Here is a 224,379-nt window from a genome sequence, read left to right on the forward strand (position 1 = left end):
TGATAGTCGTGATCGGGGTTAGGAAGTTTTCGTCCTGAAACACTAACCACAATGTAAACCGGCTTCACCCCCGACCCCACCGGAAACACAAGAATGAAATCCTTGTACTCAGGCGGATAAACCGGATTCACAATAATCCCGTCAGCCGCTTTCGTCGGCGGATACACCCAAATATGCGGTGCTTGCGGAGCAGCCTCCAGCGCTGGAATGCCAAGGATGTCCGAGCCATCCACAGCCGGTGTCCAGATCAGCTCAACCCCATTCCCCAGGTCCGCCACCTGCTGACTGTCGCGCAACGTGAATTGCACAACATCAACCATTTCCCAGCCACGATTTTTACCGGTGTAGAAGCCGTATCCCTTGAGACTGCCATCAGCCTGTTGCTCAACCCGGAGGCGAACGCGGGTTCTGGCCTGCTTCAAGGCGCGCAACTGTTCTTCGGTATAGAGCGCACTGTCGCCCAGGCTTGGCGTCCAGAACAGCGCGACCACTGTGGCCAATGCGGCGGCACCACCCGCGCCGATTGCTGCGACCGGAGCAGCGAGCGCCGGGGAACTCAGCGCAAGTCGGCCAATGCCAAGCGAGGCGGTACTGCCGCTGATGGTTTCGAGATTCAGCAGCCCGGCATCGTCTGCTTTTCGAGCGCCAAGCCAGGCGACTTCCCCGTAATCCTTGAGGCTGTCGGTGGGCACCATGCCCGACGGATTCGAGTAGTCGATGATGGCGTCCGGCAGCTTGCAGGACTTGGCGAAGACGCACCCGGCACGAACTGATTCGTCCTTTTTGGCGACGACCTCACGGCTGCGCTCGAAGGCGTCTTGCCTGGCGAGCATGGCATCGTAAGCGTTTTGTCGAGCGTCCTGCGCGGCCAGTTCGGTGGCCGTCATGAAGCGGTGAGTGACGTGATGTCCGTCACCGGACGGTGGGTTTTTAACCCTGGGGACTTCCTTGTTTCCAGCCACTGATCTTCCTTGCGTTCGTACATCGACAGCCCCAAACAAGGGGCTGTGCGACGTTAACGAACGAGGTCAAACGTGGCTGTAGGACGAATCCTGAATGTCGTTAAGAGTGTTCTCTATCACTCAGGATTGCAGCGCGGTGCGCTTGCGGCTCGCTGCCGCCGTCACCGCATAACCGATCAATGCCGCCAGAATCGAACCGGTCAAAATGCCCATCCGGTCCATCCCGGCGTACTCACTGACACCCGGTTCAAAGGCCAGGGAGCCGACAAACAAACTCATGGTGAAACCGATCCCGCAGAGGATCGCCACACCCAGCACCTGGCCCCAGTTGGCACCTTGGGGCAGGGCGGCGATGCCGATTTTCACGGCCAGCCAGGTCAGGCCGAACACACCAAGTGTTTTGCCCAGCAGCAGGCCCACGGCAATGCCCATCGGCACATGGTGGGTGAAGCTTTCCATGGTCACGCCGCTCAGGGACAAGCCGGCGTTGGCGAAGGCGAACAGCGGCAGGATGCCGTAGGCCACCCACGGGTGCAGGGCGTGTTCGAGGGTCAGCAGCGGTGACGGCTCGGCGTTTTTCGTGCGCAATGGAATGCAGAACGCCAGGGTCACACCGGCCAGTGTCGCGTGGACGCCGCTCTTGAGCACACAGACCCAGAGGATCAAGCCAATGATCATGTACGGCCCGAGCTTGACCACGCCAAGCCGGTTCATCGCGATCAGCGCGACGATGCAGGTTGCGGCCAATGCCAGGGAAAGTGTCGACAGCGTGCCGGAATAGAAGATCGCAATGACGATGATGGCGCCGAGGTCATCGATGATCGCGAGGGTCATCAGGAACAGTTTCAGCGACACCGGCACACGCTTGCCGAGCAGGGCGAGGACGCCGAGGGCGAAGGCGATGTCGGTGGCCATCGGGATCGCCCAGCCACTCAGGGCGGCCGGGTTGTCACGATTCAAAAACCAGTAGAGCAGCGCGGGAACCACCATGCCGCCAATCGCTGCGGCGCCGGGCAGGACGATTTGCGAAGGTTTCGTCAGTTGCCCATCGAGGACTTCGCGCTTCACTTCCAGGCCGATCAGGAGGAAGAACAGGGCCATCAGGCCGTCGTTGATCCATAGCAGCGCCGGTTTGGCGATTTGCAGCGCACCGACCTGCGCCACCACCGGCGTGTCCAGAAAACTGCTGTACAGCCACGACAACGGGGAGTTGTTGATGATCAGGGCCAGGGCTGCAGCGGTGATCAATAACAGACCGCTGGCAGCTTCCAACTGAAAGAAACGCGTGAAAGTGCTACGCAGAGGCAAGGTCGCTCTCCATCGAATAATCAAAAAGGTGGCACACCCTAACCGGTACCGTTAGTTGTTAAAATAAAATTTATATTCTTTTTTGTTATATGCCGTTACAACGCGAAGGGCAGACACGGACCTGAGCCTAGCAGTTGCCAGACGTATTGGGCCTCAGCTGTATCTGTGCTTCACGTGGGATTCTTCCTAAGCTTATTGGCTGAGCCCTGCGACAAGGCCGACTCTTGTCCGATTCAACGAGAAAACCATCATGAGCGACAACCGACAGTGGGCCCGCGAAGCCATACGGATCATTGAGGCCGACTTCCAGCGCAGCGCCGATACCCACCTGATCCCCTTGCCGCTTCCGGGTTTTCCGGGCATCGAGCTGTATTTCAAGGATGAGTCCAGCCATCCCACCGGCAGCCTCAAGCACCGGCTGGCGCGCTCGTTGTTCCTCTATGCCTTGTGTAACGGCTGGCTCAAACCCGGTGCGCCGGTGATTGAAGCGTCCAGTGGTTCGACGGCGATTTCCGAGGCCTACTTCGCAAGGTTGCTGGGATTGCCGTTCATTGCGGTAATGCCGGCGACCACGTCCAAAGAGAAGATCGCGCAGATCGCTTTTTATGGCGGCAAGAGTCATCTGGTCGACGATCCGACGCAAATCTATGCCGAGTCCGAGCGTCTGGCTCGCGAACACGACGGGCATTTCATTGACCAGTTCACCTACGCCGAACGCGCCACCGACTGGCGGGCGAACAACAACATCGCCGAGTCGATCTTCCAGCAAATGCGTTTCGAACAGCACCCGGAACCGAGCTGGCTGATTTCCAGCCCCGGCACCGGCGGCACCACCGCGACCCTCGGCCGATACGTGCGTTATCGCCAGCATTGCACCCGCGTGCTGTGCGCCGATGCCGAGCGTTCGGTGTTCTTCGATTACTACAAGACGGGCGATGCCACGTTGCGACTGGATCACGGTTCGCGGATTGAAGGCATTGGCCGGCCACGCGTCGAGGCGTCGTTCCTGCCCAAGGTGATTGATGCGATGGTCAAGGTGCCGGATGCGTTGTCGCTGGCGGCCATGCATTACCTGGCGCAGCATTTGGGGCGGCGTGTCGGCGGGTCGAGCGGAACCAACCTGATCGGCGCCTTGATGGCAGCTCAGCAGATGGCGGCAGCGGGGGAGTCGGGGTCGATCGTGGCGATTCTGTGCGACGGCGGCGAGCGTTATGAGACCAGCTATTACGATCAGGACTGGCTCAAGGCCCAGGGTTATGAGTTGAGTGGGTTGATGGATGTTGTGGCGGCGAGTGTGGAGCGCGGTGAGGCTTTGCCAGCCACCGTGCTGCGCGCCAATATCTGACACACCAAAAACCAATGTGGGAGCGGGCTTGCTCGCGAATACGATAGATCAATCAACATCTCTGTTGAATGAGAATCCGCTTTCGCGAGCAAGCCCGCTCCCACAGGGTTATTTGGTGTGTCAGGAGATGTCGATCAGGCCTCAAGGCCGAGGATGTCGCGAGCCACGGCTTCGGCAATCCGAATCCCGTCGACACCCGCCGACAGAATCCCGCCTGCATAACCCGCACCTTCACCCGCCGGGAACAGACCTTTCACGTTCAGGCTCTGCATCGACTCGTTACGGGTAATCCGTAATGGTGACGACGTACGTGTCTCGATCCCGGTCAACACCGCGTCATGCAGCGAGTAACCGCGAATCTGCTTCTCGAATGCCGGCAAGGCTTCACGAATGGCTTCGATGGCAAACGCCGGCAGCGCCAGCGACAGATCACCCAAGGCAACGCCCGGCTTGTAGGACGGTTCAACACTGCCCAACTCGGTGGACGGTTTGCCCGCAATAAAGTCGCCAACCAGTTGCGCTGGTGCTTCGTAGTTGCTGCCACCCAGCACGTAAGCGTGGGATTCCAGGCGTTCCTGCAACTCGATACCCGCCAGCGGGCCGCCCGGGTAGTCGACTTCCGGGGTGATCCCGACGACGATCCCGGAGTTGGCGTTGCGCTCGTTACGCGAGTATTGGCTCATGCCGTTGGTGACCACGCGGCCGGGCTCGGACGTCGCCGCCACCACGGTGCCGCCCGGGCACATGCAGAAGCTGTACACCGAGCGACCGTTCTTGGCGTGGTGCACCAGTTTGTAGTCGGCCGCCCCGAGTTTCGGGTGGCCGGCGTATTTGCCGAGGCGCGCGCGGTCGATCAGCGACTGCGGGTGCTCGATGCGGAAACCCACCGAGAACGGCTTGGCCTCCATGTACACACCACGGCTGTGGAGCATGCGGAAGGTGTCCCGGGCGCTGTGGCCCAAGGCCAGAATCACGTGTTTCGAATGAATCTGTTCGCCGCCATTGAGCTCGACACCGACCAGTTGGCCGTCCTCGATCAACACGTCGGTGACCCGCTGCTGGAAGCGTACTTCGCCGCCCAGCGCGCGAATCTGCTCACGCATGTTTTCCACAACGCCGGTCAGACGGAACGTACCGATGTGCGGTTTGCTGACGTAGAGGATTTCTTCCGGCGCGCCGGCTTTTACGAACTCATGCAGGACCTTGCGACCGATGAATTTCGGGTCCTTGATCTGACTGTAGAGCTTGCCGTCGGAGAACGTTCCCGCGCCGCCTTCACCAAATTGCACGTTCGACTCTGGGTTGAGCACGCTTTTACGCCACAGGCCCCAGGTGTCTTTGGTGCGCTGGCGGACTTCGGTGCCACGTTCGAGGATGATCGGCTTGAAGCCCATTTGCGCCAGCAGCAGCCCGGCGAAAATCCCGCACGGACCGAAACCCACGACGACAGGACGTTGCTCAAGATCAGCCGGGGCCTGGCCGACCACTTTGTAGCTGACATCCGGCGCTACGTTGACGTTACGGTCATCGGCGAACTTGTGCAGCAATGCGGCCTCATCCTTGGCGGTGAGGTCGATGGTGTAGATGAAGCACAGTTCAGAGGACTTTTTGCGCGCATCGTAGCTGCGCTTGAACAAGGTGAAATCGAGCAGGTCATCGCTGGCGATGCCCAGGCGCTGCACGATGGCAGGGCGCAGGTCTTCATCGGGATGGTCGATCGGCAACTTGAGTTCGGTGATTCGTAACATGACAGGATCCGGTTCGCGGGGCGCACAACTGCGCCAAGGCGTTTGAAGGCGGCGATTATAAGCCCCAAACGCCGGTCCCGTGAGGCAAAAACGATCAGTCGTTACGCGAGCCGCCGAAATACCCGCAACCGCGTTGCACCTGGCCATCGATGCGCAGTTCGGCGCTCATGTGCTGGACGCTGCCGGTGCTGCTGTCGACGCAACGTTGCGGCGCAACCCACAGTTCGATGTGCTGGTTATTGGCTTCGGTGCTGAGATTGAAGCGGCCGTCGCCCAGCTGTTCTTCAACGTACGGCACGGCCAGGGGCGGCTGACCGGCGCGGTCGATGACCATGCCTTTGCCGCTGACCTTGACGTTCCACTCGGGCGAGTGGCCGGCGGCGCGCAGGATCAGCAGTTTGAAATTGGGATCGTCGCAGGCGGTGCCCGAGCGTTCGACGCGGTACAGCTGCTCAAGATCAAGGCGGCTGTCGACGATTCGCCCACGCACATCGGCGAACAGCTTGCCCTGGGCATCGGCGAGGGTCGCGGCCTCTTGCAGGACGCTGGTGCCGCCGCTGTCATTGACCACATAGCTGCGTTGTTCATTGCACGGCTGGAACAGCAGCTTGCCGTCCGCCGCCGTCAGCAGGCCCTGCATGCGGGTCTGGCCCACGTGGGAGGCATTTTCACGCGAGCCCTCCAGCAAACTGCAGGCTGCGAACAACGGAAGCAGGGCAACAAGGACTAAGGAACGGGCAACACGCATCTTTGGCTCTCCAGACAAGTGCCGCCACGTTACGCAGCCTGACCGTTCATCACAAGGGTTTAGCCCACGTGAAAGGTCTGGCCTGTTTGCAGGCCTTCCACACTTTTGGCGTAGGCCAATGCCACATCCGCTGCGGGAACCGGCTTGTAGCCCCGGAAGTACGGCGCGTAACTGCCCATGGCTTCGAGCAGAACGGTCGGGCTGATCGAGTTCACCCGCAAGCCGCGAGGCAGTTCGATGGCCGCTGCACGCACGAAGCTGTCCAGCGCGCCGTTGACCAATGCCGCCGAGGCGCCGCTGCGAATCGGATCGTGGCTGAGCACGCCGGTGGTGAAGGTGAACGAGGCGCCGTCATTGGCGAATTCACGGCCGATCAACAGTAGGTTGACCTGGCCCATCAGCTTGTCTTTGAGACCCAGCGCAAAGCTTTCTTCGCTCATTTCATCCAGTGGCGCAAAGGTGACATTGCCGGCGGCGCAGACCAGGGCATCGAACTTGCCGGTTTGCTCGAACAGCTTGCGGATCGAGGCGCTGTCGCTGATATCCACATTGAAATCGCCGCTGTTACGGCCGATGCGGATGATTTCATGACGCTGGGACAGCTCCTTGTCGACCGCTGAACCGATGGTGCCGCCTGCGCCTATCAAAAGAATTTTCATCGTGCTGTTCCTCGAAGTGGTTGAACGAGGTTGCAGTCTAGAGTGGTTTTTTCCGTTGATAAGCGCGCTAATAGGCAACCTTTGGTTTTCAAATGGAAACAATCCATGAGCGAGATGGATGATCTGGCGGCGTTTGCGGTGTTGATCGAAGCGGGCAGTTTCACGCTGGCGGCGCAACAATTGGGCTGCAGCAAGGGGCAACTGTCCAAGCGCATCAGCTTGTTGGAAACACGATTCTGCGTCGTATTGCTGCAACGCACCACCCGCCGTTTGAGTTTGACGGCGGCCGGCGCGGCACTGTTGCCACAAGCCCAAGCGCTGGTCGTACAAGTCGAGAAGGCGCGTCAGGCATTGGCTCGGTTGAAGGACGATATGGCCGGGCCGGTGCGTATGACGGTGCCGGTTTCGCTGGGGGAAACTTTCTTCGATGGCTTGTTGCTGGAGTTTTCCGGCAAGTACCCCGAAGTGCAGATCGAGCTGGACCTGAGCAACAGCTACCGTGATCTGTCCCGCGACGGTTTTGATCTGGCGGTTCGCGCGGATGTCAGTAATGACGAACGCCTGGTTGCCCGACCGCTGCTGGCCTGGCACGAAATGACCTGCGCCAGCCCGGCCTATCTCGAACAGTACGGCGAGCCGCAGACGCCTCATGCGTTGGCTGAACATCGCTGCCTGCTCAACAGCCATTACAGCGGCCGCGAAGAATGGCTTTATCACCAGCAGCACGAATTGCTACGGGTGCGGGTCTCGGGACCGTTTGCCAGCAATCACTACAGCCTGCTGAAAAAAGCAGCGCTGGCCGGTGCCGGCATTGCGCGGTTGCCTTCTTACCTGCTGCAAGCGGAATTGGCTGACGGACGCTTGCGCTGGCTCCTGCGCGATTATCAAACGCGGAGCATGCCGATGTACCTGGTGCATCCGTATCAGGGCGGCCTGCCGAAACGCACGCAAGTGCTGGCGGACTATCTCATCGACTGGTTCAAGCGCAGCGGCGAGGCGTTGGCGCGTCTTCAGCAATAGCAACCCACCCTAATCCCTGTGGGAGCGAGCCTGCTCGCGATAGCAGTCTATCAGTCAACATTGATGGTGAATGACACGCCGCTATCGCGAGCAGGCTCGCTCCCACAGGGGACTTCATCGTTCTCGCGTTCTAGCGAGCGTAACGCCTGGCGATCAGGTGATCGATCGACAATTTCCCCGGCCCGGTCGCCATCAGGTACAACAACACCGCCGCCCAGGTGCCGTGGGTTGGGTAGGCATCGGGGTACACGAACAGCTGAATGGTCAGGGTCATGCCCAGCAATGCCAGTGCGGAAAACCGAGTGGCGAAGCCGATCAGGATCAGCAACGGGAAGAAATGTTCGGCGAAGGCGGCCAGGTGCGCTGCCAGTTCCGGGGACAGCAGCGGCACGTGGTACTCGCTCTGGAACAACGGAATGGTCGAGTCCGCCAGATGTGGCACGCCAAGCTGGAAGGAGCCGTCGAACAGGTCGATGGCCAAGCCTTCGACCTTGGTTTGCCCGGACTTCCAGAACACTGCCGCGATGGAGAAGCGCGCGATAAAAGCGATCAGGCTGTGGGGAATCATCTCCAGCAGTGCGATGGCGCGAGTGATGGGGTTCTGCGATTCAGTACGGATGTTCATGGCGATACCTTGTTGTCATGCAAGTAAGTGATGGCGTTGCGGCTGATCAGCAGCGCCAGGGTTTGGCTGAGGTCAAAGGCGGGGGCGGCTTCCAGCGCCTGCATCAGTGACCGGCCGTTTTGCAGGTTCTGGATGAACGCACTGGCACCCTCATCGATGGCGAATACTTCAACGTCCAGGCCATTGCGCAGCACCAGCGCGTGTTGTCCCTGGTGCAGATCAATCCCCGCCAGCGTCGCTTCCTGTTGATGCGCAGCCCAGATCGCGACCACCGCGAAAGCTGAATTCAACAGGTTGATAGAGGGGTGAAGTTCGACAGTGAGCTCGCTCAGGGCTTGCGGATCGGCGAGCGCTGCCGCGATCTGTTCGTGACCCAATGGCTGCGCATCGGCGGCGTGATAGGCCATGACTCGCAGGCGCTCCAACCGAGCGACATCGGCCAGATAAGGCACGCTGTCGGCGGGCGCAAAGCCTTCGATGAAGGCTGCGAAATCATGACCGTAGCCATTCATCAAAGGGCTGCGGGGCGGGGTGTTTTGCACATAGATCCCGGCCATGGCCCGGAAGAACGCCTCTGCGACCAATTGCACAACCACGGGGTAACTGTCCGCGAGCGCGTTGATCAGCGAGCCCTGCACATTGTTGCGATACACCGCGAAACGGCTGGAGGGATCGGCGCCATTTGGGCTGAATAATCCGTCGGGGCAGGGCTGCTCCGGATCGAGCAGGGCGGCCGCGAACTCGGCGTGATTGCTCATGGCCGAACCTCGGCGCACTGCAACAACTCGTCAGCCTGACGTGCTTCGGCGTGCAACACGCTGAAGGCCGGCAGCTGATTGTCGCGTTCGATCAGCGTCGCCATCGGGCCGACACGCTCCAGCACTTGCACGTACAGCGCCCAAACGGCGTTGTCGATGGGCGCGCCGTGATCGTCGATCAGCAGGCGGTCACCGAGGCTGTCGGTGTCTTCGGCAAATCCGGCCAGATGAATCTCACCGACGGCGTGAAGAGGCAGGGCGTCGATGTAGGCCACAGGATCGCGTTGATGATTGATGCTCGACACATAGACGTTGTTCACGTCCAGCAACAACCCGCAACCGGTTCGGCGAATGACTTCGCTGATGAAGTCGGCCTCATCGATCGTCGAATGCTTGAACGCCAGGTACGTCGCCGGGTTCTCCAGCAGCATTGGGCGCTTGAGCATGTTCTGTATCTGATCGATGTGTTCGCAGACGCGGTTCAGCGTGGCGTTGTCGTACGCCAGCGGCAGCAGATCATTGAGGAACACCGGGCCATGGCTGGACCAGGCCAGGTGTTCGGAAAAGGAGTGGGGTTGATAGCGCTCGATCAGCTCGGCAAGGCGTTGCAGGTGTTGAATGTCCAGCGGACCTTCGGCACCGATGGACAGCCCGACGCCATGCAGCGATAGCGGATACTGCTCGCGGATCAACCCCAGGTAGTGATGAAACGGGCCGCCGGCCACCATGTAGTTTTCGGCGTGGACTTCGAAGAACCCGATGTCCGGTTGCGAACCGAGCACTTCGCGCAAGTGCCCGGTCTTGAGCCCCAGTCCGGCGCGGGGCGGGAGCCCGAACGTTGATTGGTTCATGGTCGACACTCAGGCTGGGAGGCGGATCAGGCTTTGGCTTTGAAGGCTTCCATTTGACCGAAACCGGTCGGCGAGGTCTTGCTTTCGGTGGTGGCGCAGGTGCCTTTAGGAACCAGTTTCCAGGCGTTTGGCTGGTAGTCGGTTTTCGCGGTGCCTGCGCAGGTGGTGCCCGCGCCAGCAGCGCAATCGTTATGACCTTTCATGGCCACGCCGAAGCATTTTTCCATGTTGCTGTTGTCGGCGGCCTGGACGGTGGAGACAGCGGCCATGCTCAGCGCAGAACCAAGGGCCAGAACGAGGGCGGTAGCGGACAGGGTGCGGGTGGTAGCAGTCATGATGTTTCTCCGTTGTTTGAGTTTTGGTAAGCCGCGTTTGTGCTGGCTTACCCCTCTAGAGAAAGGTCATCGTGATGCGTTACAGCCCAATGCAAACTTTTTTAAAAAACCTCAAAACACCACAATCCCTGTGGGAGCGAGCTTGCTCGCGATAGCGGTGGGTCATCCAACATCTTTGGTGAATGTGATATCGCATCGCGAGCAGGCTCGCTCCCACAGGGGATTTTCATCGTTAGCGAGTTTGTGTCCGGCAAAAAAAACGGCCCGAAGGCCGTTTTTTGTTTACCGCAAAGACTCAACCACCCAGATACGCTTCGCGCACTTTCGGATCAGTCAGCAGGGCTTCCCCGGTGCCGGTCATCACCACCCGGCCGTTCTCCAGAACGTAGGCGCGGTCGGCGATTTTCAGCGCCTGGTTGGCGTTCTGCTCTACCAGGAACACGGTCACGCCATCCTTGCGCAGCTGTTCGATGATGTCGAAGATCTGCTGGATGATGATCGGTGCCAGGCCCAACGATGGCTCGTCGAGCAGCAGCAGTTTGGGTTTGCTCATCAGCGCACGGCCGATGGCGAGCATTTGCTGCTCGCCGCCGGACATGGTGCCGCCACGTTGGGCAAAGCGTTCTTTCAGGCGTGGGAAAAGTTCGAGAACCTTGTCCATCTGTTCCTGATAATCGCCCTTGTTGGTGAAGAACCCGCCCATGGACAGGTTCTCTTCCACGGTCAGACGGGCAAACACCCGACGACCTTCCGGCACGACCGCAATGCTTTTACGCATGATCTGCGACGAATCCTGGCCGACGAGCTCTTCGCCCATGTAACGTATGCTGCCGCTGTGGGCTTGCGGCGAACCGCAGAGGGTCATCAGCAAGGTCGACTTGCCGGCACCGTTGGCGCCGATCAGGGTCACGATCTCGCCCTGACGGACTTCGACGTTGACGCTGTGCAGCGCCTGGATCTTGCCGTAGAAGGTGGAAACGTTTTCGAATTGCAGCATTTACGCTTCCCCCAGGTAGGCTTTGATCACTTCAGGATTGTCGCGAATCTGTTCCGGCGTACCGTCGGCCAGAGGCGTGCCCTGGTTGATCACGACGATGTGGTCGGAAATGCTCATGACCAGTTTCATGTCATGTTCGATCAGCAGCACGGTGACGTTGTGCTCTTCACGCAGCATGCTGATCAGCGCCTTGAGGTCCTCGGTTTCCTTCGGGTTCAGGCCGGCGGCCGGTTCGTCGAGCATGAGGATCCGCGGACGGGTCATCATGCAGCGGGCGATTTCCAGACGACGTTGCTGACCGTAGGCCAGAGTGCCGGCCGGACGGTTGGCGAATTGCGTGAGGTTGACCTTGTCCAGCCAGAACTCGGCGAACTCCATGGCCTCGCGTTCGCTTTTGCGGAACCCCGGGGTCTTGAACAGGCCGGACAGGAAGTTGGTGTTCAGGTGACGGTGCTGCGCGATCAAGAGGTTCTCGACCGCGGTCATGTCCTTGAACAACCGCACGTTCTGGAAGGTGCGCACCACGCCTTTGAGGGCGATCTTGTGGCCCGGCAGGCCTTCGATCGGCTCACCGTCCAGCAGGATGCTGCCGCCGCTCGGTTTGTAGAAACCGGTCAGGCAGTTGAACACCGTGGTCTTGCCGGCGCCGTTAGGGCCGATCAATGCAACCACCTGTTTTTCCTTCACGGTCAGGGCCACGCCGTTGACCGCCAGCAAGCCGCCGAAGCGCATGCTCAGATTTTCGACTTTAAGGATCTCGCGGCTCATTTGCGCAGCTCCATGTGAGGACGTTGCATGGGCAGCAGGCCTTGAGGACGCCAGATCATCATCAGCACCATCAAGGCGCCGAACATCAACATGCGGTACTCACTGAACTCACGCATCATTTCCGGCAACAGGATCATCACCACGGCGGCCAGGATCACTCCCAACTGCGAGCCCATGCCACCCAATACGACGATGGCGAGAATGATCGCCGACTCGATGAAGGTGAACGACTCCGGCGTCACCAGTCCCTGACGGGCAGCGAAGAAACTGCCGGCGAAACCTGCGAAGGCGGCGCCCAGGGTGAAGGCGGAAAGCTTGATGACCGTAGGATTCAGACCCAGCGCACGGCAGGCGATCTCGTCTTCACGCAACGCTTCCCACGCACGGCCGATCGGCATGCGCAGCAAACGGTTGATCACGAACAGCGCAGCCAGGGCCAGCAACAGTGCAACCAGGTACAGGAAAATCACCTTGTTGATCGAGTTATAGGCCAGGCCGAAGTACTCGTGGAACGTCTGCATGCCTTCTGCCGCTTTGCGCTCGAAGGTGAGCCCGAAGAACGTCGGCTTCTCGATGTTGCTGATGCCGTTCGGGCCACCAGTGATATCGGTGAGGTTACGCAGGAACAGACGGATGATTTCACCGAAGCCCAGGGTCACGATCGCCAGGTAGTCGCCGCGCAGACGCAGTACCGGGAAGCCGAGCAGGAAACCGAAAGTGGCCGCCATCAGGCCGGCGATCGGCAGACAGATCCAGAAGCCCAGACCCAGATAGTGCGACAGCAATGCATAGCTGTACGCCCCGACGGCATAGAAGCCGACGTAACCCAGGTCGAGCAGGCCGGCCAGGCCGACCACGATGTTCAGGCCGAGGCCGAGCATCACGTAGATCAGCACCAGCGTGGCGATATCCACCGCACCGCGAGAGCCGAAGAACGGCCAGACCAGAGCACCGACGATCAACGCAATGATGATCCAGCGCTGGGTGGTCGGCAGGGTCAGGAAGTTACTGGCCTTGGCCGGAATCAGCGGCATGTTTGGCGACGAGCGCCAGGCCGAGCTAATCTGTTGATCGAACAGCACCCGCAGGAACATCAGCACCGAGCACACCGCGATAGTGATCAGTGTGGCGCTGCTGGTGCCGTGCACTTCGAGGTGGATGCCGACGATGGTCAGTTTCAGACCCAGTACCGGGTAGGCCACGGCCCACACCAGCAAAGCACTGAACAGTGCCTGTTTAAGATTCCTAGTCATACTTTTTCAACCTCCGGACGGCCAAGGATGCCGGTCGGCCGGAACAACAGAACCAGAACCAACAAGCCGAAAGCCACGACGTCCTTGTACTGGTCGCCGAAGATATCGGCACCAAAGGCTTCCGCCACCCCTAATACCAGCCCGCCGAGCATGGCTCCCGGGATGCTGCCGATACCGCCCAGTACCGCTGCGGTGAACGCCTTGAGTCCAACGAGGAACCCGGCGTTCGGGTTGATCACACCGTATTGCATGCTCAACAAGACGGCCGCGATGGCCGCCAATGCGGCACCGATGACGAAGGTCAGGGCGATGATGTTGTTGGTATTGATGCCCAGCAAGTTGGCCATCTTGATGTCTTCGGCACAGGCGCGGCAGGCACGTCCGAGACGAGAGCGGGAGATGAACATTGTCAAGCCGAGCATGGCGACGAAGGTCACCACGAATACCACGATTTGCATGTAGGAAATCAGCACTTCATGTGCGCCACCTGGCCCGAAGGTGAAGCTGCCGGGGATCAGGTTGGCTATGGATTTGTCCTTGGAGTCTTGCGCCAGCAGAACCGTGTTCTGCAGGAAGATCGACATGCCGATGGCGGAAATCAGCGGGATCAGACGGTTGCTGCCGCGCAAAGGGCGGTAGGCGACGCGTTCGATGCTGTAACCGTAGGCACTGGTCACGACGATGGTCGCGATGAAAGCAGCGGTAATCAACAGCGGAACGCTGTCGAGTCCCAGCATGGCCAACCCGGCGATGGCGATGAACGCCACGTAGGAGCCGATCATGTACACCTCGCCGTGGGCGAAGTTGATCATTCCAATGATGCCGTAAACCATCGTATAGCCGATGGCGATCAGAGCATACGTACTGCCAATGGTCAGGCCATTAACCAGCTGTTGGAGGAAGTGATAGATGTCAGGCATTACAGCGCTCCTAAAAACCTGATACGCATTTCACTGGTGGAGTCATTTTCCCGCTCGAGCCCCGTGGATCTGCATCCACTTCGAGTTCGAGGTTTGCCAGCGAACCGCTGATGACGGTTTTGAGATTTTCAGGTGGGGAGACTGGCGGATCACGCCAGCGCGGCCCAATACGTTCGTAAAACAAAGCCCACGGCACGCCGTGGGCTTTATTGGCAGTCAGTCAGGCAACGCCTTACTGAGGCTTGGCTTCAGTTTTAGGTTTGCCGAAGTGCCACTCGTAAACCACAAATTTGAAGTCCTTCAGGTCGCCTTTGTCGTCGAAGCTCAGGTCGCCGGTTGGCGTCTTGAAGGTGCCTTTGTGGATGGCTTCAGCCACTTTGGCAGTGTCTTCGGACTTGGCGGCCTTGATGCCTTCGGCAATCACTTCCACAGCCGAGTAGGCCGGGAACACGAACGGACCGCTCGGGTCTTCTTTCTTCGCTTTGAACGCATCAGCCAGGGCGATGTTGGCTGGATCTTGGTCGAAGGATTTCGGCAGCGTCACCAGCAGACCTTCCGAAGCTTTCTGAGCGATCTGCGAGATCGAGTCGTTACCCACGCCTTCCGGACCCATGAACTTGGCTTTCAGGCCTTTTTCATCCGCCTGGCGCAGGATCAGGCCCAGCTCAGGGTGGTAGCCACCGTAGTAAACGAAGTCGACGTTGGCTTGCTTGAGTTTCTGGATGATCGACGAGAAGTCCTTGTCGCCGGCGTTGATGCCTTCGAACACGGCAACCTTGGTGCCTTTTTTCTCGAGGGTTTGTTTAACGGCGGTGGCGATGCCTTCACCGTATTGCTGTTTGTCGTGCAGGACAGCAACGATTTTCGGTTTTACGTGATCGGCGATGTAGTTACCGGCGGCAGGGCCTTGGGCGCTGTCCAGACCGATGGTGCGGAACACCATTTTGTAACCACGGGCGGTGATGTCCGGGCTGGTGGCAGCCGGGGTGATCATGATCACGCCTTCGTCTTCGTAAATGTCCGAAGCCGGTTGAGTGGAGCTGGAGCACAGGTGACCGACCACAAACTTGACGCCGTCGTTGACGACTTTGTTCGCGACAGCTACCGCTTGTTTTGGATCACAGGCGTCATCGTATTCAACGGCTTCGAGTTTCTTGCCGTCTACACCGCCTTTGGCGTTGATCTGTTCGATGGCCATTTTGGCGCCACTGAACTGCATGTCGCCGTATTGGGCTACAGGACCGGTTTTAGGGCCGGCGATGCCGATCTTGATGGTGTCAGCTGCGAACGAATGGCTGGCAACCCCGGCCAGAACCATAGCGGCAAACAGTTTGGAAATCTGCTTAGTAGCCTTAGTCATAGTGCTCCACTCTTACTGTTGTAGTTTTTATAGTCCTGGCGCCGTAGCAGCAGAACCGGGTCAGATATCTTCGATATCCTCCGGAAAATGCCCCCGGCAACTGTACCGGTACAGTGTAGAGCGCCAATTGTTAGCCTGGGAAGCTGGCGCCGGGGGGCAAACCCTGAGGGTGTCGCTTTATTGAAAGAAAAAGACAGAATCGCGGCGGGATGTTAGCTGGCTAATTGCTTGATTCAGCAGCATTCCCTGGCTTTCCTGCTCTTTTCATTCGATGACTCAATTGCATCCGGGTTTTTCTGCCAGACCACCGACGTTATCATTCGCGTCGATTTCTTTTCCGGACAGCGCCCATGAATGAAGAACCTAGCACCCTCTATGCCAAGCTGCTTGGTGAAACCGCATCTATTACCTGGAAAGAGTTGGAGCCCTTCTTCGCCAAGGGTGCCCTATTGTGGGTCAACCCTGGCCTGGATTTGATCGCCGCAGCAGAGGCAGTGGCGACGGATGAAGGGGAGAAAGTGGCTGCCTGGCTGGCTGCTGACAAGGTCGCCAAGCTCTCTGAAACGCGGGCGCTGGATCTTTTTGAGCGCGACCCGGAGTTGTGGGCCGTGGTGGTTTCGCCGTGGATTCTGATCCAGGAAAGGGCGACGAGCTGACTATCTGCACTTTATTGGTGCGCCGTGCGATCGACTAAAAGTGTGTAGGTGAGTAGCGTGATGGCACGTTGCCGTAGAGAAAGGCCACAGAAGGGTCTTGGCGAGGGTGACGTAAACGTAACGGGAACAGTTTATTGAGCAGCCTTCGGGCTGCTTAATTGTTTCTGGATGTTGGTATTTATAGTGAATTGGACGCCGCCATCGCGGGCAAGCCCGCTCCCACAGTGTCCGTGTCGTGCACAAAATCCATGAACGCCACTGAACCTGTGGGAGCGGGCTTGCCCGCGATGTAGTCGACGCAGATCAGAACGTCTTGCCGGTATGGTTATTCAGCGAAATAACCTTGGTCTTGCCAATCCGGTGACGGTAGATCTCGCGCAGGTACTTGATCGCCTTCTTCACGCAATCGCGCGACAGGCGAATGTCGTTGATCGAGACAAACTTGTCTTTGTCGTTGATCAGCTCGCGGTACTTCTTCTCGTACATCGGTTTGATCGCGTACCAGTTGGTGTCGAGGATCTTCGCCGGGTTTTCGAACTCGTTGAGCAAGTCGTCGATCAGGTCTTCGTCGAAGTCTTCATTGATGATGAAGTCCAGGATCGAGTTATCCAGCGTGTCGTCGAAGCGGTACGGGTTCTTCGCGAAACAGCGCTTGATGAACGCGACGATCAGCGTCAGGAAGTCGTCCGACAGGCACGGGCTCTTGGCGATCAACGTGGTCAGCGACAAGTTGGCCGAGGCGCCGATTACCAGGGCATAACGCTTGAGCGTAGTGTTCGGGAACAGGCTGTTGAGGTGAGTCTTCAACCGGTTCAGGTCCATGTAGGACAGCTTGTAGTCTTTGGGCAGCGAGACAATCGATACCACCGACGAGCAGTTCTTGAAGAAGTGCAGGTCGTGCAACGCGGCTGCGTCATAACCGGAGTTCTTGTATTGCTCCAGCGACGCCCGATATCGCTTGGATTCGATCGGCAACAGGCTGATGCCTTCGATGGCCTGGGTGACCTTGTTGAAGTGCGGCAGGTCGATGGAGCGGAAGAACAGGTCATCAATGTTCAGGCGCTGCGGTTCTTTTTCGAACACCTTGAACTTGTCGCTGCTCGGCGGCGGCGTTTCCGGTACCACGGATTCGGCGTAGGCAATCGCCACCGGGCCGGCCAGGCTCATGAACAGGTCGTTGGCGTCGAGGCGAATGGTTTCGCCGATATCGATGCCAGCGCGACGGAAATAGTTCTGGTCGTAGTCAGTCGTGACCGCCTGCGCCGTCAGAATGTTGAAGATTTGCTGCGAGATGTACTGGTTGGCGTGCTTTTCCATCGCGTTGACGTCGATGTTCTGGATGTTGCCGTCATCGCTTTCTTCGGCATAACGCATGATGTCGTTGGAGATCAGCATCATGGCGTTCCATGGGCGGATACGGCCCATGACGCTGGCTTCGCTGCTGTCTTCGTTGGCGAAGTTGTAGGAAAAGTCCCACTCTTCCGACAGGTATTTGCACAGCAGGCGACCGGCGTTGATGTGCAGCGCCTCGGACATTTCGCTGCGGTGATCGGAAATGTTCGGCAGCACGCAGATGCCGCTGGTGAAGATCGGCTCGAAGACAAAGGAGTGACCACTCTTGCCGTCGTGTTCATCCATCGGCTTGGTGTCGAACGTCTTGTTCATGTACGAGTGCTGCTGGGCCAGGCCGAATTCCGAGGCCATGCCCGAACCGGTACCGCCGCCGGCACTGAAGATCGAGAAGTACAGGCGCGACTGGTTGGCCTTGATCCCGCAGCTGTCGATCAGGTACGAGTGAATCATCTTCCAGTCCGGGCTGGAGAAACGCTGGGTGTCCTTGTTCAGGATGATCTTGGCCAGGTATTGGCCGAGGATCGGCGCGTTACCGGCGCCACCGGCGTGGACTTCCGACAAGTCCATGATCTTCATTTTGCTGTAGTCGCGCAGGAAACCGCTTTTTTCGCCTTTGCGCGAGAAGCGGATGCGACCGGCGATGTCTTTGTCCAGGTCGCCGAGCATCACCAGCGGCTCGACCAGGAACACCGGTTTGGTGGCCTTGTTCGTTCCCAGGCGCAGGTTGTTGCGGATCCACTGCGCCGGGCTGTAACCCTTTTCGGCGTAGCGTTTGTCCGGCGACAGACGGTCTTCGTTGTTGAATTCGTTGAGGTAAAACTTGCGGGCGTTGTACACCAGCTCCGCGACGTCCAGCGCAATGTTCGATCCGCAACGTCCCAGCCCGATCAGGCACACCGAAGGGAATTCCTGTTCGTTGTGCTGTTCGTTGTCGCCTTCCAGGTGCGGTGGGCGCGGAAATACCATGTCGCGCAGGCCATCGAGGTTGTCGAGGATGCGGTCGGTGTTGGTTTCGGTGAAATACAGGTATTGCTGACTGGCCAGCGGACGTGACGGGATCAATGGCTTCGACGATGAGGGGCTGTTTGCCGCAGGGCTCAGTGTCAGATCGGAAACCGCAGTGGCCGGATTATTTTTAGAAGTCATTGGGCGCCATGTACCTGGGCTGGTTGGCTCGGCGACACGGTGTCGTCGAACCTTCACGGAATAGGAACTCGCGGCTTTATTCAGCGCGTATTTTGCCCAAGCGACAGGGACAAAGCCTGAGCGTCGCTCGGGGGAATCCTTTCCTTAGTCATGATGAATCGGCCAATATTCGGCGATCTTTAATCAAAAGAAGGCTAAATGATGTCAACGCTACCTTCGTTGAGTTTTGCTGGAATCGGCCTGATGGGCTTGCCCATGTGCCGTCGCCTGTTGGCGGCGGGGTATCCGCTGACGGTCTGGAATCGCAATCCGGCCAAGTGCGCTCAGCTGGTCGAAGCTGGCGCCCGGCAGGTGTCGACAGCGGCCGAATTGGCTCGGCATGCCGACGTGGTGATGCTGTGCCTGGCGGACACGGCGGTGGTGCGCGAGGTGGTTTTCGGCCCGGCCGGCATTGCCGAGGGCGCTAAAGGTGGCCAGTTGCTGGTGGACTTTTCCAGTCTGGAACCGACCGCGACGCGGGAAATGGCCTCGGCGCTCGTCAGCCAATGCGGCATGCGCTGGCTCGACGCGCCGGTGTCCGGCGGAGTCGTCGGTGCCGAGGCCGGCAGCCTGGCGATTATGGTCGGCGGCGAAGCGCCAGACCTGGAGCGAGTCAGACCGGTGCTGCTGAACCTCGGTCAACGGGTAACTCACATGGGCGGTGTCGGCGCCGGGCAAGTGACCAAGGCCTGCAATCAGATGATCGTTGCCTGCAATGCGCTGGTGATTGCGGAAGTGGTGGCGTTGGCCGAGCGCTCCGGGGTCGACGCCCGCCTGATCGCCGAGGCACTGGCGGGAGGCTTCGCTGATTCAAAACCGTTGCAGATCCTCGCTCCGCAAATGGCCGAGAGCCGTTTCGAGCCGGTGAAGTGGCACGTGCGCACGCTGCTCAAAGACCTCGACACTGCGGTGCAATTCTCCCGCGAACAAGGTTCAGCCACGCCGATCAGCGGATTGGCCGCACAACTGATGCGCCTGCATGGGGGGCAGGGCTTTTTGGAAAAGGATCCGTCGACGTTAGTGCAGTTGTACCGCACGCCAGGCTCAAAGAACTGACACTGCGTGAGTGTTTGCGCTGATTGATTTCGTCCAGTACCGCAGGCAGCTCGGCCAGAGGCACCGGACGGCTGAACAGGTGGCCCTGAACCAGGTCGCAGCCCTGGCGTTCGAGAAAATCATATTGCTCGGACGTCTCGACGCCCTCGCTGACGACCTGCAAATGCAGGGTGTGGGCCATGATGATAATGGCGTTGACGATTTCCATGTCCTGGGTGGCCTTGGGGACGTCCTGAATGAACGAGCGGTCGATTTTCAGTGTGTTCAGCGGCAGGCGCTTGAGGTAGGCCAGGGATGAATAGCCGGTGCCGAAGTCGTCGATCGACAGCGACACACCGAGTGAACGGATCTGCTTCAGCAGCACCAGGGTGTTGGCGAGGTTGCCCATCAGCGCGTTTTCGGTCACTTCCAGTTCCAGCCGTTGTGGCGCCACCCCGGCGATGCGCAGGGCGTTTTCGATTTCATCGGCCAGTTCTTCACGGGCAAGGTTCAGCGGCGAGCAGTTCACGGCAATCTTGAGTTCGTCGCGCCCCTGACGGGACAGTTCTGCAAGGTCCCCGCAGGCCCTGAGCAATACCCAGTTGTCCAGTTCAGCGATCAGGCCGTTGGCCTCGGCAATGGCAATGAATCGATCCGGTGCCAACAGCCCGTGAACCGGGTGTTGCCAGCGAATCCGCGCTTCGAGTTTGGTGACCTGGCCGATTTTCAGGTCGTAGATCGGTTGGTAATACAGAGTCAAGCCGTCTTCATTGCGCAGGGCGTGCCGCAGTTCTTCTTCTAGCTGCAGCTCCAGCGAGGCGCGGGTTTTCATGTGCGGACTGAAAAAATGCAGCCCGTTGCGTCCGCTGCCTTTGGATTGATAAAGCGCCAGATCGGCGTTTTTCAGCAGTTCCTCGCAGGTTGTACCGTCCTGCGGAAACACGCTGATGCCGATGCTGGTGGTCATGACCATGCTGCGCCCGGCCAGCTCGATGGGGTCTTTCATTTTCAGCATGATGCGCTGGGCCATTTGCTGCGCTTCTTCACGGTCACGCAGGTCGATGAGGATGCAGAACTCGTCCCCGCCAAAGCGCGCCACCACATCGTCGTGGCTGTGTGCCGAATCCTTGATGTGGCCGGCCAGGACCTTGAGCAATTCGTCGCCGGCATCATGGCCCAGGCTGTCGTTGATCCGCTTGAAGTGGTCGATGTCGAGGAACATCACCGCCAGCATCCCGCCTTCCTTGGTCTTCTCCAGCAGTTTTTCAACGAAAATCTGGTTGAAGCCACGACGATTGATCAGGTTGGTCAGTGCGTCGGAGTGCGCCACCTGTTGCAGCGACAAGCGCGCCTGATCCAGTTGGCCGAGCAAGGTGTTGACCCGCTGCAGGTCGCCTTCCTTGTGTTGCAGCTTCTTGTCGGCGAGTGCCGCGCTGATACTGCTGCCAATGATCAGTAACGTCATCATCGCCACCGTCAATCCCAGCTGCAGGTGGTTGTTGTCGCCGGGCAGCGGCTGGGCGCTATCGATGGGCAGCACCAGGCTGAGTGCTGCCATGCCAGTGAAATGCATGCTGACGATGCCGGCCCCGAGCACCAGGCTGGCGGTGTATTTGAGCAGTTGATGAGCGACGCCGCTGCCTTCGCGCAGGTGACGGGAAATCACCAGGGCCGCCAGGCTGGCGCCAATCGCGATCACGACGGAGAGGACGAACAGGGTGGGGTCGTAATAAGCCGTCGCATTCGACTGCATAGCGGCCATGCCCACGTAGTGCATGGTCGCGATACCCAGGCCGATCCACACTGCGGCCCGCAGGGTTTGCCAGAAACTCACATGAGGATGGCTGAGGGTATGCATCGCCAGCCACGAGGCCGTCAGTGCAAATAACAGCGAAATCAGGGTGATGGGCAGCTGGTAACTTATTTCGATCGGCGCCTGGAACGCCAGCATGCTGATGAAGTGCATGGCCCAGATACCGCCCGCCAGACACCCGGCACCGACCCAGCGCCAGAGCCGTTGGGACGCGGGTTTTTCGGCATGGCCGACCCGTTCGGTAATGTCCAGCGTGGCGAAGCCGGTCGCACAGGCGACCACGTAAGCGAGCAACACCAGAAAGGGGTTATGGACGCAATTGAGTATGACCTGGCCGGTCTCTGGCAGTTGGTTCGTAAAATATAAAGCAGGCCACTCCATCGGACGCCCCGTATTTATCCAGCCGACACCATTAACCCTGGCGAATGTGTTGGAGTATAGAGGTCATACAAAGAGTGCAAACGGTAGTGGCACATTGCTTCTGATGATTTTGAAATTACGGGCGTCAGGAATCAGGCGATCTGCTCATAAGGGAACTCGAATTCCGGTTGCAGGGCCGGCAATCCGAACGCTGCCCGTGCCGCATCGCAATCCACGTTCGCCTCGCCATTGGCCCAGGAGGCGTCGAATTCCCGGCAGGTGCTGGAACGCTTGTCGTAAATCGAGCACTGCACAGTGCTGCCGACTTCGCCAACCAGCCCGATGCAGCGAGTGGGTTTGCAGTCCGTGCCCAGCATGGCCACCCGGCTGGGGCTGATGGGCGCGACTAGCTCGTCGGGCACCGTTCCCCCCGCCGAGGTGCATTCACCCCAGAAAAAAGACACGCGAAAATGAGAACAGCAGGCACCGCAATTCAGACACGGACTGGCTTCGGACATGGGCGATAATCAAAGAGGGATGGGGGGATTGGTGGGGCTGGCAAGGCCGCTATTCTAGGCTTCGCGCAGGACTTGGGAAGGGGGTGAAAAAGTATTTTTTATGCGACCAATGGCGGTGAAACACCCACCTCATTCGCACCGCAAATCCAATGTGGGAACGGGTGTTGCGCCATGGGTTGGTATCAGCATTACGAATAATTACAGACAGCTCTGGCGGGCCTGTCTAGATTGGAGGTTCCGGGGACAGCGAAGCCCCAATAACAATAAAAGAGACGGACCCATGCAGAACTCGACCCAAGCGGCGAATGCCTGGCGCATTCTGTTCCTGCTGTTCCTGGCCAACCTGTTCAACTTTTTCGATCGTACCATCCCGGCCATCATCATCGAACCGATCCGCATGGAATGGCACCTCAGCGACTTTCAGCTGGGCATCATCGGCACTGCATTCACCATCGTTTACGCCATTGCCGGCCTTCCTCTTGGGCGTATGGCCGACACCGGTTCGCGCAGCAAGCTGATGGGTTGGGGCCTGGCGGCGTGGAGCGGTCTGACGGCGGTCAACGGGCTGGTGGGCAGTTTCTGGGCGTTCCTGATCGTGCGCATGGGCGTCGGCATCGGCGAAGCCAGTTACGCACCGGCCGCCAACTCGCTGATTGGCGACCTGTTTCCGGCTCATCGTCGCGCCCGGGCGATGGGCATTTTCATGCTCGGCCTGCCGCTGGGCTTGTTGCTGGCTTTCTTCACCATTGGTGCAATGGTCAAGGCGTTTGACAGCTGGCGGGCGCCGTTCTTTATTGCGGCGGTGCCGGGGCTGATCCTGGCGATCTTCATGTTCTTCATCAAGGAGCCGAAACGCGGCGCCGCGGAGAGCGTGCAAGTCTCCCAGGAACGCATTGACCGGCCGATCCGCCGCGTGCTGGCGGTGCCGACTTTCCTGTGGCTGGTGATGGCGGGGCTGTGTTTCAACTTTGCCACCTACGCCTGCAACTCGTTTCTGGTGCCGATGCTGCAGCGTTACTTCCTGATGCCATTGCAGGAAGCGGCAGTGGCGACCGGGGTGATCGTCGGCGTGACCGGGTTGTTCGGGTTGACGCTCGGCGGCTGGGTCGCCGACAAGATTCACCAGCGGGTGGCCAATGGGCGGCTGCTGTTTGCCGCGTTCAGCCTGATCATTTCGACCGTTTGTACCGCGTGGGCGTTACATGCCGGGCGGATCGAAATCGGCGTGTTCGTCGCGGTGTTCAGTCTGGGCTGGCTGTTCGCATACAACTTCTATACCTGCGTTTACACGGCGATTCAGGACGTGGTCGAACCACGCTTGCGGGCCACGGCGATGGCGTTGTTCTTTGCCGGGTTGTACTTGCTGGGTGGTGGTTTGGGGCCGGTAGTGGTGGGTGGTTTGTCCGACCACTTCGCACACACAGCGATGGCCGCGGCCGGCGCCGAGCAGATGACCGAGGCGTTCAAGGCTGTCGGGCTGCATGACGCGATGTATTTGATCCCCGTGGCGCTGTTTTTCACCATGGTGTTTCTGTTCCTGGCTTCGCGGTGTTTTGTTCGGGATGCCAAGCGGATGAAGGACGGGTTGGTCGCTGTGGGTGAGCCTGATGTTGCAGTGGCGACTGCATAATCGCTATCGCCAGCAGGCTGGCTCCCACATTGGATCTACAGCGTTAACAAATCCCCTGTGGGAGCTAGCCTGCTAGCGATGCGGCCATCAGTATCACTGCATCAAATTTCAGGCAATAAAAAAGGCCCGCATCACTGCGGGCCTTCTTGTTTTCAGCGGTGGAGCAGGGGGGTTAACCCGCCACCAGCACCCGAATCGCTTCCAGTCGCAGCGCAGCCTTGTCGAGCATGGCCAAACCTTGCTCGCGCTGTTGGCGCAGGGCAACCAGCTCACTGTCGCGCACGGTCGGGTTGACCGCTTGCAGTGCGGTCAAACGCGCCAGCTCTTCGTCGGTATCCGCTGCCAGACGACGCTTCGCCTCGGCAACGCGCTCGGCGTGACGCGGGAAGATTTTCTCTTCGCCGGCGTTGATCCGTGGCGTCAGTTGATCGCGCTGAGCCTGGATGAACTTGTTGGCGCTGGCACGGGGCACGCTTTCCAACTGGTCGTTCAAGGTCTCGAACGACACCCGGGCCGACAGGTCATTGCCAGTGGTGTCGAGCAGGCAGCGCAGAGCGGCCGGCGGCAGGTAGCGGCCCAGTTGCAGCGAGCGCGGCGCAACCACTTCGCTGACGTAGAGCAGTTCCAGCAACACGGTGCCAGGTTTCAGCGCCTTGTTCTTGATCAGCGCCACGGCGGTGTTGCCCATTGAGCCGGACAGGACCAGGTCCATGCCGCCCTGCACCATCGGATGTTCCCAAGTGATGAACTGCATGTCTTCGCGAGACAGCGCCTGGTTACGGTCGTAGGTGATGGTCACGCCTTCGTCGTCGCCCAGCGGGAAACTGGCGTCGAGCATTTTTTCGCTCGGCTTGAGGATCAGGGCGTTTTCCGAATGGTCTTCGCTGTCGATGCCGAAAGCGTCGAACAGGGTTTCCATGTAGATCGGCAGGGCGAACTGATCGTCCTGCTCGAGGATGTCCTCGACCAGTGCATCACCTTCGCCAGCACCGCCGGAGTTGAGTTCCAGCAAGCGGTCACGGCCGGTGTGCAGCTCGGCTTCCAGACGCTCACGCTCGGCGCGGGCTTCGTCGATCAGCGCTTGCCACTCGCCGTCATCGGCGTTTTCCAGCAGTGGCAACAGACGCGAGCCGAACTGATGCTGCAAGGCGTTGCCGGTCGGGCAGGTGTTGAGGAAAGCGTTCAGTGCTTCGTGGTACCACTGGAACAGGCGCTCTTGCGGGCTGGTTTCCAGGTACGGCACGTGCAGTTCGATGATGTGCTTCTGACCGATCCGGTCCAGACGACCGATCCGCTGTTCCAGCAGGTCCGGGTGCGACGGCAGATCGAACAGCACCAAGTGGTGCGAGAACTGGAAGTTGCGACCCTCACTGCCGATTTCCGAGCAGATCAGCACTTGCGCACCAAATTCTTCGTCGGCGAAATAGGCGGCGGCGCGGTCACGCTCAAGGATGTTCATGCCTTCGTGGAAGACCGTGGCCGGAATACCGGAACGCACGCGCAGGGCGTCTTCCAGGTCCATGGCGGTTTCGGCGTGGGCGCAGATCACCAGAACTTTGGTGCGCTTGAGCATTTTCAGCTGATCGATCAGCCACTCGACGCGCGGGTCGAATTTCCACCAGCGTTCTTCTTCGTTGGCGTCCGGCTGGGCCTGAAAGCTGACTTCCGGGTACAGCTCGGCGTGATCGCCCAGCGGCAGTTCGAGGTATTCATCCGGGCACGGCAGCGGGTACGGGTGCAGTTTGCGCTCCGGGAAACCCTGCACGGCAGCGCGGGTGTTACGGAACAGCACGCGGCCGGTGCCGTGGCGGTCCAGCAGTTCGCGCACCAGACGGGCGCTGGCCTCAATGTCGCCATCGTTCACGGCGGCCAGCAGCGCTTCGCCTTCGTTGCCGAGGAAACCGTGGATGGTCTTGTGTGCTTCCGGCGACAGGCGCCCCTTGTCCAGCAGCTCCTGAACGGCTTCGGCCACAGGGCGATAGTTTTCGCTCTCGGCGCGGAAGGCGTGCAGGTCATGGAAACGGTTCGGGTCAAGCAGGCGCAAGCGCGCGAAGTGGCTGTCCTGGCCCAGTTGCTCCGGGGTCGCGGTCAGCAGCAATACACCGGGAATGACTTCGGCCAGTTGCTCGACCAGCGTGTATTCAGGGCTGGCCTTCTCTTCGTGCCACACCAAATGGTGCGCTTCGTCGACCACCAGCAGGTCCCAGCCGGCAGCGAACAGCGCGTCCTGGGCTTTCTCGTCGTCCACCAGCCACTCAAGCGCAACCAGCGCGAGTTGGGTGTCTTCGAACGGGTTGGCAGCATCGCTTTCGATGAAGCGTTCTTCGTCGAACAGCGCGACTTGCAGGTTGAAGCGACGGCGCATCTCGACCAGCCACTGGTGCTGCAGGTTCTCCGGCACCAGGATCAGTACGCGGTTGGCGCGGCCCGAGAGCAGTTGGCGATGGATCACCAGGCCGGCTTCGATGGTTTTGCCCAAGCCCACTTCGTCGGCCAGCAGTACTCGCGGCGCAATGCGGTCGGCGACTTCACGGGCGATGTGCAGCTGATGCGCGATCGGTTGCGCACGCACGCCGCCCAAGCCCCAGAGCGAGGATTGCAACTGGCGGCTGGTGTGTTCAAGGGTGTTGTAGCGCAGGGAGAACCACGCCAGTGGGTCGATCTGTCCGGCGAACAGACGGTCGCTGGCCAGACGGAACTGAATGAAGTTCGACAGCTGGGTTTCCGGCAGGGTAACCACTTCGTTTTGCGCGTTGAGGCCGTGGTAGACCAACAGGCCGTCGACGTCGTCGACTTCCTGGACGGTCAGTTTCCAGCCTTCGAAGTGAGTGATGGAGTCGCCCGGCGAGAAACGCACGCGGGTGAGGGGCGCATTCCGTAGCGCGTACTGGCGAGTCTCGCCAGTGGCCGGATAGAGCACGGTCAACAAGCGGCCGTCCTGTGCCAGAACGGTGCCTAAACCCAGCTCGGCTTCGCTGTCACTGATCCAGCGTTGCCCCGGTTGATACTGCTGCGCCATGCTGCCTGACTCCCACCTTGAAAAAGCGGGCTATCTTAACGGAATGAGGGCTTCAGGGCCAAAGGACTCTCATAAAAACTCGCAGTCTTACGTTAGTCCAACGATGCGATGCTTGCCGGTCGCGGCACCAATCGGTGCCAAACCGGTCACAGTTTGCGACCGATGGCTCAAGTCGCCATCCCCGCAGCCGACAGCCTGCTGACAGGAGACTAAATTATTATGCTGCCACCGATGCTCCCCTTGAGTGCCGTGCCTATCACGTCACAGCAGGACCCGATCCGCCAGCGCCCGGATATTCCGCCTGTCGTGCCGGTGCAGGAAAGCTCCAATGAAAGCACCATTGACCTGAAACAACGCGATCCCGAGGAAGCGGCTTTTCAGTTGCGCGAGGAACAGCGGCGCAAGCAGGAGCGGGAACGGCGTCGACGTGAGGCTGATGAGGATCCGGAGGAGCATCTGGCGATTCCCGGGACCGAATTGAATGCTGACAACACCGTACCGGTGGCGCCGTTGATGGAAGATCAGCCGCGTCAGGGGTTGTGGGTCGATATTGAGATTTGAGGGGGTGGCTGGTCAGCGCTGCCGTCAGACCTCATTATTACGACAAACCTGCCATTCGATGTATTGAGCACCATGAGCCAAGACGACAAGCTGATTGATCTTAATTCTGAACGCGCCAAGCGGGTTCATGACCTTAATGAAAAGCGTCTGAATGAAGTGCGCCAGGCGTTTGAACAGGCGATGCCGTTGGGTAAAGCCAAGAAGAAATCGAAGAACAAGCCGAAAAAGCGTTGAATCACCCTGCATCGGTTGATGCAGGTCAGTTATTTCCCCTCCTTTACGCCCTGTCTCGGGCGACATTGATCCTGGTCAACTTTCTCTTCTGCCTGATTGGTTAACTTAGCCCTATCGCAACAGGGCAAGTGCAGGAGAGCCGTCATGTTTTTCGACAACGTGGTGATCGCCGGAGTGCTGACAGTCGGCCTCATGGTTCTGTTTTTTGCAGGGTTTGGGTTTTTTATCTGGAAAGATTCGCATAAGCGTAAGCCGTAGTTCTTTCTGGATGTAATGAGCACGCAAGGCATTTTGGGCAACTTCGGTTGCCCTTTTTTTTGCCCACGAAAATCTCACTGACAATGAAGAACCCTGTGGGAGCTGGCTTGCCAGCGATGGCGGCCTGACAGCCGACTTATCTTTTTCAGGTGTACATATCCATTCCTGCGGTAACGGCCACTTATGGTTTCGCTCTTACAGCGACTCCCTTTGGCAAACGCCCCAAAGGAAGCAAAGGTCTTCGCCCCAACGTCCGGCCCCTCGCCTGGGCTCGGCGTTCCTTCGCTCCGGCATTCATCTGGGGGCATCGCCTCCGGTTGGCTTCGCTTCAACCTCCTCTCGATGTGTGCGGCTTCGCCGCACGGCGCTCCGCGCCCACCCCCAGATGAACGCCTCCACTCAGCCTCCCGACGGGGCGGGTAGATCAAGATCAAGAGCTGCAGGCGAGCTAACGCTCGGCCTGATGAGTGGTGAGAAGCGAGCGGTACACGCCGATTCCTGTGGGAGTTGGCTTGCCTGCGATGGCGGCCTGACAGCCGACCAATTTCTTGCAGATGTACACCGTCCCACTGTAGGAGCGGGCTTGCTCGCGAAGGTGTCCTCTGGGCCAACCAATCTCTTTCAACAGACCGGCAATGCCAAAGTTCAGACCATAAAAAAGGCGCGAACCTCACGGAACGCGCCTCTCTGTCGCAGCAATGTATCAGCTGCCCAGTGCCTTCGACGCCAGCCAGAACAGGCCGGCCGACAAGGCCACTGTCGCTGGCAGGGTCAGGACCCAAGCCAGCAGGATGGTCCGCACAGTGCCGCCTTGCAGGCCGCTTTTGTTGGCAACCATGGTGCCGGCGACGCCTGAGGACAGGACGTGGGTAGTCGAGACCGGCAGGCTGAAGATGTTGGCCATGCCGATCAGGCTCGCGGTAGTGATCTGTGCCGACATGCCTTGGGAGTAAGTCATGCCCTGCTTGCCGATCTTCTCGCCGATGGTCAGCACTACGCGCTTCCAGCCGACCATAGTACCCAGGCCGAGGGCCAGGGCGACCGCCAGAATCACCCAGAACGGGGCGTATTCGGTGGTGGTGGTCAGGTCTTTGCGCAGTTTGTCCAGGTCAGCCTTTTCACGGGCAGCGAGGCCAGGCAGCTTGCCGACTTTCTTCGCCGTATCGTCCAGGCAGAGCAGGTAGCGACGCACTTCGATGCGGCTATCCGGCGACAGCGAGTGGTAATCCGCTACACCTTTAAGGGTGCCGAGGAGGGCGGTGATGGTCGGTTCGGTCTGTTGCGGGTTGCAACGGAATTTCTCCGGCAGATCGCCTTCGACGCTTTTGCCCAGGGCCAGGTATTCGCCCAGGGTGTCGGCGTTGCGCTTGTAGAACTGGCTCAGGTGCAGGGTCGCATCGCGAGTCCGTTCGATCTGGTAGGTCGTGCTGCCCAGGTCGAGTACGAACTGTGCTGGAACGATGCCGATCAGCACCAGCATGATCAGGCCGATACCTTTCTGGCCATCGTTGGAACCGTGCACGAAGCTCACGGCCATGGCCGAGATCACCAGGACCAGTCGGTTCCAGAACGGCGGGTGTTTCTTGTCATCGATCTTGCGGCGCTGTTCCGGTGTCTTGTGCATCTTCGACAGGGGGCGCCACCACTTGAGGCCGATCAAAATCAGCGCTGCGACCAGGAAACCCGCCATCGGCGAGAACACCAGCGAAGCACCGATATCGATCGCCTTCTGCCAGTTCACGCCATCGGCCAACGGAATGTCGTTGATCAACGCGTTGGCCAGGCCGACACCGAGGATCGAACCGATCAGCGTATGGGAACTGGAGGCCGGGATACCGAAGTACCAGGTGCCCAGGTTCCAGGTGATGGCGGCGGCGAGCAGCGAGAACACCATGGCCAGCCCGTGACCGGTGTTCACATTGATCAGCAGTTCTACCGGCAGCAGGTGGACAATGGCATACGCCACGCCGACACCGCCCAGCAGCACGCCGAGAAAGTTGAACACACCGGAAAAGAACACCGCCAGATGAGGCGGCATGGCTTTGGTGTAGATAACGGTGGCCACCGCGTTAGCGGTGTCATGAAAGCCGTTGATGAACTCGAAGGCGAGGACAAAGGCCAGGGCGAGCAAGAGGCTCACAAGCACCCAAGCATCCAGTCCGCTGAATAAATCGATCATGAAGGTTTTCTGACCCGGTCATAAGGGGGCGCGATTATGCCAGAAAAGACTGCTAATCGATGCACTAGGTGCTCATCGGTAACATTCTTCAATGAATTAGTTTGTGACGATAGCTTATCCCCGAGGTTTTTACCGGGTTTTGCAAGTCATTGAATTCAGATGAAAAGGCCGCAGCCACAAGGGTTTCGCTCGTGAACTCGAGAGGCTTGAACACTTGTGTGAAAAATCTGAGAAGAGGGTCAGGCATGTGCCCTTTGCCTCATCCGCAGGGTGAGGTGGCCGCTGCCCGCTTGTAGCGGGCGCGAAAGGCATCATCAGAACACCGCGCTTTTAACGGGTGCCAATGCAGACCCTTGGAAGGATTCAGGCCGAGGAGGTCATGGCTCTTCGGCTTTGAGTTCCTTTTCCATCTTCTGCAATTCCTGGGTGAATGCCTGATCCTGAACGGTGGCGCGTTTACGCCAAGGCTTGCGTTCGGGTTCGGGCTGAGCGGCGTAGGTGGTGACTTCCCCGCCGTAAACTTCCTTGTAACGTTGTTCCTGGCGCTCAAGTTCCGCGCGCAGTTCGTCTTTCGTCACAGTGCTACCTGTATGAGTTGAGATAAATTCTGGTGAAACGCGCTGCAGGAATCTATTGACCACACTCATCGAAAGGACAATGCCTGACAAAGGCATCGTTTTTACGGCGGGTGAACAATACTTCCATGTTGCAGGCGGCCACGGCACCAGAGAAAAACAGCTGACGTAGCATCAGTTACCTGTTCCAGCGAGCGCGTTGGCGGAGCATATGAAATGAGCGTCAAGCGCTTGCTGCAGACAGCGACGATAGGATACCGGGCTGCCGAGTGACGGAATCGGCACGTAAAAACCGCTTCGTCACTGAGGTGCATTATAGCGGTCGATCCGAAGAACACTATCTCTCGAGAGTTAAAAGTAGTTCCAGCTGTGTGATTGTTTTGTTACTCGCAACTTTCAGCGACAACTAGGGGGTGGGTGATGTCACATTGCAACGATGTCTTTCTGGCGCCATAAAGTCGAACAAGTTAACCCCTTACATCAGCCCTCTTAAATCAGTGAAGACTAAAAGCATATAACGAGCTCTGCGCAAATCTTGCGCGCAGGCAGCTATCCTCCTGCGAGATCGATTGCGATTATCGGTCGAGGGTTCGATAATCGCCCAATCTTGAGGCCTGTGGCTTGTGTGCAGGACCCGAAGCCGCATGTAATAGCTGCTGATCCGTGTAGGAAAAGAACCAGAAATGAACGATCAAATGCGCAATTCCTTCGCTTCAGTGGCGCCGCCGATCGTGGCCTCGCCCGCGAAGCGAATCCAGGCCCTGACCGGTGATCCGGATTTCATGACATCCCTGGCCCGCGGCCTGGCGGTGGTTCAAGCGTTCCAGGAGCGCAAACGACACCTGACCATTGCCCAGATCAGTCATCGCACGGAAATTCCCCGCGCCGCTGTGCGACGTTGCCTGCACACCCTGATAAAACTCGGCTATGCCACCACTGACGGTCGCACCTATTCGCTGCTGCCCAAAGTGCTGACGCTCGGCCATGCCTATTTGTCCTCGACGCCTCTGGCGGTGTCCGCCCAGCCGTATCTGGACCGCATGAGCGAGCAGCTTCACGAGGCTTGCAACATGGCCACGCTGGAAGGTGACGACATTTTGTACATCGCCCGCTCGGCGACCACCCAGCGCCTGATTTCCGTCGACCTGTCGGTGGGCGGGCGGTTGCCGGCGTATTGCACGTCCATGGGCAGGATCCTTCTTGCAGCACTGGACGACACCTCGCTGCGCGAATACCTCGACCATGCAGAGTTCCAGGCCAAGACCAGCCGAACCTTGCACACCCCCGAAGCGCTACTCGAATGCCTGCAGGAAGTGCGGCAGCAGGGCTGGTGCATCGTCGATCAGGAACTGGAGCAAGGCCTGCGCTCGATTGCCGTTCCGGTGTACGACGCCTCCGGCCAGGTGGTCGCAGCGCTCAACGTCAGCACCCACGCCGGGCGGGTCAGCCGCAACGAGCTGGAGCAACGTTTCTTGCCTGGCCTGCTGAGTGCCAGCCGCGACCTCAGCGCCCAGTTGTTTGCCTAAGCTGTTCGATAAACGCACAGAGTCGCGTTTATCGAATTGACGCTGTTTCCCCAAGATCTCTAATGTCGCGGCAGCGCCAGCCTTGGCTGGCTCCTGTCCGACTGCGTTCTTGCGTGGAATAAAAATAATGAACCAGCCTCAGTCTGCTGTAGGAAACTGCCTCGATGTGCAGTCCTTCATCAATGCTCAACCCATTTCGCGCTACCAGTGGCGAGTGGTGATCCTGTGTTTCCTGATTGTCTTCCTCGATGGCCTCGACACTGCGGCCATGGGCTTTATCGCGCCTGCCTTGTCGCAGGATTGGGGCATCGACCGCGCCAGTCTCGGCCCGGTGATGAGTGCGGCGCTGATCGGCATGGTCTTCGGCGCACTGGGTTCCGGTCCCTTGGCTGACCGCTTTGGGCGAAAAGTCGTACTGGTCGGCGCAGTTTTGTTGTTTGGGGCCTTCAGCCTGGCGTCGGCGTACAGCACCAACGTCGATCAATTGCTGGTGCTGCGCTTCCTCACCGGCCTGGGCCTCGGCGCCGGGATGCCGAACGCCACCACGCTGTTGTCGGAATACACCCCGGAGCGAAAAAAATCCCTGCTGGTGACCAGCATGTTCTGCGGTTTCAACCTCGGCATGGCCGGTGGCGGGTTTATCTCGGCCAAGCTGATTCCTGCCTTTGGCTGGCACAGTCTGCTGCTGATCGGCGGGATCCTGCCGCTGATCCTCGCCGTTGTCTTGCTGTTCTGGCTGCCGGAGTCGGCACGTTACCTGGTTGTGCGAAACCGTGGCACCGACAAAGTGCGCAAGACCCTCGCACCGATCGATCCAGTCGTTGTCGCCCAGGCGTCGAGCTTCAGCGTGCCGGAACAGAAAACCGTGAAGGCACGCAACGTGTTCGCCGTGATTTTCTCCGGCACCTATAGCACCGGCACCCTGTTGTTGTGGCTGACCTACTTCATGGGCCTGGTGATCGTTTACCTGCTGACCAGTTGGCTGCCGACCCTGATGCGTGACAGCGGCGCGAGCATGGAGCAGGCGGCGTTCATTGGGGCGTTGTTCCAGTTTGGCGGTGTGCTGAGCGCAGTGGGCGTGGGCTGGGCGATGGACCGGTTCAATCCGCACAAGGTCATCGGCATTTTCTACTTGATGGCCGGGGTGTTTGCCTACGCGGTAGGGCAGAGCCTGGGCAACATCACGATTCTGGCGACCTTGGTGCTGGTGGCCGGGATGTGCGTCAACGGTGCGCAATCGGCGATGCCGTCGCTGGCGGCGCGGTTTTATCCGACTCAAGGGCGTGCGACCGGGGTCTCGTGGATGCTGGGGATTGGTCGGTTCGGCGCGATCCTCGGGGCGTGGATGGGCGCAACGTTGCTGGGGTTGGGCTGGAATTTTGAACAGGTGCTGACGGCGCTGGTGATTCCGGCGGCGCTGGCGACGACGGCGGTGGTGATCAAGGGCATGGTCAGTCATGCGGATGCGACCTGACAGCCTGATCCAGATTCTTTGGCGCGTTTGAGGGCCTCTTCGCGGGCAAGCCCGCTCCCACAAGGATTGCGCATCAACCTGTGGGAGGGCTTGCCCGCGATGCTTTATGGGATCGGTAGCGAGACAACAATCTGTTCGATAAACGAACACTCAGTCGATTATCGGATTGTTTGGCGTTTTGCACAGGCTTAACCTTCAGTCATTCCGGCGCTGAACCTCGCGCCTTTTTTATCCACTGTCGGTTCATAACAAAACGGGAGCCTGCCCCATGGCTGAAATCCTTTCGCTGCACGACGCGGTGAAGCAATTCGTCAACGACGGCGACACCGTCGCGCTCGAAGGCTTCACTCACCTGATCCCTACGGCGGCGGGTCACGAAATCATTCGTCAGGGCAAGAAAGACCTGACGCTGGTGCGGATGACGCCTGACCTGATCTACGACCAGTTGATCGGCGCCGGTTGTGCTCGCAAGCTGATTTTCTCCTGGGGCGGCAACCCGGGTGTCGGTTCGTTGCACCGTCTGCGTGACGCCGTAGAGAAACAGTGGCCGCATGCGCTGGAAATCGAAGAACACAGCCACGCCGACCTGGCCAATGCCTACGTCGCTGGCGCCTCCGGCCTACCGTTCGCGGTGCTGCGTGCCTACGCCGGTTCCGACCTGCCGAAGGTCAACCCGCTGATCAAAACTGTTACCTGCCCGTTTACCGGCGAAGTGTTGGCTGCGGTGCCATCGGTGCGCCCGGACATCACCGTGATTCACGCGCAGAAAGCCGACCGCAAAGGCAACGTGCTGCTGTGGGGCATTCTCGGCGTGCAGAAAGAAGCGGCGTTGGCCGCCAAGCGCTGCATCGTTACCGTCGAAGAAATCGTCGACGACCTCAATGCACCGATGAATTCCTGCGTGTTGCCGACCTGGGCCTTGAGCGCGGTGTGCCACGTCCCTGGCGGCGCGCATCCGTCCTACGCCCACGGTTACAACGAGCGTGACAACCGCTTCTACCAGGCCTGGGACCCGATTGCCCGCGACCGTGACACCTTCACCGCGTGGATCAACGAATACATCCATGGCTGCGCTGACTTCAGCGAGTTCCAGGCCAAGCTGGCCGCTGCTTCGGAGGCCAAGTAATGACTTACACCACCAATGAAATGATGACCGTCGCCGCGGCCCGCCGTCTGAAAAACGGTTCGGTGTGCTTCGTCGGCATCGGCCTGCCGTCGAAAGCTGCCAACCTGGCGCGCCTGACGTCTTCGCCGGATGTGGTCCTGATCTACGAATCGGGTCCGATCGGTGCCAAGCCGAGCGTACTGCCGCTGTCGATCGGCGACGGTGAACTGGCGGAAACCGCCGACACCGTCGTTCCGACCGGTGAGATTTTTCGCTACTGGTTGCAGGGCGGACGCATCGACGTCGGTTTTCTCGGCGCCGCGCAGGTCGACCGTTTCGGCAACATCAACACCACCGTGGTCGGCGATTACCACGCGCCGAAAGTGCGCCTGCCGGGTGCCGGTGGCGCGCCGGAGATTGCCGGTTCGGCCAAAAGCGTTTTGATCATCCTTAAACAGTCCGCGCGTTCCTTTGTCGACAAGCTCGACTTCATTACCTCGGTCGGCCACGGCGAGGGCGGTGATTCGCGCAAGCGTCTCGGCCTGCCGGGCGCAGGTCCTGTCGGCATCATCACCGACCTGTGCATCATGGAGCCGGAAGCGGACACCCATGAATTCGTGGTCACCGCGCTGCACCCCGGCGTGACCCGCGAGCAAGTGATTGCCGCCACCGGTTGGGCGATTCGTTTCGCAGACACGGTTGAAAATACCGCCGAGCCCACCGACGTTGAATTGAAGGCGCTCAGGGATCTGGAAGCCCGCACCGCCGCCGCCCACGGCCAAGCCCCCGGAGAAGCGTGATGCGCGACGTTTATATCTGCGATGCAATTCGCACCCCCATCGGTCGTTTCGGTGGTGGCCTGTCGGCGGTTCGTGCTGACGACCTGGCTGCCGTGCCGATCAAGGCCTTGATCGAGCGCAACCCGTCGGTGGACTGGACAGCCGTGGACGAGGTGTTCCTCGGTTGCGCCAACCAGGCCGGCGAAGACAATCGCAACGTTGCACGCATGGCGCTGCTGCTGGCCGGGCTGCCGGAAAGCATTCCCGGCGTTACGCTCAATCGCCTCTGCGCCTCGGGTATGGATGCCATCGGCACCGCATTCCGCGCCATCGCCAGCGGTGAAATGGAGCTGGCGATTGCCGGCGGCGTCGAGTCGATGTCCCGCGCACCGTTCGTGATGGGCAAGGCCGATGCGGCGTTCTCGCGCAACATGAAGCTGGAAGACACCACCATCGGCTGGCGTTTCATCAACCCGTTGATGAAAGCCCAATACGGTGTCGATGCGATGCCGCAAACCGCTGACAACGTGGCGGACGACTACGAAGTTTCCCGCGAGGATCAGGACGCTTTCGCCCTGCGCAGTCAGCAGCGCACGGCCGCCGCACAAGCTGCAGGATTTTTCGCTGAAGAAATCGTTGAAGTGCGGATTGCCCACAAGAAAGGGGACACCGTCGTCAGTCAGGATGAGCATCCACGTGCCGACACCACCCTTGAAACCCTGGCCAGACTGAAACCGGTCAACGGTCTTGACAAAACCGTCACCGCCGGCAATGCCTCGGGCGTGAACGACGGTGCGGCGGCGCTGATTCTGGCCTCCGCCGAAGCGGTGAAGAAACACGGCCTGACCGCCCGCGCCAAAGTGCTGGGCATGGCGAGCGCCGGCGTCGCACCACGGGTGATGGGCATCGGCCCGGTGCCGGCGGTGCGCAAACTGATCGAGCGCCTCGGTCTGGCGGTCAACGATTTCGACGTGATCGAACTCAATGAAGCCTTCGCCAGCCAAGGTTTAGCGGTGCTGCGCGAGCTGGGGCTGGCGGACGATGCGGCTCAGGTCAATCCGAACGGTGGCGCCATTGCCTTGGGCCATCCGTTGGGCATGAGCGGTGCGCGTCTGGTCCTGACCGCGTTGCATCAGCTTGAAAAAACCGGTGGCAAGAAAGGTCTGGCGACCATGTGCGTCGGTGTCGGCCAGGGCCTGGCCTTGGCCATCGAGCGCGTCTGACGCCCGGCAGACTCATAAGAACAGAGGAAAGCGAAATGACTGACAAGCCTGGTTACCGTCGCCCACAGGAAGGCACCCAGCCGGAGTACCTGCACCCGACTTATCAATCCACCAACCGTCGCGCGCCGTCCAAGCCGTTGGTGTTTTTGCCTCATTCATTGTCGGAAATCACCGGCCCGACCATCGGCGCCGAGCGTGTTAGCGAGAAGGACAACGACCTGACCGCCCAACACCAGGGCGAACCGTTGGGTGAGCGCATCATCATCCACGGCCGCGTGCTGGATGAAGACGGCTTGCCTGTCCCGGGGATTCTGGTGGAGATCTGGCAGGCCAATGCCGCCGGTCGCTACAACCATGCCCGCGACCTGCACGATGCGCCGCTGGACCCGAACTTCACCGGCACCGGCCGCACCGTGACCGACGCCGATGGCTGGTACCAGTTCCAGACCATCAAGCCCGGCGCTTACCCATGGGGCAATCACCACAATGCGTGGCGCCCGGCGCACATCCATTTCTCGCTGTTCGGGCCGAGCATCCTGACGCGCCTGGTCACGCAGATGTATTTCCCTGGCGACCCGTTGCTGGCTTATGACCCGATCTATAACTGCGTGCCGGACACCCGTGCCAAAGAGCGTTTGATCGCGATGTTCGATCTGGAAAAAACCATCCCTTCCTATGCCCTCGGTTATCGCTGGGACATCGTCTTGCGCGGCCGCGAAGCCACGCCGATGGAGAAATAAGATGACGCTGAACGCGACCACGTCCCACACCGTCGGGCCGTATTACCACATCGGCCTGACCTGGCTGAACCGCGAAGACCTGACCGTCGAACAAACCCTCGGCGAGCGCGTGTCAATCACCGGGCAAGTCGTCGATGGCAACGGCGACTTCGTCAACGACGCGATGCTGGAAGTCTGGCAGGCCAACGCTGCCGGCAAGTACGACCACCCCGAAGACGACCAGGCCAAACCCCTGGACCCGAACTTCGAAGGCTTCGGCCGGGTGCCGGTGGATGCCGAAGGGCGTTTTCGTTTCACCACCATTAAGCCAGGCACCGTGGAAGGCCTGAAGGGCTCGACCCAGGCGCCGCACCTGGTGGTGCTGGTGTTTGCTCGCGGGTTGGTGAAGCACTTGCTGACGCGGATTTACTTTGAGGGCGAATCGGCGAACGTCGAGGATCCGCTGCTGGAGTGTGTGCCGGCTGAACGCCGCAGTACCTTGTTGGCGAAGCAGGATGCGTCCGGTGTGTACCAGTGGAATGTGATCCTGCAAGGCACGGATGCCGAGACGGTGTTCTTCGATTACTGAGTAACAACACAAAAACCTGTGGGAGCGGGCTTGCCCGCGATGACTGAGTCACATCCAGCATAAAAGGTGGCTGACCCAACGCTATCGCGGGCAAGCCCGCTCCCACAGGGATTGGTGTTGCGGATCTATCTGTGGAACGAGACTGTTGCAAAGTGTGTCTAGAATGTCATGGTCCCCAAAGAGTGAAAATCAATGACAACCCCCACCGCTATTCCAGCGCATTACACCGGCGAAGAGCGCAGCAAGCGCATCTTCGCGATTGTCGGTGCCTCGTCCGGCAACCTCGTTGAATGGTTCGACTTCTACGTCTACGCCTTTTGCGCGATCTACTTCGCGCCGGCCTTTTTTCCGTCCGATAACCCGACTGTGCAGCTGGTCAACACGGCTGGCGTGTTCGCGGCCGGGTTCCTGATGCGACCGATTGGCGGCTGGATTTTCGGCCGTGTCGCGGACAAGCACGGGCGCAAGAATTCGATGCTGATCTCGATTCTGATGATGTGCTTCGGCTCGTTGCTCATCGCCTGCCTGCCGACCTACAAGGACATCGGCGTCTGGGCGCCGATCATGCTGTTGTTCGCCCGCTTGCTGCAGGGCCTGTCGGTGGGCGGGGAGTACGGCACCACCGCGACCTACATGAGCGAAGTCGCCCTCAAGGGCCAGCGCGGTTTCTTCGCCTCGTTCCAGTACGTGACGCTGATCGGTGGGCAGTTGCTGGCGGTGTCGCTGGTGGTGGTCCTGCAGCAGTTCCTCACCGAAGATGACCTGCGTGCCTACGGCTGGCGGATTCCGTTTGTGGTTGGTGCTGTGGCCGCATTGATCTCGCTGTTCCTGCGTCGCTCGCTCAAGGAAACCACCAGCAAGGAAATGCGCGACAACAAGGATGCCGGCAGCATCCGCGCGTTGTTCCGCGACCACAAAGCCGCGTTTATTACCGTGCTCGGATACACCGCCGGTGGCTCGCTGATTTTCTACACTTTCACCACGTACATGCAGAAGTACCTGGTGAACACCGCCGGCATGCACGCCAAGACCGCGAGCTACATCATGACTGGCGCGCTGTTCCTTTATATGTGCATGCAGCCGCTGTTCGGCATGCTCGCGGACAAGATCGGCCGCCGTAATTCGATGCTGTGGTTCGGCGCCCTCGGGACGCTGTGCACCGTGCCGATCCTGCTGAGCCTGAAAAGTGTCAGCAGTCCGTTCCTCGCCTTTGTGCTGATTACCGTGGCGCTGGCCATTGTCAGTTTCTACACCTCGATCAGTGGCCTTGTAAAAGCCGAAATGTTCCCGCCGGAAGTGCGCGCACTGGGGGTCGGCCTGGCGTACGCGGTAGCCAACGCGATCTTCGGTGGCTCGGCGGAATATGTGGCCCTGAGCCTGAAAGCCGTGGGCATGGAAAACTCCTTCTACTGGTACGTGACGGTGATGATGGCGGTGGCGTTCCTGTTCAGCCTGCGCCTGCCGAAACAGGCCAAGTATTTGCACCACGACCTTTGATCCATCCGCGTGGGCCCGACCGGCCCGCGCTTTCAGGAACTGTTTATGAACCAGCGACCGGGCAATCAACTGTTCGATGCCTATTTCACCGCCCGCGACATGCGAGAAGTGTTCTGCGATCAGGGCCGGGTTCAGGCCATGCTCGATTTCGAATCGGCACTGGCCCGGGCCGAGGCGCGGGTGGGCTTGATTCCGCAATCGGTTGTCGCATCGATTGAAGCGGCTTGTGTCGCAGGGCATTACGACTTTGCTGCGCTCGGCGAGGCGATTGCCACGGCGGGCAATTCGGCGATTCCGCTGGTCAAGGCGTTGGGTAAACAGATCGCGACCACCGATGCTGAAGCCGAGCGCTATGTGCATCTGGGCGCGACCAGTCAGGACGTGATGGACACGGGACTGGTGTTGCAACTGCGCCGCGCGCTGGAACTGATCGAAAGCGATCTGGCGCAACTGGGTGAAACGCTGGCGACCCAGGCGCTGCGCTTCGTTGCCACGCCGCTGGCCGGGCGCACTTGGTTGCAACACGCAACGCCCGTCACCCTCGGCATGAAAATCGCCGGTTGGCTGGGCGCTGTGACCCGCAGTCGGCAACGTCTGCAAGAACTCAAACCACGCCTGCTGGTGCTGCAATTCGGCGGCGCCTCCGGAACCCTCGCGGCCCTCGGCGAGCAGGCGATTCCAATTGCCGAAGCCTTGGCCGGTGAGCTGCAACTGACATTGCCGGATCAACCCTGGCACACCCAGCGTGATCGCCTGGTGGAGTTCGGCGCAGTGCTCGGTTTGATCGCCGGCAGCCTCGGCAAACTCGGCCGCGACATCAGCCTGTTGATGCAGACCGAAGCCGGCGAAGTGTTCGAGCCGTCGGCACCAGGCAAGGGCGGTTCGTCGACGATGCCGCACAAACGCAACCCCGTCGGCGCCGCGGTGCTGATCGGTGCGGCGACCCGGGTTCCCGGTTTGCTCTCGACTCTGTTCAGCGCCATGCCGCAGGAACACGAGCGCAGCCTGGGCCTGTGGCATGCCGAATGGGAAACCCTGCCGGAGATTTGCTGCCTGGTGTCCGGCAGCCTCAAACAAGCGTTGCTGGTGGCGGACGGACTGGAAGTCGACGCCGATCGTATGGCCCGCAACCTCGACCTGACCCAAGGCCTGGTGCTGGCCGAAGCGGTGAGCATCGTCCTCGCGCAACGGTTAGGGCGCGATACCGCGCACCATCTGCTGGAGCAATGCTGCAAACGTGCGGTGGCCGAGCAACGGCACTTGCGAGCGGTACTCGGCGACGAGCCGCAAGTGACTGCCGAGCTGTCTGACATTGAACTCGATCGTCTGCTGGACCCCGCCCATTACCTCGGTCAGGCCCATGCCTGGGTCAAGCGAGCGGTGGCTGAACACTCTGCGTTGACTGCCTGAAGGAGATTGCTGTGGCTTTCGTACAACTCGCCGAGGGCGAACTGCATTACCAACTCGATGGACCAGACGATGCGCCGGTGCTGGTGTTGTCCAATTCGCTGGGCACCGACCTGCACATGTGGGACGCGCAAATCGCCGCATTCTCCGAGCATTTGCGCGTGTTGCGTTTCGACACCCGGGGTCACGGCCAATCGCTGGTCACGCCGGGGCCTTACAGCATCGAGCAACTGGGCCGCGACGTGCTGGCGCTGCTGGATGCGCTGCACATCGAGCGTGCGCATTTTTGCGGTCTGTCCATGGGTGGTTTGATCGGCCAGTGGCTGGGCATCAACGCCGGCGAGCGGCTGAACAAACTGGTGGTGTGCAACACCGCCGCGAAAATCGGCGATCCGTCGGTGTGGAACCCACGGATTGAAACCGTGCTGCGGGACGGTCCGGTCGCGATGGTCGCCTTGCGCGATGCATCGATTGCGCGCTGGTTTACCCCTGACTTTGCCGAGGCCAATCCGGCTGCTGCGAAGCGTATTACCGACATGCTCGCGGCCACTTCGCCGCAAGGCTATGCCGCCAATTGCGCGGCCGTGCGCGATGCCGACTTCCGCGATCAGCTGTCCGCGATCAAGGTGCCGCTGCTGGTCATCGCCGGCACTGAAGACGCGGTGACGCCGCCGTCCGGTGGGCACTTTATCCAGGAGCATGTGCAGGGCGCCGAGTACGCCGAGTTCTACGCCGCGCATTTGTCCAACGTCCAGGCCGGTGCTGCGTTCAGCGACCGGGTCCTGACGTTTTTGTCAGCTGATTAAGGGGATTGTTGTGGACGAGAAACAACGTTACGACGAAGGCCTGGAAGTTCGTCGCGCGGTGCTTGGCGACGCCCATGTCGATCGCAGCCTGAATGCGCTGACCGAGTTCAACTCGGAGTTTCAGGAAATGATCACCCGTCATGCCTGGGGCGACATCTGGACCCGCCCAGGCCTGCCGCGCCATACCCGCAGCCTGATCACCATCGCGATGTTGATCGGCATGAACCGCAACGAAGAACTCAAACTGCACCTGCGCGCCGCCGCCAACAACGGCGTGACCCGCGACGAGATCAAGGAAGTGATCATGCAGAGCGCGATCTACTGCGGTATTCCGGCGGCCAACGCGACGTTTCATTTGGCGGAGTCGGTTTGGGATGAGCTTGGCGTCGAATCCCGGGAGTGATCCTGGCGATTTGCGGTGTCTGAGCTGACGCCTTCGCGGGCAAACCCGCTCCCACAGGGATCTTCAGTGAATACGAAACTTGTGTTCACACCGGACCACTGTGGGAGCGGGCTTGCCCGCGAAGGCGGTGGGTCAGCCTGCATCAATTTCGAAATTTAAACGGTCGCGACAATGAAGATCCGCTTGAACGGAAACAACGTGCGCCCATCGCTCTCATGGGGGTAATGCGCATGCACCCGCATCATGAAGTGATAGATGAACCGCGCCTGTTCCTCGTCCTTCAACCCTTGCATCACCGTCCGCAAGGCCGAGACCTTGATCCAGTCATAAATCGGCGACTTGCCGTCCACGACCTGCAACTGCGAGGTTTCCCAGATATCCAGTGTCCGGGTAATCGTTGAGAGCAACCGGTGGTAATTTTCCAGCGACAGCAACGGCCGCGCCGCCATCCTCTCGCGCAGTTGCGGGGAGCCGAGCGGTTTGCCGTCGGAGCCACCATCGTTGAGGGTGTCGAGCACCAGTTGATACCACACCGCATCCCGCCAGTCGGGCATGTGCGCCGCCAGACAACCACCCGGGTTGAGATAACCGAGCAAGCGCGGCAGAAGCTGTTCGTGATTGTCGATGAAATGCAGCACTGAGGCGGCAAAGAGCAGGTCGGCGGGTTGCTCCGGCTGCCAGTTCTGTAGATCGCACTGCTTCCACAGCGCCTTGATCGGCAAGCATTGCGCCTCCTGAAGCATCTTCTCCGAACTGTCGATGCCCATCAGGTACGCAGGGGGCCAGCGTTTGGCCAAAGCTTGCGTCGCAATGCCGGTCCCGCAGCCGAGGTCGTAGATGCGTTTGGGGTTTTCAAGGTCGACGCGGTCGAGTAGCTCGATCACCGGCCGTTGTCGAAGCCGGGAGAATTGCTGGTAGGCCTTGGCATCCCAGTCGCTTTTGACGGGAGCCGATTTGAGTGGCGTGATCATGAGGTGGTCCTCTGGTGATCAAGTGGTGTCTTCCGATGACAGCCTGGCTCAAGTCTTGCGGACCAACATCAACAGATAACGGAAGTGGGAAGGGTTGAGTTCGCCTGACTCCTGTCAGGTTTTTCTCTGTAATGGATCGTTGGTAAAGCGCCAGGCTAGCTGACAGGCGGCCGGCTAGATGCCGCGCTATCGTTCTTCGCGGGCAAGCCTTGCTCCTGCAGAAATCGAGTTGGCCGCCAATGTTGCAGCCAACCCGTGACCTGTAGGAGCAAGGCTTGCCCGCGAAGGTGCCCTTGAGACTTACAACAAACTGATCGGATAGCTGACGATCAACCGGTTCTCATCGAACTCGTTATTGCTGAAGTCCCGGCGCATCGTCGAGTTGCGCCATTTGACGTTCAGGTCCTTGAGCACGCCGCTTTGCACGGTGTAGCCCAGTTCGCTTTCGCGGCCCCATTCCTTGCCGTCGGTGATGGTGCCGGTGTGCACGTTGTCGCCGCTGATGTAGCGGTTCATCAGGGTCAGGCCGGGGATGCCGAGGGCGACGAAGTTGTAGTCGTGGCGCACCTGCCAGGATTTTTCCCGGGCGTTGTCATAACTGGCGTTGTAGCTGTCGTTGGCCAGGGTGCCGCCGCTGGTGCCGTTGACCCGCATCCAGGCGCTGTCGCCGGTGAGTTTTTGCAGGCCGACGTAAAAGGTGTGACCGCCGTATTTGGCCGAGAACAGGCCTGACCAGGTCTTGTTGTCCAGGTCGCCGGCCCGGGCGCTGCCGTCTTCCTGGCCATAAAAGAAACCCAGGTTGGCGCCCAGCGTCCAGTCGCCGATGGGCTGACTGTGAATCAGGTTTACGTATTGCTGGCTGTAAATGTCTTTGAGTTCGGCATTCCACAGGCCGATCTGGGTGCGCTTGTCGTTGAAGGCGTATTCACCGCCCTGGAAGTTGAAGCGGTCAGAGGTGAAGGTCGGTTTTCCGGTCATCGACATATCGTTCATGCTGCTGTCGTCGCGCGGGCTGTTGGCGCGGAACTGGCCGCCATAGAGCGTCAGGCCGGCGATTTCTTTCGAGGTGATCTGCCCGCCACGGAAGGTTTGCGGCAGGGAGCGACCGTCGTCCGAGCGCAGGATCGGCAGCACCGGCATCCATTCGCCCACCTTGATTTCGGTCTGCGACAGCCTGGCCTTGAATGCCACGTTGGTGCGCCCGAAGTTGTCCGCCGGGCGGCCGTCGTGATCCAGCGGCAGCAACTGCGTCCCGCCCGTGCCTTTTCCGCCGTCGAGCTTCACCGAGTACAACCCCAGCACGTCCATGCCGAAGCCGACGGTGCCCTGGGTGAAGCCGGATTTGGCGTCGAGAATGAAGCTTTGCGTCCATTCTTCAGCCTTGCCCTGAGCCTTGGTCGGGTTGGTGAAATTGCGGTTGATGTAGAAGTTGCGCAGGTTCAGGTTGACCTTGGCGCCTTCGACAAAACCCGATTCCTCAGCCATGGCGGGCAGGGCCGCGCTGGCCAGGGCGATGGCAATCAGGCTGGGGAAATAATACTGCGCGGTGGAAGGCGTCATGGGCTCGGGTCTCTCTAATTGTTAGGGATGAAACGGGGCACTGCCGCAACGTCGGGTTGCAGACTAGGTTTTGAATTGGTGAAGAACGGGAGCGGAATCAGCCGGACAGGGCAGGGCGCGGGGGCATGGTGTCGAACCTGATGTTATTGGTCTTGTGCGACGAATGGTGCGGGGAATGGACTGGATGGTTCAATCGGGAAAAGCGGGTTTTGGGCGGTTATCGAACGCATGTTGGTTTGAGGTTCTGCGTCGTATGTGCCTGCCTCATCGCGAGCAGGCTCGCTCCCACAATGGTCATTCTGTGTGCATGCGATTGTTGGCAAATACAGATCCCCTGTAGGAGCGAGTCTGCTCGCGAAGGGGCCAGCCCTGACAACACACCTTTTCCAGCCGCCAACAAAAAGCCCACCAAAAGGTGGGCTTGATGTTTTCACAGCGCTATCAGAACAACTTCATCTTCGGCGCTTCTTCTTTCTGTGGTTCGACTTTCGCCGTCTGCTCGTTCCAGCCACCACCCAATGCCTTGTACAGATTGACCGCACTGACCAGCTGCGCCAGACGATCAGTGATCAGCACCTGTTGGGCACTGAACAGCTGACGCTGGGCGTCGAGGAAGGTCAGGTTGCTGTCGACACCGATACGGTAGCGACGCTCGGCCAGACGGTAGTAGTCCTGGTTGGCGGTGACGAAATCACGCTGGGCCTGCAACTGATCGGTGTAGGTCTGGCGGGCGGCCAGGCCGTCGGCGACTTCCTGGAAGGCCGTTTGAATGGACTTCTCGTAGTTCGCCACGCCGATGTCTTTCTGGATTTTCGAGTAATCCAGGCTGGCGCGCAGGCTGCCGGCGTTGAAGATCGGCAGGTTTATCTGCGGCGAGAACAACCAGGTGCCCGAACCGCCCTTGAACAGACCGGACAAGTCCGGGCTCAAGGTCCCGGCGTTGGCCGTCAGGCTGATGCTCGGGAAGAACGCCGCCCGTGCCGCGCCGATGTTGGCGTTGGCCGCTTTCAGGTTGTATTCGGCCTGGAGGATATCCGGACGACGTTGCAGCAAGTCCGATGGCAGACCGGGCGGCACGTCGCTTAGCAGGTCGTCAGCCAGTGGCTTGGCGGCTTGCAGATTGGCCGGGATGCCGGTGCCGAGCAGCAGCACCAGGCTGTTTTCGTCCTGCGCGACCTGACGGGTGTACTTGGCCAATTGCGCCCGGGCGTTTTCCACCGAGGTACGCGACTGGGCCAGGTCCAGGGCCGAGGCGACCCCGACTTCGTTGCTGCGCGAGGTGAGCTTGTAGCTCTCCTCGAATGCACCAAGGGTGTCCTGAGTCAGTTTCAGCAGTTCCTTGTCCGCCTGCCAGGTCAGGTAGGCGTTGGCCACGCTGGCCACCAGGCTGATCTGCGTGCTGCGACGACCTTCTTCGGTAGCGAAGTACTGCTGCAGGGCTTCTTCGCTCAGGCTGCGAACCCGACCGAACAGGTCGAGTTCATAAGCGCTGATGCCGACGGTAGCCGAATACGAACTGCTGATACCCGCTTCGCCGGTCTGCGAAGCACGTGCCGGTAGGCGCTGACGGCTGCCGGTGCCATTGGCCGAAACCGCCGGGAACAGATCGGCACGCTGGATGCGGTATTGAGCCGCGAACGCGTCGATGTTCAGGGCCGCAACACGCAGGTCACGGTTGTTTTCCAGGGCGACCTGGATCAGCTGTTGCAGTGCCGGGTCATGGAAAAACTGCTTCCAGCCCTGTTCGGCGGCGGCCTGTGCAGGCGCCTGGGCCGACGAGTACGCCGGGCCCTGCGGGTATTGCGCTGCCACCGGTGCATCAGGCTGCTGATAATCGGGGATCAGCGAGCAGCCGCTCAGCACGAAGGCGGCAACTGCGATGGAGAGTAGCGACTTGCTCATTGGCCAGCCTCTTTAGAAGGTTCAATTGCATCGTCCTGATCGGCTTTTTTGCGCTGGCCAATCGACGACACGGTGACGAAGAACAGTGGGACCCAGAAGATCGCCAGGACCGTGGCGGTGATCATACCGCCAATAACGCCCGTACCGATCGCATGCTGGCTACCTGAACCTGCGCCGGTGGAAATCGCCAGCGGTACTACGCCGAGGACGAAGGCGAGCGAGGTCATGATGATCGGTCGCAAACGCATCCGGCACGCTTCGATCGCCGCTTCGCGCAGGCTACGCCCTTGCTCATGCAGTTCCTTGGCGAACTCGACGATCAGAATGGCGTTTTTCGCCGCCAGACCGATGGTTGTCAACAGGCCCACCTGGAAGTAAACGTCGTTGGAGAGCCCCCGCAGACTGGTGGCCAACAGTGCCCCGATGATCCCCAAAGGCACCACCAGCATCACCGCGATCGGAATCGACCAGCTTTCGTACAGCGCCGCCAGGCAGAGGAACACCATCAGCAGCGACAACGCGTACAGCGCGGGCGCTTGTGAGCCGGACAGTCGCTCTTCGTACGACAGACCGGTCCAGGAAATACCGACACCGGCCGGCAGTTTCTTCGCCAGGGCTTCGACCTCCGCCATGGCTTCACCGGTGGAGTAGCCCGGAGCCGGAGCGCCGAGGATTTCCATGGCTTCTACGCCGTTGTAACGTGAAAGCTTCGGCGCGCCGTAGATCCACTCGCCCTTGGCGAAGGCCGAGAAGGGCACCATGGTGCCTGCGGCGTTACGCACATACCATTTCTTGATGTCTTCCGGGCTCATGCGCGAATTGGGCTGACCTTGCACGTAGACTTTCTTCACCCGACCACGGTCGATGAAGTCGTTGACGTAGCTACTGCCCAAGGCAATCGACAGGGTGCTGTTGATGTCGGTGAGGGTCAGGCCCAGGGCGCTGGCCTTCTCGTCATCGATTTCCAACTGGTATTGCGGCTCGTCGTTCAAGCCGTTCGGACGCACCTGATAGAGCACCTTGCTCTGCGCCGCCATGCCGAGGAACTGGTTGCGAGCTTCCATCAACTTTTCGTGACCGATACCGGCACGGTCTTGCAGGAACACGTCGAAACCGGTGGCGTTACCCAACTCCAGTACCGCCGGTGGCGCGAAGGCGAACACCATCGCATCGCGGAAGGTGAAGAAGTGCTGCTGGGCGCGGGCGGCGAGTTTGAACACGCTGTTGTCCGCATCCCGCTGATCCCACGGCTTGAGCATGATGAACGCCAGGCCCGAGCTTTGGCCACGACCGGCGAAGTTGAAGCCGTTGACCGTAAAGACCGAGGCTACAGCGCTCGATTCCTTATCCAGCAGGTAGGAGCGCATCTCATCGATCACCACCTGCGTGCGCTCGGCGCTGGAGCCGGCCGGGGTTTGCACCTGGGCAAACAGCACGCCCTGGTCTTCTTCCGGCAGGAACGCCGTTGGAATGCGGGTGAACAGCCAGATCATGCCGACGACAATGATCAGGTAGGCCAGCAGGTACGGCGCTTTGTGCGTGAGCATGTTGCCGACGCCACGCTCGTAGCTTTTGACACCACGGTCAAAGCTGCGGTTGAACCAGCCGAAGAAGCCGCGTTTCGGTGTGCCGTGCTCGCCTTTCGGAATCGCCTTGAGCATGGTGGCGCAAAGGGCCGGGGTGAAGATCAGTGCGACCAACACGGACAGCGCCATGGCCGAGACGATGGTGATCGAGAACTGCTTGTAGATCACGCCCGTGGAGCCGCTGAAGAACGCCATCGGCAACAGTACCGCCGACAGCACCAGGGCGATACCGACCAACGCACCCTGGATCTGCCCCATGGATTTCTTGGTGGCCTCCTTGGGTGACAAGCCTTCTTCGCTCATGACCCGTTCGACGTTTTCCACCACGACGATGGCATCGTCCACCAGCAAGCCGATGGCCAGCACCATACCGAACATGGTCAGGGTGTTGATGCTGAAACCGAACGCCGCGAGGATCCCGAACGTACCCAGCAGTACCACCGGCACAGTCATCGTGGTGATGACGGTGGCGCGGAAGTTTTGCAGGAACAGGAACATCACCAGGAACACCAGCACGATCGCTTCGACCAGGGTTTCAACCACACCCTTGATCGACTCGGTGACCACCGGGGTGGTGTCGTACGGGAAGACCACTTCCATGCCTTGCGGGAAGAACGGCTTGAGCGTGTTGATGGTGTTGCGCAGCGCTTTCGCGGTGTCGAGGGCGTTGGCCCCGTTGGCCAGTTTCACCGCCAGACCGGAGGCCGGAGCACCGTTGAACTGCGCGTTGATGCTGTAGTTCTCACCACCCAGACCTACGTCGGCGACATCGGACAGACGCACTTGCGAACCGTCCTTGTTGACCTTGAGCAGGATCTTGTTGAACTGCTCGGCGGTCTGCAGACGGGTCTTGCCGATGATGGTGGCGTTCAACTGCTGGCCAGGCGCAGCCGGCAGGCCGCCCAGTTGACCGGAGGACACCTGGATGTTCTGCGCGGCGATAGCCGCTTTCACGTCCACGGGCGTCAGGTTGAAGTTGTTCAGCTTGGCCGGGTCGAGCCAGACACGCATCGCGTACTGGGAACCGAAGACCTGGAAGTCACCGACACCGGCGGTCCGCGAGATCGGGTCCTGCATGTTCGACACGATGTAGTTGGACAGGTCGTCCTTGGTCATGCTGCCGTCACGCGACACCACGCCGATCACCAACAGGAAGTTCTTCACGGCCTTGGTCACGCGGATACCCTGTTGCTGCACTTCTTGCGGCAGCAGCGGGGTGGCCAGGTTCAGTTTGTTCTGGACCTGAACCTGCGCGGTATCGGAGTTGGTGCCCTGCTCGAAAGTCGCGGTAATGGTCATGCTGCCGTCGGAGTTACTTTCCGAGGAGACATAACGCAGGTTATCGATACCGTTGAGCTGTTGTTCGATGACCTGAACCACGGTGTCCTGCACGGTTTGTGCGGACGCGCCTGGGTAGGTCACCTGGATCGCAATGGCCGGAGGCGCAATGCTCGGGTATTGGTTGATCGGGAGTTTGAGAATCGAGAGTGCCCCGACCAGCATGATCACCAGGGCAATTACCCAGGCGAAAATCGGACGGTCGATAAAAAATTTCGACATGGTTTACTCCCCTTTGCCGCTGGAAGCCTTGTCAGCTGCCTGTGCGGGGGCCGGGTTCTTTGCGCCAACGTTAGTCGCTTCACTGGCTTTGACTTCGATGCCAGGTTTGACGAATTGCAGTCCTTCGGTGATCAGGCGATCGCCGGCTTTCAGACCGTCTTCGATCAGCCATTGGCTGCCGACGGTGCGGCTGGCCTTGAGCTGACGCAGTTCGACCTTGTTGTCAGCGCCCACGACCAGTGCGGTCGGTGTGCCTTTGAGGTCGCGGGTCACGCCTTGTTGCGGCGCCAGAATCGCGGCGGCGTTCACGCCGGATTTGAGCTGGGCGTGCACGAACATGCCCGGAAGCAGCGTGTGATCCGGGTTCGGGAACACTGCACGCAAGGTCACGGAGCCGGTGGTTTGATCAACCGAGACTTCGGAGAATTCGAGCTTGCCTTCCTGCTTGTACTCGCTGCCGTCTTCGAGGGTCAGCTTGACTGCCGCGGCCGTGTCGCCAGCCTTTTGCAGGCGACCGCTTTCCAGTTCGCGACGCAGCTCAAGCAGCTCGACGGACGACTGGGTGACGTCGACGTAAATCGGGTCGAGTTGCTGGATCACCGCCATGGCGTCGGCCTGGCCGTTGCTGACCAGCGCGCCCTCGGTCACGTTCGAGCGGCCGATGCGACCGGAGATCGGTGCGTAGACCTTGGTGTAACGCACGTTGATCTGAGCGGATTGCAGGGAGGCTTCCGATTGCAAACGATTGGCCAGCGCCGTGTCGTATTCCTGACGGCTGACGGCCTGCTCGTTGACCAGCTGCTTATAGCGGTCGGAGATCGACTTGGTCTGTTGAAGGTTGGCTTCGGCGCTTTTCAGCGTTGCTTCATAAACGGCCGGATCGATCTGATACAGCTGCTGACCGGCCTTGACGTCGCCGCCTTCCTTGAACAGACGCTTGAGAATGATGCCGTTGACCTGTGGGCGAACTTCGGCAATGCGGAACGCACTGGTGCGCCCCGGAAGCTCGGACGTCAGGGTAAAGGCTTGAGGTTGCAGGGTAACCACGCCGACCTGAGGAGGCGGTGCGGCGGGTGCCGCTTCTTCCTTTTTGCATCCGCTGAGCAGTGATGCGAGGGCGACGGCGGCGACCAGAGCGGTAACAGCTGGCTTGAATTGCATGAAAATCCTCGGGTCAGGCGCGCAAGAAACGCACAAGAAATGTGGAAGGGTAAAAAATGAGTGCCGGGTGGATAAGTAGCTTGCTAAGGAATATACTTACGTTCATGGTTGTTTGTAAACACCTTGACTGCGTATCCACCCTGTTACCAACGCCCGTCAAAGGTTCGAATTGTAAGCCGGGGGACGAGACCCGAGAGCGCTCGCCCCACTTTTGTTCAGCGGCTGTTCAGACATCGCTGAAGCACCCTGATTGAGGTTTTACTGCCATGGTCCGTCGTACCAAAGAGGAAGCTCAAGAAACCCGCAGCCAGATTCTGGAAGCAGCAGAGAAAGCCTTTTATGAAAGGGGCGTGGCGCGTACGACGCTGGCGGACATCGCGACCCTGGCCGGCGTGACTCGCGGAGCCATCTACTGGCATTTCAGCAACAAGGCGGACCTGGTGCAGGCGATGCTGGATAGCTTGAAAGAGCCGCTGGATGAAATGGCCAGGGCCAGTGAAAGCGAAGATGAACTCGATCCGCTGGGCTGCATGCGCAAACTGCTGATTCATTTGTTTCATCAAGTTGCCCTGGACCCGAAAACCCGACGCATCAATGAGATTTTGTTTCATAAGTGCGAATTCACCGATGAAATGTGCGACCTGCGTCAGCAGCGCCGTGAGGTCAGCCTCGATTGCAATGTGCGAATCGCCCTGGCCCTGAGTAATGCGGTGAATCGGGGGCAAATGCCCGAAGACCTCGACACGGCCCGTGCGGCCATCAGCCTGCACGCCTACATCGATGGCATGCTTTACCAATGGCTATTGGCCCCCGAGAGTTTTCAACTGCACACCGAGGCCGAGCGTTGGGTCAATGCAGGGTTGGACATGCTGCGTTTGAGCCCCAGCCTGCGCAAATGAAACAAAATGCTTAATTGGATCCGGTTGTGTCAACCATTAAGGCGAGCTTTGATCCTTCAATGCTCGCCTTAATGCACAGGGGTGCTTTTATATACGTACGCTCGCCAGGTTGAAAGGTAGCGAGCTACGTATTTTGTAGGGATTTTGTGTCGAGTGTGTGAACGGCTGTAAACATCACGGCACCCCAAGCCGCCCATCAGGTCATTTGTTGAACGTTAAAACAACGGTGTAGCTGAACGGGGGCTGGACAGACGTTCGGAAATATAGCTATTGCAGCTATATCCCGAGGTGCCCCGTCCCGAGCTTGTTTGTTCCCACGCCGGTTTGTAGCTGGGCTCCAGTGCCCCAAAGCCAACCGGAGCATTCATTAACGTTTTTAAACGGCATCGAAATCCATTAACTTCATAATCGATGAAATTACTGATGGGCGCGACTTTTTTTCGAGTGGGTTGCCAGCCGGACTGATCATAAGTAAAAGCACGCTGGTATGGGATGTCCAGCGATTCCTCGGTGCCCGGGCCGATGTTAAAGCTGGTCAGGGGGGCGCTAAGTTCTGCCTCGAGCCCGCCGTGCTGTTTTAACTTTAATGTGCCGAACGTATTGTTGATGATTTTTATCGTTACAACGGTATCTGCCAAGCTATAGGAAAAAGGAGCGCAAGTTGCTAATAGTGCAAATATCAGTTTTTTTACCATGTTCATGATTTTTTTTGGCCAGGGTGAATATGAATTGAAATGAGTTATTCAAGGCTGAACTGAATGCTGTAGCTATAGGGGAGAGTACTGATGACTTCGAAGATGTCTGTCGTACAATCCGCCGGTTCGACACCGATGGACTTCCCGTTGCCGGACCAATGAGCAGGTTTTAGAAGGTCGGTTACCTTGATGGTGGCGGTGAACTGGCATTCCTTTTTTCCTGAGGCATAGGCAAACGTTTCGGTGAGTATTCTAGGGTTATCACGGGTAATTGATCTGAAAGGTTCCGGATAGTGCGTGGGAAAATTCAGTACCGCGTTAATGGGTACCGTGAAATCAGAAATCGCATTGCCTCGGTCGGTTTGCTTCTGCGATGGCCGAGACAGCGTTAATTCTTCCGATGTCAGGTTTTTAATATAGTAGTGAATGGTCGTGTCGTTGATGTTGTCGGATTCATCAATGGTTTTATAGTCCCCGTATTTGGCGAAGCCGTAGGGGGAGAATGCTAACGTTGTAAAGATGATCAGTACAGTCTTTGCACAGTTGTGCATGATGAGCGCTCCTTGTCTCAAGTTGAGGTTTCTACAAAAGTTGGTTTCTCTGCTCTTGTTTTATTAATGTAGAGGTGCTGTCGAAAGTGAGCCAGCGTAAATGTATTGGCGGTTGTTTCGCTGAGAAGAGTTTGTTGTTCTTAAGGGGGGCATAGGCTTGTTGTTTTTCGTTGATAAAAAAAGCCCCGGCTCTTTCGAGTCGGGGCTTTTTGCTATTAATAAAAATTACATTACCGGATAGTCGATATATCCCACCGGGCCCTTGGCGTAGAACAGCTCTGGACGCGCTTCGTTAAGCGGCGCATCAGCCTTCAAGCGTGCCGGCAGGTCCGGGTTGGCAATGAACGGCACGCCGAAGGCGACCGCATCGGCCTTGCCGCTGGCCAGCCAGGCGTTGGCGCTGTCCTTGGTGAAACGTTCGTTGACGATGTACGGGCCGCCGAAGGCTTCCTTGAGTTGTGGGCCAAGGCTGTCGCCGGCTTCTTTCTCGCGGGAGCAGATAAAGGCGATGCCACGTTTGCCCAGTTCGCGAGCGACGTAGGTGAACGTCTCGGCCAGGTTGTCGTCGCCCATGTCATGGGAGTCGGCACGCGGAGCCAGGTGCACACCGACGCGGCCGGCGCCCCAGACTTCGATCGCGGCGTCGGTCACTTCCAGCAACAGGCGTGCACGGTTTTCCAGGGAGCCACCGTACTGGTCGGTGCGCTGGTTGGTGCTGCTTTGCAGGAACTGATCGAGCAGGTAACCGTTGGCGCCGTGGATTTCCACGCCGTCGAAACCAGCGGCCTTGGCGTTCTCGGCACCGGTGCGGTAGGCGTCGACGATGTCGGCGATTTCAGCGGTTTCCAGAGCACGCGGGGTTGGGTAGTCGGCCAATGGGCGAACCAGGCTGACGTGGCCCTTAGGCTGGATGGCGCTTGGTGCGACCGGCGCTTCACCGTTCAGGTACGACTCGTGGGAAACCCGGCCGACGTGCCACAGTTGCAGGAAGATCTTGCCGCCAGCGCCGTGAATCGCTTTGGTCACGTTGGACCAGCCACGCACCTGATCGTTGGACCAGATGCCCGGGGTGTCCGGGTAGCCGACGCCCATTGGCGTGACCGATGTGGCCTCGCTGAGGATCAGGCCGGCCGAGGCGCGTTGTACGTAATATTCAGCCATCAGCGCGTTTGGCACACGGCCTTCGTCGGCGCGGCAGCGGGTCAGTGGCGCCATGATAATGCGGTTGGCCAGCTCGATGTCGCCCAGTTTGATCGGATCGAAAATAGTCGTCATTTCAGTACAACCCTCGTGAGGTATCAGTTAGTCGCAGGAGCCAGCTCGGGATTACCGCGCTGACGGAAAGTAATCAGGGTCACCAGCAGGGCGAGTACCGCCAGTGCTGCTGCCGCGAGCGGCACGCTGGTCAGGCCGAAACCGTGGGCGATGACGCTGCCGCCGACCCAGGCGCCCAAGGCGTTGCCGATGTTGAAAGCGCCGATGTTCAGGGTCGACACCAGATTCGGTGCGGCCTTGCCGTAGGTCACCACGTTCACTTGCAGGGCAGGCACGGCAGCGAAACACGCGGTGGCCCAAAGGAATAAAGTGATTTCGGCAGGAATCAGCGCGACGCTGGTCCAGGTCAGTACGGTCGAGATCACGGCCATCGAGATGAAGACGCCGATCAGCGTCGCGGCCATGCCTTTGTCGGCCAGCTTGCCGCCGATGATGTTGCCGACCGTCAGGCCCAGGCCGATGAGCATAAGGGTCCAGGTCACGCCTTTGGGCGATACGCCGGTGACATCGCCGAGCAGCGGAGCGACGTAAGTGAACAGGGTGAATACCGACGCCGCGAACAACGCCGTCATGCTCAGGGACAACCAGATCCCGGCGCCTTTGAGGGCGCGCAGTTCGGCGCGCATGTCGAGTTTCTCTTCATCGCGCTTGGCCGGCAGGAAGCGGATCAGGCCAATCAGCGCGATCACACCAATCACGGTCACTGCCCAGAAGGTCGAGCGCCAGCCGGCTTCCTGACCGAGCGCGGTGCCCAGCGGAACGCCGAGTACGTTGGCCAGGGTCAGGCCGGTGAACATCAAGGCCACGGCGGATGCGCGTTTGTTCGCCGGAACGAGTCCTGCCGCCACCACCGAACCGATACCGAAGAACGCACCATGGCAGAGGGCCGTGACCACACGGGCAAACATCAGCACGTTGTAATCGGTGGCCATGGCACAGAGCAGGTTGCCGATGATGAAAATGCCCATCAACGCTACCAGTGCAGCCTTGCGCGGTAATCTGGAGGTGGCCAGTGCCATGAATGGCGCACCGATGGCCACGCCCAGGGCGTAACCGGTCACCAGCCAGCCAGCGCCGGGGATCGACACGCCGAGGTCCGCCGCCACATCGGGCAGCAAGCCCATGATGACGAACTCGGTGGTGCCGATGGCGAAGGCGCTCAAGGCCAGAATGAGTAGCGAGAGGGGCATTGTTCAGTTCCTTGTCGGAGCGCTGAGCTCCTTGACGATGGCGTCGAGGAACGCCTGAATCACGTCCTCGTTGCGTTTGAAAAAGTGCCATTGACCGGCTTTCTGGCTGCTGATCAGTCCCGCACGTTGCAAGTTCGCCAGATGGGCGGACACGGTCGACTGCGACAGGCCGCAGCGTTGATCGATCTGTCCGGCGCAAATGCCGTACTCGTGGTTGTGGATCTGTTCCGGGAACTGGGTCTTGGGGTCTTTCAGCCAGATGAGGATGTCTCGGCGTACTGGGTGTGCCAGGGCTTTTATTATTTCGTCGAGGTCGATGGTCATGGGTTTGGGCTCGTGATGAGTAAAACGCTATATCGCGATGAGGCGAACTTTAAATCGCTACTTCGCGATATACCAATATGATTTTGGTCTGACGACCGCATAAATTGGTATATCGGGTTATAACGATACGTTGAGTGTCAACATACAAAGGGGCAGTGCTAAGCTGCGCTCATGAACTATCTCGCACATCTTCACCTCGGTGGCCAGCGCCCCGGTCAATTGCTCGGCAGTTTGTATGGCGATTTCGTCAAGGGACGGCTGCAAGGGCAGTTCGACCCGGAGATCGAAGGGGCCATCCAGTTGCATCGCAGCATCGACGTATTTACCGACCGCCACCCGTTGGTGGATGTCTCGTTGTCGCGGTTTTCCATCACACGTCGGCGTTACGCCGGGATCGTGCTCGACGTGTTTTTCGACCACTGCCTGGCGCGGAACTGGACGCTCTACTCGGACCAGCCGCTGGAGCGATTCACCTCGGATGTCTATCGGGTGCTGTCCGCCGAGGCGCAATTGCCGGAACGGCTGGCGATGATCGCGCCGCACATGGTGGCGAATGACTGGTTGGGTTCTTATCAGGAGTTTGGAGTGCTGGAGCAGGTGCTGCGGGGGATTTCGCGGCGGTTGACCCGGCCTGAGGAATTGGCCGGGGCGATGCAGGAATTGCGGGGTTTGTATGAGCCGTTGAGTGATGACTTTCGGTTGTTTTATCCGCAGCTGCAGGATTTCGCGCAAAACTATCCAGCACCCTAAACCTCTGTGGGAGCGAGCCTGCTCGCGATTTCGGTGTGTCATTCAGCATCATTGTTGAATGTAAAACCGCTATCGCGAGCAGGCTCGCTCCCACAGTTTTTTTGTTTCTTCAGGGGATTTGTGTCAGGCCGCGATTGCAGGGCGCAGCGGTTCCGGTTGCGCTTGAGGGATCGCCCCAAACAACGCCTTCTGCACCGACTGCTGTGCCTCGAACGCCAGCGCCGCACGCTCGCGACCTTCGCAAGCAATCGGCTTGAGCACTTTGATTTCCACTTCCCCGCGATCATTGGCAAACAAGCGCATCAAGTGCGACAGCAAATCATCATCGCCAATGAACGGCGCCAGGGAATCGAGTTCACCGTCACGCAGATAACGAATCGCCACCGGCTGCAGCTTCACTTCGGAATCAATCGCCGCTGACAGCAAGCGGCCATGAAAGGTACGTAACGAACGCCCATTGGTGGTGGTGCCTTCCGGGAACATCAACAGCGGATGTTCCTGCGCCAGGTGGCGCGTCATCTGTTTGCGAATCAGCTGGCTGTCACCCGAGCCACGACGGATAAACAGGCTGCCGGCCTTGGCCGCCAACCAACCAGCCACCGGCCAGGTGCGTACTTCGGCCTTGGACAGAAACGACATCGGCGTGAGCATGCCCAGCAACGGAATGTCGGTCCAGGACACGTGATTGCTGACCCAGAGCATCGGCTCCTTCGGCAGTTCCCCGTGAACCGTCACGCGAAAGGGCAGGGCGTTGCTCAACCGCGCCATGAAAAACCGCGACCAGCGCTGGCGGCGGACCATCGAATGAGCAATGCCCAGACGCTCGAACAGCCCGAACACGCTGGCCATGCTCAAACCCAGTGCGACCACGATCAGCACTCGCGCAATCCGCGCGTACACCCGCAACCGGCTCATCAGACCGCCGCCTTGAAGTGTTTGGCATAACGCGGGCAGAGTTCGTCGCGCTTGAGCAGGATGAACACGTCGGCGACCTGGAAGTCTTCATCCCAGCACGGCTCGCCGCAGATCTTCGCGCCAAGACGCATGTAGGCCTTGAGCAGCGGCGGCATTTCGGCGATCACGTTGGACGGGAGGTCCAAAACCGGCAGCGGCTTTTTCGGCTCGGCGCGCAGGTGTTCGGTGCACAGGTAGCGTTCACGCAGACGCTGCATGATCGCGTGGGCCTGAATCCCGCCGTCCTGCATCGGAATGCTCGCGCAACCCATCAAATAGCTGTAGCCGCCCTGATTCAGCACCTCGGCCAGTTCGCCCCAGAGCACCGCGATGGTGCCGCCGTTGCGATAAGCCGGGTCGACGCAGGTGCGGCCGATTTCCAGGATCGGGCCCTTCAAATGCACCAGGCCGTGCAGGCTGAATTCTTCTTCGCTGTAGAACTTGCCCAGGCTGCTGGCCGCCGTGTGGTCGAGCAAACGGGTGGTCGCCACCAGGCGCCCGGTGTTCAAGTCACGCACGCCGATGTGGGCGCAATGAACATCATAGTCGTCCATGTCCAGACCCAGCTCCGCGCCTTTGAGCTTGGCGTTGAACTCGCCGCTGAAGACGTTGAAGCGCAAGGCCTGGGCTTCCTGCAAGGCCTCGGCGCCCACCAGGCGTTCGGCTTGCAGGCGGCGTTCATTGCCGGTGTCGCTGATGCGGGCGATCTGAGTCATTGGGAATCTCCGTGCGGGCTGTTCACCCGTCTTGGGTTGCAAGCCGATCGACTTTCTTTATGCAGCCGTGTTGTGCAAAGTCAGGCTATGTAGCCCCGGTGTCATCGCCATGAAGCTTTGGTGATGCTTATATGACAGCCCACAAGGAGCCTCTTATGCCCTGGCAAAACCTGTTGAATCGCCGCGATCGCCTGCCCGTCAACCCGGACCTGGCGGAGGGTTTCGCGACCTTGTTGCACACGTTGGGCACGGTCTCGCCCTTCGAACTGGCGGTGGTCGGCGGGCGGCTGATGGCGACGCCGGGGCTGGCGTTTCTGGTGGGGTATCAGGCGGCGTTGCGCATGCTCTGGCCAAGCGCGCCCCTGAGCCTCGGCGCGTTGTGTGCCACCGAACAGCGCAGCCTGCGGGTGGCGGAGATGCAGACGCGTCTGAGCGATTTGCGCGTAAGTGGGCGCAAAGATTTCGTCACCGCTGGCGATGCGGCCGACTGGCTGCTGGTTGCTGCGCGCAGTGAAGGGCCCGGCGAAACTCCGCGCTTGAGTCTGGCGGTGGTCTATCCCGATGAGCCCGGCGTGCGCCTGGAAAAACTCCCGGCCATCGCGCTGATGCCGGACATCAGCCACGGTCGGTTGTTTCTCGACAACGCACTGTGTGAATTGCTGGCGGGGGATGGCTGGGATGCCTATGTCAAACCGTTCCGCACGCTGGAAGACATTTATGTACTGAGCGCAATGACGGCGTGGCTGTATGGGGTGGGTCAGGACAGTGACTGGCCGCAAGCCCTGCAATTGCGGTTGCTGGCGCTGTTGGCCGGGTGCGCGGAAGTCAGCCGGCAAGCGCCGAACAATCTGGCCGGGCATGTGCTGCTGGGGGGATTGTTTGCGCAATTCGAGGGGCTCAAGGCTGAGGTCAATCTGGCACTGGTCGATGGCCCGCAGCATTGGGCGGCGATGTGGCAGCGCGATCAGAGTGTGATGGATCTGGCGGCGGGCGCGCGGGGGAAGCGGTTGGCTAAAGCACTCGCGGGATCTTCATTGAGTTGACTGGCCCCTTCGCGAGCAAGCCCGCTCCCACATTTTTAAATGCGTTCCCTGTGGGAGCTGGCTTGCTCGCGAAGACGGCCTGACAGGCGGCACAAACGCCAAAACTGTCATCAACCTCGACTAGGCTCTGCAGGTTCATCCCTCCGAGCCCCCGCCATGTTCAAAGGCTTGCCCCTGATTTTCATGCTGCTGCTCAGCTTCACGGCCCACGCCGAAACCTGGCCCGCCGAGCAATGGTCGTCCGCTCCGACGGTCACCGGTCCAGCCCTTCAAGCCCTGGAAACCTACGCCTTCCCACCCCGCGATGACACCACCCGACAAGGCATACGCACCGATGCCTTGCTGGTGGTCCGCGACGGGCAACTGATCTACGAACGCTACGCCGGTGCGACCACGGCCGACACTCCACACCTGACCTGGTCCATCAGCAAAAGCCTGATGGCCACGGTCCTCGGAGTCGCCTACGGCGAAGGCCTGTTCAAGCTCCAGGACCCGGCGCTGAAGTTTTATCCGCCACTTGCAAAACACCCGGCGATCACCCTGGCCGACCTGCTGCACTGGGCTTCAGGCCTGGACTGGCAGGAAGACTACGAATACGCCCCGTTGAAGTCCTCGGTAGTGGCGATGCTCTACACCCGAGGTCATCACGACATGGCGGCATTTACCGCCGACCACAACGAATACGCGCGGCCCGGCCAGGCCTTTCGCTATTCCAGCGGTGACAGCAACCTGTTGTCCGCGGCGCTGAAAAACATCATCGGCCCGGCGCGTTACCCGGACTATCCATGGACTGCATTGTTCGAGCCGTTAGGCATTCGCCACGCCGCCTGGGAAACCGATGACGCGGGCACGTTCGTCGCTTCCTCCTATGCCTACCTCACCGCCCGGGACCTGGCGCGAGTTGGCCTGCTGATGGCGCGCGACGGTCGCTGGGGGGATCGGCAACTGCTGCCCAAAGACTGGGTCGTCTTCAACCGCGAGCCGTTCGCCCACTATCAAGCCCATCAGGACGAGGCGGTTCCCGGCGGCCATTGGTGGCTCAATAGCGCGGTGGAGGGCGCCGCGCGACCCTGGCCGGATGCGCCGGCCGACACCTTTGCCGCATTGGGTCATTGGGGTCAGGCGATGTACGTGATTCCCAGTGAAAACCTGGTGATCGTGCGCTACGGCGATGATCGCGATGAGCGTTACCAGCACAACGAATTGCTCAAGCTTGCGCTCAAGGCCTTTGCCGGGGCGGTGCAGCCATGAACAACTTCATTCGTCACCGGCCGTTCAGCACGTTGTGGCTGGTACTGCTGGTCGCCTTGCTCGGCGGGGTCTGGCAGGAGCGCGTGGCGTTGTGGGCGTTCCCCGACATCATCAGCGCCTACACTGCCAAAGAGTATTGTTCGTGCCGGTACGTGATGGGTAACCAGGCGGAGTACTGCCACAGCTATGTAAAACAGTGGCTGCCCACCAGCGGCTTCACCGATGACCCCGCCAGCAAGCGCGTGACCGTCAGCGGCATGGGCCGCAGCAACAGTGCGCAATGGATTGGCGAACGCCAAGGCTGTCGCCTGCAACCCTGAATGCGCCGATGTTCCTTTTGGCGAGTGGGCTGTTGTGGCGAGGGGGTTTACCCCCGTTCGGCTGCGAAGCAGTCGTAAACCTGAAAACACGGTCTGACTGATAAATCGAATGGGGCCGCTTCGCGACCCAACGGGGGCAAGCCCCCTCGCCACAATGGCCGGTGTCAGTGATGGACAGTTTGCATCTGGCTCGCGGGCGGTTAAGGTTCGCTCAGGTTTATTTCCCCCACGAGTCTTTATGTTCAAGCGGTCCCTTTCCAAAACCCTGTCCTTCCTGCTGCTGGCCGGCGCTTCGTTGTCGGCCCAAGCCAATTGGTACCTCGACGGCGAGTCCTCGCGGCTGTCGTTCATCAGCACCAAAAACACCAACATCTCCGAAGTGCAGCGCTTCCTGGTGTTGCACGGCAAGGTCAGTCCCAAAGGCCTGGCCGAGGTGGAAGTCGAGATGGAGTCGGTGAACAGCGGCATCCCGCTGCGTGACGAACGCATGCGCAAGGAGCTGTTCGAGATCCAGACCTTTCCCGAAGCGCTGATTACCACGCAGATCGATCTGCGCCCGATCAACGACCTCGCGCCCGGTGCCCAGTTGGAGCTGCGTTTGCCGCTGACCGTCAACCTCCACGGTAAAACTCACGAATACAATGCCGAACTGCTGGCGACCCGTCTCGATGATCGACGCTTCCAGGTGGTGACCCTCGAGCCGCTGATCATCAATGCCGAAGACTTCGATCTGGCTCCGGGCCTGGAAAGTTTGCGCAAGGTCGCCGGTTTGTCGGCCATCAGTCTGTCGGTGCCGGTGGGTGCTGTGCTGATTTTCACGGCGCGCTGACATGGCCGGTGCGATCTTCCCCTGGCGTGCAGGCAACCATTTCGAACTGCTGATCGACGGCCCGGAGTTTTTCCCGCGCATGTTGGTTGCGATTGCTCGCGCCGAAGAACAGGTCGAGCTGGAGCTGTACCTGGTCGAGGCGGGGGCCTGCGCCGAGGCGATGGTGCAGGCGTTGGTTCAGGCCGCCGAGCGTGGTGTACGCGTGCGCTGCCTGTTCGATGATTACGGCAGCCTCGCGTTCACCCTGACTTTGCGTCAGCGTTTGACGGCGGCGGGTGTGGAGCTGAGGTTCTACAATCGGCTGAGCTGGCGGCGTTGGGTCGGTAACTTCTACCGCGATCACCGCAAGCTGCTATTGGTCGATCAGAGCTTGGCCGTGGTGGGCGGCACAGGCGTTACGGATGAATTCTGGACGCCGGGTGAAGACACCAGCGAGTGGCATGAAGTGATGGTGGAAATCACCGGCCCCTTGGTCATTGACTGGCAGTTGCTGTTCGACCGGCAATGGATCGCCAACCGCCACCGCCGCGCCTGGAAACCTGCATCGCACTTCGGCTTGCCGCGTCTGCCACGGGTGCCGTCCACGGGCGAGGGCATGGGCCGGGTGGCCTATGCCGACGCCCGCCAGCACCGCGACATCCTGCAATCGCTGATTCGTGCGCTCAACAGCGGCCAGCGCCGGATCTGGTTGGCCACACCGTATTTTTTGCCGACCTGGAAAGTCCGCCGCTCATTGCGCAGGGCCGCGGCTCGTGGCGTCGATGTGTGTCTGCTGCTGACCGGGCCGCGCACCGATCACCCGTCGGTGCGCTACGCCGGGCACCGCTACTATCCGCGACTGCTCAGGTCCGGGGTAAAAATCTTCGAATACCAGCCGTGTTTCCTGCACCTGAAAATGGTACTGATCGATGATTGGGTGAGCATCGGTTCGTGCAATTTCGACCACTGGAATCTGCGCTTCAATCTGGAAGCCAACCTTGAGGCGCTGGACCCGGGGCTGACGCGGGCGGTGGTGGCGAGTTTCGAGAAGGACTTTGCGCAGAGCCAGGAGGTCAGCCTGGAGGCATGGAAACGCCGACCGCTGTGGCGGCGGGTCAAGCAACGGGTTTGGGGATGGGTGGATCGGCTGGTGGTGAACCTGTTGGATCGACGGGGATAGCCGTCACACCAAAAACCACTGTGGGAGCGGGCTTGCCCGCGATGAGGCCATAACATCCAACATTTATGTTGACTGTTACACCGTCATCGCGGGCAAGCCCGCTCCCACAGGTACTTCATATGGCTTTAAGGGTTACAGCAACTCAAAGCTCTGCTGCGTCACATCCTGGGAATCCAGGCCGATCTGCACGTTGAACTTGCCAGGCTCTGCCGCGTATTTGAGCTGGGCATTGAAGAACTTCAGGTCGTCCTCGGTGATTGTGAAGTGCACGACTTTCTGTTCGCCAGCCTTCAGCGTGATTTTCTGGAAGTTCTTCAGTTCCTTGACGGGGCGGATGATCGAGCCGGTCACGTCCTGGATGTACAACTGCACCACGGTTTCGCCGTCACGCTTGCCGGTGTTTTTCACCATCACGCTGGCGTCGAGTTTGCCGGTCTTGTTCAGTGTGGTCGAGGACAAGGCCATGTCGCTCAGGCTGAAATCGGTGTAGCTCAGGCCGAAACCAAACGGGAACAGCGGGCCGGTGGTGTCATCGAAATACTGCGAGGTGTAGTTGCCCGGTTTGCCCGGCGTGAATGGCCGGCCAATGCTCAGGTGGTTGTAGTAGGTCGGAATCTGGCCCACCGAACGCGCGAAGGTGATCGGCAGTTTGCCCGACGGGTTGTAGTCGCCGAACAGCACGTCGGCGATGGCGTTGCCGCCTTCGGTGCCGCTGAACCAGGTTTCCAGAATCGCGTCAGCCTGTTCTTTCTCTTCGAGAATCGACAGCGGACGGCCGTTCATCAACACCAGCACCAGCGGTTTGCCAGTGGCTTTCAGGGCCTTGATCAGGTCGCGCTGGTTGGAAGGGATGTTGAGGTCGGTACGACTCGACGATTCGTGGGACATGCCACGGGATTCGCCGACCGCTGCAACGACCACATCAGCCTCCTTGGCGGCTTTCACCGCTTCATCGATCAGCAGTTGCGCCGAACGTGGATCATCCACCACTTCCGGAGCATCGAAGTTGAGGAAGTTCAGGTAATCCAGGACTTTCTTGTCGCTGGTGATGTTGGCGCCACGGGCGTAGATCAGCGTCGATTTGTCTGCCACGGCGGCGTTCATGCCGTCGAACAGCGTGACCGATTGCGCCGGACGGCCAGCGGCGGCCCAACTGCCCATCATGTCGATCGGCGCCTTGGCCAGCGGACCGACCAGGGCGATTTTCGCGGTTTTCTTCAACGGCAGGGTTTCGCCCTGGTTCTTCAGCAACACCAGGCTGCGGCGCGCCACGTCACGGGCCTCGGCACGGTGCAGACGGCTTTCGGCGTAAGTGTCGGCCGGATCGTCTTCAGCCTTGCCGATGCGCAGGTACGGGTCTTTGAACAGGCCCATGTCGTACTTCGCGGCGAGCACTTCACGCACGGCGTTATCGATGTCTTTTTGTTCGATCTCGCCGGCCTTCAACAGCCCCGGCAGCTCTTTGCCATACAGGGTGTCGTTCATGCTCATGTCGATGCCGGCCTTGATCGCCAGCTTCGCGGCTTCGCGACCGTCAGCGGCAACGCCGTGCTTGATCAGCTCGAAAATCGCCCCGTGGTCGCTGACTGCCAGGCCCTTGAAGCCCCATTCCTTGCGCAACAGGTCATTCATCAGCCAGGTGTTGGCGGTGGCGGGCACGCCGTTGATCGAGTTCAGCGCGACCATGACGCCACCCGCGCCGGCGTCGATGGCAGCGCGGTACGGTGGCAGGTAGTCCTGGTACATTTTGACCGGGCTCATGTCGACGACGTTGTAGTCGCGACCGCCCTCGACCGCGCCGTACAAGGCGAAGTGCTTGACGCTGGCCATGATGCTGTCGGCCGCGTTCGCGCCGGTGCCCTGGAAGGCCCGGACCATGACGCCGGCAATGCGCGACACCAGGTACGTGTCTTCGCCGAAGCCTTCGGAGGTGCGGCCCCAACGAGGGTCACGGGAAACATCGACCATGGGCGCGAAGGTAATGTCGAGGCTGTCTGCCGCGGCTTCCTTGGCGGCGATGCGCCCGGACAGGCCGATGGCGTCCATGTCCCAGCTCGAAGCCAGGGCAATCGGGATCGGGAAAATGGTGCGGTGACCGTGGATCACGTCATAGGCGAAGAACATCGGGATCTTCAACCGGCTGCGCATGGCCGCGTCCTGCATCGGACGGTTTTCCGGGCGCGTGATCGAGTTGAACGTGCCGCCGATGTTGCCCGCGGCGATTTCCTTGCGGATCATCTCCCGAGGCATTTCAGGGCCGATGCTGATCAGGCGCAACTGGCCGATCTTTTCATCGAGGGTCATCTGCTTCATCAGGTTGCTGATGAAGGCGTCCTTGTTTTCCAGAGGTGCGGGCGTCGTGGCGGCCAATACGGTATGACTGGCCAGGCTGACGAACAGGCCCAGCAAACACAGCTTCTTCATGAATGGTTTTCTCAAAGGCCTAAACGGCAGTGAATACGGGCCGGTCAGCCAAAATTTAGGGAGCGACTATTGTTGTTCAGGTAAATGCAGCACACTTCTGCAGTGTTTTAGCGCTGGGGCATCTTTTAGCCCATTGGCGCGATGCAATCCAGTGGCGGCGGCAGATTATGCCCCAAGAGACCGCTCAGAAGGTGCTGGTTGTTTTTCAACGGAATGTGCAAGGGAGCGTCAACCAGATGAATGTACGACACCACTATCGGTCGAGCCTGCAGGTTGCAGCCTTGATGTTGCTCACCACGTTGCTGGCGGGCTGCGGCATCAACAACATTCCGACCCTCGACGAACAGGCCAAGGCCGCCTGGAGCCAGGTGCAGAACCAGTACCAGCGCCGCGCCGACCTGATCCCCAACCTGGTGGAGACCGTCAAGGGTTACGCCAAACACGAAGAAGAAACCCTGACCGCGGTGATCGAAGCCCGGGCCAAGGCGACCTCGATCCAGGTCGATGCCAGCACCCTGGACAACCCGGAAAAACTCAAGCAGTTCCAGCAGGCGCAGGATCAGCTGACCGGTGCCTTGAGCCGTTTGATGGTGGTGTCCGAGCGTTACCCGGACCTCAAGGCCAACCAGAATTTCCTCGCGTTGCAATCGCAGCTCGAAGGCACCGAGAACCGCATCGCCGTGGCGCGTCGCGATTTCATCCTCGCGGTGCAGAAGTACAACACCGAAATCCGCACATTCCCGGGTCGCCTGTGGCACACCGTGATGTACAGCGATTTGCCGATCCGCGAAACCTTCGAGGCCACCAGCCCCGGCGCCGAAAAAGCACCTGAAGTGAAGTTCCAGTAAGCACCGGGACGGGTTCGACGCATCACCACGGATGAGGTTGCCAATGCGCGTGTTGAAAGTGGGCCTGGTGCTGTTGCTGTGGGTGTTTACCCTGGCAGCCCAGGCCGAGTTGAAGTTTCCGCCACTGACCGGACGGGTGGTCGATAACGCCCAGATGATCGAGCCGTCGGTGCGCGAGCAGCTGACGCAACAACTCCAGGCCCATGAAACAGCCACCGGCGAGCAATTGGTGGTGGTGACGGTGCCGGACCTGCAGGGCACCGACATTGCGGATTTCGGTTATCAACTGGGACGCCACTGGGGCATCGGCCAGAAGGACAAAAACACCGGCGCGCTGCTGATCGTTGCGCGTGATGATCGTAAATTGCGTATCGAAGTCGGTTACGGCCTGGAAGATCGCCTGACCGATGCGCAGAGTTCGGTGATCATCAACCAGGTGATCACGCCAGCGTTCAAGACCGGCAACTTCAGCAAAGGCATCAGCGACGGGGTCGCCGCGATGCTGGTGGTGTTGGGCGGCAATTCGCTGGACGAGCCGTCGACGGTCTATGAGCCGCGCGGGGATGAGGGCGACGATTTCTTTTCGCGTCATCCGGGCGTGTTCGTGTTTCTGGTGATGCTGTTCATCCTGACGATTTTCGTCTGCCAGATGCTCGGGATCCTGCCCAGCGGTGGTGGCGGTGGCCGAGGCAGTTCGGGCGGCGGTTTCGGCGGTGGCGGTTTTGGCGGCGGTGGTGGAGGCGGGGGCTTCAGTGGTGGCGGCGGCAGTTTCGGGGGCGGCGGTTCGTCGGGCGGCTGGTGAGAATAATAATGAGCAGGCACTTTTAACCATGGCATTACTGACTGAACACGAACAACGCAAAGTCGCCGAGGCGATTGCCCGGGTCGAGCGCGACACCGACGCCGAACTGGTGACCGTGCTCGCGGCCCGCGCCGACGACTATGCGTACATCCCGCTGCTCTGGGCCAGCCTGCTGGCGCTGGTGGTGCCGGGTGTCGTGCATTACCTGACCGGCTGGCTGACCATGCACAGTTTGCTGCTGGTGCAATGGATCAGTTTCATCGTGCTGTGCCTGGTGTTCCGGATTCCGAAAGTCACCACGCACCTGATCCCGCGCTCGGTGCGTCACTGGCGTGCGTCAAATCTGGCGCGCCGGCAGTTCCTGGAGCAGAACCTGCACCACACGGTGGGCAGCACCGGCATGCTGATTTTCGTCTGCGAAGCCGAGCGCTATGTGGAGATTCTGGTGGATGAAGGGATTTCCAAACGGCTGGACAACAAGAACTGGGACGCGATTGTTGCGGCGTTTACGCAACAGGTGAAACAGGGACAGACGTTGCAGGGGTTTGTGACGTGTGTGGAGGCGTGTGGCGAGTTGCTCAAGGTGCATGTGCCGGTGACGCATGTGAGGAATGAATTGCCGAATCGGTTGGTGGTGTTGGGCTGACGTCCTTTTCAGTCTGGAGACGGATGCGCTTCTGTGGCAAGGGAGCTTTTGTGGCGAGGGGACTTGTCCCCGTTCGGCTGCGAAGCAGTCGTAAAAACTGAGAACGCGGTCTGACTGGTGATCGAAGGGGGCCGCTTCGCGACCCAACGGGGACAAGTCCCCTCGCCACAGGGGACTCGACTTGCCTCACGATTCGCACCGTTCGGTAAATAACTGCGTGTCCCGAACGACCATCCCCCCTAAAATACCCGCCATTCCCCGATCCGCACCGCCCGAGGCCGCTTTTCCCATGTCTGCCACCGCCACTCCCGCCAGCCTCGCGCCGGATCACCACGCCCAGTTCATCGACCTGCTGCAAACCAGCCTCGACGCCAACGGCTTCATCAAACTGGTCCTGGCCAAGTACGTCGGCACCGAAACCGATTTGCAGCGGCTGATCATCAAGCAACTGACGGTCAAGGATCAGCCGTGCTTGTCCTTCGTCTACCGCTACAAAACCCGCGACATCACCAAGAACCTGCCGCTTGCCGAGGGCGTCGCGACTATCACCGCGCTGTTGCCGGCCTCGTTCAAAAATGCGCATTTACTGTCGTTGACTGACGAAGCCCAGCTCGAATACAGCAAAAAGGGCAAGTCTTCGCTGTTCAAGAGCAAACCTCAGCAATTGCGTGAAGTGCCGTCTGCCGAACATAACCGTGAGAAAAACCGCTTCCTCGACCTGAGCCGGCCGTTCCTCGCCGACCTCGGTGTGACGAACAGCAAGCACGAGCTGATCCCGGCGATGTCGCGCAAGTGGAAGCAGATCAACAAGTTCATCGAAGTCTTCAGCCATGCGCTGACGACCTCGCCGCTGGCGCTGGACAAACCGGTGCAGGTGGCGGATTTCGGCTCGGGCAAGGGTTACCTGACGTTCGCGATCCACGACTACCTGCGCAACACCTTGAAGGCCGAAGGCGTGGTGACCGGCGTCGAGTTGCGCGAAGAAATGGTCAGCCTGTGCAATGCCGCCGCCGCCAAGCTTGAGCATCCGGGGCTGGTATTCAAGTGCGGTGACGTACGCAGCGTCGCGCCGAGCGAGCTGGACGTGATGATCGCGCTGCACGCCTGCGACGTCGCCACCGACTATGCGATCCACACTGGTATCCGTTCCGGCGCCTCGATCATCATGTGCTCGCCGTGCTGCCACAAACAGATTCGCCTGCAAATCCAGAGCCCGGCGCTGCTCAAGCCGATGCTGCAATACGGTCTGCATCTGGGCCAGCAAGCGGAAATGGTCACCGACAGCTTGCGTGCGCTGTTCCTGGAAGCCTGTGGTTATGAAACCAAAGTGTTCGAGTTCATCTCACTGGACCACACCAACAAGAACAAGATGATCCTGGCGGTCAAACGCGCCGAGCCGGTGGACCCGGCCCAGCTGTTGGTGAAGATTCAGGAACTGAAGGATTTCTACCACATCACCGAACATTGCCTCGAAACCCTGCTGCGGACTGACGGCTACCTCTGATCCCCAGCGATCCTGTGGGAGCTAGCCTGCTAGCGATGGCGGCTCTACATTCAGCATAAATGTTGAATATTACGGCCCCTTCGCGAGCAAGCCCGCTCCCACATGGGGTTTGATGGCGGTCTTGCGTCCGAGCATCACTGTAACGATCACCCCGGCCGCAAACAGCCAGGTGATGGGCTCGATGTGTTCACCGAAGAACAACGCCGAAAACGCGATGGTGAAGAAGATCTGCAACAGTTGGATTTGACTGACTCGGGCAATGCCGCCCATGGCCAACCCGGCGTACCAGGCAAAGAACCCGATGAACTGTGAAAACAGCGAAACGTAACCAAACGCCCACCAGGTCTTGGCCGAAATTTCGCCCTGATGTTGCAGCGCCAAATACACCACAGGCCCGATCAACAACGGCGTCGACAACACCAGCGCCCAGCAGATCACCTGCCAGCCGCCCATCTCCTTGGCCAACCGGCCGCCCTCGGCATAACCCAGACCGCCCACGGCAATAGCGCCGAGCATCAGCAAATCACAGGCCTGAATGCTGCCGGCCCCGCTGATCAGCGCGTAACCCAACACCAGCGCACTGCCCAGCGCGGCGCAGGCCCAGAAGGCTTTTGACGGTCGCTCATGGGACAGCCACGCGGCGTATAGCGCGACGCACAGCGGTTGCAAACCGTTGACCAACGCGCCGTGAGACGCCGGTAAGGTTTGCATGGCCCAGGCCGACAACACCGGGAAGCCAAGGATCACGCCGGCGATCACCAGTGTCAGGCCTTTGATCTGTTTCCAGGTCGGCCATTTTTCCCGGCGCCACAGCAACAACATCGCCGCCGGCACCGCTGCAAACAGCGCCCGGCCCAGGCCGTTGAGCAGCGGATGAATTTCCTGCACGACGATCCGCGTGAAGGGCAGGGTGAGGCTGAAGATCACAACGCCGAGCAGGCCGAGGGCCATGCCGGTGTTTTCGCGCGAGGACATGATGAGGGACCAGAATCCAGGGTGAGTGGGGGTGTATTCATCTAGCCATAACTCAATGGTTTTGGCGCTTACAGCTGGGAACAGAAATATCCGTACAGTTGAGCGCGATTCTTGTGGCGAGGGAGCTTGCTCCCGTTCGGCTGCGCAGCAGTCGTAAAACCTGGAGACCTGATTCTCCGGGAAGAATGCAGGGGGCCGCTTCGCAGCCCAGCGGGAGCAAGCTCCCTCGCCACAAAGGCCAAACTCAAACCTACATTGTCAGTAGTAGGTGGTTATTACCCGACCTCGCAGATAAGGACTACCTTGAATACTCCTACGTATTTCCCAGAGGAGTCCTCCCCATGGCTGCCAAGAAAATTCTGATGCTGGTCGGCGATTACGTCGAAGACTACGAAGTGATGGTGCCGTTCCAGGCGCTGCTGATGGTCGGCCACAAGGTACACGCCGTTTGCCCGGATAAATCCGCCGGCCAGACAGTACGCACAGCCATTCACGACTTCGAAGGCGATCAGACCTACAGCGAAAAACCCGGCCACCTGTTTGCCCTGAACTTCGACTTCGCCAAGGTCGCTGAATCCGACTACGACGCGCTGCTGATCCCCGGCGGTCGGGCGCCGGAATACCTGCGCCTGAACGAAAAAGTCCTGGAACTGGTGCGGGCGTTCGACAAGGCCGGCAAGCCGATCGCTGCCGTGTGCCACGGCGCGCAATTGCTGGCGGCCGCGGGGATTCTCGAAGGTCGCGAGTGCAGCGCTTATCCTGCCTGCGCGCCGGAAGTGCGTCTGGCCGGCGGTACGTTCATCGATATCCCGGTGACGGAAGGTCACGTACAAGGCAATCTGGCCACTGCCCCGGCCTGGCCGGCGCATCCGAGCTGGCTCGCCGGTTTCCTCGGGTTGCTGGGCACCAAAATCACGCTGTAATGAGGGACTTTTCCATGTGCGAGCTCTACGTCAAAGCCGATCCGATTCTCTACGAGTCGCGCTCCCGCTCGCTGCGCATCTGCGGGGTGGTCACCACCCTGCGGCTGGAGAATCAGTTCTGGGACATACTCAGCGAAATCGCCGAAGTCGATGGCATGACCACTAACCAGTTGATCGCCAAGCTGTATGAAGAGGTGATGGACTACCGCGGCGAAGTGGTGAATTTCGCCTCGTTTTTGCGGGTCAGTTGTACGCGGTATTTGAGTCAGCGACGGGTGCAGGCGCCGGAGTTGTCGGTGGTGCGGGCGGTGGTGAAATAGCGTAGACCGTGTCGACCCCTTCGCGAGCAAACCCGCTCCCACAAGGATCACACTGAACCTGTGGGAGCGGGCTTGCCCGCGATGGGGCCCTGACAGGCGACAGAAATCCCGGCGTGGTCTTTACTCTGAAGCGCGAAACCTCTCAATCGCCAAGGAGAAAGAGCATGTCCGGATGGTACGAAGTAAGCAAAAGCAGCAACGGTCAGTTCAAGTTTGTACTGAAGGCCGCCAACGCCGAAACCATTCTGACCAGCGAGCTGTACACCACTCGCAGCGCTGCCGACAACGGCATTGCTTCGGTGCAGAAGAACAGCCCGCTGGATGAGCGCTACGAAAAGAAAACCACCAAGGATGGCCATCCTTACTTCAACCTCAAGGCCGGTAACCACGAGATTATCGGTAGCAGCGAGACCTATTCTTCCGCTGGCGCGATGGATAAAGGCATCGCCAGCGTCAAGGCCAACGGGCCAACCACCGTGATCAAGGACAAGACCTTGCCGGTACTGTGACCACACCTTTCAAACCCAAAACAAATCCACTGTGGGAGCTAGCCTGCTAGCGATGGCTGCTTAACATTCGACGAAGATGTTGAATGTCTGGCCGCTATCGCTAGCAGGCTAGCTCCCACATTGGTTTTTTGTGAACTTCGAGATCAGCGCAAGGCTTTCAACAAGGTTTGTAGCTGGTTAACTCCAGCCTCACCAAGCGGAGATACCGGCAACCGCGGATCACCCACTTCCAGCCCGGTCGCCCGCAGCCCGGCCTTGATCGTCGCCGGCAACCCGCCCTTGAGAATGAAGTCCAGCACCGGCAACTGGCGATAGAACAACTCACGCGCCTTGCCCAGGTCGTTGGCCAAAACCGCTTCATACAAATCGAGATTGAGCTGCGGAATCAGGTTCGGCGCAGCTGTGCACCAGCCTTTCGCACCCGCCGCAAACGCTTCCAGCGCCAACGGATTGCAGCCGTTGTAGAACGGCACCTGACCGTCGCCCAGCAGTTGCAGCTTGTGCATGCGCTGGATGTCGCCGGTGCTCTCCTTGACCATGGTCACGTTCTCCACGGTGTTGACGATCCGCAGGATCAGGTCCACCGACATGTCGGTGCCGCTGGTGGCCGGGTTGTTGTAGAGCATGATCGGTACGCCAATGCTCTCGCCGATGGCGCGGTAGTGGGCGAGGATTTCCGCTTCGCTGAGTTTCCAGTAGGACGTCGGCAGCACCATCACCACATCAGCCCCGTGGGCTTCGGCGAAACGCGCACGACGCACGGCTTTGGCGGTGGTCAGGTCGGACACGCTGACGATGGTCGGTACGCGCTTGGCCACATGCTTGATGCTGAACTCGCTGACCTGATCCCACTCCGCGTCGCTCAGGTAAGCGCCTTCGCCGGTGCTGCCCAGCGGGGCGATGGCGTGGACGCCGCCGTCGATCAAACGGTCGATGGAACGCCCGAGCGCGTCGAGATCAACGCCTTCGCCGTTGGCGGTGAACGGGGTGATGGTGTAGCCAATGATGCCGTGAATGGTAGGGGTCGACATGCTGTGTCTCCTTCAGAAAATGATCGGGTTCAGTTCAGGCAATCGGCGTGTTGACGCAGGTTCTGCCGGGCGTAGTAGTTGAACGCGGCGCCGTGGCGCTTGGGTTTCGAGATCCAGTCATGGGCTTCGCGGCCCAGTTCCGGCAGGATCGGCTTGATCGTCCCGGCACTCATCGCCAGCAGTTGCAGCTTCGCCGCACGCTCAATCAATTGAGCGATGACACAGGCTTCTTCGATGGTGGTGCCGGTGGACAGCTGGCCGTGGTGCGACAGCAGAATGGCCCGTTTATCGCCCAGTGCGCCGGCGATCAAATCACCTTCTTCGTTGCCTACCGGCACACCCGGCCAGCCTTCGAGGAACGCGCAATCGTCGTAGAGCGGGCAGAGGTCCATGTGGGAAATCTGCAGCGGCACTTCGAGCATCGACAGCGCCGCGACGTGAGTCGGGTGCGTGTGGATGATGCAGTTCACGTCCGGCCGGGCGCGGTACACCCAACTGTGGAAACGGTTGGCCGGGTTGGGCATGCCGTGGCCTTCAAGCACTTCCAGGTCTTCGTTGACCAGCAGCAGATTGCTCGCGGTGATCTCGTCGAAACCCAAGCCCAGTTGTTGAGTGTAGTAAGTGCCTGGTTGGGGACCACGGGCGGTGATTTGCCCGGCCAGGCCGGAGTCGTGACCATTTTCGAACAGTATCCGGCAGGTCAGGGCCAGCTTTTGCCGGTCGGTCCACGTATTATCCGCCAGGGTGTTTTGCATCTGGGTCAACGCTTGCTTGACCAGTTGCTCCTTGGGTAGTGCTAAGGTCTTGGCCATATCGGTGTCCTTGAGTGGTTTCATGCAAATGACACAACAAAGGCTATATGACACTTTGTGTCATTGGCAAGGACATATCGTCGGCTCCTTGATGGATTAATTGTTCTACATGTCTATCCGTTTGAAATTACTGAGAAAAAAACTTGGTGTGACGCTGGAGGCCTTGGCCGAAAAGTCCGGCATGACCAAGAGCTACCTGTCGAAAGTCGAGCGCGGGCTGAATACGCCGTCGATCGCGGCTGCCCTGAAACTGGCCAAGGCGCTGAACGTGAAGGTCGAGGAGTTGTTCTCCGAAGACAACATCAGCCTCGACAGCTACAGCCTGGTGCGCAGCGACGAACGCCAATCCCTGGCAGCCAACGATGAAAGCCCCGGCTACGCGGTGCTGGCCCATCAGGTCAGCGAGCGCAGCCTGCTGCCGTTCATGATTTACCCGCCGAGCGAATTCGCGGATAAAACCTTCAAGGAACACTTGGGGGAAGAGTTTCTGTTCGTCCACGAAGGGCAGGTGGAAGTGGACTTCATGAACGAGCGCGTGCTGCTCAATCGCGGGGACGCACTGCACTTCAATGCGCAGAAACCGCACCGGATCCGGTCAGTGGGGGAGGTGCAGGCGCAGTTGTTGGTGGTGGTGCATAGCGCCGAAGAATAGGTTGACTGGGCTGACATCATCGCGGGCAAGCCCGCTCCCACAGGGACTGGGGTGTCCACAGAATATGTGAACACCGCTAATCCTTGTGGGAGCGGGCTTGCCCGCGATGACGTCAGCCGCGTCGCCGCTAAACCTCAACCGGTACGGTCAGCTTCGGACTGCCAAGCGCATGCGTCTTCGAATCAAAAAACCGCAACTCTGACCCTGTCCCTTCAAACACCTTCGCGTAATGCCGCTTCTGATGCTGGATAAACGCCTTGCTGCGCGGGTAAATCGAGATCGCCACCACCTTCGGTTGCGCCTGGCGCAACGCGTGGATGATGTGGCTGTCCTGCTCACCCAAGGCATGCCCGAACAGGCACAACCCGTCGCCATGACTCAGTAACTGGTCGTAGCAAAACGACAGATAATCCGAGCTGCGAATGGTCTTGAGTTTGTCCTGCGTTGGCCCTTCGTTGACGAACAGCGGCACATCATCCAGCGTCTTGATGGTGTTGTTGATGGCGAAACTACCCAGCAACGTGCCCTCGGTCGACATCAGCTTGCGTGCCGTGCCGTCCTGATTGCGCACCAGGTGCAGGCCGCCGTGCAGATACAGCAAACGGGTCTTATCGGTCGCCGTGGCGCTCAAGTCAAAACCCGGTTCGGTGCCCTGGAACAGGTCGGTGATTGCGTCTGGCTGATGCTGGATCGCCCAGTAGTTGATCAAGTCGTAATTGGTGGTGAACACCGTCCGGTAACGGCCCAGTTCCTGACTGATGGTCGCCAGGGTCGAAGGCACCACCAGCCTCCAGGGGATGTGCACCGCGTGGACCGTGTTGATCAGCGCTTCCTTGATCGCGTAGTAGCGATTGCGCGGCGCGGCGGAGCTGACGGCCAGGGCCTTGTTGACCCGGCTGGTGGTTTTCAGCGCGCTCAGCACCTGCTCGAAGCTGCGCGTCTGCATGGCGTCGAACACGCTCAGCTCGGACTGGCTCAGGGGTTTTTCTTCGACGGTGCGGGCGTTTTCGAACAGCGAGTCATAGCCGAAGTCGTCCCACACCGCGCGGCTGGCGCCGTTGCCCACCAATAGGCCGCTGAACGAGGCGGTGGCGCGCAAGGCGTTCCAGTCTTCAAGTTGGGCATCAACATCCTGGAAATCGGTCATTGCGGTTCAAAGTCTCAAAGCAAGTGGTCTGATGGGCGGCGACTTTATCACGACGCAGACTTGAGCCAGATCAAGTTACTGCGTAGCCGATAGGTCGATCCTGTGCGCATCCGCCGGATCGGCACCACCGATTCGGCCCAGCCAGGAGAATCGCTCATGAGCAGCACGTTTTTCATTCCCGCCGTTAACATCATGGGCAACGGATGCCTGGACGAAGCCATGTCCGCCATTGGCAAGTACGGCTTTCGCAAGGCGCTGATCGTCACCGACACTGGGCTGGCCAAGGCCGGCGTGGCGAAGATGATTGCCGAGAAGCTGGCGATGCAAGACATCGACTCGGTGATCTTCGACGGCGCCAAACCGAACCCGAGCATGGCCAACGTCGAGCGCGGCCTGGGCCTGCTCAAGGAAAGTCGTTGTGATTTCGTGGTGTCGCTCGGCGGCGGTTCGCCCCATGACTGCGCCAAGGGCATCGCATTGTGTGCGACCAACGGCGGGCAGATCCGTGACTATGAAGGCGTCGACCGGTCCACCAAACCACAGTTGCCGCTGATCGCGATCAACACCACCGCCGGCACCGCCAGCGAGATGACCCGTTTTTGCATCATCACCGACGAATCGCGCCACGTGAAAATGGCCATCGTCGACCGCAACGTCACACCGTTGCTGTCGGTCAACGACCCCGTGCTGATGGTCGCCATGCCCAAGGGCCTGACCGCTGCCACCGGCATGGACGCGCTGACTCACGCTATCGAAGCCTACGTGTCCACTGCGGCCGACCCGATCACCGATGCCTGCGCACTGAAGGCGATCACGTTGATCAGCAGCAACCTGCGCCTGGCCGTGCGCGACGGCAGCGACATGGCCGCACGGGAAAACATGGCTTACGCACAATTCCTCGCCGGCATGGCGTTCAACAACGCCTCCCTGGGTTATGTCCACGCCATGGCTCACCAGTTGGGCGGGTTCTATGACTTGCCTCATGGCGTTTGCAATGCGGTGTTGCTGCCCCACGTACAAAGTTTCAATGCGCTGGTGTGCGCGCCGCGCCTGATGGATGTGGCCCACGCGATGGGTGCCGATACCCGTGGCCTAAGCCCGGAAGAAGGTGCTCAAGCGGCCATCTTGGCGATCCGCAGCCTGTCCAGAGACGTGGACATTCCCGCCGGTTTGCGTGAACTCGGCGCCAAGCTCAACGACATCCCGATACTCGCCACCAACGCGCTGAAAGACGCCTGCGGCCTGACCAATCCACGGGTGGCGGATCAGCGCCAGATCGAGGAAGTTTTCCGCAGCGCGTTCTAGTCGGTTTGACGACCGCGCGCGAGCATCACGCAGAGCATCGCGCCCAAGGCCAGCAAGGTGCAAAACAGGGACAGTGGCCACGCCTGCTGGCTTGCGATCAGGCTGGCGACCCCGCCGATGATGGCCGCCATCAGTTGGTGAATGAAACCGCTCAACGCCATCGCATAAGCCCCGCCGACCGGCGAGCCGTCATTGGCCAGGGCCAGGCTGATCGGGTAGTTCAAAGACTGCCCGAACACCGCAAAGCAGTAAGGCAACCAGAACAGCAGCGCAACGGATGTGCCCGCGAGACTGCCCAGCAACATCACCGCGCAGCCGCCCAACACCAGCCCCACACCTGCCGTCATCAGCCAGCGTCGACCGGTGCGAAGCACGAAGGCATTCACCCCCAATGCTCCCAGAAAATACGCCGCGCTGATCGGCCAGCCCAACAGCCCGTATTCCACGGCCGACCAGTTGAACGGGCCTTGCAGAATCAGCGGCGCCGCCGTGTTGAATGCGATGATCACGCCATAGCCGAGGCCACCGGCGAGTGCCGGCAGCAGAAAGGCTCGATCACGCAAAATGCGCCCGTAACTCGGCAAGGCGGACGACAGAACATTGTCTTCAGCCAGCAGCGCAAACGTGACCCCCGACACGACCAGCGCCATCAACAGGCTCACGCCACCCAGCAGATAGAAAATCGCTGACCAGCCCAGCGCCACCTGGATGATCGACCCCAGGTACTGACCGATGCCCAGTGCCACCACAAAAGAAATCGATATCCAGGACAACGCCTTGGCCAGCAAGTCACCACGGAAACTGTCGCGGATCAGCACCCGCGCCATGACCGAAATCCCGCTGGCGCCAACCCCTTGAACCAGTCGCCATAACAGGAACGATTCAAGTGTCTGACTCAAGGGCAGGGCCAGGTTTGCCAACCCGTAGATCCCGAGTGCCGCGAGCAACACCGGTTTGCGGCCAACGCGCTGACCCAGGCTGCCCCAGAACAGCATCGGCAGCGCCATGCCGATCAGGTACACCGCCAAGCCCCAGGACACCTGCGAAGCCTCGGCGGACAGATCCCGGGCAATGTCCGGCAGCGCCGGCAGGTAAATGCTCATGCCCAGTTGGGCGAGAAACACCGTGCTGCAGGTGACGAGGAGGGTGGTGCTGCTCTTCATTGAATCTTCCTTGGGGTTCTAGCCAATGTCCCTGGCGTGGGTACGTAAAAGCTCGGTGACGAGGTTGCAAAAGTGTCGGATCAGCGTCGGTTCCATGTCAGCGCGCAGCGTGATTCTGATAGCGGCCTTGCCTTGTGCGACCACAGGGAAAAAGACGGCCGAGGTAAAGAAGCCAAGATTGGCCAGTTCGATGGCGATGCTGTTGGCCAGCGCTGCTTCACCGCAGCGGATCAGTCGAATCGCCATGTTGCTGGCGTGTTGTTCGGTGCGTATCAGGCTGTCAAAGAGTCGGGTATTACTCTGGAGTTTTTCCTGCAGCGCGGCAAATTCCGGTGTGCGGTGAAGCTCGATGGAGGCTCTGCCTGCACCGATCGCGGCGCTGTTGAGGCTTTGCGACCAATTACTGGGGCCTCCGTAACGCGCAATGAGTTTCCTTTGCCGTTCACTGCCCAGCATCACCAATCCGCCGCTGGCACCGAACGACTTGGCCAGTGACGCAACGATCAGGCAGTGATCATCCAGGACAGGCAGTCTTGGACGCACGAGTCCGACGCCGAACCTGCCTACGGCGGAGAGGGCGTGGGAATCGTCCAGATAGAGAAACAGCCCATAACGGTCTTTCAGGTACAAAAGGCTATCCATGTCACTGACCCCGCCCATGCTGTAAGCCCCGTCGGCCACATAGGCGACTTTGGGGTGTTTTTTACACAGGCCTTCGAGGTAATCCATGTCGTTGTGTGGGCAGGTCACCACTCGGGTTTCGTCCGCGCACGTGGCTTTCAGGTGGTTCATCGAGTAATGCGCCAGTTTGTCGAACGCCATGACGGGAGGACGGTTTTGCGTGAACTCGCCGCTGGCCAGCAACGGAAGGATCCCGGCACTCGCCGCGCTACACGACAGGGTGCTCAGGCAAGGGGCGCCGAACAACTCGGACAGCTCGGTTTCGTACTGCTCCAGGACCGCCAGTTTGCAGCGGTTCTTCGAATTGGCGATGCGCAGCGTGCCGATTTCCCACAAGGTGTTCATGGCGCCGTCAAGCAGGGCGGGATGGTGGTCCAGTCCAAGATAAGAGGTGGTGCAGAAGTGATGAAACGCCCGTCCGTACTGGTCCACCAACCGGTTTGCGCTTTTGACCTCGACATTCAGGCCTGCGACTTTTCCGTTTTCAGCCGTTTCCCAATCGTGATCGGCCAACGAGATGACTTTTCGGTAGTTGGTGAAGGTGTTTGTCGCATGAGTGGTCTGGTCCATATGAACGTGTCTTTCCTTGAGTGATGTAGCCGTCCGTGTGTGTTTCCAGACTTTACAGAGTGCGGCGGGGGCATTGAATCGGCCGTTTCCTGTTCGGTTGAGTGTTACAAGAGATTTATGTGTAGGGCGATGGCCTGTGATGTTGTGGGCCAAAACCGGGCTATCCTGCCGGCTCAGCCGAACTGAAGTCATCGAGCCCTCCATGCTGCAAAAAAGCCTGATCCGCCGCCTCGACCTGATCACCCTCCAGCTGTTTGTCGCCGTCCATGAAGAAGGCACCCTGACCCGTGCCGCAACGCGCGAAGCCATCGCGGTGTCGGCGGCCAGCAAGCGGCTGATGGAGTTGGAAGAGGCGCTGGGCATCAGTCTGTTCGTGCGCCAGGCCAAAGGCATGACCCTGACGCCGGCCGGTGAAACCCTGCTGCACCATGCCCGGCAGATGTTGTTCAACGTCGAGAAAATGGGCATGGAACTGGGCGAGCACAGCCACGGCGTGCGCGGTTATGTGCGGATGCTCGCCAACTTGTCGGCGATCATTCAGTTCTTGCCCGAAGACCTGCGGGGTTTTTCCGAGCGCCATCCCCAGGTCAAGACCGACCTCGAAGAACGGCCCAGCAGTGGGGTGATTCAGGGCGTGCTCGATGGCGTAGCGGACCTCGGGATCTGTTCCAGTGACAGCGACGTCAAAGGCCTGCACAGCGTGCTGTATCGCCAGGACAAACTGGTGGTGTTGATGCTGCCCGATCATCCGTTGGCGAGTCGTTCCAGCCTGGCCTTTGCCGATACGCTAGAGAGCGATTACGTCGGACTGCACTCTGCCAGTTCGATCAACATGCGCACCCACGCGGCGGCGCGCAAGGCCGGCAAAGTGCTGCGGTTGCGGATTCATGTGCCGGGTTTTGATGCGATGTGCCGGATGGTCCAGGCCAACATGGGCATCGGTATCCTGCCGCAAAAGGCCTATGAACTGTTTGGACGGGCGTTGGGGTTACATGCGGTGCCGTTGACGGATGACTGGTCGGATCGGGCGCTCATTTTGGTGGTGCGTGATGAAGCAGCGTTGTCGCCGGTGAGCCGGATGTTGTTTGAGCAGTTGCGTGGGGTTGTCTGACGGTTCTCGATCGGCTGGGCCGGCCCCTTCGCGAGCAAGCCCGCTCCCACAGGGATTTGTGTCACGTCGCAGATCAACGGTGGGAGCGGGCTTGCTCGCGAAGACTGACCTGAGGCCGCGGTCATTTCCGGGAGCGTTCGCGTTTCGCGAACGAACGTTGCCAACTGAAGGTTGGATTCATCGCCCCCGGGTCCTCTAGCCTTGGCTCATATTCCAAGAACAACATAGAGGTACCCCGCGATGACTGCCCCCTTGAGTGCAATCAAAGTGATCGAGATCGGCACGCTGATCGCCGCGCCGTTCGCCGCGCGCATGCTCGCCGAGTTCGGCGCCGAAGTGATCAAGATCGAAGCCATGGGCCAGGGCGACCCGCTGCGCAAATGGCGCAAGTTGCATGAAGGCACCTCGCTCTGGTGGTACCTGCAATCGCGCAACAAGAAGTCCCTGGCGCTCAATCTGAAATCCGCCGAAGGCATCGAACTGGTCAAGCAACTGGCGACCAGCGCCGACGTACTGATCGAAAACCTGCGGCCAGGCGCCCTGGAAAAACTCGGTCTGGGCTGGGACGTGTTGCACGCCCTCAACCCCAACCTGACGCTGGTGCGCATTTCCGGTTATGGCCAGACCGGCCCGTACCGCGACCGTCCGGGTTTCGGCGCCATCGGCGAGGCCATGGGCGGGATCCGCTACACCACCGGCAATCCCGATTCGCCTCCGGCGCGGGTCGGCGTCAGCCTCGGCGATTCCCTGGCGTCGCTGCACGCGGTGATCGGTGCCTTGATGTCGCTGCTGCGGGTCAAGACCGGGCAGGGCGGTGGACAAGTGGTCGATGTGTCCCTGGCTGAAAGCGTGTTCAACGTCATGGAAAGCCTGGTGCCGGAATACGACATGCTCGGCCATGTACGTGAGCGCAGCGGCGGCGCTTTACCGGGCATTGCACCATCCAACACTTACCTGACGGCCGACGGTGCCTATGTGGTGATCGCCGGCAACAGCGATCCGATCTACAAGCGTTTGATGGAAGTGGTCGGTCGTCGCGACCTGGCCGACGCGCCGGAGTTTGCTCATAACGACGGTCGTGCGTTGAAAAGTAATGTGCTCGATGCGGCGATCACTCATTGGACCAGCAGCCTGCCGATCGACGAAGTCCTGTCGGCGCTGGAAGCCGCTGAAGTGCCGGCCGGGCGCATCTATTCCGTGGCCGACATCGTCGCCGATCCGCACTATCAGGCGCGGGACATGCTGCTCAGCGCCGACCTGCCTGGCGGCGCCACGGTGAAGATGCCGGGCATCGTGCCGAAAATGTCCGAGACCCCCGGCGGCGTGAACTGGTCCGGGCCGAGTCTGGGCCAGCACACCGATGGCATTCTCGCGGGGCTGGGCCTTACGGCGCTGGACATCGAACGGCTGAAAGCCGAAGGGGTGGTGCAATGATCACTGATTTTTCCGAGACCCTGATCGTTCAGGAAGTCTCCCCCCGCGACGGCTTGCAGATCGAGCCGACCTGGGTCGAAACCGTCGACAAGATCGCCCTGATCGATCAGCTGTCGCTGGCCGGTTTCAGCCGCATCGAGGCCGGCTCGTTCGTGTCGCCCAAGGCCATTCCGGCGCTGCGCGATGGCGAGTTGGTGTTCAAAGGCATTACCCGGCAACCGGGGGTGATCTACGTCGCGTTGATCCCCAACCTCAAGGGCGCACAACGGGCGCTGGCAACCCGGGCCGATGAGCTGAACCTGGTGATGTCCGCCAGCCAGACCCACAACCTGGCGAACATGCGCATGCGTTGCGAAGACTCGTTGGCTGCATTTGGCGAGATTGTGCAATACGTCGGTGGCACGTCGGTGCGACTCAACGGCAGCATCGCCACCACTTTCGGTTGTCCGTTTGAAGGCAAGATCGATGAGGATCGCGTGCTGCAAATCGTCGAGGCCTACCAGGAGCTTGGAATCCAGGGCATTACCCTGGCCGACACCACCGGCATGGCCAATCCGCGCCAGGTTGATCGCTTGGTACGACGGGTGTTGCAGCGGGTTTCGCCTGCTGATCTGACCCTGCATTTCCACAACACCCGAGGCCTCGGTTTGTGCAACGTGCTGGCCGCTTACGAGGCCGGCGCCCGACGCTTCGACGCAGCCCTCGGTGGCCTCGGCGGCTGCCCGTTCGCCCCGGGCGCTTCGGGCAATATCTGCACTGAAGACCTGGTCAACCTGTGCGATGAAATCGGCATTCACACCGGCATTGATCTGCCGCTGTTGTTGAAGTTGTCCCGAGGATTGCCGGCGCTGCTGGGCCACGAAGTGCCTGGTCAGCTGGCCAAGGCCGGACGCAACTGTGATTTGCACCCAGTGCCCTCCTGACCCAGCACAAATCCCTGTGGGAGCGGGCTTGCCCGCGATTGCGGTGTATCAGCCGACATCAATGTCGGATGTGACTCAGTCATCGCGGGCGAGCCCGCTCCCACAGTAAAAGCACTCACACCGATCCTCTCAACCAGACAACAAAAACAATCGGACACCCAAGGGAAGTCCGCCTGGAGAAAGCACCATGAGCCTCAATGTACTGGAGGCGGGCGCGAGCCCGTCCGTTAACCACGACGAAGAAAAAGCCCTGGTCAGCAAGGTCGCCTGGCGCCTGATGCCGCTGATCATGGTCTGCTACCTGTTCGCCTTTTTCGACCGCATCAACATCAGCTTCGCCAAGTTCCAGCTGCAGACCGACCTGAGCCTGAGTGACACTGCTTACGGCCTCGGCGCCGGCCTGTTCGTGGTCGGTTACGTGATCTTCGAAGTGCCGAGCAACATGATGCTGTACAAGGTCGGCGCCCGGCGCTGGATCGCCCGGATCATGATGTCCTGGGGCCTCGCCACCGCCGCGATGGTCTTCGTCAACAGCGAATGGCAGTTCTACGCGCTGCGCTTCGTGATCGGCGCGATGGAAGCCGGTTTTGCCCCCGGCGTGCTGTATTACCTGACGCTGTGGTTCCCGCAGCACTATCGCGGTCGCATCACCTCGATGCTGTTCCTGTCGTCGGCGTTTGCCGGTCTGGTCGGTGCACCGTTCTCCGGGCTGGTCTTGCAACACCTCGACGGCTTTATGGACATGCGCGGCTGGCACTGGCTGTTCCTGCTGGGCGGCGTGCCCTGCATTGGTCTCGGTTTGCTGGTGCTGACCTTGCTCAAGGACCGCATCGAAGACGCCCACTGGCTGACGCCGTCGGAGAAAACCCTGCTGGCCAGCCGCATTGCGCACCATGAACCGCACAAGAGCGGCGGCTCGCTGCTCGCCGCGTTGCGGATCCCGGGTTTCCTGACCTTGGGACTGATCTACTTCCTGATTCAGGTGGCGTCCTACGGTTTGAATTTCTGGGCACCGCAACTGATTCGCAGCGCCGGCACCGAGAGCCCGGTGATGATCGGTTTGCTGACTGCCATCCCGTACATCTGTGGCGCCATCAGTATGGTGGTGATCGGACGTCTGTCCGACGCGACCGGTGAGCGGCGCAAGTTTGTCGCTGGACTGGTCGCAATGGGGGCGGTTGGGTTCATCTGTGCGGGGATTTTCGCCAACCACACGACCTTCCTGATTGTCGCGCTGGGCTTGCTTGGTGCCGGGATCATCGCGTCCATCCCAAGCTTCTGGACCCTGCCGCCAAAACTGCTGGCCGGTGCCGGCGCCGGGGCTGCTGGCGGGATCGCGGTGATCAACACCCTCGGCCAGTTCGGCGGCATCGTCAGCCCGGTCATGGTCGGGCGGATCAAGGACCTGACTGGCAGCACCACCCCGGCGCTGTATGTCATTGCCGTTTGCGCGCTGATCGCCGTTGCCCTGCTGCTGTGGGGGTTACCGCAGAAGCTGCGCACGCTCGATAAGTTCTAAATCTGCGGTGCTGTTCCGGCCGCCATCGCGAGCAGGCTCGCTCCTACACTGATCTGTGCCACGCCGCCAATCAACTATAGGAGCGAGCCGGCTCCGGGCGGCGTTCCGACGATGGCGGCCTGACAGCCCCCACTCAACCCGCCGCCACCAACCCCTTCCCTGGCGCAGCACTGAACTGAATCAACGCTACCCCGGCAATCAACAACACCGCCCCCAACACCCGCGGCAACGTCATCTGCCGCTCCACCAACCCAAACCATCCGAAGTGATCCAGCACCAGCGAAGCCACCACCTGTCCCGCCAGCGCCAACGCAGTAAATCCCGACGCCCCAAGCTTGGGCAGCAGCATCAGCGCCAACGAAATAAAACACACCCCGAACGCACCACCGGCCCACATCCACAACGGCGCCTTGCTGATGAACGCCATTGACGGCAGCGGCAAGCGCAACGCCAACATGATCGGCAACAACACCACGATACTCACCAGCAACGACGCGAGCGTCGCCCACAACGGATGACCCAACCCACGCGTGAGGTTGGCGTTGATCGCACTCTGAAACGGCACCACTGCCCCGGCCACCACGGCCAGCAGCAACAGCCCGGCCCAATGCAACGTACTCATGGTCATTCTCCAACAGGTTTTGCTGGACTCTAGAGTATTCGTCGCGCAGATTTAAATTCCAAATGGCTATGCAGAACATGCATCAGATGAATGATCTACGGCGAATCGACCTCAACCTGCTGGTAATCCTCGACGTCTTGCTCAGCGAGCAGCACGTCACCCGGGCAGCCGAGCGCTTGCACCTGAGCCAACCGGCGGTCAGTCATGCCCTGGCGAGGTTGCGCGACTTGCTGGGCGATCCTCTTCTGGTGCGTGCGGGCGCCACGCTCGTACCCACCCCGCGAGCCCTGGAGTTGATCGCGCCTTTGGCCGAAGCACTCGCTCAAGTGCAATCCCTGCTGGCGCCAAACGCCTTCGACCCGGCCACGGCCAAGCGTACGTTTCGTCTGGCGATGTCCGACTATGGCGCCGCCATCGTCCTGCCGGGGCTGATTCGGACGTTGCGCCGGGAAGCGCCGGGCATCGACCTGCAAATCAGCCACGCCAGCCGCGAAGGCATGCTCGACGCGGTACTCAACGGCGACATAGACGTCGCGGCGGGTGTCTTTCCAGAACTGCCGAACGAGCTGCGCAGCACCCCGCTGTTCGAAGAGCACTACGCCTGCCTCGTGGACCGCAACAGCTTGCCTGCCAATGGTGTGCTCGACCTGCCGACCTACCTCGCGCGGCCACACGTCCTGCTGGAAATGCGCGGCAGCGGCACCCCGGAAATCGAACGCGCCCTGACGGCTTTGCGGGAACGCCGTCGCGTCGCGATCAGCCTGCCGCACTGGAGCGTCGCCCCGGAATTCATCAGCGGCACGGATTTGATTCTTACCGTTGCTTCCCGTGGGCTGCGCGAGATTGATGAGCGCTCGTTGATCGTGGTTGCGCCGCCGTTTCATATTCCGTCGTTTACGTTTGTGTTGGTCTGGCACAAGCGGCGGGGCGGGGATCAGGCGTTGAACTGGTTGAATGGGCGAATTGGGGAGGGGATAGTGCGTAGCGATCTTACTACCGGCCCATCAAATAACCGTTGAGGTAAACAAATTGCTCACCGGCCTCAACCACCTGACCCTCGCCGTCACCGACCTGAACCGCAGCGTGGCGTTCTATCGAGACCTGCTGCAACTGCGCCTCGAAGCTTCTTGGGACACGGGCGCCTATCTCTCGTTGCCGGGTTTGTGGCTGTGCCTTTCCCTCGACCCACTGCGCAAACCCGAACCCGCCGCCGACTACAGCCATTACGCGTTCACCATCAGCGCGATGGATTTCCCTGTGTTCGTCGAACACCTGCGATCCGCCAACGTACAAGAATGGCGCGACAACCGCAGCGAAGGCGCGTCCTTCTATTTCCTCGACCCGGACGGCCACAAGCTCGAAGCCCACGTCGGAGACCTGGCGTCTCGTCTGGCAGCCTGCCGCGAGCGTCCGTACGCGGGAATGAAGTTCTTCGACGATCAGTCAGTCGTTATTCCCGGGACCTGATATAGACTTGCGCCCATTCACCGAATAGTTAAAAGGTTTTCCAATGACCCCATCGCTGCTAATGGCCGTTCTCGCCTCGGGTTTTATCTACGGCATCACGCCGGGGCCGGGTGTGTTGGCGGTGTTTGGCATCGGTGCGGCGCGGGGACGGCGGGCTGGGGCGGGGTTTCTTTGTGGGCATTTGCTGGGGGACGTGGTCTGGTGCAGCACGGCGCTGATCGCCATTGTCGGCGCACGGGAAATCGGCAGCACGGCGTTCGATGTATTGGGCGTTCTCAGTGGCCTGTACCTGTTTTGGCTCGGCTTGCGCGCGATACGGGCGAAGCGCAGCAGCGCCGACGCCCCTCAAGGCCCGGCTCGCCAGCCCTTTTGGCACGGCATTCTGTTCGGCCTGACCAATCCGAAGGCTTACCCCGTGGCAGTGGCGACGTTCACGGCGCTGCTGTCGAGTCGCGCGGAGTTGCTGCACTGGTCAATGTTGCCGTGGCTGATTGTCCTGAGCTTCATCGGCGGGCTGATCGCCTACGCTATCCTCATTGGCATTGTCGGTGCGCGGCAGGTTCGCACCTTGTATCAACGCCATGAACTGGCGATCACCCGGTTATGCGGGGTGATGTTTATCGGTTTCGCCATCAACGCCCTCGCTCATGCGCTGCCGGGGCTGGTGACGAATAAGGCTTGAGAGTTGAGCGCACGGATGCGTCAGCTGTACTGATCGGTCAGGGAGGGTTCTTTTTGCTGCATTGTCCGGAAACGCTCATCGCACCATGGCAACCAGAAATTCCGCGCCGTTGGCGAGCTACATCGATCTCTTGCTGGACGCCGTCTGTGCGGTGGATAAACAAGGTCGCTTCGTATTTGTCAGCGCGGCCTGCGAGCGTATTTTTGGCTACACCCCGGACGAACTGATCGGCCAGCCGATGATTGACATGGTGCATCCCGCCGATCGCCAGCGCACCCTCGACGCCGCGCGCGAAATCATGGGCGGCGACCCCAAGCTCAACTTTGAAAACCGCTATCTGCGCAAGGACGGCGGCGTGGTGCATATCCTGTGGTCGGCGCGCTGGTCTGAAGTCGACCAATTGCGCATTGCCGTGGCCCGGGACATTACCGAGCGCAAGCAGGCCGAGTCCCGACAAGCGGCGTTGTACGCAATCTCCGAAGCGGCCCACGCGGCGGAAGATTTGCTGGCGTTGTTCAAGCGGGTCCATTTGATCATTGGCGAATGGCTGCCGGCGCTGAATTTCTCCGTGGCGCTGTATGACGAGCACTGCGCGCAGCTGCATTTTCCGTATCACGTCAATGACCACGAGCTGCAACCCGAGCAGCCCGGAACCATCACCGGCCGCCTCTGCGCCGAAGTGATTCGCAGCGGCTTGCCGATTTTGCTGACCCCGGACCAGGACAACCCGCCAGAAGGGTTTGAGGTGCTGGTCGCCGGGCCGGATGCACCTTGCTGGCTGGGTGTGCCATTGAATTCGCAAAACGGCACCATCGGCGCGCTGATCGTCAAAAGTGTGCCGGGTGGCGAGCGCTACACCGAGCAAGACAAGGAATTGCTGCAATACGTCTGCGCCCAGGTCGCCACCGCGATCGAGCGCAAGCAGTTACATGCCCGCCTGCAACGCATGGCCCAATACGACCAACTGACTCAACTGCCCAACCGAGCGTTGCTGCGCGACCGGCTCAAAGACTCACTGGCGCTGGCTCGCACGGATAGCGGACGGATGGCATTGCTGTACGTCGACCTCGACCGCTTCAAGGAAGTCAACGACACCCACGGCCATGCGGTCGGCGACATGCTGTTGCAAGCGGTTGCCAATCGGCTCAAGGGCTGCGTGCGCGAGAGCGACACGGTGGCGCGTATCGGTGGGGATGAATTCGTGGTGTTGTTGCACAGCATTCACGCCTCGGAAGACGCTGACAACGTCGCGGGAAAAATCCGTCAGGTGCTGGCGCAACCCCTGCGTCTGGACGGGCACAACGTGAATATTCAGCCGAGTATCGGCGTCGCGCATTACCCCGAGCATGGCACCGAAGAAAAGCAGCTTTTCCGGCATGCCGATGAGGCCATGTACGCGGCCAAGCGCCGAAATCACCAGCGCCTCGGTGTCTGAAAAACCGGCCACCGTTCGTCGCAGCGATTTCATTTTTTCTAAACCTTTGTGGCGATCGAAATTCAGATTCTATGCGGGCTCCTGCTCGCCGCGATCATCACCAAGAGGTAGAGAATCATGCCTAACTCAAGAAACTCGAACTCGGGAAACTTCGCCAATGATCGAACGAAGGCGTCTGAAGCCGGTCGCAAAGGTGGGAAAACTACCACTACGACTGTCGATAAAGACCCTGCGAAACCCGATATGGGCCGCAAAGGCGGTCAGAAATCGAAATAGTCGGTGAAGGTAGTTTTGATTGAGAGGCGGGGGCGAAAGCTCCCGCTTGAATTTTTTCAGAAGGAGGGCGCGACCATGAGCCGGATGGCCACCCGATTACGCACTGCCAGTTTTGTCACGTTGCTGGGCCTGTTTGCCAACAGTGCCTTCGCCCAGTCGCCCGCCGAATTCATCAACGATGCCTCGGCCAAAGGCATGGCCGACATCGAAGCCAGTCGCCTGGCTCACCAGAAATCCGAATCCAAAGAGGTCAAGGACTACACCATCGTGGTTATCAACGACCGTACGACCGCCAACCAGCATCTGGCGAAAATCGCCAAGCAGCTGGATTTGCCGGTGGCTCCTCGGGAAGAAGTGGTCGACAAGGCCAAAGCGTTGATGCCGGAAGTGAAGGACGGTACCTCCTTTGACCAGGCTTATACCGCCAGTCAGGTGAAGACGACCCAGGAAGCCATCGAGCAGCTTCAACAAGTCGCTCAGACCACCGACGTCCCGGAAATCAAAGCCTTCGCTGAGGAAACCTTACCCAAACTGCAGAACCACCTGGAAATGGCCAGAGCGTTGCAGGCCAGTCGTTAGACCAGGCGATTAACGGTGTTGGACGCAAACGGCGCGTGATTCACATCACGCGCCGTTTTGTTTGTGCTCAGCACTCATTCAAATCCTGTTTGCGCTTGCTCGAAGCCGCCAGCCCTGCCAGGCCATGCACTTCTTTTTCGCCCATGGCGCGATAGTGTTTACGCAGCGCCTCCAGTTGCTTGAGGTCCAGTGCCTCAAGCCCCAGCATCGCGTTCTGCGCTTCCTTGTTTACCCGCAGCAACTCATCGATTTTCAGGTGCAGGATGTCGGTGTCGCGGTTCTGCGTGTTCTGGATCAGGAACACCATCAGGAACGTGATGATTGTTGTGGATGTGTTGATGATCAGCTGCCAGGTATCGTTGTAATCAAAAATCGGCCCGCTCAACCCCCACAGCGCAATCAGAATCAAAGCCCCCATAAACGTCTTGGGACTGCCGGCCCACAGGGCGAGCTTCTGCGAGATTTTTGCGAATTTCATTGCCGTGTTCCTTATAAGGATGCGCCTGATTTTCAGACAGCGACGGCGGGTTGAAAATTCTACTTAAAAACCACCTATTCAACGGAAAACCAGTTTTGTGAGAAGCCTCTTCTATCCCCTTTATTGGCCTGAATCTTTCTTTGTGCCGGTTTGTGTCTAGTATCTAGGGCAGTCAATTTGCCAGCATGAAAACCACGGATCGAAACCAGCTAAGAGGCCACTCTGGAATTCTTCGAAAAGCTCACAAGTCTAGCCGCCAAAGTTCGTTTGCAAGGCGCTGCAATCAAGACGGAAGAAGCCACCAAGAACGCCTTTGTCATGCCCTTTATCAGCACTGTACTTGGCTACGATGTTTTCGATCCGACTGAGGTGACGCCTGAATTCGTTTGCGATATAGGAACGAAAAAGGGAGAAAAAATTGATTACGCAATCATGAAAGGTGGAGAGGTTCAGATTCTTATCGAGTGCAAAAAAATAGGCGAGCCGTTGCACATCAATCATGCCTCCCAACTGTTTCGTTACTTTCATGTCACCAGTGCCCGAATCTCCATCCTTACGAACGGTCAGGTCTACAAGTTTTTCACTGACCTGGACGCGCCTAACAAAATGGATGAGAAGCCTTTTCTCGAACTCGACCTGCTGGATATCGACGAATACTCCGTCCCTGAATTGGTCAAACTCACCAAGTCAGCCTTCGATGTGGACTCGATCATCAGCGCCGCAGGTGAATTGAAGTACGTCAGCCAAATCAAAAAGGTCATTGCTTCGCAGGTCAGCAAGCCTGATGACGATTTTGTGAAAGTGTTCGCTTCGCGTGTATACGACGGGGTAATTACACAGAAGGTCCGTGAGCAGTTTCATGAGCTAACGAGAAAGGCGGTGGTGCAGTTTCTTAACGACCAGATCAATGACAGGCTCAAGTCAGCCATGAGCGGTGCTATTCAACCCGCGTTGGCCTCATTGCCTGTTTCTTCCAGTAGTGCTGAGCAGCCGGATATGCGAGACGAGTTGGAGGATAAGGTACTGACGACGCTGGAAGAACTGGAGGGCTACCACATCGTCCGTGCCGTGGTTCGGTCAGTTGTAGATGCTAAGCGGATTGTTCAGCGCGACACGCAGAGTTACTTCGGCATTCTGCTCGACGATAACAACCGTAAACCGATCTGCCGTCTGCACTTCAATCGATCGCAGAAGTACATCGGCATATTTGATGAAGAGAAGAATGAAACCCGGCACGCCATAAACTCGATAGATGATATCTACGAATACTCGGATCATTTGAAGAAGACAGTTGGGTATTACGACTGACCACGCTTACGTGGCAGTAAAAAAAACCGGCCCTTGAGGTCGGTTTTTTGTGGAGATCCATTCAGTCCGTCAACTTCACAGCAACCGCCCAGCGGAAGTACCCCAGCGCTTCGCAGCTTTTATCAATCAGCATAAAGTTCAGCTCGCACGCCTCAACCCCAGCGGCCAATTGCGTGCACTGCCAATAATGATCATCGGCCTTATGGCTGCCCGGTTCGGTCGGGTTTTCAGGATCGGGTGAAGGCACGGTCAGGTTTTCCTTAACCACCAATTCAGGCGTCGAAAGTACGCCGGCATCGCCAACAGACATCCCGTAAAACACCACGCTGTGCTCAGCGAGCAAACTGACGGTTCTGCTGCGGATACGGAAAGCCGGTCCTGTGCCGAAGGTTAGCGTAATAGAGCTGTCATTTATTGTACTTTGTGGTATCGGAGATCCGTTGATGGAAAAGATGAAGCCATCTGCAATCAACGTCGGGTTTTCCGGCTCAAGACTGGGGTCTGGATAGCGTAAAAGCAGCGACTCGGCATCGACAACCAGCAACACATTGTGGGCAGTCGCGATACTGGATGAAGGGGATTTGATCGGTTCGGAAGTCATCATGGATTCCTTTCATGATGTTGATGCACAAAGGCAGCCGCTTCGGTTCATGCAAGACATCCCGTTCCTGTCGAGGCGGCAACGAACTCGGCAGGCCCCTTGTTGCCAAGGGGCCAGACCATCGTCAGTTACGGATGGTAATGAACGGATCCCACGAGCAGCAACCAACTATCTTGCAGTCGCGATCCACGATCAGGAAGTGGAAGTGGTAGGTCACGCTGCCGCACGACAGGGTTTCCGAAGACCAGTAATGGTTATCGACTTTCTGGCAGCTCGGCACCGACGGGTTGCTGGTGTTGGGGACGGCGACGCAGGCGGTAGCCTTGCGTGGCGTGGGGGTGGAGATCAATTCATTGCCGACGTTGCCAATGAATTTGTAGAAAATCACTGCCGTCTCAAAGCTCTGCGACAGGCTGGTTTCACGCCAGCGAATCAGGTCACCCACCTGAGCTTTCAAATTCAGTTCGCCACCGGCCTGGCCATTGATCACGTTGTCGCGGTTGGTCACCATGTACACATGATTGACGTCGATCAGCGTCGGCGAGGCGGGATTTTTGCTGATGTTCGGGTAGTTTTTCAGAATGGTTTCAGTGTCGATTGAAACAAGTACATCCGTGACTCGAGACATAGTAACGCTCCATTTTCATAGTGAATGCCTGGCATCTTTCCAGGCACAACAACGCTTGCTTGCCTTGCGGCCGTTGCGAAAACACTACGGGCGGAACCCACCGATCACGGGAGATAAATTGGCCTTGCTCCTGCGTGCAAATTGATAAGTCGGGTTCCTTCCGACAGGCCGCGATTAGGACTATAGATGCGAAACATAGGCTGTCAAAATTGATGGGCCTGTCGCTCGACGAACGGTCGATATAGTTATGACCTCCGATGATTTGGCGATAAAAAACCGCTCACTCAAAACCTCTTGCGCCATAGGTCGGATAGGGCAGGGCGCGCCGGTCGAGGTATCGTAGCGAACCGGTTGTGCGCCGCTGGCCACAACAACGCACCGACAGGAGAACGCAATGAGTTGGTCCGCCAAACAATACGTCGCTTTTGAAGATGAACGCACCCGCCCGGCCCGTGATTTGCTCGCGGCGATTCCGTCTGTGGACGCACGTTCGGCCATCGACATCGGTTGCGGCCCCGGCAATTCGACCGAGTTGCTGGTGGAGCGCTTCGCCGATGCCACGGTGCGTGGCCTGGACAGTTCGACCGATATGATCGAGGCTGCCCGCAAGCGCTTGCCTCAGCTGCAATTCGACACGACTGACATCGACACCTGGAACGAACCGGGGTCCTTCGATGTAATTTTCGCCAACGCGGTGTTGCAGTGGGTGCCCGATCACGCGACGTTACTGCCTTCGCTGGCCGCCCGACTGACCGAGGGCGGCAGCCTGGCCATCCAAATGCCTGACAACCTCAACGAGCCGTCCCATCGCCTGATGCGCGAAGTCGCTGCAGATGGGCCGTGGGCCAGCAAGTTGGCGGACGCCGCCGGGCAACGCACGGACATGGCGAGCGCCAGCGATTACTTCTCGATGCTGCGACCGCACTGTGCGCGAGTCGACGTGTGGCGCACCACCTACCATCACCCGCTCGCAGGCGGCGCGTCGGGCGTGGTCGAGTGGTTCAAGGGCAGCGGTTTGCGGCCGTTTCTCGAACCGCTGAATGACGCGGAGAAGGCGCAATACCTCAAGCAGTATCACGCCGCCATCGAGCGGGCTTATCCGGCGCTGAGCGATGGTTCGGTGCTGTTGCCGTTCCCGCGGTTGTTTATCGTCGCGACTCGCTAGCGCAGAAAGGGACAGATCACCCCGAACGTCATCTGTCCCTTTGCCGGGCACTCAAGTACTCAAAAATAAACGAAGCAAAGCCGAACAACCCAATCATCGAAATGATCATGATCCCCAACTCTGAATTGTCCATGTTGATCTCTAGGTGAAAGGTGAGCCGGCAGAATAAGGCATCCTTGGACACGCCCAACGCGGCGATACGTTGTCTTTACCGGGTATCGAGAATTCATACGCAAACATTACGATGACCCGGCGTGACCCTCAGCGCTGCACGCTGACCAGCAACATCATCGGCCGCTCCCGCTCTTCGGCCAGGGCCGGTTGCGCCGCCACCTCGGCATCGCTCGGGCCCCATTCGTTGACCTGTCGGATGCTGAAACCTGCGCCAATCAGCGTATTCAGCAACGTGCCTATGGTGCGGTGCTGTTTGATCACGCCTTCGGCCAACCAGTTGGTCACCCGTTCGCCTTCCCGTTGATAGCTGTCCAGCGGCCAGCGCTTGTTCCCTTCGCTATCAATCAGCCAGCCCGGATTGCGCGGGGCCATGAAGATTGGGTGCTCGATGGAAAATACGAAGCGTGAACCGGGTTTCAGGGCCTCATGGATTTTGGCGAACAGACCCGGGAGATCCTTGATGTAGTGCAGCGCCAGAGAGCTGTAGGCGAGGTCAAAACTGGCTGCGGGCAGGTCGAGTTGTTCCAGATCGGCGCGGGCGTATTGGATATTGGTTTGCGACGTCGTCCTGCGTGCCTGCTCCAGCATTTTTTCCGAGACGTCCAGACCGAGCACGCTATCGGCGCCGTGTTCACTGGCCCAGCGGCAGAACCAGCCGTAACCGCAGCCGAGGTCGACCACCTTCAGGCCTTTCATGGGAGGCAGCATTGCGTTGAGCGTAGGCCATTCGGGAGCTGAATCGAGGCCGCCGATGGAGCGAGCCATCTGGCTGTAGCCCTGGAAAAACTCCGGGTCGTCGTAGATGTTTTGAGTCATGTTTGGAAGGCTCTGTTGAGATCGTTCATAGGCGGCACTTGGCGTGCGGCCGATTGGGTTCCCTCGGAGAGTGATGGCGCGTGTTCGTCGATGGCCGCGCAGGGGAGAGGGGGTTGAAGATAGGGGGATGCTAGCGGGTTGGGCGAGGAGGGGAAACCGGTTGAGCGTTGGGGATTTGTAAGCTCGATTCAATTACAAACAGCCATCCAGAACAATGCTAGGCAGTTAAGCGTGACACCGAACCTGTGGCGAGGGAGCTTGCTCCCGTCGGACTGCGCAGCAGTCCCTTTTTGGGGGCCGCTTCGCGACCCAGCGGGAGCAAGCTCCCTCGCCACAGTGATAGATCGCTCAGGCGAACTCTTACTGCCCATTGTTGGCCGGCCATGACACGCAAAGGGCACCTCGAAAGGTACCCGGTATAGCTTCAGAACTATTCCGCGTCCATACGTCGAGCAATGACATCCAGCACATCACAACCGTCGCGCAAGGGCACGCAACAGAGCAATGCAAAGTCGCTGAGGATGACCGCATCGGTGGTAATGTCGCCTCGCATTGCGAGATTTTCGAGAATCTGCGTCACGGCCCTGATTCTGTAACTGGCGGTGCTGAGCAGTGAATGTAGCGGTTGCGTGGTGTTGACGAACAGGGAGGGAAGGTCGTCGGCGTTGCTGGTTAAAGCCATGTATTCGTTCATGAGTAGAGCTCCATTGGGTTAAGAGGTCTACCACTCAATCGTCGCCAAACGAAAAGGGTGGCAGCTGTACGCAGGTTGGCGAACCGGACAATGGACAACCCGGCAGACCCGAAGGTCTCCCGCGCACAGCCACCAAAAAGCAGGCAGCCAAGTGCTTTAAAGCGATCCGAAAACTGCTCGGAAGCTTTTGTTCATTGGATCGAGTCGCCAAACCCGAAGCGCCATTTTGGCGCCGGCTCGACTATAGGCCTCGATGCAAATGGACAGCAATGCGCAAGTCTACGGACAATTCCCACCGTCGTGTAGGACCTTGCCTTTCTGAAAGTCGGCTTCGCTCGAAGCCCCAAAAGATGGGCAATTGGTACCGAATTTGGCCGCGACCGAGACAATTAATGGATTGAGAGAAATCATGCGAGAAAGCTTGAGGCAAAAGATGATCGAGGTTTGCAACAAGAAAATGGAGCAGAAGGGGCCGACTGTCGGGCTCTCTTTCTATGCTTTCTTCGCGAACAAAAATGATGATCCCGTGCTTTTAATGGAAGCTGCCCAATGGTGGATCGCTGAGCACAAGCTCGACCATTTTGAAAAGGCCGTAAAAATAAAGCAGATGGTAGAGCGGAAAGACTAGGAGTACTGGCGCAGTCTGCCCCGTCCTGTCAATGATTTACGCCTGGGTGACGTGATTTACGTGGGTGACGGATTTATTTATCAACGGGTTCGGCTTATCGACCTGTACGTCGCCAAGCTCGATCTGGTGCAACCTGGCTTTGTCGAGGCGCTGCCGTCAGGTGTCGGTCGCCCGTCATATGATTCTGCTGGGATCCACCAAAAATCACACCTCACCAGCCCCCATCGCCCGATCCTCAAACGCAGAACGCACCGCCTCCACAACACGTTCAGCCATGCCCTCATCTTCAAGCTGCGGATAACCTTTCTTCAACTTGCCGGACACTACCCAGCCATTCTCCTTGATGGAGCGGATGATGCGGTTCGCATCCTGGTTCGGCATCTCAAGTACCTCCTTTAGCTGCTCTTGAGCTCGCTGAAAGATCATCAGTACTCTGGCTTCATCCGCCATTTCCTTTCGAATCGTGTGCTCGACCACGCGTGCGGTGTACAGAACGTGCTCGGTCAGATCGGGATACCGCCAGGCAAAACACGCGTCCTCGTATTCATCGAAAATGAAGTTGCTGGGAGTGCCATCCTCGTAGGTCACGAGTTCGCCGAATCGGTAGGCCGTCGCGTAACGTCGCATGAACGGTCGCGAGAACACTTCGAGCGTTCGATCGTAGCCGGCTCGGAAGTCGATCGAACTTGTGATGGTGGCTGACACTGGCAGGATCACGCCGTCGGGCACTGCTTTATCCCGAATCAGGGTGTCGTTGATCAGGAATCGATGAATCCGGCCGTTGCCATCGCGCATGGGATGGATATACACGAAGCCAAATGCCAACACAGCGGCCCGTGCCAGTGACTCCGCGCCACGCGTTGCGACCTCAAACTCGTTGAGTCCTGCCAGTAGCTGCGCAAGATCTGCGGAGTGGGGGGCAATGTAATGCACGATGTCTTCGCGCATTGTGGCCTGACCCACAAACACAGGAGAGCGGCGCAAGCCCAGTCCGATGGCATCACGCCCCAGAATGTCGGCTTGCAGAGAGTGCAGGCTGGCGTTACTCAACGGGTTTTCGATATGACCGCAGTGTTGGGCAATAACATGAGCGAACCGCTGGATGCGATCGGTTTGATCGGCTTCCTTTTCGATGAGAAAGCTCGCGCGTGATTCTTTGAACGTCAGCCAACTGGCCGTACGCATCAGGATGTCGGCGCCAAAGGCCTGATCCAGCTCATCCAAAGCCGCGCGTAAATCAAACTGCAAAGCTTCCTGTACTGACGCCGTACGACGAACCAAAGGGCAGAACTCAGCCGTCCCCGGCAGGTTGTTGTTGATTCGCCAGCGTCGCGTTCGCAGTGACTCGCAACGAGTCAGGTATTTTTCGGGCGAAAGTGCATCGACATAGGGGCCATTGGTCACGTCAGGCACATCCAGACGTTCCCCTGTCAGCCATTCGTAAAGGAACCCGGTGCGCCGTGCGTACTGGCCGAAAGGCTCTCGTCGACTCCAGTCTTCAATAGGCTGCGGGCCTATCGCCGCAAACAGGCGAGCGAAGAACTCAAGATGAATCTCTTCGTACTTGAGGCCGAACTCGAAATGGCCTGCGAAATCGTCTGCGGGCCGGTAGCTTGCCGGATACCGGTTCTCCACATTCCCGTCACTCTCGCGGCTGAGACGTGCAGTGCCGATCTCGGACTCGACACGCAGAGGCTGTGCAAGTGCGATGTCGTAGCGATCGGCGAGGGCCTTGAAACCGACTGGCATTGACGAATTCCTTAACAGGGCGATGAAAACGATACTAAAACACCATTATGGCGCGAAAACGTTAATTTTCCTGCGATGCGAAAATACTAATCCTGTGGGAATTTTGATACTAAAACTGTCATTCCCCAAAAAAACGTTAACGAAATTCAGCTTAGTCGTAACTGCCCTAAGGGCAAAAGGCAATTCCACCAAACCCCAGACACAAAAAAACCGGCCATCAACAGACTGTGTAAAAACGCAATCTGCCCCGGTTAAAAACAAATGCCCCGACTTGTCGGGGCATTTGTTTTTCTGAAAACTGAAAAATAAAGGGCCTCTCAGCCCATCAGCGTCATCAATTTTTTCGCTCCCAGCACCTGGATAGCCCTTTTCAAGTTGTAGGCCTGCACCGCAAGCGCCATTTCTGCGCGAGCGCCCTTCAACTGGCGCAGCAAAAATCGCACGTTGCCGAAGATCCATTGCTTCAGATTGCCGAAAGGATGCTCCACGATGGATCGGCGATTGACCATCATTTCGGGATGGGCCTTCATTCGCCGTTCCATTCGCTCAAACGCCGCTTCGTGGGCGTGGCGCGTCAGATATCGGCGCTCGGCCTTGGTGCAGCGGCTTTTGAGCGGACATCCTCGCTGTATTCGACGGAACCACTTCCAAAATCAAAGTCGGCACCAGCCCTGTCGTAGAAGGCGCGACCGGGGTGTCTCTCAGCGGACGGAATATTCTGGGGGGGCAAGGATCGGCACTGGCCACAGCAGTGTTGGTAGGTGGCTACGCCTTTCTCCGAGCGTACGACCGAGCGCTGAATAACTCCGATATTGAAGCCGCTTCAGTTGAGCTGCATCGAGCCTACGGTCTGATGTAAAAACATTGGATAGAAAAAAGCCCGCCAATGGGCGGGCTGAACAACCGGTCATTTACCAGCTTCCGTAAGGGATGCCGTACTTTTCGATATAACGCTTGGAATCTCCTTCCAAAGGGAAGTAGCTTCCTCCTGAGAGCCCTAAAGCAGGCCCCTTGGGTTCAATCGTGGCTTGGCCACGTGCGACTTTAATTGGCCGTTGGCACTGATCTCGCACCCAGATCTGTACTACACCGCCAGGGGCAAGACCAAGCTGAACAGCCCCTCCTGCACGCAAGTCCTTTACTTCCGGATATTCCAGGCAATCTTTTGTCACTGCATCGCGCAATATCTGCCGCGCACTTTCCGGAATTTCAAACCACCCTTGGTAGGTTTGCGGCTCGACAAGCGATTGCCAGCGCACATAGATGCGAACAGGAATTTTGGCCCCTACTACGGTTTTTTCGTTACCACCAATCCCCTTGCGCCAACCACGAGCGGCGTCTGCTTTACTGCTTTTTCCTCCCGCTGCTACGCCGCTCCCAACTCGACGATACAAGACGCCATCGATATCAACTACCGCACTGTCTTCAACCCAAACCCTCATAAAATTGGGTTCGGTAAAACCGAGTTCCCATGGCACTGCGTCTGGGTCCAGATGCTCTCCCGAAAGCTCTTTCGCTTGGCAGGCACCCACAAGCAAAGCCCCCAACAAGATCCATAGTGATCGCAAAATTTTGACTCCTAGTCGGGTACATGGGGATGTTGTACGCGAATCCCGTCCGTGGTTGGGGCATTAAAGTAGAGTAAACCCGCACTGGTCCGAGGTGTTGAACCTTGCAAGATTGTCGGTGGGTTCCAGCTGGCCGAGGTGTGAATGTACTTCAATTTGAGCAGTTGCTCCTCGGCGGGAGTCGTACTGTAGTCACCCGCGACGAAGCGGTCACACAGCGCCTGAAGCTCCGATGGGATGGTGTAAGTTGGATATTGCTCATCAAGGTGCTCAAACTTAACTCCTCGTTGCTTGGCCAACTCGTACATGACTCGCAGGTAAACCCGCGACAGCTCGCCTCGCACGGATTTCTTGAGCTGCAACGCCGCATAGACACGTTTGTAAGGGTTCAAACGATCCTGTTGAGATGGAGGTAAACCCCGAACATAGGGAGTCACGACCTCCAGCATTTCGGATGGCCAGCCTTTGGCTTCCCACTGCGCCTTCACCTGTTGCGCGTCGCGGTAGATCGAGGTGTATTTCACGTCTGTCGTGACGGGAACATCCAGCGCCTGCATCGGGCTGATCAGCAGGTTCTCTTCGGATTCAGGAAAGTACCCGCCGCCAAGATCCGAGTGGACACCGGGCAATGTGATTTCCAGGTGATCGGGTTTTACTCGATTCAAGGCGAAGTTGGCACGGATTTCATCCCGAGCAGCCAATTGGACGACATTGGGAAACGAGCTGCGAGATAGGTACAGTTTGAGCCCTGGTTGTGTTTGGCTACGTATATAGCCCAGATTGGCCAAGCCACCTACTGACGGCACAGTATCAAACAAGCCAATAAATCCAACGTTGATATCGTGATGGTATTCACCGCTGAAAGTTTCGTGGAAGGCTCGTCGAAACATCTTAATGGTTTGCCCCAAGGGGCCTTGCTGACCTAGAGCCACCTCATTGGCAAAGTGGCGTGCTGTAGTGGTCTAATGAAACCGGACACCCATTTAGGCGAGAATGCTCGCCAGATCGAGGTGTCAGATGACCAAACAACGCCGCTCCTTTACTCCTGAATTCAAGCGCGAGGCTGCCGACCTTGTGCTCAAACAAAACTACAGCTACATCGAAGCCAGCCGTTCACTCGGCATTGGTGAATCGGCATTACGCCGCTGGGTTGACCAGATTCAGAAAGAACATAAAGGCGTCACCCCGCAGAGCAAGGCACTGACTCCGGAACAGCAAAAAATTCAGGAGCTGGAAGCCCGGATTGCTCGGCTTGAGCGAGAGAAATCAATACTAAAAAAGGCTACCGCGCTCTTGATGTCGGAAGATCACGAGCGTTCGCGCTGATTGACCAGTTGAGGGCACATGAGCCGGTTGATTGGCTGTGCAAGGTGTTTGATGTCACTCGCTCGTGTTACTACGCCCAGCGCCTGCGGCGCCGCACGCCGGATGTTGAACGGCTTCGATTGCGTAGTCGCGTAAGTGAGCTGTTCTCGCAAAGTCGCAGCTCTGCGGGCAGTCGCAGCATCCTGTCACTGATGCGTGAAGACGGTGAGCAACTCGGTCGATTCAAAGTGCGTAGCTTGATGCGCGAGCTTGATTTAGTCAGCAAACAACCCGGCTCCCATGCCTACAAACGAGCAACAGTTGAAAGACTGGATATCCCGAACACATTGAACCGCGAGTTCGACGTGCCTGCGCCCAATCAAGTCTGGTGCGGCGATATCACCTACATTTGGGCGCAAGGAAAGTGGCATTACCTGGCTGTCGTCCTGGATCTTTGTACGCGTCGGATCGTGGGCTGGGCGCTGTCGGAAAAGCCAGACGCTGAGCTGGTGATCAAAGCGCTGGATATGGCTTACGAGCAGCGTGGCAGGCCTTCGGATCTGCTATTCCACTCAGACCAGGGATCGCAATATGCAAGCCGACTCTTTCGCCAGCGGTTGTGGCGATACCGCATGCGCCAAAGCATGAGTCGACGAGGAAACTGCTGGGATAACGCACCGATGGAGCGCGTATTTCGCAGCTTGAAAACAGAATGGATACCGACCGTGGGCTATCGAACTGCGCAGGAAGCACAGCGCGATATCAGCCATTTTTTGATGCATCGCTACAACTGGATTCGGCCTCATCAATTCAACGATGGGTTGGCTCCAGCGCGGGCCGAGGAAAAACTTAACGTCGTGTCCGGGATTAGTTGACCACTACAATCCCATCCGAAAGAAGAGATAGAGCTTCGAGTGTAGGTCTTTATCCGAGGAGGTTTACAAGAGGGATTCCGGGCGTCTGTTAAAAGTGGCTATTTTTCGCCACCCCTCACGAAACAGTGCGACTTATCCTCTGCAGCCCGCGTGGAACGTGGCTTTTAGACATGGCGTTCAGGAGGACAGGTGGGCTATTTAAAAAGGTAATTAAATGTAAAACCCTTATAAATCAACTACTTGAGACGGTAGGGCAAATAGCTTTCCTGATAGCCCCGCAAATAGGTTAGGTGGCCTGAAAAATAGGTTTCCTGAAACCTCTGAAAGCGTTGATTTACTTGGGTTGTAGAGTAGTGAAGAAAATAAAATAGATTTATTAGTCACTTTAAAGCTCAACCGGAAAATTCAATTCTTTCTGGCGGGGGACGGTATCTGACGGGCGAGGCTCTCACGGTCCGACCATGCGGCTGGTTCGCTAGCATGGGGGGAGGTGGATTCTTAGAAACTGTCACTGAAACTGTCACCAGACGCGATTGGATGTCCGAGGACTGCGCTGGAGGCCTTGAAAACAGTGGAGCGGGTGAAGGGAATCGAACCCTCGTTATCAGCTTGGGAAGCTGGAGTAATGCCATTATACGACACCCGCTCAGAGCGGCTGACTTTGTACCAGATGTGCGCGTGGAAATGAAGTTTTTCTTTGCGCGCGATGCGTTTAGCGCAGGTGAAACGATCTATCACAGGCAAGCCTCGCGCCTACAGGAATGCGTTCAACACTGTAGGGCGAAGCTTGCTCGCGATGACGCTGTTTCAGATGGCCAATGCATGTTGGTCCTGGACGTAGTGGTAACGCGGTCGGCTGGCGTGTTGCGCCGGTTTCAGGAAGCCCAGCAATGCGTCGCGGCTGTCTCGGCAGGCAGCTTTGTGCTCCATGTCGAGAAAGTGGCCGGTAGCCTGCAAGGTGCTGAAGGTGGCGTTTTGCACGTGGTTGGCGAACAACCGGGCGCCATCGGCGGCGGTGTATTCGTCCCATTCGCCGTTCATGAACAGCACGGGTACGTTGATTTTTTCTGCGGCCTTGAGGAAGCACTGGCGATCGCTGTGGAGCAGGTCGCTGATGTGGAAGTGCATCTGCCCGTATTCATGCTCGGCGAGCGAGCTGACGTGGCGATAGTTGAAACGTTTGAACAGTGTCGGCAAGTGTTTGCCGATGGTGCTGTTCACCAGGTTGCCGACCCGATCGCCATCCCGGCTGCCGAGGTAGTCGATGCCGCGCTCGAGGTAGTCGAGCATGTGCGCGTTGATCTCCGGGGAGAACGAGCTGATCACGGCTTTCTCTATGCGCCGTGGCTGTTGGGCCAGGGCGACCAGGGTCGCGGCGCCGCCCCAGGAAAACGACAGCACGTGTTCGGCGGCGAAGTGGTCGATCAGCTCCAGGAGGATCTGCCCTTCGACTTCCTTGGTCAGCAATTTCTCATGCAGGTTGTGGGCTTTTGACTTGCCCGCGTAGGGCTGGTCGTAGCAGACCACATTGAACTGCGGGTGAAGATTTTTCACGGTTTGTGCAAACGACGCAGTCGTGGCCATCGAGCCGTTGACCAGGATGATGGTCTTCTCTGCGGCGTCTGCGCGATAGAACTCCGTGTAAACCCGATACTGACCCTGTATATCCAGCACAGCGATTTCTGGCCTCATGTCATAAGACTCCAAGCAAGCGGGTATGCGCGCAAATGAGATTGCACGAGCTTTGTGACAGGTAGGCATACGCCTGAAATTTGGAGGCCCATGTCGATCCGTTACTGCAGGTCGACGGGTATTGTTATTGGCGGGCAGTCTACCGGTCTGAGGCGGAACCTGAGGGTTCTCTAACCGGCAAAAAGTTTCTTAGAAGTATGTTGTGACTCGTCGGTCACATTTCGGCCGACGTCCTGATTCAAGCAGGGGTCACGTCATCGCGCAAGTGTCATTCGTAAATTGTTCGACAACTTCTGCTGAGCGGTAGGCTGCTTAGATCAAATGGATCTCTTCGGTGCGCAATGCGCGGTACTCGCCCGGTTTTAGCGCGTTATCGAGCACCAGCGGGCCCATGCTTTCGCGGTGCAAGCGCAGCACCTTGTTGTCGAAGTGGCCGAACATCCGCTTCACCTGGTGATAACGACCCTCGACGATGCTCAGACGCGCTGACTTCGGCCCGAGCACGATCAGCTCGGCGGGTTGCGTGGTGAGGTCTTCGAAGGCGAAGTACAGGCCTTCGGTGAATTTCAGTGCGTATTGCGGGCCAATCTCCTGCTCGGTCTCGACGTAATAGACCTTGGGCAGTTTGGTCTGCGGTTGGGTCAGGCGCCGTGACCAGCTGCCGTCGTTGGTGATCAGCATCAGGCCGGTGGTGTTGAAATCCAGGCGTCCGGCGATGTGCAGGTCAGCGCTGTCCGGCTCATGGATCAGGTCGAGCACGGTCGGGTGCTCCGGGTCGCGGGTGGCGCTGACGCAGCCCGGCGGTTTGTGCAGCATGAAGTAGCGTGCGGGTTTGCCGACTTGCAGTACTTCTTCATCGACCTCGACGCGACTGAACTCGAGCACCTCGGCATGCGGGTCGCTGACGACTTTTCCGTCAACCCGAACGCGCTTTTCCACCAGCAACAGGCGCACCTGCTTACGGTTGAAGCGCGGCAGGTTGCTGAGGAAACGGTCAACGCGCATGGCAGGGGATCAGTTGGAGAAGGGCCGCGTATCTTACGTGATCAGCCGGGCGGTTGCTTACAACTGCGCCTCGACTTCGGCGCAACGCGGGCACAAGCAGGACTTGTCGCGCAGTTCGGCCGGCAGCGCTTCGAGCACCGCCGGATCGATACTGACGCCAAAACACCAACACGCTTGATCGACAGTGCGCGGGTCGGCCAGGGTGCAGGCGTTGGAGGCGCCGCAGGCGGGGCATTGGTCAGGCTTGTTCATGCAGGATTATTCATAACTGGAGTGGGGCATTTCCACGCAGGTTCGGTTACGGCCGGCCTGTTTGGCGCGGTACATCGCATGATCGGCCCGAGACAGCAGGGTGTGCAAGGTTTCATCGACCTGCAAGGTGGTAAGGCCGATGCTGACTGTCAGCTGCAGTTCCTTGCCGTCGTAGGCATAACGCTGTTGCTCGACATGTTGACGAATTTTCTCGGCGATCATCAGACCTGTCTCACCGTCGGTGTCCTTGAGCAGCACGATGAACTCTTCACCACCCCAGCGGCAAACGATGTCGGAGTGCCGCAGGCAACTTTCCAGGTCTCGTGCAAAACCGATCAGCACCTGATCGCCGGCCAAGTGACCGTAGGTGTCGTTCAAGGCTTTGAAGTGATCCAGGTCCAGCAACAACGCGGTCAGCGGCTTGGGCTCGCGCTCGGCTTCGAGCATGGCTTGTGCCGCCAGCAGGTCGAAGCCCCGGCGGTTCGGCAGTTCGGTCAGGCTATCAAGCGTCGCTTGCGCCTGGATCTTGCCCTGGTAACGCTTGATCACCCGGTTGAGCAGAACCAGCACGATCAGCGTGACGAACAGGCAAATCAGCAGATTGAGGTACAGCGACTGGCGGATTTCACTGAGAGCGCCGTCTTCGCGCTTGTCGACAAACAGGTACCAGTTCAGCTCCGGAATGAAACGCACGTTGAGGAAATGTCCCTGGCCATGGACGGAATATTCGTAGCTGCCGCTGTGGGGTTTTGGCAGCTGGCTGACCAGGCCTTTCATGCTGTCGAGTTCGCCGAGTTTCTGGCCGATGTGTGCGCCTTGCGGGCCGCCCTCGGCGCCGGTGAGCACCAGGCGGCCGAAGTTGTCGACGAAATACACGCTGCGCTGGTAGCGCTGCTGATATTTGTCGATCAGCTTGATCACCGCATCGACTGTCAGACCCACGCCCGCGGCGCCGATGAAGCGGTTGTTGTAGTCGTAGACCTTGTAGTTGATGAAGAAGGTCAGGTTGTCCTTGTTGGCCAGGTCCGGGTCGACGTTGATCTCGTAGGGATCGGCCATGTCGCGGACGCGGAAATACCAGGCATCGCGGGGTTCAGTGGACTTGACCTGTTTGAGCACGCCCTTGGCGTGGTAGTAAGTGAGGCTGGTGTTGGAGACGAAAAATGCCGTGTAGGCGCCGTAGTGGGTCATGACCTCGTTGAGGTAACGGGTCATTTTCTCGGGATCTTGCTCGCCGTTTACCACCCAGTCACGCATGAACGTGTCGCGGGACATCATCGAGGAAATCAGGATCGGTCTGACAAGGTCTTTCTGGATTTCCGAGTAGACCGTGTCCGATGTCAGCGGCAGTTCGGTGTTGACGATGCTGTCGCGGATGGACGCTCGCGAGGCGTAGTAACTGAGGAACGAAGTCGCCAGAAAGCCTGCGCCCAGCAACGCGATGAGCGTGAGGACCAACGAACGTTGCGAATACAGCGGCGAGTGAAGCGGCATGACGATTCCGTTGGCAGTGACCCGATGGCAGGCATTCTAATGGCACTGCTGGGAAATGACTCCTGCATTTGCAGGGTGAATCGGTAAGGATCAGGGGCTGTGGCGCATGGACCGACGCCTTTTCGGGCACGCCCGCTCCCACAGGGATAACGCGGCCCTTGTGGGAGCGGGCTTGCCCGCGAATCGAGAAATCACTGCAGATCTGTCAGATACGCACGCCATCCCCCGAAATGGCTGATATTGACCGCACCCTCCAACCCATACCCCTCACAAATAAACCCACTTTCCCAACGCCCATCCGCCAGTTGCACCTTGCCCAACCCCAGCGGCGCCGGAATGCCGGTCAGAAACGAGCCCAGCTCACTGCTCGGCAACTCCCACACCTCCACCGCAATCGCCACGCCGCCATCCTTCACCCGCACCATCCCCGGACGAAACGGCGGGCCACCGGCCAACGCATACAGCTGATAGTCCGGCGAGCTAAACGTCGTCTCGACCAACCGAGCCCCGCGTCGCTTCAATTGCCAGTTCAACGCCAACCCATCCAGATGCGCGCCACAGACCACCAGCCGTGCGCGGTCATTGCGGGCGACGGTTGTCGATGCAGCAACCGTCGGACAATGTTGAAACGCATCCGCCACCCCCAACAAAAACTGATCGGTAAACGCCCGACCAAACACCGTCACGCCCCACGGCAAACCATTGCCCATAAATCCGCTGGGCACGGCGACGGCCGCGTAATCGAGCAGGTTCATGAAGTTGGTGTAGTAACCCAGTTCTGAATTGCGCAACACCGGTTCGGCGACCAGTTCCGCCAGAGTAACGGGGCGACCAAGGGTGGGCGTAACGACACAATCAAGGTTTTCCAGTGCCTGGTCGCACAGCGCTTTCAGGGCTTGCAGCCGATACTGGGCACGGAACGTCTGCACGCCCGTCACCGCCGGCGCCTTGGCCAGCACCGTGCGAATCACCGGCAACACGGCTTCGGGATTCTGCTCCATCAACTCGCCGGCCACGCTGTAGCGTTCCGCCACCCACGGGCCTTCATAGAGCAACCGCGCCGCTTCGAGGAACGGCGTCAGATCCAGTTCCACCGCTTCACCCCCCAAGGCCTTGAGTCGATCGATGGCATCACCGAACAACAAAGGCCCTTCAGGGCAGCCGAAGAATTCCAGATCCTGCGCACGCGGCACACCGAAACGGAACGGCCGCGGCGTGCCGAACGCCGAGCCATCATTCCACAGCGGGTTGCGGCGGCTGTATTCATCTCGCGGATCGAGGTGTGCGGTGAGCGCCAGCAATTGACTGGCTTCCCGAGCCGTCGCGGTAAACGTTGTCACGCAATCCAATGTGCGACAGGCCGGCACCACACCCGCCGTGGAGATCAATCCTTTGGTGGCTTTCAACCCAACCAGATTGTTCAGCGCCGCGGGTACACGTCCCGATCCCGCCGTATCCGTACCCAACGAAAAACTCGCCACACCCAGCGCCACCGCCAGCGAAGATCCGGCACTGGACCCGCCCGACGGATACTCCGGCAATACGCTGTTCGGGCACGCGCCATACGGCGAGCGGCTGCCATTCAACCCGGTAGCGAACTGATCAAGATTGGTCTTGCCCAAAGGGATCGCGCCCAGCGCCAGCAACTGCTCGACGATGGTCGCCGACCGCTGCGGCACATAAGCAAACGCTGGACACGCCGCCGTGGTGGGAATGCCCGCCAGGTCGATATTGTCCTTGATCGCGAACGGCACGCCGTACAGCGGCAGGCTGTCGAGGTCGCGACCGTCGAGCGCGGCGAGGTACGGCTCCAGTTCTTCAACACTGAGCAAGTGGATGAACAGGTGATAGTCCGGGTTCAGCGCCGCGGCTTTGTCACGCAGGCCCAGCAGCAATTGACGGGGCGTGATGTTGCCGAGGCGATAGGCGCTGCGCAGGGCGTCGAGTTGCAGATTGATGTTCATCGGGTTAATCCTTTTTCAAATGGGTTCAGTCGAGTTCCAGCACCACGACGCGCTGTCCGGCACGCACCGCCGAACCCGGTTGCACGCGAATCTCGCGCACCACGCCGGCCATGGGTGCGAGCAGCGGAATTTCCATCTTCATCGACTCCAGAATCACCAGCACGTCACCGGCGGCGACGCGGCTGCCGGTCTCGACCTGCACCTGCCAGAGGTTGCCGGCGATGTGGCTGTCGACACTCATTTCACCGCTGGCGAGCGGTGCGTCTTCGGTCACTTCCGGATCCGGTTCTTCGCTGTCGAAATGCGCCTGGCCGCTGGCGATCCAGCGCTCACGTTCAGCGTTGAACGCGCCTTGCTGCTGATCGCGAAACGCGGCGATGGTCTCGGCTTCTTTTGTCAGAAAGGCCTGGTAATCCGCGAGGTTCAGTTGACTGTGCTCGATGTTCAGATCGAAACGCCCGAGCGGGAAATCGCGGCGGATGCGCAACAGTTCATCGGCGCTCACGGGGTAGAAACGGATCTGGTCGAAAAAGCGCAGCAGCCACGGTTTGCCGTCGAACGCGGCGACTTCGCGGTAGCGGTTCCACATCTGCAACGTGCGTCCGACAAACTGATAACCGCCGGGACCTTCCATGCCGTACACGCACATATAGGCGCCACCGATGCCCACCGAGTTTTCCGCGGTCCAGGTGCGGGCCGGGTTGTACTTGGTGGTGACCAGGCGATGGCGCGGATCGAGCGGGGTGGCGACCGGTGCGCCGAGGTAAACGTCACCGAGGCCCATTACCAGATAACTGGCGTCGAACACCGTGCGCTGCACTTCGTCGAGGTTCGGCAGGTCGTTGATGCGGCGGATGAACTCCAGATTGCTCGGGCACCACGGTGCGTCCTTGCGCACAGTGGTCATGTATTTTTCGATCGCCAACTGACAGGCCGGATCGTCCCAGGACAGCGGCAAATGCACGATGCGCGACGGCACTTGCAGGTCTTTGGCGGCGCACACGGCGTCCCATTCGCCGGCGATGATGCCGAGCAGATCGGCCAAGGGAAGTTGCTCGGGTTGGTAGTGCACTTGCAGCGAGCGGATGCCCGGAGTGAGGTCGATCACACCGTGGAGGTGTTTGCTTTCCAGGGCTTGCATCAGGGCGTGGGCGCGAAAGCGCAGGACGAGGTCAAGTTCAGGTGCGCCGATCTCAAGGAGAAGGTGCGTATCCCCCGACAACCTCGCAACCAGCCGCGTATCTCCCTGACCCAAATCTAACACCACAGGCGACACCAGACCCTGTGGGAGCTGGCCTGCCAGCGATGAAGCTGATGCGGTGTCTGCTCGGTCCCCATCGCTGGCAGGCCAGCTCCCACAAGGGGTATTCCATTTCAAGGCGAGATTTCGGGCGGTTTTGATGTCGACCGGTGAGAACTGGACTTTGTCCCCAGCCTTCAGCTGCCCAAGCTGCCAAAGATCCGCCTCAATCACCGTCACCGGGCAGACAAACCCGCCCAGACTTGGGCCATCCGGCCCCAGGATCACTGGCATATCCCCGGTGAAATCCACCGCGCCAATGGCATATGGATTGTCATGAATATTCGACGGATGCAGCCCTGCCTCACCCCCATCGGCCCGCACCCATTCCGGCTTCGGCCCGATCAATCGCACGCCGGTACGGCTGGAGTTGAAGTGCACTTCCCACTGGGTCGCGAAGAAAGTGCCGATGTAATTCTCGGTGAAGTATTCCGGCGCGCCATGCGGCCCGTAGATCACCCGGATCTGCCGCACAGCAGACAACTCGGTGACGCGGTCCAGTTGCTGACCGACGCTGCGGTCGATCAATGCAGGCACATGCAACACATCACCCGCCCGCAACGCACGACCGCCATGCCCACCAAACTGACCCAGCGTGAACGTGCTTTTGCTGCCCAGGTAATCCGGCACTTGCAAGCCGCCGCGCAGGCTCAGATAGCTGCGAGCACCGGCCCCGGCAATCGTGCCGAGGCATAATGTGGCGCCGGCCGGAATCAGCAGCGCCGTGTTCATCGCGACGGTTTCACCGTTCAATGCCAGTGGAATGACCGCCCCGGTGACCGCGACCACCGCATCGCAATTGAAGCGCAGCAACGGTCCGCTCATGGTGATTTCCAGCGCCGCCGCGCCTTCGTCATTCCCCAGCAAAAGATTGGCCAGACGCAAAGCGCGACTGTCCATCGGCCCCGACGGCGGCACGCCCACCGCCCAGTAACCGAGACGGCCGGGATAGTCCTGAACGCTGGTCTGAGTACCGGCGCTGAGCACTTCAAAGGTGTTGGCCTGATACACCAGACCTTCCAGGCAACGGGTCCACGGCTGACCGCTGGCGAACGGCGCATCGAGCAGAATTTGCCGCAGGTAATCGCGATTGGTTTCCACGCCGTAGAGCAGACTGTCGCCCAACGCCTGATGCAGATCGGCAGCGGCCTCTTCACGGGTCGGCGCCCAGCAGATGACCTTGGCGATCATCGGATCGAAGTATGGCGGAATCTCGCAACCGGCCTCGACCCAGCTGTCGATGCGCAGGTGTTTGCCATCGGCGGCAGGGAAGTTCACGGCGGTCAGCAAGCCTGGGCTCGGCTGGAAATCACGACCCGGGTCTTCGGCATACAGCCGTGCCTGAATCGCATGGCCGTCGGCTTTCAAGCCTCGGCTCAAGTCGCTCAATGGCGGCAAATCACCGGCTGCCAGTTCCACCATCCAGCGCACCAGGTCGACGCCCCACACTTGCTCGGTGACGCCGTGTTCCACCTGCAAACGGGTGTTCACTTCCAGGAAGTAGAACCGTTGGTCTTCGCTGTCGAAGACAAATTCCACAGTGCCGGCGCTGCGGTATTTCACCGCTTTCGCCAGTTTGATCGCCGCCGCGCAGAGCTCTTCGGCCATGCCGTTGGGCAGGTTCGGCGCGGGTGTTTCTTCGAGGACTTTCTGATTGCGCCGCTGTACGGAGCAGTCGCGCACGCCGAGGGCAATCACCTCGCCGCGGCCGTCGCCGAACACCTGAACTTCCAGGTGGCGGGCGCGCTGGATGTATTTCTCGATGAACACACCGGCGTCGCTGAAGTTGTTCTGGCCGAGGCGTTTCACCGCTTCGAAGGATTCGCTCAATTCCGCCGCACTGCGGCATACGCGCATGCCGATGCCGCCACCGCCAGCGGTACTTTTGAGCATCACCGGGTAGCCGACCTGATCGCCCGCAATCAGCGCCGCGTCGAGGCTGTCGAGCAGTTCGGTGCCTTCGAGCATCGGCACGCCATGTTGCTTGGCCAGGGCGCGCGCGGTGTGCTTGAGGCCGAACACGCGCAGTTGCTCTGGCGTGGGGCCGATGAAGGCGATGTCGGCGGCTTCGCAGGCCTCGGCGAACGCGGCGTTTTCCGAAAGGAAGCCGTAGCCGGGATGGATCGCCGTGGCGCCGGTGGCTTTGGCGATGGCGAGGATTTTCTCGACCGCCAGGTAGGTGCCAGCGGCCGCGCCTTCACCGAGGCTGTGGGCTTCATCGGCTTGCAGGATGTGCAGGCTCGCGGCATCCGCTTCGGAGTAAACGGCAACGCCCTTGACCTGCACTTCACGCAGAGTGCGCAGGATGCGGCAGGCGATGGCGCCACGGTTGGCAATCAGGACTTTTTCGAACATGGCATAGACCCCGGAGGGGATGCGGGCCGTCCCGCAGTTTTTCGATGAGCGCCGGGGTCGTCCCCGACGGCAAAATCACCAGACTTGAAAACACCGCTGAACCCCTGTGGGAGCGAGCCTGCTCGCGATAGGGCCAGCACATTCGACATTGATGTCGACTGACACACCGCTATCGCGAGCAGGCTCGCTCCCACATTTGGATTGGGGTGTTTTTACTTTTTGAGGCACTGCCCGGAACGGGCCTGGCACAGGGCAAACAACCATCGCCGCAACCGCGCTAATTTCAGTTCCATACCAGAAGCTCCGCAGGGGTCGGGTTGTAGGCATTGCACGGGTTGTTCAGTTGCGGGCAGTTGGAGATCAGCACGATCACGTCCATCTCCGCCCGCAGGTCGACGTACTTTCCAGGTGCCGAAATGCCGTCTTCAAAGGTCAGCCCGCCATCGGCGGTGACCGGCACGTTCATGAAGAAGTTGATGTTCGGCCCGATGTCACCCTTGCCCAGTCGCCCGTCGTGGACGCACGCCCGCAGGTAGTTGTCGCGGCAGCTGTGCATGTAGCGTTTCTCCAACGCGTAACGCACGGTGTTGCTCTCTTGCGCGCAGGCGCCGCCGAGGGTGTCGTGACGCCCGCAAGTGTCGGCGACGATGGTCAGCATCGGTTTGCCGAGGTTGGAATACAGCACGCTGCCGGTGCTCAGGTAGACGCTGTTCTGCCGGCGCAACGTACGCTGTACGTCGTAACGCTCCTTGGGATTGGCGACGCTGTAGAACAAGGTATCGACGGCCTGATTGCCTTCCAGGTCGAGGATGCGCAACGTCTGGCCAGCCTTGACCTCCATCAGCCACGGCTCGCCGGCGGGAATGGTGGCGCGGTAGACCGCGGTTTCAGGCGATGGGTGTGCGGTAGCGATTGCAAGTGACATGGCAGCGATCCTCAGGCGAACAGGCGGTCGGTGTTGATGAAGCCGCGCTCGTTTTCCGGGCGCGAGGTGCGGCAGTGTTCGGCGACGCTGGCGTCGGCGTTCATCCAGCTCAACTTCAAGGGCTTGGGGGCGTATTCAGGTGATGGGTCCATCGGGTGTTGCAACGCAGTGAGGACCACCAGCGTGTCCATCGGCGCGTACAACTCGATGTAGTCGCCAGCCTTGGAGTTACCTTCGACGAAATGGAAACGCCCGGCCTCATCGACGTTCACGCGGCTGAACAGGTTGAGCGTCATCAGCAAATCGGACAGGCCCAAACCCCACTTGCCCAGCTCCACCAACAGGTTGTCGGTGCCGTTGCGGAAGAAGCCGTTGCGCAGTTCCTGATAGCGGCCCGCGCCGTATTTTTCCGCGACTTCTTCAGCGCAGAGCACGCCGCCGAGGCTGTCGCTCCAACCGCAGGTGTCGGCGGTGATTGCCGCCAGCACGCGGCCCATGTCCGAGTACAGGCAGTGGCCAGTGGTGAGCTTGGCGGTGTGTTGGCATTTGAGGCTGTCGGGGAGGTTCAGGCGCTCGGTTTTTTCATTGGCATTGAGCAAAGTCAGGCTGACGTTGGCGCCGCCGCGCAGGTCGGTCAGACGCAGCAATTGGCCGCGTTTCAAGACGAACGAACGATGGCCGCCGCCGGGGAGCATTTCTTCGGCGAAGGGCGGGAACAGTTGAGTCGAATCAGTCATTTCAAAATTCCTCTAAGCGATACGAAGCGTGCCCGCCAGTTCAGCCGGCAAGGCGTCGACGGCGGCGCGATTGACGCGGCGGTCGCTGTTCAAAGGGATGTCGTAGGTGATGCGCGCGCCATAGGCGCCGGGGGCGTGCGGGTCGACGCGGACCTTGTCGAACACCAGCAAACGGGTGCCGAGGCTGAAACCTTCGGACAGGTCATGGGTGACCATGAACACCGTCAGTTGCGTCTCGCGCCACAGCTCCAGCAGCAAGGCGTGCATGTCTTTGCGGATGCCCGGATCGAGCGCGCCGAACGGTTCATCGAGCAGCAACACCCGGGGTTTCATGATCAGCGCCTGGGCGATGGCCAGCCGTTGTTGCATGCCGCCGGAGAGCTGCGCCGGGTACTTGTCCAGCGAGTGGCCGAGGCCGACTTTGTGCAATAACACCGAGGCTTGTTCGCGGGCGTCTTTTTTAGCGCTGCCGAACAAGCGCCCGAGCAGCGGCGAACGCGGCAGTTCGAGGCCTAGGGCGACGTTGTCCAGCACGGTCAGGTGCGGGAACACCGAGTAACGCTGGAACACCACGCCACGGCTCGAATCAGGCTCACCGGCCAAGGCTTGGCCATCCAGCAGAATTTCGCCGCGACTGGCGCGTTCCTGACCGAGCAGCAGCCGCAGGAAGGTCGATTTGCCACAACCCGAGGCGCCGACCAGGGTGCAGAATTCTCCCTCGTTGACGTTCAGGTTCAACCCTTCCAGTACCACTTGATCGGCGTATTGCTGCCAGACGTTTTTTACCGTGATGAAGCTCATGCGCGGGCTCCTTCATACCAGGGGAACGCACGCTGAGTCAGGCGCTTCAGGCCCCAATCCATCAGCCAGGCGAGGAGGGTGATCCACACCACGTACGGCAGAATCACGTCCATCGCCAGGTAACGGCGCACCAGAAAAATCCGGTAGCCGAGGCCGTCGGTGGAGGCGATGGCTTCGGCAGCGATCAGGAACAACCACGCCGAACCCAGCATCAACCGCAGCGAGATCAGCAGCCGTGGCAACAATTGCGGCAGCACCACGCGCAACATCAGCGTCCAGGTTGACGCGCCGAGGGTCTGGGCCTTGATCAGCAACTCGACCGGAATTTCCCGGGCACGCTGTTCCAGATCACGAGCGAGGCACGGGGTGATGCCGATCACGATCAGCATCACTTTCGACAATTCCCCCAGCCCGAAGACGATGAACAGAATCGGCAGGATTGCCAGTGGCGGCACCATCGACAACACCGTCAGCAACGGCGACAACGGCGCGCCGAACAGTGGCAACGTTCCGGCGGCGATGCCCAGGCACAGCCCGGCCAGCGCACTGATGCCGAGGCCGATGACCAGGCGGCGCAGGCTGGACGCGGTGTCTTGCCACAACAGGTATTCACCGGTGCGGGTGTCGGCGGTGAAGGCCAGGCGTTTCACCGCGTCGGTCATCTGCACGGCGCTCGGCAATAGCTTGTCATTGGGGTTGTCCGTCAGCCGCTCGGCCGAGCCCATGAAGTAGGCGAACAGCACCAGGGCGAACGGCAGGATCACCAACAGCAGGCGACTCGGACGATCCGGGTGGCGATTGATCAGGCGCATGGCCAGTCCTCCGGTTTACAGCTTGGCGTCAGCGGCCATCTGCACGTAGGTCGGGTCGAAGCGCAGCTTGAGGTTGGTCTTGTCGCCGCTGGTCACGCCATTGGCGAAGGCCATGCCCACCGCGCTGGTGTCCTTGGCGCCTTCACCGAGCAAGCCGTGCTGGAACGAAAACTCGGCGACTTTGCGCATGGTTTCCGGCAGCTGCTTGCTGGTGGAGAAGTCCAGGGCTTCCTTGGGTGTGGCGAACAATTTGGTGGTGTCGAGTTGCGACTGGAAACCGGCCAGGTCGGTGCCCGAAGCTTTGGCCATGTGTTCCAGCGCAGTTTTGCTGGCGGCGTTTTTCGCGTTCATCAACGCGACCACTTCGAACCAGGCGCCGGTCAGCGCTTTGCCCAGGGCCGGGTTGTCTTTGAGGGTGGCGCTGTTGACCACCATCATGTCCATGATTTCGCCGGGGATCTGGCTGGAGTTGAAGACTTCGGTCACCCCGGGCTTGGCCTTGATGTCCGAAAGCATCGGGTTCCAGGTGGTGACGGCGTTGACCTGATCGGTGTTAAAGGCGGCCGAGATATCGGCGTCAGAGGTGTTCACCACTTTGAGGTCTTTCTCGGTGAGATCGACTGAATCCAGCGCCCGCGCCAGCAGGTAGTGCGAGACGGACAGCTCGACCAGATTGACGTCCATGCCCTTGAGGTCGGTGACTTTCTTGCCGTCGCCCTTGAGCACGACGCCGTCGTTGCCGTTGGAGAAGTCGCTGACGATCAGCGCGGTGCTGTCGACGCCGCCGGCCGCCGGGATGGTCAGCGCGTCCATGTTGGTCATGGTGCAACCGTCGAACTGGCCGGCCGTGTACTGGTTGATGGATTCGACGTAATCGTTGAGCTGCACGACATCGATCTTGATGCCGTATTTCTTCGCCCATTTGTCGACGATGCCTTGGCTGCCGGCGTATTCCCACGGCATCCAACCGGCGTAGATGGTCCAGCAAACGCTGAAGTGGTCTTTTTGTGCAGCCTGGGACGAGACGCTCACGAGGGCCGCGAAAGCAGCGGCGAGGAGGGCGGGTAAACGAAGCTTGAGCATGGGTGGTTCTCCAGTTGATCAAGGGCGGGCAGGAGTCAACGCGGCACCGCGAACGGTGGCTTGTCTCCCGGGCTTTTGTCCCGCCGTGTAACCTCAACTGGAGGTCGCCAACTCTCGGACCAGCCACTCGCCTTAGCGAGCCGGAACCCTAGTCAGCCATTGCAAATTGTGGTGCCGCGAACCTGTGATGACTCCTGCACGGGTTTGCTAAAGCGAGAGCCGTGCCAAGTTGGCTTGAGGGCTCTAGCGTGGGGGGTTACGCGAGTAGTCCGTTGGGGCAGGGAGATCGGGCTGCCTTGTGATGGTGCGCGGGTGCACCGCAATGGATCGGGCTGGCCGCTGATCTGAAGGTCTGCGGTGCTCGGCACTCGGCATGGGAATGCCAGTCAAACGTGGTGTCAGCCGGCCTGTCCGGTTGTGGTCTTTCAGGAGGCCGCCATGTTTCGTCGACTGTTGTTCGGTGTCGTTCTCGGTCTGGGCTTGTCCGGCTGCTATTACTACGCCGGAGGCTACGATGTATATTCCGCGCCCTATTACTACCCCGGCTATTCCCCTTATTCCTACTATTACGGTCCCCGCTATTACTACGGCCCACGCTTTTACGGCGGCTATCGCTACTTCTATTGGGGCGGGCACGGATCACGTCATCACGGGGGTGGATATCGTCATGGCCACCATTAATCGGCGGGTGAATAGATGAAAAACCTTTCATCGGCGACATGTTTCAATCTGTTTCAAGAACGCACCAGATTTCGAAATCGATGTCTGATCTCTCGACAGTCACCGAATAATTGACTGTCGCCTGCCAGCGTCGCTGGTGTGGCTCACTCGCGGTCCAGGAGGCCGCCATGCTCTGTCGAAAACAGCTCCGCCGAATTCTTCTGATTGCAGTAGTGGGATTGTCTCTTGGTGCGTGCGTGCCCTATTCCGATGGAGGAGGCAGCTACTACAGTTCCGAGGTCTATACCTCGCCAGCGCCCGCCTATTATTCCGGTGGCGGCCCTTATTATTCAGGCGGCGGGGGTTATTACACGCCGCCACGCCGGTACTACGCGCCACCTGCGCGGTATTACCAGCCTACACCGCGCTATTACCACCAGCCGCGGGTTTATCAACCGGCACCGCGTTATTACCAGTCGCAACGGGGCGACTACCGGTCCCATGGTTGGGACGGTCGGAACCGCGGCGGTTGGAGTAACGATAACCGTGGTCATGGCGGACGCAACAACCACGGCGGGAGAGGCGACCATAACGGTCGGGGCGATCACGATGGCCGAGGCGGCCGTCGGTAATCCTCTACAAAAAAACGGCGCATGAAGCGCCGCTTTTTTTATGCCCTGATTTCAGTACTCCGACAGATCCGCCAGCGGATGCCGGCCTTCCCAGACCTTGTGGAAGTGCGCTTCCACCACCGCATCCGGCACTGTGTTGACGTCCTGCCAGTGCCAATGAGGTTTCTGATCCTTGTCGATCAACCGCGCCCGCACCCCCTCGCTGAACTCAGGATGACGGCAGCAGTTGAGGCTTATCGTGTATTCCATCTGAAAGACCTCTGCCAGCGACATGTGCCGGGCGCGGACGATCTGTTCCCACACCAGATGCGCAGTCAGGGGCGAGCCTTCGGTCAGGGTTTTCGCCGCTCGGCTGAACAGCAGATCCGTATGGTCACGCAGATGGCTGATGGCTTTCCAGGCGCAGCGCACATCGGCAACGTCCAGCAGTTCATCGATTTGCTGGCGTCGCGGCAGCCACTGCGCTTCGGGCATTTGCGCGACGGCTTCCTGCTGCAAGGCCTTGAGCAGACTGTTGAGCTGCATCGGCGTCTGTTCCTGCCAGTTCAATTGCAGCAAGCCTTCGATCAGCTCTTCTTGCTGTTCATCGAGCAGAAAACGGTCGGCCAGGTCCAGGTCGATCGCATCGCGACCGTTCATGTGCGCGCCGGTCAGTCCAAGAAACAACCCAAGCTTGCCGGGCAGCCGTGAGAGAAACCAACTGGCGCCGACATCGGGATAAAGACCGATACTGATCTCCGGCATCGCCAGACGGCTGCTCGGCGTGACAATTCGGATGCTCGCGCCTTGCAGCAGCCCCATGCCACCACCGAGCACATAACCATGGCCCCAGCAGATCAGCGGTTTGGGGAAGGTGTGCAGATTGAAGTCCAGGCGATATTCCGCCGCAAAGAAGTGCGCGGCCAAGGGTGGCACTTCCCCCGGGTGAGCGCGACAGGCCTCCACCAGGCTGCGCACTTCGCCGCCGGCGCAAAAGGCCTTGGCGCCATTGCCGCGCAACAAAACACAGACGATTTGCGGATCCTTGGCCCAGGCGTCCATCTGATCGCGCAGGGCGTTGATCATGGGCAGGGAAAGCGCGTTGAGCGACTTTTCGGCATCCAGGCTGGCGATGCCGATGCGCGCGCCGTCGATGCCGGTGAGTTCTTCGAAGTGCAGATTCATCGTGACCTCGATAGGGAATTTGAGCGTTCAGTATGATCGCTGTACAGGAAAGTGCCGGATCTGCGTCAGATCAATTGACAAGCGCGATGGGCTTTCCTAGGGTTCGCCCCATTGTTTTTGCCGGATGTAACCATGACTGCTGACGACCGTATCAAACTCGAACCGGGCTGGAAGGAGGCGCTACGTGCCGAATTCGACCAGCCCTACATGGCAGAGTTGCGTAATTTCCTGCAACAGGAGCGCGCGGCGGGCAAGGAGATCTATCCTCCTGGACCGATGATTTTCAACGCACTTAACTCCACGCCGCTGGACAAGGTCAAGGTCGTCATACTCGGCCAGGACCCGTATCACGGCCCGGGACAGGCTCATGGGTTGTGCTTCTCAGTGCAACCGGGTGTACCGGCGCCGCCGTCGCTAGTGAACATCTATAAAGAGTTGAAGCGCGACCTGAACATCGACATTCCCAATCATGGCTACCTGCAGAGTTGGGCGGATCAGGGCGTGTTGATGCTCAACACCACGATGACGGTGGAGCGGGCCAATGCCAATGCGCACAAGGACAAGGGTTGGCAGTTTTTCACGGATCGGATCATTGAAGTGGTCAGCCAGCAGCAACCGCATCTGGTGTTCATGCTGTGGGGCGCCCATGCACAGAGCAAACAGAAACTGATCGATGCGACCAAGCACCTGGTGCTGACGTCGGTGCATCCGTCACCGTTGTCCGCCTATCGCGGATTTCTGGGATGCGGGCATTTCAGCCGGACCAACAAGTTTCTTGAGCAGAATGGCGAGACGCCGATCGAGTGGCGGTTGCCGCCGGTTTGAAGTGAAAGTGGTGAAAAATTGTGGCGAGGGAGCTTGCTCCCGCTGGGCTGCGAAAAAGCCCCAAAGCAAGCAGCCTGATTTCTTCTTGCACACCGCATGCTCGGGTTTTACGACTGCTACGCAGCCGAGCGGGAGCATGCTCCCTCACCACAGGGGGTATGTCAGGGTTGTTCCGGCTCGCGATTCCAATACCTGAACAACGGCTCCGCCAGAAACAACACGAACAACAACCGCATCACCTGCATTGCCGTCACCAGCGGTACCGACAATTGCAGGGTCTCCGCCGTCAGGCTCATCTCCGCAATGCCGCCGGGCATCATGCCCAACGTCAGCGAACGCAAATCCAGATGCGTCAGCGCACTCAATCCCAGTGCCGCCGCCGTAGCGATCAACATGGTCAGCACCGTGCCGATCAAGGTCCGTCCCATAAAGGAAGGCGCCCGACGGAAAAACTGCCGATTGAAGTGACAGCCCAAGCCGCTGCCGATCAGCCATTGGCCGATCTGGCTGCCACCATTGGGCAAGCCGATGTGCAAATCCCAACCAATGCTCACCGCCGCACTCACCAGCAACGGCCCGAACAGCCACGGATTGGGTTGACGAAGACGTTCCCAGAGCCAGGCCGCCAGCGCACCTGCCGGGAATAGAAGGGCCAGCCACCACCCATTCACGGTACTTGGGTGCAAGACTGGTGCGCCGTAACCCAACAAGTACTTGAAGGCTGCTGGCACGCACAGCACCACCACCAGCACCCGCAAACTTTGCCCCGCCGCCACGCGACTGAGCACCGCGCCATTACGTGCGCCGAGGTTGACCATCTCCCCGGAGCCGCCGGGCATGCTGGAAAAGAACGCGGTGGCGCGATCCTCCCCGGTGCGCCGCATCAACCAGACCCCGACCACGGCGGACAGGCTGGTGATCAACGCACCGAAGAAGATCAAGCCGAAGTGACTCAACACCTGCTCCATCACCACCGGGGTGAAGTGCAGGCCGATACCGATGCCGACCACCCACTGGCCGCACTTGCGGCCTCCAGGGATTTCCGCCAATTGCCAGGGTGTCAGGCAGCGCACCAGGGTAATCGCCAGCAACGAGCCGACCATCCATGGCAGCGGCCAGCCGACAAGACTGGCGAGGTAACCGCCCAGCGCACCGACCAGCGGCGTACCCCACCAGGCGTTGAAGGGTGTCCGATCAGACATCTGCGATAACGCGCCGCGCAACCGAACGTTTGCGCCAAATCCGCAGCAGCGGCATCAGCAACATGATGGCTGTCAGCACCCAGCAACCGAAGGTGATCGGGCTCGACCAGAGGATTTCCAGCGCACCGTTGGAGATCGACAGCGCACGACGCAGGTTCTGCTCCATCAAGCCACCGAGGATGAAGCCCAGCAGCACGGGCGACAACGGGAAGTCTAGCTTGCGCAGGATGTAACCGAAGATGCCAATGCCGATCATCAGGAACAGGTCGAAGGTGGTGGCGTGCACCGCGTAGACGCCGATCCCGGTAATGATCGCGATCACCGGCACCAGCGCCCAGTTCGGCACGGCGAGGATGCGGGTGAAGATGCGGATCATCGGGATGTTGAGGATCACCAGCATGACGTTGGCGACGAACAGCGAGGCGATCAGGCCCCAGACGATGTCCGGTTGTTGCTGGAACAACAGCGGGCCGGGGGTGATGTTGTACAGCGACAGCGCGCCGATCATCACCGCTGTGGTCCCCGAACCTGGAACGCCGAGGGTCAGCATGGGCACCAGCGCGCCGCAGGCCGCACCGCCGATGGCGGTTTCCGGTGCAGCGAGGCCGCGCATGTCACCTTGGCCGAACGTGCCTTTGTCGCCGGCGATGCGTTTTTCGGTCATGTAGGCCACGGCGCTGGCGAGGGTGGCGCCGGCGCCCGGCAACACGCCCATGATGAAGCCCAACAAGCCGCAACGGATGTTCACCACGAACACCGCCGACGCTTCCTTGAAGTTGAACATCATCCGGCCGGTGGCTTTCACCGCTTCCTGGCCACGATGGGTTTTTTCCAGCAGCAAGAGAATTTCACTGATCGAGAACAGGCCCAACACCAGAACGACGAACTGAATGCCGTCAGTCAAATGGATATTATCTCCGGTAAAACGGTACACACCGCTGTTGGCGTCGATGCCAACGGTCGACAGAAAAAGACCGATCAGCGCGGCAATGAACGTCTTCACCGGACGATCGCCGGCCATGCCGCCAAGGCAGACAATCGCGAACACCATCAACACGAAATATTCTGCCGGACCGAAGGCAATCGCCCATTTCGCCAGCAATGGCGCGAACAGCACCATGCCGCAGGTGGCGATGAACGCACCGATGAACGAACTCCACGCCGATAACGACAGCGCCACACCGGCCAGGCCTTTGCGGGCCATCGGGTAGCCGTCGAGAGTCGTCATGACAGTGGAGGCTTCGCCCGGGATGTTCAGCAGGATCGAGCTGATCCGCCCGCCGTATTCGCAGCCCAGATATACCGCCGCCAACAGGATCAGGGCCGACTCCGGTGGCAGGCCCAGGGCGAACGCGATCGGGATCAACAACGCCACGCCATTGATCGGGCCCAGGCCGGGCAGCAGGCCGACAACGGTACCGATCAGGGTGCCGCAGAGCGCGGTCACCAGGTTATACGGGGTCAGCGCAACGCCGAAGCCCTGACCCAAATAGCCAAGAGTATCCATATCAGTTCTCCAGAACGTCGAGTACGCCCAAGGGCAGTGGCACGTCCATCAACTTGTCGAACAGCAGGTAAAGACCGATGGCCATCAGGCTGATGATCACCGCGCTCGGTAGCCAGCGGCCGCCATACAGGCGAGCCATGGGGACGCCGATCAGAATGCTGGCGACGATGAAACCAAGGGGTTCGAAGGTGCCGGCGAACACCAGCAACAACACCACACAGATGCCGATCTTGATCAGCGTTTCACGGTCCAGTTTCGGGTCGTCGTCGCTGTGGATGATCGGCGTCGGCCGAAACGCCATGTACAGCAAGCCGAGCCCCATCAAACCGAGCATCAGTAGCGGAAACGCGCGAGGGCCGACCGGTTCGTAGGAAAAAGCCGCCTGGTACGGCCAGGCCATCAGTGCCAGGCCGACACAGGCCAGCAACAGCACCGAAGCAAAAATGCGTTGTAAGAGCATGGGAAACTCCTGTGCCACGGCCCCGCCAATCGGGGGGCCGCAGCCGCTAGACAGAGGCGATCACTGGATCAGGCCGAACTCTTTGGCCAGCACTTTGTAGTCGGCAACCTGCTTCTTCACGTAGGTGTCCAGCTCCGGGCCGGTCATGGCGAACGGGAAGAGCTCGCGCTGATCGCGCAGCTTGGCGAAGTCTTCGGACGCCAGCAGTTTGTCGAAGGCCTCTTTCCACCAGGCGTAGTCTTCGTCACTGACTTTTGGCCCGAGGTAGAAACCGCGAACCACTGGCCAGACGATGTCGTAGCCTTGCTCTTTGGCGGTTGGAATGTCTTTCATTTCCGGCTCGTCCAGACGCTTCTCGGAGAACACGGCCAGCAGGCGCATGTCGCCGCTCTGGATGTGAGGCATGGAGTCGGAGATGTCGGTGCTGCCGACCTGGATGTGGCCGCCAAGCAGGGCGGTGGCGATTTCACCGCCGCCTTCGAGGGCGACGTAACGCAGGTCGCGCGGGTTGATCCCGGCGGCCTTGGCGATCAACGCGGTCTGCATCCAGTCCTGGCTGCCGACGGTGCCGCCGGAACCAATCACCACTTTGCTCGGATCTTTCTTCAGTGCCTGCACCAGATCGTCCAGGGACTTGTAGGGCGAATCGCTTTTCACCGCGATGGCGCCATAGCTGGTACCGACGGCGGCCAGCCAGCGAACGTTGGTTTCATCGAAACGACCGAACTTGCCTTGGGCCAGGTTCAGCAGCGAACCGCTGGACCACGCCACCAGCGTACCGGCATCCGCCGGACGTTGAGCGACCACCGCGTTGTACGCCACCGCGCCGACACCGCCGGGCATGTAGGTCACGCGCATCGGTTTGGTCAGCAGTTTTTCGTTCACCAGCGCGCTTTGCGCCAGTTTGCAGGTCAGGTCGAAACCGCCACCCGGTGAGGCCGGGGCGATGCATTCAGGGCGTTTTGGCTCGGCCATCAGTTGGCCGGCGAACAGCATGCAGCTGGCGGCGAGGGCGAAACGGCGCAGTGATCGATTCATTGTTGTCTCCACGGGAGTTTTTGTTTTTGGGGATGTTTCAGGTGCGGCGGTTTCGCGCCGTGCAGCCGGTATCGGCGCTGACAAGCGTGAACGATGGGGATTGAAAAAACGGGCGGGGCGGGTATACCTGAAGCTGTCTGGCCAGCATGGTGCAGTACCTCGTTATTGTTCTTATTGGCGAAAACGCATCAAGGCGTTTTTCGGGAGCTACATTTCAAAGCACGATCGGCTGGTCCGCAGTCGAAACCATCCGTGGGCCGACTCTAACGGGCCAACCTTTCATTAACCTTTCAATTGGCTTTCACAGTTTTCAGGCTTCACAGCAGCGGATGCGGCTGTAAACTCCGCGCCAAAGAATGGCGTCGACCATCCCTGAATGAGGTAAAGATCCATGCGTGTTCTGCTCGTCGAAGACCATCTGCAGCTCGCCGAAAGCGTCGCCCAGGCGCTCAAGAGCACCGGGCTGACCGTGGATGTGCTGCACGACGGCGTGGCGGCCGACCTGGCCTTGAGCAGCGAGGAGTACGCGGTGGCGATCCTTGATGTCGGCCTGCCGCGCATGGATGGATTCGAAGTGCTGGCGCGCCTGCGAGCCCGGGGCAAGAACCTGCCGGTGCTGATGCTGACCGCCCGCAGCGACGTCAAGGACCGGGTTCACGGGCTCAACCTCGGCGCCGACGATTACTTGGCCAAGCCGTTCGAACTGACCGAACTCGAAGCCCGGGTCAAAGCCTTGTTGCGGCGCAGTGTGCTGGGCGGTGAGCGTCAGCAGCGCTGCGGCGTGCTGGCCTATGACCTGGACACTCGTCGCTTCACCCTCGGTGAAGAATTGCTGACCCTGACCTCCCGCGAACAGGCAGTCCTCGAAGCGTTGATCGCCCGGCCCGGTCGGGTGATGAGCAAAGAGCAACTGGCCTCTCAGGTGTTTGGCCTGGATGAGGAAGCCAGCCCGGATGCCATCGAAATCTACGTCCACCGCCTGCGCAAGAAACTCGACGGTCAACCGGTCGCCATCGTGACCTTCCGTGGCCTCGGCTATTTGCTGGAAAGCCGCGATGCATAAGCCCAGCAGCCTGCGCTGGCGGTTGTTGTGGCACCTCGCGCTGTTGCTGGTGGTGTTAATGCTGGCCAGTGGTTTGAGCGCGTACTGGAATGGTCGCGAAGCCGCTGACACGGCGTATGACCGGACTCTGCTGGCGTCGGCGAGGACCATCGCCGCCGGCGTATCCCAGCGCGATGGCAGTCTCAGTGCCGATGTGCCTTACGTGGCCCTCGATACGTTTGCATACGACAGCGCCGGGCGGATTTTCTACCTGGTCAACGACATCAATCAGAAGCTGATTTCCGGTTACGAACACCTCCCGCCACCGCCCCCGGGAACGCCGCGTACCGATGACTATCCGGCACTGGCGAGCTTCTATAACGCTCAATACCGTGGGCAGAACGTACGCGTGGTGAGCCTGCTCAAACCCGTGAGCGAACCGACCATGAACGGCATGGCGGAAATCCGCGTGGCGGAGACCGACGAAGCGCGGGTCGCGATGGCCCGCAGTCTGGCAGCGGACACGTTGCTGCGTTTGGGCATGCTGGCGGTCGGTGCGTTGTTGATGGTGTGGTTTGCGGTCAGCGCGGCGTTGCGTCCGCTGGAGCGCTTGCGCACGGCGGTGGAGGAGCGTCAGTCGGATGATTTGCGGCCATTACCACTGGTGGAAGTGCAGCATGAATTGTGGCCGCTGGTGCGCGCGCTCAATCACTTTACCGAGCGTCTGCGTGGGCAGTTCGAGCGACAGGCGCAGTTCATCGCCGATGCCGCCCATGAACTGCGTACGCCGTTGGCGGCGCTCAAGGCGCGACTGGAACTGGGCCTGCGTTCAAACGAACCGCAAACCTGGCGCAGCACCCTGGAAACCGCTGCCCAAGGCACCGACCGTCTGACTCACCTGGCCAATCAATTGCTTTCGCTGGCGCGAGTAGAAAACGGGGCTCGGGCGATTGCCGAGGGCGGCGCGCAGTTGTTGGACCTGAGTCAGTTGGCGCGCGAACTGGGCATGGCCATGGCGCCGTTGGCCCATGCGCGCGGCGTAGCCTTGGCGCTGGAAGCGGACGAGCCGGTGTGGCTGCGCGGCGAGCCGACGCTGTTGAACGAATTGCTGAGCAATCTGGTGGACAACGCCCTCGCTCACACGCCGCCGGGCGGCAATGTGATTTTGCGAGTCACGGCGCCGGCGGTGCTGGAGGTCGAGGACGACGGACCGGGGATTCCCATCGATGAGCGGGATCGGGTGTTCGAGCGCTTTTACCGGCGTAATCAGCAGGTCGCTGGCTCGGGGTTGGGGTTGGCGATTGTCGGTGAGATCTGTCGCGCGCACCTGGCGCAGATCAGCCTGCACGATGGTGAGTCGGCGGGGTTGAAGGTGCGGGTGAGTTTTATTGCGGGGGAGTGAATATTTTACCTGCGGCGAGGGGGCTTGCTGTGGCGAGGGAGCTTGCTCCCGTTGGGCTGCGAAGCAGCCCCAGAACCATGCACCACAGTATTTTCGGTAAACCGCGTTGTTTGCGTTTACGACTGCTTCGCAGCCGAGCGGGAGCAAGCTCCCTCGCCACAGTCGCTTGTGTTCATGATCAATAAAACATCGATCGTGATTCTTCCAGATCGCGGCACATCGCCTCGTTCTCCGGATCGATCCCCAATTTCTTGAAGGCCGGTACGTTAAACACATCAAAGCGGGCGAGCGGATGGTCGGTGTCCTTGTGACAATACAGGCTGGCCACCTGAACCAGATCGACATAATCGACCCGCTCCGACTGGCGTTCGAAATCCAGGTACAGCCCCGGCAACTGCACCAGCATTTCCGGGAATTCCCAGACCCTGAGCAGCTTGTCACCGATCAAGGGATGAATGCGGTCGATGACATGGTTGAGGCTGACCGGGTCGGACAGCAGTTCGTAGTGGTCTTCGGCATAGGTCAGAATCGGCAGCACGCCAATCTGATGAACCAGTCCGCCGAGGGCGGCCTGATCAGGCTTGAGTTGCGTGTAACTGCGGCACAGCGCATAGCTGACGCCAGCGATTTCCAGGCTTTTACGCCAGACCTCGCGCATTTTCTGTGCCACCACCTCAGAGCGGGCATGGAAAATCTGTTCCATCACCAGACCGATCGCCAGGTTACTGCTGTAGTTGACGCCCAGCCGCGTGATCGCCGTGTGCAGGTCAGTCACTTCCTGAGTCGCGCGCAGCAGCGGGCTATTGACCACTTTGATCAGGCGCGCCGACAACGCCGTATCACGACCGATCACTTTGCTCAGGGTGCTGACACTGACTTCCGGATCTTCAGCGGCCTTGCGAATCTGCAGGGCCACTTCCGGTAACGTTGGCAGAACCAGGTCATCGTTATCGATGGCCTCAACCAAATCCTGTTGGACCTTATCCGCCAGCTCGCTCATTTCTTTTCTCTAGGGTGTTGCAACAAGTGCTGCGGTTAACGCTGGATTTCGCGATCGCGATCCAGTTGATAAGGCAGGTCTAGCAAGTGCAGGGCCGGCCCTTCGAGAGCTCCCAGATGAATGTCGCCACCTTCTGCTGCTTCGGCTTGCAGTACGGCCAGGAGTTCAATGTTTTGCCCGGCGTTGGCGGCCAGCACCACTTCGCCGATCGAACTGCCGTGGGACGGGGAGAACAGTGGCGTGCCGGGTTCAGGCAATTCGCTGGCATCCAGTTTCAGGCGATACAAGCGGCGCTTGAGTTTGCCCAGGTACTGCATGCGCGCGACGATTTCCTGGCCGGTGTAGCAACCCTTTTTGAAACTTACGCCGCCGACGGCTTGCAGATTGAGCATCTGCGGGATGAACAACTCGCGGGTGCTCGGCATGACCTGGCCGATCCCCGCGCGGATCTGGCCCAGCAGCCATTGATTCAGAGTGCCTTCGGCCAGCAGAACGGACAGCTTGCCCTTGGTGGCATTGGCCTGATCGGCAGCGACCCACAGTTCGGCGCGATCCGGCGAGACGCGAATGGCAATCAGACCTTCATGGCGCGCGACGCTGTCGGTGTCTGCCGGCAACTCAAGTCCCAGGCTACTCAGTGCGACATCGCCATGATCGAGGCCGAAGCGGACCCAAGCGGCGCTTTCATCGGTCAGCTTGGACTTGGAGAACACGGCATACTTTTTCAGGTCCGCCAACTGCGGTTCGAGCAGTTCGGTGGCCATCGCCAGCAGAACGCCGTCGCCTTCCAGCACGATGCGGAAACTCGACTGCATCCGGCCTTTCTGCGTGCAGCGGGCGCCGAGGCTGGCCTGGGTGTCGGTCAGGTAATTGAGGTTGCAGGTCAATTGGCCTTGCAGGAATTTGCTGGCGTCCGCGCCGCGGACTGCAAGAACGCCTTCATGGGACAGGGTGCAGAAAAAAGCAGAATCGGCCATGGGTCATCGCAGGGTAAAGAGTCTGGGGGACATCATAAGGGGGCGCTCTCGAAATGGGTAGTTCACAAAGGATCGATGGCGCCCGACCAAAGCCGAGTGTTCGACCGGGCTCGGGGCTGTATACTTGCCGCCTATTTGAGGAGCGCTCCATGGTCGAAGATGTTGAACTGAATCGCCTCTACTGGCACAGCCGCCGCGGCATGCTCGAGCTTGACGTATTGCTGGTGCCGTTCGTGAAAGAGGTCTACCCGCACCTCAACGACGTCGACCGCGATTGCTACCGCAAGTTGCTCGAATGCGAAGATCAGGACATGTTCGGCTGGTTCATGGAACGCGCCGAATCGGAAGATCCGGAGCTTCAGCGCATGGTCCGCATGATCCTGGATCGTGTCCAGCCCAAGTAATGCGTTCGAATGCCGCTGGCATGCCTCGCGGCAGTTGCTGGCGGCGTATCTTGTGGCCCAGCTGTTCGCGCTGGGTTCGTTGTTTCTTCTCTCGATTCCAGTCTGGGCGCTTTTGCTCGGCATTACGCTGTGCGTGGTTCACGGCGTTTGGCTGCTGCCGCGACAGATTTTGCTGACGCATCCACGGGCATACCGCGGCTTGCGTCGCGATGCCGATGGCTGGCAGTTGTGGAATCAGGCCTCAGGTTGGCAACCCGTGCAGCTGCGGCCGGACAGCCTGGCGTTGCCGTTGGTCGTGGTGCTGCGTTTTCGACTGTCAGGAGAGCGACGGGTCAGATCGATCTGCGTTCCCCGGGATTCGCAGGCGGCGGATGTGCACCGACGCCTGCGCGTGAGGCTCACATTCAGTCGGCGTAGGTGGGCGGCACCAGAATAGTGTCCAGCGCGACCGGCAGCATGTCCGGATAGTCGAGGGTGTAATGCAGGCCACGACTTTCCTTGCGCTCCATGGCGGACTGGATCATCAGTTCCGCCACTTGGGCCAGGTTGCGCAACTCGATCAAGTCCCGACTGACTTTATAGTTGCTGTAGAACTCGTCGATTTCGTCCAGCAACAGCCGCACGCGGTGCTGCGCGCGTTGCAAGCGCTTGTTGGTGCGCACGATACCCACGTAGTCCCACATGAATCGCCGCAATTCATCCCAGTTGTGCGCAATGATCACGTCTTCGTCGGAATCGGTGACCTGGCTCGCATCCCAGACGGGCAGGGCGATCGGAATCGAAACCTGCGGTAACTGTTCCAGAATGTCCGCCGCCGCCGAACGGGCGTAGACGAAACACTCCAGCAGCGAATTGCTGGCCATGCGGTTGGCGCCGTGCAGGCCGGTGAAACTGGTTTCGCCGATGGCATACAGCCCCGGCACGTCGGTGCGACCATTCTGATCGACCATCACGCCGCCGCAGGTGTAGTGCGCCGCCGGAACCACGGGAATCGGTTGCTTGGTGATGTCGATGGAAAACTCGAGGCAGCGTTCATACACCGTCGGGAAGTGGGTCTTGATGAACGCTTCGGGCTTGTGGCTGATGTCCAGGTAGACGCAGTCGACACCCAGGCGCTTCATCTCATGGTCGATGGCGCGGGCGACGATGTCCCGGGGCGCGAGCTCGGCACGCGGGTCGAAGCGCTGCATGAAGCGTTCGCCGTTGGGCAGCTTCAGATGTGCACCTTCGCCACGCAAGGCTTCGGTGATCAGGAAACTCTTGGCTTGCGGGTGATAAAGACAGGTCGGGTGGAACTGGTTGAATTCCAGATTCGCCACCCGGCAGCCCGAACGCCACGCCATGGCGATGCCGTCACCGCAGGCTCCATCGGGGTTGCTGGTATAGAGGTAGACCTTGGCCGCGCCACCGGAGGCGAGGATCACGAATCGTGCGCCGTAGGTGTCGACTTCGCCAGTGCCGCGATTCAGCACGTAAGCGCCGAGGCAGCGATCGCCTTCGAGGCCCAGGCGTTTTTCGGTGATCAGATCGATGGCGACCCGCTGCTCAAGCAGCTCGATATTGGGTCTCAGTCTGGCCTGGGCGAGCAAAGTTCTGAAGATCGCTGCGCCCGTGGCATCGGCGGCATGAATGATGCGTCGATGGCTGTGACCGCCTTCGCGGGTCAGATGAAACTCGAATCCACCGTCTTCGGTGCCGGATTGTTCATCGCGGGTAAACGGTACGCCTTGGTCGATCAGCCACTGGATGGCTTCTTTACTGTGCTCGACGGTGAAGCGCACGGCGTCTTCGTGGCAGAGTCCACCGCCGGCATTGAGGGTGTCATCGACGTGGGATTCGACAGTATCGGTATCATCCAGAACGGCAGCGACGCCGCCCTGGGCCCAAAACGTCGAGCCGTTGGCGAGGTCGCCTTTGCTCAGTACGGCGATGCGCAAATGACTGGGCAAGGTCAGCGCAAGGCTCAAACCGGCAGCGCCGCTGCCAATGACCAGAACATCGTGTTGAAACTGTTGGCTCATTTCAGGATTCCGCTCAAAGCGACCCGGGTCGGGGTTGGCGCAAGACTCCTGGAACGGCGAGTCAAGGTAGCCACACAGCCCACTAGTATATAGAGGGGGGGAGCGGCACAATACCCGAGCGCATATGGCATTGTGAAACTACTGTGACGGAAAATACCCGACGCTTCGTCGGATGTTTTTTCGGCCGGTTCGGTGACTAGGCGACTGTATCAACGATTTAACAGTCTTTTTCTATTCACGGTTGCACAATGTCCCTTTCGTCCGGCTATAAATATTTGGAACTTTTGCCAAAGGCCCAAGATCAATAGACGGTGCCTGAAAAGAAGGACAGTGTCGGTTTCAGGACGGGGCTCGTGGTTTGGCCCTGGCCAGTGAATCCGACAACAAGATTATTCGCGCAGCCGGGTCATGCCGAGCTGCGCTTTTCGTGCGTGCCAAATCAGAGCCCGCAGGAAACTTGCTTGGAGGGGGAGAACTTTTGCGAAAAGCCCGAGTCTATGTTTGCAAGTCTGGTCGTTTAGTTATGCAAGCCTCCTCCGAGCTTATCGAGGAGTGTTCATGCTAACCCAGGAAGAGGATCAGCAGCTCGTCGAGCGCGTTCAGCGCGGCGACAAGCGAGCTTTCGATCTGCTAGTGCTGAAATACCAGCACAAAATTCTCGGGTTGATCGTGCGTTTCGTGCACGACACCCATGAAGCCCAGGATGTGGCACAGGAAGCCTTTATCAAGGCCTACCGCGCACTTGGAAACTTTCGCGGAGACAGCGCGTTTTATACGTGGCTTTACCGCATCGCCATCAACACGGCGAAGAATTATCTGGTTTCACGCGGCCGTCGGCCGCCGGATAGCGATGTCAGTTCCGAAGATGCAGAGTTCTACGATGGCGATCATGGCCTCAAGGATCTCGAGTCGCCAGAGCGCGCATTGCTGCGGGATGAGATCGAAGGCACCGTCCATCGAACCATTCAGCAACTGCCAGAAGATTTGCGTACGGCGTTAACTTTACGTGAATTCGATGGTCTGAGTTACGAGGACATTGCGGCCGTCATGCAATGTCCGGTGGGTACCGTGCGCTCCCGGATTTTCCGCGCTCGGGAGGCCATCGATAAAGCCCTGCAGCCGTTGTTGCAGGAAAACTGAGACAGCGGCGATAGCCAAGAGAGGAACGCCATGAGTCGTGAAGCCCTGCAGGAATCGCTGTCCGCAGTGATGGATAACGAAGCGGACGAACTGGAATTGCGTCGGGTATTGAATGCCTTTGACGATGTTGAAACCCGTGAAACATGGGCTCGTTATCAGATCGCTCGGGCAGTTATGCACAAGGATCTGCTGCTTCCACGTCTGGACATCGCCGCGGCAGTTTCTGCTGCTTTGGCCGACGAAGCCGTACCGGCAAAAACTTCCCGTGGTCCATGGCGCAGCCTGGGTCGTCTGGCTGTCGCTGCTTCGGTGACCGTTGCCGTATTGGCAGGTGTGCGTCTGTACAACCAGGACGAGATCGCGGGTGTCGAACTTGCTCAGCAATCCACTCAACCGGGTCTGGCCGTTCCTCAGGTCAAGGGTCCAGCTGTGTTGGCAGGCTACAATGAGAGTTCGGAAGCCACTGGCCCTATGGCCAACGGCGTATTGCAAGGTCAACCAGGCTGGCACGATCAGCGTCTGCCAGGCTACTTGCGCCAACATGCTCAACAAGCTGCATTGAAAGGTACTGAGAGCGCTCTGCCTTACGCTCGTGCAGCAAGCCTGGAAAACCGTTAAGGAGGATCATGCGCGCCATACCTCTACTTTCGCTTCTGCTCGGTGGCTGGTTTGTTGTTCCAGCCCACGCCGATGAAGCCCAGGACTGGTTAACCCGTCTTGGTCAGGCCGAGCAACAGCAAAGCTTCCACGGCACTTTCGTTTACGAGCGTAACGGTAGTTTTTCTACCCATAACATCTGGCACCGTGTCCAGGATGGCAAGGTCCGCGAGCGTTTACTCCAGCTCGACGGCTCCGCACAGGAAGTCGTGCGCATTGATGGGCATACTCAATGCGTCAGCGGCACCCTGATAGCAGGGCTCGGGGATTCTCCCAACTCCGCTGCTCGTGCACTCGATCCACAAAAGTTAAAGAATTGGTATGAGCTTGCCGTCATTGGCAAGTCGCGTGTGGCTGGGCGTGCGGCAGTGATTGTTTCACTGAAGCCACGTGATCAGCATCGCTACGGTTTTGAACTTCACCTCGATAAAGAAACCGGCTTGCCGCTGAAGTCATTGCTGCTCAATGACAAAGGGCAGTTGCTGGAGCGTTTCCAGTTCACCCAGTTGAATACTGCCAGCGTGCCATCAGACACCGACTTGCAGGCAGGTGAAGATTGCAAGCCTGTCAACCTCGACGGTGACAAGGCTTCTGCGGTCAAGGCTGCCCAGGTTTGGCATTCGGATTGGCTTCCCCCCGGTTTCGAGTTGATCAGCAGCAGCTCCCGCAAGGATCCAGAGACCAAAACCCAGGTCAACAGTCTGATGTACGACGACGGTCTGGCGAGGTTCTCGGTATTCCTCGAGCCACTGAACGGTGCCACCCTCACAGACACCCGCACCCAGTTAGGCCCTACCGTTGCTGTTTCTCGACGCTTGACGACGCCTCAAGGTGAGATGATGGTGACTGTTGTCGGTGAAATTCCAATTGGTACTGCTGAACGGATTGCGCTGTCCATGCGCTCTGATGCCACTGCAACCAAATAGTGAGCTGATATCGAAATGTTTGGTGAACATTTCAATTTGCAAGAAAACCTGAATTTTTCTATAGGTCAGAGCCTCACGGCTCTGGCCTTGTTTTGTTGTTCCCGGAACAAAAATACCGGCGTATCTTTCCCGGTGTTCCTTGCTCCATATCGCTTAACCATGCTCGTCGTAACGGGAGCCGTATGTCGATACCACGCTTGAAGTCTTATCTTTCCATTTTTGCCACCGTGTTGGTGCTCGGTCAGGCGGTCACTGCTCAAGCAGTCGAATTGCCGGACTTCACCCAACTGGTCGAGCAGGCCTCACCCGCGGTGGTGAACATCAGTACCACGCAAAAGCTGCCGGACCGCAGAGTGTCCAGCCAGATGCCCGACCTTGAGGGCTTGCCACCAGCGCTGCGCGAGTTCTTCGAGCGGGGTATGCCGCAGCAGCCACGCTCGCCTCGCGGTGATCGCCAGCGTGAAGCACAGTCCTTGGGTTCGGGCTTTATCATTTCGCCAGACGGCTACATCCTGACCAACAACCACGTGATCGCCGATGCCGACGAAATTCTGGTTCGTCTCTCCGACCGCAGTGAATTGAAAGCCAAGCTGGTCGGTACCGATCCACGTTCCGACGTGGCGTTGCTGAAAATCGAAGGCAAGGATCTGCCAGTCCTGAAACTGGGCAAGTCCCAGGACCTGAAGGCTGGCCAGTGGGTCGTAGCGATCGGTTCGCCGTTCGGTTTCGACCATACCGTGACCCAAGGTATCGTCAGTGCCGTCGGTCGTAGCCTGCCGAACGAAAACTATGTGCCTTTCATCCAGACCGACGTGCCCATCAATCCGGGTAACTCAGGAGGACCGCTGTTCAACCTGGCCGGTGAAGTGGTCGGGATCAACTCGCAGATCTACACCCGTTCCGGTGGCTTCATGGGCGTATCGTTCGCGATCCCTATCGATGTGGCCATGGACGTTTCCAATCAGTTGAAAAGCGGCGGTAAAGTCAGCCGTGGCTGGTTGGGTGTCGTGATCCAGGAAGTGAACAAGGATCTGGCCGAGTCGTTCGGTCTTGAAAAGCCGGCCGGTGCGCTGGTGGCCCAGATCCAGGAAGACGGCCCGGCTGCCAAAGGTGATCTGCAAGTCGGCGACGTGATCCTGACCATGAACGGTCAACCGATCGTCATGTCTGCCGATCTGCCGCACCTGGTGGGCGCACTGAAAGAAGGCGAGAAGGCCAAACTTGAAGTGATTCGCGACGGCAAGCGCAAGAATGTCGAGCTGACGGTTGGCGCGATTCCTGACGAAGGTAAAGAGCTGGACTCGAAACTCAAGTCTGGTGTCGAAACCAATAGCAATCGTCTGGGCGTTGCCGTCGCTGATCTGACTGCCGAGCAGAAGAAAACCTACGATCTCAAAGGTGGTGTGGTGATCAAGGAAGTTCAGGACGGTCCTGCATCGCTCATCGGCTTGCAGCCAAATGATGTGATCACTCACCTGAACAACCAGGCAATCAACGACAGCAAGGAGTTCGCTGAAATCGCCAAGGCACTGCCGAAGAATCGTTCGGTGTCCATGCGGGTTCTGCGTCAAGGTCGTGCCAGCTTCATCACCTTCAAACTGGCTGAATAAACCGGTTGTCGGCTGAATAAGAAACCGCCTCGCAAGAGGCGGTTTTTTTGTGTCTGCGGTTTGTGTTCCGCAAGCAGGGTCAGCCCATCATGTCCTTGACCATGCGCTCCTGCTCCATCAGCTCACGCTGGCGGGCGTCGATACGCGATGACAGCGGGAAGTTGGTGCCGGCCTTGCGCTTGGCGAAGTCCAGTTGCTGAATGGCCTGACGATAGTCGCCAACCAGGGCGAAGTACTCCGCGCGAGCCTGATGCAGGCCGATAATGTTGCCCGACAGACCGCGCGTCTCTGCAACCTGGTACCACACGTCCGGATCGTCCGGGCGCGACTTGAGCAATGCTTCGAGCGCCTTCTCGGCATCGGCGGCGCGGTTCTGTTTGAGCAACAGATCGACACGCACCTGATTCAGCGGATAGTTGCCAGGGTACTGGGTCAGCATCCGGTCAACCCGCGTTTGAGCATCAGGCAGACGATTGTTGGTGATGTCCAGATCGACCTGCGCCAGGTTGTAGATGATCTCGTTCGGTGATTTGGCCAGCAGCAACTTGAGGTTCTCACGCGCTTCATTCAACTGGCCGCCCTTGATCTGGGCGATCGCCAGGCCATACCGAGCGACGTCGCTTTTCGGGTTCTCGTCGAGTTGCGCGCGGAAACGCTTGGCACCCAGGCCCGGGGTTTCTTCATAGACCAGCTGAACGCGTGCGCGAATCAGCTGATAGCGCATGGTGTCTTCGATGCCGCCCTGTTTCGCCTGTTCGGCGCGGTTGCGGGTGTCGGCGATCCGCGATTCGGTTACCGGGTGAGTCAGCAGGAACTCCGGCGGCTTGGCGTCGAAGCGGTATTGGCGCATCAGCCGCTCGAACATGGTCGGCATCGAACGCGGGTCGTAACCGGCCTTTTCCAGATTGAGGATGCCGATGCGGTCGGCTTCCTGTTCGTTCTGGCGCGAGAATCGTCGTTGTTCCTGAATCGCCGCCGCCTGAGTGCCGGCAATCGCCGCGATCCCGGCGTCGCCGGCTCCGGCAGCCGCAATGACGATCCCGGCCAGCAGTGCAGCCATCATCGGCACTTGCATGCGCTGTTGGGCTTCGACACCTCGGGCAAAGTGGCGTTGCGACAAGTGAGCCAATTCGTGCGCCAGAACGGAGGCGTATTCGCCCTCGGTCTGCGCGTTGAGAAACAGACCGCCGTTGACCCCGACAATCCCACCCGGCGCCGCAAAGGCGTTGAGCTGCGGGCTGTTGATCAGGATGAACTCCAAGCGCCGGTCATTGACCTGGCTGGTTTCCACCAGTCGGTAAACGCTGGATTCGACGTAATCCTTGAGCTGCGGATCGTTGAGTTGCGAGACCTGACTGCGCAATAGCGCTAACCATGCACGGCCCAACTGGTATTCCTGTTGCGGCGAGACAATGGCAGAACTGGCGTCGCCGAGTGACGGCAGGTCGTCGGCGAAGCCCGGTGAGGCGAGCAGGCAAGCGAGCGTCAGCAGGGTAGGGCGCAAAAAAGTCATGCACAAAGCCTTAGTCGACAAAGACCTTACTGTAGCCGGACACTTGGCTTGGGACCAGATATTCTAGGCAACTCCATCCCCTGACCCGGAGCGCTGTAATGACCGACGCTGTAACCCATGACGCCGAACTGGATGCCAGTGGCCTGAATTGCCCATTGCCGTTGCTCAAAGCCAAGCTGGAGCTCAATCGATTGGCCAGTGGCGCGGTGCTCAAGGTGATCGCCACCGATGCGGGCTCCCAGCGCGACTTTCGCACCTTTGCCCGATTAGCCGGTCATACGCTGCTTCGCGAAGAAGATGAGGCGGGTGTTTACCGCTACTGGTTGAAAAAAGCCTGAAACCTGCTGCGTTCATTTCTAAGGATTATTGATGTTCAAGGTGTTACGCGACTGGATTCAGCGCTACTTTTCCGATGAAGAAGCCGTGGTGCTGGCCGTGCTGTTGTTTCTGGCCTTTACCGCCGTGCTCACGTTGGGTGGCATGCTCGCACCGGTGCTCGCGGGGATGGTGCTGGCGTACCTGATGCAAGGCCTGGTCGTGACCCTCGAACGCCTGCGCATGCCGGGCGGGGTGGCAGTGGGGCTGGTCTTCGCCTTGTTCATGGGCGTTTTGCTGGTGTTTATCATTGTCGTAGTGCCGTTGCTCTGGCATCAGTTGATCACGCTGTTCAATGAACTGCCCGGTATGCTCGCCAAGTGGCAATCGCTGTTGTTGCTGCTGCCTGAGCGTTACCCGCATCTGGTCTCGGACGAGCAGGTGTTGCAGGCCATCGAAGTGGCACGCGGCGAGATCGGCAAGTTCGGTCAATGGGCGCTGACGTTTTCGCTGTCGAGCCTGCCGTTGCTGGTGAACATCATGATTTACCTCGTCCTTGTACCGATCCTGGTGTTCTTCTTCCTCAAGGACCGGGAAATGATCGGCCAGTGGGTGCGCGGTTATCTGCCGCGTGAGCGGGCGCTGATTACCCGTGTTGCCCACGAGATGAACCGGCAGATTGCCAACTACATTCGCGGCAAGGTCATCGAGATTTTCATCTGCGGTGGTGTGACGTACATCGGTTTCGTCGTCCTGGGGCTCAACTACGCAGCGCTGCTGGCATTGTTGGTGGGGGTGTCGGTGGTGGTCCCGTATGTCGGGGCGGTCGTGGTGACCGTGCCGGTCCTGCTGATTGCGCTGTTTCAGTGGGGCTGGAGCGATCAGTTCATTTACTTGATGGCGGTCTACGGGATTATCCAGACGCTGGACGGTAACGTGCTGGTGCCGCTGCTGTTTTCGGAAGCGGTGAATTTGCACCCGGTGGCAATTATTTGCGCGGTGCTGTTGTTTGGCGGGTTGTGGGGATTTTGGGGAGTCTTCTTTGCGATTCCGCTGGCGACGCTGTTCAAGGCGGTGCTGGATGCCTGGCCGCGGAAGGAGCCGGTGGTGGCGCCGCTGCTTTAACGGTCAACCGGGATGAGGTGGTGAGGCAGATGGCCTCATCCCGAGCAGGCTCGGTCCCACTTTAGACCGCGTCAGTCTCGCCACCTCGGTCAACTGTGGGAGCGAGCCTGCTCGCGATGGCGTTAGAACAGGCGCCAAATAATCAGCCCTTGTTCAGCGCCTGTGCCGCCGCCAACACCGCATCCACATGCCCCGGCACTTTCACGCCGCGCCATTCCTGACGCAGCACGCCGTCCTTATCAATCAGGAATGTGCTGCGATCAACGCCCATGTATTCCTTGCCATACAGCTTCTTCAGCTTGATCACATCAAACAACTGGCACAGCGCTTCTTCCTTGTCGCTGATCAGCTCGAAGGTGAACGCTTGCTTGGCCTTGAAGTTCTCGTGGGATTTGAGGCTGTCGCGCGAAACGCCGAAGACTTCGGTGTTAGCCGCTTTAAAGGCATCAAGCTGATCGCGAAAGCCCTGGCCCTGAGTGGTGCAGCCCGGTGTGCTGTCCTTCGGATAGAAATAGATCACCACTTGCTTGCCTTTAAGGCCCGCGAGGCTGACGGTCTGTCCATTGGTGGCGGGTGCTTCGAAGTCGGTAACCGGTTGGTCGATGGCAACGGCCATGAAAGCTTCCTTACATTGGGTTTTGTGGGCGCCACGGTTCGATCAGTGCGTCCAGGTTCAGCGCGTCGGCGAAATCCAGGAACTGATCGCGCAGCCAGCTGATCTGCACGCCGGCCGGCAAGGTCACGGTAAACGTGGCGTTGAGCATGGTGCCGCCGGTTTGCGGCGCCTGATACGTGTCGCAGGTCAGGTTTTCCAGCTCGACGTTGTGGTCCATGAAGAACTGGCACAGCTCGTTGATGATGTCCGAGCGATAGGCCGAGCTGACATAAGCGACATAAGGCAAGGCCTGGGGACGATTCTCCAGCGCCGCGCTGCGCACCACATTTACGGTGAATGCGTGCTTCTTGGCGAGGCCCGAGAGGCTGCCTTCCAGGCGTGCCAGGGCGTCCCAGCTGCCAGAGATCTCGAGGATCAGCGCGCTGCACTCGCCATGACGGGTCAGGCGGGAAGTGACCACGGCGCAGCGGTTTTCATGGCTGGCGCGGCACAGGACGTTAGTCAGCTCCATGGGGTTGGCGCCGAGGGCACTGATGACAAGGAATTGTTCGCGAACTGTGGGGGTGGACATGCAGCATTCCTAAAGCGATGAGCGGTCGATACTTTTACGGGCTTTTACTACCGGGGGCGAGCCTGCGGATGCGAATTCAGAAAACCCGGGCCGAAGGTTGCAACGTGCTCCATCAAGGCAGGAGCGAGGGGTGGCAACGCTGGATCGGGGCTTGTGATGCCGAAAATGGAGGCTGAAACCCGGCGTACGAGCTTGTCAGTACCGATCAAAGTCTGAAGGGTAGCGAAAAGCAGCGCCAAGGGGAATGGCAGCAGCGCAGTACTTTGCTTGTACAAGCATCTTGGCGCCAGTACCATTACCGCTCTCTTTTTCCGGCAGGAGCGGTTGCATGATTGCGGGCAGTATGGTGGCACTGGTCACACCCATGGATGCACAAGGTCGTCTCGACTGGGACAGCCTGAGCAAACTGGTGGACTTTCACCTGCAGAACGGCACCCACGCGATCGTGGCGGTCGGCACTACAGGTGAATCGGCCACCCTCGACGTGAACGAGCACATCGAAGTGATTCGTTACGTGGTGAAGCAGGTGGCAGGGCGCATTCCGGTGATCGCCGGGACCGGCGCCAACTCGACGCGCGAAGCCATCGAGCTGACCACCAACGCGAAGACCGCCGGCGCCGATGCTTGCCTGCTGGTCACGCCGTACTACAACAAGCCGACGCAGGAAGGCTTGTACCAGCACTTCAAGGCCATCGCCGAAGCCGTCGACATCCCGCAGATTCTTTATAACGTGCCCGGCCGCACGGCGTGCGACATGCTGGCTGAAACCGTGATCCGCCTGTCGACCGTGAAAAACATCATCGGCATCAAGGAAGCCACCGGCGACCTGACCCGTGCCAAGGCCATCATCGACGGCGTGAGCAAAGACTTCCTGGTGATCTCGGGTGACGACGCCACTGCAGTCGAGCTGATCCTGCTCGGCGGCAAGGGCAACATCTCTGTGACCGCCAACGTTGCTCCGCGTGAAATGAGTGACCTTTGCAACGCGGCCCTGAAAGGTGACGCCGTCACGGCCCGAGCGATTCACGAAAAGCTGATGCCGCTCAATAAAACCCTGTTTATCGAATCCAACCCTATCCCCGTGAAATGGGCACTGCATGAAATGGGCTTGATGCCGGACGGTATCCGTCTGCCGCTCACCTGGCTCAGCGCTGCCTGTCACGAACCGCTGCGGCAGGCCATGCGCCAGTCCGGCGTACTGGTTTAATTGAGGAAGCACTACGCATGAAGCGATTGGCCGGACTTTCCGCACTTGCCTTGATTATCTCCAGCACCAGTGGCTGCGGATGGGTCTGGGGCCCGGAAGGTTATTTCCGTGACCGTGGTAGCGATTACCTGGAAGCGCAACAGACTGCACCTATGCAATTGCCACCGGACGTCAGCACTTCAAAGCGTCTGGATCCGTTGCTGCCGATCCCGCGCAACGTGGCCGATGACTCCGCGAAGGGCGAGTACATCGTGCCGCGTCCGCAGCCGTTGACGGCTGGGGCCGACGCCAGCGCCTACTCCCTGCAGAAGACCGGTGATTCGCGCTGGATCGTCGCCCAGAACCCACCGGCCGAAGTCTGGCCAGTGGCTGTGCAGTTCTTTCAGGACAACGGTTTCCGTCTGGACGACCAGAAGCCGCAGACCGGCGAATTCACCACCACCTGGCAGCATTCCGACGAACTGTCGGCCGCGATGGCCAAGCGCCTGAGCGCCGCCGGTGTCAGCACCGACAGCGAAACCCGCGTTCGGGTGCGTATCGAGCCGGGCGTGCAGCGCAACACCAGTGAAGTCTACGTGGTCAGTGCCGAGCGTCCTGCCGGTAGCACCGCCGACGTGGCCTTCACCAACCGTTCGGTCAACACTGGCCTGGACGCGGCACTGGTCGACGACATGCTCGCAAGCATGAGCCGCATCTCGGAGAAGGGCGGTTCGGTCTCCATGCTGGCTTCGCGTGATTTTGATACGCCAAGTCGCGTCAGCCTGAGCGAAGACGGCAGCGGCAACCCGGTTCTGAACGTCGGCAACGACCTGGATCGTGCTTGGTCGAGCGTCGGTCGTGCGCTGGAGCAGGGCGAATGGCGCGTTGAAGACATCAACCGCAGCCTGGGCCTGTACTACATCAACCTCTCCGAAAAAGCCGAGAAGAAAGACGAGAAGCCTGGCTTCTTCAGCAGCCTGTTCGGCAGCGCGCCGAGCAAGGAAGAAGTTGAAGCCCGTGCCGAGCGTTATCAGGTTCGCCTGAGCAAGGTTGGCGAGAACGTTCAGGTCACCGTCGAGAAAAACATCAACACCGTGGCGCCAGCAGAAGTGGCGCGCAAAGTGTTGAGCGTGATTCAGGACAACTTGGGCTGATCACATGCGTTTTGCCGTTCTCGGCAGCGGTAGCCAAGGGAACGGCACGCTGATAACCAGCGCTGACACGTATGTACTGGTGGATTGTGGTTTCTCCCTGCGGGAAACCGAAAAACGCCTGCTGCGCCTGGGTGTGAACCCTGCGCAGTTGAGCGCGATACTCGTGACCCACGAACATGCCGACCACGTGCATGGCGTGGGTTTGCTGTCTCGGCGCTACAATCTGCCTGTCTACCTCAGTCGCGGGACCCTGCGCGGGATGCGCAAACCGATTGAACCGGCTGGCTTTCTGGCTGGCGGTGAGCAATTGCAGATCGGCGCACTGAGCATCGGCGTCATTGCCGTGGCCCACGATGCACAGGAACCGACGCAATATGTGTTCAGCGACGGTGAGCGGCGCTTCGGCCTGCTGACTGACCTGGGCTCCTATTGCAACAAGGTGCTGGACGGCTATCGGGACCTCGATGCATTGATGATCGAGTCCAACCATTGCCGTGACATGCTGGCTCGCGGTCACTACCCGTACTTCCTGAAGCAGCGGGTGGGCGGTGAACTGGGACATTTGAACAACCACCAGGCGGCATTCCTGGTGTCTGAGTTGGGCTGGCAAGGCCTGCAACACCTGGTCCTGGCCCATCTGAGCAGCAAGAACAACCTGCCGCAGCTGGCCCGGCAATGTTTTGTCGACACCCTCGGGTGCGACCCGGACTGGCTGCAACTGGCCGATCAAGATTCAGGGCTCGACTGGCGACACATCGCCTAGCCCACCTACTTAGCAAGCGGAGCCCATCATGGAAAAACGTGAAGAACTCTACCGCGGCAAAGCCAAATCGGTTTTCAAGACCGACGACGCTGACCGCTTGATCCTGCTGTTTCGCAACGACACCTCGGCGTTCGACGGCAAGCGCATCGAGCAGCTCGACCGCAAAGGCATGGTGAACAACAAGTTCAACGCCTTCATCATGCAGAAACTCGAAGCCGCCGGCGTGCCGACCCAATTCGACAAACTGCTGGGCGACAACGAATGCCTGGTGAAAAAACTCGACATGATCCCGGTCGAGTGCGTCGTGCGTAACTACGCCGCCGGCAGCCTGGTCAAGCGCCTGGGCGTCGAAGAAGGCATGAAGCTCAACCCTTACACCTTCGAACTGTTCCTGAAGGACGATGCCAAGGGCGATCCGTTCATCAACGAATCCCACGTCGTGGCCTTCGGTTGGGGCACCGCCGAGCAACTGGTTCGCATGAAGGAACTGTCGCTCAAGGTCAACGAAGTCCTGAGTAAACTGTTCGACGACGCCGGCCTGCTGCTGGTCGACTTCAAACTCGAATTCGGCGTCTTCTCCGACGGCTCCATCGTTCTGGGCGACGAATTCAGCCCGGACGGCTGCCGCCTGTGGGACAAGGCCACCGGCAAGAAAATGGACAAGGACCGCTTCCGTCAGGGGCTCGGTGACGTCATCGAAGCCTACGAAGAAGTCGCCAATCGTCTGGGCGTACCGCTTTAACCGACGCAAGCATCTGAAAGCACGGAAAAATTTCGCTTAGGGGGTTCGCTTCCGGCGAAAGTGTTGTTATGATGCGCGCCGTTGGAGAGATGCCAGAGTGGCCGAATGGGACGGATTCGAAATCCGTTGTACCTTCACCGGTACCTAGGGTTCGAATCCCTATCTCTCCGCCATTACATAGAAAAAGCCCCGTAGCTGAAAAGTTACGGGGCTTTTTTGTTTCCAATGTCTCGTCCTGAATAAGGTTTACACCTTCTGACTTCTTATCAGGAAGGTGCAATGGATACGGGTCCAAAACGCAGTCAGCGAGATTACACGCTGACTTTTAAATTGTCGGTTGTCGATCAGGTCGAAAAAGGCGAGTTGAGTTATAAAGAAGCTCAACGGCGTTATGGGATTCAGGGTCGGTCGACGGTGTTGGTCTGGTTACGTAAACATGGTCGACAGGATTGGAGCCAAGGCGCATCCATTCGCTCCCAGAGGACTCGACCGATGGACGAGCCAACTTTGCCACCGACTCCCGAGCAGAGAATCAAAGAGCTTGAGGAACAGTTGGCCCTGGCAAATCAGAAAGCCAAATTCTTCGAAGACGTGGTTGATGTTCTGAAGAACGACTACGGCGTATCTGTCGTAAAAAAGCGGCCCGGCAAGTCGTTGCGCAAACCCAAACCCTGAGTGTCAGCAGGGCTTGCCAGTTTATGGGGATCAGTCGCCAAGCCTATTACAAGCGAGATCGCGTTTGTCGGGCTCGAGTCGAGCAAGATCAGAAACTCATCACGTTTGTGCAATCAATCCGGGTGCGCCAGCCCTGCATTGGCGCCCGCAAACTGCACTCATTGATGCACGCGGAGCGCGAGAAACAGGAGCTACATGTAGGCCGGGATCGCTTGTTTGAGGTTCTAAGAGAGCACCGCCAGTTGGTTCGTAGAAAACGGGCTTATCACAAGACGACTGACAGCCATCATCACTTTCACTGCCATCCCAATTTACTAAAGCCAGGCCCGCAGCAAGTCGTCGCTACCGGCCCGGAACAGGTCTGGGTAGCCGATATCACTTATCTCTCCACCAAGCGTGATGATCCGGTCTACCTGAGCCTGGTCACGGATGCGTTCTCGAGAAAAATTGTCGGTTACCACGTGCACGGTAGCCTGCATGCCGACTCGGTGGCTCAAGCCTTGCGCATGGCGTTGAAGACGCGTCGAACCCGCCAGAAACTGGTTCATCACTCGGATCGAGGGGTGCAGTACTGCTCAGCGTTGTATCAAAAGCTCCATGCCAGGCATGGCATCACGTGCTCGATGACCGATGGCTACGACTGCTACCAAAACGCCATGGCAGAGCGGGTCAACGGCATCTTGAAAACAGAACTCTTGCTCCATCGACCGACAGACTTGGCGCAAGCGGAGCAGATGGTGCGGGAGGCGATCTTGATCTACAACCAAGAGCGCCCGCACCTGTCCTTAAAATACAAAACGCCCGATGCGGTGCATCGGGCGTTAGGGTGAAATAGGTGTAAACCTATTTCAGGACTAGACACAATGTCCCGGTCAGGGCATTTTAAACCGTGAACGCGCCGATACTTTGGTGTGATTACTCAGGATGGCTAGCCGCTATTTCGCGGCTTTCTTGTCCTTCCGAGCCGGTCTGGGTGTCACCGCCTTCACTGCATCATCAAGCAGCGCTTTGCCCATCGCCGTTAAATAGTGCGCGGCCCAGGCATGACGGTCGGTGTCTCTTACGTAGGCGGCGTCTTCCGTGAACGCCTTGGCCAGGAACAGAAAATCAGAGGCCTGTGCCAATGCATCACTCACAGGAACTCCAGCGCTGACGTGGAACATCGCTTTTCCTGAGCAGTAGATGGGGGTGAAGCCGATGGTTTTTGCTTCTGTTGGTTCGCTCATTGATCACCTCCATAGACGCAAAGGTGAATAGGTGACGAACAGCACCGCGCAGAAGGCAGGTGCGTGAGAGGCTTTATTTCGAACGGATTTAGTTTGTTCATTATCAGTTCCCTTGATTAGAAGAACTGCCACTTCGCTGTCTCAAAAGCGGGGTGGCAGCGGTGCGTGGTGTGAGACCCGGCAATCAAGGTAACCGGTAGGCCCGAAAGCCTCCCACGCACAGCCGCCATAAAACCTAATCGCTGACGAAAAAAAAACGCCGTAATAGGTTCTGTGGCGCTTTGCGCCTTGATTGTCCCCGGGGTCTCACGCCCGGTCGCTGAATGTGCAGCGACGTCTGGAGAGTATCCCGACAAAGATAGGAGCAACAAGGCGGTAGCTTGCTGAAAAGCACAGTAACGCGCTTCCTTACGCAACTCTCGGATTTTGCCTACAACTTCATCGAGAGTCACCCGGATATTCTGCACCGACCCCACTCCGACATGGCGCATCCCGCTCATTAGCTATCATGCAATAAAGAGCTAAATCACCGGATCGCGGGGAAGAGCATGAACAGATGGCGGCGGCTTTGGTTGATTATCAAGCTGATAGCAGCTGTTGCGGCCTGCGTGGCCGTTGCTGTTCAGGCTTTTCTCTACATGCTGGAAAGCTCCGATGCCGTGCAGATTCACCCTTTGAGCATACTGGTTGTCGGGCTGATCTTTGGCTTCATAACTTTCGGGCTGCTTTCACTGATTGAAAGGGGTGTGTCGGGATTGGTGGCCCAGATCATTTCCAAACCTCATGCCGAACCTCAGAGCGATGCCGGTGCAGCACCGGAACGGCCATTGACCTTTCCAACTGAAGACCCCACTCATCTAAGAAACCTGTGACGCTGACGCTCGTCAGCTTCGAAATAGAATCGCGTGGAAAGGTCTCACAACCATAATTCCGGGCTGACACAAACAAGCGAATCGTCCTACTTTCTACGCGGATACGTCCGAGATTGATCGAAGGTATATTCGTTTTTCAGCGAAGACATCAGTCATGACTTCGTGGTCGAGCAGGTGGCTGGACGTTACGCACCATCTTCTGGTTGATCGGTTAATCGATGATTCATTCCCTCAAGGAGGAGGTAGCGATGTACAGCAGCAGTGAAGATAGTTTTCAGAATGATGATCAGACCGGGGTATCACGAGGCAAGCCGATGCCTGGGGATCTTTATCTGGATACCGGGCGGTTGGCCAATATTTTCAAAGCGCGAATAAAGAATACCGAGTGCCCGTTCTGTGAACATGATGAGTGGGAGTTGCCACTCCAGGTAGGGGCGACGGGTGTAGGGTTGCCTTGGGCGTGTGGCAAAGAGTATTTACGCTCTGGCACGCCGGCGGTGATGCTTAACTGCACTTACTGCGGATTCATTCGCCTGCATTCGCTCAGTGTGCTGGCAGATATCGTCGTCGAAGACGGCAGCAAAACCGTTGCGCTGGAGGTCTGCGATGAGTGAACCTTTTGTGCTGGTAAACCTTGATGAGCATTACCCTGACCGCTTTTCGAGCAACAAAAGAAGTGGCGGGGAAGAACATGGACGAAGACCACCAGGTCCTCCAGGAGAAAACCCATTGGAACCGCGAGTATCCAAACTTGAAACGCATATCGAATGCGTCCGGCGCGACCTCGGTGACCTTCGCACTGATTTTCGTGAGCAGCGGCAAGAAGCTCGAACGGATTTTCGGGAGCACCGCAAAGAAGCTCGAACGGATTTTCGTTTACTGTTCGGCGCGTTGATCACCACGGCGCTGGGCTTGGCAGCCATGATGGGAAAAGGGTTCGGGTGGTTGTAAACGAACGAACAAAAAACCGGCCTGACGCCGGTTTTTTGCAGTGGTCGAGCCACCTGAATCTTTCAAGTACCGAGACGGCGGCCGAATCCTCAAAACGAAGGCGGTGTAATCACCCAGATCACCACCGCATCTACATCTCCAGGGTTCCCATACCGATGCGGTTCCTGACTCGAAAAGCTGAAACTATCCCCCTCACTCAGCTGGAAATACCGCTCCCCCACCCACAGCTCGAAACTTCCCGACAGCAAATACCCAGCCTCTTCCCCTTCATGGCTGTAACTCTGCTGACTGTAAGTCCCGGGCGGAAACCGTGAATGCAGCATTTCCAGTTGCCGATTGGGCTGCGGTGTCAGCAGCTGATCCACAATCCCGTCCTCATAGTGCACGCTCATCCGAGTGTGCTTGCGCACCACAACGCCGTTATCTTCAGGCGCGGTATTGCCCTCGCTGGCAAAGAACCACTGAATGGTCACACCCAAGCTACGAGCAATATTGAACAGCGCAGGAATCGACGGATAAGCCAGATTCCGCTCCAGCTGACTGATATACCCCGCCGTCAGCTCGCTCATCTGTGCCAGTTCCGCCAGGGTCATGCCTCGACGTTTGCGCAACCCACGAATCCGTGTGCCGAGAAAATGCGGTGCTGCCGTGGCGCTGTCCTGTGTGGGCGCGCTGCTGGCAGGCGGCATCTTGCTGCTGTTGCTCATGGCGTGCTCCAAAACCGGGGATTGTGTAAAAGCCCCGGAGTATAAAACAGCCTCAAAGTGTCCAGGCGACTTTCAAGCCCTCGTAGATGGCTTCTTCGGCGGTGCGTGGGGCGAGGCAGTCGCCGATGCGGCGAAATTCCACCAGGCCTTGCAGTTCGGCGCCCAAGGTGTCGACGGGTTGATGGCCCTGGCAGAGCACCAGTGTGTCGATGTTTTCGAAGAGCATCGGTTCGCCGCTGGCGGTGTGTTGCAAGTAGACGGTGGTGTCGTCGCAGCCATACAGGCGGGCGTAGGGGGTGATGGGGATGCCGAGTTTGTGCAGCTCGCCGGCCAGTTGATCGCGCACGTACAACGGCAGGTTTTCCCCGCAATGGGTGCCGTTGACGGCGAGTTGCACCTGGTGCCCGGCGCGCACCAGACGTTCGGCGATGCCGGGGCCGATCCAGTCGGCGCGCCAGTCGACGACCACCACGGAGCGGCCGATTTGCACCTCATCGCGCAACACTTGCCAGGCATCCACGACCTGCAATTCGCCGCCGCGCTCGAAGGCTGGCCAATACGGTTCGGCGCCCGTAGCGACGATCACCATGTCCGGGCGTTCGCGTTCGACCAACGCCCGATCGACCCGGGTGTTGCGCACGACGCGCACGCCGGCCAGTTCCATTTCCCGCTGCAGATTGGTGCTGGCGCCACCGAATTCAGCGCGTCGAGGCAGCAATTGCGCCAGCAGAACCTGACCGCCGAGTTGCGAGCTGGCTTCGTAGAGGGTCACGTCATGTCCGCGCTGGGCGGCGACGGCGGCGGCTTTCATCCCGGCCGGGCCGCCGCCGGCGATCATGATGCGTTTGCGTTGGGCGGCTGGTTGCCGCTGGCCGAAAATCAGTTCGCGCCCGGTTTCCGGGTGCTGGATGCAGGAAATCGGCAGGCCTTTGTGGAAGTGGCCGATGCACGCCTGATTGCAGGCGATGCAGGCGCGCACATCCTCGACGTGGCCAGTGTCGGTTTTGTTGGGCATTTGTGGGTCGCAGATCAGCGCGCGGGTCATGCCGCACACATCGGCCTGGCCGCGAGCGAGGATCAGTTCGGCTTCCTGCGGCTGGTTGATGCGCCCGGTGACGAACAGTGGAATCGACAGGCCGGCCTTGAAGGTGCCGGCTTCCTTGGCCAGATAAGCGGCTTCGATCGCCATCGGCGGCACGATATGCACGGCGCCGCCTAATGACGCCGAGGTGCCGGCGACGATGTGCACGTAATCCAGAAGCGGTTGCAGGGATTGCACGGCGGTAAGGGATTCATCCTCGGTCAGCCCCTCGGGGTCGCGTTCGTCGGCGGAAATACGCAGGCCGATGATGAAGTGTTCATCAGTGTTGGCGCGCACGGCGGCGATCACTTCGCGCAGGAACCGCAGGCGCTGTTCCAGCTCGCCGTTGTAGTCATCGGTGCGACGGTTGACCCGCGGATTGATGAATTGCGCCGGCAGGTAGCCGTGGCTGGCGACCACTTCCACGCCATCGATTCCGGCCTGATACAGGCGCCGGGCGGCGGCACCGTAACCGGCGACAATCTCGTCGATCATCGCTTTATCCAGCGCCCGAGGCATCACCCGGAAACGCTCGTTGGGCACCGCTGAAGGCGAGTAAGCGACAGCCAGCAAGCCATCGCTGGACTCCATGATTTCCCGACCCGGATGGAAAATCTGCGACAGCACCACGGTGTCGTGGGCATGGCAACTGTCAGCAATTTTTCGATAGCCCTCGATGCACGCGTCGTCAGTGGCCATCAGCACGTGTGAGGTGTACCGCGCGCTTTCATGCACACCGGCCACTTGCAACACGATCAGCCCGACACCACCCTCGGCCCGCGCGGTGTGATAGGCGACCAGTTGCTCGTTGACCAGGTTGTCGGTGGGCATCGAGGTGTCGTGACCGCTGGACATGATGCGGTTTTTCAGGCGTTTGCCGCGCAGCTGCAAGGGTTCGAACAGGTGCGCAAAAGCAGGGGACGAGGTCGGCATGGGACGGGTACTCCAGGCAGGCTGAAGCCGAAAGGCCGGATTTTCGGCGTTGTTATTATTTGCCTATAGAAATTTACCTGTAGTAAAAAATCAACTTGTTTTTTTACTAGCGCTCGCAGTAGATTCATTTGGCGCCCGGACCTGGGGCGAACCTCACAACAATAAAAAAGGGTCACGTGGACGTTTTCCGCGTGGCACCTGCAAGAGGAACCACTGATGAAATCGAATACGCTCAAGCACGGTTTTTATCCCTTGTTGCTGTCCCTGGCCATGGGCCTTGGCAGCGCTCAGGCAGCGCCGGACATGGTGGTGGTGGGTTACGGCGGCGCCGGCCAGAAAGCCCAGGACGTGGCGTTTTTCCAGCCGTTCAGCGTCGCGGATCACAGCAAGCTGATCCAGAGTGAGTACAACGGTGAGATGGCGCGGATCAAAGTGATGGTCGACACCGGCAACGCCGATTGGGACGTGGTGCAGATTGAAGGCCCGGACCTGATGCGCGGTTGCGATGAAGGCATGTATGAAAAACTCGACTGGAAAAGCCTGGGGCGCGTCGAGCAATTGATTCCCGATGCGGCTCAGCCTTGCGGTTCTGCTGCACTGGTGTGGAGCGTGGCGATTGCCTACGACACGCAGAAACTGGCGCAGGCACCGACCTCCTGGGCGGACTTCTGGGATGTGCAGAAAATCCCCGGTAAACGCGGGCTGCGCAAACGTGCGGTGTACAACCTGGAGTTCGCCTTGCTGGCCGACGGGGTGAAGGTCGAGGACGTTTATTCAGTGTTGAACACGCCAAAGGGTGTCGACCGGGCCTTCGCCAAACTTACCGAACTCAAACCCTATATCCAGTGGTGGGAGGCCGGCGCGCAACCGGCGCAATGGCTGACGGCCGGGGATGTGGTGATGACCTCGACGTACAGCGGACGTGTGGCTGCCGCTGCGCAAAGTGGCAGTCATCTCGGGCTGGTCTGGCCGGGCAGTCTGTACGGCATGGATTACTGGGCGATCATCAAGGGCTCGAAACATGTCGATCAGGCCAAGCGTTTTATCGCGTTCGCCAATCAGCCGGACGCCCAGGTCAAGTATGTCGAGCAGATCCCTTATGGGCCGACCAACACTGAAACGGCGGCCAGACTGGACGGCAAACTCGCACAATGGGTGCCCACCGCGCCGCAGAACCTGAAGGGCGCGCTGTCGATGGACGTGGCGTTCTGGGTCGATCACGGCGAAGAACTCGAAGAGCGTTTTAATGCCTGGGCCAGCAAGTAATCCGTAATCGGCTGGACGTTTCACGGCGTCCGGCCTTACTGTTTTGCGCAGTCGATCAGCCTGGAGAACCACAACAATGAACGAGATCGCCAACCACCTGCGCAGCGCGACGGAACAGCGTCTGCGCGAAGAGCTGGCCGCGTGTTACCGATTGATCGCGCACTTTCGCATGACCGATCTGATTTTCACCCACATCTCGGTGCGCCTGCCGGGGCCTGAACATCACTTTCTGATCAATCCGTACGGGCTGATGTTCGATGAAATCACCGCGTCCAATCTGGTGAAAATCGGTCTTGATGGTCGTGCCGTAGAGCCGTCGCCGTACCCGGTGAATCCGGCGGGATTTGTGATTCACAGCGCCATCCACGGTGCACGTGGAGATGCGCAGTGCGTGCTGCACACCCACACCCGATCCGGTTGCGCGGTCGCGGCGTTGAAATGCGGGTTGTTGCCGGTGAATCAGATTTCCATGGAGTTCTATGGTCGGGTTGCCTATCACGACTATGAGGGTGTGGCGCTGGACATGAGCGAGCAGCAGCGTCTGGTGCAAGACCTTGGCGACAAGCCGGTGCTGATGCTGCGTAACCACGGTTTGTTGACCGTTGGCGAGACCGTGAGCCAGGCCTTCTTGCGCATGTATTACCTGGAAAAAGCGTGTGAAATCCAGCTCGCCGCGCAGGCGGCGGGTGAGCTGGTTTTGCCGCCGAGCGAGGTGTGCGAACACACCGAGCGTCAGTTCAACGATCCTGGCCGTCCGCTGGACGAGGGCGAGCTGAGCGATCCTGATGCGATGCAGTTGGCCTGGGCGGCGCTGTTGCGATTGCTTGAGCGGGTGGCGCCGGGATATCGGGACTGACCTGGGTTTTTGAATGGATGGGCTGACGCCATCGCGAGCAGACTCACTCCCACAGGGTTTCTATGGCGTGCAACTGACTAGAGACTTGCCTCCCTCTTGCTGTACAGTCGTTCAGCCCGCGGATTGTCTAGCCGCGCCCTAAACGATTGATCCACGGAGAGTGTCGCGCATGAGTCAGGAAGCCCGTTTTTCCCGCATGGAGCCGGAGTTGCGCAAGGCCAACCTGATCGAAGCCACGCTGGTTTGCCTCAAGCGCCACGGCTTCCAAGGCGCGTCGATCCGCAAGATTTCCGCCGAGGCCGGTGTCTCGGTCGGGTTGATCAGCCATCATTATTCCGGCAAGGATGAACTGGTGGCCGAGGCCTACCGGGCGATTACCGGTCGGGTCATGAGTTTGCTGCGCGAGGCGATGGAGCACGCAGCGCCCAACGCCCGCGAACGCTTGTCGGCGTTCTTTCGCGGGTCGTTCTCCGCCGAACTGCTCGACCCGCAGCTGATCGATGCCTGGCTGGCCTTCTGGGGCGCGGTGCGCACGGCGGAGTCGATCAACCTCGCGCACGAGCATTCCTACGGTGAGTACCGCGGCATCTTGCGCAAGGTCCTGACCGAGCTGGCGCAGGAGGAGGGCTGGGAAAACTTCGACGCCGATCTGGCCGCCATCAGTCTCAGCGCGTTGCTCGACGGTTTGTGGCTGGAGTCGGGCCTCAACCCCGGCACCTTTACCCCGGAGCAAGGCATTCAGATTTGCGAAGCCTGGGTCGATGGATTGCAGGCCGGCGGTCGCCAACGGTTTTGCGTCCAGACGACGGGCTGTTGATCGGTCGTTCAGCTGTCGATACTCTCTGGCGCCAAGGCAACAAAACACTCTAATAAGAAACACGCCTTCGGGCATACGCGGGACACCTAGCGATGACTCCTCGGGTACTGATCGTCGATGACGATCCGCTGATTCGCGAACTGCTGCACGCCTACCTGTCACAGGAAGGTTATGAAGTCCACTGCGCGGCCACGGCGGAGCTGGCCGAAACCTTTCTGGCGACTCAGACGGTTGATCTGGTGATGCTCGATATCCGCCTGCCGGGCAAGGATGGCCTGACCCTGACACGGGAGCTGCGGGTCCGTTCGGAAGTCGGGATCATTCTGATCACCGGGCGCAACGATGAAATCGACCGCATCGTCGGCCTCGAATGCGGCGCCGATGACTACGTGATCAAACCCCTCAACCCACGCGAGCTGGTGTCCCGGGCGAAAAACCTGATCCGCCGGGTTCGTCACGCGCAGGAGCCCCAACCGGTAGCGGCCATCGCGAAACCGGTCAAGCAATTCGCCGACTGGGCGCTGGACACCGATCGGCGACGGCTGATCGACCCCTCCGGCAGCGAAACCCTGCTGACCCACGGCGAATACCAGTTGCTCAGCGTGTTCCTGCGCAACAGCGGCCACACCTTGAGCCGCGATCAATTGATGGACCAGATCCGCAACCGCGAGTGGGTGCCCAATGATCGCTCCATCGACGTGCTGGTCGGACGCTTGCGGCGCAAGTTGCACGACGACCCGGCTGAGCCGCAACTGATCATCACCATCCATGGCGCCGGTTACCTGTTCACCGCCAGCGTGGCGGCCTGAGTTTTATGTGGCGGGTGTTTGCTTTGCTGCTGGCGCTGGTCGCGGACAGTGCGATGGCGGCGGAAAAGATTCGCTACTGCGACTATCCGGTGTACCCGCCGATCTCTTGGAGCGACGGTAAACAAGTTCGCGGCCTGGCCCCGAGCGTGGTGAAAAACCTGTTCGAAAAACTCGGCTACGAAGTGGAAATCATCGTGCTCGGCAACTGGAAACGCTGCCTGCTCGACGCCGCCGAAGGTCGGGTCGATGTAGTGTTGGCCTACAACACCGCGCAACGCGAGCAGAGCATGATTTTTTCCACGGTGCCGGTGCTGCGTGAAGAGGTCGCGTTGTTCATCAATCGCCAGCGTCCGGTGAAATTCGAGCGTCTGGAGGACCTGGCCAATTACCGTGGCGGGCTGTTGTTCGGTGAAAGTTACGGCGTGGAATTCGACCGCCTGGTCGCACAACACCAGAACATCGAATGGGTCTCTGACAGCCGCCAGAACTTCGGCAAACTGATTCGCGGGCGCATCGACTTCATCACCTCGGAGCGACGCACCGGCGAGCTGTACGTCGAAAATCTGCCGGGCGCACAAGACATCGTCGCATTGCCCACGTCTTTGAGCGTGGACTACCTGCGGATTGCAGTATCACGCCATTCTCCTCTGGCCAGCCGCATGCCGGACATCGATGCGCAACTCCAGCGCATGGTCGATGCCGGAGAGGTCGACCGTTTGCTCAACGAAAGCGAAGTCACCTACCGCGACATGATCAACCTGCCGGCGAATTCGAAATGATCCGCGCTCGGCCCGGTGGACTGTTGCGGCGTCTGCTGCTGTTCATTCTGTTGTTCAGCCTGTGCTTCACCGTGCTGGCGAGTACCGTGCAGTTGTACTTCGAATACCGCCGCGAAATGCGCGACATCGACTCACGCATGGAACTGATCCGCGCCGGTTATCTGGCCAGTCTGGAGCGCAGTCTCTGGGATTTAAACCAGGAGCAATTGAATGTGCAGTTGCGCGGCCTGGTGGATTTCTCCGACGTGGCGCGAGTGCATCTGACCAGCCCTGATTTCGATCTGCTGCATGGCAGCGCGGACCCGGTCGGGCCGCTGCGCATCGAGCGTTTTCAACTGGAGTATCAGCCGCCGTCCGGGCCGTTGCGGCATTTGGGGCAGTTGGAAGTCAGCACCGACCTGGGCGCCGTGCATCAACGTTTGTACGCCACCGGTTTGACCAGCCTGCTGTGGATGAGCGTGTTTTTGTGCGGGCTGGCGGTGACGCTGTCGGGACTGTTTTATCGGCTGGTCACGCGGCACCTGCAAGTCATGGCCGGTTTTGCCCGACGCATCGCTGCCGGTGACTGGCACGAACCCTTGCAACTGGACAAACGCCGCAGCGCTAACGAGGACGAAATCGATACCGTGGCCCATGCGCTGGACGACATGCGCCGGGCGATTCTCAGCGACATTGACCGCCGGGAAAGCGATCGACTGGCCCTGCAAGACAACCGCGATGAACTACTGCGAAGGGTCGAACGCCGCACCGCCAGTCTGATGCGCGCCAAGGACGAAGCCGAAGCGGCCAACCTCGCCAAGTCGCGCTTTCTGGCGACCATGAGCCACGAGTTGCGCACACCGCTGAACGGCATTCTCGGCATGGCTGAATTACTGCGCGACGCCAACCTGAATGCGCGCGACGGCAAACGTCTGGATGCGCTGTCGAAGGCCGGCGAAGGGTTGTTGTCGATTCTCAACGAAGTGCTGTATTTCGCTCGACTGGAGGAGGGCGTCAGCCACCCGGAACCGGTCGACTTTTCCCTTCGGCCGTTGCTCGACGAGGTGCTGACGCTGCTGGAACCGCGCGCGCTGAGCAACGACACGACGCTGCACTGCCGGATCGATCCGCAGGTCGCCGACCGGCACCATGGCGCCGAACAATTCTTGCGTCAGGTGTTGAGCAACTTGCTGGCCAACGCGATCAAGTTCACCGAAGGCGGTCAGGTCAAAGTGGACGTTGCGCTTCTGGCTCCAGTCCCCGAACAAACCGGGCAACGCCTGCGCGTGAGCGTGACGGACAACGGCATCGGCATCGCTCCGGCGGTGCAGCAGAAGATGTTTGAACGCTTCACTCAAGCCAGCGAGGAAGTGGCGCAACGCTTCGGCGGCACCGGGCTCGGATTAGCCATTTGCAAACATCTGGTGCAGCAGTTGGGCGGGCAGATCGGCGTTGAAAGTGACGTCGGGCGGGGTAGTTGTTTCTGGTTTGAGCTGACGTTGCAGCCGGCGTCTACCGGGATTGCCGAACTGCCAATGCACCACGAGCCCGGCCAGTCGATGAAGATTCTGGTGGTCGAGGACGTGGCGCTGAACCGCGAAGTGGTCAGCGGTTTGTTGCACCGGGACGGGCATCAGGTCTGGCTCGCCGAAGACGGCGAGCAGGCGTTGACGCAATGCGTCGGGGAGACGTTCGATTTGATCCTGCTCGATGTGCACCTGCCGGGCATCAGCGGCGTCGAGTTGTGCACACTGATCCGCCGTACCGAAGGCCCGAACCGCCACTGCCGAATCTTCGCCCTGACCGCCAGCGTGCAGCCGGCGCTGGTGCGCGGTTATCTGGATGCCGGGATGGACGGCATTCTCGCCAAACCGCTGAAGCTCGAAAACCTGCGTCAGGCGCTGGCCGGGCATTCACCCACACCCGCGCCGCAGCCTGATGACGAGGCGATGGACTGGCCGCTGCTGGACACTCATCGCACCTTGCTCGGTGAGCAGAAACTCCAAGGCTTGCTGGCGGTGTTGCGCGACTCCATCAGCCAGCATCGCGAAGCGATCACGGAAGCGTTCGAGGCCGACGATTGCACCGAAGTCGCTCATCTGGCGCATCGCCTGGCCGGCAGCAGCGACTCATTGGGCTTTCGGGCATTGGCCACTGTGCTGCGTGCGCTGGAAGAGGCCGCCCTGGCCAACGACGAATCAAGGTTGCGGGCATTGGCGCCGCAGGTTCATGCGCACTTGCAGCGTTCGCAACAGACGTTGGCCGAGTTGTTGCAGCGCTGACGTACAAGTTCGTTACGACTTTTTACAACTTCGATCTTTACGGTCAACGGGAGCTTACATGGCCTTCCAATAATCGAGGCAACCGCCACAGCGCGGTCTTCGAAGCTTATTGGAGATAATAATAATGAACTGCCGTAAAGCTGATCCCTCCTCGCGCCACGCGCACCTTGCTGATTATTGAGGTGCGGACATGAGCGAATCTACCGAACGTAAAGGCATCCAACTGACCCGCGCTTTAAAGAGCCGGCACATTTTCATGTTGTCCCTGGGCGGCGTGATCGGCACCGGGCTGTTCATGGGCTCCGGGGTGACGATCAATCAGGGCGGGCCGGTGGGGGCGATTCTGGCCTACCTGGTCGCCGGCTTTCTGATGTACCTGGTGATGGTGTGCCTGGGCGAACTGTCCGTGCAAATGCCGGTGTCCGGCTCGTTTCAAACTCACGCTACCAAATTCATCGGACCGGCCACCGGCTTCATGATCGGCTGGGTGTACTGGATGAGTTGGGCGACCACCGTGGGCCTGGAGTTCACGGCGGCAGGCATGCTGATGGAGCGCTGGTTCCCGACCATTCCGATCTGGTACTGGTCGGCGCTGTTCGTGGTGGTGTTGTTTGGCCTGAATGCGCTGGCGACGCGCGCTTTTGGTGAGGCGGAATACTGGTTTTCCGGGATCAAGGTCGCGGCGATCCTCGGGTTTATCGTGGTCGGCGTGCTGGTGATTTTCGGCGCGATCCCGCTGACCAGCGGCGCACCGGCGCCGATGATGAACAACCTGATTGGCGACTCGCTGTTTCCCAACGGCTTGTCAGCGGTGTTCGCGGTGATGATGACCGTGGTCTACGCCTTCCAGGGCTGCGAGATCATGGGCGTGGCCGCCGGCGAAACCGATCAGCCGGAAAAAAGCATCCCGCGCGCCGTTCGAAACGTGGTGTTTCGCGTGTTGATTTTCTATGTGCTGGCGATCGTGGTGCTGTCGGCAATCGTACCGTGGCAGCAGGCCGGGTTGATGGAAAGTCCGTTCGTGCAGGTGTTCGACATGGTCGGGATTCCTTATGCGGCTGACCTGATGAACTTCGTAATCCTCACCGCGATTCTGTCGGTGGGTAACTCCGGCCTGTATGCCTCGACGCGCATTCTGTGGGCGATGTCGAAGACCGGCATGGCGCCGAAAAGTCTGTCGCCGTTGAGCAAACGCGGCGTGCCGTTGCGGGCGCTGAGCATCACCTTGTGCTTTGCGCTGGTGTCGTTGATGACCAGTTTCGTCGCGGCGGACACGCTGTTCATGGTGCTGATGGCCGTGAGCGGCATGTCGGGCACGGTGACGTGGATCGTGATTGCGCTGGCGCAGTACAAGTTCCGCAAGGCCTACCTGCGCGATGGCGGTAAGCTCAGCGATTTGAAATACCGCGCGCCGTGGTTCCCGCTGCTGCCCCTGACATGCATTGCGTTGTGCTGTTCGCTGTTTGTGTTTTTGGCACTGGATGAGACGCAGCGGCCTTCGTTGTATTGGGGCTTTGGGTTCATCGCGGTGTGTTATGGCGCGTATTTCCTGATTCACCGCAAGCGTCAGGTGGTTTTGGCGCCGAGTGCTGTCTGATTGATTGTGTATGTCCGTTTGATCGTTCCCACGCTCCGCGTGGGAATGCATCCTGTGATGCTCCGCGTCACACGCAGTGGTGAATTCTGGACAGGGTAGTGGCTAGTTAGTAGCATCCGCCGCATACGGATTTTCTACTGCGCGTCGATCGACGTGGGCCTATCAAGGAATCGAAATGCACACATTCACTCATGGCGATAAAACCGTTGTTTTCACTGTCTTGAGCGGTGAGGTGGTGGGCAGCGAGAAGCTCAGTGAGACGCGTGTGACGACCACGGGCGGCGTTCCTGTAAACGGTAAGGACGGGGATCTGACGCCGGTTCGCGTCAGTTCGGTGTCGATCATCAATCATGAGTTCTGGGTCAAAACCGCGGACGGTGTCGAGCACGATGTGAAGTTGCGTGGCGTAGATGTTCCATTGCGCACCGGTCAGGACATCTCGTTGATCAGTGCCTTGAAAAAGGACGGTTCGCCCCTGCACACCCTCCTGCTGAACCACTCGGCGTCCAAGCGCTGGGTGCTGCGTGACGCGGGCGTGTTGAATACCGAGTTGGAGTTGACGCCCTTCAACTGGAAGACCGTGCTGATCGTCTCCGGCTTGTGTGTTGCCGGTATTGCCACCGCCGGGCTGGGCCTTCTGGCGGCGGGTGGTTACCTTTGCTATGCGTTGTATCAGGGTTCCCAGCGCAAGAAACTGCTGATCAGCGACCTGAAGGCCTACCTCGAAAAGTTGGACACCCTGGTCGCCAGTCGCGGTCGGGTGCCAAGCCCTGTTCAAGCTGAAAGCCGGGTCGAGGCCGAACTCGCCTTCGAACTCGACAGCCCAGCACCCGCGCAAAGCGCTGCCGAACCTGAAAGCCCTGTGCTGAACAGCGACAGCGTGCACCGGGCGCTGTCGCGCAATCTCTGAAAGACATGTCCTGAGAGCCTCTGCGCAAAACACAAGTTTTGCTTCGACAGTGGAACGCAGAGCGTCCCTGGCGGCATTCCCAGGCAGAGCGTGGGAACGATCTAAAGCATTGCGTCGCTCTGCTTTTTTGGGAACGGGTTTGCTCGCGAAGCTGTAGATCTTGCCCTTGCCCTTGCCCTTGCCCTTGCCCTTGCTTCGGATCTTGATCTTGATCTTGATCTTGATCTTGATCTTGATCTATCTGCCCCTTTCCCAGAGGCCGAATGGAGGGGCAAAGCCTTTGGTTCCTTTTCGGCGTTTGGAAAAGGGACTCGCTGTAAAAGCGAAACCGCCAGCCGCCGCTACCGCAGAAACGGATATGCCCCCAATCCCATCCCAACCCAATCCCCCCCCAATCCAAACCTCAACCCTGTACCCAGTTGTTCAAAGTTGTAACAGCCTCAACCTCACAACACCTCCGATAAAAAATAAACCATTTAAAACCAACAACTTATCGAAATTCAAAGGCTGTTACAGCCAAATCGACCACAGATTGCCGCCTTACTGAACACTCGTTTAGTATGGCCTCAAGTCGCATCACCTCATGCCAAACACAATAATTCGAGGATTCGCATGACTAATCACTCTTCTCTGCTCAGACAGGTCGAAGCCGGCGTGGCCTGGATCACGCTCGATCGCCCCGATCAGCGCAACGCGCTGGACATTCCAACCCTGAAAAACCTGCACGCCTTGCTCGATGAGTTCAACGCCGATCCCGCCGTTCGAGTCGTGGTGCTGACCGGCAGCGGCCGCAGTTTCTGCGCCGGTGCCGACCTCGCTGAGTGGGCCGAAGCCGAAGCCCGTGGCGCCCTAGAAAGCTATGGCTGGACCGAAACCGCCCACGCACTGATGAGCCGTTTGTACAGCCTCGAAAAACCAACCATCGCCGCCATCAACGGCACCGCCGTCGGCGCCGGGATGGACCTGACGCTGTGCTGCGACCTGCGCATCGCCGCGCAATCGGCACGCTTCAAGGCCGGCTACACCAGCATGGCCTACTCGCCGGACGCCGGTGCCAGTTGGCATCTGCCGCGCCTGATCGGCACCGAGCAAGCCAAGCGCCTGCTGTTCCTCGACGAGTTGTGGGGCGCCGACCGTGCCTTGGCCGCCGGTCTTGTCGGCGAAGTCTGCGCCGATGATCAACTGCACGACGTGACCACTGAGTTGGCCACGCGCCTGGCCAACGGCCCGACGTTCGCTTTCGCCCAGACCAAAAAACTCATGCGCGAAGGCGCCCAGCGCAGCCTGCCGGAGCAACTGCAAGCCGAGCTCGCCGCCGGCCTGCTCTGCGGTCGCAGCAAAGACGGCGCCGAAGCCTTGCGCGCCGCCATCGAAAAACGCCCGGCACGTTTCAGCGGCCAATAGATCTGCCGGCTTGCCCGAACACCTACTCAGCACATGAACAACAGGTAGCCCCATGAATTTCCAACTGACCCAAGAACAAGAAATGTTGGTGGACGCGGTACGCAGCTTTGTCGCCAAGGAACTGCTGCCTCATGAGGAAGCGGTCGACCGCGCCGACGAAGTCTCCCCCGAATTGGCGGCACAGATTCGCGGCAAGGCCATCGCGGCGGGTTTCTATGCCTTCAACATGCCGGAAGAAGTCGGCGGTGGCGGCCTCGATTACCTGTCCCAGGCGCTGATCGAGCGTGAACTGTCCAAGGTCTCCTGGGCGCTGCATGTGTTCGTCGCGCGGCCGTCGAAAATCCTCATGGCCTGCACCGGTGATCAGATCAATGACTACCTGCTACCGTGCATCCAGGGCGAGAAGATCGATTGCTTCGCCCTGACCGAACCGGGCGCCGGTTCCGACGCCAACGCGATCAAGACCCGTGCCGTGCGCGATGGCGATGACTTCATTCTCAATGGCAGCAAGCACTTCATCAGCCACGCCGGGCACGCCGATTTCGCCATCGTTTTCGCCGTCACCGACACCTACGAACACAACGGCAAGCAGCGCAACGCCGTGACCTCGTTCCTGGTCGACCGCGACACGCCGGGCATGACCATTCGCCGTGGTCCCAAGTGCGTGAGCAACCGCGGTTACCACACCTTTGAAATGTTCTTCGACGACTGCCGCGTCCCCACCAATAAAGTGCTGGGCGAAGTCGGCAAGGGCTGGGACGTGGCCAACGCCTGGCTCACCGCCGGGCGGGTAATGGTCGCCGCCAACTGCGTCGGCCAGGCGCAGCGCGCGCTCGACGTGTCGCTGCAATGGGCGGCGGATCGCAAGCAATTCGGCCAGCCGATCGGCACCTATCAAGGCATCTCGTTCAAGCTCGCCGACATGGTCACGCAGATCCGCGCCGCCGAACTGTTGACCCTGCACACCGCCTGGAAAATGGATCAAGGCAGCATGACCGATGGCGAGGCCGGCATGGCCAAACTGTTCGCCAGTGAAGTGCTCGGCAAGGTCGCCGACGAGGCGGTGCAGATCTTTGGCGGCATGGGCCTGATGGATGAATGCCCGGTGGAACGCATCTGGCGCAACGCGCGGATCGAGCGCGTCTGGGAAGGCACTTCGGAGATCCAGCGCCACATCATTTCCCGCGAATTGCTGCGGCCGCTGCTGCGCTGACCGGTCCGGAGAACTTCTATGTCGCAGACGATTCGTGACAACCTCAAACGCATGCTCGCGCCGCGCCACGTGGCGTTTGTCGGTGGCCGCAGCATGGCTCGCGCGCTCAAGCGTTGCGCCGAAGGCGGCTACCTTGGCGAGATGTGGCTGGTCAATCCGCAGAATGACAGCCTTGAAGGCGTGCCGTGTGTGCGCAGCATCGCCGAACTGCCGTGCGGCCCGGACGCGGTGTTCATCGCGACCAACCGCGAGCTGACTCTGACCTGCGTTGCCGAGCTGGCCGCCAAGGGTGCGGGCGGTGCGATCTGCTACGCCTCCGGGTTCGCCGAAACCGGCGCCGAAGGCCAGGCCTTGCAGCAACAATTGCTCAAGGCCGCCGGCAACATGGCCTTGCTCGGCCCCAACTGCTACGGCTTGCTCGACTACCTGCACAGCTCCGCGCTGTGGCCGGTGGCCCATGGCGGCAAACCGGTGGAGAAGGGCGTCGCCGTCCTGACCCAGAGCGGCAACTTTGCCTACAACGTGTCCATGAGCGACCGCTCGCTGCCGGTGGCCTACATGGCCTCGGTGGGCAATCAGGCGCAACTGGGCATCGCCGAACTGATGGACGTGTTGCTCGACGAGCCGCGCGTCACCGCCATCGGCTTGCACCTCGAAGGCCTGAAAAACGTACCGGGTTTTGCCCGCGCTGCGCACAAGGCATTGGAGAAGGGCATCCCGATCATCGCCCTGAAAACCGGCGTGTCGCAGATCGGTGCCGAATTGGCGCTCAGTCACACCAGCTCGCTGTCCGGTTCCGATGCGCTGTACGACAGTCTGTTTGCGCGCCTCGGCGTGATCCGCGTCAGTGGCCCGGTGAGTTTTGTCGAAACCCTGAAAGCGGCGGCGTGCGGCAAGCTGCCGGCGGGCAACAGCCTGATCGCGCTGGCCTGTTCGGGAGGTGACGCCGGGCTGATTGCCGACTACGCCGAACGCAACGACCTGAGCTTGCCGACACTCGATGAAGGTCAGCGCGGCGAGCTGGCGCAAGTGCTGCCGAGCTACGCCAACCTGGTCAATCCGCTGGATTTCACCACGGCAATCTGGGGCGACGGCGAAGCCTTGAACCGCATGCTCGACAGCGCCCTGCGCACCGAAGCCGATGCGGCGATGCTGGTGCTCGATTACCCGTCGGAATTCACCGGCGAACGCAAGGAATGCGACCTGCTGCTGGAGCTGTATTGCGCCGCCCTGGTCCGCCACGGCAAGACCGGTTTTGTCACCTCGGCCTTCCCGGAACTGCTGCCGGCCCACGCCCGTGAGCGCCTGCATGCCCAAGGCGTGGCGGCGTTGCAAGGCGTCGAAGACGGGCTCGCCGCGTGGGGCCGAATTGCTGGCTATCAACGCAACCGTCAAGCGTTGCTGGCGCTCGGTGAATCGGCGCTGGTGCCGCACTGCCCGCTGGCGCTGGCGCTGGCGCTGGAAGGCGAAGGTCGCTTGCTCAATGAGTGGGATTCGAAAAAAGCGTTGCGCGCCTTCGGCCTGCAAACGCCCAACGGCGTATTGAGCACCCCGGACGAGGCATTGAGCGACGCCAACGCGCTGGGTTATCCGTTGGTGTTGAAAGCGGTCAGTGCCCAACTGCCGCACAAAACCGAAGCCGGCGCCGTGGCGTTGAACCTCAAGGACGCCGCCGCCCTCAGCATCGCACTGGAAAAAATGCGCGCGAGCATTGCCGATTACGCGCCGCAGGTGCCGTTCGATCAAGTGCTGCTGGAACCGATGGCCAAGCCACCGTTGGCCGAATTGATCGTCGGCATCAAACGCGAAAACGACTTTGGCCTGGCGCTGGTCATCGGCGCTGGCGGGATTCTGGTGGAGTTGCTCAAGGACAGTCGCAGCCTGTTGCTGCCGACCACCGACGGCGCCATTCGCCAAGCGTTGTTGAGCCTGCGCAGTGCCCCGTTGTTACAGGGTTTTCGTGGGCGCGAAGCGGCGGATCTGGACGCGCTGGTGGCGGCGATTCGTGCGGTGGCCGATTACGCCTGCGAGAACGCCGGGCAGTTGCTGGAACTCGATGTGAACCCATTGTTGGTCGGTGCCCACGGCACGACTGCGGTCGATGCGTTGATTCGCCTCGGCCACGAATGAGGAAGTGAACATGCAAAGCACAACATTGACCGGCGGCCAGGCCCTGGTGCGCCTGCTGGCCAACTACGGCGTCGATACCGTGTTCGGTATCCCCGGCGTACACACGCTGGAGTTGTATCGTGGCTTGCCCGGCAGCGGCATTCGTCACGTGCTGACGCGTCACGAGCAGGGCGCCAGTTTCATGGCCGACGGCTACGCGCGGGTCAGCGGCAAACCCGGTGTGTGCTTCATCATCACCGGCCCCGGCGTGACTAACGCCGCGACCGGCATCGGCCAGGCGTATGCCGACTCGATTCCGATGCTGGTGATTTCCAGCGTCAACCACACCGCCAGCCTCGGCAAAGGCTGGGGCTGCCTGCACGAAACCCAGGACCAGCGCGCAATCACCGCGCCGATCACCGCGTTTTCAGCCGTGGCACTCAGCGCCGAGGACCTGCCTGAATTGATCGCCCGTGCCTATGCGGTGTTCGACAGTGAACGTCCGCGTCCGGTGCACATTTCGGTGCCGCTGGACGTGCTGTCGGCAAAAGTCAGCCGCGACTGGAGCAATGAAGTGGTGCGTCGTCCAAGCCGTGGCGTACCGGCCGCCACGGCGCTGGATCAGGCCGTGGCCAAGCTGCAAAACGCCAAGCGGCCAATGATCATCGCCGGCGGCGGTGCATTGAATGCGCAGCAGGAACTGCATGAACTCAGCACCCGACTCGCCGCGCCGTTGTTCACCAGCGTCGCCGGCAAAGGCCTGTTGCCGCCGGATGCACCGCTCAATGCCGGTTCGACCCTGTGCGTAGAGCCGGGCTGGCAACTCATCGCCGAGGCCGACGTGGTGTTGGCCGTCGGCACTGAAATGGCCGACACCGACTTCTGGCGCGAGCGTCTGCCGCTGAACGCCGAACTGCTGCGCGTCGACATCGACCCGCGCAAGTTCAACGATTTCTACCCGTGCGCGGTGGCGCTGCAAGGTGATGCGCAACACACCCTCGTCGCGTTGCTGGAACGTCTGCCAACCGGCAAACGTGATGCCAGTGCCGCGATCGCGTCCGTTGCTGCACTGCGTGAAGCGGTGCAAAACAGCCACGGCCCGTTGCAGTCGATCCACCAGGCAATTCTCGAGCGGATCGCCGCCGAGCTGCCGGACGATGCCTTCATCAGCACTGACATGACCCAACTGGCCTACACCGGCAACTACGCCTTCAACAGCCTGGCGCCGCGCAGCTGGTTGCATCCGACCGGCTACGGCACCTTGGGTTATGGCTTGCCAGCGGGCATCGGCGCCAAGTTCGGCGCACCGCAGCGGCCCGGTCTGGTGCTGGTCGGCGACGGTGGTTTTCTCTACACCGCGCAAGAACTGGCCACCGCCGTCGAAGAGCTGGACAGCCCGCTGGTGGTGTTGCTCTGGAACAACGACGCGCTGGGGCAGATTCGTGACGACATGCTCGGCCTGGATATCGAGCCGATTGGCGTGCTACCGCGCAACCCGGATTTTTCCGCCCTCGGCCGCGCATTCGGCTGCACCGTGACCGAACCGCAGAGCCTGGCCGAACTGCAAACCGATTTGCGCCACGGCTTCAAGCGCAACGGCGTGACCCTGATCGAACTCAAGCATGCGTGCGCGCTCTGACGGCCATTTTTTTACAGGGCTTTTTTTAGGGGATGGGGACATGCGCTTTTCCGATCTGACTCAACGTATCGCTGGTGACGGCGCCGCCGCCTGGGACATTCATTACCGTGCTTTGGCGCTGCAAGAACAGGGTCAGGACATCCTGTTGCTGTCAGTCGGTGACCCGGATTTCGACACGCCGCTGCCGATTGTCCAGGCGGCCATCGACAGCCTGTTGTCTGGCAATACCCACTACGCCGACGTGCGTGGTAAACGCGCGTTGCGTGAAAGCATCGCTAAACACTACGGAAAACGCAGCGGCCAGCAGGTCTCGGCGGATCAGGTCACCGTGCTCGCCGGGGCGCAATGCGCGTTGTTCTGCGTGGCGCAGTGCGTACTGAATCCGGGCGACGAAGTGATCGTCGCCGAGCCGATGTACGTGACCTATGAAGCGGTGTTCGGTGCCTGTGGCGCGGTGGTGATTCCGGTGCCGGTGCGTTCCGAAAACGGTTTTCGGGTGTTGCCCGAAGACGTCGCCGCGCGCATCACGCCGCGCACTCGGGCGCTGGCGCTGAACAGCCCACACAACCCGTCGGGTGCCAGTTTGTCGCGCGGCACCTGGCAGGCGCTTGCAGATTTGTGCATCGCCTACGACCTGTGGCTGATTTCCGATGAGGTCTACAGCGAGTTGCTGTTCGAGGGCGAACACATCAGCCCGGCGAGTTTGCCGGGCATGGCCGAGCGCACCGCGACGCTGAATAGCCTGTCGAAATCCCACGCCATGACCGGCTGGCGCATCGGCTGGTCGATCGCCCCACCGGCGCTCGCCGAACACCTGGAAAACCTCGCGCTGTGCATGCTCTACGGTTTGCCGGACTTCGTGCAGGACGCCGCCGTCGTCGCGCTGGAAAGCAACCTGCCGGAACTGGAAGCGATGCGCGAAGCCTATCGCCAGCGTCGGGATCTGGTCTGCGAATGCCTGGCCGACTGCCCCGGGGTGCGTGCCTTGAAGCCCGATGGCGGGATGTTCGTGATGGTCGATATCCGCGACACCGGGCTCAGCGCCCAGGCGTTTGCCGACCGTCTGCTCGACCGTCATGGCGTCGCGGTGCTGGCCGGTGAAGCCTTCGGCCCGAGCGCTGCCGGACACATTCGTCTGGGACTGGTATTGGGCGCAGAACCCTTGCGTGACGCCTGCCAGCGAATCACCCGTTGCGCCACTGAACTGATGGAAGACCCAGTCTATGCATAACCACAAGACGCTGTTTATCGATGGTCACTGGCAGACCCCGTCGGGGCAGGGCATCGCCGAAGTCATCAACCCGGCCACTGAAGAAGTCGCAGGTTCGGTACCGCTGGGCGATGAGCGCGATGTTGACAACGCGGTGGCCGCGGCGCGTCGGGCGTTCGGTCCTTGGTCACGGACGCCTTCAAGCGTTCGCGCCGGATACATCCGCGCGCTCGCCGAGCAGTTGCGCGCGCGGGCCGACGAGATGGCCGCGGTCATCACCACTGAGCTGGGGATGCCGGTGCAATGGTGCCGCTCGGTGCAGGTCGACGGGCCGATCATCGGCCTGGAGCAATACGTCGAACTCGCCGGCCTGATGGACGAAGTGCGCGAGGTCGGCCATTCGTTGGTGATTCGCGAAGCCGTCGGCGTGTGCGCCTTCATCAACCCGTGGAACTACCCGCTGCATCAACTGATCGGCAAGCTCGCACCGGCGCTGGCCGCCGGTTGCACCGTGGTGGTCAAGCCGAGTCAGGAAACCCCGTTGCACGCGTTTTTGCTGGCGCAGATGATCGAAGCGATCGGCTTGCCAGCCGGGGTGTTCAACCTAGTCAGCGGTCCGGGTTCGAAGGTCGGCGAAGCGCTGGCCAAACACCCGGATGTGGACATGGTCTCGTTCACCGGCTCCACCGGCGCCGGGGTGCGCGTGGCGCAAGCGGCGGCGCCTTCGGTGAAGCGCGTGTGCCTGGAACTGGGGGGCAAGTCACCGTTGTTGATCGCCGAAGACGCCGATCTGGCCGCCGCCGTGCGCTACGGCGTGCAGGACGTGATGATCAATTCCGGGCAGACCTGCACCGCGTTGACCCGCATGTTGCTGCCCGCCAGCCGTTACGCCGAGGCGGTGGAACTGGCCATCGCCGAAACCCAAAGCCTGCGCATGGGCGATCCGCTGGACCCACAGAGTTTCCTCGGACCGATGTGTTCGGCGGCGCAACGCCGCACCGTGCGTGACTACATTCAGGTCGGCCAGCAGGAAGGTGCGCGACTGCTGTGTGGCGGCGATGCAACGCACGCATTCGAGCGCGGTTACTACGTCAGCCCGGCGCTGTTCGCCGATGTCGACAACCGCATGCGCATCGCCCAGGAAGAAATCTTCGGGCCGGTGCTGTGCCTGATTCCTTACGCCGATGAAGCGCAAGGGATTCAGATCGCCAACGATTCGCCGTTCGGTCTGTCCAGCGGTGTCTGGGCCGGCAGCACCGAGCGTGCCTTGCAGCTTGGCCGTCAACTGCGTGCGGGCCAGTGTTTCCTCAATGGCGCCGCGTTCAATTATCAAGCGCCGTTCGGTGGCTACAAACAGTCGGGCAATGGCCGTGAATGGGGAGAAGAAGGGCTCAACGAGTTTGTCGAAGTGAAGGCGATCCAGGTGTGACCGTTGACGATTCAAACGATCTGCGCACCGGGCCCTGGCCCGGTGCCTTGCGTGGCTTCAAACCGGTAATTCATTACTAACTTGCTTGTGATCAGGGGCAATGCAATGAGCGATAACAAAAACAACATTACTCAAGCGAACCATGAATTCAGTTTTCCTCGTAGGGACTTCCTCAAATACAGCGCCGCGGCGGCCGCCGTCGCCGGGGCGTTTTCCATGGGCTTGCCGATGGGCGCCTATGCCCAGGAAGCCACGCCCAAAACGGGCGGCGTGTTGCGCCTCGGCCTGGCGGGTGGCAGCACCACCGACTCCAAAGACCCCGGCTCCTGGAGCGACACCTTCACCTTCGTCGGCTTCTCGGCGGTCTATAACACCCTGACCGAAATCGCCGTGGACGGCACCGCCATACCGGAACTGGCCGAGAGCTGGACTTCGACGCCAGACGCGCGCATCTGGACTTTCAAGTTGCGTCAGGGCGTGACCTTCCACAACGGCAAGACCCTGACGGCGGAAGACGTCGTCGCGTCGATCCAGCATCACCTCGGCGAGAAATCCACGTCAGCGGCGAAAACCGTGTTGGGCGACGTCGCCAAGGTCAGCGCCCAAGGCACTGACAGCGTGGTGTTCGAACTGAAGTCGGGCAACGCCGATTTCGCCTATGTGGTCGCCGATTACCATCTGGTGATCATGCCGGCCAAGGACGGTGTGCCGGACTGGCAGGCCGGCATCGGCACCGGCGGCTATCGCCTCAAGGACTTCGAACCGGGTGTGCGCATGGGCCTGGAACGCAGCCCCGATTACTGGAAAGCGGGCCGGGCGCACTTCGCCAGCGCCGAGCTGATTGCGATTTCCGATGGCGCGGCGCGAATCAACGCGCTGGTCACCGGGCAGGTCGATGTGATCAACAAGGTCGACTTGAAAACCGTGGCCTTGCTCAAGCGCAATCCGAACCTGGTGATCGAAGAAACCAAAGGCGCGCAGCACTACACCTTCCCGATGTTGTGCGACAGCCAGCAGTTCCAGGACAGCAACATCCGCCTGGCGATGAAACACGCGATCAATCGCGAAACGCTGTTGGCTTCGGTGTTGTATGGCTATGGACTGGTGGGCAACGACCACCCCATCCAGCCTGGCAGCCGCTTTATCAACACGGCGCTGGAGCAACGCGCTTACGACCCGGACAAGGCGCGTTTCTACCTGCGTCAGGCCGGTGTCGACTCGCTCAAGGTTCGTCTGCAAGCGTCTGACGCGGCGTACAGCGGCGCGGTGGATGCCTCGGTGTTGTTCAAGGAGCAGGCGCGTCAGGCCGGGATCGATATCGACGTGGTTCGTGAGCCGGCGGATGGCTTCTTCTCCAATGTCTGGATGAAGCAACCGTTCACCACGTCCTTTTGGTACAGCAGCCTGACCGCCGACCGGATGTTCAGCATCGGCTACGCCAAGGGCGCCGCGTGGAATGAAACCCATTGGGACAACCCGCGCTTCAACCAACTGCTGAACGCCGCCCGCGGCGAGATGAACGACCCGTTGCGCCGCGAGATGTACAACGAAATGCAGGCGCTGTGCCGGGACGATGGCGGGGCGATTGTGCCGTTGTTTGCCAGTTCGGTGGCGGCGCGCTCGAACCGCGTCGTGCACGGCGGCCAGACCGCGCCTTACGGCGAGCTGGATGGGTTGCGCGTCATCGAGCGCTGGTGGCAGGCGTAAGGGAATCTTCAAACCAGTGAAGATCCAGTGTGGGAGCGAGCCTGCTCGCGATGGCGGTGAGACATTCAACATCGATGTTGGATGTGCCGGCCTCATCGCGAGCAGGCTCGCTCCCACAGTGGAAGTTCGCAGTTTTTGCAAGCGTGCCCATTTCAAGGACCTGCATGATGAATAGTATTTTCAAGCTGTTGGCGCAGCGTTTGGCATTGGGGTTGTTATCGCTCTTTGCGGTATCAGTCATCATTTTTCTCGCCGTCGGCATGCTCCCGGGCGATATCGCCCAGGCCATGCTCGGCCAATCCGCCACCCCGGAAACCGTCGCGGCGTTCCGCACGCAATTGGGCCTGGACCTGCCACCGCTAACCCGCTTCGCTCACTGGATCGGGAACCTGCTGCAAGGGGATCTCGGGGTTTCGCTGGCCAACCAGCGGCCGATCGCCGACCTGGTCGCTACACGCCTGGGCAACACCTTCAGCCTGGCGGCGCTGGCGGCATTGGTGTCGGTGCCGCTCGCGTTGTTGCTGGGGATGCTCGCGGCGCTGTATCGCAACAGTTGGTTCGACCGCTTGCTCAATACCAGCGCCCTCAGCGCCGTATCGTTTCCAGAGTTCTTCGTCGTCTACCTCCTGATCCTAGTGTTCGCGGTGAAGCTCAACTGGTTCCCGAGCATTTCCAACCTGGCTCCGGACGCTTCGTTTGGCACCGTGCTGGAACGCTCGGTGCTGCCGGTCGCGACCCTGAGCCTGGTGGTTATCGCGCAGATGATGCGCATGACCCGCGCCTCGCTGATCAACTTGCTGGCCAGCCCGTACATCGAAATGGCCCGGCTCAAGGGCATCAGCCAGTCGCGCATCATCTTCCGCCACGCCTTGCCCAACGCCCTGGCGCCGATCGTCAACGTGGTGGCGCTGAACCTCGCCTACCTGGTGGTCGGCGTGGTGGTGGTCGAGGTGGTGTTCGTCTACCCGGGCCTCGGCCAATTGCTGGTGGACTCGGTGGCCAAGCGCGACATCCCGGTGGTCCAGGCCTGCAGCCTGATTTTCGCGGCGACCTACATCCTGCTCAACACCACGGCGGATGTGCTTTCCATCGCCAGCAACCCACGCCTGATGCATCCGAAGGGGTAGAACATGAGCTTGTTCAAACAATTGGTCCGGGCGCCGCTGAGTGCCCAGTTCGGACTGCTGGTGATCATTCTGTACATTTTCGTGGCGCTGTTCGCCCCGTTACTGGCGCCGTATGGCGAAACGCAAGTGGTCGGTGAGGGCTTTGCGCCGTGGAGTGGCCAGTTTCTGCTGGGAACCGATAACCTCGGGCGCGACATGTTCAGCCGCCTGGTCTACGGCGCGCGCAACACCTTGGGCATCGCGTTCCTGACCACGGTGCTGGCGTTCCTGCTCGGCGGCCTGAGCGGTTTGATCGTGGCGATCAAGGGCGGCTGGGTCGATCAGGTCTTGTCGCGGGTCGTCGATATCCTGATGGCGATTCCGCAGCTGATTTTCGCCTTGCTGATCCTCAGCGTGGTCGGCACCACCGCGACGTCGCTGGTGCTCGTCATCGCGCTGCTGGACGCAACCCGAGTGTTTCGTCTTTCGCGGGCCGTGGCGATGAACGTGGTGGTGCAGGACTTCGTCGAAGCCGCCCGCCTGCGCGGTGAAGGCCTGTGGTGGCTGGTCACTCGCGAAGTGTTGCCCAACGCTGCCGCGCCGCTGATTGCCGAGTTCGGTCTGCGCTTCTGTTTCGTGTTTTTGTTCATCAGTGCGCTGTCGTTTCTCGGTCTGGGCATTCAACCGCCCACCGCCGACTGGGGCAGCATGGTCCGCGACAATGCGGTGCTGATTACATTCGGCGACGTCAGCCCCTTGCTGCCCGCCCTGGCGGTGGCGTTGATCACGGTCAGCGTCAACTTCGTCGTCGACTGGATGCTGCATAAATCCAGCGGCCTCAAGGAGTGCTGAACATGACCGCGATCACAAACGAAAAGCCGCTGCTGGACATCCGCGACCTGCACATCGAAGGTCATTACGAAGACGCCTGGCACCCGCTGATCAAGGGCATCGACCTGACCCTGCAACGCGGAGAAGTGCTGGGGCTGATCGGCGAATCGGGGGCCGGCAAGTCGACCCTCGGCCTCGCCGCCATGGGCTACACCCGCGACGGCTGTCGGATCACCGGCGGCTCGGTGCAGTTCGACGGCATCGACCTGCTGCACGCCAAACCCGAAGCGCTGCGCAAACTGCGTGGCCTGCGAATCGCCTACGTGGCACAAAGTGCTGCGGCGTCGTTCAATCCGGCCCATCGCTTGATTGATCAGCACGTAGAAACCGCCGTGAAAAACGGCGGCATGAGCCGCGCCCAGGCAATGGCGGAAGCGGTGGAGCTGTATCGGGTGCTGCGTTTGCCGAACCCGGAACAGATCGGCCAGCGCTATCCGCATCAGGTGTCCGGCGGGCAGTTGCAACGGGTCATGACCGCCATGGCCATGGCGTGCCATCCCGACCTGATCATCTTCGACGAACCGACCACTGCCCTCGACGTCACCACGCAGATTGAAGTGCTGGCCGCCATTCGCGATGCAGTGGCGACGTACGGCAGCGCCGCGATTTACATCAGCCACGACTTGGCGGTGGTCGCGCAAATGGCCGACCGGATCATGGTGCTGCGCCACGGCAAACTGGTGGAGGAGGCCGAAACCCGCCAGATGCTTGGCGATCCGCAAGAGGATTACACCAAGTCCCTGTGGGCGGTGCGCAGCTTTCGCACCGAGCCCAAGCCGTGCCCGCAGCAGGAAAAACCGCTGCTGGAATTACGCAAAAGCTGCGCCAGTTACGGTCATCAACCGGTGCTGCACGATGTCTCGCTGAAGCTGTATCGCGGCCAGACCCTGGCGGTGATCGGCGAGTCCGGCAGCGGCAAAAGTTCGACCGCGCGCTTGATCACCGGCCTGCTGGCGCCGACGTCGGGTCAGGTGCTGTATGACGGCGAGGCGCTGCCGGCGGACTTTCGCCGGCGCAGCAAGGAGCAATTGCGGCGCATCCAGATGATCTACCAGATCCCGGATACAGCACTGAACCCGCGTCAGCGCATCGTCGACATCATTGGTCGGCCGCTGACGTTTTATCTGGGGCTCAAGGGCAAGGCGATGCGCGCGCGGGTGGCCGAGTTGCTGGAAATGATCGAGCTTGATCCGGCGACCTTCATGGAGCGCCAACCCCGCGAACTGTCCGGTGGTCAGAAGCAACGCGTGTGCATCGCCCGGGCATTGGCGGCTGATCCGCAGTTGATCATTTGCGACGAAGTGACCTCGGCGCTGGATCAACTGGTGGCCGAAGGCGTGCTGAAACTGCTCAACCGGATTCAGCAGCAACTGGGCGTCGCTTATCTGTTCATCACCCACGATGTCGCCACCGTCCGGGCGATTGCCGATGAGGTGCTGGTGATGCAGCGGGGCAGGGTGGTCGACCACGGTTCGCGCAGCGCCATTTTCACCCCGCCGCATCAGGATTACACCGGGCTGCTGTTTTCATCCGAACCGCAAATGGACCCCGACTGGCTCGACCGGTTGCTGGCCACGCGCGCGTTATCGTCCTCCGATTCAAAACCTGTAAACGTTTAGGGAATTGCCATGAAAGTTCTGATTGTCCACGCTCACCCGGAGCCGAAATCCTTTACCGCCGCCCTGCGTGACCAGGCGGTGGCGACACTCGAGGCCCAGGGGCATGAGGTCCAGGTCAGCGACCTGTATGCGATGAACTGGAACCCTGTGGCCAGCGCCGATGACTTTTCTTCGCGGGAGAACCCCGAATACCTGGTGTATGCGCTGGAACAACGATTGGGGGTGAAGAGCCAGTCGCTGGCGCCGGACATCCAGCAAGAACTCGACAAGCTGTTGTGGGCCGACTTGCTGATTCTGAACTTCCCGATTTTCTGGTTCTCGGCCCCGGCGATGCTCAAGGGCTGGATTGATCGGGTGCTGGTGTCGGGGATCTGCTACGGCGGCAAACGCTTTTACGACCAGGGCGGATTGAGCGGCAAAAAGGCGCTGGTGACGGTCACCTTGGGTGGCCGCGAGCATATGTTCGGTGACGGCGCGATCCACGGTCCGCTGGAGGATATGTTGCAGCCGATCCTGCGCGGCACGCTGGCTTATGTCGGGTTTGATGTGCTGGAACCCTTTGTGGCGTGGCATGTGCCGTACATCAGCGATGAAGCGCGCAAGGACTTCCTGCAGAGTTATCAGCAGCGTCTGGAGCATCTGAGTGATGATCAGCCGATGCAGTTTCCGCGGTTGTCGCAGTTTGATGAGGCGTTGTATCCGTTGCCTGGCTAAAAGGGGCGTTGGCCAAGAGTTTGATGGGGCTCTTTCGGGCCCCTTCGCGAGCAAGCCCGCTCCCACATTGGATCTGTGGCGATCACAAATCCCCTGTGGGAGCGGGCTTGCTCGCGAAGGGGCCAGTCATATCAACCCAAAATACCGAAGCTGTTCACAGCACCTGAACAGTTTCGGCATTGGTTTTTTTGGTTTAAATCTCCTTCACCGGCGTCTCACCCTCAACCCCTTTGATCAACCCGATGGCATGCAGGCAATCCGCCTTGTTCACATACGACTCGCCACTGGCGATCGTCTCGTGATTCCCCGCCCTCAAGCGCCAGCGCCATTGTCCTTTCCCGGTGCTCGGCGTGCCTTTGGATTGCCTGTAAATCTCGAAATACATTCTGCTCGCTCCATGCGATGGGTAATTGCGACAACCTGTGTGACGCATCGGGGGCAAGCCTAGCGGAGCTGGGTTTTTTGACCATCAGGCATTTGTTTCCAATAGTTTGAGGGCATTTCCTACAGCCGAATTGGCCGGAGTGGATGGCCAAAATCCCCGCAGTTTCGCCCTTGCATCACCTCCCTCGGTCCTGCTTAATACGACACGGCTCATGGCGTCGGGCAGCTGTCGGCGACCTCGGATTGTAGAAAAATCACTATAAAAAAGAGCAATCAATTGACTCATCAGCACGGAACGCAACTGAACGGGCATTTGCAGCTTTCGCTCGTGATCCCGGTGTTCAATGAAGCGGCGACCATCGATTTGTTCATCGCACGGATCACTGACGTCTTCAAGGAAGAGACGCTAGTTGGTCTGGAAATGGTCTTCGTCAACGACGGCAGCACCGACACCACGCTCGACCTGCTGCTGGAGCGACAGCAGACCGATGCGCGCCTGCGCATCGTCGACTTGAGCCGCAATTTCGGCAAGGAAGCGGCTCTGACCGCCGGTTTGCAGACCGCCACTGGCCAGGTGGTGGTGCCGATCGATGTCGATTTGCAGGACCCGCCCGAAGTCATTCTCGACATGATCGCCCTTTGGCGCGAAGGCTATGAAGTGGTGCTGGGCCATCGTGTGAGCCGCAAGACCGACACCTGGGCCAAGCAGACCTCGGCCAACTGGTTCTACCGCCTGCACAACAAAATCGCCGAGCAACACCTGCCGGAAAACGTCGGCGATTTTCGCCTGATGGACCGTTGTGTGGTGGATGCCTTGCAGACGCTGCCCGAGTCCCGGCGCTTCATGAAAGGCCTGTTTGCCTGGGTCGGCTTTCGCACCACCCACGTGAACTACGAGCGCTTGGAACGGGTGGCAGGAGCGACCAAGTTCAACGGTTGGCGCTTGTGGAATTTCGCGCTGGAAGGCATCACCAGTTTCAGCACGGAACCGCTGCGCATCTGGACGTATCTGGGGCTGGTCGTCTCGCTGATCTCTTTCTCGTTCGCCATTTTTATCATCCTGCGCACCCTGATCTCCGGTGTCGATCTGCCGGGTTATGCCTCGCTGATGGTCGCCGTCACGTTTCTGGGCGGCCTGCAATTGATCGGCATCGGTGTGCTAGGTGAATACCTCGGCCGGACGTACATCGAGTCAAAACGCCGCCCGGTGTATCTGGTGCGCCGCGTCTATGACCCAAAGGACTGACCATGGATCTCAAGGAAACCGACATCCTCGGTTCGAGCATTGACCAACATTGGTATTACGCCTCCAAAGCTGCGGCCACGACGCGAATGCTGGGCCATACGCCGTTCAAAAAGATTCTCGATGTGGGCGCAGGCTCCGGGTTCTTTTCCCACCATTTGCTGACGTATTCAGCGGCCGGTGAAGCGTGGTGCGTCGACATCAGTTACGACGCCGATTCGGACGCCACCACCGCCGGTAAACCGGTGCATTACCGTCGCGACATCGACGCGGTGGACGCCGACCTGGTGCTGCTGATGGATGTGCTGGAACATGTCGATGACGATGTCGGGTTACTCAAGGCCTACGTCGATAAAGTGCCCTCCGGCAGCCGTTTCCTGATGACGGTGCCGGCGTTCCGGTTTCTCTGGAGCGGGCACGATGAGTTCCTTGAACACAAGCGCCGCTATACCTTGCCGCAGCTGGAGACGGTGGCTCGGGAGGCCGGTTTGACCGTGAAGCAGGGCGCTTACTACTTCGGCCTCGTGTTCCCGATTGCCGCCACCCTGCGCTTGCTGCCCAAAGGGGCACAACAGTTGCCACCGCGCTCGCAACTCAAGCAGCACCATCCGCTGGTGAATACGATCTTGAAGTCGCTGTGCAGTGTTGAACTGCCGTTCATGGGCGCAAATCGTCTGGCCGGGCTGACGGTGTTTGTCCTGGCGCAGAAGCCGTGACGGCAGCCGAAAAATCCGCCTTGATCCAGCGTGGCCTGCGCTTTGCCGTGACCGGGTTGTTCGTCACGGCCCTGCATGCGCTGGTGGCCGTGTTGTTCATCCACTACGTATTGCCTCTGCCACCCTTGGCCAATGGCGCGGCGTTCGCCGTGGCGACCATCGTGTCTTACCTGATCAATACCACCTGGAGCTTTTCAGCCCGTTTGCACGGCAAAACGCTGCTGCGCTTCATGATGGTGTCCGCTGCCGGTTTCCTGCTGGCGATGCTGGTGGCCTGGGCCGCGCAAATGGCCGGGCTGCATTATTTGCTGGGGATTTGTGCTGTGGCGCTGACCCTTCCGGCCTTCACCTTTGTATTGCATAACTTCTGGACGTATCGATGACGGAATCAGCTAAACGCCTGGCGATCACCCTTTTGCCCCTGTTGATCGGTGTCATGGCCTTTTTCCTCATCATTGGTCCGCGAGCGCTCAACCCGCAGAACATCGCGTGGCTGGGTAACGGCGACCCGGCGACGCATTACCTTGGATGGGTGTTTTTCCGGCAGTCGCCGTGGACATTTCCGATAGGGCTCAATCCTTCCTATGGAATGGAATTGGGCAATGGCATCATTTTTTCTGATTCCAATCCGCTGCTGGCTTTCCTGTTCAAGCCCTTCGCTGCGCTGTTGCCGACGCCATTTCAGTATTTCGGTATCTGGTTCCTGACCTGCTTCGTCCTGCAGGCGTGGTTCGCCTGGAAAGTGGTGGGGCTGATGTCCTCGCATGTGGGTGTACGTGCGGTGAGTACGGCGTTGTTTCTCTTTGTGCCGCCGATGCTCATGCGCATGCCCTTCCATTTGTCACTGGGTGGGCATTTCCTGGTGCTGGCCTCGTTTTACCTGGGCCTGCATCCGCACCTGCGCCATCGACGCCTGGCCTGGGGCGCGTTGCTGGCGGCGGCCGCGCTGGTCCATGCATACTTTCTGGCGATGGTTGCATTGATCTGGATCGCCGATCTGGCTGCGGGGTATTTCAAGAAGAAACTGACGCTACGGTCTGCGTTGATCGAGTTCATCGCGCTGTTTTCGTTGGTCAGCTTTTGCTGTTGGCAGGCCGGGTATTTTTCGGTGAGCGCCGAAGGTGCGATCTCCGGCGGTTTCGGCATCTACGGCATGAACCTGCTGTCACTGTTCGATTCGGGGAATTGGTCTTATCTACTGAAGGATCTGCCCGGTGTTCAAGGGTTCGGTGACGGGGAAGGGTTTGTCTTTCTGGGCCTCGGGCTGATCACGCTGGGCATTTGCGCCGTGGTCGGTTTGCTTCAAGGCACGACAGGTTTCGGGCACCACGTGCGGCGCCGACCTTTTTTGCTGTTGGCGCTGGCAGGGCTGACGGTGTTCGCGATTTCAAACCATGTGGCGCTGGGCTTGCTGGAGTTCACCTATCCGCTGCCGCCGGTGGTGATTTCCATCGCCAACATCTTCCGCGCCTCGGGGCGCATGTTCTGGCCTGTGTACTACGCAATTATCATTGCCATCATTTTCCTGGTCATTCGCGCCAATACGCCGCGCACAGCCTTGAGCCTGTTATCGCTGGCGCTGCTGATACAGATTCTGGACACTCATGCCGGCTGGGTCGGGGTTCGCAAGCAATTGATGATGGAACCGGCGTCGAAATGGGCGTCGCCCATGGTCGATCCGTTCTGGGAAAGCGCGGCGGCCCATTACAAGAACATTCGCTGGATAGTCCCGCAGAATCTGTCCCCGCAGTGGATGTCCGTGGCGGCTTTCGCAGGTGCCCATGGTTTGCCGACGAATGCCGTTTACCTAGGGCGGATGGACACGGCCAATTGGATAAAGGCCGAGCAGGATACGGCTCGTGAAATGGCGTCGGGCAAGTACGACGCCGACTCGTTGTACCTGCTTGATGAGCGTGCGTTGATCCAGTCGGTGAGAAACATCAATACCCAAACAGATCTCTTCGCCCGGATTGACGGGTTCACGGTCCTGGCTCCGGGCTGGAAACAGTGCAGCACTTGCTTGCAGGCGACTTCTCAAATCAATCCGCTGGACCTGGTGCCGTCCCTCGAACCCGGACAAAAAACCCTGTTCACTTACGGCAACAAGGGCGGGGCGCTGCTTGCCAAGGGCTGGTCCGAGACTGAACCCTGGGGGGTCTGGTCCAAAGGGCCCGACGCTGAAGTCATGTTCCGGACCCCGGCGCCTGTGCATTCCTTGCGTCTGGAGACCACGGCGTTTCTGCCGCCTGGCCATGCGCGGCAGCGGGTTGTCATCAGCATCAACGGCCTGCCGGCAACGAATACCGAGCTTGAGCAGGCCGATGGCAACGTGATCGATGTTCCCCTCACCACCGAGATGCAGCAACGGGTGTCGAGTCAGGGTGTCGTGAGGTTGCAACTGCAGTTTGCCGACGCCGTCAGCCCGAAACAGTTTGGGCTCGGCCCGGACGTTCGCCAACTCGCGCTAGGGTTGAAGGCCTTGACGGTCAATTGAGGGGGCGCGCACGTAGACGCCCCCGTCGCGCCTTTCTACACTGCCGCAAGTGTCTAGGACCGGGGGCAAGGAATGAATCGCAACGAACTGCGCAAGGCTGACATCAACCTGATGGTGGTGTTCGAAACGTTGATGCTCGAGCGCAACGTCACGCGGGTGGCGGAGAAGCTGTTTCTTGGCCAACCGACCATCAGTGCCGCGCTCAACCGCCTGCGGACGATGTTCAACGATCCGCTGTTCATTCGCGTCGGTCATCGCATGGAGCCGACGGCGCGGGCCGAGGAAATCATCCTGCACCTGTCGCCAGCGTTGGATTCGTTGTCGGTGGCCTTGAGCCTGACCCACGATTTCGACCCGGCCAGCAGCACCATGACCTTTCGCATCGGGCTGTCGGATGACGTCGAGTTCGGCCTGCTGCCGCCGCTGCTGCGGGCCTTGCGCCAGGAAGCGCCGAAGGTGGTGTTCGTGGTGCAACATGTCGATTACTGGCGCATTCCCGACTTGCTGGCCTCCGGCGATATCACCGTCGGCATCAGCCAGACCCGCGGCCTGCCGGCCAATGCCAAACGCAAATTGCTGCGGCACATCCAGCCGAGCATTTTGCGCGCCGATGCCTCGGACACCCCGCTGACCCTCGATGAATATTGCGCCCGGCCCCACGTGCTGGTGTCGCACACCGCCAACGTCAGTGGCTACGCCGATGAATGGCTGGCGGAGATCGGCCGTACCCGCCAGGTCGTGCTGTCGGTGCCGCAATACAGTTCGCTGCCGGCCTTGCTCGCCGGCACCGACCTGATCGCCAGCCTGCCGGATTACGCGGCCGAGGCGATGGCCGCCTCAGGGCAACTGTTCAAGGAAGACTTTCCGTTCAAGACCCCGACGCTGGACTTGTCCATGGTCTGGCTCAGTCATGTCGATACCGATCCGGCCGAACGCTGGTTGCGCGCGCGGCTTGAGGCGTTCATGAGCGAGCGCCTTGAGTCAGCGATCTGAAATCTGCCAGGCAGGGGCGCTGACTCCTTCGGACTGAGCGCCAAGTGATCAAGCCTTCGGAATATGGATTTCCCGTGACTGACACTTTTCCCCGATTTGCAGCTTTTGATCCTCGGTGTAAGGCTGCCCCTGCCGATCAATCAGAAAGAACACTTCGAATAGATGCTGTTTGCCGCCCTGGCTGGCGCAACGAAATGAGGTGTTGCTCGGAAACAGCGCTTTTAATTGGTTCAGGTCCAGGGATTCTCCCTGAAACTGGTTAAAGTCCGGACTGTAGTTGACGGCTTTGCGGAGTTTCACAAAATCCCTGAAATATTCTGTTTGGTTGGTCCCATAGCAAGTGCCATGTTTTTTCCATTCGTGTTTCATCAAGTAATCGGGCGATTCGGTGACAATTTCAGAAAAACCGTGCTCGGCTTCTGCCAGTTTCTGGTCTGTATCCGACAGTTCGCAAACCTCCTCAGCCTGACCACATCCCACTGACTTGATGCAGGAGGACGGGTGACGATTGGCCGATTGGTCCGTGCTCTTGTAATAAGGCCAGATACCGTGGGTGTAGAAGACGTTTTTCGGTTTGTCGCAACCCGCAGTGGTGGGTTTCAACATGCAAAACGTTGGCTGCCAAGTGATGGCGTAGGCGAGGTAGTCGAAGTGTGCACTAGGTGCTCCCTCCTTGCTTTCTTCACTTGGGTCCAGGGCGTGGGCGCAGAGAGAAAAAACAGACAGGGCCATTGAGGCGTAAAGACGGTTCATGGTGTTCGATCCTTGAATCAGTTTATTTTCGGGTTACCTCCTCACTGCTTGAGAGGACGCTTGCAGGTTCAGCGTCATGATCAATTAACGGCACACTTCTAATTTCAGACCTGATCAGGAAACACTAGTACAGTACGGGTCATTGGGAAATCCAAGTAGATGTACGGCCAACGCCAATATCCTTGTTTGAGTACTGCCATTTTAATCAGGAGCCAAACCATGCCCCACCTGCACATGGAATACACCGCCAACCTGCCCGGGCTGAACGCCGACGTGGCGTTGATTCGGCTCAATAATGCCTTGGTGGCTTCTGGTCAGTTTGCTGCGGAGTTCGATATCAAGAGCCGTGCAGTGAAGGTCGAGGCGTTCAAGGTCGGCACGGCAATGGCAGAACGGGCGTTTGTGCATGTGAAACTGGCGCTGCTGAGCGGCCGCTCGCCGCAGATCAAAAAACAGTTGTCCGAGAATCTGCTGGCCGTGTTGCAGGACCTGTGTGAATGGCCGACGGGGGTTGAAGTCCAATTGTGCGTGGAGATCCTCGATATCGATCGAGAGTCCTACACCAAGACTGCCATCGGCCACTGAGTTTCAGGCCATTTCCTGCTCTGCGCAGGCCTTGATCACCTGCTCGCGCAGCCAAGTGTTGGCGCTGTCCTGATCGACGCTTTGACTCCACTGCATGTCCAGGGTGAAACCCGGCAAGCCGTTGGGCGCTTCGCAGTGATTGAAGATCGCCTCGTTGGCCAGCAATTGCTGGACGCGGCGAGGCAACGTCAGGATGAAGTCGGTGCCGGTGATCATTTTCAGCGCCGCGCTGTAGCTGTTGGAACGCGCGATAATCTGCCGTTTGTGCGCCTGTCGCGCGAGCCAGCCATCGACCATGTTGGTGGTGGATGTCCACGGCGTCGGAAACACATGCCTGCGTTCGACAAACGCCTTCAGGCTTAAACGTGGCTCTAGTGGCGTGGCGCGTTTGTCGAAGACGCAGACCAGATCATCTTCCAGCAACATCCGGGATTTGAAGTCGCTGTGGCTGCGATGAAGATGCGGGCCGAAACAAATCACCAGGTCGAGGCTGCCATCGCGCAGGTCTTCGGCGGGAATGTCGGTTTCGAACTTGTGCATGTTCACCATCACTGGCAGGTCGGCGAAATCGAAGCTTTTCAACAGGCGCGGCAGGATCAACTGCTCGAAGTATTCCGGTGCACAGATATTGAACGTCACCGGTTGTCGAGTGGGGTCGAACGTCTGGGCGCCGGCGTGGCAGAGGTTGATGCTTTCGAGGATCTTCAGCACATGGGTGTACATGGTGCTGGCTTTGTACGTGGGGCGCATTCCCGTGCGGGTATTGATGAACAACTCATCTTCGAAACTGGTGCGCAGTTTCTTCAGGCAGTAACTCACGGTGGACTGGCTGACGCAGAGCGCCTCCGACACTCCGGTGACGCTGCTTTGCTCATACACGGCGGCAAACACCATGAGGTCCTGCATATCGAGCTTTCTAAGCAAGTTACTGTTCAGCATCCGTTCTGTCTCGCTGTGCTCCTTGCGCTGACTGTGCGCAAACGTGTGCGAACGATCCTAACGGAACGATGGTGCCAGGAGAATGCCCTGTAGGATGTTTCATGGTCGGTTGTGGGACAGAAAATGTTCCGAACACGACTTATGAATTTAATCCCACAAAACATGGCCAGAGGCCTTTACTCCTGAACGTTGATAAACAGGGTGCTCAGGCGGCTGTAGGAAATTGCCGGTCGTAATGCCGCGGATTGAGGCGCAGGGCCATCAGGATCATCAGCGCCATGACACCGGTCAGGCACCACCAGGCCCATTCGAAACTGCCCAGTTGATCGCGGACCATCCCGGCCATCAGCGGCGACAGGCCCGCGATCAGGTAGCCGATGCCCTGGACGAAGGCTGTCAGCCCGCCGGCGCGTTGCGGGTTGTCGAGGTGATCCAGCGACACAATCAGGCTCATAGGGAACAGGCCGCCGATGCCCAATCCCAACAGGCACGGCCACAACAGGCTGAGGTGTTGCGGGCTGAGGATCAACCCGCAGAAACCGGCCATGATCAGCGCCAGCAACACCACCAGTACCAGGCGCCGGTCACGGCTGCTGTTGGCGATGACGGGGGTCACCAGCCCGGACACCACTTCCATGGCCGTCAAGAATCCCAGCAGCAAACCGGCATTTTGTTCGCTCCAGCCTTTTTCCACGTAGTACGGCGCCAGCCAGGCCAGTACACAGGTGTAGGACGCAGTGCCCAGACCGAAGAAGATGGCGAGTAACCAGGCGCGGGAATTTGTGAGGAACGCTGTGTTGCGGGGTGCTGCTGCCGTTGGCGTCGATGTCCCGGCACGCCCGACGCTCCAGAACAGCAACGCCACCAGGGCCAACGCGGCCCAGATCGCCAACCCAACGCGCCAGCTACCGGTGCGGTTCATCACTAAAGGTGAAAACGATGCGGCAATCGCTGCACCGCCCATGATCGACGTCACATAGAGCCCCATGCACACCGCAACGTTGTCGCTGAAGCGGGATTTGATCAGCGCCGGCATCAATGCCTGGATCAAGGCAATACCGATGCCGGCCAGCATGGCGCTGAGGATCAGTTCGGCTGCCGAGTCCACAAACAGCCGCGACACCGTGGCCAGGCCAATGATCACGAGCGAGATCACCACGGTGCGCTGTTCACCCAGGCGCTGGCTGACGCTCAAGCCAAAGAACATCGCCAGCCCCATGGCCATGACCGGCAGCATGGTCAGCAGCGAAGCCAGGCTGAAACTCAACGGGACGTCACCACGAATGGCCGACAGCAAGGGCCCGACGGCCGCCATCGACGGGCGCAGGTTCAGGGCGACGAGGAGGATGCTGACCATCAGCCAGAGGGCAGGGCGGGAGGTTGCGCGGACGTTTTCCATCAATCGGACCTTCAATAATCAGGAGCCGATTAGGCGCGCGAGGGCGGGAGGCCGCAAATCAGATAGTCCGTAGCGGTATTTAAAAATTAAATACCTTCGCCACAACACAATCCTCTGTGGGAGCGGGCTTGTGTGGTGAGGGGATTTATCCCCGTTGGGCTGCGAAGCGGCCCCGAATCGAACACTGCGGTGTATCAGATACACCGCAAGCAATGGATTTACGACTGCTTCGCAGCCGAACGGGGATAAATCCCCTCGCCACAGGCCCGCTCCCACAGGGATGGTGGTGTGCCAGGGATGATTGTTTAGTCTGCCCACACCCAAAGTTCTTCAAATCCCGATTTAACGACCTGACCGCCCGTGTGACGCTGCTGCTCATCTGTTTTCTGCGGTTATTTCTATGGACGGTTGCCCCGTCGCACTTCCCTCCGAACTAGCCTTCTGGGCGCTCTGGCACTGCCGGCACGCGCGCCCGCCGGATTCCTGCCTTTCCCGTTGATTCTTCTGACAGGTCCCGCGCTGTGCGCCGGGATCAAACCGGCAGCGCCTGCGCGTGTGCCTGACGCGGAAAAAGAGAATGCCCATGAGTTGTGCCACGACCTCCTTCGCCACGAAGCAAGAAGCCCTGACTTTTCTCGAACAGAACCCGGATATCGAGATGTTTGAGTTGTTCATCCTCGACAACAACGGCGTGCCTCGCGGCAAGCTGCTGCATCGCGATGAACTGCTGGCGGTGTACGAAAGCGGGCGGCCATTGCCGAGCACCATTCTCGGCCTGACCATCAACGGCGATGACGTGGAAAACTCAGGCCTGGTCTGGGACGTCGGCGACATCGATTGCCGGGCGTACCCGATCAGCGGCAGTCTGACGCGCATGCCGTGGCGGTTGATTCCGACGGCGGCGGTGCAGGTCAGCATGCACCCGAAGGAAGGCATGCCGGCGACGATTGCTGATCCACGGCACCTGCTGGCGAAGGTGATTGCAGGCTTGCAGGCCGACGGCTTTTACCCGGTGATGGCGGCGGAGCTGGAGTTCTATTTGCTCGATCAGCAGCGCGACAGCAATGGCCGGCCGCAACCGGCGCGGGACGTCGATGGCGGGCGACCGCGCTCGACGCAAGTCTACGGCTTGCGTGAGCTTGAGCAGATCGAGCCGTTCCTGGCGGATCTCTACAGTGCCTGCAAGTTGCAAGGCATTCCGGCGCGCACGGCGATCTCCGAATATGCGCCGGGGCAAGTGGAAATCACCCTCGAACACCGCACCGACGCCCTGCAGGCGATGGACGAAGCGGTGCGCTACAAGCGGCTGGTCAAAGGCGTCGCGCATAAACACGGCATGGCGGCCTGCTTCATGGCCAAGCCGTTCGATGACCTGGCGGGCACCGGCATGCACATGCACGTCAGTCTGGCGGACAAGGACGGCAATAACCTGTTCGCCAGCGAATCCCCGGACGGCACGCCGCTGCTCAAACATGCGGTCGGCGGCATGCTCAGCACCTTGCTCGATTCGTTGCTGCTGTTCTGTCCGAACGCCAACTCTTACCGTCGATTCCAGACCAACAGCTACGCGCCGCTGGCAGCGACCTGGGGCGTCGACAACCGCACCGTGAGTCTGCGCGTGCCCGGCGGGCCGGCCTTCTCTCGGCACATCGAGCACCGCATCTGCGGTGCCGACGCCAACCCGTATCTGGCGGCCGCGGCGATTCTGGCCGGCATCCATCGCGGCATTCGCGAACAGCTCGACCCGGGCGCGCCCGTGGAAGGCAATGGTTATGCCCAGGCTACGGAATTGTTGCCAACCGACTGGCTGACCACATTGCGCGCGCTGGAAGGTTCGACCTGGGCGCGTGAAGCGTTCGGCGGTGAATTCCTCGGCGTGTACCTGGCGGTGAAACGCGCCGAGTATCGGCAGTTCATGGGCGAAGTCGGTGAGCAAGACTGGCGTTGGTATTTGCACCAGGCCTGAACAAAAGCTGAACCATTCTCAAATAAGTTAAAAGTGTCGACCTGATAACAGAGGCCAACTAATCGTTGGCTTCTTTTTCACAAAAAATTGATGGTTGGCTGCCTAAAGTTAGTGCTGTCGCGGTAAATGAAATTTTCACATTTACCGAAGGCACTTCTTTTAAGGAACAGCCAATCATCATGTTGAAGTTCAAACCCGTGCGCCCGGAATGGGTGACACTGATTGCCAGCGCCTTTCTGTTATCGGGCTTTAACTTAGTGCTTTGGCAGCACCTGTTTGATATCACCGCCACGGACGGTAAAGGCATCGTCATGCGCGTCGCGTTCGGCGTGATGATCCTGGCGGCCTTCAATATTGTCTTGACCCTCCTGGCGTTCCGGCGAGTGATGAAACCGGTCTTGATACTGATTTTCATGATCAGTGCTGGAGTGGCGTACTTCATGAGTCAATACGGCGCTTTGATGGACACCGGCATGTTACGTAACTTGGCGCAAACCAACGCGACGGAAGTGCGTGACTTACTGTCGATCAAGTTGCTCGCCTATATTCTGCTGCTCGGTGTTTTGCCTTCCTGGTTGTTGTGGAATATACCGGTTAGTTATCGCCGTTGGCACCGTGAGTTATTAAGTAAGGCGCTGGTGAGTGTTGCTTCGGTTGCGGTTATCGGTGGCGTCGCGCTGGTGAACTATCAGGGCCTGTCCTCGTTGTTTCGCAATCACCATGAACTGCGCCTGATGCTGGTGCCGAGTAACTACATCGGTGCAGGGTTCGGTTACTTGCGTGAGCAAGTTGTCTCCGCCCGGCAACCCTTCGTCAGAGTCGGCGAAGATGCCCAGCGAGATCCCGTCTGGCAAACCCACGGCCGTAAATCCCTGACGGTGTTGGTTGTGGGTGAAAGTGCCCGGGCCGAGAACTTCGGCATCCTCGGTTACAACCGCGACACCACACCCAATCTGGACAAGGAAACCGGCCTGATCGCCTTCACCGATGTGCATTCCTGCGGCACGGAAACCGCCGTCTCGGTGCCCTGCATGTTCTCAAACATGGGCCGCAAGAATTACAACGCCAGCACGGCGAAGAATGAAGAGGGCTTGCTGGACGTGCTCAAGCGCGCCGGTCTGGACGTGATCTGGCGGGACAATCAATCGGGCTGTAAAGGCACGTGCGACCGGGTCACTCTTGATGATGTCAGCAACTTGAAGGACCCGGTGTTGTGCGCCAACAGTGAATGCCGTGACGAAATTCTCCTGCAAGGTTTGCAGCACTTCATCGATACGCTGGATAAAGACACCGTGCTGGTCCTGCACCAGATGGGCAGCCATGGCCCGGAATACTTCAAGCGCTACCCGAAAGAGTACGAACACTTCACGCCCGTCTGTGAAAGCAACGCACTGAATAATTGCAGCCGCGAAAGTATCGTCAACGGCTACGACAACACGCTGGTGTACACCGACCATGTGCTGTCGACCCTGATCGATCTGTTGCGCAGCAATCAGGACAAAGTCGATACCGCCATGTTGTATCTGTCGGATCACGGCGAATCCCTGGGCGAATACAACCTGTTCCTCCACGGCACCCCTTACATGCTGGCGCCGGATCAGCAGAAGCATGTGGCGATGCTGGCGTGGTTCTCCGACAGCTACCAAAAGTCGTTCTCGGTGGACACCCATTGCCTGCAACTGAGCCGCGACAAACCCCTGAGCCAGGACAACCTGTTCCATTCGATGCTTGGCCTGCTGGAGGTCAACAGCAAGGTCTACAACCAGGACCTGGACATGTTTGCCGGTTGTCGCGGTGCGGTCATCGACGGCGTCTTGGCCAAAGAGTGAGTGTTTCGACCTTTTTTTCACCTGCCGGTCGCTAACCTGCGTCCGGTACTTATTCCTACAAGAGTCATTGCACATGTCCGCGCAGCCCCCTTCCGCCATCGAGCTTGAGTTCGCCCGGCGCTACGATCAGGAACACGCCCGCGTCTGCCTTCAGCCGCGACCGCGTGGCCTGGCGGGGCGCTTGACCTTCTGGCGCGACGAGCAGCTGGTGCGCAACGCGCTCAAGGTCGCCGGCGAACCGGGTTTGATGCTTGATGTGGCGTGCGGCGCCGGGCGTTACTGGCCGGTGTTGGCCGAGCATGCGAACCGGGTGATCCTCGCGTCCGATCCTTCCCAGGACATGCTCAATCACGCCCAGACTCACCATGCGCAGGGCCTGCTCGCGCGGATCAAGACGTTTCAGAGTTCGGCCTTCTCCCTTGGTTTGTCGGCGAACGCGGTTGACAGCATTTTTTGCATGCAACTGTTTCAGCACATCGACTGCCCGGAACATCGGTTGGCCCTGCTGGCGGAGTTCCACCGCGTGAGTCGCGATACGGTGATTGTGGCGGTACGGATCGATGCGCATTTCAAGCTGCGTCGACCCGGCACAGCGGGCGCTCACCCGCGACAGCTGGCCGGCAAGGCCGAGGTCGAAGCCGAATTCAGGCAAGCGGGTTTCTGCTTGCTCAGTCACCAGGACTTCCTGCCCGGGTGTGCGCGGATGCGGGTCTACGTGCTGCGTAAGGCGAGTTAACTTCCGCTTGTCAGACATTTCTTGCCGTCTGGCAGGTCTTTTCGCTAAAGCTCTTGTTCAGTGGATGCGCGGAAATCGCCGGGGGCGATATATACTGCGCGCCATTCTTCAAGGGAGAGCCGTGTGGCCATCGATATTCACTGGATTCGCGACAACGATAGCCTCGGTCAGTTTTGCGCCGAGTGGCAGCAGCTGCCATTCGTTGCCCTCGACACCGAATTCATGCGGGTCGACACCTTTTATCCGATTGCAGGCCTGTTGCAGATCGGCGATGGCGTACGCGCTTACCTGATTGACCCCCTGACCATCGACAACTGGCAACCTCTGGCCGCGTTGCTGGAAAACCCGGCCGTGGTCAAAGTCGTCCATGCCTGCAGCGAAGACCTCGAAGTCTTGCTGCGCCTGACCGGCAGCCTGCCGGCGCCGTTGTTCGATACGCAACTGGCCGCCGCTTACCTGAACCTCGGTTTCTCGATGGGTTATTCGCGGTTGGTGCAGGAAGTGCTCAGCATCGACCTGCCCAAGGGCGAGACCCGTTCCGACTGGCTGCAACGGCCGCTGTCCGACACCCAGATCAGCTACGCCGCCGAAGATGCCTTGCACCTGGCGGAAGTTTTCGTACAGCTGCGTCCGAAGCTGTCTGACGACAAGTACGCCTGGGTCCTGGAAGACGGCGCCGAGCTGGTGGCCAACTTGCGCCGTGAGGTCGACCCGTACGAGGTCTATCGCGACGCCAAACTGGCCTGGAAACTCTCCCGCGCCCAACTCGCCGTGTTGCGCGAGCTGTGCGCCTGGCGTGAGCGCGAAGCCCGCGCCCGTGATTTGCCGCGCAATCGCATCGTGCGTGAGCATTCGCTGTGGCCGTTGGCGCGCACCCAACCGGACAACCTCGGCGCGCTGGCGAAAATCGAAGACATGCACCCGCGTACCGTGCGTCAGGACGGTGAATTTCTGCTTGATCTGATCAAGCGCTCTGGCAGTGTGTCGCCAGACCAATGGCCGCCCGCCGTGCCGGAGCCATTGCCGGTGGACGCCGCCAACCTGGTTAAACAGCTGCGTGCGATCGGCCAGGCCGAAGCCGAGCGCTTGAACATCGCGCCGGAACTGATGCTGCGCAAGAAAACCCTGGAAGCGTTGCTCAAGAGCGGCTATCCCAACGGTCCTTACCAATTGCCTGATTCGCTGCGTGGCTGGCGCCGCGAGTTGATGGGCCAGGCGCTGCTCGACAGCCTGGCCACCGCCGGAGAACAGCCTTGAAACGTATTTGCTCCATCTACCGAAGCCTGAAGAAAAACGAGATGTACCTCTACGTGCTCAAAAGCGATGCACTGGAGCGTGTCCCGGAAAGTCTGATGGCCGCCTTCGGCAAACCTCATCACGCTTTCGACCTGGTGCTGACCCCCGAGCGCAAACTGTCGCGCGAGGACATCACCGTGGTCCTGGAAAACCTTGAGAAGCAGGGCTACCACCTGCAAATGCCGCCGGCCGAAGACGAATACATCGAACACTTGCCGGAAGAATTGCTGCGACGCAACGACCCGATGTGATCGGCAGACAGGCTCTGTTCAGAGTCTGTGTGAAACACTGGAATGATTTTGGCGATGGCCAGGGCGGCGGAGCGAAACTCCGTCGGCGGCCGTCTGCACTGTTTTTGAAAGGTTTGAACCATGCGCGTTCTGATTGCTGAACACGACCACCCTGTGTACGCCCAACTGTTGCGTCAGGCTGCGCCTGATCTGGAAGTGCTGACCAGCGGTGACTCCGCAGAACTGGCCCGCCAGGCGGCCGACTGTCCGATCTGGCTGGGCCAGCCGGATCTGTTGGCGAACCTGTTGCGCCAAGGCCACCAGCCACAATGGCTGCAATCGACCTGGGCCGGCATCACGCCGCTACTGGCCGACGGTTTGCGCCGCGATTATCGCCTGACCCGTGCGGTCGGGATTTTTGGTCAGGTCATGGCCGAATACGTTTTGACGTACATGCTCGGCCACGAGCGCGAAGTGCTGGCGCGGTTGGTCAGCCAGGTCGAGCGCAAGTGGGACAGTCGTCAGGGCCAAAGCCTGGCGGGGCGCAAGGTGTTGATCGTCGGCACCGGTGACATCGGTCAGACCGTGGCGAAGTTCCTCGTGCCGTTTGGCGTCGAGCTGTACGGCATCGCCAGCGAAGCCCGGGAGCAGGCGCCGTTTGTTGAAGTCGGCGCGCTGGCGGACTTGCCGCGTCTGGTCGGTGAAGTGGATTTCGTCATCAATCTGCTGCCCAACACACCCAACACCCACGACTTGTACGATGCGGCGCTGTTCAAGCAGTTCAAGCCGACCGGGTTGTTCATCAACGTCGGCCGTGGCGTGGCCGTGGTCGACGCGGACCTGGTGGAAGCCTTGAAAGAAGGGCATCTGGCGGGCGCGGTGATCGACGTCTGCCGCCAGGAGCCGCTGCCGCAGCGCCATCCGTTCTGGACCGCCTGGGGCTTGCTGCTGACCGGCCACAGCTCGGCACCGACCTCGCCATCGATGATGGTGAACCTGTTTGTCGAAAACCTGCGGGCGTATCAGGCGGGTGAGGCATTGCGCGGGGAAGTCGATTTCAGCCGCGGTTATTAAATTCGCCCCAATCAAAATGTGGGAGCGGGCTTGCAGGTAATCGGCCAGCGTTGCCTTGTCGCCCAGTTTGCCCACGGCCACCGCTGCGTGCAGTGCATAACCTTCAGGAATGTTCAGCTCCTTGCGGGTCAGGTCCTGATCGAAACCGGCCATGCCGTGGGTGTGCCAGCCGCTGATGCTCGCTTGCAACGCCAGGTGGCCCCAGGCCGAACCGGTGTCGAAGGTGTGCCACAGCGCCGGGGTTTCTTCGGTGGCGCCGGGGACGGCGAAGGTGGTTTTGGAAATCACGATCACCAGCGCCGAGGCGTGTTGTGCCCAGCCACGGTTGAATTCGTTCAGCAGGCCCAGAAATCGTTCCCAGTTCGGCGTGTCGCGACGCGCGTAGAGAAACCGCCAAGGCTGCGAGTTGTAGGCCGATGGCGCCCAGCGCGCGGCTTCGAAGAAGCTCAGCAAGGTTTCCTCGGGAATGGTTTCGCCGGTGAAGGCGCGGGGCGACCAGCGATCGGTGAACTGAGGGTGGATCGCATAATCGGCAACGCGTGAATTTGCACTCATCAAGAGTTTCCTTGCTTCGTCTGAAAGTGAGGGTCGTCTAAAGCCTGCGGGCGCAGTTGAGCTGAGCACTAAGGCTTTCGAGAGCCTGGCAGTTCACCTGAATGCAACGCGGCTAAGCGTTAATGGCATTTGGGCATGGCTCCTTGCGACTGGCAAAGCTACGTGGCGGCGCAAAAACTGACAAGCCCCGTTATACCGGCAGTCGCCAATGCTTGGCCCGCAAGGGCCTTGGCACTAGACTGGCGGCCTTTTCACCACCTGATGTTGATGCTGAACCATGGCCGCCAAAGTCGAACCCTTCTGGATACGCAAAACCCTCGATCAACTCGATCCGCAGGAGTGGGAATCGCTGTGCGACGGCTGTGGCCTGTGCTGCCTGCAAAAGCTCGAAGATGAAGAGGACAACTCGGTCTATTACACGCGCATCGCCTGCAAGCTGCTGGACCTGAAAACCTGCCAGTGCACCGACTACCCGAACCGCCGCGACTTCGTCCCCGATTGCATCCAGCTCACGCCGGGCAAGGCTGACGAGTTCAAATGGCTGCCGCCGACTTGCGGCTATCGTCTGGTCAGCGAAGGCAAGGACTTGCCCCTGTGGCATCACCTGGTGTGCGGTGATCGCGATGCGGTGCACCACGAACGTATTTCCCAGTCCGGGCGCATGCTCGCCGAAGGCAGCGTGGCCGAAGACGACTGGGAAGATCATCTGATTTTCCGGGCAGGCTGAATGCCCACTGCATGTGTGGCAGCCAACAGGCAGTAACAAAAAAAAAGGGGCCGCCAAGCAGCCCGGCGCGAGCACGTTCGCTCGCCACAACAGGAGTGTGTATGGCTGTGGGATTGCGGCGGGCGTTGGCCATTGGGCTCTTGGCCCTGAATTCGTCTGCGTGGGCGGCGAAGAAGGTCGATCTGGATTACCACGTGCGCCTGTTGCCGCAAAGCGATCAGGCCGAAGTGCGGCTGACGCTGGCCCAAGGCTCGGCGGTGCGCAGTCTGGATTTCGATCTGGGCGACGGCAGCCACTACAGCGACTTCAAGGCCGACGGCCAATGGCAGCTCACACCGGGCAAAGAGGCGCGCGGTGTCTGGCGTCCGGCCACTGACAAGGCCAGCCTGACTTACCGCGTGCGCATCAGCCATGGGCGCAAGAGCGGCAGCTTCGATACGCGCATGACCCCGACTTGGGCGCTGATGCGCGGCGACGACCTGGTGCCGCCGGCCAAACTCGATCAGCAGGACGGCATCGAGCTGGTGTCACGCCTTGAATTCGAATTGCCCACAGGCTGGAAAAGCGTCGAAACCGCTTGGCCGCGGATCGGCAAGAACAAATTCCGCATCGACAACGTTTCCCGTCTGTTCGACCGGCCCACCGGCTGGATGCTCGCCGGCCACCTCGGCAGCCGTCGCACCAGGCTTGGGGAAACCGAAGTCACCGTCGCCTCGCCTCAGGGCCAGGGCATGCGTCGCATGGACGTGCTGACGCTGCTGACCTTTGTCTGGCCGCAGGTTCAAGCGGTGTTCCCGCGTCATCCCGCCAAACTGTTGATCGTCGGCGCCAACGACCCGATGTGGCGCGGCAGCTTGGCTGCGCGTGAGTCGATCTATCTGAACACGCGCCTGCCGCTGGTCAGCGAAAGCGGCTCCAGCGCGTTGGTGCGTGAACTGGTGCAGGTCTCCGGGCGGATCAACGACAAACAGCGCAGCGACTGGATCAGCGAAGGGTTTGCCGAGTATTACGCGATCGAACTGATACGCCGCGCCGGTGGCATGAGTGATGAGCGCTATGAAAGTTTGCATGGCAGGTTGGTCAAGGACAGCCAGAAAGTCACCACGTTGCGTGGCGAACAGGTGAACCCGGCGCAGGTTTCAAAAGCGGTGCTGTTGCTGCAGGAACTGGATCGCGAGATTCGCTTGAAGACGCGCAACAAGCGGTCGCTGGATGATGTGTTGCGCGGGGCGATGCATCTGGAGAGCGTGGATACCAAGGAATTTGTTCAACTCGCCGACAGCGTGATTGGCGGGTCTTCCAAGGTGCTTGATACCGAGTTGCTTCAGTAGCGCCGCCATCGCGGGCAAGCCACGCTCCCACAGGTATTGTGTCGATCGCAACATGGGTGGACGACACAATACCTGTGGGAGCGGGCTTGCCCGCGAAGAGGCCGTCAGCCTCAGCGAAAATCCCGGATCAAACCCCGGTCTTGGGCGACTTCAACGAATCATTCCCGGTCACCGTAGCGGTATTGGTCGCCGCCTCGGCATTCGCCTTCAACTTGCTCAATTCTTCCCCGGCCCGCTCGATCTTCGCCCGAACGGTGTTCATGTCCTGACGGCTTTTCTCCAGCAGGCTTTTGGCCGAGCTGTGCCCGGTAATCCCGCGAGCCAGTGCTACACCGCCGATCGCCACCTGGATCAACCCGAAAATACCGCCGCGGCGCAGGCCCTTGCCCACCATCAGCACGCCACCGGCAAGCGAGCCAACGCGCTCCCAGCCGTGAACGTTTTGCTCGGAATGGGTCTGGAACGGGGTGGATTCGATGCGTTCTACGCGTTTGAGTTCGCTCATGATCTGTCTCCAGGCAGGAAAGGCTGCTTCAACAATAGATAGTTAAGCTGACTGCCGTGGCGGTCCGCTTGTTCCATCGAATGTGCGGTGATTCAGCGGAATTTTGCCCCGGAACGGGTATTGAGTCCCTTGGACATGCGGTCGTAGAGCACGACGTTGACTGTGGCGGCCAGGTTCATGCAGCCAGTGGTCGGGATGTAGACCACGTCTTCGCACCAGTCGCGAATCTCTTTATCCAGCGAACCGTCTTCCGGGCCGAAGATGTACAGCGCGCGGTCCGGATGGGTGTATTCCGGCAGCGAACGAGCGCCTTCGACCAGCTCCACCGCGACGGGCACGCAGCCCAATGGCAGGATTTTTTTCAAGTCGTCGATGCCAATCAGCGGGATGTCGTAGTGGACGCGCTTGGTGTCGGTGACGAAGTCGGCAGCGCGTTCATAACGCTTGCCGGTGTAGAACACGGACGCCACGCCATAGCAGCCGGCGGCGCGCATCACCGAGCCGACGTTTTCCGGTGATTTGGGGTTATACAAACCAATGCAGCTGTACCGTTTGTCTGCCACGAGCGGGGTGCCTTCGGGGAAAAAACGGCGATTATACGGGGATTGGGGGAGGGGTGTCGGGTTTGGAGATTGGTGGTGTCTGAACAATTGCTATCGCTAGCAGGCTAGCTCCCACATTCGATCTTGGGCGTTCACACATACTCATGTGCACAGAAGATCCCCTGTGGGAGCTAGCCTGCTAGCGATGGGGCCGGGTCAGGCACTGAAGATCTTCAGTCGTCTTTCTTCATCAGACCAGCCAACGCCGCAAACGGGTTATGCGTCGCCTTGGCGATTTTCGGCGTGCTCAGCGAACCTTCGTGAAAATACTGCTGGTCGGTATACCGCGAGTGTTCGTTGTCGTGGCAATACAGGCACAACAATTCCCAGTTCGAGCCGTCCTGCGGGTTGTTGTCGTGGTTGTGGTCGCGGTGGTGCACGGTCAGTTCGCTCAGGCGCTTGCCGGAGAACTCACGGGCGCAGCGGCCGCACACGTGCGGGTACATCTTCAGGGCCTTGTCGCGGTAACCCATTTCCTTGTCGCGCTGGTTGTCGGCGAGGATGCGATCCAGCTTCGAGGTATTGGTCGGCGTTGACGAACTCATGGGTTCACCTTTGTAAAAGACTAATGACGGTTATGACGTGAGTTTAGCTCAGCCCTTGAGCTTCTCGGCAATCCAGATGGTGTGGCGCGTGCCTTTGTTGCCGTGGGCGAAGACCTGGACTTCCTCGGCCTTGAAACCGGCTTTCTTCAGTTTGTCGGAAAACTGCTTGTCGGCGCTGGCCGACCACACCGCCAGCACGCCTTTGGGCCGCAGGGCCTTGGCGCAGGCGCTCAGGCCACCGGCGGAGTAAAGCCAGCTGTTGGCCCGCTGGGTCAGGCCTTCGGGGCCGTTGTCGACGTCGAGCATGATCGCGTCGAAACCTTGGGGCTCGGCTTGCAGGACTTTGGCCACGTCTTCCATGCGAATCACAGTGCGCGGGTCGAGCAGCGGATTTCCGGCTTTCTCTCCCAACGGCCCGCGATTCCACTCCACCACGCCAGGCACCAGCTCGGCGACCACCACTTCAGCGGTCTTGCCCAAATGCTTGAGGGCCGAGGCGAGGGTGAAACCCATGCCGAGACCGCCGATCAGCACCCGCGAGTTCGGCCGGCCCGCCACTTTGCGGCACGGAATCTCGGCGAGGGCATCTTCGGAACCGTGCATGCGCGTGTTCATCAACTGCCCGCCGTCGCCGCCCTGGATCTTGATGACGAAATCCTCGCCATACTCGAAGAGGCACAAGGCGCCGCCGTTTTCAGGGATAGGGGCGGTGTCGAGCAGAACGAAACGTTTCATGGAAATCTCAAATTGGGGGAAGGCAAACAGAGGCAGTTGGGAGTAGCCTGCCAATGACAACAAGGCCAACGGAGCCATTGATGAAGCGCACCATTCTAACGGTCATTGCCTTGGCCGCGCTCTCGATAACTGCAGTGCAGGCCCAGCAGTTGCAACCCGTACCGATCACCCCGGCGCCGATGCCTGGTTCGCCCGGCACCGCGACCCCGACGCCGTATCCGCAAATAACCCCCTCCACCACACCCCGGACCGGGCCTGGCAGTGGCGGCCCGCCGTTGGTGCCGATCGAGATGCCCAGCCCTCCGACCAAGGATCAACCGGTACCGGGGATTGAACCGAACAACACGAAAACCAAATCACCCGGCGGTTAAACCTGTTGCGAGAGCAGTTGGCCGTCGGCCATGCGCAGGCGTTTGGAGAGTGCGACGGCGAGGGCGCGGATGATTTTGGCGGCGATTTTCGGCGCATCATTGATCATCTTTTCCAGGGAGTCCTTGCCCAGGTTCAGCAACTGACAGTTACTGGCGGCCACGCAACTGGCCGAACGGCGTTCGCCATCGAGCACCGCCATTTCGCCGAACGAGCGACCGCTGCGCAAGGTGGCCATGTTCACCAATTGCCCGTCGCCGCTGGTCTTCTGCACCGACACCTGGCCTGTGTGGATGATGCACATGAAGCTGCCGGCATCACCCTCATGGAAAATCTCTTCGCCTTCGGGGATGGTGCTGATGCTGAAGTAGCCGGAGGCGGCGGCGAAGTCCGCCGGCAGCAGTTGATCGAACAGGCCGCAGTCCATCAGCCAGTCGCGGATTTCGTTGTTCAGTAAGGTCGGTTCTGACATGTCGGCACGGTCTTTTTTTTGTGTCTGTTCTATTCCGGGATTTGGATTCACTGCATATCCCTGTGGGAGCGGGCTTGCCCGCGATGACGATGTAACAGCCAACATAAATGTTGAATGTAGGGGCCTCATCGCGGGCAAGCCCGCTCCCACAGGGGGAGGTGTGCAGCCTCGGGCTCCGGTGTCTGGTCTTAAGACCAGTGCACCGGGCCAAGTTCCTCAGGCAATCCCCAAAACCTTGAAAACAAATGCGTATTCGAGTGCTACGTCACGCAATCCCTGATAACGACCGCTCATCCCGCCGTGCCCGGCGCCCAGTTCGGTCTTGAGCAGCAGGGTATTAGTGTCGGTTTTGGTCGCGCGCAATTTGGCCACCCACTTCGCCGCTTCCCAGTACTGCACGCGGCTGTCGTTGTAGCCGGCAATCACCAGGGTCGCCGGATAGGCTTGCGCGGTGACGTTTTCGTACGGGGCGTAGGCCTTGATCCGATCATAAACGTCCGGCTCTTCAGGATTGCCCCACTCGTCGTATTCCGTGACGGTCAGCGGCAGGTCCGGGTCGAGCATGGTGTTAAGCACGTCGACGAACGGCACTTCAGCGATCGCCGCGCCAAACAGCTCCGGCCGCTGATTGAGCACCGCCCCGATCAGCAAACCACCGGCACTGCCGCCACTGATCGCCAATTGCGCTGACGTGGTGAAGCCGTTGTCGATCAAGTGCTCGGCACAGGCAATAAAGTCGCTGAAGGTGTTGTGCTTGTGTTCCTGCTTGCCGGCGCGATACCAGGCTTCGCCCAGTTCGCCGCCACCACGCACATGGGCGATGGCAAACGCCACGCCGCGATCCAGCAAACTCAGACGGGCGTGGGAGAACCATGGGTCGAGGCTTTCGCCATAGGCGCCGTAGCCGTATAGATACAGCGGCGTCGGCTGTCCAAGTGCTTCGCGTTTGACGACATAGCTGATCGGCACTTGTGTGCCATCGGGTGCCGTTGCCCACAAGCGCTGGCTGACGTAGGCATCGGCGTCGAACGGGCCGAGCACCGGGGTTTCTTTGAGGACTTTCTGCTCGCCACTGTCCAGTTCGAGCTGGCGGATCTGTGCTGGACGGTTCAAAGCCTCGTAACGCAGGCGGATCCTGTCGCTGACAAATTCCAGGCTGTTCTGCACATGCAGGCTGTACGCCGCATCCGGCAGTTGCACGCGGTAGCTCGGCAGGTCCTGCGGATGGACTTCAATCACCGGCAAGCCGCCGACCCGCAGGCTCAGGGTCATCGCGCCGACGTTCAGGCTCATGCCCTCGATCATCGTGCTATCGCTGTGGGGGATCAGGTTCTGCCAGTCGGCCTCGGTCGGCGCAACGCCTGTATCGACGGCGGTGTACAGGGCGAAGTTGATGCCGTCGCGGTTGGTGCGAATGAACCAGGCCCATTCACCGTTCAGCGTGCCGTGATCGACGTCGTATTCATGGTCTTCAACCCGTGGCGCCAGGCAGGTAAAGGCCTGCTGCGGCTGCGAGGCGTCGAGGGTCCAGACTTCGCTGGTGGTCTTGCTGCCCAGCGACAGCAGCAATTGCTGCTCGGAACTGGAGCGGTAGCAATGCAGGAAGAAGCGACCGTCCGGCTCGTTGAACACTTCTTCGGCCGCCGTGCCGTCGAGTCGATAGCGCAACAGTTTGTGCGGACGGTGGGTGTCGTCCAGTTCGCCGAAAAACAGCGTCAGGCTGTCGTTGGCCCAGGTCATGCTGCCGTCGCAGTCCTGGAATTCGAGCTCGCTGACACGACCGTTGGACAATTCCTTCACGAACAGCGTGTAAATCTCATCGCCCGTGGAGTCGATGCTGTAGGCCAGGCGCTGGTGGTCCGGGCTGATGCTGAACGCGCCCAGGGAGAAGAAGCCGCCATTGGCCAGTTCGTTCGGGTCCAGCAGCAGTTGCTCCTTGCTTTCATCGAGCTGCAGGCTGTCATCGGCCGGACGCGGGCAGCGGTAGTGGCGGGCGTATTCGTCTCCGGCGGTGGTGCGCGTGTAATACAGGAACGGGCCCCAAGGGGAGGGCAGCGACAGGTCGGTTTCGAGAATCCGGTCCTTGATCTCCTCGAACAGGGTTTCGCGCAGCCCGGCCTGATCGGCGGTTTGGGCCTCTTGATAGCGGTTTTCAGCCTTGAGGTAGTCGAGCACCGCGTCGGTGTCGCGCTCCTGCAGCCAGGCATACGGGTCAGGGCCGTCGGCCTTGTGGGCAATCGGGGCGCTGGTGACGTTGGCGGATAAGGGCATGAAGGACTCTCGGACGTTGTACGGAATAGGGCGCGCGCGTGTCTTGATGCCGCTGCAAATCCCTGTGGGAGCGGGCTTGCTCGCGAAGGGGCCTGCACATTCAACATCTGTGTTGGCTGACACACCGCATTCGTGAGCAAGCCCGCTCCCACAGGAGTCAGGCGTAGCGGCCAGGCATTGGAGCAAGCCTGACGGGCGAAAAGTCGTTACTATAAGCGCCTCTTTGCCTGCCTTGCCATGGACACCATGACCGAGAACGACTATCTGATCGCTTGGGGCCTCTACGCCTTTGCCGCTTTAGGCTGCCTGTTGGTGTGGATGCGCATCACCCGCTGGATGTGGCGTTGGCTGCGTGAACCGCTGCGGCTGCTGGTTGCCGTGCTGCTGTTCAGCCCGACCATCATCGATCCGGTGAAGGAAAAAGTGGCCCCGGCCATCGCCATCACCGCGCTCGATCTGCTGTTCAAGGTGGGCAATAACGCCTGGCGAGCGGTTTCCGATCTGTTCATGTACGGCATGATCGCCTTCGGCATCTACCTGGTTTTCGTGCTGATCCGTTTCCCGCTCGAACGCGCCTCCAACGCTCGCAAGGAACAGGCAGCCGCCGCCAAGGCCGCGGCCCGGGCCGACGATCCTGACGACGATCATCCGTTCGGCGGTGCCGGTGATGATCGTTACGGTCGGCCGCCAGTGCCGAGCAACCCTCAGCGTTTGCGGGTCGAACCGCGTTTGTAACCCGGCCTTGAAGCGAGAATCCGAGCATGTGTGAGTTATTGGGCATGAGCGCGAATGTGCCGACCGATATCGTGTTCAGCTTCACCGGGCTGATGCAACGCGGTGGTCGCACCGGCCCGCACCGTGACGGTTGGGGCATCGCCTTCTACGAGGGGCGCGGCCTGCGGCTGTTTCAGGACCCGGCGGCGAGCTGCGAGTCCGAAGTGGCGAACCTGGTGCAGCGTTATCCGATCAAAAGCGAAGTGGTGATCGGGCACATACGTCAGGCCAACGTCGGCAAGGTCTGCCTGTCCAACACGCACCCTTTTGTGCGTGAACTGTGGGGCCGCAACTGGTGTTTCGCCCACAATGGCCAGCTCGCGGATTTTCAGCCGATCAAAAGTTTTTACCGCCCCGTTGGTGACACTGACAGCGAAGCGGCGTTTTGCGATCTGCTCAACCGGGTACGTGCAGCGTTTCCGGAACCGGTAGAAATCGAAGCGTTGCTCCCGGACCTGGTCGCCGCTTGCGCCGAATACCGCAGCAAAGGCGTGTTCAATTGCCTGCTGAGCGACGGCGACTGGCTGTTCTGCTATTGCTCGACCAAGTTGGCCCAGATCACCCGTCGTGCGCCATTCGGCCCGGCGCGGTTGAAGGATGTCGATGTGATCGTCGACTTCCAGGCCGAAACCACGCCCAACGATGTGGTCACGGTGATCGCCACCGAACCCCTGACCGAAAACGAAACCTGGACCCGCTACGAACCGGGCCAATGGAGCCTCTGGCGACGCGGCGAATGCGTCAGCCAGGGCAAGACCGAATAAGGACTCACCCCTCATGTTGCTCAGTTATTTACGGCTGGTGTTGTTTGCGGCGGGCTTGTTGATCGGTGTCCAGGTGCCGGGGTTCATCAGCGATTACGCGAAACGGGTCGAGGCGCATCTGATCGAGGCGCAGACCGGCTTGAGTGGTTTCCAGGGCACGGCCAATCAATTCTTCAAAGGCGATATGCAGGCGCTGGTCGCTCATTACCGTGCCAGCGAAGACCCGATTTTCCGCAGCGACGCAGAGAGCCTGAGCACCTTGCTCACCCGTCAGTTGGCGCTCGATAAACAGTTCCAGGCCATGCAGGGCCCGTGGTACATCCGCGTCCTGCAGGTGGCGCTGGCGGCTGATCCGGATATTCGCAAGGAAACCTGGAATGGCTACAGCTACCAGATCCTGCTGACACCGGAAGCGATGATCTGGGGCATGAGTGGCGCGTTGCTGCTGTCCTTCGGCATCGAATGCCTGTTCCGTCTGATTGACTGGGTGGTGCTGGGCGGCAAACGACTGCGCCAGAGCCGTCCGATTGAAGACCGGGATGTGCGCGGGTTGTAAGGGGTCCAATGCGTTCCCTGTGGCGAGGGAGCTTTTGTGGCGAGGGAGCTTGCTCCCGCTCGGCTGCGCAGCAGTCGTAAATCCGGAAAATGCGGTTTGCCTGGCGCACTGAGGGTGTCTGTTTCGGGGCTGCTGCGCAGCCCAGCGGGAGCAAGTTCCCTCGCCACAGGGTTTGTGTATCAGGTTTAGACGGTTGGCTTGCTGAGGGAGATGTAGTCCTCGCCCACCTTGCGCGCATACCCCTCCAGCACCTGCTGACACAACGCGACAATCTCCTCGACCCACTCCACGCCCACTCGCCACGACACCACGACCTGCAAATTAGGCAGCTGTTGATCGATAGTCAGCAAGGTCAATTCCCCCCGCGCCAGCTCCTCGGCCACCAGGACCGGCGGCAACGCGCCAATCCCGAATCCGTCGCGCAGCAACCGGGTAATCGCCGACACCGAATTCACGCAGTTCAGCCGGGGTGTCATGACCCCGTTCGCCTGCATCAGACCCAGAATGTCCTGATGAGGATGTGAATTTTTCGAGTAAGTAATGATTCGCTCGCGAGCCAGGTCGGTAATGTCTGAGTACTCGCGGTTGTAGATCGAGCTACTGGCCACGATCCACCCCATCGGATGGCTTGCCAGCTCCAGGCTGCGCACACTTTCCTGGCGCACCAGGTCGGTTTGCAGGATCAGATCGAGAAAGCCTTTTTGCAGCTGATCGCAGAGGTTGAGCGCCGTATCGGCCACCAGCTCGATCTCCACCAGCGGATAGTGATCCATCATCTGTGCCACCAATGGGCTCAGCCAGGTGTGAATCACCGTGTCCATCACACCGATCCGCACGCGTCCGACCTTGCTCGAGCGCGTCTCGATCGACTGCTTGAGGGCCTGCATGGTGTCCATCATCTGCTCGGCGTATTCGAGCACTTTCAAGCCTTCCGGCGTCAGGCTCACTCCGCGCGAGTCGCGCAAAAACAACTTCACCCCGAGCTCGCCTTCGAGCACCGCGATGCGGCTGGAAATCGACGCCTGGGTGGTGAAGAGCTTGTCTGCCGTCAGGCGAAAACTCTTGAGTCGGGCGACCCAGACAAAGGTCTCGAGAAACTTCAGGTTCATGGGATTTGCTCGGGGATAAAGAATTCTTATGTCTAGGGCGGGGTTTTATTAGTTGGACGCAACAGGGCCGGGCGCCCAAAAATCAGGCCATCCGGTTCCCACGATAGGCGTCGTCGGGGCTCAGAACAATACCAATAAAATTTGCACGGAGATTTGCCATGAGTGCGCCCGACACGCTCGACATCCCCAAAGCCACGCCTCGCCCGGGACCTTTCGACTGGTACCGCAACATCAATCAGCAGGAACGCCGCACCTTCTGGAGCTGCAAGATCGGCTATGGCCTGGACGGCATGGACACGCAGATGCTCAGCTTCGTGGTGCCGACCCTGATTGCCATGTGGGGCATCACCACCGGCGAGGCCGGGCTGATCCATACCAGCACGCTGATTGCGTCGGCCATCGGCGGTTGGGTGGCGGGGATTCTGTCAGACCGCATCGGCCGCGTGCGCACCTTACAACTGACGGTGCTGTGGTTCGCCTTCTTCACCTTCCTCTGCGGCTTTGCGCAAAACTACGAACAACTGTTGATCAGCCGCACCCTGATGGGCTTCGGTTTTGGCGGTGAGTGGACTGCCGGCGCGGTGCTGATGGGCGAGGTGATTCGCGCCAAGGACCGCGGTAAAGCGGTGGGCATGGTGCAATCGGGCTGGGCGCTGGGTTGGGGGCTGACGGCGATTCTCTATGCGCTGCTGTTCTCGGTATTGCCGCCGGAAGATGCCTGGCGCGCGCTGTTCATCCTCGGCATCGTGCCGGCCATCTTCGTGATTTTCGTCCGTCGACTGGTCAAGGACCCGGAAATCTACCGCGAAGCCAAGGCCAAGCAGGAACCGGGCAATGCCGCGAAGTTCTACGAGATTTTTGCCCCCGGCATCCTCTTCACCACGATCCGCGCTTCGGTGTTGACCACCGGCGCTCTGGGCGGCTACTACGCGATCACCTCCTGGCTGCCGACTTTTCTGAAGAACGAACGCGGTTTGAGCGTACTCGGCACGGGCGGTTATCTGGCGATGGTGATCGTCGGTTCCTACGTCGGCTACGTCATCAGCGCTTATTTGACTGACATCCTCGGTCGCAAGAGGAACTTCATTCTGTTCGCGGTGGGCTCGTTCACCATCGTATTGCTCTACACCCAATTGCCGGTCAGTAACGGCGTGATGCTGTGGCTGGGTTTCCCGCTGGGCTTCTTTGCTTCGGGGATTTTCAGTGGCATGGGCGCGTTTCTGACCGAGCTGTTTCCGACCAGGATTCGCGGTTCGGGGCAGGGCTTTTGCTACAACATCGGTCGTGCCTTGGCGGCATTGTTCCCGCTGCTGATCGGTTTGTTGAGTCAGACGGTGCCGTTGAGCGTAGGCATCGGGGCGTTTGCGGCGGTGTCCTACGGCGTGGTGATCCTTGCGGCGTTGAGCCTGCCGGAAACCCGTGGCAAACAACTCGACGCCCAATAACAAAACGCCAGCAACTGATAATCTGCAGGCAACTGCCCCGCAGTAAAAAAAGAATATGCCTACAGGAGTGTTCACCGTGAGCCGCCTGCTATTGAACTGCGACATCGGCGAGAGTTTTGGCAACTGGACCATGGGTCTGGACGCCGAGGTCATGCCCTTCATCGATTGCGCCAACATCGCTTGCGGCTTCCACGCCGGCGACCCGAGCATCATGCGCAAGACCGTCAGCCTGGCCCTGAGCAACGGCGTACAGATCGGCGCGCACCCGGCCTATCAGGACCTGGTCGGTTTCGGCCGACGCTCCATGGCCTACGCCGCCCAGGAACTTCAGGACATCCTGCATTACCAGATCGGTGCCCTCGACGGCGTTTGCCGGGCCCAGGGCGGGCGCGTCAGTTACGTCAAACCTCATGGCGCGATGTACAACGACATGATGGCCAATCCGGCGCAATTGCGTGCCGTGCTTCAGGCCGTGGCGGCCTATGACCGGACCTTGCCGCTTATGTTGATGGCCACGCGCGACAACAGCGCCGCCCAGCGACTGGGCGATGAGTACGGCGTGACCCTGTGGTTCGAAGCCTTCGCCGATCGCGCCTACGACAGTGCCGGCATGCTGGTTTCGCGGCAGCTGCCGGGGGCGGTGCACCACGATCCCGAAAGAATTATCGAGCAGGCGCTGACCATCGCCCGTGGCGACACCCTCACCGCCAGCGACGGCAGCGCCTTGCACTTGCAGGCCAATACCCTTTGCGTCCACGGCGACAACGCCAGTTCGGTGGCAGCCGTGCGCCGGATTCGCGAAGCCCTTGATCAGCAGAGCGCACCATGAAACCGCGGGTTGAGGTGGTAGCGCTGGATTGCCTGATGGTGCGTCTCTTTGATGAAATCAGCGAAGCCAATATGCCGTGGATGCTCGCGGCCAGCGAAAACCTGCGCACTGCGTTCGCCGGGCATCTGATCGATCTGGTGCCGTCGTACACGACGTTGATGGTGCATTACGATCTGACGGCGTTGAGTCCGGCTCAGGCCCGGGAACTGATCGCCGAAGCGCTGATCGACCTGTCGCCCAACGCGAGCACCAGTGGTAAATGCCATGTGCTGCCGGTCTGGTATGACTTGAGCGTCGGACCGGAGTTGAGCCTGTTGTCGCAACGCAGCGGCTTGTCGGTGGAGGAGGTGATCCGCCGTCACAGCGAGCGCGAGTATCAGGTATTCGCCTTGGGTTTCGCGCCGGGGTTTGCCTTCATGGGGCTGGTGGAGGAAGTGCTCGCCGCGCCGCGCCTGAATACGCCGCGCAAAAAAGTGGCTGCCGGCAGTGTCGGCATCGCCGAGCGGCAAACCGCCGCTTACCCGGTGGTTTCCCCCGGCGGCTGGAACCTGATCGGCCGCACGCCGGCCAAGCTGTTCGACCGCGAGCGCGACGGCTACAGCCTGATGCAACCGGGCGACACCGTGCGCTTTGAAGCGGTCAGCCATGCCGAATTCATCAACCTGGGCGGTGACGACACGCCATTGGAGGCCCAGGCATGAGCCGTCTACTGATTGAAGCGAGTACGCCGTTGTGCCTGTTGCAGGACGCCGGCCGTTTCGGCGTGCGGCATCTGGGCGTGACCCAGGGTGGCGGGCTGGATTGGCGCTCGATGTCATGGGCCAACTGGCTGCTGGGCAATCGGCTGGATGCGCCGGTGATTGAAATCACCCTCGGCGGCTTCAGCGTGGTGGCCGAGGAAGATTGCGTGTTGGCGCTGGCCGGGGCGGACCTGGGCGCGCAAGTGAATGGCGAGGCACTGGCGCCGTGGCGCAGTTTCCGGCTGAACAAAGGCCAGCGATTGCAGTTCACTCAGCCGCTGCTCGGGGCACGGGCTTATCTGGCGGCACCGGGCGGGTTCGATGCGCCGAAGGTGTTGGGTAGCAGCGCGACAGTGGTCCGTGAAGAACTCGGCGGTCTGGATGGTATGGGCCGGCCTTTGGCCAAAGACGCTTCGTTGAGCTATGGCGGGAGTGCGCTGATATTGCTGCGGGAGTTGCCGGCAGAACATCGGCCGGACTTCAACGTCGATTCGCCACTGGATGTGGTCCTCGGCGCGCAGATTGGTGAGTTCAGCGGACAAAGTCTGTTCGATGCGTTCAACAGCGTCTGGACCCTCGACAGCCGCGCTGATCGCATGGGCATTCGCTTGCTGGGAACGGCGTTGCAGTACCAGGGCAAACCGATGATTTCCGAGGGGATCCCGCTGGGCGCGGTCCAAGTGCCGCCGGATGGGCAGCCGATTGTGTTGCTCAATGACCGGCAGACCATTGGTGGTTATCCGCGACTGGGGGCGTTGACGCCGTTGGCGTTGGCGCGGCTGGCGCAATGTTTGCCGGGGGCGAAAGTGCGGTTGCGGCCGGTGGTGCAGGATGTCGCGCATCGGCAACAGGTCGAATATTTGCGGCGGTTTTCAGGTCGCTAAAAGCATCGCGGGCAAGCCCGCTCCCACAGGGGAAATGGTGTTCACAAAATGTGTGAACACCTCCAATCCTGTGGGAGCGGGCTTGCCCGCGATGGCGTCAGTACAGGCAACCGAGATTACTTGGACAGAAACCGCATCCCTTCCTCCAACCCCCGCAACGTCAGCGGATACATCTGGTCGTCAATCAAGTCCCGCACAATATTGGTCGACGACGTATAGCCCCACGTATCTTTCGGATACGGGTTGATCCAGATGACCTTCTTGTACTTCTCCATGAACCGCTGCATCCACACATAACCGGCTTCTTCGTTCCAGTGCTCGACGCTGCCGCCGGCCTGGGTGATTTCATAAGGCGCCATCGCAGCATCACCAATGAAGATCACTTTGTAGTCGGCACCGTACTTGTGCAGCAGGTCCTGGGTCGAAGTTCGCTCGGATGTGCGGCGCATGTTGTTCTTCCACACCGATTCATAAATGAAGTTGTGGAAGTAGAAGTACTCCAGGTGCTTGAACTCGGTCTTGCAGGCCGAGAACAACTCCTCGCAAATCTTCACGTGCGCGTCCATCGAGCCGCCGATGTCGAACAGCAGCAGCAACTTGACGGTGTTACGCCGCTCCGGCCGCATCTGGATATTCAGCAGGCCGGCATCGCGTGCGGTGTGGTCGATGGTGCCATCGATGTCCAGCTCTTCCGCCGCACCCTGACGGGCGAACTTGCGCAAGCGGCGCAGGGCAACCTTGATGTTGCGCGTGCCCAGTTCCACCGAGTCGTCGAGGTTCTTGTACTCGCGCTGATCCCACACCTTGACCGCTTTGCCCTGGCGCTTGCCGGCATCGCCGACCCGAATGCCTTCCGGGTTGAAACCGCCGGAGCCAAACGGGCTGGTGCCGCCGGTGCCGATCCATTTGTTGCCGCCCGCGTGGCGTTCTTTCTGTTCTTCGAGGCGTTTCTTGAACTCTTCGATCAGCTTGTCCAGGCCGCCGAGGGACTGGATCGCGGCCCGTTCTTCTTCGGTCAGGGAACGCTCGAATTCCTTGCGCAGCCAGTCTTCGGGAATCAACGCCTGAAGGTGATCGTCGAGTTTTTCCAGGCCATTGAAGTAGGCGCCGAACGCACGGTCGAACTTGTCGAAATGCCGTTCGTCCTTCACCAGAATCGCCCGGGACAAGTAATAGAACTCGTCCATGTCGGCGAAGGTCACGCGCTGTTTCAGCGCGTTGATCAGGTCAAGCAGCTCGCGCACCGAGACCGGCACCTTGGCTGCGCGCATTTCATTGAACAGGTTGAGCAGCATGGCGATCAGCCTCTTAGCGGGTGCCGCGACGGCTCATGAACGCCAGGCGCTCAAGCAATTGAACATCCTGTTCGTTCTTCACCAAGGCGCCTGCCAGCGGTGGAATTGCTTTGGTCGGATCGCGTTCGCGCAATACCGCTTCGCCGATGTTGTCGGCCATCAACAACTTCAGCCAGTCCACCAGTTCGGAGGTCGATGGCTTTTTCTTCAGGCCCGGGACCTTGCGCACATCGAAGAACACGTCCAGCGCTTCGCTGACCAGGTCTTTCTTGATGTTCGGGTAGTGCACGTCGACGATCTTTTGCAGGGTCACGCGATCCGGGAAGGCGATGTAGTGGAAGAAGCAGCGGCGCAGGAAAGCGTCCGGCAGCTCTTTCTCGTTGTTGGAGGTAATGATGATAATCGGGCGTTTCTTGGCCTTGATGGTCTCGTCGATCTCGTAGACGTAGAACTCCATCTTGTCGAGTTCTTGCAGCAGGTCGTTCGGGAACTCGATGTCAGCCTTGTCGATTTCGTCGATCAGCAGGATCACCCGCTCTTCAGACTCGAACGCTTCCCAGAGCTTGCCCTTTTTCAGGTAGTTGCGAACGTCGTGGACCTTTTCCGTGCCCAGCTGCGAGTCACGCAGGCGGCTGACCGCGTCGTACTCGTACAGGCCCTGATGCGCCTTGGTCGTGGACTTGATGTGCCAGGTGATCAGCTTGGCGCCGAAGGACTCGGCCAGTTGCTCGGCGAGCATGGTTTTGCCGGTACCCGGTTCGCCCTTGACCAGCAGTGGACGCTCCAGGGTAATGGCGGCGTTGACCGCCAGCTTCAGGTCATCGGTGGCGACGTAGGCCTGGGTGCCTTCGAACTTCATCTGCTAATCCTCGAACGGTAACGCCGACCTGAACGAGGCAGGGCGGGGCGCAATAATTGTAGTACCCGACTATAACGCGCAGGCCGGTCGACTGTGAACGCAGACGACTTATTCAGTCTCTGAATGGAGCGTCACATCTTGACTCAGTCTCGGCCGCTGGCCAGTATTGAGCTATCGCCATTCTGGCGATAGCTTGCCCGGCATGTCTACTAAATACCGATTTCGCGATACGTACCGCATTCAGTTGCGCGAGAAGGATCATCCGCCGCCCCATGTTCACCTGACAGGAGGAGGGCTCGATGTGATGCTGAGCCTGGAAACCATCGAAGTGATGGTCGGTAAGGCGCCGCCACTGATTATCAAGGAAGCGCTGGAGTGGGTCAGGGCCCATCAGGCGCAATTGCTGGAGGACTGGAAACGATGTTACCCATGAAACGACCACGGCTGTCGGCTGTGCAGGCGTTGCCGGATTACCGCTTGGCGCTGACCTTTATCGACGGTCAGCAGCTGACCCTTGATTTGAGTCGCGACCTGCACACCTATCCAGGGTTGCAGCCGTTGCTGGAGGCTGGGGCATTCGAACGTGCACTATCGGGTGATGATGGCTGGAGCGTCGAGTGGCCCGAGCAGGACATCCAGATCGGCGCCGACACCCTGTATCTGGATGCCCTCGCGCAAAATGCCTTGGACGAAAACACCCGGATCTTCATCGACTGGCGCGCTCGTAACGGGCTACCGCTCAATCAGGCGGCTGAGGCGCTGGGTGTCAGTGCACGAAGCATCACCCGATACAGCAGCGGCCGCGAAGCAGTGCCTCGATCATTGGCGCTGGCCTGTCTGGGCTGGGACTTCCTGCAGCAGCAATCGAACCCGGCACGGGCAGCCGAAGAGACCGGTCGCTACACCGTGACGCGCAAACCTTAACCCGCTTCCGGCTTCGGCCTCTCATACCGGGCATTGAAGGCCTGGACAAAACCATTGCGCAAAATCTGCAAAAACGCCTGGAACGCGCTGATATCTTGTCGATGCACGTTGCCGCTCAGTTCGACGCGTGTCGCGAACTGGTTCTTGCCCTGGTTTTTCAGCACGGTTTCGGAGCCGCCGACAATGGCCTCCCAGATGGAGCGGAAAAGCCCTTTGTCCTTGTTTTCCACGTCTTGCTGCCAATTGAAGACGTCGACGTCCTTCAGCAGCGGTTTGATGTAGCCGGTCAGTTTGGCCTTCTTGGCCTGCGCTTCGATCACCACATCGCCGTGACCGGCATTGAAGTCGAACTTGCCGTAGGCCGAGGCAAAGTCGTTCATGCGTTTGAGTTCAATGTCCCTGGCCCGCAGGCGGAATTCGAAGTCCTCAAAGTTGCTTAACGGATCGAAGGTTGCCGTTGTTTCCAGTGGTGCGTGCCCCAGCAACAGCGCCTTGCCTTCAAAACGGGCGTCGCGCTTGCCTTCGGTGTCGACCACGTTGGTCAGGTTGTAGAGGCTGGCGTTGACCTGGGTGGCGTTCATGTTGACGGGGGGCTTGGAATTGAAGTTTCGAAAGCTGATCTTGCCGTCGTAGATGCGTATTTCGTTAAAGGTGAACGGCGCCAGTTTGCTTAGTTGTTCGCGCCAGTCGGTGCCTTGACCGGTCTGGGAGTTTTGTTTGTTGGCGCCGCCGTCGACGAAGTTCACCTCGGGGTTGAAGAACTGCACCTCGGCCACTACAGCGCGGTCGGACCAGAGTGAGTGCCAACTGACAGAAAGGTCGATCAGCGGCGCATTGACGAACGGCACCGGGACCTTGCCGTCGACCTTGACGATTTTCAGTCCGTTGATCTTGTAAGCACCGCGCCACAGTGCCAGGTCCACGTCGGTAACCTGGCCCCGGTAATCGCCCATGTCGGCCAACTTGTCGTTCAGGTAGTCGCGCACCAGGTAGGGCAGGGCGATGTGCAGGGCAATCAACAGCACAACGAGGCCGGCGAGGGTCCACAGGGGCCAACTGTATCGACGTTTCATGACGGCAAATCTCTGGCGATGTAAAGCCATTGACTGCGACGGTCACCGGACGTTCGACCTGACTGGACGACCACAGGCAACAGGCATACCTTTGGGAGCTTATTCAACGCTGTACAAGGACCCAGCCATGAGCCGTATTTACGCTGACAACGCCCATTCCATCGGCAATACGCCGTTGGTGCAGATCAACCGCATTGCCCCGCGCGGTGTGACCATCCTGGCCAAGATCGAAGGGCGCAACCCGGGTTATTCGGTCAAGTGCCGGATCGGCGCGAGCATGATCTGGGACGCCGAAAGCTCTGGCAAACTCAAGCCTGGCATGACCATCATCGAACCGACGTCGGGCAATACCGGTATTGGCCTGGCGTTTGTTGCCGCGGCCCGTGGCTACAAATTGATGCTGACCATGCCGGCGTCGATGAGCATCGAACGACGCAAGGTCCTCAAGGCACTGGGCGCCGAACTGGTCCTGACTGAACCGGCCAAGGGGATGAAGGGCGCAATCGAGAAGGCGGCCGAAATCCTCGCCAGCGACCCGGCCAAGTACTTCATGCCGGCACAGTTCGACAACCCGGCGAACCCGGCCATTCACGAGAAAACCACCGGCCCGGAAATCTGGAACGATACCGACGGCGCGGTCGATGTGCTGGTGGCAGGCGTTGGAACAGGCGGAACCATTACCGGTGTTTCGCGGTATATCAAGAATACCCAGGGCAAACCGATTATCTCGGTGGCGGTGGAGCCGGTGGTGTCACCTGTGATTACCCAGGCGATTGCCGGTGAAGAGATCAAGCCGAGCCCGCACAAGATCCAGGGGATCGGTGCCGGTTTTGTTCCGAAGAATCTGGATTTGTCGATCGTCGATCGGGTTGAGTTGGTCAGTGACGAAGAATCCAAGGCCATGGCCCTGCGCCTGATGCAGGAAGAAGGGATCTTGTGCGGTATTTCCTGTGGCGCCGCGATGGCAGTGGCAGTGCGTCTGGCCGAAACACCGGAAATGCAGGGCAAGACCATCGTGGTGATCCTGCCGGATTCCGGTGAGCGCTACCTGTCGAGCATGCTGTTCAGTGATCTGTTTACCGAGCAGGAGAATCAGCAGTAAGAGCGGTCATGTCTGCGGTATCTTTTTAACGGATGGTGCGAGGGCTGATTCACGTCAGCCCCCGTTCAGGAACCTTATGCTAATAAGTGCTTTATTGCACAAACCTTAATACTGAATGTCGAGTTTTGCGGGTTTTTCCCGAGGCCGGTAATGTTTATCATGGCCGGCTGCCACGTCGGGTAAATGGCGTTGTGCAAAGAGCCTAATCTCAAGGAGCCGTAGATGACCTTTTCCTTTGCCGCGAAAGCGTCAGTGTTGCTGCTATTCCTGGGCAGCACCCTCTATGTGCATATGCGCGGCAAGGCGCGATTACCGGTTCTGCGCCAGTTCGTTAACCACTCGGCCCTGTTTGCGCCATACAACGCCTTGATGTACCTGTTCTCCAGCGTGCCATCCAAACCCTATCTGGACCGCAGCAAATTCCCGGAACTTGATGTGCTCAAGGACAACTGGGAAGTTATCCGCGACGAAGCCATGCACCTGTTCGACGAGGGTTACATCTGCGCCGCCGAAAAGAACAACGATGCCGGTTTCGGTTCGTTTTTCAAGAAAGGCTGGAAACGTTTCTACCTCAAGTGGTACGACAAACCCCTGCCATCGGCTGAAACCCTGTGCCCGAAAACCGTGGCGCTGGTCAGCAGTATTCCCAACGTAAAAGGTGCGATGTTTGCGTTGCTGCCGGGCGGCAGCCACCTCAACCCGCACCGCGACCCGTTTGCCGGTTCCCTGCGTTATCACCTGGGGCTGTCGACGCCGAACTCCGATGACTGCCGCATCTTCGTCGACGGTCAGGTATACGCCTGGCGTGATGGCGAGGACGTAATGTTCGATGAGACCTACGTGCATTGGGTCAAGAACGAAACCGAGAAAACCCGGGTCATTCTGTTCTGTGACATCGAACGACCGCTGAGCAACCGCATCATGACCCGTATCAACCGCGGGATCAGCGGCCTGCTCGGTCGCGCCACCGCGCCTCAGAATCTTGATGATGAGCGAGTCGGCGGGATCAACCAGGCGTATGCCTGGAGCAAGAACTCCAGCGACAAAGTCAGCGGCGTGGTCAAACGCTGGAAGCGTCGCAACCCCAAGGCATACCGCGTGCTGCGGCCGGTGCTGGCGGTGGTGGTGTTGACGTTGTTGGGGTATTGGTTGTTTGGGTGACTGGATGTAATAGAAAACCGCTCCTAATGAGCGGTTTTTTTATGAGGAAAATTAAACGATGCGCCGCGACGAGGTGTCTTTATTGGCCCTTTGTCCAAGTCATTGCAATCCATGTCCGACGCTGGTTATAGTCGGCGCTCGCCTGCTCTCCCGAGCACGGCCCCAAAAAAAGATCAGCCCATGCCAGCTTCCCTCATCAACGCGGTAGTCGATTCAGCGGTCAACGCTGGCGTCGTGCCGTGCGGGATTCAGCAGCCTGCGCAGATCAGTCATTACCCCCCACCTGTCAGTAGCACGCCGGTGTGCGCAGTCGTATCACCGCCGGGCGTTGGCTTTTCGGGCTGATCAGCTTCTTTTTGCTGTTCCCATGCCCGTCTAAAAAGTTTTCGCCTGAAAAACTACTGAATTTCAGCTTCGGCTGACTTGGCTTTTTTTGCCTGACTACAGGTGGTATTCATGTTTGTCCTTTCGAAAAAAACCGCGCTCGCGGCGGCGTCCACGAGCCTGTTCGTTCTGCTGTGGAGCAGCGGGGCGATCTTCTCCAAATGGGGCCTGGCCCACGCATCACCCTTCGCCTTTCTGCTGATTCGCTTTGTCATCGCCTTGTGCGGATTGATGCTGTTGGTGCCTTTGCTCAAGCTGAAAATGCCCAAGGGCGGCAAGCCGATGGTGTATGCGATGGCCACGGGCGTGGTGTTGCTGGGGGCGTATCAGATTTTTTATCTGCTGGCCCTGGACCTGAAAGTCACCCCGGGCGTGATGGCGACAATCATGGGGGTGCAGCCGATTCTCACGGTGGTGATCATGGAACGGCAGCGCTCAGCCAGCCGAATGTTCGGTCTGGCGCTGGGTCTGGCCGGGTTGATCATGGTGGTTTACCAGGGCATCGGTCTGGCCGGCATGTCACTGGCCGGCATGCTGTTCGGTTTGCTGGCCCTGGCGAGCATGACGTTCGGCTCGATCATGCAGAAACGCATCACCGACAATCCGCTCGGCACGCTGCCGGTGCAGTACCTGGCGGGGCTGTTGCTCTGCGGGATCTTTGTGCCGTTCCAGCCGTTTCATTTCGAACACAGCAGCGGGTTTTTCGTGCCGGTGGTGTGGATGGGGTTGGTGGTGTCGGTGCTGGCAACCTTGTTGCTGTACCGCTTGATCGCTCGCGGCAATCTGGTGAATGTCACCAGTCTGTTTTACTTGGTGCCAGCGGTGACGGCAGTGATGGACTACCTGATTTTTGGTAATCGTTTGGCGGCATTGAGCATGCTCGGCATGCTGCTGATCATCATCGGTCTGGTCTTCGTGTTCCGTAAAACAGCGTAGGAACGGATCGGGGGCATATCCGTTTCTTTGGTTATGGCGGCTATTGGTTCCGCCCTTACGGCGGGTCACTTTGGAAAAGCCCCAAAGTAACCAAAGGGCTCTTGCCCCTGACGTTCGGTGCCGAGCCACAGCGAGGCACCGTACGTCAGGGGCGAAAGCGTTTGGTTACTTTGCGCTTTTCAAAGTCACCCGCCGTAAGGGCGGAACCAATAGCCGCCGTTACCCAAAAAACGGATATGTACCCCAACCAAAAAAACCTGTTACTTGCTCAGCGCATGCTCGGCCCGCACCGAATTCATGAACGCCTGCATCGCCGACGATTGAATCCGGTGACGCCGGGTGATCAGCCCATACGGCGGCAGTCGTGCCTCAAACTTGATCGGCAACACCGCCAGCAAATCACGCCCCGGATAATCCTCCACCACCGACACCGGCGTGACGCCGAGCATGTCGGTCTGCTGGATCAATGACAGCAAGGTCATGATCGAGGTGGTTTCGACGATGCTGCTCGGAATATCGACCCGCGCATTGTGAAACACCTGATTGATGATCGCGCGCATCGGGCTCGGTTGCTGTTGCAGCACCCAGGTCATGTTCTGCAACTCTGCCCAGCTCAGGTTTTTCTCCTTCGCCAACGGGTTCTGTGCGCCGGATATGACGCACAAGGCTTCTTCGCCGAGGCTGTCGAACAGCAACTCCTCGGCGCGCGCGCCCACCGGAATCCGGCCCAAAACGATGTCCAGTTGATCCTGCAACAGTGCTTGCACCAGCACGTCACTGGTGTCGACCTGAATGCTCATGGACAAGCGCGGATGGCTCTGTTTCAAGGTCGCGATGGTGCGGGTCAACAGCCCCGAGGCCAACGCCGGAATCGCACCGACCGCGACCCGGCCAAGGTTGCCGGATTCGAGCGCGACCAGTTCTTCACGCATGCCGCTGAGTTCAGCAAACACCATGCGCGCGTAGTAGATGACGGTTTCCCCGAACGGGGTGGAGCGCATGCCTCGAGGCAGGCGTTCGAAAAGCTCGACGCCGAGCAAATCCTCGGCTTCGTGCAGCATCTTGGTGGCTGCCGGCTGGGTCATGCCGATGTGGTCGGCGGCGCGGCGCAACGAGCCGAATTCCTGTAATGCCAGCATCAGCCGCAGTTGGCGCAGACGCAGTCGGCTGTGGATCACATTGGCAGCAGGAATTCGGGTCATGTGGCCGTGCTCGCAATAAGGACTGCGGCAAGCCTGACAACAAATGTCAGGCGTTGCCAGTATTGCCGTGTCACAGCACCGATTTAGGCTTGGCGACCTGAGGTTTGCGCAGGCCCGTCAGGGTTCCCAGCGCCTTGGAAATCAACGGCCAGAACAGCATCAGCAGCGCCGCCGTAGTCAGGCTGCCCACCAACGGATTGGACCAGAAGATCCCCAAGTGCCCATCGGAGAACAGCATCGACTGACGGAACGCATCTTCCGCCTTGTCGCCCAGTACCGCCGCCAACACCAGCGGCGCGATCGGGTAACCGAGTTTCTTGAACAGGTAACCCAGCGCGCCGAAGCCGAGCATCAACACCACGTCGACGAACGAGTTGTGCACCGAGTAGGCACCGATAGCGCAGACCATGATGATGATCGGCGCAATGATCGAGAACGGAATGCGCAGGATCGAAGCGAACAGCGGCACGGTGGCCAGCACTACGATCAGGCTCACTACGTTGCCGAGGTACATGCTGGCGATCAGGCCCCAGACGAAATCGTGCTGCTCGACGAACAACGTCGGGCCAGGATGCAGGCCCCAGATCATCAAGCCGCCGAGCATTACCGCTGCCGTCGCCGAACCCGGAATGCCGAGGGTCAGCATCGGCAACAAGGCACTGGTGCCAGCGGCGTGGTCGGCGGTTTCCGGGGCGATCACGCCTTCGAGTTCACCCTTGCCGAAGTTCTCGCGGTTCTTCGAGAAGCGCCGCGCCAGGCTGTAGCTCATGAACGAGGCAGCGGTGGGGCCGCCAGGCGTAATGCCCATCCAGCAACCGACCAGCGTGCTGCGCACAATCGTCCACCAGTAGCGTGGCAATTTGGCCCAGGTGCGCAGGATGATCATCGGCGTAATGCGCGCATGCTCGCCGCGAAACACCAGGCCTTCCTCGACGGTGCAGAGGATTTCACCGATGCCGAACAGACCGATCACCGCCACTTCAAAACTGATGCCTGTCATCAAGGCGGGTTGGTCGAAGGTCAGGCGCAAGTTGCCAGACACGGTGTCCATGCCCACGGCAGCCATGGCGAAGCCGATCATCATCGCAACCACGGTTTTCAGCGGCGGGTTCTTGCTCATGCCAATGAAGGTGCAGAACGCCAACAGGTACACCGCGAAGAACTCCGGTGAACTGAACGACATGGCAAACGCGGCGATCTTGGTCGACAGGAACGTCAGCAACAACACCCCGGCCAGGGCGCCGATCAGTGCCGAGCTGAACGCTGCGGTCAGGGCTTCGGCGGCGCGACCTTCGCGGGCCATCGGGTAGCCGTCGAACGTGGTCGCCACCGATGAGGGCTCACCGGGGATGTTGAACAGAATCGAGGTGATCGAGCCGCCGAACAGGGCGCCCCAATACATGCACGACAGCAAAATGATTGCCGACACCGGCGACATGGTGAAGGTCAGTGGCAGCAGCAACGCCACGCCATTGGGAGCGCCGAGGCCGGGCAATACGCCGACCAGAATGCCCAGCAGCACGCCGATCACCATCAGGCCGATGTGGCCCGGGGTCAGGATCAGATTCATGCCTTGCAGCAGGGAATCGAATTCGCTCATTTGAAACTTCTCCCGGCCAGGCTAATCCAGTCGCCCATCGGGCCGGCATCCAGCGGGACCTTGAACCACAGCGCGAAAATCAGGTAGCTGGCGAGCACTGCGCCGAGGGACACGGTGCCGATCATCAACTTGCCATAGGGTTTGACGCGCACCTTGTCACGCCACATGAACCAGGCGATGAAACAGGCCGAGGCCACGTAAATGCCGGTGAACGGCATGGCGCCGACGAACAGCGCAATCGGGATGAACACCGACAGCACTTGCTTGAATGCACTGCGGCTCACGAATGCAATGCTCAGGGCCTGCCAGCGCACCACGGTCAACACGCCGTTGCCCACGCTCGCGGCGCTCAAAAGCAAGCCGATGTAGAAGGGGAAGTAACCCGGCTCGGGGCCGGAATCGCCCCAGCCGATACCTTGTTCGAGACTGCCGTACATCACCACCGCGCCGATCAGCGTAGTGAAGAATGTCAGGCCGAGCTCGACCCAGCGGGTACCGACCAGCGCCGATGAATCCGAAGAATGGGACATGAAAGCACCTCCAGAGGTGACGGCCGTGCGCTTGCGGACGGCCGCGAACAACTCAATTTTTCAACCAGCCGGCTTCTTTGAACACCGGCGTGACGCGGGCGGTGTCTTTCTCAATGTAGGCGGTCAGCGGCTCGCCTTCGAGGAAGGTCGGCACCAGTGCATTCTGCTTGACGTACGCCTTGAACTCCGGGGTCTCGGTGACTTTGCGCATCAGCTCGACATAGAACGCGCGCTGTTCGGCGGTGACTTCGCCGGGCATGAACACGGTGCGCGGGAAGCGGTACTGATCGATGCCCAGGCCTTGTTCGTGGCAAGTCGGGACATCGGCCCAGGATTTATCGCCCGCGACCTTATCGGTGTAGCCCATGCGCTCTTTACTGAACACGCAGAGCGGCTCGACCTGGTCCCCGCGCCACTGGCTGATGCTTTCGCTGGGGTTGTTGACGTTGGCGGCGATGTGTTTGCCGGCCAGTTGGGTCGCGGCTTCGCTGCCGCTCTTGAACGGGATGTACACCAGTTTGCTGTTGTTGGTCTGGTTCAGCAGCAGCGTCAGGGTCTGGTCGACATCCTTGGACTGGCTGCCGCCCATGCGCAGTTTCGACGGATCAGCCTTGGCGGCTTCGTAGAAGCCTTTGGCGTCCTTCCAGGGCGCATCCTTGTAGCTCCAGAGAATGAAGTCGTCCTCGGCGACGGCGGCAACCGGGGTCAGTTCCTGCCATTGATAGCCGAGCTTGGAAACCAGCGGCAACAGGTAGATGTTGTTGGTGCCGATCACCAGTTTTTCCGGATCGCCCTTGTTCATCTTCAAGTCGAGAAAGGCTTCGGCGCCGTTGCCGCCGCCCTTGTTGAGGACGATGGTATTGACGTCGAGGAACTTGTGCGTGGTGATGATCGACTGGATCAGCCGACCGAGTTGGTCAGTGCCGCCACCGGGGCCGCCGGCGACGACGATTTCGACGTTCTTGTCCGGCTGCCAGGCAGCGTTGGCAAGCGCGGGGAGGGCGCCGGCGGTGATCAGCGTGCAGCCAAGAATCAGACGGGATGTGCGACGGACGAATGCATTTCGCATGGAAGGCCTCGTTTTTTGTAATTGTTATGAATGACTTGTCGGTGCTCAAAAGCTGCAAGCCTGGGCTGAGTGTGGGAAGGGTCCGCCCCGGCGTCTAGTCAAAACAAAACATACACCGATAGCCTGCGGTTATAGGTCGAGACGGACAAATCAGTGATTGTCGCTGAAGGCTTTGCGCCAGAGCCTTTTGAGAGGAAAGTCGGTACAGGCGGCCTACCGTGAAAGCCCCCTGAAAACAGGGTATGCCATAACCCGAGGCTATCGCCGTATCTCAATCATTGATTAGACGGTTATCACTGAGCCTTCGATAGTGCTCATCAGCGCGGCAAACAGGCAGCGCACGGCATTCACAAAAATAATAAATCGAGGTACGCACCATGGCTCGTTCCAGTGCTTCCCTGCATCTACCCGGCGCGAGTGTCCAGCCAGCGTCCACACCGTTGACCAGCGCCACCAAAGCCAGCGGCGTGCGCTGGCGAATCTTTGCCATCGTTTTCGCGCTGACCATGGTCAACCTGATCGACCGGGTGTCACTGTCGATCGCGATGCCGACCATCGCCCACGAGTTTTCCCTGTCGCCAAGCATGCAAGGGCTGATCCTCAGCAGTTTTTTCTGGGCCTATGCGTTGTTGCAGATTCCCGGCGGCTGGCTGATCGATCGCTTCGGCCCGCATCGGGTCATCAGTTGGTCCACCGGGTTGTGGGGCACCTTTCAGGTACTGGCGGCGTTTGCGACGGGCGGCTTGTCATTGCTGTTCGCCCGGGTTGCACTCGGTGCTGCCGAGGCGCCGTTGTTCCCCTCTGGCGGCAAGCTGATTTCCCTGTGGCTGGCGCCGAGCGAGCGCAGTCGCGGCGCGGTGCTGATGGACAGTGGCAGCCCGTTGGGCGTGGCGCTGGGCGGGTTGATCATTGCCTACCTGATTGCTTCCCTGGATTCGTGGCGCCTGGCGTTCGTGATTGCCGGTATCGCGACCCTGGTGCTGGCCTGGCTGGCGCGGCGTTATCTGCGCGATGACCCGGCCACTCACCCGCAAGTGAATGCCGAAGAATTGGAGAAGATCAACGCCGGGCGCGCGACACCGGCTGCCGAAGCTGCGCGGGTGCCGGTCAAAGGCCTGGGCATCGCGGCCCGCTCGCTGAGCGGTTTGCTGATCGGTCGCGCCAGTTGGGCGATGGTGTATTTCGGTTTGCTGACCTGGGGCCCGAGTTATCTGGCGCAGGCTCGCGGCTTTGATATCAAGGGCATCGGCGCGGCGACTTTCGTGATCTTCGTGTGCGGCGCGTTGGGTTCGCTGACCGGTGGTTTCCTCTGCGATGGGTTGATCCGCAAGGGCGTGAGCCGTGGTGTGGCAGTCAAGAGCCTGCTGGCGTTTTCCGGTCTGGTCGCCCTCGGCGCCTTCCTGTTGTTGCCGACCCTGAGCAATCCTTTTGCGGCCGTGGCGTTGTTGGCCATGACCGCGTTTTTCCTGATGTGGGGCAGCCTCTACTGGAGCTTCCCGGCGTTGCTGGCGGCACCGGCGCGGGTCGGGTTGATCGGCGGCGTGATGAACATGGCCGGCAGCACTGGCGGTATCGCGGTGCCGATCCTGGTGGGGATCATTCTGCAGATGACCGGTGGTTTTGCGCCGGTGCTGGGGTTCTTTGCGGTGTGCTCGGCAGTCTTTGTGCTGGCGACGTTGTTCATCAGTCTCGACGAGGTGCGTAATGGGTGAACACCTATCTAACCGAGCGTGGAACGGACCAATCATCGACGCCCATCATCACTTCTGGGACCCGACGATCAATGACCATCCGTGGCTGGCGCCCGAGGCCAACATTGCGTTTCGCTACGGTGATTACAGCGCGATCAAGCGGCGCTATTTCCCCGAGGATTATTTCGCAGACGCCGGCCCGCATCGCGTGGTGCAAACGGTTTACGTCGAGACCGAATGGGACCCGCAAGACCCGATTGGCGAAACCGTGTTCATCGAAAGTCTGACGGCCCGTTACGGCGTCCCCAACGCAATCGTGGCGCAGGCCTGGCTCGATCACCCGGACGCCATCGCGGTACTGAGTGAACAAGCGAGCTTCAAGTGCGTGCGCAGCGTTCGCCACAAGCCGGGCGGACCGACTTCCCCCGCGCAGGTTGGCCATGTGCGCAGCCTCATGAGCGACGAGCATTGGCGGCGCAGTTTTGCCGCACTGGAAGGCCTGGGTTTGCATTTCGACTTGCAGACGCCCTGGTGGAATCTGCACGAGGCGGAACGGCTGGCCCGGGACTTTCCCGGCACCACGCTGATTCTCAACCACGCCGGGTTGCCCAATGACCGCAGCGCCGAAGGCCTGGCCGGTTGGCGTCTGGCGATGGCGCGGCTGGCCCAATGGCCGAACGTGCAGGTGAAGATTTCCGGCCTTGGCCAGAAGGGCCAGGCATGGCGCGCCAAGGACAACGCCTGGATCGTGCGTGAAGTGATCGCCATGTTCGGCACAGACCGGGCGATGTTCGCCAGCAACTTTCCGGTGGACAGCCTATGCGGCTCGTTCGACGACATCTACAGCGGTTTCAAATCCATCGTTGCTGATCTGCCAAGCGCCGATCAGGAGCGACTGTTCTACAGCAACGCGCAGCGGGTCTATCGCTGCGAGCCTTGCGCCATTGACCGCCAATGGCCTGAATTCTTGAGGAGTGAAGCATGAACAAGACAACCATCGCGATGGTGCTGGGTGACCCGGCGGGCATCGGCCCGGAACTGATCGCACGCCTGTTGGCGGAGCCTCAAGTGCGCAGCCAGGCCAATGTGATTTTGATCGCCGACGAGGCGGAAATGCGCCGTGGCATGCGCATCGCCGGGACGGAGTTTCCTTACCGTCGCGTCGAGTCGCTGGATCAGCTGTCGTTTGTCGACGACACGCCGCTGTTCTACGACTTTCGCGGCGACACCGTCGGTGAATTTCCACGCAGTGAAGCCAGCGTCATCGGCGGTCGCTACAGCCTCGACACCCTGGAACAAGCCCTGCGCCTGACCGAGGCCGGGACCACCGACGCGGTGCTGTTCGGGCCGTTGAACAAGACCTCGTTGCACATGGCCGGCATGGCCCACAGCGATGAACTGCACTGGTTCGCCGAGCTGCTGGATTTCCACGGGCCGTTCTGCGAATTCAACGTGCTTGATAACCTCTGGACCTCCCGCGTGACGTCCCACGTGGCACTGGCCGAAGTGCCGGGCATGCTGACCCAGACGCGGGTGGTGGAAGCCATCCAGCTGATCGACACCGCGCTCAAGCGCAACGGACTGGAAAAACCGCGCATCGGTGTGTGCGGCTTGAACCCGCACAACGGCGACAACGGCTCGTTCGGGCGCGAAGAACTGGACATCATCGGCCCGGCCGTGCGCTCGGCCCAGGCGTTGGGGATTGCGGCCGAAGGACCGTATCCGGCCGACACGATTTTCCTCAAGGTTCAGGGCGATGCCAGTGCCTTTGACGCGGTGGTGACGATGTATCACGACCAAGGGCAGATCGCGATCAAGTTGATGGGCTTCTCCCGTGGCGTCACCGTACAGGGCGGCTTGCCGATCCCCATCACCACACCGGCCCACGGCACCGCCTTCGATATCGCAGGGCAGGGCAAGGCCAATGTCGGTGCGATCCGCCAAGCCTTCGAAATCGCCTGCCGAATGGGCGTCAACAGCTACTGATCCAATTCCTAAAACTGCATAAATCCCCTGTGGGAGCGAGCCTGCTCGCGATAGCGGTCTGACAGTCACTGTAGAAGTGCCTGGCCTGACGCCATCGCGAGCAGGCTCGCTCCCACATTTGTTTTGTGTGTGGCTGATAACCCTATCCACTCACTATTGCGTTTTTCCTATCACCCCAGGTTATCGCCGGATACGCATAAGTGATTATCCGCACCCCCCGGGCGCTGGCTAAAGTCGCTCCATCGAATGCCGGAACCCGCCACCCCGAGCGGCTCTGCGCAGCGACTCAACAACTACAAAAAGCCGGCAGCGCAAGGAATCCGTATCCATGAAAATCAAAGCCATCCGTACCCGCGTTTTCGAGTGGAAAGGCAAAGTCGTTCCCCCTCAAGCGCACTTCTGCACCAACGCCAGCGACATCCTGTTCGAGCGCGGCGACGCCATGGGTTCGTTCCGTTTCCACGGCTGGCTGGTGGTGGAAGTCGAGACCGACACCGGTCTCGTCGGCATCGGTAACTGCGCCCTGGCGCCACGTGTGGCCAAGGAAATCATCGACACCTACCTGGCGCCGATTGCGATTGGCGAAGACCCGTTCGACAACGAATACATCTGGCAGAAAATGTACCGCCAGAGCCACGCCTGGGGCCGTAAAGGCATCGGCATGGCGGCGATCTCGGCGATCGACATCGCCATCTGGGACATCATGGGCAAAGCCGTGAACAAGCCGGTGTTCAAACTGCTTGGCGGGCGCACCAAAGAGAAGATCTGGACCTACGCCTCCAAGCTCTACGCCAATGACAACCTCGACCTGTTCCTCGAAGAAGCCCAGGGCTATCTGAACCAGGGTTTCACCGCGCTGAAAATGCGCTTCGGCTATGGCCCGAAAGAGGGCCCTGCCGGCATGCGCAAGAACATCGAGCAAGTGCGCGCCCTGCGTGAGCTGGCCGGCCCCGACATCGACATCATGCTCGAATGCTACATGGGCTGGACCCTGGAGTATGCCCGCCGCATGCTGCCCAAACTCGCCGAGTTCGAACCGCGCTGGCTCGAAGAGCCGGTGATTGCCGATGACATCGAGGGCTACATCGAGCTGAAGAAAATGGGGATCATGCCGATCTCCGGCGGCGAGCATGAGTTCACCTCCTATGGCTTCAAAGACCTGCTGGAACGCCGCGCCATCGACGTGATCCAGTACGACACCAACCGCGTCGGCGGCATCACCGCTGCACGCAAGATCAACGCGATGGCCGAAGCCTGGTCGGTGCCGGTGATCCCGCACGCCGGGCAGATGCACAACTACCACCTGACCATGTCCACCACCGCCTCGCCGATGGCCGAGTTCTTCCCGGTGTTCGACGTCGAGGTCGGCAATGAACTCTTCTACTACGTGTTCAAGGGCGAGCCGCAACCGGTCAACGGTTACATCCAGCTCGATGACGACAAGCCGGGCCTGGGCCTGGAAATCTCCGATGAGTACTTGAGCGACTTCAACATCATCGAGTGACCCAAATCCCCGACTTTCTGGAGGCTGTCATGCGCCTGATTCAATTTGAAAACACTGCCGGTGAACGCCAGGTGGGCCTGGTCGAAGGCTCGCAGGTCCAGGTGCTCAAAGGCACCCGCAGCACCCGTGAACTGGCCCTCGCGGCGATCCGCGCCCAACGCAGCCTGCAAGAAGAAGTCGCTTTGCGCGGCACCGAGCCGGGACCGGATTACGCGCAACTGTTGCAGCAGGGCCATGTACTGCCGCCACTGGACCACGAAGACCCGGCTCACTGCCTGATCAGCGGCACCGGCCTGACCCATTTGGGCAGCGCCTCGGCGCGGGACAAAATGCACCAGCAGGAAGGCGCGGTGGAAGCCGGCATGACCGACACCATGCGCATTTTCAAATGGGGCCTGGAGGGCGGCAAACCGGCGGCCGGGCAGGTCGGCGCGCAACCGGAATGGTTCTACAAAGGTGACGGCAGCATCGTCGTGCGCCCCGGTGCAGACTTCCCGGTGCCGCCGTTTGCCGAAGACGCTGGCGAAGAGCCGGAGCTGACTGGCCTCTACGTCATCGGCGACGACGGCCAGCCGTACCGCGTCGGTTACGCCTTGGGCAACGAGTTCTCCGACCATGTGATGGAGCGGCGCAACTACCTTTATCTCGCCCATTCGAAATTGCGTTTCTGCGCTTACGGTCCGGAACTGCGCGTTGGCGAATTGCCCAGGCACCTGGCCGGCACCAGCCGCATCACGCGCAATGGCGAAACACTCTGGGAAAAAGAGTTTCTCAGCGGCGAAGACAACATGTGCCACAGCCTCGCCAACCTCGAATTCCACCACTTCAAATACGCACAGTTTCTGCGTCCGGGCGATGTCCACGTGCATTACTTCGGCACCGCCACGCTGTCGTTTGCCGACGGGGTAAAAACCCAGCCGGGCGATCGCTTCCAGATCAGCCTCGATGAGTTCGGCGCGCCACTGGAAAACGGCATCGGCGAAAGCGCGCAGCCTTTGGCCATCGGCCAGGTACGTGCGCTTTAAGTCTTCAATCACCGGCGTTGTCGGCCGGTCAAGGAATCACCCATGACCACGCTACTCGGACACAACTACATCGGCGGTCGCCGCAGTGCCAACGGTACGCAGCAGCTGCAAAGCCTCGATGCCACGACAGGCGAAGCGCTGCCGGGAAGTTTTTTCCAGGCCACTGAAGCGGAAGTGGACGCGGCAGCCAACGCGGCGGCCGCTGCCTACCCGGTCTACCGCAACCTCAGCGCGGAGAAACGCGCGCAGTTCCTCGACGCCATTGCTGATGAAATCGACGCCCTGGGCGATGACTTCGTCGCCACCGTGTGCCGCGAAACCGCACTACCGGCCGGGCGTATCCAGGGTGAGCGCGCACGCACCAGCGGCCAGATGCGCTTGTTCGCCAAGGTCCTGCGGCGCGGCGATTTCTACGGTGCGCGGATTGATCGGGCATTGCCGGATCGTCAGCCGTTACCGCGTCCGGATCTGCGCCAGTACCGCATCGCCATCGGCCCGGTTGCGGTATTCGGCGCCAGTAACTTCCCGCTCGCCTTTTCCACGGCCGGTGGCGACACCGCTTCGGCGCTGGCTGCCGGTTGCCCGGTGGTGTTCAAGGCGCACAGCGGGCACATGGCGACGGCCGAGTGGGTCGCCGACGCGATCATTCGCGCCGCCGAGCGCACCGAAATGCCGCCCGGCGTGTTCAACATGATTTATGGCGGGGGTGTCGGCGAATGGCTGGTCAAG

At 59.8% G+C, this 224,379-nt stretch carries 212 protein-coding genes, 2 tRNA genes, 4 pseudogenes and 1 riboswitch (2 of these 219 running past the window's edge); of the genes and pseudogenes, 124 read left to right on the forward strand and 94 right to left on the reverse strand.

Annotation, left to right across the window (positions count from 1 at the left end):
- Both DJ564_RS07385 and nhaA read right to left on the reverse strand, forming a co-directional pair.
- A pseudogene (locus DJ564_RS07385) lies at positions 1-962 on the reverse strand (colicin E3/pyocin S6 family cytotoxin) (it extends 262 nt beyond the left edge of the window).
- 120 nt (positions 963-1,082) lie between these two features.
- The gene (gene nhaA / locus DJ564_RS07390; RefSeq protein ID WP_109628294.1) at positions 1,083-2,270 is read right to left on the reverse strand and encodes a Na+/H+ antiporter NhaA; all 1,188 of its coding nucleotides are present in this window, start codon (positions 2,268-2,270) and stop codon (positions 1,083-1,085) included.
- A gap of 247 nt (positions 2,271-2,517) precedes the next feature.
- Here nhaA and DJ564_RS07395 point away from each other — a divergent pair, with 247 nt between their 5' ends.
- Complete coding sequence (locus DJ564_RS07395; protein WP_178082341.1) at positions 2,518-3,615, forward strand: PLP-dependent cysteine synthase family protein; 1,098 nt, start codon at positions 2,518-2,520, stop codon at positions 3,613-3,615.
- A 134-nt stretch (positions 3,616-3,749) separates the two neighbouring features.
- Here DJ564_RS07395 and DJ564_RS07405 read toward each other — a convergent pair whose 3' ends face one another.
- From DJ564_RS07405 to DJ564_RS07415, 3 genes are all read right to left on the reverse strand, one after another.
- The gene (locus DJ564_RS07405) at positions 3,750-5,363 is read right to left on the reverse strand and encodes an NAD(P)/FAD-dependent oxidoreductase (RefSeq protein ID WP_109628296.1); all 1,614 of its coding nucleotides are present in this window, start codon (positions 5,361-5,363) and stop codon (positions 3,750-3,752) included.
- Positions 5,364-5,457: 94 nt separating this feature from the next.
- On the reverse strand, positions 5,458-6,111 hold the full coding sequence (locus DJ564_RS07410; RefSeq protein ID WP_109628297.1) for a COG3650 family protein: 654 nt from the start codon (positions 6,109-6,111) through the stop codon (positions 5,458-5,460).
- A gap of 59 nt (positions 6,112-6,170) precedes the next feature.
- Positions 6,171-6,770: a short chain dehydrogenase gene (locus DJ564_RS07415; RefSeq protein ID WP_109628298.1), complete on the reverse strand. Its 600-nt coding sequence runs from the start codon at positions 6,768-6,770 to the stop codon at positions 6,171-6,173.
- 105 nt (positions 6,771-6,875) lie between these two features.
- Between DJ564_RS07415 and DJ564_RS07420 the strand changes: the two genes are divergently transcribed.
- Positions 6,876-7,790: a LysR family transcriptional regulator gene (locus tag DJ564_RS07420; protein ID WP_109628299.1), complete on the forward strand. Its 915-nt coding sequence runs from the start codon at positions 6,876-6,878 to the stop codon at positions 7,788-7,790.
- A 130-nt stretch (positions 7,791-7,920) separates the two neighbouring features.
- Here the strand turns inward: DJ564_RS07420 and DJ564_RS07425 are convergent, their stop codons facing one another.
- The 9 genes from DJ564_RS07425 to DJ564_RS07465 form a co-directional block, all read right to left on the reverse strand.
- Positions 7,921-8,415: a DoxX family protein gene (locus DJ564_RS07425; protein ID WP_109628300.1), complete on the reverse strand. Its 495-nt coding sequence runs from the start codon at positions 8,413-8,415 to the stop codon at positions 7,921-7,923.
- Positions 8,412-9,173 carry a DUF2063 domain-containing protein gene (locus tag DJ564_RS07430; protein ID WP_109628301.1) on the reverse strand — a complete coding sequence of 254 codons (762 nt, stop codon included), beginning with the start codon at positions 9,171-9,173 and terminating at the stop codon, positions 8,412-8,414. The genes DJ564_RS07425 and DJ564_RS07430 overlap by 4 nt, the downstream gene beginning before the upstream one ends.
- Positions 9,170-10,024: a DUF692 domain-containing protein gene (locus DJ564_RS07435; protein WP_109628302.1), complete on the reverse strand. Its 855-nt coding sequence runs from the start codon at positions 10,022-10,024 to the stop codon at positions 9,170-9,172. Before DJ564_RS07435 ends, DJ564_RS07430 begins: the two co-directional genes overlap by 4 nt.
- A 26-nt stretch (positions 10,025-10,050) precedes the next feature.
- Positions 10,051-10,359, reverse strand: coding sequence for a DUF2282 domain-containing protein (locus DJ564_RS07440; RefSeq protein WP_109628303.1), 309 nt, complete (start codon positions 10,357-10,359; stop codon positions 10,051-10,053).
- Between the two features lie 295 nt (positions 10,360-10,654).
- On the reverse strand, positions 10,655-11,356 hold the full coding sequence (locus DJ564_RS07445) for an ABC transporter ATP-binding protein (protein WP_109628304.1): 702 nt from the start codon (positions 11,354-11,356) through the stop codon (positions 10,655-10,657).
- On the reverse strand, positions 11,357-12,124 hold the full coding sequence (livG, locus tag DJ564_RS07450; RefSeq protein ID WP_109628305.1) for a high-affinity branched-chain amino acid ABC transporter ATP-binding protein LivG: 768 nt from the start codon (positions 12,122-12,124) through the stop codon (positions 11,357-11,359).
- Entirely contained in the window at positions 12,121-13,377 is a 1,257-nt protein-coding gene (locus DJ564_RS07455) for a high-affinity branched-chain amino acid ABC transporter permease LivM (protein WP_109628306.1), read from the reverse strand. The genes livG and DJ564_RS07455 overlap by 4 nt, the downstream gene beginning before the upstream one ends.
- Positions 13,374-14,297, reverse strand: a complete 924-nt coding sequence (livH, locus tag DJ564_RS07460) for a high-affinity branched-chain amino acid ABC transporter permease LivH (RefSeq protein WP_010462578.1) — start codon at positions 14,295-14,297, stop codon at positions 13,374-13,376. Before livH ends, DJ564_RS07455 begins: the two co-directional genes overlap by 4 nt.
- Before the next feature lie 232 nt (positions 14,298-14,529).
- Positions 14,530-15,657 (reverse strand): branched-chain amino acid ABC transporter substrate-binding protein, encoded by a 1,128-nt coding sequence (locus tag DJ564_RS07465; protein WP_109628307.1) that lies wholly within the window; start codon positions 15,655-15,657, stop codon positions 14,530-14,532.
- Between the two features lie 350 nt (positions 15,658-16,007).
- On the opposite strand from DJ564_RS07465, the gene DJ564_RS07470 reads away from it, so the two are divergent.
- A complete protein-coding gene (locus DJ564_RS07470; protein WP_109628308.1) occupies positions 16,008-16,313 on the forward strand; it encodes a DUF2288 domain-containing protein in 306 nt (101 codons plus the stop codon).
- A gap of 303 nt (positions 16,314-16,616) precedes the next feature.
- Here the strand turns inward: DJ564_RS07470 and DJ564_RS07475 are convergent, their stop codons facing one another.
- Positions 16,617-18,812 (reverse strand): hypothetical protein, encoded by a 2,196-nt coding sequence (locus DJ564_RS07475; protein WP_109628309.1) that lies wholly within the window; start codon positions 18,810-18,812, stop codon positions 16,617-16,619.
- Positions 18,813-19,010: 198 nt separating this feature from the next.
- On the opposite strand from DJ564_RS07475, the gene DJ564_RS07480 reads away from it, so the two are divergent.
- Positions 19,011-19,907 carry an NAD(P)-dependent oxidoreductase gene (locus DJ564_RS07480; RefSeq protein WP_162556181.1) on the forward strand — a complete coding sequence of 299 codons (897 nt, stop codon included), beginning with the start codon at positions 19,011-19,013 and terminating at the stop codon, positions 19,905-19,907.
- Here the strand turns inward: DJ564_RS07480 and DJ564_RS07485 are convergent.
- Positions 19,798-22,080, reverse strand: a complete 2,283-nt coding sequence (locus DJ564_RS07485) for a bifunctional diguanylate cyclase/phosphodiesterase (RefSeq protein WP_109628310.1) — start codon at positions 22,078-22,080, stop codon at positions 19,798-19,800. The genes DJ564_RS07480 and DJ564_RS07485 overlap by 110 nt on opposite strands.
- A 131-nt stretch (positions 22,081-22,211) precedes the next feature.
- Positions 22,212-22,577 (reverse strand): YkgJ family cysteine cluster protein, encoded by a 366-nt coding sequence (locus DJ564_RS07490; RefSeq protein WP_109628311.1) that lies wholly within the window; start codon positions 22,575-22,577, stop codon positions 22,212-22,214.
- Between the two features lie 280 nt (positions 22,578-22,857).
- On the opposite strand from DJ564_RS07490, the gene DJ564_RS07495 reads away from it, so the two are divergent.
- The gene (locus DJ564_RS07495; RefSeq protein WP_109628312.1) at positions 22,858-24,207 is read left to right on the forward strand and encodes an MFS transporter; all 1,350 of its coding nucleotides are present in this window, start codon (positions 22,858-22,860) and stop codon (positions 24,205-24,207) included.
- Positions 24,208-24,379: 172 nt separating this feature from the next.
- On the opposite strand, the gene rapA is transcribed toward DJ564_RS07495, so the two are convergent.
- Positions 24,380-27,226, reverse strand: a complete 2,847-nt coding sequence (gene rapA / locus DJ564_RS07500; RefSeq protein ID WP_109628313.1) for an RNA polymerase-associated protein RapA — start codon at positions 27,224-27,226, stop codon at positions 24,380-24,382.
- 219 nt (positions 27,227-27,445) lie between these two features.
- On the opposite strand from rapA, the gene DJ564_RS07505 reads away from it, so the two are divergent.
- The 3 genes from DJ564_RS07505 (at position 27,446) to ccoM (ending at position 28,279) form a co-directional block, all read left to right on the forward strand.
- A complete protein-coding gene (locus DJ564_RS07505; RefSeq protein ID WP_109628314.1) occupies positions 27,446-27,787 on the forward strand; it encodes an aspartate-semialdehyde dehydrogenase in 342 nt (113 codons plus the stop codon).
- A 72-nt stretch (positions 27,788-27,859) separates the two neighbouring features.
- Positions 27,860-28,021 (forward strand): hypothetical protein, encoded by a 162-nt coding sequence (locus tag DJ564_RS32140; protein ID WP_178082285.1) that lies wholly within the window; start codon positions 27,860-27,862, stop codon positions 28,019-28,021.
- Between the two features lie 144 nt (positions 28,022-28,165).
- A complete protein-coding gene (gene ccoM / locus DJ564_RS32640; protein ID WP_010462558.1) occupies positions 28,166-28,279 on the forward strand; it encodes a cytochrome c oxidase subunit CcoM in 114 nt (37 codons plus the stop codon).
- 703 nt (positions 28,280-28,982) lie between these two features.
- Here the strand turns inward: ccoM and DJ564_RS07510 are convergent.
- Both DJ564_RS07510 and DJ564_RS07515 read right to left on the reverse strand, forming a co-directional pair.
- Entirely contained in the window at positions 28,983-30,458 is a 1,476-nt protein-coding gene (locus DJ564_RS07510) for an inorganic phosphate transporter (RefSeq protein WP_109628315.1), read from the reverse strand.
- Positions 30,459-30,835: 377 nt separating this feature from the next.
- Positions 30,836-31,036 (reverse strand): hypothetical protein, encoded by a 201-nt coding sequence (locus DJ564_RS07515; RefSeq protein WP_007935837.1) that lies wholly within the window; start codon positions 31,034-31,036, stop codon positions 30,836-30,838.
- A gap of 680 nt (positions 31,037-31,716) precedes the next feature.
- Between DJ564_RS07515 and pcaR the strand changes: the two genes are divergently transcribed.
- From pcaR to pcaC, 11 genes are all read left to right on the forward strand, one after another.
- Positions 31,717-32,559, forward strand: a complete 843-nt coding sequence (gene pcaR, locus DJ564_RS07520; protein WP_010462552.1) for a pca regulon transcriptional regulator PcaR — start codon at positions 31,717-31,719, stop codon at positions 32,557-32,559.
- Positions 32,560-32,686: 127 nt separating this feature from the next.
- Positions 32,687-34,033: an MFS transporter gene (locus DJ564_RS07525; protein ID WP_109628316.1), complete on the forward strand. Its 1,347-nt coding sequence runs from the start codon at positions 32,687-32,689 to the stop codon at positions 34,031-34,033.
- 268 nt (positions 34,034-34,301) lie between these two features.
- Positions 34,302-35,159: a CoA transferase subunit A gene (locus DJ564_RS07530; RefSeq protein ID WP_059407998.1), complete on the forward strand. Its 858-nt coding sequence runs from the start codon at positions 34,302-34,304 to the stop codon at positions 35,157-35,159.
- Positions 35,159-35,938 (forward strand): CoA-transferase subunit beta, encoded by a 780-nt coding sequence (locus DJ564_RS07535; protein WP_109628317.1) that lies wholly within the window; start codon positions 35,159-35,161, stop codon positions 35,936-35,938. The genes DJ564_RS07530 and DJ564_RS07535 overlap by 1 nt, the downstream gene beginning before the upstream one ends.
- Positions 35,935-37,140, forward strand: coding sequence for a 3-oxoadipyl-CoA thiolase (gene pcaF / locus DJ564_RS07540; protein WP_178082286.1), 1,206 nt, complete (start codon positions 35,935-35,937; stop codon positions 37,138-37,140). Before DJ564_RS07535 ends, pcaF begins: the two co-directional genes overlap by 4 nt.
- A 35-nt stretch (positions 37,141-37,175) precedes the next feature.
- Positions 37,176-37,880, forward strand: a complete 705-nt coding sequence (gene pcaH / locus DJ564_RS07545; protein ID WP_109628319.1) for a protocatechuate 3,4-dioxygenase subunit beta — start codon at positions 37,176-37,178, stop codon at positions 37,878-37,880.
- A 1-nt stretch (position 37,881) separates the two neighbouring features.
- Entirely contained in the window at positions 37,882-38,448 is a 567-nt protein-coding gene (gene pcaG, locus DJ564_RS07550) for a protocatechuate 3,4-dioxygenase subunit alpha (RefSeq protein ID WP_109628320.1), read from the forward strand.
- A 192-nt stretch (positions 38,449-38,640) separates the two neighbouring features.
- Positions 38,641-39,945: an MFS family transporter gene (locus tag DJ564_RS07555; protein WP_109628321.1), complete on the forward strand. Its 1,305-nt coding sequence runs from the start codon at positions 38,641-38,643 to the stop codon at positions 39,943-39,945.
- Between the two features lie 45 nt (positions 39,946-39,990).
- Positions 39,991-41,355 (forward strand): 3-carboxy-cis,cis-muconate cycloisomerase, encoded by a 1,365-nt coding sequence (locus DJ564_RS07560; RefSeq protein ID WP_109628322.1) that lies wholly within the window; start codon positions 39,991-39,993, stop codon positions 41,353-41,355.
- A gap of 11 nt (positions 41,356-41,366) precedes the next feature.
- Positions 41,367-42,158, forward strand: a complete 792-nt coding sequence (pcaD, locus tag DJ564_RS07565) for a 3-oxoadipate enol-lactonase (RefSeq protein WP_109628323.1) — start codon at positions 41,367-41,369, stop codon at positions 42,156-42,158.
- 10 nt (positions 42,159-42,168) lie between these two features.
- A complete protein-coding gene (gene pcaC / locus DJ564_RS07570; protein ID WP_109628324.1) occupies positions 42,169-42,561 on the forward strand; it encodes a 4-carboxymuconolactone decarboxylase in 393 nt (130 codons plus the stop codon).
- 155 nt (positions 42,562-42,716) lie between these two features.
- Here pcaC and DJ564_RS07575 read toward each other — a convergent pair whose 3' ends face one another.
- From DJ564_RS07575 to emhA, 5 genes are all read right to left on the reverse strand, one after another.
- Positions 42,717-43,532 carry a methyltransferase domain-containing protein gene (locus DJ564_RS07575; protein WP_109628325.1) on the reverse strand — a complete coding sequence of 272 codons (816 nt, stop codon included), beginning with the start codon at positions 43,530-43,532 and terminating at the stop codon, positions 42,717-42,719.
- Positions 43,533-43,832: 300 nt separating this feature from the next.
- On the reverse strand, positions 43,833-45,092 hold the full coding sequence (locus DJ564_RS07580; protein WP_109628326.1) for an OprD family porin: 1,260 nt from the start codon (positions 45,090-45,092) through the stop codon (positions 43,833-43,835).
- Between the two features lie 441 nt (positions 45,093-45,533).
- A complete protein-coding gene (gene emhC / locus DJ564_RS07585) occupies positions 45,534-46,994 on the reverse strand; it encodes an efflux RND transporter outer membrane subunit EmhC (protein WP_109628327.1) in 1,461 nt (486 codons plus the stop codon).
- Positions 46,991-50,140, reverse strand: a complete 3,150-nt coding sequence (gene emhB / locus DJ564_RS07590; protein WP_109628328.1) for an efflux RND transporter permease subunit EmhB — start codon at positions 50,138-50,140, stop codon at positions 46,991-46,993. The genes emhC and emhB overlap by 4 nt, the downstream gene beginning before the upstream one ends.
- A 3-nt stretch (positions 50,141-50,143) precedes the next feature.
- Positions 50,144-51,301: an efflux RND transporter periplasmic adaptor subunit EmhA gene (gene emhA, locus DJ564_RS07595; RefSeq protein ID WP_109628329.1), complete on the reverse strand. Its 1,158-nt coding sequence runs from the start codon at positions 51,299-51,301 to the stop codon at positions 50,144-50,146.
- 266 nt (positions 51,302-51,567) lie between these two features.
- Here emhA and emhR point away from each other — a divergent pair, with 266 nt between their 5' ends.
- Entirely contained in the window at positions 51,568-52,200 is a 633-nt protein-coding gene (gene emhR, locus DJ564_RS07600; protein WP_109628330.1) for an efflux system transcriptional repressor EmhR, read from the forward strand.
- 215 nt (positions 52,201-52,415) lie between these two features.
- Here the strand turns inward: emhR and DJ564_RS31935 are convergent, their stop codons facing one another.
- The 5 genes from DJ564_RS31935 to DJ564_RS07620 form a co-directional block, all read right to left on the reverse strand.
- Entirely contained in the window at positions 52,416-52,901 is a 486-nt protein-coding gene (locus tag DJ564_RS31935) for a hypothetical protein (protein WP_162556183.1), read from the reverse strand.
- A gap of 38 nt (positions 52,902-52,939) precedes the next feature.
- Entirely contained in the window at positions 52,940-53,446 is a 507-nt protein-coding gene (locus DJ564_RS07605) for a hypothetical protein (RefSeq protein WP_109628331.1), read from the reverse strand.
- 225 nt (positions 53,447-53,671) lie between these two features.
- Positions 53,672-54,721, reverse strand: coding sequence for an alkene reductase (locus DJ564_RS07610; RefSeq protein ID WP_109628332.1), 1,050 nt, complete (start codon positions 54,719-54,721; stop codon positions 53,672-53,674).
- A gap of 23 nt (positions 54,722-54,744) precedes the next feature.
- A complete protein-coding gene (locus DJ564_RS07615) occupies positions 54,745-55,911 on the reverse strand; it encodes an MFS transporter (RefSeq protein WP_109628333.1) in 1,167 nt (388 codons plus the stop codon).
- 3 nt (positions 55,912-55,914) lie between these two features.
- Positions 55,915-56,235 carry a helix-turn-helix transcriptional regulator gene (locus DJ564_RS07620; RefSeq protein ID WP_109628334.1) on the reverse strand — a complete coding sequence of 107 codons (321 nt, stop codon included), beginning with the start codon at positions 56,233-56,235 and terminating at the stop codon, positions 55,915-55,917.
- Positions 56,236-56,406: 171 nt separating this feature from the next.
- On the opposite strand from DJ564_RS07620, the gene DJ564_RS07625 reads away from it, so the two are divergent.
- A complete protein-coding gene (locus DJ564_RS07625; RefSeq protein WP_109628335.1) occupies positions 56,407-56,985 on the forward strand; it encodes an ACP phosphodiesterase in 579 nt (192 codons plus the stop codon).
- Between the two features lie 123 nt (positions 56,986-57,108).
- Here the strand turns inward: DJ564_RS07625 and DJ564_RS07630 are convergent, their stop codons facing one another.
- Together DJ564_RS07630 and olsB are read right to left on the reverse strand one after the other, a co-directional pair.
- Complete coding sequence (locus DJ564_RS07630; protein ID WP_109628336.1) at positions 57,109-57,900, reverse strand: lysophospholipid acyltransferase family protein; 792 nt, start codon at positions 57,898-57,900, stop codon at positions 57,109-57,111.
- Entirely contained in the window at positions 57,900-58,655 is a 756-nt protein-coding gene (gene olsB / locus DJ564_RS07635; protein ID WP_010462503.1) for an L-ornithine N(alpha)-acyltransferase, read from the reverse strand. The genes DJ564_RS07630 and olsB overlap by 1 nt, the downstream gene beginning before the upstream one ends.
- Positions 58,656-58,810: 155 nt before the next feature.
- On the opposite strand from olsB, the gene DJ564_RS07640 reads away from it, so the two are divergent.
- From DJ564_RS07640 to DJ564_RS07660, 5 genes are all read left to right on the forward strand, one after another.
- Complete coding sequence (locus DJ564_RS07640; RefSeq protein ID WP_109628337.1) at positions 58,811-59,698, forward strand: acyl-CoA dehydrogenase family protein; 888 nt, start codon at positions 58,811-58,813, stop codon at positions 59,696-59,698.
- A gap of 156 nt (positions 59,699-59,854) precedes the next feature.
- The gene (locus DJ564_RS07645; protein WP_109628338.1) at positions 59,855-60,949 is read left to right on the forward strand and encodes a serine hydrolase; all 1,095 of its coding nucleotides are present in this window, start codon (positions 59,855-59,857) and stop codon (positions 60,947-60,949) included.
- Entirely contained in the window at positions 60,946-61,269 is a 324-nt protein-coding gene (locus DJ564_RS07650; RefSeq protein ID WP_109628339.1) for an amidase, read from the forward strand. The genes DJ564_RS07645 and DJ564_RS07650 overlap by 4 nt, the downstream gene beginning before the upstream one ends.
- Positions 61,270-61,507: 238 nt before the next feature.
- Positions 61,508-62,098, forward strand: coding sequence for a YceI family protein (locus DJ564_RS07655; RefSeq protein ID WP_109628340.1), 591 nt, complete (start codon positions 61,508-61,510; stop codon positions 62,096-62,098).
- Between the two features lies 1 nt (position 62,099).
- Positions 62,100-63,257, forward strand: a complete 1,158-nt coding sequence (locus DJ564_RS07660) for a phosphatidylserine/phosphatidylglycerophosphate/cardiolipin synthase family protein (protein ID WP_109628341.1) — start codon at positions 62,100-62,102, stop codon at positions 63,255-63,257.
- Positions 63,258-63,389: 132 nt separating this feature from the next.
- Here the strand turns inward: DJ564_RS07660 and bglX are convergent, their stop codons facing one another.
- Positions 63,390-65,681 carry a beta-glucosidase BglX gene (bglX, locus tag DJ564_RS07670; protein ID WP_109628342.1) on the reverse strand — a complete coding sequence of 764 codons (2,292 nt, stop codon included), beginning with the start codon at positions 65,679-65,681 and terminating at the stop codon, positions 63,390-63,392.
- 236 nt (positions 65,682-65,917) lie between these two features.
- On the opposite strand from bglX, the gene DJ564_RS07675 reads away from it, so the two are divergent.
- From DJ564_RS07675 to DJ564_RS07690, 4 genes are all read left to right on the forward strand, one after another.
- Positions 65,918-66,529, forward strand: coding sequence for a LemA family protein (locus tag DJ564_RS07675; protein WP_109635968.1), 612 nt, complete (start codon positions 65,918-65,920; stop codon positions 66,527-66,529).
- A gap of 43 nt (positions 66,530-66,572) precedes the next feature.
- Entirely contained in the window at positions 66,573-67,331 is a 759-nt protein-coding gene (locus tag DJ564_RS07680; RefSeq protein ID WP_109628343.1) for a YgcG family protein, read from the forward strand.
- 28 nt (positions 67,332-67,359) lie between these two features.
- Positions 67,360-67,977, forward strand: coding sequence for a TPM domain-containing protein (locus tag DJ564_RS07685; RefSeq protein WP_109628344.1), 618 nt, complete (start codon positions 67,360-67,362; stop codon positions 67,975-67,977).
- Positions 67,978-68,266: 289 nt separating this feature from the next.
- On the forward strand, positions 68,267-69,481 hold the full coding sequence (locus DJ564_RS07690; RefSeq protein WP_109628345.1) for an SAM-dependent methyltransferase: 1,215 nt from the start codon (positions 68,267-68,269) through the stop codon (positions 69,479-69,481).
- Between the two features lie 69 nt (positions 69,482-69,550).
- Here DJ564_RS07690 and DJ564_RS07695 read toward each other — a convergent pair whose 3' ends face one another.
- Positions 69,551-70,456 (reverse strand): DMT family transporter, encoded by a 906-nt coding sequence (locus DJ564_RS07695; protein ID WP_109628346.1) that lies wholly within the window; start codon positions 70,454-70,456, stop codon positions 69,551-69,553.
- A gap of 341 nt (positions 70,457-70,797) precedes the next feature.
- Between DJ564_RS07695 and DJ564_RS07700 the strand changes: the two genes are divergently transcribed.
- The 3 genes from DJ564_RS07700 (at position 70,798) to DJ564_RS07710 (ending at position 72,208) form a co-directional block, all read left to right on the forward strand.
- Positions 70,798-71,379 carry a DJ-1/PfpI family protein gene (locus DJ564_RS07700; protein WP_109628347.1) on the forward strand — a complete coding sequence of 194 codons (582 nt, stop codon included), beginning with the start codon at positions 70,798-70,800 and terminating at the stop codon, positions 71,377-71,379.
- Positions 71,380-71,393: 14 nt separating this feature from the next.
- Complete coding sequence (locus tag DJ564_RS07705) at positions 71,394-71,699, forward strand: ribbon-helix-helix domain-containing protein (protein ID WP_008025707.1); 306 nt, start codon at positions 71,394-71,396, stop codon at positions 71,697-71,699.
- A gap of 164 nt (positions 71,700-71,863) precedes the next feature.
- Positions 71,864-72,208: a YegP family protein gene (locus DJ564_RS07710; protein ID WP_109628348.1), complete on the forward strand. Its 345-nt coding sequence runs from the start codon at positions 71,864-71,866 to the stop codon at positions 72,206-72,208.
- Between the two features lie 143 nt (positions 72,209-72,351).
- Here the strand turns inward: DJ564_RS07710 and DJ564_RS07715 are convergent, their stop codons facing one another.
- Together DJ564_RS07715 and DJ564_RS07720 are read right to left on the reverse strand one after the other, a co-directional pair.
- On the reverse strand, positions 72,352-73,239 hold the full coding sequence (locus tag DJ564_RS07715; protein WP_109628349.1) for a dihydrodipicolinate synthase family protein: 888 nt from the start codon (positions 73,237-73,239) through the stop codon (positions 72,352-72,354).
- A 29-nt stretch (positions 73,240-73,268) separates the two neighbouring features.
- Complete coding sequence (locus DJ564_RS07720; RefSeq protein ID WP_109628350.1) at positions 73,269-74,051, reverse strand: aldolase; 783 nt, start codon at positions 74,049-74,051, stop codon at positions 73,269-73,271.
- 109 nt (positions 74,052-74,160) lie between these two features.
- Between DJ564_RS07720 and DJ564_RS07725 the strand changes: the two genes are divergently transcribed.
- On the forward strand, positions 74,161-74,703 hold the full coding sequence (locus tag DJ564_RS07725) for a helix-turn-helix domain-containing protein (RefSeq protein WP_109628351.1): 543 nt from the start codon (positions 74,161-74,163) through the stop codon (positions 74,701-74,703).
- A 127-nt stretch (positions 74,704-74,830) separates the two neighbouring features.
- On the opposite strand, the gene DJ564_RS07730 is transcribed toward DJ564_RS07725, so the two are convergent.
- A complete protein-coding gene (locus DJ564_RS07730; protein ID WP_109628352.1) occupies positions 74,831-75,850 on the reverse strand; it encodes a DUF4917 family protein in 1,020 nt (339 codons plus the stop codon).
- 156 nt (positions 75,851-76,006) lie between these two features.
- Between DJ564_RS07730 and yiaY the strand changes: the two genes are divergently transcribed.
- Positions 76,007-77,155 (forward strand): L-threonine dehydrogenase, encoded by a 1,149-nt coding sequence (gene yiaY / locus DJ564_RS07735; RefSeq protein WP_109628353.1) that lies wholly within the window; start codon positions 76,007-76,009, stop codon positions 77,153-77,155.
- Here the strand turns inward: yiaY and DJ564_RS07740 are convergent.
- Together DJ564_RS07740 and DJ564_RS07745 are read right to left on the reverse strand one after the other, a co-directional pair.
- Positions 77,152-78,318, reverse strand: coding sequence for an MFS transporter (locus tag DJ564_RS07740; protein ID WP_109628354.1), 1,167 nt, complete (start codon positions 78,316-78,318; stop codon positions 77,152-77,154). The two genes, yiaY and DJ564_RS07740, sit on opposite strands and share 4 nt — an antisense overlap.
- A gap of 18 nt (positions 78,319-78,336) precedes the next feature.
- Entirely contained in the window at positions 78,337-79,569 is a 1,233-nt protein-coding gene (locus tag DJ564_RS07745; RefSeq protein ID WP_109628355.1) for an aminotransferase class I/II-fold pyridoxal phosphate-dependent enzyme, read from the reverse strand.
- 202 nt (positions 79,570-79,771) lie between these two features.
- Here DJ564_RS07745 and DJ564_RS07750 point away from each other — a divergent pair, with 202 nt between their 5' ends.
- The 4 genes from DJ564_RS07750 (at position 79,772) to DJ564_RS07770 (ending at position 84,556) form a co-directional block, all read left to right on the forward strand.
- Positions 79,772-80,680 carry a LysR substrate-binding domain-containing protein gene (locus tag DJ564_RS07750; protein ID WP_109628356.1) on the forward strand — a complete coding sequence of 303 codons (909 nt, stop codon included), beginning with the start codon at positions 79,772-79,774 and terminating at the stop codon, positions 80,678-80,680.
- A 240-nt stretch (positions 80,681-80,920) separates the two neighbouring features.
- The gene (locus DJ564_RS07755) at positions 80,921-82,114 is read left to right on the forward strand and encodes a CaiB/BaiF CoA-transferase family protein (protein WP_109628357.1); all 1,194 of its coding nucleotides are present in this window, start codon (positions 80,921-80,923) and stop codon (positions 82,112-82,114) included.
- Positions 82,111-83,037, forward strand: a complete 927-nt coding sequence (locus DJ564_RS07760; RefSeq protein WP_109628358.1) for a hydroxymethylglutaryl-CoA lyase — start codon at positions 82,111-82,113, stop codon at positions 83,035-83,037. Before DJ564_RS07755 ends, DJ564_RS07760 begins: the two co-directional genes overlap by 4 nt.
- 187 nt (positions 83,038-83,224) lie before the next feature.
- Positions 83,225-84,556 (forward strand): MFS transporter, encoded by a 1,332-nt coding sequence (locus tag DJ564_RS07770; RefSeq protein WP_109628359.1) that lies wholly within the window; start codon positions 83,225-83,227, stop codon positions 84,554-84,556.
- 133 nt (positions 84,557-84,689) lie between these two features.
- On the opposite strand, the gene DJ564_RS07775 is transcribed toward DJ564_RS07770, so the two are convergent.
- A complete protein-coding gene (locus tag DJ564_RS07775) occupies positions 84,690-85,178 on the reverse strand; it encodes a DMT family transporter (protein WP_109628360.1) in 489 nt (162 codons plus the stop codon).
- 77 nt (positions 85,179-85,255) lie between these two features.
- On the opposite strand from DJ564_RS07775, the gene DJ564_RS07780 reads away from it, so the two are divergent.
- The 6 genes from DJ564_RS07780 (at position 85,256) to DJ564_RS07805 (ending at position 89,617) form a co-directional block, all read left to right on the forward strand.
- Positions 85,256-86,197 (forward strand): LysR substrate-binding domain-containing protein, encoded by a 942-nt coding sequence (locus tag DJ564_RS07780; RefSeq protein WP_109635969.1) that lies wholly within the window; start codon positions 85,256-85,258, stop codon positions 86,195-86,197.
- A 10-nt stretch (positions 86,198-86,207) separates the two neighbouring features.
- Positions 86,208-86,645, forward strand: coding sequence for a fosfomycin resistance glutathione transferase (gene fos / locus DJ564_RS07785; RefSeq protein WP_109628361.1), 438 nt, complete (start codon positions 86,208-86,210; stop codon positions 86,643-86,645).
- 43 nt (positions 86,646-86,688) lie between these two features.
- Positions 86,689-87,327, forward strand: coding sequence for a LysE family translocator (locus DJ564_RS07790; protein WP_109628362.1), 639 nt, complete (start codon positions 86,689-86,691; stop codon positions 87,325-87,327).
- Between the two features lie 85 nt (positions 87,328-87,412).
- A complete protein-coding gene (locus DJ564_RS07795) occupies positions 87,413-88,762 on the forward strand; it encodes a diguanylate cyclase domain-containing protein (RefSeq protein WP_109628363.1) in 1,350 nt (449 codons plus the stop codon).
- Between the two features lie 117 nt (positions 88,763-88,879).
- Entirely contained in the window at positions 88,880-89,038 is a 159-nt protein-coding gene (locus tag DJ564_RS07800) for a KGG domain-containing protein (RefSeq protein ID WP_010462447.1), read from the forward strand.
- Positions 89,039-89,113: 75 nt separating this feature from the next.
- The gene (locus DJ564_RS07805) at positions 89,114-89,617 is read left to right on the forward strand and encodes a DUF4142 domain-containing protein (RefSeq protein WP_109628364.1); all 504 of its coding nucleotides are present in this window, start codon (positions 89,114-89,116) and stop codon (positions 89,615-89,617) included.
- Between the two features lie 67 nt (positions 89,618-89,684).
- On the opposite strand, the gene DJ564_RS07810 is transcribed toward DJ564_RS07805, so the two are convergent.
- Complete coding sequence (locus DJ564_RS07810; RefSeq protein WP_109628365.1) at positions 89,685-90,095, reverse strand: low affinity iron permease family protein; 411 nt, start codon at positions 90,093-90,095, stop codon at positions 89,685-89,687.
- Positions 90,096-90,317: 222 nt separating this feature from the next.
- Here DJ564_RS07810 and DJ564_RS07815 point away from each other — a divergent pair, with 222 nt between their 5' ends.
- Complete coding sequence (locus tag DJ564_RS07815; RefSeq protein WP_109628366.1) at positions 90,318-91,403, forward strand: type I restriction endonuclease; 1,086 nt, start codon at positions 90,318-90,320, stop codon at positions 91,401-91,403.
- 61 nt (positions 91,404-91,464) lie between these two features.
- On the opposite strand, the gene DJ564_RS07820 is transcribed toward DJ564_RS07815, so the two are convergent.
- Both DJ564_RS07820 and DJ564_RS07825 read right to left on the reverse strand, forming a co-directional pair.
- Positions 91,465-92,004, reverse strand: coding sequence for an AidA/PixA family protein (locus tag DJ564_RS07820; protein WP_109628367.1), 540 nt, complete (start codon positions 92,002-92,004; stop codon positions 91,465-91,467).
- 124 nt (positions 92,005-92,128) lie between these two features.
- On the reverse strand, positions 92,129-92,632 hold the full coding sequence (locus DJ564_RS07825; protein ID WP_090181110.1) for an inclusion body family protein: 504 nt from the start codon (positions 92,630-92,632) through the stop codon (positions 92,129-92,131).
- 394 nt (positions 92,633-93,026) lie between these two features.
- On the opposite strand from DJ564_RS07825, the gene tam reads away from it, so the two are divergent.
- Positions 93,027-93,797 carry a trans-aconitate 2-methyltransferase gene (gene tam, locus DJ564_RS07830; RefSeq protein WP_109628368.1) on the forward strand — a complete coding sequence of 257 codons (771 nt, stop codon included), beginning with the start codon at positions 93,027-93,029 and terminating at the stop codon, positions 93,795-93,797.
- A gap of 261 nt (positions 93,798-94,058) precedes the next feature.
- Here tam and DJ564_RS07835 read toward each other — a convergent pair whose 3' ends face one another.
- On the reverse strand, positions 94,059-94,787 hold the full coding sequence (locus DJ564_RS07835) for a bifunctional 2-polyprenyl-6-hydroxyphenol methylase/3-demethylubiquinol 3-O-methyltransferase UbiG (RefSeq protein WP_109628369.1): 729 nt from the start codon (positions 94,785-94,787) through the stop codon (positions 94,059-94,061).
- A 430-nt stretch (positions 94,788-95,217) separates the two neighbouring features.
- Positions 95,218-95,481, reverse strand: coding sequence for a short-chain dehydrogenase (locus DJ564_RS07845; protein ID WP_109628370.1), 264 nt, complete (start codon positions 95,479-95,481; stop codon positions 95,218-95,220).
- A 409-nt stretch (positions 95,482-95,890) separates the two neighbouring features.
- Between DJ564_RS07845 and DJ564_RS07850 the strand changes: the two genes are divergently transcribed.
- Complete coding sequence (locus DJ564_RS07850) at positions 95,891-96,109, forward strand: DUF6500 family protein (RefSeq protein ID WP_109628371.1); 219 nt, start codon at positions 95,891-95,893, stop codon at positions 96,107-96,109.
- Between the two features lie 204 nt (positions 96,110-96,313).
- Here DJ564_RS07850 and DJ564_RS07855 read toward each other — a convergent pair whose 3' ends face one another.
- The 4 genes and pseudogenes from DJ564_RS07855 to DJ564_RS07870 form a co-directional block, all read right to left on the reverse strand.
- The gene (locus tag DJ564_RS07855) at positions 96,314-97,858 is read right to left on the reverse strand and encodes a Fic family protein (protein WP_109628372.1); all 1,545 of its coding nucleotides are present in this window, start codon (positions 97,856-97,858) and stop codon (positions 96,314-96,316) included.
- A gap of 317 nt (positions 97,859-98,175) precedes the next feature.
- Positions 98,176-98,478, reverse strand: a pseudogene (locus tag DJ564_RS07860) (transposase); the annotation flags it as partial.
- A gap of 291 nt (positions 98,479-98,769) precedes the next feature.
- Positions 98,770-99,336 carry a DUF2931 family protein gene (locus DJ564_RS07865; protein ID WP_371922059.1) on the reverse strand — a complete coding sequence of 189 codons (567 nt, stop codon included), beginning with the start codon at positions 99,334-99,336 and terminating at the stop codon, positions 98,770-98,772.
- A gap of 101 nt (positions 99,337-99,437) precedes the next feature.
- Positions 99,438-100,379: pseudogene (locus tag DJ564_RS07870) on the reverse strand (phospholipase effector Tle1 domain-containing protein); the annotation flags it as partial.
- Positions 100,380-100,443: 64 nt separating this feature from the next.
- On the opposite strand from DJ564_RS07870, the gene DJ564_RS07875 reads away from it, so the two are divergent.
- Positions 100,444-101,606, forward strand: a protein-coding gene (locus DJ564_RS07875; RefSeq protein ID WP_109627876.1) for an IS3 family transposase whose coding sequence is annotated in 2 segments (ribosomal slippage) — positions 100,444-100,699 and positions 100,699-101,606 — 1,164 coding nt in all. Because the reading frame shifts where the segments join, the coding sequence is not laid out codon by codon here.
- A gap of 572 nt (positions 101,607-102,178) precedes the next feature.
- Here DJ564_RS07875 and DJ564_RS07880 read toward each other — a convergent pair.
- From DJ564_RS07880 to DJ564_RS07940, 12 genes are all read right to left on the reverse strand, one after another.
- A tRNA-Gly gene (locus DJ564_RS07880) sits at positions 102,179-102,252 on the reverse strand.
- Between the two features lie 161 nt (positions 102,253-102,413).
- Entirely contained in the window at positions 102,414-103,298 is an 885-nt protein-coding gene (locus DJ564_RS07885) for an alpha/beta fold hydrolase (RefSeq protein WP_109628374.1), read from the reverse strand.
- A gap of 312 nt (positions 103,299-103,610) precedes the next feature.
- Positions 103,611-104,303: a pseudouridine synthase gene (locus DJ564_RS07890; RefSeq protein ID WP_109628375.1), complete on the reverse strand. Its 693-nt coding sequence runs from the start codon at positions 104,301-104,303 to the stop codon at positions 103,611-103,613.
- A 57-nt stretch (positions 104,304-104,360) separates the two neighbouring features.
- On the reverse strand, positions 104,361-104,555 hold the full coding sequence (locus tag DJ564_RS07895; RefSeq protein ID WP_094468699.1) for a cysteine-rich CWC family protein: 195 nt from the start codon (positions 104,553-104,555) through the stop codon (positions 104,361-104,363).
- Positions 104,556-104,561: 6 nt separating this feature from the next.
- The gene (locus DJ564_RS07900) at positions 104,562-106,049 is read right to left on the reverse strand and encodes a diguanylate cyclase (RefSeq protein WP_109628376.1); all 1,488 of its coding nucleotides are present in this window, start codon (positions 106,047-106,049) and stop codon (positions 104,562-104,564) included.
- A gap of 191 nt (positions 106,050-106,240) precedes the next feature.
- Positions 106,241-108,013, reverse strand: a complete 1,773-nt coding sequence (gene atzF, locus DJ564_RS07905) for an allophanate hydrolase (protein ID WP_109628377.1) — start codon at positions 108,011-108,013, stop codon at positions 106,241-106,243.
- Positions 108,014-108,038: 25 nt separating this feature from the next.
- A complete protein-coding gene (gene uca / locus DJ564_RS07910; RefSeq protein ID WP_109628378.1) occupies positions 108,039-111,668 on the reverse strand; it encodes an urea carboxylase in 3,630 nt (1,209 codons plus the stop codon).
- A 283-nt stretch (positions 111,669-111,951) separates the two neighbouring features.
- Entirely contained in the window at positions 111,952-112,593 is a 642-nt protein-coding gene (locus DJ564_RS07920; RefSeq protein WP_109628380.1) for an urea amidolyase associated protein UAAP2, read from the reverse strand.
- An 11-nt stretch (positions 112,594-112,604) separates the two neighbouring features.
- Positions 112,605-113,330: an urea amidolyase associated protein UAAP1 gene (locus DJ564_RS07925; RefSeq protein WP_008036212.1), complete on the reverse strand. Its 726-nt coding sequence runs from the start codon at positions 113,328-113,330 to the stop codon at positions 112,605-112,607.
- 12 nt (positions 113,331-113,342) lie between these two features.
- Positions 113,343-114,131 (reverse strand): ABC transporter ATP-binding protein, encoded by a 789-nt coding sequence (locus tag DJ564_RS07930; protein ID WP_109628381.1) that lies wholly within the window; start codon positions 114,129-114,131, stop codon positions 113,343-113,345.
- Positions 114,128-114,943 (reverse strand): ABC transporter permease, encoded by an 816-nt coding sequence (locus DJ564_RS07935; protein WP_109628382.1) that lies wholly within the window; start codon positions 114,941-114,943, stop codon positions 114,128-114,130. Before DJ564_RS07935 ends, DJ564_RS07930 begins: the two co-directional genes overlap by 4 nt.
- A 15-nt stretch (positions 114,944-114,958) precedes the next feature.
- Positions 114,959-116,026, reverse strand: a complete 1,068-nt coding sequence (locus DJ564_RS07940) for a putative urea ABC transporter substrate-binding protein (protein WP_109628383.1) — start codon at positions 116,024-116,026, stop codon at positions 114,959-114,961.
- Positions 116,027-116,088: 62 nt separating this feature from the next.
- A riboswitch (guanidine-I (ykkC/yxkD leader) is annotated at positions 116,089-116,189 on the reverse strand.
- 275 nt (positions 116,190-116,464) lie between these two features.
- Here DJ564_RS07940 and DJ564_RS07950 point away from each other — a divergent pair.
- The gene (locus DJ564_RS07950; protein ID WP_109628384.1) at positions 116,465-116,707 is read left to right on the forward strand and encodes a hypothetical protein; all 243 of its coding nucleotides are present in this window, start codon (positions 116,465-116,467) and stop codon (positions 116,705-116,707) included.
- Positions 116,708-116,874: 167 nt separating this feature from the next.
- On the forward strand, positions 116,875-117,318 hold the full coding sequence (locus tag DJ564_RS07955; RefSeq protein ID WP_109628385.1) for a hypothetical protein: 444 nt from the start codon (positions 116,875-116,877) through the stop codon (positions 117,316-117,318).
- Positions 117,319-117,369: 51 nt separating this feature from the next.
- Here the strand turns inward: DJ564_RS07955 and DJ564_RS07960 are convergent, their stop codons facing one another.
- Entirely contained in the window at positions 117,370-118,482 is a 1,113-nt protein-coding gene (locus DJ564_RS07960) for an enoyl-CoA hydratase/isomerase family protein (RefSeq protein WP_109628386.1), read from the reverse strand.
- A gap of 132 nt (positions 118,483-118,614) precedes the next feature.
- On the opposite strand from DJ564_RS07960, the gene ung reads away from it, so the two are divergent.
- Positions 118,615-119,307 carry a uracil-DNA glycosylase gene (gene ung / locus DJ564_RS07965; protein WP_010462292.1) on the forward strand — a complete coding sequence of 231 codons (693 nt, stop codon included), beginning with the start codon at positions 118,615-118,617 and terminating at the stop codon, positions 119,305-119,307.
- Positions 119,308-119,468: 161 nt separating this feature from the next.
- Here ung and DJ564_RS07970 read toward each other — a convergent pair whose 3' ends face one another.
- The 4 genes from DJ564_RS07970 to DJ564_RS07985 are packed head-to-tail and all read right to left on the reverse strand — an operon-like array spanning position 119,469 to position 123,514.
- The gene (locus DJ564_RS07970; protein ID WP_109628387.1) at positions 119,469-120,509 is read right to left on the reverse strand and encodes an AbrB family transcriptional regulator; all 1,041 of its coding nucleotides are present in this window, start codon (positions 120,507-120,509) and stop codon (positions 119,469-119,471) included.
- Positions 120,502-122,016: a tripartite tricarboxylate transporter permease gene (locus DJ564_RS07975; protein ID WP_109628388.1), complete on the reverse strand. Its 1,515-nt coding sequence runs from the start codon at positions 122,014-122,016 to the stop codon at positions 120,502-120,504. The genes DJ564_RS07970 and DJ564_RS07975 overlap by 8 nt, the downstream gene beginning before the upstream one ends.
- Before the next feature lies 1 nt (position 122,017).
- The gene (locus DJ564_RS07980) at positions 122,018-122,476 is read right to left on the reverse strand and encodes a tripartite tricarboxylate transporter TctB family protein (protein WP_109628389.1); all 459 of its coding nucleotides are present in this window, start codon (positions 122,474-122,476) and stop codon (positions 122,018-122,020) included.
- Positions 122,477-122,536: 60 nt separating this feature from the next.
- Positions 122,537-123,514, reverse strand: coding sequence for a tripartite tricarboxylate transporter substrate binding protein (locus DJ564_RS07985; RefSeq protein WP_109628390.1), 978 nt, complete (start codon positions 123,512-123,514; stop codon positions 122,537-122,539).
- Between the two features lie 391 nt (positions 123,515-123,905).
- Between DJ564_RS07985 and DJ564_RS07990 the strand changes: the two genes are divergently transcribed.
- Together DJ564_RS07990 and DJ564_RS07995 are read left to right on the forward strand one after the other, a co-directional pair.
- A complete protein-coding gene (locus DJ564_RS07990) occupies positions 123,906-124,577 on the forward strand; it encodes a response regulator (protein WP_038358340.1) in 672 nt (223 codons plus the stop codon).
- Positions 124,570-125,958 (forward strand): sensor histidine kinase, encoded by a 1,389-nt coding sequence (locus DJ564_RS07995; protein ID WP_109628391.1) that lies wholly within the window; start codon positions 124,570-124,572, stop codon positions 125,956-125,958. Before DJ564_RS07990 ends, DJ564_RS07995 begins: the two co-directional genes overlap by 8 nt.
- A 178-nt stretch (positions 125,959-126,136) precedes the next feature.
- Here the strand turns inward: DJ564_RS07995 and DJ564_RS08000 are convergent, their stop codons facing one another.
- Together DJ564_RS08000 and DJ564_RS08005 are read right to left on the reverse strand one after the other, a co-directional pair.
- On the reverse strand, positions 126,137-126,958 hold the full coding sequence (locus DJ564_RS08000) for an HDOD domain-containing protein (RefSeq protein ID WP_109628392.1): 822 nt from the start codon (positions 126,956-126,958) through the stop codon (positions 126,137-126,139).
- Between the two features lie 35 nt (positions 126,959-126,993).
- Positions 126,994-127,935: a folate-binding protein YgfZ gene (locus tag DJ564_RS08005; RefSeq protein WP_109628393.1), complete on the reverse strand. Its 942-nt coding sequence runs from the start codon at positions 127,933-127,935 to the stop codon at positions 126,994-126,996.
- 149 nt (positions 127,936-128,084) lie between these two features.
- On the opposite strand from DJ564_RS08005, the gene DJ564_RS08010 reads away from it, so the two are divergent.
- On the forward strand, positions 128,085-128,339 hold the full coding sequence (locus DJ564_RS08010) for a succinate dehydrogenase assembly factor 2 (protein ID WP_007944081.1): 255 nt from the start codon (positions 128,085-128,087) through the stop codon (positions 128,337-128,339).
- Positions 128,323-128,775 carry a protein YgfX gene (locus tag DJ564_RS08015; protein ID WP_109628394.1) on the forward strand — a complete coding sequence of 151 codons (453 nt, stop codon included), beginning with the start codon at positions 128,323-128,325 and terminating at the stop codon, positions 128,773-128,775. The genes DJ564_RS08010 and DJ564_RS08015 overlap by 17 nt, the downstream gene beginning before the upstream one ends.
- On the opposite strand, the gene nadB is transcribed toward DJ564_RS08015, so the two are convergent.
- Positions 128,744-130,360 (reverse strand): L-aspartate oxidase, encoded by a 1,617-nt coding sequence (nadB, locus tag DJ564_RS08020; RefSeq protein WP_109628395.1) that lies wholly within the window; start codon positions 130,358-130,360, stop codon positions 128,744-128,746. The genes DJ564_RS08015 and nadB overlap by 32 nt on opposite strands.
- A gap of 558 nt (positions 130,361-130,918) precedes the next feature.
- Between nadB and rpoE the strand changes: the two genes are divergently transcribed.
- The 4 genes from rpoE (at position 130,919) to DJ564_RS08040 (ending at position 134,693) form a co-directional block, all read left to right on the forward strand.
- Positions 130,919-131,500, forward strand: coding sequence for an RNA polymerase sigma factor RpoE (gene rpoE / locus DJ564_RS08025; RefSeq protein WP_007944079.1), 582 nt, complete (start codon positions 130,919-130,921; stop codon positions 131,498-131,500).
- Between the two features lie 30 nt (positions 131,501-131,530).
- Complete coding sequence (locus tag DJ564_RS08030; RefSeq protein ID WP_109628396.1) at positions 131,531-132,118, forward strand: sigma-E factor negative regulatory protein; 588 nt, start codon at positions 131,531-131,533, stop codon at positions 132,116-132,118.
- 8 nt (positions 132,119-132,126) lie between these two features.
- Positions 132,127-133,083: a MucB/RseB C-terminal domain-containing protein gene (locus DJ564_RS08035; protein WP_109628397.1), complete on the forward strand. Its 957-nt coding sequence runs from the start codon at positions 132,127-132,129 to the stop codon at positions 133,081-133,083.
- 182 nt (positions 133,084-133,265) lie between these two features.
- Entirely contained in the window at positions 133,266-134,693 is a 1,428-nt protein-coding gene (locus DJ564_RS08040; protein WP_109628398.1) for a DegQ family serine endoprotease, read from the forward strand.
- Between the two features lie 79 nt (positions 134,694-134,772).
- Here DJ564_RS08040 and DJ564_RS08045 read toward each other — a convergent pair whose 3' ends face one another.
- A complete protein-coding gene (locus DJ564_RS08045; protein ID WP_109628399.1) occupies positions 134,773-136,206 on the reverse strand; it encodes a M48 family metalloprotease in 1,434 nt (477 codons plus the stop codon).
- Positions 136,207-136,304: 98 nt separating this feature from the next.
- On the opposite strand from DJ564_RS08045, the gene DJ564_RS08050 reads away from it, so the two are divergent.
- Entirely contained in the window at positions 136,305-136,544 is a 240-nt protein-coding gene (locus DJ564_RS08050; RefSeq protein ID WP_007898654.1) for a sulfurtransferase TusA family protein, read from the forward strand.
- 31 nt (positions 136,545-136,575) lie between these two features.
- Positions 136,576-137,646, forward strand: coding sequence for an AI-2E family transporter (locus tag DJ564_RS08055; protein WP_109628400.1), 1,071 nt, complete (start codon positions 136,576-136,578; stop codon positions 137,644-137,646).
- 142 nt (positions 137,647-137,788) lie between these two features.
- Here DJ564_RS08055 and DJ564_RS08060 read toward each other — a convergent pair whose 3' ends face one another.
- A complete protein-coding gene (locus tag DJ564_RS08060) occupies positions 137,789-138,262 on the reverse strand; it encodes a peroxiredoxin (RefSeq protein ID WP_109628401.1) in 474 nt (157 codons plus the stop codon).
- Between the two features lie 10 nt (positions 138,263-138,272).
- Positions 138,273-138,833 carry a glycine cleavage system protein R gene (locus DJ564_RS08065; RefSeq protein WP_109628402.1) on the reverse strand — a complete coding sequence of 187 codons (561 nt, stop codon included), beginning with the start codon at positions 138,831-138,833 and terminating at the stop codon, positions 138,273-138,275.
- Positions 138,834-139,161: 328 nt separating this feature from the next.
- Between DJ564_RS08065 and dapA the strand changes: the two genes are divergently transcribed.
- The 6 genes from dapA (at position 139,162) to DJ564_RS08100 (ending at position 144,183) form a co-directional block, all read left to right on the forward strand.
- Positions 139,162-140,040 (forward strand): 4-hydroxy-tetrahydrodipicolinate synthase, encoded by an 879-nt coding sequence (dapA, locus tag DJ564_RS08075; RefSeq protein WP_109628404.1) that lies wholly within the window; start codon positions 139,162-139,164, stop codon positions 140,038-140,040.
- A gap of 17 nt (positions 140,041-140,057) precedes the next feature.
- Positions 140,058-141,173, forward strand: a complete 1,116-nt coding sequence (gene bamC / locus DJ564_RS08080) for an outer membrane protein assembly factor BamC (protein WP_109628405.1) — start codon at positions 140,058-140,060, stop codon at positions 141,171-141,173.
- 4 nt (positions 141,174-141,177) lie between these two features.
- Entirely contained in the window at positions 141,178-141,936 is a 759-nt protein-coding gene (locus tag DJ564_RS08085; RefSeq protein ID WP_109628406.1) for an MBL fold metallo-hydrolase, read from the forward strand.
- Between the two features lie 28 nt (positions 141,937-141,964).
- Positions 141,965-142,678: a phosphoribosylaminoimidazolesuccinocarboxamide synthase gene (purC, locus tag DJ564_RS08090; protein ID WP_008034929.1), complete on the forward strand. Its 714-nt coding sequence runs from the start codon at positions 141,965-141,967 to the stop codon at positions 142,676-142,678.
- A gap of 83 nt (positions 142,679-142,761) precedes the next feature.
- A tRNA-Ser gene (locus DJ564_RS08095) sits at positions 142,762-142,851 on the forward strand.
- 106 nt (positions 142,852-142,957) lie between these two features.
- Positions 142,958-144,183 (forward strand): IS3 family transposase gene (locus DJ564_RS08100; protein ID WP_371921989.1). Its coding sequence is split into 2 segments (ribosomal slippage): positions 142,958-143,309 and positions 143,309-144,183, totalling 1,227 coding nucleotides; the frame shifts between segments, so codons are not numbered across the junction.
- A gap of 105 nt (positions 144,184-144,288) precedes the next feature.
- Here the strand turns inward: DJ564_RS08100 and DJ564_RS08105 are convergent.
- On the reverse strand, positions 144,289-144,579 hold the full coding sequence (locus tag DJ564_RS08105) for a DUF3077 domain-containing protein (protein ID WP_109628407.1): 291 nt from the start codon (positions 144,577-144,579) through the stop codon (positions 144,289-144,291).
- A gap of 548 nt (positions 144,580-145,127) precedes the next feature.
- Between DJ564_RS08105 and DJ564_RS08115 the strand changes: the two genes are divergently transcribed.
- The 3 genes from DJ564_RS08115 (at position 145,128) to DJ564_RS31940 (ending at position 146,346) form a co-directional block, all read left to right on the forward strand.
- Positions 145,128-145,451, forward strand: a complete 324-nt coding sequence (locus DJ564_RS08115; protein ID WP_109628409.1) for a hypothetical protein — start codon at positions 145,128-145,130, stop codon at positions 145,449-145,451.
- A gap of 248 nt (positions 145,452-145,699) precedes the next feature.
- Positions 145,700-146,065 carry a hypothetical protein gene (locus DJ564_RS08120; RefSeq protein WP_109628410.1) on the forward strand — a complete coding sequence of 122 codons (366 nt, stop codon included), beginning with the start codon at positions 145,700-145,702 and terminating at the stop codon, positions 146,063-146,065.
- Between the two features lie 23 nt (positions 146,066-146,088).
- Positions 146,089-146,346 carry a hypothetical protein gene (locus DJ564_RS31940; protein ID WP_162556185.1) on the forward strand — a complete coding sequence of 86 codons (258 nt, stop codon included), beginning with the start codon at positions 146,089-146,091 and terminating at the stop codon, positions 146,344-146,346.
- 145 nt (positions 146,347-146,491) lie between these two features.
- Here the strand turns inward: DJ564_RS31940 and DJ564_RS08130 are convergent, their stop codons facing one another.
- Positions 146,492-147,091 (reverse strand): cupin domain-containing protein, encoded by a 600-nt coding sequence (locus tag DJ564_RS08130; protein ID WP_162556264.1) that lies wholly within the window; start codon positions 147,089-147,091, stop codon positions 146,492-146,494.
- 70 nt (positions 147,092-147,161) lie between these two features.
- A complete protein-coding gene (locus DJ564_RS08135; RefSeq protein ID WP_109628413.1) occupies positions 147,162-149,123 on the reverse strand; it encodes an FAD-dependent oxidoreductase in 1,962 nt (653 codons plus the stop codon).
- Between the two features lie 216 nt (positions 149,124-149,339).
- On the opposite strand from DJ564_RS08135, the gene DJ564_RS08140 reads away from it, so the two are divergent.
- From DJ564_RS08140 to DJ564_RS08230, 19 genes are all read left to right on the forward strand, one after another.
- Positions 149,340-150,389: an ABC transporter substrate-binding protein gene (locus DJ564_RS08140; RefSeq protein WP_109628414.1), complete on the forward strand. Its 1,050-nt coding sequence runs from the start codon at positions 149,340-149,342 to the stop codon at positions 150,387-150,389.
- A 76-nt stretch (positions 150,390-150,465) separates the two neighbouring features.
- The gene (locus tag DJ564_RS08145) at positions 150,466-151,245 is read left to right on the forward strand and encodes a class II aldolase/adducin family protein (protein WP_109628415.1); all 780 of its coding nucleotides are present in this window, start codon (positions 150,466-150,468) and stop codon (positions 151,243-151,245) included.
- 169 nt (positions 151,246-151,414) lie between these two features.
- Positions 151,415-152,062, forward strand: coding sequence for a TetR family transcriptional regulator C-terminal domain-containing protein (locus tag DJ564_RS08150; protein WP_109628416.1), 648 nt, complete (start codon positions 151,415-151,417; stop codon positions 152,060-152,062).
- A 92-nt stretch (positions 152,063-152,154) separates the two neighbouring features.
- Positions 152,155-152,871, forward strand: coding sequence for a response regulator (locus tag DJ564_RS08155; RefSeq protein WP_109628417.1), 717 nt, complete (start codon positions 152,155-152,157; stop codon positions 152,869-152,871).
- Between the two features lie 5 nt (positions 152,872-152,876).
- Complete coding sequence (locus tag DJ564_RS08160) at positions 152,877-153,650, forward strand: ABC transporter substrate-binding protein (RefSeq protein ID WP_109628418.1); 774 nt, start codon at positions 152,877-152,879, stop codon at positions 153,648-153,650.
- The gene (locus DJ564_RS08165) at positions 153,647-155,911 is read left to right on the forward strand and encodes an ATP-binding protein (protein ID WP_109628419.1); all 2,265 of its coding nucleotides are present in this window, start codon (positions 153,647-153,649) and stop codon (positions 155,909-155,911) included. The genes DJ564_RS08160 and DJ564_RS08165 overlap by 4 nt, the downstream gene beginning before the upstream one ends.
- Positions 155,912-156,101: 190 nt before the next feature.
- Positions 156,102-157,508, forward strand: coding sequence for an amino acid permease (locus DJ564_RS08170; RefSeq protein ID WP_109628420.1), 1,407 nt, complete (start codon positions 156,102-156,104; stop codon positions 157,506-157,508).
- A gap of 175 nt (positions 157,509-157,683) precedes the next feature.
- On the forward strand, positions 157,684-158,418 hold the full coding sequence (locus DJ564_RS08175; protein ID WP_109628421.1) for a hypothetical protein: 735 nt from the start codon (positions 157,684-157,686) through the stop codon (positions 158,416-158,418).
- A 612-nt stretch (positions 158,419-159,030) separates the two neighbouring features.
- Positions 159,031-159,822: an enoyl-CoA hydratase/isomerase family protein gene (locus DJ564_RS08180; RefSeq protein WP_109628422.1), complete on the forward strand. Its 792-nt coding sequence runs from the start codon at positions 159,031-159,033 to the stop codon at positions 159,820-159,822.
- Between the two features lie 52 nt (positions 159,823-159,874).
- Complete coding sequence (locus DJ564_RS08185) at positions 159,875-161,035, forward strand: acyl-CoA dehydrogenase family protein (protein WP_109628423.1); 1,161 nt, start codon at positions 159,875-159,877, stop codon at positions 161,033-161,035.
- Positions 161,036-161,053: 18 nt separating this feature from the next.
- Positions 161,054-163,165 (forward strand): acetate--CoA ligase family protein, encoded by a 2,112-nt coding sequence (locus DJ564_RS08190; protein WP_109628424.1) that lies wholly within the window; start codon positions 161,054-161,056, stop codon positions 163,163-163,165.
- Positions 163,166-163,175: 10 nt separating this feature from the next.
- Positions 163,176-164,783, forward strand: a complete 1,608-nt coding sequence (locus DJ564_RS08195; protein ID WP_109628425.1) for a 5-guanidino-2-oxopentanoate decarboxylase — start codon at positions 163,176-163,178, stop codon at positions 164,781-164,783.
- 40 nt (positions 164,784-164,823) lie between these two features.
- On the forward strand, positions 164,824-166,014 hold the full coding sequence (locus DJ564_RS08200) for a pyridoxal phosphate-dependent aminotransferase (protein ID WP_109628426.1): 1,191 nt from the start codon (positions 164,824-164,826) through the stop codon (positions 166,012-166,014).
- On the forward strand, positions 166,007-167,422 hold the full coding sequence (locus DJ564_RS08205; protein WP_109628427.1) for an aldehyde dehydrogenase family protein: 1,416 nt from the start codon (positions 166,007-166,009) through the stop codon (positions 167,420-167,422). Before DJ564_RS08200 ends, DJ564_RS08205 begins: the two co-directional genes overlap by 8 nt.
- Positions 167,423-167,527: 105 nt before the next feature.
- Positions 167,528-169,129 carry an ABC transporter substrate-binding protein gene (locus tag DJ564_RS08210; RefSeq protein WP_109628428.1) on the forward strand — a complete coding sequence of 534 codons (1,602 nt, stop codon included), beginning with the start codon at positions 167,528-167,530 and terminating at the stop codon, positions 169,127-169,129.
- Between the two features lie 167 nt (positions 169,130-169,296).
- Positions 169,297-170,256 carry an ABC transporter permease gene (locus DJ564_RS08215; protein ID WP_109628429.1) on the forward strand — a complete coding sequence of 320 codons (960 nt, stop codon included), beginning with the start codon at positions 169,297-169,299 and terminating at the stop codon, positions 170,254-170,256.
- Between the two features lie 3 nt (positions 170,257-170,259).
- Complete coding sequence (locus tag DJ564_RS08220; RefSeq protein WP_109628430.1) at positions 170,260-171,087, forward strand: ABC transporter permease; 828 nt, start codon at positions 170,260-170,262, stop codon at positions 171,085-171,087.
- A 2-nt stretch (positions 171,088-171,089) separates the two neighbouring features.
- Complete coding sequence (locus tag DJ564_RS08225) at positions 171,090-172,745, forward strand: ABC transporter ATP-binding protein (protein ID WP_109628431.1); 1,656 nt, start codon at positions 171,090-171,092, stop codon at positions 172,743-172,745.
- A gap of 9 nt (positions 172,746-172,754) precedes the next feature.
- Complete coding sequence (locus DJ564_RS08230) at positions 172,755-173,459, forward strand: NAD(P)H-dependent oxidoreductase (RefSeq protein ID WP_109628432.1); 705 nt, start codon at positions 172,755-172,757, stop codon at positions 173,457-173,459.
- Between the two features lie 193 nt (positions 173,460-173,652).
- On the opposite strand, the gene DJ564_RS08235 is transcribed toward DJ564_RS08230, so the two are convergent.
- Positions 173,653-173,844, reverse strand: a complete 192-nt coding sequence (locus DJ564_RS08235; protein ID WP_010462174.1) for a DUF1508 domain-containing protein — start codon at positions 173,842-173,844, stop codon at positions 173,653-173,655.
- Positions 173,845-174,120: 276 nt separating this feature from the next.
- Here DJ564_RS08235 and DJ564_RS08240 point away from each other — a divergent pair, with 276 nt between their 5' ends.
- The 5 genes from DJ564_RS08240 to DJ564_RS08260 all read left to right on the forward strand — a co-directional run bounded on the left by DJ564_RS08240 (position 174,121) and on the right by DJ564_RS08260 (position 179,289).
- Positions 174,121-175,089, forward strand: a complete 969-nt coding sequence (locus tag DJ564_RS08240; protein WP_109628433.1) for a glycosyltransferase family 2 protein — start codon at positions 174,121-174,123, stop codon at positions 175,087-175,089.
- A gap of 2 nt (positions 175,090-175,091) precedes the next feature.
- Positions 175,092-175,802: a bifunctional 2-polyprenyl-6-hydroxyphenol methylase/3-demethylubiquinol 3-O-methyltransferase UbiG gene (locus DJ564_RS08245; RefSeq protein ID WP_109628434.1), complete on the forward strand. Its 711-nt coding sequence runs from the start codon at positions 175,092-175,094 to the stop codon at positions 175,800-175,802.
- Entirely contained in the window at positions 175,799-176,185 is a 387-nt protein-coding gene (locus tag DJ564_RS08250) for a GtrA family protein (protein ID WP_109628435.1), read from the forward strand. The genes DJ564_RS08245 and DJ564_RS08250 overlap by 4 nt, the downstream gene beginning before the upstream one ends.
- A complete protein-coding gene (locus tag DJ564_RS31945; RefSeq protein ID WP_162556186.1) occupies positions 176,182-178,296 on the forward strand; it encodes a DUF6311 domain-containing protein in 2,115 nt (704 codons plus the stop codon). The genes DJ564_RS08250 and DJ564_RS31945 overlap by 4 nt, the downstream gene beginning before the upstream one ends.
- A gap of 72 nt (positions 178,297-178,368) precedes the next feature.
- Positions 178,369-179,289 carry a LysR substrate-binding domain-containing protein gene (locus DJ564_RS08260; RefSeq protein ID WP_109628436.1) on the forward strand — a complete coding sequence of 307 codons (921 nt, stop codon included), beginning with the start codon at positions 178,369-178,371 and terminating at the stop codon, positions 179,287-179,289.
- 48 nt (positions 179,290-179,337) lie between these two features.
- Here the strand turns inward: DJ564_RS08260 and DJ564_RS08265 are convergent, their stop codons facing one another.
- The gene (locus DJ564_RS08265) at positions 179,338-180,042 is read right to left on the reverse strand and encodes a ribonuclease (RefSeq protein ID WP_109628437.1); all 705 of its coding nucleotides are present in this window, start codon (positions 180,040-180,042) and stop codon (positions 179,338-179,340) included.
- A 219-nt stretch (positions 180,043-180,261) separates the two neighbouring features.
- Here DJ564_RS08265 and DJ564_RS08270 point away from each other — a divergent pair, with 219 nt between their 5' ends.
- A complete protein-coding gene (locus DJ564_RS08270) occupies positions 180,262-180,627 on the forward strand; it encodes a 5-carboxymethyl-2-hydroxymuconate Delta-isomerase (RefSeq protein ID WP_109628438.1) in 366 nt (121 codons plus the stop codon).
- A 3-nt stretch (positions 180,628-180,630) separates the two neighbouring features.
- Here the strand turns inward: DJ564_RS08270 and DJ564_RS08275 are convergent, their stop codons facing one another.
- Together DJ564_RS08275 and DJ564_RS08280 are read right to left on the reverse strand one after the other, a co-directional pair.
- Positions 180,631-181,566, reverse strand: coding sequence for a LysR family transcriptional regulator (locus DJ564_RS08275; RefSeq protein WP_109628439.1), 936 nt, complete (start codon positions 181,564-181,566; stop codon positions 180,631-180,633).
- Positions 181,567-181,771: 205 nt separating this feature from the next.
- Complete coding sequence (locus tag DJ564_RS08280) at positions 181,772-182,965, reverse strand: cyanate transporter (protein ID WP_109628440.1); 1,194 nt, start codon at positions 182,963-182,965, stop codon at positions 181,772-181,774.
- Positions 182,966-183,548: 583 nt separating this feature from the next.
- Here DJ564_RS08280 and DJ564_RS08290 point away from each other — a divergent pair.
- The 6 genes from DJ564_RS08290 (at position 183,549) to DJ564_RS08315 (ending at position 190,096) form a co-directional block, all read left to right on the forward strand.
- On the forward strand, positions 183,549-184,931 hold the full coding sequence (locus DJ564_RS08290; RefSeq protein ID WP_109628442.1) for a glutamine synthetase family protein: 1,383 nt from the start codon (positions 183,549-183,551) through the stop codon (positions 184,929-184,931).
- A 179-nt stretch (positions 184,932-185,110) separates the two neighbouring features.
- Entirely contained in the window at positions 185,111-186,760 is a 1,650-nt protein-coding gene (locus DJ564_RS08295; RefSeq protein ID WP_109628443.1) for a phosphoethanolamine transferase, read from the forward strand.
- A gap of 73 nt (positions 186,761-186,833) precedes the next feature.
- The gene (locus tag DJ564_RS08300) at positions 186,834-187,496 is read left to right on the forward strand and encodes a class I SAM-dependent methyltransferase (RefSeq protein WP_109628444.1); all 663 of its coding nucleotides are present in this window, start codon (positions 186,834-186,836) and stop codon (positions 187,494-187,496) included.
- A 123-nt stretch (positions 187,497-187,619) separates the two neighbouring features.
- A complete protein-coding gene (gene rnd, locus DJ564_RS08305; RefSeq protein ID WP_109628445.1) occupies positions 187,620-188,753 on the forward strand; it encodes a ribonuclease D in 1,134 nt (377 codons plus the stop codon).
- Entirely contained in the window at positions 188,750-189,043 is a 294-nt protein-coding gene (locus DJ564_RS08310; protein WP_007898694.1) for a YcgL domain-containing protein, read from the forward strand. The genes rnd and DJ564_RS08310 overlap by 4 nt, the downstream gene beginning before the upstream one ends.
- Positions 189,044-189,163: 120 nt before the next feature.
- Positions 189,164-190,096, forward strand: coding sequence for a D-2-hydroxyacid dehydrogenase (locus tag DJ564_RS08315; RefSeq protein WP_109628446.1), 933 nt, complete (start codon positions 189,164-189,166; stop codon positions 190,094-190,096).
- A 24-nt stretch (positions 190,097-190,120) separates the two neighbouring features.
- Here DJ564_RS08315 and DJ564_RS08320 read toward each other — a convergent pair.
- Positions 190,121-190,651 (reverse strand): annotated as a pseudogene (locus tag DJ564_RS08320) (nitroreductase family protein); the annotation flags it as partial.
- Between the two features lie 277 nt (positions 190,652-190,928).
- Between DJ564_RS08320 and DJ564_RS08325 the strand changes: the two are divergent.
- Both DJ564_RS08325 and DJ564_RS08330 read left to right on the forward strand, forming a co-directional pair.
- A complete protein-coding gene (locus tag DJ564_RS08325) occupies positions 190,929-191,378 on the forward strand; it encodes a YcgN family cysteine cluster protein (protein WP_109628447.1) in 450 nt (149 codons plus the stop codon).
- Positions 191,379-191,479: 101 nt separating this feature from the next.
- Positions 191,480-192,709 carry a hypothetical protein gene (locus tag DJ564_RS08330; RefSeq protein ID WP_109628448.1) on the forward strand — a complete coding sequence of 410 codons (1,230 nt, stop codon included), beginning with the start codon at positions 191,480-191,482 and terminating at the stop codon, positions 192,707-192,709.
- A gap of 127 nt (positions 192,710-192,836) precedes the next feature.
- Here DJ564_RS08330 and DJ564_RS08335 read toward each other — a convergent pair whose 3' ends face one another.
- The 4 genes from DJ564_RS08335 to DJ564_RS08350 all read right to left on the reverse strand — a co-directional run bounded on the left by DJ564_RS08335 (position 192,837) and on the right by DJ564_RS08350 (position 195,096).
- Complete coding sequence (locus tag DJ564_RS08335) at positions 192,837-193,214, reverse strand: DUF2892 domain-containing protein (RefSeq protein WP_109628449.1); 378 nt, start codon at positions 193,212-193,214, stop codon at positions 192,837-192,839.
- 92 nt (positions 193,215-193,306) lie between these two features.
- Positions 193,307-193,777, reverse strand: coding sequence for an RNA methyltransferase (locus DJ564_RS08340; RefSeq protein WP_008153126.1), 471 nt, complete (start codon positions 193,775-193,777; stop codon positions 193,307-193,309).
- A gap of 212 nt (positions 193,778-193,989) precedes the next feature.
- Complete coding sequence (locus DJ564_RS08345) at positions 193,990-194,361, reverse strand: YajD family HNH nuclease (RefSeq protein WP_010462132.1); 372 nt, start codon at positions 194,359-194,361, stop codon at positions 193,990-193,992.
- A gap of 48 nt (positions 194,362-194,409) precedes the next feature.
- A complete protein-coding gene (locus tag DJ564_RS08350) occupies positions 194,410-195,096 on the reverse strand; it encodes a spermidine synthase (protein ID WP_027925870.1) in 687 nt (228 codons plus the stop codon).
- A gap of 80 nt (positions 195,097-195,176) precedes the next feature.
- Here DJ564_RS08350 and DJ564_RS08355 point away from each other — a divergent pair, with 80 nt between their 5' ends.
- Positions 195,177-195,467, forward strand: a complete 291-nt coding sequence (locus DJ564_RS08355; RefSeq protein ID WP_109628450.1) for a hypothetical protein — start codon at positions 195,177-195,179, stop codon at positions 195,465-195,467.
- Here DJ564_RS08355 and DJ564_RS08360 read toward each other — a convergent pair.
- Together DJ564_RS08360 and DJ564_RS08365 are read right to left on the reverse strand one after the other, a co-directional pair.
- On the reverse strand, positions 195,464-195,937 hold the full coding sequence (locus tag DJ564_RS08360) for a cyclic nucleotide-binding domain-containing protein (RefSeq protein ID WP_109628451.1): 474 nt from the start codon (positions 195,935-195,937) through the stop codon (positions 195,464-195,466). The two genes, DJ564_RS08355 and DJ564_RS08360, sit on opposite strands and share 4 nt — an antisense overlap.
- A gap of 216 nt (positions 195,938-196,153) precedes the next feature.
- A complete protein-coding gene (locus DJ564_RS08365; protein ID WP_109628452.1) occupies positions 196,154-198,208 on the reverse strand; it encodes a S9 family peptidase in 2,055 nt (684 codons plus the stop codon).
- A gap of 237 nt (positions 198,209-198,445) precedes the next feature.
- Here DJ564_RS08365 and DJ564_RS08370 point away from each other — a divergent pair, with 237 nt between their 5' ends.
- Genes DJ564_RS08370 through DJ564_RS08380 form a run of 3 tightly spaced genes read left to right on the forward strand, consistent with a single transcriptional unit; the run spans position 198,446 to position 200,302 of the window.
- A complete protein-coding gene (locus DJ564_RS08370; protein ID WP_109628453.1) occupies positions 198,446-198,943 on the forward strand; it encodes an MFS transporter in 498 nt (165 codons plus the stop codon).
- A 26-nt stretch (positions 198,944-198,969) separates the two neighbouring features.
- Positions 198,970-199,746, forward strand: a complete 777-nt coding sequence (locus tag DJ564_RS08375; RefSeq protein WP_109628454.1) for a class II glutamine amidotransferase — start codon at positions 198,970-198,972, stop codon at positions 199,744-199,746.
- A gap of 13 nt (positions 199,747-199,759) precedes the next feature.
- A complete protein-coding gene (locus DJ564_RS08380) occupies positions 199,760-200,302 on the forward strand; it encodes a DUF2937 family protein (protein ID WP_109628455.1) in 543 nt (180 codons plus the stop codon).
- 185 nt (positions 200,303-200,487) lie between these two features.
- Here the strand turns inward: DJ564_RS08380 and DJ564_RS08390 are convergent, their stop codons facing one another.
- Positions 200,488-201,411 (reverse strand): LysR family transcriptional regulator, encoded by a 924-nt coding sequence (locus DJ564_RS08390; protein ID WP_109628456.1) that lies wholly within the window; start codon positions 201,409-201,411, stop codon positions 200,488-200,490.
- 158 nt (positions 201,412-201,569) lie between these two features.
- Here DJ564_RS08390 and DJ564_RS08395 point away from each other — a divergent pair, with 158 nt between their 5' ends.
- From DJ564_RS08395 to DJ564_RS08410, 4 genes are all read left to right on the forward strand, one after another.
- The gene (locus DJ564_RS08395) at positions 201,570-202,856 is read left to right on the forward strand and encodes an MFS transporter (protein ID WP_109628457.1); all 1,287 of its coding nucleotides are present in this window, start codon (positions 201,570-201,572) and stop codon (positions 202,854-202,856) included.
- Between the two features lie 76 nt (positions 202,857-202,932).
- Positions 202,933-203,685 (forward strand): 5-oxoprolinase subunit PxpA, encoded by a 753-nt coding sequence (locus DJ564_RS08400; protein WP_109628458.1) that lies wholly within the window; start codon positions 202,933-202,935, stop codon positions 203,683-203,685.
- Positions 203,682-204,386, forward strand: a complete 705-nt coding sequence (gene pxpB / locus DJ564_RS08405; RefSeq protein WP_109628459.1) for a 5-oxoprolinase subunit PxpB — start codon at positions 203,682-203,684, stop codon at positions 204,384-204,386. Before DJ564_RS08400 ends, pxpB begins: the two co-directional genes overlap by 4 nt.
- The gene (locus DJ564_RS08410) at positions 204,383-205,309 is read left to right on the forward strand and encodes a biotin-dependent carboxyltransferase family protein (RefSeq protein ID WP_109628460.1); all 927 of its coding nucleotides are present in this window, start codon (positions 204,383-204,385) and stop codon (positions 205,307-205,309) included. Before pxpB ends, DJ564_RS08410 begins: the two co-directional genes overlap by 4 nt.
- A 116-nt stretch (positions 205,310-205,425) precedes the next feature.
- Here DJ564_RS08410 and DJ564_RS08415 read toward each other — a convergent pair whose 3' ends face one another.
- Both DJ564_RS08415 and DJ564_RS08420 read right to left on the reverse strand, forming a co-directional pair.
- On the reverse strand, positions 205,426-206,604 hold the full coding sequence (locus DJ564_RS08415) for a VWA domain-containing protein (protein WP_077749161.1): 1,179 nt from the start codon (positions 206,602-206,604) through the stop codon (positions 205,426-205,428).
- Positions 206,605-206,617: 13 nt separating this feature from the next.
- Positions 206,618-207,463 carry a MoxR family ATPase gene (locus DJ564_RS08420; protein WP_010462104.1) on the reverse strand — a complete coding sequence of 282 codons (846 nt, stop codon included), beginning with the start codon at positions 207,461-207,463 and terminating at the stop codon, positions 206,618-206,620.
- A 202-nt stretch (positions 207,464-207,665) separates the two neighbouring features.
- Between DJ564_RS08420 and DJ564_RS08425 the strand changes: the two genes are divergently transcribed.
- Positions 207,666-207,896, forward strand: coding sequence for a DUF4160 domain-containing protein (locus DJ564_RS08425; RefSeq protein ID WP_178082287.1), 231 nt, complete (start codon positions 207,666-207,668; stop codon positions 207,894-207,896).
- Positions 207,884-208,387 (forward strand): DUF2442 domain-containing protein, encoded by a 504-nt coding sequence (locus DJ564_RS08430; protein ID WP_109628462.1) that lies wholly within the window; start codon positions 207,884-207,886, stop codon positions 208,385-208,387. Before DJ564_RS08425 ends, DJ564_RS08430 begins: the two co-directional genes overlap by 13 nt.
- Here DJ564_RS08430 and DJ564_RS08435 read toward each other — a convergent pair.
- Positions 208,384-209,460, reverse strand: a complete 1,077-nt coding sequence (locus DJ564_RS08435) for a DUF748 domain-containing protein (protein WP_109628463.1) — start codon at positions 209,458-209,460, stop codon at positions 208,384-208,386. The genes DJ564_RS08430 and DJ564_RS08435 overlap by 4 nt on opposite strands.
- 127 nt (positions 209,461-209,587) lie before the next feature.
- On the opposite strand from DJ564_RS08435, the gene cysK reads away from it, so the two are divergent.
- From cysK to DJ564_RS08450, 4 genes are all read left to right on the forward strand, one after another.
- Complete coding sequence (cysK, locus tag DJ564_RS08440; RefSeq protein WP_109628464.1) at positions 209,588-210,562, forward strand: cysteine synthase A; 975 nt, start codon at positions 209,588-209,590, stop codon at positions 210,560-210,562.
- 222 nt (positions 210,563-210,784) lie between these two features.
- The gene (locus tag DJ564_RS08445) at positions 210,785-211,723 is read left to right on the forward strand and encodes an aspartyl/asparaginyl beta-hydroxylase domain-containing protein (RefSeq protein ID WP_109628465.1); all 939 of its coding nucleotides are present in this window, start codon (positions 210,785-210,787) and stop codon (positions 211,721-211,723) included.
- Between the two features lie 180 nt (positions 211,724-211,903).
- Positions 211,904-212,068, forward strand: a complete 165-nt coding sequence (locus tag DJ564_RS32145; RefSeq protein ID WP_178082288.1) for a hypothetical protein — start codon at positions 211,904-211,906, stop codon at positions 212,066-212,068.
- Positions 212,069-212,179: 111 nt separating this feature from the next.
- Positions 212,180-213,043 carry a DMT family transporter gene (locus DJ564_RS08450; RefSeq protein ID WP_109628466.1) on the forward strand — a complete coding sequence of 288 codons (864 nt, stop codon included), beginning with the start codon at positions 212,180-212,182 and terminating at the stop codon, positions 213,041-213,043.
- Positions 213,044-213,303: 260 nt separating this feature from the next.
- Here the strand turns inward: DJ564_RS08450 and DJ564_RS08455 are convergent, their stop codons facing one another.
- The 4 genes from DJ564_RS08455 to DJ564_RS08470 form a co-directional block, all read right to left on the reverse strand.
- Positions 213,304-214,245: a LysR family transcriptional regulator gene (locus DJ564_RS08455; RefSeq protein WP_109628467.1), complete on the reverse strand. Its 942-nt coding sequence runs from the start codon at positions 214,243-214,245 to the stop codon at positions 213,304-213,306.
- 70 nt (positions 214,246-214,315) lie between these two features.
- The gene (locus DJ564_RS08460; protein ID WP_109628468.1) at positions 214,316-215,845 is read right to left on the reverse strand and encodes a tripartite tricarboxylate transporter permease; all 1,530 of its coding nucleotides are present in this window, start codon (positions 215,843-215,845) and stop codon (positions 214,316-214,318) included.
- The gene (locus DJ564_RS08465) at positions 215,842-216,375 is read right to left on the reverse strand and encodes a tripartite tricarboxylate transporter TctB family protein (protein ID WP_109628469.1); all 534 of its coding nucleotides are present in this window, start codon (positions 216,373-216,375) and stop codon (positions 215,842-215,844) included. Before DJ564_RS08465 ends, DJ564_RS08460 begins: the two co-directional genes overlap by 4 nt.
- A 52-nt stretch (positions 216,376-216,427) precedes the next feature.
- Positions 216,428-217,444 carry a tripartite tricarboxylate transporter substrate binding protein gene (locus DJ564_RS08470; RefSeq protein ID WP_109628470.1) on the reverse strand — a complete coding sequence of 339 codons (1,017 nt, stop codon included), beginning with the start codon at positions 217,442-217,444 and terminating at the stop codon, positions 216,428-216,430.
- Positions 217,445-217,821: 377 nt separating this feature from the next.
- Between DJ564_RS08470 and DJ564_RS08475 the strand changes: the two genes are divergently transcribed.
- The 6 genes from DJ564_RS08475 to DJ564_RS08500 form a co-directional block, all read left to right on the forward strand.
- On the forward strand, positions 217,822-219,156 hold the full coding sequence (locus DJ564_RS08475) for an MFS transporter (RefSeq protein WP_109628471.1): 1,335 nt from the start codon (positions 217,822-217,824) through the stop codon (positions 219,154-219,156).
- Positions 219,149-220,120, forward strand: coding sequence for an amidohydrolase (locus tag DJ564_RS08480; protein WP_109628472.1), 972 nt, complete (start codon positions 219,149-219,151; stop codon positions 220,118-220,120). The genes DJ564_RS08475 and DJ564_RS08480 overlap by 8 nt, the downstream gene beginning before the upstream one ends.
- A complete protein-coding gene (locus DJ564_RS08485) occupies positions 220,117-221,121 on the forward strand; it encodes a 4-hydroxythreonine-4-phosphate dehydrogenase PdxA (protein ID WP_109628473.1) in 1,005 nt (334 codons plus the stop codon). The genes DJ564_RS08480 and DJ564_RS08485 overlap by 4 nt, the downstream gene beginning before the upstream one ends.
- Positions 221,122-221,449: 328 nt before the next feature.
- Positions 221,450-222,625, forward strand: a complete 1,176-nt coding sequence (locus DJ564_RS08490) for an L-rhamnonate dehydratase (protein ID WP_109628474.1) — start codon at positions 221,450-221,452, stop codon at positions 222,623-222,625.
- A gap of 29 nt (positions 222,626-222,654) precedes the next feature.
- A complete protein-coding gene (araD1, locus tag DJ564_RS08495; RefSeq protein WP_109628475.1) occupies positions 222,655-223,650 on the forward strand; it encodes an AraD1 family protein in 996 nt (331 codons plus the stop codon).
- Between the two features lie 42 nt (positions 223,651-223,692).
- Positions 223,693-224,379 carry the 5' portion of an aldehyde dehydrogenase (NADP(+)) gene (locus DJ564_RS08500; protein ID WP_109628476.1) on the forward strand. It continues 894 nt past the right edge of the window, so only the first 687 of its 1,581 coding nucleotides appear in the window; the start codon lies at positions 223,693-223,695; its stop codon lies beyond the right edge, outside the window.

The organism is Pseudomonas sp. 31-12 (genome assembly GCF_003151075.1).
Classification (GTDB): domain Bacteria; phylum Pseudomonadota; class Gammaproteobacteria; order Pseudomonadales; family Pseudomonadaceae; genus Aquipseudomonas.

Excerpts from the sequence above, each read along its gene's own strand:
- DJ564_RS07405 (WP_109628296.1), bottom strand. The coding sequence starts at position 5,363 with ATGTTACGAATCACCGAACTCAAGTTGCCGATCGACCATCCCGATGAA.
- DJ564_RS07410 (WP_109628297.1), bottom strand. The coding sequence starts at position 6,111 with ATGCGTGTTGCCCGTTCCTTAGTCCTTGTTGCCCTGCTTCCGTTGTTC.
- DJ564_RS07415 (WP_109628298.1), bottom strand. The coding sequence starts at position 6,770 with ATGAAAATTCTTTTGATAGGCGCAGGCGGCACCATCGGTTCAGCGGTC.
- DJ564_RS07420 (WP_109628299.1), top strand. The coding sequence starts at position 6,876 with ATGAGCGAGATGGATGATCTGGCGGCGTTTGCGGTGTTGATCGAAGCG.
- DJ564_RS07425 (WP_109628300.1), bottom strand. The coding sequence starts at position 8,415 with ATGAACATCCGTACTGAATCGCAGAACCCCATCACTCGCGCCATCGCA.
- DJ564_RS07430 (WP_109628301.1), bottom strand. The coding sequence starts at position 9,173 with ATGAGCAATCACGCCGAGTTCGCGGCCGCCCTGCTCGATCCGGAGCAG.
- DJ564_RS07435 (WP_109628302.1), bottom strand. The coding sequence starts at position 10,024 with ATGAACCAATCAACGTTCGGGCTCCCGCCCCGCGCCGGACTGGGGCTC.
- DJ564_RS07440 (WP_109628303.1), bottom strand. The coding sequence starts at position 10,359 with ATGACTGCTACCACCCGCACCCTGTCCGCTACCGCCCTCGTTCTGGCC.
- DJ564_RS07445 (WP_109628304.1), bottom strand. The coding sequence starts at position 11,356 with ATGCTGCAATTCGAAAACGTTTCCACCTTCTACGGCAAGATCCAGGCG.
- livG (WP_109628305.1), bottom strand. The coding sequence starts at position 12,124 with ATGAGCCGCGAGATCCTTAAAGTCGAAAATCTGAGCATGCGCTTCGGC.
- DJ564_RS07455 (WP_109628306.1), bottom strand. The coding sequence starts at position 13,377 with ATGACTAGGAATCTTAAACAGGCACTGTTCAGTGCTTTGCTGGTGTGG.
- livH (WP_010462578.1), bottom strand. The coding sequence starts at position 14,297 with ATGCCTGACATCTATCACTTCCTCCAACAGCTGGTTAATGGCCTGACC.
- DJ564_RS07465 (WP_109628307.1), bottom strand. The coding sequence starts at position 15,657 with ATGACTAAGGCTACTAAGCAGATTTCCAAACTGTTTGCCGCTATGGTT.
- DJ564_RS07470 (WP_109628308.1), top strand. The coding sequence starts at position 16,008 with ATGAATGAAGAACCTAGCACCCTCTATGCCAAGCTGCTTGGTGAAACC.
- DJ564_RS07475 (WP_109628309.1), bottom strand. The coding sequence starts at position 18,812 with ATGACTTCTAAAAATAATCCGGCCACTGCGGTTTCCGATCTGACACTG.
- DJ564_RS07480 (WP_162556181.1), top strand. The coding sequence starts at position 19,011 with ATGATGTCAACGCTACCTTCGTTGAGTTTTGCTGGAATCGGCCTGATG.
- DJ564_RS07485 (WP_109628310.1), bottom strand. The coding sequence starts at position 22,080 with ATGGAGTGGCCTGCTTTATATTTTACGAACCAACTGCCAGAGACCGGC.
- DJ564_RS07490 (WP_109628311.1), bottom strand. The coding sequence starts at position 22,577 with ATGTCCGAAGCCAGTCCGTGTCTGAATTGCGGTGCCTGCTGTTCTCAT.
- DJ564_RS07495 (WP_109628312.1), top strand. The coding sequence starts at position 22,858 with ATGCAGAACTCGACCCAAGCGGCGAATGCCTGGCGCATTCTGTTCCTG.
- rapA (WP_109628313.1), bottom strand. The coding sequence starts at position 27,226 with ATGGCGCAGCAGTATCAACCGGGGCAACGCTGGATCAGTGACAGCGAA.
- DJ564_RS07505 (WP_109628314.1), top strand. The coding sequence starts at position 27,446 with ATGCTGCCACCGATGCTCCCCTTGAGTGCCGTGCCTATCACGTCACAG.
- DJ564_RS32140 (WP_178082285.1), top strand. The coding sequence starts at position 27,860 with ATGAGCCAAGACGACAAGCTGATTGATCTTAATTCTGAACGCGCCAAG.
- ccoM (WP_010462558.1), top strand. The coding sequence starts at position 28,166 with ATGTTTTTCGACAACGTGGTGATCGCCGGAGTGCTGACAGTCGGCCTC.
- DJ564_RS07510 (WP_109628315.1), bottom strand. The coding sequence starts at position 30,458 with ATGATCGATTTATTCAGCGGACTGGATGCTTGGGTGCTTGTGAGCCTC.
- pcaR (WP_010462552.1), top strand. The coding sequence starts at position 31,717 with ATGAACGATCAAATGCGCAATTCCTTCGCTTCAGTGGCGCCGCCGATC.
- DJ564_RS07525 (WP_109628316.1), top strand. The coding sequence starts at position 32,687 with ATGAACCAGCCTCAGTCTGCTGTAGGAAACTGCCTCGATGTGCAGTCC.
- DJ564_RS07530 (WP_059407998.1), top strand. The coding sequence starts at position 34,302 with ATGGCTGAAATCCTTTCGCTGCACGACGCGGTGAAGCAATTCGTCAAC.
- DJ564_RS07535 (WP_109628317.1), top strand. The coding sequence starts at position 35,159 with ATGACTTACACCACCAATGAAATGATGACCGTCGCCGCGGCCCGCCGT.
- pcaH (WP_109628319.1), top strand. The coding sequence starts at position 37,176 with ATGACTGACAAGCCTGGTTACCGTCGCCCACAGGAAGGCACCCAGCCG.
- pcaG (WP_109628320.1), top strand. The coding sequence starts at position 37,882 with ATGACGCTGAACGCGACCACGTCCCACACCGTCGGGCCGTATTACCAC.
- DJ564_RS07555 (WP_109628321.1), top strand. The coding sequence starts at position 38,641 with ATGACAACCCCCACCGCTATTCCAGCGCATTACACCGGCGAAGAGCGC.
- DJ564_RS07560 (WP_109628322.1), top strand. The coding sequence starts at position 39,991 with ATGAACCAGCGACCGGGCAATCAACTGTTCGATGCCTATTTCACCGCC.
- DJ564_RS07575 (WP_109628325.1), bottom strand. The coding sequence starts at position 43,532 with ATGATCACGCCACTCAAATCGGCTCCCGTCAAAAGCGACTGGGATGCC.
- DJ564_RS07580 (WP_109628326.1), bottom strand. The coding sequence starts at position 45,092 with ATGACGCCTTCCACCGCGCAGTATTATTTCCCCAGCCTGATTGCCATC.
- emhC (WP_109628327.1), bottom strand. The coding sequence starts at position 46,994 with ATGAGCAAGTCGCTACTCTCCATCGCAGTTGCCGCCTTCGTGCTGAGC.
- emhB (WP_109628328.1), bottom strand. The coding sequence starts at position 50,140 with ATGTCGAAATTTTTTATCGACCGTCCGATTTTCGCCTGGGTAATTGCC.
- emhA (WP_109628329.1), bottom strand. The coding sequence starts at position 51,301 with ATGCAATTCAAGCCAGCTGTTACCGCTCTGGTCGCCGCCGTCGCCCTC.
- emhR (WP_109628330.1), top strand. The coding sequence starts at position 51,568 with ATGGTCCGTCGTACCAAAGAGGAAGCTCAAGAAACCCGCAGCCAGATT.
- DJ564_RS31935 (WP_162556183.1), bottom strand. The coding sequence starts at position 52,901 with ATGAACATGGTAAAAAAACTGATATTTGCACTATTAGCAACTTGCGCT.
- DJ564_RS07605 (WP_109628331.1), bottom strand. The coding sequence starts at position 53,446 with ATGCACAACTGTGCAAAGACTGTACTGATCATCTTTACAACGTTAGCA.
- DJ564_RS07610 (WP_109628332.1), bottom strand. The coding sequence starts at position 54,721 with ATGACGACTATTTTCGATCCGATCAAACTGGGCGACATCGAGCTGGCC.
- DJ564_RS07615 (WP_109628333.1), bottom strand. The coding sequence starts at position 55,911 with ATGCCCCTCTCGCTACTCATTCTGGCCTTGAGCGCCTTCGCCATCGGC.
- DJ564_RS07620 (WP_109628334.1), bottom strand. The coding sequence starts at position 56,235 with ATGACCATCGACCTCGACGAAATAATAAAAGCCCTGGCACACCCAGTA.
- DJ564_RS07625 (WP_109628335.1), top strand. The coding sequence starts at position 56,407 with ATGAACTATCTCGCACATCTTCACCTCGGTGGCCAGCGCCCCGGTCAA.
- DJ564_RS07630 (WP_109628336.1), bottom strand. The coding sequence starts at position 57,900 with ATGAGCCGGTTGCGGGTGTACGCGCGGATTGCGCGAGTGCTGATCGTG.
- olsB (WP_010462503.1), bottom strand. The coding sequence starts at position 58,655 with ATGACTCAGATCGCCCGCATCAGCGACACCGGCAATGAACGCCGCCTG.
- DJ564_RS07640 (WP_109628337.1), top strand. The coding sequence starts at position 58,811 with ATGCCCTGGCAAAACCTGTTGAATCGCCGCGATCGCCTGCCCGTCAAC.
- DJ564_RS07645 (WP_109628338.1), top strand. The coding sequence starts at position 59,855 with ATGTTCAAAGGCTTGCCCCTGATTTTCATGCTGCTGCTCAGCTTCACG.
- DJ564_RS07650 (WP_109628339.1), top strand. The coding sequence starts at position 60,946 with ATGAACAACTTCATTCGTCACCGGCCGTTCAGCACGTTGTGGCTGGTA.
- DJ564_RS07655 (WP_109628340.1), top strand. The coding sequence starts at position 61,508 with ATGTTCAAGCGGTCCCTTTCCAAAACCCTGTCCTTCCTGCTGCTGGCC.
- DJ564_RS07660 (WP_109628341.1), top strand. The coding sequence starts at position 62,100 with ATGGCCGGTGCGATCTTCCCCTGGCGTGCAGGCAACCATTTCGAACTG.
- bglX (WP_109628342.1), bottom strand. The coding sequence starts at position 65,681 with ATGAAGAAGCTGTGTTTGCTGGGCCTGTTCGTCAGCCTGGCCAGTCAT.
- DJ564_RS07675 (WP_109635968.1), top strand. The coding sequence starts at position 65,918 with ATGAATGTACGACACCACTATCGGTCGAGCCTGCAGGTTGCAGCCTTG.
- DJ564_RS07680 (WP_109628343.1), top strand. The coding sequence starts at position 66,573 with ATGCGCGTGTTGAAAGTGGGCCTGGTGCTGTTGCTGTGGGTGTTTACC.
- DJ564_RS07685 (WP_109628344.1), top strand. The coding sequence starts at position 67,360 with ATGGCATTACTGACTGAACACGAACAACGCAAAGTCGCCGAGGCGATT.
- DJ564_RS07690 (WP_109628345.1), top strand. The coding sequence starts at position 68,267 with ATGTCTGCCACCGCCACTCCCGCCAGCCTCGCGCCGGATCACCACGCC.
- DJ564_RS07695 (WP_109628346.1), bottom strand. The coding sequence starts at position 70,456 with ATGTCCTCGCGCGAAAACACCGGCATGGCCCTCGGCCTGCTCGGCGTT.
- DJ564_RS07700 (WP_109628347.1), top strand. The coding sequence starts at position 70,798 with ATGGCTGCCAAGAAAATTCTGATGCTGGTCGGCGATTACGTCGAAGAC.
- DJ564_RS07705 (WP_008025707.1), top strand. The coding sequence starts at position 71,394 with ATGTGCGAGCTCTACGTCAAAGCCGATCCGATTCTCTACGAGTCGCGC.
- DJ564_RS07710 (WP_109628348.1), top strand. The coding sequence starts at position 71,864 with ATGTCCGGATGGTACGAAGTAAGCAAAAGCAGCAACGGTCAGTTCAAG.
- DJ564_RS07715 (WP_109628349.1), bottom strand. The coding sequence starts at position 73,239 with ATGTCGACCCCTACCATTCACGGCATCATTGGCTACACCATCACCCCG.
- DJ564_RS07720 (WP_109628350.1), bottom strand. The coding sequence starts at position 74,051 with ATGGCCAAGACCTTAGCACTACCCAAGGAGCAACTGGTCAAGCAAGCG.
- DJ564_RS07725 (WP_109628351.1), top strand. The coding sequence starts at position 74,161 with ATGTCTATCCGTTTGAAATTACTGAGAAAAAAACTTGGTGTGACGCTG.
- DJ564_RS07730 (WP_109628352.1), bottom strand. The coding sequence starts at position 75,850 with ATGACCGATTTCCAGGATGTTGATGCCCAACTTGAAGACTGGAACGCC.
- yiaY (WP_109628353.1), top strand. The coding sequence starts at position 76,007 with ATGAGCAGCACGTTTTTCATTCCCGCCGTTAACATCATGGGCAACGGA.
- DJ564_RS07740 (WP_109628354.1), bottom strand. The coding sequence starts at position 78,318 with ATGAAGAGCAGCACCACCCTCCTCGTCACCTGCAGCACGGTGTTTCTC.
- DJ564_RS07745 (WP_109628355.1), bottom strand. The coding sequence starts at position 79,569 with ATGGACCAGACCACTCATGCGACAAACACCTTCACCAACTACCGAAAA.
- DJ564_RS07750 (WP_109628356.1), top strand. The coding sequence starts at position 79,772 with ATGCTGCAAAAAAGCCTGATCCGCCGCCTCGACCTGATCACCCTCCAG.
- DJ564_RS07755 (WP_109628357.1), top strand. The coding sequence starts at position 80,921 with ATGACTGCCCCCTTGAGTGCAATCAAAGTGATCGAGATCGGCACGCTG.
- DJ564_RS07760 (WP_109628358.1), top strand. The coding sequence starts at position 82,111 with ATGATCACTGATTTTTCCGAGACCCTGATCGTTCAGGAAGTCTCCCCC.
- DJ564_RS07770 (WP_109628359.1), top strand. The coding sequence starts at position 83,225 with ATGAGCCTCAATGTACTGGAGGCGGGCGCGAGCCCGTCCGTTAACCAC.
- DJ564_RS07775 (WP_109628360.1), bottom strand. The coding sequence starts at position 85,178 with ATGAGTACGTTGCATTGGGCCGGGCTGTTGCTGCTGGCCGTGGTGGCC.
- DJ564_RS07780 (WP_109635969.1), top strand. The coding sequence starts at position 85,256 with ATGCATCAGATGAATGATCTACGGCGAATCGACCTCAACCTGCTGGTA.
- DJ564_RS07790 (WP_109628362.1), top strand. The coding sequence starts at position 86,689 with ATGACCCCATCGCTGCTAATGGCCGTTCTCGCCTCGGGTTTTATCTAC.
- DJ564_RS07795 (WP_109628363.1), top strand. The coding sequence starts at position 87,413 with ATGGCAACCAGAAATTCCGCGCCGTTGGCGAGCTACATCGATCTCTTG.
- DJ564_RS07800 (WP_010462447.1), top strand. The coding sequence starts at position 88,880 with ATGCCTAACTCAAGAAACTCGAACTCGGGAAACTTCGCCAATGATCGA.
- DJ564_RS07805 (WP_109628364.1), top strand. The coding sequence starts at position 89,114 with ATGAGCCGGATGGCCACCCGATTACGCACTGCCAGTTTTGTCACGTTG.
- DJ564_RS07810 (WP_109628365.1), bottom strand. The coding sequence starts at position 90,095 with ATGAAATTCGCAAAAATCTCGCAGAAGCTCGCCCTGTGGGCCGGCAGT.
- DJ564_RS07820 (WP_109628367.1), bottom strand. The coding sequence starts at position 92,004 with ATGACTTCCGAACCGATCAAATCCCCTTCATCCAGTATCGCGACTGCC.
- DJ564_RS07825 (WP_090181110.1), bottom strand. The coding sequence starts at position 92,632 with ATGTCTCGAGTCACGGATGTACTTGTTTCAATCGACACTGAAACCATT.
- tam (WP_109628368.1), top strand. The coding sequence starts at position 93,027 with ATGAGTTGGTCCGCCAAACAATACGTCGCTTTTGAAGATGAACGCACC.
- DJ564_RS07835 (WP_109628369.1), bottom strand. The coding sequence starts at position 94,787 with ATGACTCAAAACATCTACGACGACCCGGAGTTTTTCCAGGGCTACAGC.
- DJ564_RS07845 (WP_109628370.1), bottom strand. The coding sequence starts at position 95,481 with ATGAACGAATACATGGCTTTAACCAGCAACGCCGACGACCTTCCCTCC.
- DJ564_RS07850 (WP_109628371.1), top strand. The coding sequence starts at position 95,891 with ATGCGAGAAAGCTTGAGGCAAAAGATGATCGAGGTTTGCAACAAGAAA.
- DJ564_RS07855 (WP_109628372.1), bottom strand. The coding sequence starts at position 97,858 with ATGCCAGTCGGTTTCAAGGCCCTCGCCGATCGCTACGACATCGCACTT.
- DJ564_RS07885 (WP_109628374.1), bottom strand. The coding sequence starts at position 103,298 with ATGAGGCCAGAAATCGCTGTGCTGGATATACAGGGTCAGTATCGGGTT.
- DJ564_RS07890 (WP_109628375.1), bottom strand. The coding sequence starts at position 104,303 with ATGCGCGTTGACCGTTTCCTCAGCAACCTGCCGCGCTTCAACCGTAAG.
- DJ564_RS07895 (WP_094468699.1), bottom strand. The coding sequence starts at position 104,555 with ATGAACAAGCCTGACCAATGCCCCGCCTGCGGCGCCTCCAACGCCTGC.
- DJ564_RS07900 (WP_109628376.1), bottom strand. The coding sequence starts at position 106,049 with ATGCCGCTTCACTCGCCGCTGTATTCGCAACGTTCGTTGGTCCTCACG.
- atzF (WP_109628377.1), bottom strand. The coding sequence starts at position 108,013 with ATGAACATCAATCTGCAACTCGACGCCCTGCGCAGCGCCTATCGCCTC.
- uca (WP_109628378.1), bottom strand. The coding sequence starts at position 111,668 with ATGTTCGAAAAAGTCCTGATTGCCAACCGTGGCGCCATCGCCTGCCGC.
- DJ564_RS07920 (WP_109628380.1), bottom strand. The coding sequence starts at position 112,593 with ATGTCACTTGCAATCGCTACCGCACACCCATCGCCTGAAACCGCGGTC.
- DJ564_RS07925 (WP_008036212.1), bottom strand. The coding sequence starts at position 113,330 with ATGACTGATTCGACTCAACTGTTCCCGCCCTTCGCCGAAGAAATGCTC.
- DJ564_RS07930 (WP_109628381.1), bottom strand. The coding sequence starts at position 114,131 with ATGAGCTTCATCACGGTAAAAAACGTCTGGCAGCAATACGCCGATCAA.
- DJ564_RS07935 (WP_109628382.1), bottom strand. The coding sequence starts at position 114,943 with ATGCGCCTGATCAATCGCCACCCGGATCGTCCGAGTCGCCTGCTGTTG.
- DJ564_RS07940 (WP_109628383.1), bottom strand. The coding sequence starts at position 116,026 with ATGCTCAAGCTTCGTTTACCCGCCCTCCTCGCCGCTGCTTTCGCGGCC.
- DJ564_RS07950 (WP_109628384.1), top strand. The coding sequence starts at position 116,465 with ATGTTTCGTCGACTGTTGTTCGGTGTCGTTCTCGGTCTGGGCTTGTCC.
- DJ564_RS07955 (WP_109628385.1), top strand. The coding sequence starts at position 116,875 with ATGCTCTGTCGAAAACAGCTCCGCCGAATTCTTCTGATTGCAGTAGTG.
- DJ564_RS07960 (WP_109628386.1), bottom strand. The coding sequence starts at position 118,482 with ATGAATCTGCACTTCGAAGAACTCACCGGCATCGACGGCGCGCGCATC.
- ung (WP_010462292.1), top strand. The coding sequence starts at position 118,615 with ATGACTGCTGACGACCGTATCAAACTCGAACCGGGCTGGAAGGAGGCG.
- DJ564_RS07970 (WP_109628387.1), bottom strand. The coding sequence starts at position 120,509 with ATGTCTGATCGGACACCCTTCAACGCCTGGTGGGGTACGCCGCTGGTC.
- DJ564_RS07975 (WP_109628388.1), bottom strand. The coding sequence starts at position 122,016 with ATGGATACTCTTGGCTATTTGGGTCAGGGCTTCGGCGTTGCGCTGACC.
- DJ564_RS07980 (WP_109628389.1), bottom strand. The coding sequence starts at position 122,476 with ATGCTCTTACAACGCATTTTTGCTTCGGTGCTGTTGCTGGCCTGTGTC.
- DJ564_RS07985 (WP_109628390.1), bottom strand. The coding sequence starts at position 123,514 with ATGAATCGATCACTGCGCCGTTTCGCCCTCGCCGCCAGCTGCATGCTG.
- DJ564_RS07990 (WP_038358340.1), top strand. The coding sequence starts at position 123,906 with ATGCGTGTTCTGCTCGTCGAAGACCATCTGCAGCTCGCCGAAAGCGTC.
- DJ564_RS07995 (WP_109628391.1), top strand. The coding sequence starts at position 124,570 with ATGCATAAGCCCAGCAGCCTGCGCTGGCGGTTGTTGTGGCACCTCGCG.
- DJ564_RS08000 (WP_109628392.1), bottom strand. The coding sequence starts at position 126,958 with ATGAGCGAGCTGGCGGATAAGGTCCAACAGGATTTGGTTGAGGCCATC.
- DJ564_RS08005 (WP_109628393.1), bottom strand. The coding sequence starts at position 127,935 with ATGGCCGATTCTGCTTTTTTCTGCACCCTGTCCCATGAAGGCGTTCTT.
- DJ564_RS08010 (WP_007944081.1), top strand. The coding sequence starts at position 128,085 with ATGGTCGAAGATGTTGAACTGAATCGCCTCTACTGGCACAGCCGCCGC.
- nadB (WP_109628395.1), bottom strand. The coding sequence starts at position 130,360 with ATGAGCCAACAGTTTCAACACGATGTTCTGGTCATTGGCAGCGGCGCT.
- rpoE (WP_007944079.1), top strand. The coding sequence starts at position 130,919 with ATGCTAACCCAGGAAGAGGATCAGCAGCTCGTCGAGCGCGTTCAGCGC.
- DJ564_RS08030 (WP_109628396.1), top strand. The coding sequence starts at position 131,531 with ATGAGTCGTGAAGCCCTGCAGGAATCGCTGTCCGCAGTGATGGATAAC.
- DJ564_RS08035 (WP_109628397.1), top strand. The coding sequence starts at position 132,127 with ATGCGCGCCATACCTCTACTTTCGCTTCTGCTCGGTGGCTGGTTTGTT.
- DJ564_RS08040 (WP_109628398.1), top strand. The coding sequence starts at position 133,266 with ATGTCGATACCACGCTTGAAGTCTTATCTTTCCATTTTTGCCACCGTG.
- DJ564_RS08045 (WP_109628399.1), bottom strand. The coding sequence starts at position 136,206 with ATGACTTTTTTGCGCCCTACCCTGCTGACGCTCGCTTGCCTGCTCGCC.
- DJ564_RS08050 (WP_007898654.1), top strand. The coding sequence starts at position 136,305 with ATGACCGACGCTGTAACCCATGACGCCGAACTGGATGCCAGTGGCCTG.
- DJ564_RS08055 (WP_109628400.1), top strand. The coding sequence starts at position 136,576 with ATGTTCAAGGTGTTACGCGACTGGATTCAGCGCTACTTTTCCGATGAA.
- DJ564_RS08060 (WP_109628401.1), bottom strand. The coding sequence starts at position 138,262 with ATGGCCGTTGCCATCGACCAACCGGTTACCGACTTCGAAGCACCCGCC.
- DJ564_RS08065 (WP_109628402.1), bottom strand. The coding sequence starts at position 138,833 with ATGTCCACCCCCACAGTTCGCGAACAATTCCTTGTCATCAGTGCCCTC.
- dapA (WP_109628404.1), top strand. The coding sequence starts at position 139,162 with ATGATTGCGGGCAGTATGGTGGCACTGGTCACACCCATGGATGCACAA.
- bamC (WP_109628405.1), top strand. The coding sequence starts at position 140,058 with ATGAAGCGATTGGCCGGACTTTCCGCACTTGCCTTGATTATCTCCAGC.
- DJ564_RS08085 (WP_109628406.1), top strand. The coding sequence starts at position 141,178 with ATGCGTTTTGCCGTTCTCGGCAGCGGTAGCCAAGGGAACGGCACGCTG.
- purC (WP_008034929.1), top strand. The coding sequence starts at position 141,965 with ATGGAAAAACGTGAAGAACTCTACCGCGGCAAAGCCAAATCGGTTTTC.
- DJ564_RS08105 (WP_109628407.1), bottom strand. The coding sequence starts at position 144,579 with ATGAGCGAACCAACAGAAGCAAAAACCATCGGCTTCACCCCCATCTAC.
- DJ564_RS08115 (WP_109628409.1), top strand. The coding sequence starts at position 145,128 with ATGAACAGATGGCGGCGGCTTTGGTTGATTATCAAGCTGATAGCAGCT.
- DJ564_RS08120 (WP_109628410.1), top strand. The coding sequence starts at position 145,700 with ATGTACAGCAGCAGTGAAGATAGTTTTCAGAATGATGATCAGACCGGG.
- DJ564_RS31940 (WP_162556185.1), top strand. The coding sequence starts at position 146,089 with ATGAGCATTACCCTGACCGCTTTTCGAGCAACAAAAGAAGTGGCGGGG.
- DJ564_RS08130 (WP_162556264.1), bottom strand. The coding sequence starts at position 147,091 with ATGCCGCCTGCCAGCAGCGCGCCCACACAGGACAGCGCCACGGCAGCA.
- DJ564_RS08135 (WP_109628413.1), bottom strand. The coding sequence starts at position 149,123 with ATGCCGACCTCGTCCCCTGCTTTTGCGCACCTGTTCGAACCCTTGCAG.
- DJ564_RS08140 (WP_109628414.1), top strand. The coding sequence starts at position 149,340 with ATGAAATCGAATACGCTCAAGCACGGTTTTTATCCCTTGTTGCTGTCC.
- DJ564_RS08145 (WP_109628415.1), top strand. The coding sequence starts at position 150,466 with ATGAACGAGATCGCCAACCACCTGCGCAGCGCGACGGAACAGCGTCTG.
- DJ564_RS08150 (WP_109628416.1), top strand. The coding sequence starts at position 151,415 with ATGAGTCAGGAAGCCCGTTTTTCCCGCATGGAGCCGGAGTTGCGCAAG.
- DJ564_RS08155 (WP_109628417.1), top strand. The coding sequence starts at position 152,155 with ATGACTCCTCGGGTACTGATCGTCGATGACGATCCGCTGATTCGCGAA.
- DJ564_RS08160 (WP_109628418.1), top strand. The coding sequence starts at position 152,877 with ATGTGGCGGGTGTTTGCTTTGCTGCTGGCGCTGGTCGCGGACAGTGCG.
- DJ564_RS08165 (WP_109628419.1), top strand. The coding sequence starts at position 153,647 with ATGATCCGCGCTCGGCCCGGTGGACTGTTGCGGCGTCTGCTGCTGTTC.
- DJ564_RS08170 (WP_109628420.1), top strand. The coding sequence starts at position 156,102 with ATGAGCGAATCTACCGAACGTAAAGGCATCCAACTGACCCGCGCTTTA.
- DJ564_RS08175 (WP_109628421.1), top strand. The coding sequence starts at position 157,684 with ATGCACACATTCACTCATGGCGATAAAACCGTTGTTTTCACTGTCTTG.
- DJ564_RS08180 (WP_109628422.1), top strand. The coding sequence starts at position 159,031 with ATGACTAATCACTCTTCTCTGCTCAGACAGGTCGAAGCCGGCGTGGCC.
- DJ564_RS08185 (WP_109628423.1), top strand. The coding sequence starts at position 159,875 with ATGAATTTCCAACTGACCCAAGAACAAGAAATGTTGGTGGACGCGGTA.
- DJ564_RS08190 (WP_109628424.1), top strand. The coding sequence starts at position 161,054 with ATGTCGCAGACGATTCGTGACAACCTCAAACGCATGCTCGCGCCGCGC.
- DJ564_RS08195 (WP_109628425.1), top strand. The coding sequence starts at position 163,176 with ATGCAAAGCACAACATTGACCGGCGGCCAGGCCCTGGTGCGCCTGCTG.
- DJ564_RS08200 (WP_109628426.1), top strand. The coding sequence starts at position 164,824 with ATGCGCTTTTCCGATCTGACTCAACGTATCGCTGGTGACGGCGCCGCC.
- DJ564_RS08205 (WP_109628427.1), top strand. The coding sequence starts at position 166,007 with ATGCATAACCACAAGACGCTGTTTATCGATGGTCACTGGCAGACCCCG.
- DJ564_RS08210 (WP_109628428.1), top strand. The coding sequence starts at position 167,528 with ATGAGCGATAACAAAAACAACATTACTCAAGCGAACCATGAATTCAGT.
- DJ564_RS08215 (WP_109628429.1), top strand. The coding sequence starts at position 169,297 with ATGAATAGTATTTTCAAGCTGTTGGCGCAGCGTTTGGCATTGGGGTTG.
- DJ564_RS08220 (WP_109628430.1), top strand. The coding sequence starts at position 170,260 with ATGAGCTTGTTCAAACAATTGGTCCGGGCGCCGCTGAGTGCCCAGTTC.
- DJ564_RS08225 (WP_109628431.1), top strand. The coding sequence starts at position 171,090 with ATGACCGCGATCACAAACGAAAAGCCGCTGCTGGACATCCGCGACCTG.
- DJ564_RS08230 (WP_109628432.1), top strand. The coding sequence starts at position 172,755 with ATGAAAGTTCTGATTGTCCACGCTCACCCGGAGCCGAAATCCTTTACC.
- DJ564_RS08235 (WP_010462174.1), bottom strand. The coding sequence starts at position 173,844 with ATGTATTTCGAGATTTACAGGCAATCCAAAGGCACGCCGAGCACCGGG.
- DJ564_RS08245 (WP_109628434.1), top strand. The coding sequence starts at position 175,092 with ATGGATCTCAAGGAAACCGACATCCTCGGTTCGAGCATTGACCAACAT.
- DJ564_RS31945 (WP_162556186.1), top strand. The coding sequence starts at position 176,182 with ATGACGGAATCAGCTAAACGCCTGGCGATCACCCTTTTGCCCCTGTTG.
- DJ564_RS08260 (WP_109628436.1), top strand. The coding sequence starts at position 178,369 with ATGAATCGCAACGAACTGCGCAAGGCTGACATCAACCTGATGGTGGTG.
- DJ564_RS08265 (WP_109628437.1), bottom strand. The coding sequence starts at position 180,042 with ATGAACCGTCTTTACGCCTCAATGGCCCTGTCTGTTTTTTCTCTCTGC.
- DJ564_RS08270 (WP_109628438.1), top strand. The coding sequence starts at position 180,262 with ATGCCCCACCTGCACATGGAATACACCGCCAACCTGCCCGGGCTGAAC.
- DJ564_RS08275 (WP_109628439.1), bottom strand. The coding sequence starts at position 181,566 with ATGCTGAACAGTAACTTGCTTAGAAAGCTCGATATGCAGGACCTCATG.
- DJ564_RS08280 (WP_109628440.1), bottom strand. The coding sequence starts at position 182,965 with ATGGAAAACGTCCGCGCAACCTCCCGCCCTGCCCTCTGGCTGATGGTC.
- DJ564_RS08290 (WP_109628442.1), top strand. The coding sequence starts at position 183,549 with ATGAGTTGTGCCACGACCTCCTTCGCCACGAAGCAAGAAGCCCTGACT.
- DJ564_RS08295 (WP_109628443.1), top strand. The coding sequence starts at position 185,111 with ATGTTGAAGTTCAAACCCGTGCGCCCGGAATGGGTGACACTGATTGCC.
- DJ564_RS08300 (WP_109628444.1), top strand. The coding sequence starts at position 186,834 with ATGTCCGCGCAGCCCCCTTCCGCCATCGAGCTTGAGTTCGCCCGGCGC.
- DJ564_RS08315 (WP_109628446.1), top strand. The coding sequence starts at position 189,164 with ATGCGCGTTCTGATTGCTGAACACGACCACCCTGTGTACGCCCAACTG.
- DJ564_RS08325 (WP_109628447.1), top strand. The coding sequence starts at position 190,929 with ATGGCCGCCAAAGTCGAACCCTTCTGGATACGCAAAACCCTCGATCAA.
- DJ564_RS08330 (WP_109628448.1), top strand. The coding sequence starts at position 191,480 with ATGGCTGTGGGATTGCGGCGGGCGTTGGCCATTGGGCTCTTGGCCCTG.
- DJ564_RS08335 (WP_109628449.1), bottom strand. The coding sequence starts at position 193,214 with ATGAGCGAACTCAAACGCGTAGAACGCATCGAATCCACCCCGTTCCAG.
- DJ564_RS08345 (WP_010462132.1), bottom strand. The coding sequence starts at position 194,361 with ATGAGTTCGTCAACGCCGACCAATACCTCGAAGCTGGATCGCATCCTC.
- DJ564_RS08350 (WP_027925870.1), bottom strand. The coding sequence starts at position 195,096 with ATGAAACGTTTCGTTCTGCTCGACACCGCCCCTATCCCTGAAAACGGC.
- DJ564_RS08355 (WP_109628450.1), top strand. The coding sequence starts at position 195,177 with ATGAAGCGCACCATTCTAACGGTCATTGCCTTGGCCGCGCTCTCGATA.
- DJ564_RS08360 (WP_109628451.1), bottom strand. The coding sequence starts at position 195,937 with ATGTCAGAACCGACCTTACTGAACAACGAAATCCGCGACTGGCTGATG.
- DJ564_RS08365 (WP_109628452.1), bottom strand. The coding sequence starts at position 198,208 with ATGCCCTTATCCGCCAACGTCACCAGCGCCCCGATTGCCCACAAGGCC.
- DJ564_RS08370 (WP_109628453.1), top strand. The coding sequence starts at position 198,446 with ATGGACACCATGACCGAGAACGACTATCTGATCGCTTGGGGCCTCTAC.
- DJ564_RS08375 (WP_109628454.1), top strand. The coding sequence starts at position 198,970 with ATGTGTGAGTTATTGGGCATGAGCGCGAATGTGCCGACCGATATCGTG.
- DJ564_RS08380 (WP_109628455.1), top strand. The coding sequence starts at position 199,760 with ATGTTGCTCAGTTATTTACGGCTGGTGTTGTTTGCGGCGGGCTTGTTG.
- DJ564_RS08390 (WP_109628456.1), bottom strand. The coding sequence starts at position 201,411 with ATGAACCTGAAGTTTCTCGAGACCTTTGTCTGGGTCGCCCGACTCAAG.
- DJ564_RS08395 (WP_109628457.1), top strand. The coding sequence starts at position 201,570 with ATGAGTGCGCCCGACACGCTCGACATCCCCAAAGCCACGCCTCGCCCG.
- pxpB (WP_109628459.1), top strand. The coding sequence starts at position 203,682 with ATGAAACCGCGGGTTGAGGTGGTAGCGCTGGATTGCCTGATGGTGCGT.
- DJ564_RS08410 (WP_109628460.1), top strand. The coding sequence starts at position 204,383 with ATGAGCCGTCTACTGATTGAAGCGAGTACGCCGTTGTGCCTGTTGCAG.
- DJ564_RS08415 (WP_077749161.1), bottom strand. The coding sequence starts at position 206,604 with ATGCTGCTCAACCTGTTCAATGAAATGCGCGCAGCCAAGGTGCCGGTC.
- DJ564_RS08420 (WP_010462104.1), bottom strand. The coding sequence starts at position 207,463 with ATGAAGTTCGAAGGCACCCAGGCCTACGTCGCCACCGATGACCTGAAG.
- DJ564_RS08425 (WP_178082287.1), top strand. The coding sequence starts at position 207,666 with ATGTCTACTAAATACCGATTTCGCGATACGTACCGCATTCAGTTGCGC.
- DJ564_RS08430 (WP_109628462.1), top strand. The coding sequence starts at position 207,884 with ATGTTACCCATGAAACGACCACGGCTGTCGGCTGTGCAGGCGTTGCCG.
- DJ564_RS08435 (WP_109628463.1), bottom strand. The coding sequence starts at position 209,460 with ATGAAACGTCGATACAGTTGGCCCCTGTGGACCCTCGCCGGCCTCGTT.
- cysK (WP_109628464.1), top strand. The coding sequence starts at position 209,588 with ATGAGCCGTATTTACGCTGACAACGCCCATTCCATCGGCAATACGCCG.
- DJ564_RS08445 (WP_109628465.1), top strand. The coding sequence starts at position 210,785 with ATGACCTTTTCCTTTGCCGCGAAAGCGTCAGTGTTGCTGCTATTCCTG.
- DJ564_RS32145 (WP_178082288.1), top strand. The coding sequence starts at position 211,904 with ATGCCAGCTTCCCTCATCAACGCGGTAGTCGATTCAGCGGTCAACGCT.
- DJ564_RS08450 (WP_109628466.1), top strand. The coding sequence starts at position 212,180 with ATGTTTGTCCTTTCGAAAAAAACCGCGCTCGCGGCGGCGTCCACGAGC.
- DJ564_RS08455 (WP_109628467.1), bottom strand. The coding sequence starts at position 214,245 with ATGACCCGAATTCCTGCTGCCAATGTGATCCACAGCCGACTGCGTCTG.
- DJ564_RS08460 (WP_109628468.1), bottom strand. The coding sequence starts at position 215,845 with ATGAGCGAATTCGATTCCCTGCTGCAAGGCATGAATCTGATCCTGACC.
- DJ564_RS08465 (WP_109628469.1), bottom strand. The coding sequence starts at position 216,375 with ATGTCCCATTCTTCGGATTCATCGGCGCTGGTCGGTACCCGCTGGGTC.
- DJ564_RS08470 (WP_109628470.1), bottom strand. The coding sequence starts at position 217,444 with ATGCGAAATGCATTCGTCCGTCGCACATCCCGTCTGATTCTTGGCTGC.
- DJ564_RS08475 (WP_109628471.1), top strand. The coding sequence starts at position 217,822 with ATGGCTCGTTCCAGTGCTTCCCTGCATCTACCCGGCGCGAGTGTCCAG.
- DJ564_RS08480 (WP_109628472.1), top strand. The coding sequence starts at position 219,149 with ATGGGTGAACACCTATCTAACCGAGCGTGGAACGGACCAATCATCGAC.
- DJ564_RS08485 (WP_109628473.1), top strand. The coding sequence starts at position 220,117 with ATGAACAAGACAACCATCGCGATGGTGCTGGGTGACCCGGCGGGCATC.
- DJ564_RS08490 (WP_109628474.1), top strand. The coding sequence starts at position 221,450 with ATGAAAATCAAAGCCATCCGTACCCGCGTTTTCGAGTGGAAAGGCAAA.
- araD1 (WP_109628475.1), top strand. The coding sequence starts at position 222,655 with ATGCGCCTGATTCAATTTGAAAACACTGCCGGTGAACGCCAGGTGGGC.